Below are 229,566 nucleotides of genomic sequence, written 5' to 3' on the forward strand. Positions count from 1 at the left end.
CACTCGTGCCCAAGATAGTTCGCTGGAAACGGCGCGTGAAAATAGGTAGTCGCCGACTTTTATATGGCCCGTTGGTCAAGCGGTTAAGACAGAGGCCTCTCACGCCTTTAACATCGGTTCGATTCCGGTACGGGTCACCATATGCACCTCTAGCTCAGTTGGTAGAGCAACTGACTCTTAATCAGTGGGCCCAGGGTTCGAGTCCCTGGAGGTGCACCAGATATTGAACGTCAAATCGTAAGATTTGACGTTCTTTTTTGTTATGTAACCCCGAAAAATCGGGGTTTGCACGGTCAATGCACGGTTTTTGCACGGTCGGCGTTTTCGTGGGAATCCTCTGCATGGGCTGGAATTGCTTTGAAATGCGTGGTAAATTTTGCATCAGGTCAGCAGAGCCAGACGGAGCTGCGCCTTTACTTCGGGGTCTGCGTCCTTCAGAAGTTCCAGCAGAGCGGTCATGGAGATGGTCGGTTCGCCTGCGGCGGGTACAGCCTGCGGGCTGGGGCTTTCCTGTTTAGCATAGAACCCTTCCTCAAATTTCCTGCCCAGTTCTACACGAGAGGACTGCTGGATATGAGCGTAGGTGTTCACCAGCATATCCGCCGTGGCGTGTCCTGTGGTACCCTGAACGGCCTTCACATCGCCGCCGGAGATCATCAGCTGATAGGTGGCACTGGAATGCCGCAAACCGTGAAAGACAATGCGGGGGAACTCCGGGTGGGCATCCTGCCATTTCAGAAACTTCTTGCGGATGAGCACCGGCTCCACCGCCAGACCGTTGGGCAGACGGAACAGCATTCCGCTGTCATGATAGCGTGTCGGGTCTTTTCTCTCGTCTGCCACCAGCTGATTCAGCCACTTCTTCAATTCTTCTTTTAGTGCAGAGGTCATGAAGATGGTGCGGCAGGAGGATGCGGTTTTGGTGCTTTTCAGGATGAGGGAAGTGGTGCTGCGCTCCAGCTTGTCCGGGAATACCTTGATGATGCAGCCATCGTCCACTTGGTTCAGGGCTTCTTTTCGCACCCGCTGCATGGATTTGTTGATACGGAAGGTTCCGATACCGTCCGCAGCATCAAAGTCAATATCCTCTGGGGTCAGACCAACGATCTCGCCTTCTCGCAGCGCGCCCACCAGTGTGAGATGGACTGCCAGATGCAGGATGGGGTCCTCCATGCTGTCCAGAGCCGCCCGCATTTCCTCTACCGTCCAGATGGTGCGCTCCTGCGTGGACTTCTTGGGGCTGTCCACAGGAACAGGACTTTTGACAAGAATGCCCCATTCCACGGCGTACTGGAACGCTGTGCCCAGCAGCCGATGCACCTCATGGATCGTCGTGCCGGAAAGGAATCGCTGCTTCTGCTTTTCGGTCAATTCCTGCTTCTTTCCCTCGATATACGAACCGCAGGGCGTTTTGCTCAGGGTCGTATAGAGGTTTTCCATGTGGTAGGGCTTGAGTTTCTGCATCTCCATGCTGCCGATATAGGGGATAATCAGATTCTGGATGGTGGAAAGATTGGATTCGTAGGTTTTGGGGGCCCACTTGTGCTTGCTGCACTGCTTGGGCAGCCAATCCATGAGGAACTCTGCCACCGTCACCGAGGACGGAATCAGGAATGTGCCAGCTGCCAGTTCATGTTCGATCTGCTTCTTTCGGTTCGTTGCCTCCTCTTTTGTAGGAAAACTTTCCCATTTGTCGCAGCTCTTGCCGTGTTCATCTTCGTAGGTGTAGCGGACGCTGTAAGAGTTGCCGCGCTTCGTAATATATGCCATACTGTTTGCCTCCTCTTATCAAGCTGCCCGGTAGAGCCACGCATCGAAGCTGTCCTTCGGCACACGGATGCTTCCGCCTACCCGCAGGACACGGAATTCGGTGGTGCTGTTGCACAGGTTGTAAGCAGAGCGCAGACTGATGGCCAGCATTCGTGCGATCTCTTCCACCGTGTACACCAGCTTTGTAGTTGCCGGGCTGTCAGTCGGAGACTTGACGGCATTGGTTTGAGTGACCACTTCCATTGTAGTGGGATTCGAGTCCTTTTGCAAGAACTTTTTCGTATAATCGGAAGATTGCACAGGGACGGTCATAGAATTACGGTCAAAATCCATAAGCATTTCTCCTTGTATTGTCATATCATCTAAAAATTCAGCTTAAAGTTCTACATCCTGCCCACGCCTGCGGTTTCGCTGCTGCACATTCATGGTGCGCTCCTGCTTGGGGGCAAGAATCTTTTCCAGAAAGCCGCGCACCAGTTCGGGCGCACGGTGGAGAGCATCCAGATAGGGTTTCACGTCGTACCACAGGTCGTGGTACTTGTTGCTCCAACGAACGGCCTCCTTCTTGGCGGTGGAAAGTTCTTCTTTCAAGCGGCGGTTCTCCACGTCCATCATATAGCCGTGGTCGGCTTGCTTTTTCAGCTTGGAAAATTCTTCTTCGGTCAGCGAGTAGTTACCGAGAAAGGTGCGCTTGCCGATATAATCCAGATCGCGCGCATGAATGAGGGCTTCTTTCGTGAGCGTGGCCTTTTTCTGCACAGCGGCAAGTTCCTTCTCCTTTTTGGAGAGGGTCTGACTGGTTTTGGCAAGCGACTGCGCCTTTTGGTCGGCTTGGGCGGTCAGGCTGTCCAGACGTTCCTGCTCCCGCTGGACTTTGAACTGGGTGACGGTCAGGTGTTCTTCGGTGCTGCCGCGCTCACCGCGCTCTACATCCGTGTACCCGGCATTGCGCATATAGTTGAAGAAATCGTCTTGCAGGACGCTGTACGACTTCTTCAGGACTGGCTTGCCGCTCTTTTGCAGGACAGGCTTTCCAGCATCGTCCAGCAGGGGCTTGGATGCCCACTTCTTGCTCCGGCTGACCTGCATGACAGTCTCCTTGACGGTGCCGACCAGTGCCTTGTCCTTGCAGCGTTTCGACCAGAGGATTTGCTTTTCCACCACAGGCACATAGACCACATGAAGATGGTAGTGGTAGACCTCCCGGCCTAATGCTTCGGTCATGGCGCGGTTGATCTCATCGGCGTGCATGACTGCCGAGAGGATATACTGCTCACCACCCACGATCTGAACGGCTGCTTTGTAGGCATCCTCATAGAACTGCTTGGCGAACTCGTAGCCGCCGTGATTGTCAAAGTAGGCCGAGTTGACATCAAAGACAAGTTCACAGTAGTGGGTAGCATCCGGCTTCAAGCCGCGCGTGGAGATGGTTTCGGCGGCTTCCAGTTGGGCGAATAGGTCGGTGTAGCTGGCGGTTGGCTTTTTGAAGTGGATGTTCCATGCAGTGCGCTGGGGGATAATGTCGGGGTTTCGATAGCTGTCCTTTTCGCGCTCGTTGTGCTGCTGAGTGTTGCCAACGGCCTTGTCCGAAACGGCGAGGTTTCGGACGCTGGTGCGGTCAATACCATCATTTCTTGCCAAAGGGCATCCCTCCTTTCGGGGTTCATCGGGAGGTGACGGGGGACGGAGGTGCACTTCCCCGGAAGTGTAATAACCCACTATGACACTTTCATCCCTATGGGCTGCAAAGTGTAGTGGGCTCTTCGAGGACTCTCCGAGGGAGAACGTCTCCTGCGGGAGAGCTACGATCAAGTTCGCACAATGCGAACTTGATTGCTCCGTACGCATCTGAAAAAATTGCGTACGGACTTCAAATAACCTGTACGGTCTGTACGGCGTACAGAAATCTGAAATACAAACGATAACACGTTTGAATTCGCTTCAATTTGCCGTACGGGTGCGTACAAGTACAGACCGTACAGGTTGTACGAACTTCTTCCGTGAAAAAATGCACTTTTTATGGACAGGGGTGGACAAGCGGCTCGATGCCCACAAAGCCCCGCACCCTGCGGCCACCGGGCAGGGCGATGTTATGTACTGCACCAGAGTACCCCAAAGTGGGAACTCTGGTGTTTTTTGCCTTGTGCCTGAATATACGGAGAATTTTGCAGAAAGGGCGAAAAAACGGCAAAACTGCAACGAAAAAAGAAAAAAGCCCTTACTGGTTGCAGGGCCGCAACAGCAAGGGTGGAGAGGTAACCGTATATTGAACAAAACGGCAGAGCGTATTATAATGAGGAAAAAGCTCAAAAAGGAGGGCCGATCACATGGCACAGGAATATCTGCCCGCACCGTCCAACGTCCGTCTTGCGGACTTGATGAAAGAACGCAACATTAGCCAACCGGAGCTTGCCAAGGAGATCGGCTGCTCTAAAAGCACTATCAGCCGTTTTATCAGTGGTGCGAAAGGAACCCTGACCCATGAGCAGGTGCTAAAGATTGCAAGGCTGTTCAACGTGTCCACGGATTTTCTGCTGGGAGAAACCAACATCCCTGACCGCAAGAACTATGATATTGCCGAACTGGGTTTGTCCGTAGAAGCCGCAAAGAACCTCTACACAGGGCGTGTCAATGCAGGGGTGGTCAATCTGCTGCTGGAAAACGCCCGCTTTGCAGAGCTTACTTACCGCATAGCGCAGTATTTTGATGATACCTTTGCATCCGGTATCGCGGCACAGAACGCCATGCTCACGACACTGAGCACCCTGCTGCGCACAAGGGTCAAGACCCCGGAGGCAGCCAAAGCCGCAAAGGACATCAGCCTTCGGAGAAAGCCGGTGTATCAAGGTGATCTTGATGATATCGAGATGTACTTCATGGCGGCGGTCAAGGAAATCAAAAAGGGCATCGGGAGCCATTACGCCGAACAGGAAGCCATGAGCAAGAAAGTGGCCGAGAAGATGTTCACCGAATTGACTAAAGGGCAGGATGTGCAGCACCCAACGATTACGGCAGAGCAGCTGACAGACGCAATGTTGGACAGTGTTTCGGGCATGGAAGGAGCCACGCCGGAAGCACTGGAACAGCTGCGGAGCGGTCTGTTGGGAATCTTGCAGTCCGCCGCAGAGCAGGAAAACGCCCATGAAGCAGACGAATGAACGGCTTTGTGCGCTGGCACAGAAAGGCGATGCCGCCGCGCTGGACAGCCTGATCGACAACAACAAGTCCTTTATCGGCAAGGTGGCAAATGACCTTTTCCGCAGCATGAATCTGGCACAGTCTGGCCTGAACCTTGACACGGACGATTTGAAACAGGCAGGCAATCTGGGATTGTGGAAAGCTGTGCCGAAGTTCGATGCAGTGCGCGGCATGAAGTTCCTGACCTATGCGGCTCCTGCCATTCGCAACGCCATGATGGACATGGTACGGGATGCCTTTGCCGCTTTTGAGCAGCGGATGGTAACGGAGGACAAGGACGGCGTCTGCTACCAGCGCGTTTCGCTGGACGATGTTCTGCCGGGAGAGGAACAACTACGGCGCATTGAAGCCATAGCCGACCCCTACGCCATGCAGCCGCAGAGTATTATGGAAGAACAGGAATCGCGCCGGGAACTGTACGATGCTCTGAAACGGCTGAGCCAGCGGGAGCAGACCTATCTTCTGTACCGCTATGGCTTCACCGATGGCGAGGAGCATCCGCTGATCGGCACGGCGATATACTTTCACCTGACGAAAGGCCGCGCCAAAAAGACGGAGGAACAGGCCATGGATAACCTTTGGCTGGAACTGCCGTGGTGGTTTATCTGAATGAAAAGAAAAAATCGTGATTGTGCTACGAGCTTTATGGGAATTTATGTGCAACTATACGATTTTGAGAAATTTTGTAGACGGATGAAACAAAATAGGATTAAATCTAAGTATCTAAGGAACGTTGATTTCACGGAGCCGCTGATTACCGACTGTAGGATTTGAGGAGGATGCCGTTTTATGAAAATTACACGAGATAAAATGTTTTTTTCAAAAGATCTTATTCATACAATGGCATATGTCGGAATGTTCGTGGCGGCAATTATATCGGTTGGAGCGTGTAAGTCTGGTATTTGGGTGGCTGCGATATTAGCATGGATTGTAGCAGGTATAATTATCGGATTGGCGATTATTTCTGACTATAAAAAGGCAGAACTTTTGAAAAATGGAACAAGAATCATCGGAAAGGTTACAGCAACAAAACGGGTACATATAAAATTTCATATGAGTACCTACCACCTTGCCGATGAGGATGTAATCTATCCATATGTGGTACATTATCAGTATAAAGTTAAAGGTGAAACCTATAATGGCAAGTCGCAGTGGTTTTGGTTCAATCCATGTATTCCGAAAGGGGCACCAATAAAAATTCTAGTAGACCCAAAGAATCCGGCCCGAAGTACAGTTCTCAAACCAGAAAGCTAAAGATAGCTTTCAATCGAGGTAAAACAAAAAATTTGTCCTTATAGCGTGTTTATTTAAAAGAAGATTGCGATTGTGCTACAAATTTTCAGAAAATTTATGTGCATCTATACGATTTTGGAAAATTTTGTAAACAAACGAAATAAATCAGGCTTAAATTTCGTTATATAAACAAAAAGCAAGGAGGGAGTTTTGATGACTTGTAAAAATTGCGGCTATGAAAACAAGCTGGGTGTTCGATATTGCCAGCGGTGTGGTCAGTATATTGAACCAAAACGGACGCTGGCACAAGAAGTTAAGTCGTGGGATTTTAGAAGCCTTGCTGGCGTTGGACGCAGAGATGTGAATATTGCGCCGTTGTTTACTGCACCATCCAATCAAACTCCGGCAAAGGCGCACCAAACGCCTTCGCCTGTTGAACCGATGCCAGATGGTAGGTGGTACTGCCCGGACTGTGGAACATTAAATGATTCTTCCGAACGATTTTGCAAAAACTGTGGAAAAGTCCGATAAAGGCGAAGAAAAACATGGAAGGAGGAAACAGTATGAAAAAGATGGCTACAATAGTTCTTGGCCTTATGCTAGTACTTACATTGGTTGGCTGTGGAAATAATGCTCAAAGTTCAGATGCGCACAATGCGGAATACGAAGAAGGCTATGCCGCTGGCTACGAGGCAGGGTATAATGACGGGAAACAGCAAATAGCCGAAAGCAAAAGCATTTTGCACAGTTTTCGGGTTCTTTTATGGCCACAGTTGAGCAACTCTTGCCCGATTACTATGCGCTTCCGGGAAAAACAATCGCCGTTGTTCACTTCTTTCAAGACAGGCCTTTTTGCTTCATTTCCAGAAGGACTTGACAGGCGAACTTATTGAAGGAACGTCTTATGTGTTTGAGTTTGAGACTTTTGAAGTTGAACTTCCCGACGATGAAGAAAATCCAGATATTTCAGATTATATGTATTCAATAAATGTTACCAGTTATAGAGTTGCAGAAGATGATGAACTTGGATTGGAAGGCAAGATGCCAACTGTCGAAATAGTATCGAAGTAAACAGTCAAGCTATTTTATAATGAAACACAAAGATGGCGGTACACATTGGAATAGGATTCAAAAGCCGTATGAAGAACACAGCATCAAAAAAGAAAACTTGTCTCGGATTTTTGCTGATCGTATTTTTAGCATATGTGGTGTGCTATCTTCTCTCTCAAACAGTGTTTCATGAAATCTACTTGTTTGAATGGACAGCAGCCCATTATTATTTGTGTGTATGGGTTGCATCCGTTACTTTCTGTTTTCTGGAAATGTATAAAGCGGCTCTTATCACAACGGCTGGAAACTGGGCAGGAATTTTGATTGGACAAGTGTTGGGCGATTTCATTATTAAAATAAACGCCACAAAAATCACGCCGGATATGTATATAGGAAAAGTATGGCAGCTCAAGACACACTATGGAGTTTTGATTTGGCTGCTCGTTTTCCTACTTTCGTTTGTTATCGGAATGATTGTTGAAAAGAAAAATCATTGTTAAAATGCGTAGTTAATAATAGACAGCCATCTATTTGCAAGTCGCAAGTAGATGGCTGTCGGTTTTATCTGTATATTCTAATTAAAGGCCAATCCTCTAAATCTGCTATGGTCACAGCCAAGTGAAAGGTAGTGTTCAATCTCACCACTCAGCACAAGCTGGGCGTACTCCAATGGCTTATTGTAGAGCAGCCAATCCAGTTCTGCCCGCTGTGCCGGGGTGTTGCCGTACTCATCTTCGATGGCAATGCAGTCAAGGGAAAGGACAGTGCCATCCTCAAACCGGGCTTCCACCCGGTTGGTGTCCATATTGTAGCGGCAGGAAAGTAGTTTCATCATAGTAGTGTCCTCCTAGACTTGATTTTGATGTATGGCCACTCAAACCAATGCCGTCAAGCCGGTGGGGGATATGGATAACCTGTGGCTGGAACTGCCGTGGTGGTTTATCTGAGTGAAAAGAAAAATTGTGATTGCGCTACAAGTTTTCTGGAAATTTATGTGCAGCTATACGATTTTGAAAAGAATTGTGGACAGATGAAATAAAGCAGGCTTAAAATTCGTTATTCAAACAGAGAAGCCAATAATCATGATATCATTGATGTGATTCTTATAGCTGCAATCGTTCGGAAAAAATGTGACGTTCAGAAAATTCAAATGGAGCTATGATGAAGAGGTGCTTAAAATGACGAAATCAAGTAAGAAATTGACTGCTTTTGGTATAGCTTTGGCCCTAGCAATTCTTATAGGCGGTTTCCTGTTGCATCCGTGGGAGAGGACAAAATCGGAACTTACTGTAACAAAGGTGGATTTAAGCGATAATTCTATCTATGCAACCGCTCCCAATCAACTGTACGGTACAAATGATTGCTATCTCATTCAGGGAGCTTCGGAATACTTAAAAGGAAATATTCAGCTATCGCAAATTGAAGAAGGCGAAAATATTGTGGTAGTTTCCAATGGAAAGGTTTTGTTATCTGACCCCTATCAGTTTGATACGATATACAGTATTCGATTGCAGTAATCCTATTTTTCATTAAAGGTCAATCTTCTAGTCTGCCATGGCCGCAGCCAAGTGAGAGGTAATGTTCAAGCTCCCCACCCAGTACAAGCTGGGCGTACTCCAAGGGCTTATTGTAGAGCAGCCAGTCCAGTTCTGCCCGCTGTGCCGGGGTGCTGCCGTATTCGTCCTCAATGGCGATGCAGTCAATGGCAAGGGTGGTGCCATCCTCAAATCGGGCTTCTACCCGGTTGGTGTCCATGTTAAAGCGACAGGAAAGCAGTTTCATCATAGTAATATCCTCCTAGACTTGATTTTGATGTGCGGTCACTCAAACCAATGCCGTCAAGCCGGTAGGGAATAGGGCGATTTTGTTTGTCAGAGAGTAAGTGCACGGTTTCTGCACGGATTTTGCACGGTTTCAAAACGTGCAGAGGGTGCTTTTCGCTGCAAAATCCGACAAAGGGTGCAGAAATTGCTGGGTGAAAAATCACGTTGATTTGATTAAAAATAACGATGACTCGAAACTTCCATAAATTGAGACGAACCGGCGGTTTGCTCTCTTAATCAGTGGGCCCAGGGTTCGAGTCCCTGGAGGTGCACCAAACCATGAAAATCCGAACCTTTTCTCGATAGGAGAAGGGTTCGGATTTTTTGTTTTCTTCGGAAAGCAAAATGAAGGCTCCTTCCCGACGGCTGTGTGTCCAAAACCTTATCAGAAGAACCGTATAACAAAAGTCACAACTGTAAAGGTGCCGTAAGGCAGAAAGGACACAAACATGAAGTACGATGCAAGAGCCTGCCATTTCAACATGGATACCGGCTGCGTGGAGCTGCTGCTCCGGGATGGGAGAACGATCTCCATTGACTGCACTGGGGTCGAGGATGAATTGGACGTGACCATGGCGCAGAGGTTGGAGTTAGATTATCTCATCTACAATGACCCGCTTGGCTATGCAGACTTGATTCTGAACGGCGAACCAGAGGAGTATCTGAAGAATGTGGCGGGAAGTCACGGATTAGAAGATTAAGCATAAAAGGGTATGCGGCTATAAACCGCATACCCTTTTACACTTTATCGCTTCCAGACCGCTGCGGCATTGGAACGTGACATCAGTTCTTCGACCGGGATTCCGGCTGGGCAGATGTCCTGGCACGCAAGAGATTTTCCGCAGCCTTCAAAATAAAGCTGACGATACGCATTTGCGAGTTCTGTCTGATGGGCAATATCCTGTTCTTCGTTCAGAATACGGTAAGCGTTGACGGGCAGAACAGCTCCAGCAAATTCACTGTTCGGGTCAAAGTTCGGGCAGACCTCCAAGCAGCAGCCACAGAGCAGACACTTAGCAGATCGATACCGCTGGCTGTGCGTATAGCTGGTCTGGAACGCATCTCCTTCCAGCCACAGCTTTGTCCGCTTCAGTGCTTCAAAGATCACGGAACGGTCTACGACCAGATCTTTCACCAGTGGGAATTTGCTCAAAGGCTCCAGAGTAACAACGCTTCCCTTACAGTCCCGCAGAAAAACGGAACAGGCAAGACGAGGCAGACCATTGATCCGCATGGCACAGGCACCGCACTTGCGTATCATGCAGCCGCATTCCCACGCAATGGGGGAAACGACCGTTCCGCTCTTTTCGCACAGAGGGCTGCGGTGATTCAGCTCGTTCAACACCGAAGCAATCGAGGTGTCCGCACTTCCCTCAAAGGAAAACTCCTGCCAGCAGGGTGAAGCCTGCGGGTTTTCCTGCCGTTTGATTCGGATGGTGTAGTTCATAAATCATGCCGCCTTTCGGGGATGGATTCAAAGCTGATGGCGATATGCTGCCCGTTCCAGTGTGCCACGGTGGTTTTGCAGTAAACGGCATCGTTGCGTTGGGGATAATCTGCCCGCCAGTGCGCACCCCGGCTTTCTTTTCGGGCGAGGGCACTTTCCAGCATGGCACAGCCCAGAAGCGGAAGGGTGCCAGACAGTTTGCGGATTTCCTGAATGCCCGCTTCCAATGTCTGTGCATCCCGCACGACACCGAGTGCGTTCAGCAGGATACGATTCATCTGCATTTGAGCGTCCGGGGAAAGTTCGGGCAGAAGGGATTCTTCGGCACAGGGCATATTGGGGGAACTGACTGTTTCCCGGCAGGCAGTTTCCGCAGCAATCTGTCCTCCATAGATCGCACCCAGAAGAGAATTTCCACCCAGACGGTTTGCGCCATGGTACTGAGCGCAGCATTCACCGGCAGCGTACAGATTCCGCATCGAAGTGCGGTGCCGCTCGTCCACCTGAATGCCTCCCATAAAGTAGTGGATACCCGGCAAAATCGGAATGGGTTCTTTGCGAATATCTTTGTGCAGATAGGTCTGACAATCATCCACCAGTCCGGCAAGTTTATGCTCCATGACTTCTTTAGGAAGCTCTGTCATATCAAGGAACACCTCATAGTCACGGCTGACCGTCCAGACTTCCCGCGCGGTGATGTCACGCGGCATCAGGTTGCCGAGTTCCGGATATTTTTCTTCCATGAAATACCACGGCTTCCCGTTCCGTAATGCAAACAGCCGCCCGCCCTCACCACGGGCGGCCTCACTCAGAAGCATCCGTTTTTCGCCCAGTTCGACCGTGGTAGGGTGGTACTGGATCATTTCAAGATTTGCCATCGGAACGCCCAGACGGAACAGTTCTGCGGTGACTTCTCCGGTATTGGCAAGAGAGCCGGTCGTATCACCGAATAAGCCATGCAGCCCGCCTGTGGCAATCAGGACGGCATCGCATACAAACCGCAGCAGTTCGCCAGTATAGGTGTCCTGCACTGTGCAGCCACCGCAGATGTTCCCGGAAAGCAGCAGGGTGCGGAACTTATGGTGTGGAAAGCGTTCGACCGTTCCTGCGCTTTCTTCCCGGCGCACAGCATCAATCAGAGCGGTCATTAGCTGCTTTCCCGTATCGCTTTGTGCAAAGGCCGTCCGCTTTTTCTTCTGTCCGCCAAAATTCCGCAGGTCGAGTTCATCGTCATCTGTCACGTTGAATTGTACTCCCAGATGGTGCAGGCTGCGCACCAGTTCGGACGCAGCCTGCGTCATCCCCCAGACTGCATTCGGGTCAGCAAGTCCGCAGGCAGCGGTCAGGGTATCTGTATAATGCTGTTCCGGGCTATCCTCCTCTCCCTTGGTATTCAAGGCTGCATTGATTCCGCCCTCTGCCATAACAGACTGCGCCCGCTCGGAGGCAAGGGAGGACACCAGCTTTACCGTCCAGCCGTTTTTCACAGCAGTCAAAGCAGCGGAAAGCCCTGCCAGCCCTGCACCCACGATCACCAAAGTGTGTTTCATACATTGTTCCACCCGATATAATATAGAATGATCGAACCGGCAGCAAACAGCACCAGTATAGAAAGAATCAGATAGAGGTCGCCGCGCTGCTCCTTATCCCGGACGATGCCCAGCGATACCAGAAGGGGTCGGAGATTGAGCAGAAGATGCACAAATACCGAAGCAACCAGTAAAAGCTGCGTCAGCAGCCGGACCGTTGTGAACGGAAACAGAATGTATACGCCGTCCTGCACTCTGCCGAACACGCCAATATGGAAAAAGAGCATGAGCAAAATAGCAAGCCCACTGGTGCGCCTTGCCCAGAACAGAGCATTCTGCTTTCCGTAGAGTTTTCCGCCGGACCGGGAAGCCCGGAATGTCTGTGCGGTCAGCAAAAGCCCAAGGACGGTGTGCGCCGCCAGAATGCCAACGCCGATCCATGCCAGAAACTTTCCTGCCCCGGAACTGATGCCCAGCAACATAAAACTGCCCATCAGCCCATGAAGCAGACAGATGAAAAGTAGCAGAACGGAGAGAATGGTGTTCAGTTTTCGCATGAGGGGTCCTCCATTTCTTCTGCGGAGAGCAGAAGGATGTCTGCATCCGGCAATGCTGTTGCATCAAGCGTATTTTCCGAAACCAGCAGCAGTTGATACCGCCCATTGATTGCACGGGAACGCAGCATGGTTTCGCTGTACTGCTTCAACGTGACATCTGCTCCGGCAGCAGTCAGGCGTTCACAAAGAGCCGTTGCATAGCAAAGCAAGGGATAGTCTGTTTCGCAGACCGAAAGCGTCATGTGCGGCAGTCCGGCATCGGAAAGGACTTCTGTCTCACCGGAAACAAATGCTTTCAGATCATTCCGGAAATCCGCATCGGAAAACGGTTCCAGCGCAGGGTTGATGCAGAACAGATAGTTGCCCTCCAGCGGTGCGGCCATCTGTGCGGCACGTTTCGCTTTCGGGGTCGCACCGGTCAGCCCATCCAGAATAGAGGGCGGCGAGTGCATAAATACGCCAAACGCGGCAAGAAATCCCAATGTCAGAACCAGAGTGATGAATTTTCCTTTCACAGGCAGACCTCTTTTATTTATTGCATGGTTGTTCAAATGAAAAATCTTCTGCGCAAAATACGGCAGTTGAGTAAACGCTCAACTATATTGTATGCGAAATAAGGAGGCTGTCAAGGTCTGTTAGACGACAAATCGCAGGAAGCAGATGCTAACTTTTCCTCTTGACAACGTAGGAAGAGCAGATATAATATGATTGAACGGTTGTTCAACTACAAAACAAGGAGAACGTCTGATGTCAAATTCTTTATACACCTGTAATTGCGATGTGATCCATGAGGACATCGTGAACGATGTAAAAGGCAAAATGCAGCCGAAAGACGACTACATCCAGCTTGCATCGCTTTTCAAGCTGTTCGGAGATGGCACAAGAGTGCAGATCCTTCATGCTCTGGAACAGAGCGAGATGTGTGTATGCGACCTTGCGGTTCTGCTGGGCGTCACCAAATCGGCGATCTCTCACCAGCTGAAAGCACTCCGGCTTGCCGGACTGGTCAAATTCCGCAGAGAGGCCCAGATCGTGTATTATTCGCTGGCGGATGATCATGTAAAGGAGATCATCGACAAGGGATTTGAGCATTTAAGAGGATGATCGCGCAAGCGATTATCTTTTTGTCTTTTAAGTTGAGCGATTGAACAATTAAGAAAACGTAGTGGAGGTCAAAATGAAAAGAGTATTCATCCTGAAAGGTCTGGATTGCCCGAATTGTTCCGCCAAGATAGAAAAAGAGGTCGGAGCATTGCCGGGAGTGGAATCCTCGGTTGTGAATTTAATGCAGCAGACACTGACCGTTCAGTCAGAAAAGTCTGCGGATGCAACACTGGCGGAACAGGTCGAAACGATCGTTCACAGCCATGAACCGGATGTTGAGGTGTCGGAAAAGACCGAACCGGCGGTGACGAAGGTCTATCTCCTGAAAGGTCTGGATTGTCCGAACTGCTCAGCAAAAATCGAGAAAGAAGTCGGTGAGCTGGGTGGCGTGGCTTCTTCGACCGTGAATCTGATGAACCAGACATTGACTGTTCAGGCAGGAACATCGGTGGCTACCTCCCTGCTGGACACCGTTACCACGATCGTCCACAGCCACGAGCCAGATGTTGAAGTGTCGGAAAAGACCGAACCTGCGGTGACGAAAGTCTATCTCCTGAAAGGTCTGGACTGCCCGAACTGCTCAGCAAAGATCGAGAAAGAAGTCGGTGAGCTGGGTGGCGTGGCTTCTTCGACCGTGAATCTGATGAACCAGACATTGACTGTTCAGGCAGGAACATCGGTGGCTACCTCCCTGCTGGACACCGTTACCACGATCGTCCACAGCCACGAGCCAGATGTTGAAGTGTCGGAAAAGACCGAACCTGCGGTGACGAAAGTCTATCTCCTGAAAGGTTTGGACTGCCCGAACTGCTCAGCAAAGATCGAGAAAGAAGTCGGTGAGCTGGATGGCGTGACTTCTTCGACCGTGAATCTGATGAACCAGACGCTGACTGTTCAGGCTGGAACATCGGTAGCTGCTTCCTTACTGGATACCGTTACCACGATCGTACACAGCCATGAGCCGGATGTTGAAGTGTCGGAAAAGCAGCTGGAAGCGACTGCACCTGTCAAAAAGGATGAAAAAGCGGCGGTCTATAACGATGAGGATAAGAAGCGCACGATACGGCTTGCCGTGGGTGCTGTGGTCTATGCAATCGGTATGGCATTGACTGTATTCGCAAAGCTGCCGACTCTGGCGGAACTGGCGTTTCTGATTGTGGCGTATGTGATTCTTGGCTGGGATGTCGTATGGCAGGCAGTGAAAAATATCACCAGAGGACAGGTGTTTGACGAGCATTTCCTGATGAGTGTTTCCACGATCGGCGCATTTGCCATCGGGGAATACCCGGAAGCTGTTGCAGTTATGCTGTTCTATCAGGTCGGAGAGTTCTTCCAGTCGCTGGCGGTAAAGCGTTCCAGAAAGTCCATCTCTGACCTTATGGACATCCGTCCGGATTCGGCGACCGTTAAGCGGAATGGCGTATTGCAGGTCGTTTCTCCGGAAAGCGTTGCGGTGGGCGAGATCATCGTGGTAAAACCCGGTGAAAAAATCCCGCTGGATGGCATCGTTGTGGATGGCGAATCCATGCTGGACACCAAGGCACTGACCGGCGAATCTGTGCCGAGAAGCATCCGCAAAGGCGATGAAGCCCTGTCCGGCTGCATCAACCAGAGCGGTTTGCTGACGCTGAAAGTCACAAAGAGCTTCGGGGAATCCACGGTATCGAAGATCACTGACCTTGTGGAGAATGCTTCTGCAAGAAAAGCTCCCACCGAGAACTTCATCACGACCTTTGCACGATACTATACGCCGGTCGTTGTTGGAATGGCGGCTGTGTTGGCGATCATTCCGCCGCTCGTCCTTGGCGGCGGCTGGTCTGAGTGGTTGCGCAGAGGTTTTGTGTTCCTGATCGTTTCCTGCCCGTGTGCATTGGTCATTTCTATTCCCCTGACCTTCTTCGGCGGTATTGGTGCCGCATCCAAGCGCGGTGTGCTGGTAAAGGGCAGCAACTATCTGGAAGCACTGAACAAAGTGAGCGTGGTGGTCTTTGATAAGACCGGCACCTTAACAAAGGGTGTTTTTGAGGTCGCAAATATCATTCCGGCAGCCGGATACCAGAAAGAGCAGGTATTGGAGTATGCTGCACAGGCAGAGAGTTATTCCAACCACCCGATCGCAAAGTCGATTCTTGCGACTTATGGAAAGCCAATCGACCAGAAGCAGTTCTCTGGCTTTGAGGAAATCTCAGGACACGGCATCAGCGTTATGGTGCAGGGAAAGAAGGTACTGGCTGGCAACAGTAAGCTGATGGAATCTGAAAAGATTGCCTATGCCGCTTGCGATGCAGCCGGAACAAAGTTCTATGTAGCAGCGGATGGTAGCTATGTAGGCTGTATCCTGATCGCAGATGAAGTGAAGCCGGACAGCAAGTGCGCAATCGCAGAGCTGAAAAAGATCGGCGTGGAAAAAACTGTTATGCTTACCGGCGATGATGAGCGAATCGGCAAGTCGGTGGCAGACGAACTTGGTCTGGATGCGTATTATGCACAGCTCTTGCCCGACCAGAAGGTCGAAAAGCTGGAAATGCTGGATAAGCAGAAACGGCAGGGCAGCAAACTCGCCTTCGTGGGCGATGGCATCAACGATGCCCCTGTTCTTGCCCGTGCAGATGTCGGCATTGCCATGGGAGGTCTTGGCTCGGATGCCGCGATTGAAGCTGCGGATGTTGTTCTGATGACAGATGAACCATCGAAACTTGTAGAAGCCATTGATGTTGCAAAGGCTACGAAACGGATTGTGATGCAGAACATCGTGATTGCTCTTGGCATCAAGAGCGTGTTCCTTGTTCTGGGCGCACTCGGCATGGCCGGTATGTGGGAAGCCGTGTTCGGTGATGTGGGTGTCACGATCATCGCTGTTCTGAACGCAATGCGGATTCTGAAGAAATAAGCACAAACAAAAACAGGGTGCGCCCACCCGGACGCACCCTGCAAAAATCCACACACGATAAGTAAGGCAGGGAGTTCCCCAGAGCAGAGTTCCCATAAAACAGTATTTGCAAAAGTTCCCTAAATGGGGAAGATTTGGCGTGACTTCGGTCACGCCTTTTCTTTTGCTTCCAGTTCATCCAGAGGGATGTACCCCAGCCCGTCGTACTTGATATGGATGTGCTGCACCCGCTTTCCGCTGGACTTATCCGGGGCATCTACATAGATAGCCGACACCAGTTCACGGAGAGCATAGGGAGTGAGTTCTTCAATATGAACGTACTTGTGCGCTTTCTGGACGAATTTTTCAATATTCTCGATTTGATGTTCCTGTACTTCGATTTCCTGTTGGATAGAGAGGGATTCCTCTTCCAGCTGCTTCTGTTCGGCATCGTAGCTCTGGCTCATCATGTCGAAGCGGTCATCGCTCAGCTTTCCATTGGCGTTGTCCTCGTAGATTTTCATGAACAGCCGTTTGAGGTCTACAATCCGCTTCTCATTCCGGGCAAGCTGCTTCTTCAGGACGGTCAGCTTTTCGCTGCTTTCCACACGAAGCTGCTCCTCCATGACCTTGCGGAAGTAGTTTTCATGACGGAGAATGTAGTCCGTCACCCGCTGAACATGACTCAGCACACGTCCTTCCAGAACCTTTACCCGGATGAAATGTCCCTTGCACTTGCTCCCGTTCTTCTTGTGCAGAGAGCAATCAAAGAAGTCTTGACTGAAGTCCCTGTTATTGGACGAACCATATTGCATCTTGGAACCGCAGTCAGCGCAGTAGACCATACCGGAGAAAATGCTGCTCTTGCCTGTTCGGGTCATACGGTGACGCTGGCTGCGAATCTCCTGAACCTTTTCAAACACATCATCGTCAATAATGCGCTCATGTGTATCCGGGAAGATAGCCTGATTTTCCACAGGATTCAGATGTCTCTTTTTATCCCAGATAGAGTTAGTATAGGTCTTGAAGTTGACTGTGCAGCCAGTGTACTCCCGGCGTTCCAGAATCAAACTTACTGCTCTTTTATCCCAGCGATAAGGGTCTTCCGGGGCAGGTGCGTTTGTGCTCCGGCCATGGCTCAACTTGTAGGCGGTAGGAGTCAGAACTTTATCTGCCCACAGTTGGTTCGCAATTTGGGTCGGCCCACGTCCCTCCATGCACATGGAGAAGATGCGCTTCACAATCGCAGCCGCTTCCGGGTCAACAAGCCAATGCTTCGGGTTCTCCGGGTCTTTTACATAGCCGTACGGAACATTAACCGTCAGCGGTACTCCACGCTCTCCCTTGGCCTTCTGAACGGCCCGAATCTTGCGGCTGGTATCGCGGGCGTAAAACTCGTTGAACCAGTTCTTAATGCCCGCAAAATCGTTGTTTACGCTGTTCGGGTCAATGGTGTCGTAGTTGTCGTTAATGGCGATGTAGCGAACGCCATACTGGGGAAAGGTGAAGTTGGTGTACAGACCAGTCAAGGCAGAATTGCGCCCCAGTCGGGACAAATCCTTCGTGATAACGATTCCTACACGCCCTGCTTCGATCTCGACCAGCATACTCTGAAAGCCGGGACGGTCATAGTTCGTGCCGGAGTAGCCATCATCCACAAAGAACACCGGGTTCGGGAAGTGGTTCTTTTTGGCGTATTCCAGAAGGATGACCTTCTGGTTCTCAATGGACAGGCTTTCGCCGAGCCGTGCGTCCTCTTGCGACAGTCGGCAGTAAAGTGCGGTGATTTTATTCGTTGCTCCAGACATTGTTGTGTCCTCCTTATTCTGTGGAGCAACTGTCAGTACAGGATTGGTTACCGGATCAAGTATAGCAGAATTGGACGCAGTTGTCATTCGTCTGCACCCTCATCTTCAAATTTTTGCTGGGCGTTCTTGGCAACAATGCGCTCCAGTTTCTTCAAAAAGGATTCCTTGCCCTCATAGCTGCCGGTCACGGTGTAGGTGGTGTGACCGACTTTCTCCGTGGTGGTCAGTTCAGGAATCCAGAATGCAGACAGGTTCTTGACATGGAGATTGCCGTTCTCATCTACATAGGAGCCGTGCTTCTTCTGCTCTTCGGTCAAGGGCTGCCGCTTGAAATAGATTTCGTTTTCGGAGATGCTCACGGTTTCGCTGGCTTGCTCCTTCGGGGCATCGTCATACAGCTGGGCAAAAAATGCCAGTGCATCTTCGGGTGAGTCTTCCTCCATGAGCTGCTCGAAAACTCGCTGTTCCTCTGCCGAGAGGTTATTCCATGCGGCTTCCAACTCCTGCTCGTTGGCTGCGTTGACGAAGGCTTCGATCTCTTTTTTCATGGTGCATCCTCCTTTGGCTGCGAAAAGCGGATTTTCAAAAAGTATGGGTTTTCGTGAGAGCAAGAATCGTCCCGTGGCCACAAATTTTCAATTCTTGAAAATTCTTGCCCTTTTGGGACAGCTTCTTGTTGGGGCGTGCCTGCCCCAAACCCTGCTTAGGAGTGAGTGCGATATACTAGGAATTTATTTATTGCTTGCATCGGTTTTGTCGTTTCCCTTTTTCTTACGAGACAAACCTAAACAAAGATGCGTCGAGCCAAGGCAAAGAAATGATGAACCAAGACACAACCATACAACAGCCATAGAATTATCATTTCCACTTATGAAGCTAATAAGTGAAGCCATATATAACAGAGCAGAAGCTGCATAGAATAAGATAGATTTCTTGGTTTCTTTTTTCATAAATAATCGCCTCCACAAATCGATTTGTTGAGTCAATTATACCACGTTCTTTATCGAAATTACACCCTCTACATGGGAGAACTTGGCCGATTTACTGCGTACGTGCGTACCCATCTTCCGTATACACGTATGCGGCGATTTGCCCGAAACGCACTCTATACAGCCGTTCCCCCTCGGAGAGCCCACTACACTTTGCAGACCACAGGGATGAAAGTGTCATAGTGGGTTATTACACTTCCGCAGAAGTGCCTTCTCCTCGCCGCAGACAGCCGGGTGTGCCTTTTGTGAGAGCTTTCTGTGCGGCGAATCTACATCGCCCACAGGCGATGTAAGCAGGGATTCCAAAGGGGCGCAGCACCCTTGGCACACGACTTTGGTACAAAGTCTAGTGTGTTACACCTTTCCAGAGGTGTATACGTTCCTGAAATGCAAAAAGCCCCATACCCAACACCTTAACGGTGCGGACATGGGACTTGATGCTTCCTCGGCCTAGCCGGGTACTCCGTAACCAATCCTGACAGGCAGTTGCCGTGTCATTTTTCGAAAACTGTTTTACGGATACCCAGCAAGCGGGAACTTCCTGTTTTTCTTTGCCAGAGATATGAGCCTGTTCCGCCTGCCACGCGGCAAACTCCCGCTGACCTTCCTCACTGTTCCAGCAGGCAAGGATGGCCGGGTAGAATGCCCGTGCCAGACGTTCGATGGCTTCATCGGGATAGGGGGAAGTGTTTGTGGACTTTTTCTTTTTGTTCAAACGCACGCTCCTTTGATCGTCCCACCGTGGCAAAGCCGGGCGAGAAAATCAAAGTTCCAATTTCATATCAGGCGCAAGGGCGCGGATAGTTTCCGCCCTGCACTTGCGGCTGGTGGCTCGTTGATGGCTTACAAGTGCCTGTCGTTATGCCGTTTTAGAGGATTCACCGCTGGATTCTGCAAGAACTTCGTCCAGCGTTTTCAAAAATTCAAGGTGAGGTTTCAAGGCAAAGCGAAGAACTTTGACCTGTTCCGGATGCGTAAGAAGTTTCGGGTTCAAGTCGAACGTAACTTCCCAACTCTTTCGCATGAGAGATTCAGCATTGTGGAGCCGATAGTACAGTTCGAGAAACTTTTGGGGAACATCATAGTTTTCATCAATGGTGTTGCTGGCGGCTTTTTCTGCCTGCTTCACCGTTACTTTGTTGGGCTTGACTTTCTTCGGCTTCGGCACATAATTCTTGATTTCTTTAAAGATTTCAGCCTGCTCTTCGGGCTTGGCCTTGCCGAGATTTTCGAGAAGATAATCGGGAATGTGCAGTTCCTCGCGGAAGAACCGATCACGGAAACCGGGAGACAGTTCATCCGCAATGTCAACGCCGTGGGCATAGTATTCTGCCCGGCGGACTGAACTTGCGCTGCTGTGATTTTCCTGTGCAATGCGCTCACAGGTTTTCATGGGCTTCTGGTTGTGTTCAGATTGAACACTGCCAGATTTCTTTGCAGTATGCTGATTGCCGCGAAATGCTTCGGTGCGCTTTTCAGAGGAATACTGCTTACCCATAAGGAACTTCTTCTGCTCCGGCGTGAGATTACGCCGCCCCAGCTGATTCTTGCAGATCCATGCGAGGACTTCTTCTCTGCTTTCAAACGGGAGCGGCATGGTGGAGAAAGAGATTTCGGGATGCTCCTGAACGATTTCATAACGATTGTGGCCGTCAACAAGGGTATTACCCCAGACAATCAAAGGAGAAATCAGCTTGCCCTCTTTCAGGATATTTTCTTCAAGCTGCTTAAATTCATCATCGGTCAGAGGGGGAATCTGGGACTGGAACTCCGGATCGATTTTCAGATTGATCATACGCACACTCCTTTATCTCTCCTGCTGCGTCTGTTCTTCCTCCCGGAAAAAGGACGCAACATTCTGCTTTGCGGTTTTCAGCTTGAACAGTTCTTCCTTGGCTTCCTTGTACTGTTCGTAGAACTTTGCCTTTTCGGATGCCAGCTGCGCATACTCGGCTTCCAGCCTTTTCGGGCTGGCCAGCTTTGTGATGTTGTTTGCCTTGAGATAGGCTGCTGCCGTCCGGTATGCTGTCAGTTCTGCACGGTGCTGTTCTTCAAAGGCTGCGGGTCGTTTTGCGGCTTTTAACTGTTGTGCGATGTTCTTGGTGCTGGTGTAGGCTGCGATGTGATAGCGCAGCTCATTGTTGGCTTTCATGCGACCTTCGAGGTCTTTCACCACGGCCAGTGCATCGTGATACTTGGTTTCCAGTTCAGCGATGCGCTGGTTCAGAGCGTCCTCGTCGGTCAAGCCCTTTTCCTGCAGAAGCTTCACGGTCTGTGCCATAACTTTGAGATTGTGTTTCGTGAGCCAACGCTTATAGCCAATGCCTTTGCCCTCGGTCATCCTCGACTGGATGTCGATCAGTTTCCCGATGGTATCCTGCTTGGACTGTACCTTGGGTTTGCGTTCGGCGTTTGCCTGCAATGTGGCAAGCACTGCCGTCTTATCGAACTTGTCCCCGAGATGTTTCGCGCGGATGAACTTCGTTCTGCCAGCGGGCAGATAGCTCAGACACCCACGGCTTTCCTTGACGGCAATACCATACTGCTGCATGAGCCTGTCAGAAAAATCCTCAAAACTCGTTGTGCGGTACAACACCGAAGAAATCTGTTTCCGCAAAGTGTCCTTCACGGTTTCAAACTTCTTCTGCTGGGGCGGCTGTCCAGCTGCGGTGAGGGCTGCGTTCTCACGGTCAAGTTTCAACTGACCACGCCTACGCGCCCAATACTCAGCTTCGCTCACGCGCTCTTTCGAGCCGTTGAGCAGGTCGATCTGGTACAGTCCGGCACCCTCGCACAGTTCCATGACCTCAACACGCAAGTGCCGCATGGTCTGGGCTGTGCTGGAGTGCTTCATACCCTCACGCCAGTCACGGGGCTTTTGCATATAGGGCTTACGTTCCACCTCTCGTGTACGGATACTGCCGATCACAATGTGGACGTGGATGTTTCCCGAATGGTTATGCCCATCCGGGTGAGTGCAGACGATGGCGGGGTGACCGGAGAAGTTTTCTTCGCAGAATTTCAGGCCAAGTGCCTGTGCTTTTTCCATGGTCAAGCCGTTGTCGGCTGCATCTCTGGGGTCGAAGCTGATGATATACTGATGGCTCTTAATATCATCGCGTTGGGTGTTCTTGCCATACTTGCGGTTTGCCAGCAGACAGGCCGTTGCGAACGAGAAATCGCCGCACTCAAGGGTGTCGAGCAGGTACGAATCCCGCAGCTTCGGCTTGCCGTGCTCATCCAGAAGTTGCTTTCCGGTGAATGCGTCGTGCTGGTAAACGAGGTACGCTTCGATGGCGGTGTAGTCCGAATTCTTAGAGGCGATATGCTTGAGCGTTGCCATACAGTTCACCCAGAACTTTCTCGGCGCTGAGCCGGAATGCGGTCAGGTCTGCAAGTTCGTCAAGGAGTTTCGCCCGGATCTGCTCGGTGTCCGCACCGCCGGAATTGAAGTGCCTTGCAAGCTGGTTGAGATTGCTGCCCACCTTGCTGCACTGAGCAAGCAAAGTGGAAACAGCGGTCAGGGTTTCTTCGCCACCACCGGCAATGATGACCGTTTTCTCGATTTTGACGTTGCGGATGGCGCGGCGGATGAAGGTGGAGAGGGAGAGATTCAGGAGTTTGCAAGTGAGTTCCAGTGACGCTTTTTCCTCCGCTGTCACACGGAACTTGATGACGTGCGTTTTGTTGTTCGGCGTGTCGTGGTGCTGGGAATTGCTAGGAATCGGTTGAACATTCGTTTTGGTCATTGTACCTCCTGTCTGTTCGATAACTCCTCGGTGAAGTTATGTAAAGCACGACACGCCGTTCCATTCGTGCCGCTAGGCACGAATGATGAGCAGGGTTTGGGGCAGGCACGCCCCAACAAGATCACTTCGGAAATGCAGATGCATTGAAGAAGTGAAGTCCCGGTGGAGCACAACATTTTCAAGAATTGAAAATTTGTGGCCACGGGACGGTTCTTGCCCTCTACCGCTGCGCTCAAAACCGTTTCTGGGTAATTGTTTCCGAATTGTTAAGGCGCAAAAAATAAGTAGAGGTTGTGCTGCTCGTGTATGTTGATCGCCGTTTGCTCCGAACGAAGTTCCTGCCCCTGTTTGCGCAGCGGCGTTGACGGAAAGTCGGTATCACGTTCGGTCGGCTCATGAAATTTTCAAGGTGCAGCTCCCTAAAAGAAAAATACCGCCCACGCAGCATAGCGATGGATTTTGTCGGGTGAATCGGCGGCAAAATGAATCGGGTGTGTTGCGGGGCGGTAAATTCTTTCGTGGACTTTTCCTCACGGAAGTGGTGGGTCTCACGGTGATAACCAACCACTTTCTGTGGCTGTGTTCAAAATGAACACGACCACATCTTGTGGATGGTTTTGGGCCAATCCACAAAAGCAGTGGGATTTACAAGAAAAATACCACTGTATGTAGAATGCGTCAAGAGGTTTTGGAAAATTTATGGCAATAAAGTGGAGAGAGTAGGACTTATTTTATCGCGCAATCCCTGCCTTACGCCTGATTGATCTGGCTCAGGATGCCGTTCAGCTGCTCCTCGGTCAGGACGTGGAAATCAATCAGCGTGTTGAGCTGGATTCCCATCATCATGGACAGAGAAGAATCATCATCGTCCTTTTTTCCGGTGGCGCTGCCTGCGGCTGCGGCCATACGCTGCAGGATCGGTCCGATGATGGCAGCACCCACCGGGTGGGTCATGACCTGCTTCAGAGTGGAGGCTGCGGTAAAGTGTACCGGCAGCGGCTGCGCTGCCTGCCATTCCAGCAAGCCGGTCAGGCGCAGATCCCGGCTGGATGCACCAACGCAGATCTGGTAAGTGCCGCTTTCTGCATAGAAATCATGCAGTTCCGGCTCATAATAGGCAAGGCTGCGCTTGTCCAGTGTAAACTGCACCTCCTTGCTCTCACCGGGCTGCAGGGACACCTTGGCAAAACCTTTCAGTTCCCGGACCGGACGGTGACGCTCACCCTTGGGCGGTGCTACATAGAGCTGCACCGTTTCCTTGCCGGCGACTGCGCCGGTATTTTTTACCGTGACGGTGACCTGCACTTCTTCACCCTCACGGACGGTGCTGCGGCTCAGCCGGAGTACGCTGTATTCAAAGGTCGTGTAGGAAAGGCCATGACCGAAGGGGAACAGAACATCTGCTTCCGTGGTGTCGTAGTAGCGGTAGCCGACAAATACGCCCTCAGAGTAAACGCTGGTCTCCCGCTCGCCGGGGAAGGAAAGATAAGCCGGGGTGTCGCTCAGCCTCCGGGGGAAGGTCTCTGCCAGCTTGCCGCTGGGGTTGACAGCGCCGTACAACAGATTCACGGCGGCTTCTCCGGCACCGTCACCGGCAAGGTACAGTTCCAGAACAGCCGGGACATCGTTGACCCACGGCATTTCGATGGCAGAGCCGTTGTGCAGGACGACCACGGTATTCGGCTGTACCGCAGCGACTGCGGCGATCAGATGATTCTGATTTTCCGGCATGGCAAGGGTGGTGCGGTCGTAGCCTTCGCTCTCGTACCGCTCCGGGAGTCCGGCAAAGATCACGGCGACATCTGCGTCTACGGCAGCGGCCACCGCGGCCTGTTCCAGCGCAGGATCCACGGTATCCTCATCGGTGCGGTAGCCCTGTGCATAGGCCACACCGGGGGCGTGTTCCAGCGCACAGCTGACCTTCGCACTGTTGACATGGCTGCTGCCGCCGCCCTGATACCGGGGATGCTCCGCGAACTCGCCAAGGAACACCGCCTTGCAGCCCTTTGCCAGAGGAAGTGTGCCCTTTTCGTTCTTCAACAGCACAGCAGAGTTCTCCGCAACAGAAACTGCCATCCGGTAGTCTGCGTCCCGGTCAAATACGGCGTTCGTGCTCTCGGCTTCGGTCACGGAATCCACAAAGCGCAGCAGGTTGCGTACGGCAGTGTTCAGCTCTTCTTCCGAGAGAGTCCCAGCCTTGATGGCGGAAAGGATCGAGTTTGTGCCGCGGCCGCTTCCGCCGGGCATTTCCAGATCCTGCCCTGCGGCGATGCCCTTGGCACGGTCCTTCACTGCGCCCCAGTCGGTGACCACCATGCCCTCGTAGCCCCAGCGTTTGCGCAGGATGTCGGTCAACAACTCCTTGTTCTCCGAGCAGTGGGTGCCGTTGAGTTTGTTGTAGGCGGCCATCACGCCCAGCGGCTGTGCCTTTTTGACCACCGCTTCAAAGGCGGGAAGATAGATCTCGTGCAGGGTGCGCTCGTCCATCACGCTGTCACTGACCATGCGGTCGGTCTCCTGATTGTTGGCGGCAAAATGCTTGATGCAGCTGCCCACACCGTTGCTCTGGATGCCCTTGACCAGCGCCGCCCCCATCTCACCGCTGAGATAGGGGTCCTCGCTGAAATACTCAAAGTTGCGTCCGCATAGCGGGCTGCGCTTGATGTTCAGGCCGGGGCCAAGCAGCAGAGCCAGATTCTCGGCGCGGCACTCATTGCCCAGCGTGTTACCCAGCTTTTCTGCCAGAGCAGTGTCAAAGCTGGAAGCCACCGCCGCACTGGACGGGAAACAGACCGCCGGGATGCTTTCGTTGATGCCCAGATGGTCGCCCTGCTCGTCCTGTTTGCGCAGACCGCTGGGGCCGTCGCTCATCATCACGGCGGGCACACCGAGCCGCTCCACCGGCTGTGTATGCCAGAAATCCGAACCGGAGCAGAAGTCTGCTTTTTCCTCCGGTGTCATCTGCTGGAGGATCTTTTCAATGTCCATTCTGTAATGCCTTCCTTTCGTTTGAGGGCAGTCCGCAGCCCTCTGATTTTCTTGCCCAAAGTATAACAGGAAAACCGCAGACAGTACGGATGAAAAGTCGTGAAGCAAGATGAATTTTTTAAATTGTCATAAATAACACGATTTTTTGACCGATAACACAAAATTTTGCACCCTTATTCCGTGGGATTCTCTTTATAATAAGAACAGAAATCAAACGGAAAAAGGAGATGCGGATGATGCAAGCAACAAACCTGAAAACGAATCATCTGACCCAGCCTCTCGGCATAGATGCCGGGACGCTGTTTTTATCGTGGCAGTGCGCCGAAGGCGTGCGCCAGACCGCCTACGAAATTGAAGTAACTGCCGGAGCCGAAACGCTGTGGGCGAGCGGAAAGGCTTTGGGCAGTGTGATGCACACCGAAACGCCCAGCGCTGTACCGCCCAAGACGCAGGGACGGTGGCGCATCCGCCTGTGGGATGAAAATGACCAGCCCGGTGCATGGAGCACCGCTTCCTTCGAGACCGGGCTTGCACAGGCAGACTGGCAGGGCGTGTGGGTCTGCCCGGAAACAGAAGAGCTGGACATCGACTGCACCGATGCCATCAACGCCTTTGCAAAGCCCAACTGGGAGCAGAAGCAGGCGGCGCTGGAAGCCTCCGGCAAAGGGCAGGCGCAGCCTTATCAGCCCCACCGCCCGGCAAGTTATCTGCGCAAAACGTTTACCGCTCCGGCGGGAGAAAGCAAGCGGCTGTACATTACCGCTAAGGGACTGTATGCGGCATGGCTGAACGGCAAGCGTGTCGGCGACATGGTGCTTGCCCCCGGCAGCTTTACCGCAGACAAGCATTTGGGCGCACAGACCTACGATGTGACTGCGCTTGTCCGTGACGGTGAAAACGAACTACTCATCGCATTGGGCGACGGCTGGTACCGCAGCACCTCCGGCGTGGATGGAGACCGTGACCTGTTCGGGAAAGAAGTGGCTGTCCTGTTCCAGCTGGAAGTGGACGGCAAGGCGGTCTGCGTTTCGGATGACGACATGGAGGCCACTCAGTGCGGCCCGATTCGCCAAAATGATCTGCAGCAGGGCGAGGTGTACGATGCCCGGCTGGAAGGGGAGCTTTCCGGCTGGCATGGCGTCAAGACCGAGCCGAACACCCTGCCCATCACCGGCATGAACACCGTGCCTATCCGGGAGCAGGAAGCCTTTGCGGGCAGGCTGCTGCGCACCCCCAACGGCGAGACTGTGCTGGACTTTGGCCAGAACATGGCAGGCTATGTGGAGATGAAGCTGACCGCCCACGCCGGGCAGAAAATCAAGCTGCTGTGCGGCGAAGCACTGGACGAGAACGGCAACTTTACGCAGGAGAACTTTCAGGACCGGAACCGCCACAAGGAGGGCGGCACGGTGCAGATGCTGGAACTCGTCTGCAAGGAGGGCGAGAACCACTACAAGCCCAGCTTTACCATCATTGGCTTCCGGTACGCAAAGGTAGAAACGGACATCGACCTGACCGGCGCAGAGTTTACTGCCCATGCCGTCTATTCGGAGATGCCGGTCACCGGCAACTTTGCGTGCGGCAATGCCGATGTGGATCAGCTGGTGAAAAACAGTGTGTGGAGCCAGAAGGGCAACTTCTGCGATATCCCCACCGACTGCCCCACCCGCGAGCGCGCCGGCTGGACCGGCGATATGGGGGTGTTCATCGAGACCGGTCTGACCCTGATGGATTGCTACCCGGTGGTGGAAAAATGGCTGGCCGAGTGCCGCCTGAACCAGTACCCGGATGGACGCATGGCGAACATTGCGCCGCCCACCAGCCGCCCCGGCTACATGACCCCCATGCTCTGTATGTCGGCGGGCTGGGGCGATGCCGCCATTCTGGTGCCCTACGCCCTTTATAAGCGCACCGGCGACCGCAAGATTCTTGCGGACAACTACCAGATGATGCAAAAGTGGTATGCGTTCCTGCTGAGCCGTGCCCAGCAGACCACCGAGGAGCAGCAGACCGGGGCATACGCCAAGTACACGGTGCTGAACGGTCTGGACTACGGCGAGTGGTGTGAGCCGGGCATTACCCCCATGCAGGCGATGATGAACCCGCGCAAGAGCGTGGGTACGGCCTATCTGGCTTATTCCGGGCGGCTTCTGGCGGAAATCGCGCAGGCGCTGGGCAAGGCAGAGGACGCAGCGCAGTACCGCGACACGGCAGAAAAGGCGGTCAAGGCATACCGCACCGCCTTTACAGACAACGGGAAAATTACTTCTGACCGCCAGTGTGAATACGTCCGCGCCATTGCCTTTGCGCTGCTGGGCGAGGAGGAGAGCCAAGCCGCTGCGGATACCCTGAACCGGATGGTGGCGGAAAACGGCTATCACCTGAACACCGGCTTCCTTTCTACACCCTTCCTCTGCGAGGTGCTGGCAAAGTACGGCTATGCCGACACCGCCTATAAGCTGCTGTTACAGGACACCGCTCCCAGCTGGCTCTATGAGGTCAAGCAGGGCGCTACCACCGTCTGGGAGACATGGACGGGCATTGACGCAAACGGCCACCCCAGCGAATCCCTGAACCATTACTCCTACGGCGCCATCTGCGGCTGGCTGTTCGGCGGCGTGTGCGGCATCCATCTGGCAGGGGAGACCCTGACCATCGCTCCCACCCCGAACCCGGCACTGGGCTGGGCAAAAGCAGTGTACGATTCCCCGGTGGGGCGCATTGAAAGCGGCTGGCAGTATGCAGGCGATGCCGTGACCTACACCATCACCGTGCCCTGCAACAGAACCGCAGAAGTCACCCTCCCGGATGGCAGAAGCCTGACCTTGCAGCCGGGCACCCACACCCTGTAACGCAAAAAGATTCCCCACAAAACACAACGCCCCGCACCGGAAGGAGAAACCGGTGCGGGGCGTTGCTTTTATGGGGGTAATGAAGAAGAAAAATGATGAAAAAATGGCAGATCAGAATTTTTGCGCAAGGTATTTTGCGCTGAGCTGGAAGCTCTTGATGGGGGAATTGTCCACCCAGTTGCGGTGGCTTTCCAGAATAACGGCATCCACCTCCACGGCAAGGGCCTGCGCCATCAGGCTGTCCAAGTCCATGTTGCCGGTGCCCAGCTCCATGCTGTCGGTTTTCAGGATAGGCGTGATGGCACTGCCGGTGATGCGGGTGCCCCGGTCGTTGATGTGCCACAGCTTCATGCGGGGACCAAGCCGCTGCATCCATGCCAGCGCATTTGCACCGCCCTCGGTGAACCAGTAGCTGTCAAACTCAAAGTTGACAAAGGCAGGGTCGGTCTCTTCTAAGAGGATGTCGTAGGCGCGCTTTTCTGCGTTCACATGCCGCAGCTCGCAGTTGTGGTTGTGGTAGAGCAGGTGGATGCCCTCGGCTGTCAGAGTCTCGCCGGCTTTGTTCAGCCGCTGCGCAAGCTGGTGCATAACGGCTTCATCGCCGTAATCAAAGCGGTACATCCCGGTGATGACCACATACTGTGTGCCGAAGCTTTTGGCCTCCTCGGCCACTGCGTGGGCATCCCGTTCCAAACTGCCAAGGTCGGTGTGCAGACTGACCACCCGAAGGCCGGCCTCCTGCACCAGCTTGTGCCAGTCCAGATTGCCGCCCTTGCCCACCGGCATCCCGGCGGCCTTGGTCAGCAGCTTTACCACAAAGCCGATGGGGTGGATCATAAATCCACACAATTCAATGCCATCGTACCCGGCGGCTTTCATGGCAGCAAGGGTCTCTTTTGCCTGCTGCTCATTGCTTAGTACAGTGCCCAGCATAAATTGCTGCACAGCTTTGATGGGCATATTTTACCCCTCCAGTTTGAAAGTCTTACCCGGCGTGATGCCGTTTTCGTTAAAGCTGTCCACGCAGATGTAGTATTCCTGCCCGGCGGTCAGGGTGGAAAGGGTCACTTCGTCTGCATCGTACACCAGCCAGCTCAGATAGAGCTTATCAGGCGCAACGCCGTAGCGGACGTTGCAGCCCTGTGCATTTTCGATATGCTTCCAAGTGATCTTTGCATCCAGTGCATCCACGCGAGCCCCGGCGGCTTCGGCCTGTGCGGGCTTTGAGCCTTCGCCGTTACCGAACACCCGCAGGCCGCTGATGCGCAGCGCCTGTCCGTAGGGCAGTTCGCCGCCCGTCACCCGGACGTACCGGGCACGGATGCCGTCTGCATATTCGTAGTAGCCGTTGGAGCACTCGCGGGCAACATTTTCGCGCAGCGTCCAGCTCGCTCCGTTCACACTGGTCTCCACCGTGTAGTGGGAGATCTGGGGCCGGGTCTCGATGTGGCGGGTCTTGCGGTCATCGCCGTAGCTGTCGGCAGGGAAATCCACCACCAGCTTTTCGTCCGCCATGTTTACCTGAATGGCGCGGACATCACTCTCTTTGCCAAGGTCCACGCAGAGCCATTCGCCCGGCTCTGCACCGGCGGCGCTCCACCAGCTGCGGCAGTCCTCGTTGACTGCCAACTCCGGGCTGCTGTTTTCTGCGGTGCTGGAAGCCGTGACCGGCTTTTTATAGCTCAGCAGCATCCATTCCGGCTGCTGGCTGGCGGCATCAAAGGGGCCTGCCGGGATGCGGTGGGGGTAATCGGCAAAGTTCTGGTTGCAGTAAAGCACGCCGTCCTTGTCAAATCCGGCAGGGAACAGCCCCACCCGGCGCTCAAAGTCATAGTTGACAGAAATGCGCATGGTGGAAGCGTGCCACCAGTTGCCGCAGGTGTCGGCAATGGTGCTGCCGTGGCCTGCACCGGTGATGAATCCGCCGGGCTTTGCGGAAAACGGATTGGATGCCTGCCGTACGAAGGGGCCCAGCGGAGAACGGGAGGTGTATACACCGTCGGCGTAAGTGTTGTACTGGGTGCCAGGGCAGGCATATTGCAGGTAATAGAGGCCGTCATGCTTTGTCATAAAGGCACCCTCGATGTAGGGCTTGCCGATGGCGTTGAACATGGCAGTCAGGCTTTCGACACTCAGACCGGGGATATTTGCCATCTGCGGCGGCAGATTCAGCTTGCCGGTCTCAGGGTCATAGAACTGCTTCATGGACTGGTATAGCACGCTGGCTTCCCGGTCCACGATGCCGTTGTTGCCGGGGCGTTCGTAGCCTAGGGTGGTCTCATGGCCGAAAATCAGCTCCTGCTTTTCACCGATGGGGGTCATGGTGTCCGGGTCCAGCTCTACGCCGTAGATGGGGGAGATGTTGGAGCAGCCCCAGTAGAAGTACACCCGGCCATCGTCATCGCAGAACAGATCCGGGTCCCAGAAGGCAAAGGGGGCAGACACTTCGGTAAACGGCTCAGTCAGGGGGTCAGCGGTGCGCAAAATGGGGCAGTTGCGCCCTTTGCGGCTGGCGCAGAAATAGAGGTAATTGCCCACCTGCCGCACATCCGGTGCGTAGTCGTAGATCAGCAGGCCGGGGTCTGCATGGAAGTCCCAGTTCAGCAGATCCTCCGAATACCAGAAGCCTGCCGACATGGAAACAAAGAGATAATATTTGCCCTTGAAATAAACCAGCGTCGGGTCTGCACCCTCCCGGAAACCCGCCACGCGCGGGCCTTCCTTCATGTGCTGATAGCGGTAGCCCAGATCAAGGGGGTTGCAATAAGTCTGTCTCATCGAAACTCACTCCTTGGAAATACCCTGCAATACACGGTTCAGCTGCTTGATGTCCTCCTCGGAAGCGCCTGCCTGCATCAGCATGGATTCAATGGTCATCCGCTGCATGGCGCGCTCCATCATGGCCACCAGAGCCGGGTTATCCTTCACGGCGGCGGCCACATCGCCGCGGGCAGCGGCGGCCTTATCGGAGATCTGCTTCAGGATGGGGCCAGCCTTGGGGTCTGCCATGGCTTTGGCCATGTTGTCCTTCACCGACCAGCAGCTGGCATCCAGCTCCCCGTCAAACCAGTTGGTCACATTCTTGCGGTTGTCCATGGCGTAGTCCGGGTTGGGGGTGTCCACCTTGTTCACCAGAATCACGCTGCTGTGCTCGCCGGAGCGCGCCTCAATGCTGTGCTTGCCGGTAATGGGCAGCTGGAAGGCGAACACCTTGTCGCCCTGCTTAGTCTCCACCAGCTGACCGTCCTTGTACAGCGAGACCTCTGGCAGATTGGAGTAGACCTTGATCTCGGTCACATCCTCGGCGCGGTCCACATAGCGGCTGCCGCACAGGTGCACGAAGGGCTCCTTGCTCCAGTAGGCCTTGTAGAGATAGAAGGGGTCTTTTTTCAGCTTGCGGTCAAAGGTGACAAGACCCTTCTGGTTTTCGCCGTGCTTGCCGCCCTCGTCCCGGCCATCGGCGGCAAAGTCGAACATATTCCACACATGGGTCGCCCACAGCCAAGGACGGTCGGCGATCATCTTTGCAATATGCTCGTGGTAAACGCACTGATAGCTTTCGGTGTAGTCGCCCTTTTCCGGGTGGCTGCTCTGATACTGGGGGTTAGCATCTGCGCCATACTCCGAAAAGCCGATGCAGCGGTCGGGGTAATCGGCGTGGTATTTGTCAAAGAACTCGTCGTTCTGCTCCAGTTCGCCCAGATACCAGCCAAAATAGAGGTTGTAGCTGTTCACGTCCGGGATCTCCAGAATGGGGCTGGTGGTCTCCAGCATGAACACATTTGCCATGGTGGTCTTCCGGGTGGGGTCCAGCTTGTGGGCCAGCTCGTTCAGCAGACGGTGGTTTTCCAGCAGATCTTCATTGACAGCGGATGCGGCGGTAATCTCGTTGGACAGGCCCCAAACGGCAATGCAGGGGTGGTTGTAGTTCTGGACGATCAGCTCTTCCATCTGGGTCAGGGTGTTGGCACGGCCGTTGGTCATGTGCATGGTGATGTAGGGAATCTCTGCCCAGATGACAAGGCCCTTTTCATCGCACAGGTCGTAGAAATGCTGTGCGTGCTGGTAGTGCGCCAGCCGGATGGTGTTGGCACCCATTTCCAGAATGATGGAAATGTCCTCCTCCATCATTTCGTTTGTCAGGGCAATGCCGGCCCCCTTGCGGTCCTGATGGCGGGAAACACCGCGCAGCGGATAGCTGCGGCCGTTCAGGATGAAGCCCTTCTGTGGGTCAAACTCAAACTTCCGGCAGCCGAACCGGGCAGAAGTCTCTTCACCGTTGTCCAGCTTGGCAGAGACGGTGTAAAGGAAGGGATCGTCCACGCCATCCCACAGGCGGGCATTGTCCAGGGTGAAAACAGCCTTTGCAGTGCCGTTTTCCGCCGGAGCGGTGATGCTCTGGCCTTCCAGCGCAAAGGTAACGCTCTGTGCACCCACCACGGCGGCTTCCACAGTGACTTCGACGGTCTTAGCGGCAAGGTCGGTGACGATGGGGGTCACCTTCAGAGCCGGTGCGCCGTTTGCGGGCAAAGCGAAATGCTCTGCCGGAACGATGTGCAGAGTTACATCGCGGTAAATGCCGCCGTAGAAGGTGAAGTCTGCCTTCTGGGGGTACACGGTGTCGTTGTCGCGGTTGTCCACGCTGATCGCCAGCAGATTTTCCTCTTTGAGATGTTCGGTCAGGTCAACCCGAAAGGTAGAATAGCCGCCCTTGTGCTCGGCCAGCTTTTCGCCGTTCAGGTAGACTACAGCGGTCATAGCGGCACCGTCCAACTGCAAAATTGCTTTGCCGCCTGCCGGGATGGCGGGCTTTGCCAGAGCCAGCGTATACCAGCAGGTGCCGCGGTAGTAATCGTTGCCGCCGTCCTGACCGTCCACGGCGTTCCATGTGTGGGGCAGGGTGATGGCCTCACCCATAATGGCGGTGGGGATGCCGGGGTTCTCCTTGGTAAAATGCCAATTGCTATGATTCAGCAGGATGGTCTTGCTCATGGTAAAAACTCCTTTATGAAAAATGGATAGAATCAGCAAAAACCGAAAGAGCGTATGAGCCCTTTCGGTTTTTGCGGGGTGTTACTGCATGTGTTCTGCAATCACTTCATGACGAAGGGCGTCTTTCTTATCTGCGATGCGCTTCTGGACGTTGACCATTTCCTCCTTGGTCAGGGGACAGCCCAGCATGGCCATCAGGGTAATGAGCCAGCCCAGCATCGGCAGACCGTACTTGATGGCAAGGGTCATCCAGAAGATGCCGGAGGTGTAGGCATCCGTGGGCTGGGGCATCGTGGTGGTGTAGCCCAGAATAGCCACGGCACCGGTGGCGATGACAGCAGCCACCGAGGTGATGAGTTTGTCGATCAGGCTGTAAGTGCCGGAGACCACAGCCGGGATGTAACGGCCGCTGCGGTCCAGCTCGTAGTCGATGGTGTCAGCCATATAAGAGGTGTTGGAGGTGGTGATGCACATATTGGAGCCGTTTTGCAGCAGGGTCAGCAGCACGTAAACGATCATGTTCCAACTGCCCATCACGCCGATCTGACGGGTATCTGTGAAGATGAAGAACAGGATCAGCACAGAGGTGATGGCCATGCTGATGCAGGTCCAGGTCACGATGCCCTTCTTGCTGCCCTTTTTGCCCACATATTTTGCGCCGAAGGCTGCAAAGAAGATAGAAGGCACCATGCTGATCACGCCAAGGGTGGTGGCAAGACCCATGTTGCCGATCAGGATGCCGTTCAGCATGGTGTTGATGATGGCCTGGCTGCCCACCTGCTGTGCCAGCTTGTCGGAAGCGTTGGAGGCGATGTAGCACTGCAGGGGCTTGTTGTGCTTGAGCACCTCAAGAATATCCGCAGTTTTCAGCGGCTCGTGTTTTTTGTTGGTGCCCTCAAAGTTTTCGGGCTTATCGTAGGCAGAGATACCGGCGCAGACGATCAGGGTGCCGATGCCGGCAATGATCAGGACGATGGTGCAGACGGTGCTGAGGAAGTCCTGATTGAAGGTGCCGCCGCACTTGGGCAGGATGACGGTGTAGATCAGCATGCTCATGCCCATGGGCACGGCGTAGTTCAGGGCAGTGGACCAGACCCCGATGGTGGGACGCTGCCGGGGATCGTTGGTCATGATGGCAGGCAGGGTCTGGGCGGTCATGTTGGTGACGGTGTAGCCGATGATGTAAATAATGTAGGTCAGGGCAAACACCGGCAGGCCGAAGCCCTTGCTGGAGCACAGGTTGAACATGCACAGCAGGCCCACCGCTTCGATCAGGTAGCCGCTGATCAGCAGAACGCGCAGCTTGCCGAAACGGGTGTTGACGCGGTCGTAAACAAAGGCCAGCATCGGGTCGGTAAAGCCGTCCAGAATGCGGGCCAGCATCAGGATGAGACCCACGGTTGCGGTGGTGATGCCGTAGCCGATGCTGGCCGAATAACTGGCCATACCGATCAGAGAGTAGACGCTCATACCCACAAAGGCGTTGCAGGCATAACAGATGATCTGCCAGAGCTTTGCACGGCGGTACTGGACACCGTCTACCTCACTGGCGCTGGGTTTCTTTTGGAACATAATGATTTTCCTCCTTTTTGTGTGAACCGGTTTCCGCTTTTCCTGACACCAGAATAACAGAATGCAACAGATACTGCAGGATGAAAAACTTGGATTGAGGATAAAAATTCGTGCAGTTCTACTCGCTCAACGAAAAATCTACCAATAACGTGAAAAATTATCCTTTTTGCGCCGCACAGACCTGTTACAATAGGCACAAGAGAAAACACTGCTTCTGGATAAAAGGAGAACCATCATGCAGAAATTTGAAAAAGGCTTTTTCATCGGTGCTGCAACAGCAGCCCATCAGGTAGAGGGTAACAATACCAACAGCGACTACTGGGCACAGGAGCAGCTGCCCCATTCCAGCTTTACAGAGCCCAGCGGCATTGCCTGCGACCATTATCATCGGTACGAAGAGGACATCAAACTCCTGGCCGATGCCGGGCTGAACGCCTACCGCTTTTCCATCGAGTGGGCACGGGTGGAGCCGGAGGAAGGCAAATTTGATCCGGAAGCCATCGAACATTACCGCAAGGTCATCGCCTGCTGCAAGGCGCAGGGCGTAGAGCCCATCGCCACCCTGCTGCACTTTACCAGCCCGAAATGGCTCATCTGCAAGGGCGGCTGGGAAGCAGAATCCACGGTCGAGGACTTCAAAAAATATGTGACCTATGTGATGGAGCAGCTGGGCAGCGAGCTGCGCTATGTCTGCACCATCAACGAAGCCAATATGGGCCTGCAGCTGGCCGCCATCTCCAAGCGGTTCCGCCTGATGGCAGAACAGGCTGCGAAAAATGCCGCAGCAGCCGGAAAGTCTGCGGAGGGCACGGTGCAGGTGGGCATGAACTTCCAGAAGATGATGGAAAACATGAAGTTTGCCGCCATGGAAAACGCACAGGTGTTCGGCACACCCCAGCCCCAGATCTTTGTCAGCGAGCGCACCCCGGAGGGTGACCTGCTGGTGCTGCGCGCCCATGCCGCCGCACGGGATGCCATCAAGGCCATCTGCCCGGAAGTCAAGGTGGGCCTGACCCTCTCGCTCCACGACTTGCAGGCACAGCCCGGCGGCGAAGCCTTTGCCGAGGCCGCATGGCAGGAGGAGTTTACCCACTACCTGCCCTACATTAAAGAGGACGATTTCCTTGGGGTGCAGAACTACACCCGCACTCTTTATGGCCCGCAGGGGCAGCTTCCGGCACCGGAGGGCGCAGAGCTGACCCAGATGGATTACGAGGTCTACCCGCAGGCACTGGAGCACGTCATCCGTAAAGTGGCAGAAGCATTCAAGGGCGATCTCATCGTCACCGAAAACGGCATTGCCACCGCCGAGGATGCCCGTCGTGTGGCGTTTATCCGGCAGGCACTGGACGGCGTGCAGCACTGCATCGCCGACGGCATCCCGGTGAAGGGCTACTTCTACTGGAGCCTGATGGACAACTTTGAGTGGCAGAAGGGCTACGCCATGCAGTTCGGCCTGATCGCCGTGAACCGTGAAACCATGGAGCGGACCGCAAAGCCTAGCCTTGGGGTGCTGGGCAGTTACGCAGAAAAATAAGCTGCAATAGCAAAAAACAGGCTGCGGAAGATGCTTCTCGCAGCCTGTTTTGGTTCAGTGGGAAAGATGCAGACCATGGACACCATTTGCAACCACGGCGGCAATTACGTTGATGTGCTTTTGCGCCAGTTTGGCGTCGGTGTTCAAAAGCCCGGAAAGACCGTTCATTACAAAAATCAGGATGGCACCGACATTTTCATATTGGGACGGCTCGATATTGTCACCTTTGATTTTTTCCAGAATGGCATCCCGCAAATGCTGCGTAAAGCGGTTCATCGCGGATACCGGAACCACACCGAGGTAATCCGTTGCCTGCTGGAGAGCAGCAAACATTTCCTGCACAAAGGCCTCCGGTTCATCCAGCAGCTGCTGTGCGCCGCGCATATTGTCGCAGACGAGCTGGACTGTCTGCCGCTCCATTTCGGCGGTGAGTGCATCCAGCGTTTCATAGTGGGAATAAAAGGTCGTTTTGTTGATCTCGGCGCGTTCGGCAATTTCCTTGACCGTGATCTTTTCAATGGGCTTCTCCCGCAGCAAGTCGATAAACGTTTTCTGAATGGCACGCTTCGTTTTTTTGACCCGGATATCCATACAATTCCTCCGTCAATGTATTTCGTAAAGGATGCTTAACCAACGCTTGGAACGTGATCCGTTGCTTAAACACCGGACACGCCGGAAACTGCTGATTGCAGCCCCTGCGGCATAGTGCTATTATAACACCATAGAGATGGATAAGCAACTAAGAGTTGCAAATCTAGTTCGTGAATACGAAAAATAAAAAATGGAGGATGCTTTATGAAAATGATGAATTTCAACAGTGTCAGAGATAAAGTTGCTATCGTCACCGGCGCAAGCCGCGGCATCGGCCGCGCCATTGCCGAGTGCTTCGGCGAAAACGGCATGAAGGTAGTCTGTGCAGCCCGCAGTGCCCAGCAGGGGCAGGCTGTGGCAGACGGCATCTGCGCCAAGGGCGGCGACGCCATCTTTATCCAGACCGATTGCAGCAAGGCTTCCGCCATCAAAGAGCTGGTGGACAAGACGGTGGCACACTACGGTAAGCTGGATGGCGTTGTCAGCAACGCAGGCATCGGCATGGGCGGCACACCGCTGCATGAGTATGAGGTAGAGGATTACGAGAAGATCTTCTCCCTGAACAGCGAGGGCGTCTTTGCCGGGATGAAGTACGGTGCAGAGGCTATCCTGAAAAGCCACAGCGAGGGCGGATTCCTCATCAATGTGGCATCGGTGGCGGGGCTTGTGCCCCAGCGCGGACAGGCATTGTACAGCGCCACCAAGTTCGGCGTGGTGGGCATGACCCGTGCAGCGGCACTGGATTACGCGGAATACGGTATCACCGTCAACGCCATCTGCCCCGGTTACACCAAGACCAGCATCTTCGGTGATGCACCGGCTGCGACCATGGACTTTTTTGCATCCGACTGCCCGGCAAAGCGGATGGGCGACCCGGAGGAGTGCGCCGCACTGGCGCTTTTCCTTGCCAGCGGTATGGCACGGTACATCACCGGTGCAGCCATCCCTGTGGACGGTGCACTGTCTGCCGGGCACCAGAGCGTCAGCAGCTGGAAGCACCCGGAAATTTTGACCGACGGCAAGCTGAACAGCCAGAGCACCATTGCAGCCCTGATGGAAAACGAGTCCGTAAAAGCCGTTGTGGAGCAGTACCTGCCCGGCTTTGCTGACAATCAGCAGGCAAAAGCCGCCTACGGAATGACCTTTGGCAAGATCGGCTCCATGCTGGGTCTGCCGGAAACGGCGCTGAAAGCACTGCTGGATGCGCTGGATAACCTGTGACCGAAACCGCTCTGAAAGCCCCTTGACAAGGGCTTCCGTTCTGCCTGCGTGCGGTTGATTTTTGGGAGGAGATCATGAAAAACGAAGCACTTTTCCGTACCGGCTCTGTCTGGAAGTCCATTTTTTCCATGGCAGTGCCCTCCATCATCATTATCCTTGTCATGGTGCTGTACAACATGGCAGATATGTTTTTTGTGGGCTGTCTGGGCGACACCGCACAGGTGGCGGCAGTCTCCGTCGTCGGGCCGGTGTTCTCGATTCTTGCGGCGGTGGCCACGATGCTTGGCGCAGGCAGCAGTGCCATCATTGCGCGCTGCTTTGGCGCGGGTGAGATCGAGCAGGGCAAGATCTGCTCCTCGCTCTGCTTCTGGACTAGCTTTTTTCTGGGCGTTCTGGTCAGCATCGGTCTGCTGGTGGGCAGAGTGCCGCTTTTGGGGATGCTGGGCTCCAATGCAGAAATTTTTCCCTATGCGGAGCGGTATCTTCAGGTTCTGGCACTGGGTGCACCGTGTTTCATCCTGTCCAACAGCATGGCGATGCTGGTGCGTGCAGAGGGCGCAGTAAAAGAGGGCATGATCGGTAATCTTCTGGGCACGCTGGTCAACTGCATTTTTGACCCGCTGTTCATTCTGGTGCTGAACTTCGGTGTCAGCGGTGCGGCTGCCGCCAGTGTGCTGGGCAACCTTGTGGCGACTGCCTGCTACCTGCGCTACATCGTTAAGCACGGCACGGTGCTGACCGTTGACTTCCGCCCGGCTCTGAAAAAGCCGCAGATGCTGGGCGAGCTGCTGGCCATCGGTCTGCCCAACGGCATCAGCAGCCTGCTGGCCGGGTTTGCGTCCTCCTTCAGCAACCGGCTGCTGGTGACCCACGGCACAGCGGCGGTCGCAGCCATGGCGGCGGCGGGCAAGACGACCATGGTCATCAGCATGATCGCCATGGCAATCTGTATGGGCTGCCAGCCGCTTCTGGCGTACAGCTACGGCGCAGGCGACGCGAAACGCCTGAAGCAGCTTTTGAAGAATCTGATCCTGCTGACTGTTGTCTTTGGCGTTCTTGCCGGAGCAGCCAGCTTTGCCGGACGCAATGCGCTGATCAGGATGTTCATCAAGGAAGAAGGCGCTTTCCGTCTGGGAACGCAGCTGGTGACTTATCTCGTTCTGGGCAGCCCGGTGATCGGCCTGACCTATCTGGCAACCAACCTGCTGCAATCCGTGGGCAGGGCAAGCGGTGCGGTGGTGCTCTCTCTTTTGCGGCAGGGCCTGCTGCTGATCCCGCTACTGTACCTGATGAATGCGCTTTACGGCGTGCAGGGCATTGCGGCGGCGCACCTGATGGCAGACGTAAGCTCTGCGGTCATCTCTGCGGGCATCCTGCTGCACTGGCTCCGGGCATCGATGGAAAAAAAGGCGGAAGTATGATATACTGGTTCTATCAATGAGCCAATGAGCCGGAGGGGTTACACATGGATGTTCTCCAGAATATGATGCTGCTTTCCGAACTTGTCCAGTGCGGCGGCAATGTTTATACATGGTGCTATGATGCACAGGGAAAGCTACTACGGAGCAACTGTCCGGACGAGGCCTTTCTTGCCAGCGCATTTGAGCTGTTCGGCTGCAAACAGCGGATGCTGGAGCATGGGAACCGGGATGATGTGCCCGTTACCTTGGGGACGGCTTTGGGTCTTTTGTGGGGAGCAGCCTTTGAAAAGGAAGAGGAAAAGCTGAAGCGTGTCTGGGTCATTGGACCGGTGTTCTATCAGGACGTGACCCTGCGCGGGATCGAGGACGGGCTGAAATACTACAGCAAGTTGGAGATCAGTGTAGCATGGACGATCCAGCTTTACAAAGCCCTTGAAAAAGTCCCCACCCTGCAAAACACCATTATGAACCGCTACCTGCTGATGATGCACTACTGCCTGACCGGACAGCGGCTGGAACTGAGCTGTGTCAACAGCAGCACAGCGCAGGAGGAGCGGCTGAAAAGCGCCACAATTCCCCACGACCGGCATAAGATCTGGATGGCAGAGCAGGGAATGCTGCAGATGGTCCGCACCGGAGATATGAATTACAAGCAGGCGCTTTCCAACAGTATGAGCATAAGTGCAGGTGTACCGGTGCAGAGCAGCGATGTGCTACGCCAGAGCAAGACCTCCATCATCGTGTTCACCTCGCTGGTGTGCCGTGCCGCCATTGAGGGTGGTCTTTCCCCGGAGGAGGCGTACTCGCTGGGGGACAGCTACATTCAGGCGGCAGAATCGGCAAAATCGCTGGATGAGCTGAGCCCCCTTGCAATGATGATGTACGATGATTTCATCCGACGTGTCCACAAACACCGGACAAACCCGAACCTCAGTAGACAGATCCAGAAGTGTGTGGATTATATCGAGATGAATCTGGACAAAAAGATCGTAGCGGAAGATCTTGCCGCCCTGGTGGGCTACACAGAATATTACCTCACCCACAAATTCAAGGAAGAAACGGGTCTGAGTGTCACGAACTATGTAAAGTTTGCAAAGGTCGAACGTGCGAAAGTTCTGCTGAAAAGTACACCGTTCAGCGTCCGGGAAATTTCCGAGCAGCTTGGCTTTGCCACCCGCAATTATTTCAGCGCAGTCTTTCAGCAGGTCACCGGAAAAACGCCCATGGAATTCCGGGAAACATAAAGCAGAACAGGCATCCTGCGATACCGTTTGGCGGTATCGGGCAGGATGCCTGTTCTGCTATGATGAAGAAAAATGGAGGAGAATGGCTCAGTTGAGGAACTTCTCGTTCAGGGTCACGCCAAAGTCGCGGGCAATGGCGCGCAGGTCGTCGTCGGTGATGGTCTGCCGGATGATGCCGCCGCCCATGGAGAGCACCTTGACGTAAATTTCCGCGCTCTTTTCGATGGTGTGGGCCAGACCAAAGGTGATGTCAAAGTCCGGGCCGGAGGCAAACAGACCGTGCTGTGCCCAGATAGCAGCCTGATAGGTTTTCATCAGCTCACTGGTGGCCATGGCAATGTCTGCACCGCCGGGCACCATCCACGGGCAGACGCCCACGCCCTCCGGGAACACCACCGGGCACTCGGTGGCGCTCTGCCACAGGGCACGGGTGAAGTCCCGGTCGGTCAGGGGCAGGATGTAGGTCAGGGCAATGACGTTGGTGGCGTGGCAGTGGTAGATGACACGGTTTGCGCCATTGGTGGCGGCCTTGCGGACGCTATGGTTCATAAAGTGGCTGGGGAACTCACTGGTAGGCTTTGCGCCGTCCTCCAAGCCCCAGACAATGCGCCAGCTGTCGCCCTTGTCGTTGATTTCCACGATGCCGATGCTGTGAACAGGGTCCGGCTCCACGTTGCGGAAAAATTTGCCGGAGCCGGTGGTGATGAAATACTCCCCTGCCAGATTATCCGCCTGCACGCCCATGTTCACCCACTCCCGGGGCTGCTCGTCAAAGAAGGGACGGCACTGCGCCACTTCTTCTTCCTTCATGCGGTAGGTCAGGTTGCCGCCGTTGCGCTCGTGCCAGCCCTGCAGCCAGCCATCGTTGCACATCCGCATAAAGCCTTTTACAATCTCAATATCCAGAATACCCATCTTCAAAAACCTCTCTCATTCAAATGCGCTTGCTCAGCACGTTCTGCTCGTATTTCTTTACTTCCTCAAACCATGCACCGTCCACCGGCACACCGTTCCGGCGGCAGTATTCGTCCCAGACCTCGCCAAAGGGCAGGGTCTTCAGCTCCTCCTGCCGCACCATCAGCTCGGTGAACTGATTGGTGTCCTGCAGTTCCTTCAGCACCGTATGCGGGGTGCACAGGGCAGACAGCAACGCCTTTTCCACGTTGCGGAAGCCCACCGTCCATGCGGAGATGCGGTTGATGGAAGCGTCAAAGTAATCCAGTGCGATGTTCACCCGACCGTCCAGACCGCCGCAGCGCACGATCTCCTTGCAGATCTCCTTCGTTTCATCGTCGAACAGTACCACATGGTCGGAGTCCCAGCGGATGGGGCGGGTGATGTGGAGCGCGATCTCCGGGAAGAAGGCCAGCAAGGCAGGAATCTTGTCGCTGACCACCTCGGTGGGATGGTAGTGGCCGTTATCCATCAGCGGAATGCACTTTTCCCGGTTGAAGGCGGCGTAGCTCAGGGCAAACTCGGCACTGCCCACGGTGTAAGCCTCCACGCCGATGCCGAACACCTTGCTTTCGATGCAGGGCTTCACTAGCTTGAAGTCGTAAGGCTCGCGCAGAATCTCGTCGATGCTGGCCTTGTAACGGTCGCGGGGGCCTTTGCGATCCGCTGGTACGTCCTTAAAGCCGTCGCCCGTCCAGATGTTCATGGTGCAGGGCTGCCCCAGCTCCTCGGCCAGATACTGACTGATGCGGATGCAGGCCTTGCCGTGCTCTACCCAGAATTTCCGGGTCTCCTCGTTGGGGCTGGCAAGGGTCAGCGGGTCGCACTTGGGGTGGGAGAAAAAGGTGGGGTTGAAGTCTGCGCCCAGCCCTCTTGCCTTGCAGAAATCCACCCATTTTTTGAAGTGCTTCGGCTCCAGCCTGTCCCGGTCCACCCACGGGTTTTCTTCGTCAAAAATGGCATAGGAGGCATGGAGGTTGATCTTTTTGGTGCCGGGGCAGAGGGACAGCACCTTGTCCATATCTGCCATCAGTTCCTCCGGGGTGCGGGCACGACCGGGGTAGTTGCCGGTGGTCTGGATGCCGCCGGTCAGGGGCTTGGTGGGGTCGGTGTCAAAGCCCCGGACATCATCTCCCTGCCAGCAGTGCAGGGAGATAGGCACGGTCTTTAACCGGGCAATGGCAGCTTCGGTGTCCACGCCAATGGCGGCGTAGCGGGCTTTTGCTTCTGCGTAACTCATAGGGTTCCTCCTTCTTAAATCTGCATCTGAATTTTCAAATTGCCGATGGCGGTGGCCTCGATGGGCAGCGCCACCACCTGTTTTCCGGTGTAGTGGGCAGTCAGCTCGTTCAGGGTAGCGTTCTTTGCGCCACCGCCTGCAATATACAGCTTATCCCAGTGCTGCCCGGTCACAGCCTCCATCTCACGGTAGGCTTCGCCGTAGCAGTACGCCAGCGAATGATAGATGCTGTTGATAAGGTCGGCATCCGTGGCAGGGGCTTCGCCGGTCTCGGCAAGGGCGGCTCTGATCTCCGCGCGCATATCCTGCGGGGCAGAGAAGCGGGCTGCATTCACATCAAAAATGCGGGTGTAGGTGCTGGTCTTGGCCAGCTCCACCATCTCGGCAAAGGAGATGCCCAGCTGTTTTTGCACACACTGGATGATCCACAGACCCATGATGTTTTTCAGGTAGCGGATGTACCCTACGCCGCCCTCGTTGGTAAAGTTGGCGCGGCGGCTCTCCGGGCTGGTGATGGGCTTTGCCAGCTTGACCCCCAGCAGGCTCCATGTACCGGAGGAAAGGAACGGCGCATCCCCCTGTTCCATGGGGATGCCCTCCACCGCGCTGGCGGTGTCGTGGGTAGCGCACAGCACCACCTTGGTCTGTCCGCCTACTTCGGTGGCAATGTCCGCTTTCAGCGCACCCAGCACCGTGCCGGGTGCGGTCAGCTTGGGAAACATCGTTTCCGGTAGGCCCAGAGCCTTGAGAATCTCCGGGTCGTATTCCCCGGTCTGTGCATTCACAAGGCCGGTGGAGGTGGCGTTGGTGTACTCTCGCGCCTTTACGCCGCAGAGCTTCCACAGCAGATATTCCGGGATCATCAAAAAGTCTTCGGCCTCTGCCAGCCGCCCGGCTTTTTTGTCGGCATACAGCTGATAAATGCTGTTGAATGGCTGGAACTGGATGCCGGTGCGTGCATAGAGCTGCGCAAAGGGCAGAATGCTGTGGACTTCGGGGATCACTGCCTGCGTTCGGTCGTCCCGGTAGGCGTAGACAGGGTAGAGGGGCTGACCGTCTTTCAGCAGCACATAGTCCACCGCCCAGGTGTCAATGGAAAGGCTCTCAATTTCCGGGAACTTTGCAAAGGCTTCCCGGATGCCCTGCTTCACGTTGAAAAACAGGCTGTCGATGTCCCATTCCAGATGACCGTCCACCCGCCGGACGCTATTGGGAAAACGGTACACTTCCTGGGTGAGGAGAACGCCGTTCTCCATCCATCCCACAATGTGCCGCCCGCTGGATGCACCAATGTCGATGGCAAGATAGTTTTTGTGCATAATGGGCCTCCTGTGTGGCTTTGACTGCTATCAGTATAGCGGTAGAATGCGGGCGATTCCATCCGCAAAGGTGACGCATTCTTTGTGAAAAGTCTACTCTTGCGTTGCAAAGTGCAGTGCGCTATACTAGGCACAGAAAGAGAGGAATCGAAGAATGCTGACCTACAATATGGATGTGACCCCGGAGAGTGTATGGAAACGCACTACCCCCAGCGAAGCAGAGCTGGCACAGCCCTACTACTGCACCGAGGCAGGGGTGTTTTATGCCCAGCAGCATTTTTCCACCGCCCGGACCGATAAAGAAAGCTATCTGCTGTTCTACACCCTCCGTGGGGCAGGGCTCATCGAGCAGGGGGAAAGCCATGTGGAGCTCCGTACCGGGCAGGCACTGCTGCTGAACTGCCGCACCCCCCAAAGTTACTGCACCGCCCCGGGGCAAAGCTGCTGGCACCATTACTGGGTGCATCTGGACGGCGCAGGGGTCGCCGCCATGGAGCCGCTGCTGCTGCCGGGCAAAAAACTGACCCCGGTGCAGCTCACCGGGGTCAAGATGCAGGAATTGTTTGAAACACTTTTAGGGCAGATGGAGCGCAGCACCGTGGACAGCATGGTGACCATGGGGCTGGCGCTGCATGAGATGCTGGCGCTGTGCGCCCGGAGCATCCTTGCACAGACCGAAGCCACCAGCGCACGGCAGGTCATTTTGCAGGCTGCAGAGACCCTGCGCAAGAATTACCAGAAAGAGCTTTGCCTTGCCGACCTGCTGGCAGAGGCGCACATGAGCAAAAGCTATTTTCTTCGCCTGTTCCGGCGGTATATGGGCACAACGCCGTATAACTATCTGGTCAACTTCCGCATCACCCAGGCAAAGGAACTGCTTGTCCTCACCGACCACAGCGTCAGCGAGATCGCACAGGAGGTAGGTTTTGGCGATGCCAGCAACTTTTCCACCCGCTTTGCAAAAGCCACCGGGCAAAGTCCCCTGCAATACCGCAAAAGCGCACTGAAGCCGGTGGAGGGGGCAAGGTGAGCGGAGGAATTGTGTCAAAATGACACAATTCCTCCGTTCACCTTCAAAGAACCATGAGATGTGAATGTTTTGCCTTTATGGGAGTTCATGTTTTTTACTGAATCTCGTGAAAAGCGTATAAAAAGCTTGCAATCATCTGTAAAATGTGATATATACATTATACGAAACATTGCTTTGAAAGAACGCTCCACCGTTCAATGATGTATAAATGGGAGGTGCCTGCCATGACCGCTGTGATCTATGCCCGCTATTCTACTGACAGCCAGCGTGAAGAATCCATCGAAGGTCAGATTCGGGAGTGCACTGCCTATGCGGAGAAGAACGGATTCACGGTGGTCAAACACTACATTGACCGTGCCGTCTCTGCAAAAACGGACAACCGCCCACAGTTCCAGCAGATGATTAAAGACAGCGAACGCGGCATCTTTGATGTCATCATCGTATGGAAGCTGGATCGCTTTGCCCGGAACCGCTACGACAGTGCCCGGTACAAGACCCAACTGAAGCGGAACGGCGTGAAACTGGTGTCGGCAACGGAAGTCATTTCGGCTGGCCCGGAGGGCATCATTCTGGAATCGGTGCTGGAGGGCTATGCCGAATATTACTCGGCTGACCTGTCGGAAAAGGTCGTGCGCGGCATGACCGAAAATGCTCTCAAGGGTATTTATAATGGCGGCACGATTCCGTTCGGCTACATGATCGATGAGACCCGGCATTACCAGCCCGACCCGTTGTTGGCTCCGTATGTGGAGCAGACGTTCCAGAAGTATGCGGACGGTGCGACCATGACTGACCTGCGGGATTGGTTAAAGGCACACAACATCAAAAATTCAATGGGCGGGGAGATGTCCTACAATACGATTCAGCGGATGTTGAGTAATCGCCGGTACATCGGCGAGTTGCGTTTGCGGGATGTGGTACAGCCCAATGCGATCCCGGCTCTTGTGTCAGAGGACTTGTTCAACAAAGTACAGGAAAAGCTGGCGAAAAATAAAAAGGCCCCTGCCCGTCATAAGGCAGAGGAAAGCTATCTGCTCACCACCAAGCTGTACTGCGGTAAGTGCGGAGCGCTGATGTTCGGAGAAAGCGGTGTCAGCCACACCGGGAAAATGTATACCTATTACAAGTGTGCCGCCGCCAAGAAGAAAAAGACCTGCGATAAAAAGGCCGTGCGGAAACAGTGGCTGGAAGATCTAGTGGTCAACGAGACCATGAAGCTGGTGGAAGATGACGCTTCCATGAATGCCATCATTGCCAAAGTTATGGAATTGCAAAATCAGGAAAGCACGGATTTGCCCATCTACGAAAAGCAGTTGAAGGAAACGGAAGTCGGCATCACCAATATGCTGAACGCTATCCAGATGGGCATTCTGACCAGCTCCACCAAGGAGCGGCTGGAAGCGCTGGAAGAACAGCGGAAGGAACTGCAAGCCCGCATTGCAGAAGAACGGCTGGCCAAGCCGAAGATGAAAGAAGAATTCATCCGGTTCTGGCTGCTCCGTTTCCGTAAGCTGGATATGACCCAGCCGGAGCAGCGGCAGGCACTGGTGGATACCTTCATCAATGCCATCTATCTCTACGATGATAAGGTTCTCATTACCTTTAATTATAAGGAAGGTACGGAAACGGTCGCTTTTGGGGAAGCCGTAAAAGCAGAGAAAAGTTCGGATATGAGTGCGCGAGGTGCACCAGATATTGAACGCCAAATCGTAAGATTTGGCGTTCTTTTTTGTTATGTAACCCCGAGAAATCGGGGCTTGCACGGTCAATGCACGGTTTTTGCACGGTTGGTGTTTTCATAGGAATCTTCTGCATGGGCTGGAATTACTTTGAAATGCGTGGTAAATTTTGCATTAGGTCAGCAGAGCCAGACGGAGCTGCGCCTTTACTTCGGGGTCTGCATTCTTCAGCAATTCCAAGAGAGCCGTCATGGAGATGGTGGGTTCGCCTGCGGCGGGTACAGCCTGCGGGCTGGGGCTTTCCTGTTTAGCATAGAACCCTTCCTCGAACTTCCTGCCCAGTTCTACACGAGAGGACTGCTGGATATGGGCATAGGTGTTCACCAGCATATCTGCCGTAGCGTGTCCTGTGGTGCCTTGAACGGCCTTCACATCGCCGCCGGAGATCATCAGCTGATAGGTCGCACTGGAATGCCGCAGACCGTGGAACACAATACGAGGGAACTCCGGGTGTGCATCCTGCCATTTGAGGAACTTTTTGCGAATCAGCACAGGCTCCACAGCCAGACCGTTGGGCAGACGGAACAGCATTCCGCTGTCATGGTAGCGTGTCGGGTCTTTCATCTCGTCTGCCTCCAGCTGATTCAGCCACTTCTTCAGTTCCTCTTTCAGAGCAGAGGTCATGAAGATGGTACGGCAGGAGGACACCGTTTTGGTGCTTTTCAGGATGAGGGAAGTGGTGCTGCGCTCCAACTTGTCCGGGAATACCTTGATGATGCAACCATCGTCCACCTGATTCAGGGCTTCTTTTCGCACCCGCTGCATGGACTTGTTGATACGGAAGGCTCCGATGCCATCTGCTGCGTCAAAATCGAGGTCTTCCGGGGTCAGACCTACGATCTCGCCCTCTCGCAGCGCACCAACCAGCGTGAGGTGGACTGCCAGATGCAGGATGGGGTCCTCCATGCTGTCCAGTGCCGCTCGCATTTCCTCTACCGTCCAAATGGTGCGCTCCTGCGTGGACTTCTTGGGGCTGTCCACGGGAACAGGGCTTTTGACAAGAATGCCCCACTCTACGGCATACTGGAACGCTGTTCCTAGCAGCCGATGCACTTCGTGGATGGTGGTGCCGGAAAGGAACCGCTGCTTCTGCTTTTCGGTCAGTTCCTGCTTCTTTCCCTCGACATACGAACCGCAGGGCGTTTTGCTCAGGGTCGTGTAGAGGTTCTCCATGTGGTAGGGTTTGAGCTTCTGCATCTCCATGCTGCCGATATAGGGGATAATGAGGTTCTGGATGGTGGAAAGGTTAGATTCGTAGGTTTTGGGTGCCCACTTGTGCTTGCTGCACTGCTTGGGCAGCCAATCCATGAGGAACTCTGCCACCGTCACCAAGGACGGAATCAGGAAGGTTCCAGCCGCCAGCTCATGCTCGATCTGTTTCTTACGGTTTGTTGCCTCCTCTTTGGTGGGAAAGCTTTCCCATTTGTCGCAGCTCTTGCCGTGCTCGTCCTGATAGGTGTAGCGGACGCTGTAAGAGTTGCCACGCTTCGTAATATATGCCATACTGTTTGCCTCCTTATCAAGCTGCCCGGTTGAGCCACGCATCGAAGCTGTCCTTCGGTACACGGATGCTTCCGCCTACCCGCAGAACACGGAATTCGGTGGTGTTGTTGCACAGGTTGTAGGCAGAGCGCAGGCTGATGGCCAGCATTCGTGCGATCTCTTCCACCGTGTACACCAGCTTCGTGGTTGCCGGGCTGTCAGTCGGAGACTTGACGGCATTGGTTTGAGTGACCGCTTCCATTGTAGTGGGATTTGAGGCCTTTTGCAAGGGCTTATTCGTATAATTTTCAGATTTCACAGTTTCGGTCATGTCAGGCCGATTCATATTCATAGGCAGACCTCCAATTCCTTGTAACCGAACGCCTGTAACCGGGCAGGAAAATTCTCTTTTTCTGCACACAGGGCATCCGGTGGGCTTTATACTTTTTCTTATTCTTTTAAGGTTACATGGTTACAGAAAGAGGAAAACGCAGCGGTCATGCGGCTTTTTCGCCGTAACTGAGGTGTAACCGAATCTGTAACCAGACGTGTAACCGCTGTCCATCAGAAGGGAAAGTCCAGTTGCTCGGCTTCCGTATCCGTTATTTCGGAGAAATCTTCAGTCTCGGTTTCGGGGCTGGTTACGCGCTCCCAGCCTTTCTGAACGCCGTACTTCGGGTAACGCTTGGCGGTCTTGTGCGCCTGCCAGCCTTGAATATCGCCGCGCGAAATTCCCGTGTTCATGATCTCACAGATAGCGCGGGTCTCCCACTCTGCCGGGATGTTCGTGTTGCCCAGCGCTTCCGCATAAAGCTGCTTGGAACACACCCGGTCACCCGTGTAGTCCTCCAGAAAGGCGTAGATCATGCCAGCCTGTGCATCCTCCTGCATGAAGTCCTGCTGATGGACTTGCAGCGTTTCCTGCATGGCGGGGCTGAACGCCAGTTTGTAATTACCGCTGTTGTAGATGGTCATGGCTTCAGCCCAAAGCTGGGCGATATAGGCACGGGATTCGGCTTCATCGTCTAGAATGTGGACTTCTGATAGTTCCGCGTCCACCGGGATGGGAATAAAGCGGCGGTTACCCGTGCGGTCACGGGGCAAAAAATCCTGCCGGTTTGTCGTACCAGCAAAGACGCACTGGCGCAGACGGTCGGCAGGATGGGTCTCATAGGGGACTTTATAGGTCTCCTTCTGCTTGCTGAGAAAGCTCTTGATCTCCTCGATGCTCTTGGCATTGGCAGTGGCGATCATCTCCGACATTTCAATGATCCAGTGGCCTTGCAGTTTGCGGAACACATTGTCATCGTCCAGCCGCCGCAGGTCGTCCGAGAACCACTCGTCCTTGACGGCCAGCAGCCGAAAAAAGGTGGACTTCCCCGGTCTCGCCTGTCGGCTCGGTCGGTGCTTCAAAATGCTTACAGCATTTTGAGGTCGCCACTGGCGACCCGCACCCTTGACCGCCCACCAGACAGAGCATGGTCTCAAATTTACATCCCGGCTGGAACACCCGCTTGATGGCTCCCAGCAGAAAGATTTTCATGGCTTCGCAAGTGTACTCATCCTCCGCAGCACCGAGAAAATGGTGCAGGACGTGGGCTATCCGTTCCGTGCCATCCCATTGCAGACCGTTCAGGTAATCCCGGATGGGATGATAACGGTTCTCGTTGGCAACGATGCGGATAGCAGATTCGATTTTCTTTTCGCTGGAAATGCCGTATTTCTCCATCCTCCGCAGGATATACTTCATGTCCGTGTCGTTCAGCGTTTTACCGGAACGGGGCCAACCCACAGGCTTTACAATGTCGATGCGCTCGCTCAACAGGTTCAGCCGGATGGCATCGGCAAGCACATGGTCGTTCTGCAGAATCGTGATGCAGTTTTGGATCGTCCGCTGAATTTCGCCATTGGAGTGCTTGGTCAGCATTTCTTTCACATCGGTAACGGTTCGGGGAGCACGTTCTTCGTTGACTTCTTTGCTCAATAAACATCACCTCGTGCTATTATTGAAACCGATTTTCTGACTTTTCGGCGGCAGGCGGTGCGGACGGCTTCCGTTGGGTCTGTTCCGCCTGCAAGCGGTTCAGCAGTTGCAGCACCGAATCTCGTGCTTTCTCCTTAACCTGCTCCTTGCCTTTCTGACGGACTTCCGGCTTCAGGAGCTTCTCCTGCAGACGTGCGGTGGTGGTCTGCATGGTCTTGAGGAACTTGTCCAGCACGGTGTCCAAACGGTGGGCGGCGTATTCTCTCGTGGTCTGCGGAGCCTTACGTTCCGGGGACAGCACCCACTTTTTCGTGTCCTCGATCATCCGCATATCTTCCTTCCGGGTCTCGGTGCGCACCACATCGGTCACGACCTCCACCGCCTTGTCGTAGGCCGCAGCCGAAACTTCATCGATCAGAGTTTCCATGTCGTTGACCTTGAGGGTCAATTCGTCCAGCCTGTTCTGCTGGGCGGTAAGCTGCTCCTTCTGCTTGGCAAGGATGAAGTCCTGTTTTTCCAGATATTTGCGGTTGCCGTATTCTGCTTCTTCCTCCAATTCCAGCCCGTGCAGCTTGGCAATCTCGAACAGCATCTTTCGACAGGCGGCATCAAAGGTGATTTTGCGGTTGTTGCGGCGGCTGAGGGGCTTGTCCGGGTCGGGCAAGTTGAAGCCCAACGCTTCCAGTGCCTTTTCCTGCTGAGGAGCGATCTCGCCGTACTTGTTTTTGCAGTCGAACACATGACGCTCATGGATATGCGGTGTGCTTTCATCCAGATGCAACGCCCAGTCCAGCACATGAACGTGTTCGCCGAATTTAGCCTTAAACTCCTCAATGAACTCGGTGACGATGTTCAGCAAGTCCTTTGCCGAAGCGTGTTCATCCAGCGTTCCCAGCTGGTAGATGGTTTCTTCCGGGCAGGTCTTGCGGCTGGACAGCAGGTCAGGAATGGAGCGATTACGCTCCGTGTGCCGAATCTTGGCATTGCGCTCGTTCTGACTTTCCACAAAATTGGAATAGCGGCTCTCGTAAAATTGCCGTTCTACATCCGAGAAGGTCGCCGCCAGATCATCCGGGTCTTGTGGGTCGAGAGCCGAACGGAAACTGTGAAAGCAGTCCCAGTAGATGTTGCCCTTTGCTCGTTCCGGGTCGATGTGCTCACTGTTGGCAAGGTTGAAACTGCGGTCATTGTGCTTTGGGTTGTAGGTGCCTTGTGCTCCGGCTCGTCCGTTGTGTCGTGTTAATTTCAGATAGACATCCCTCCGTTTCAACAGCTTGGTGGGGGAGAACGCAGCAGCGGAGCTGCTGGATCTGCCGCCGTTTTGCGCCAGATAATACCCAGTAAGATATGACGCACAGCATCATATCACTGGGCAAGGCGTTCCCCCTTGACTCCCTTCAACGGGCCATTTTGGCCCGTTGATTTTGGCAAGCTGGAGGTCAAAGATTTGCGAATTCCTGCCCACCAACTTGTCCGGCTTTTTCAGTGGGCCAAAATGGCCAACTGATTCTGTTACGGGTAGAATCAGGTTGTCATCTTTGCAACCTGATTTTCAACGACCTTGAGGCGCTACGGAAAAACGATGTGCTCATTTTGACCACTTGGTTTTCCGTAACAGGTCGATAAATTTCCGTTCCCTCATTCGTGAGGAACTGGGTTTCATTTGGCAGATGCGTTACGATTAACCAAGTGCTCATTTTGAGCACTTGTAGCATCTGTAACACGTTTTCGATAGCCTTTTTGCCGACAGGCATTGCTGCAATAGCGGGCACCTGCACGTTTGGGTGTGAATTTTTCACCGCAGCACTGACAGACCAAATCCTGACGGCGCATTTGGCGGTATTCCCGCTGCCGCCGATTGTTGGCCTGATTGCCGCACCAGTAACTGTGACAATATTTCTTGGTGTAGATCGTGGTGTAGAACACCCGACCGTAGCCGCCGCAGATGAGTTTACGGATAGCGTATCCTCCGGTGGTAAAACCCGTTTCCTCATACGATTCTTTCAAATAATCCTGATTGTTCTGCTCCCATTCTTCGTTTGTCATATACATGGAGATACCCCTCCTTTCACTGGCGTTACGGAAAAACAATGTGGTCAATTTGACCACATTGTTTTCTGGTAACTGAGGAATCAACGTTTAGCCGTTCTCCCTGCATGGATTTCCTGCCCCCTCTCGGCGGCGTTTTCCGGCTCTCCCTTGCGGGGTCATCGCCGGGTATCCCATGCAGACGGTCATGCGGTTTTCAAGGTGCGGTGCTGGATTTGGCAATAAAAAAATCGCCACACAACAACCTGAACCTGACCATCCCTTCCGGGATGGCCTTGGTTCGGGTTCGTTATGTAGCGATAGAAGGTTAAAAACTTGCTCCGGCTCCTTCGGGAGCCGAGCTGGAACTCTAAGTAAAATATGTTATATTAAATTGTTGGAATAGGTTACCACAAAAATCGAGCCATGTCAACAAAAAAGTTTTGAGAACACGCTGATTTCGGCAGCTTGCAAGAAAAAGAAAGGGGAACTTTGGCAAAAAGAGAGAGGACTGGACGGTGCCAGCCCTCTTGACAAGTTTTTTAAATCAGAAACAGGTTATCGTACCATACTCTCAAACCGTTTCTGCAAGCGTTCAAACGTTTCGTCATCCACGGTCAGAAAGGTTCGCAGCGACCGCAAATTCAAACGGTGATTCGGCATGAGCTTCAATTCGGTATGTTGAACATCTGATGCATCTGTGAACACTGGCCGACCGCATAGTATTATTCTACTTTTATCATACGGTAGCCCACACCAATATGTGTTTGGATGTATTGCGGGGACTCCTCTGTTGGCTCCAGCTTTTTCCGCAGTGTTGCCATAAATACCCGCAGGGAAGCCACATCGTTATCCCAACTGCGGCCCCAGATATTTTGTGTGATAAAGGTATGGGTCAGTACCTTGCCGACATTCTTGGACAGCAGACACAACAGCTTATACTCCATGGGTGTCAGGTGAAGTTCGTTTTCATCCAGATAAGCGCATCCCCCGACATAATCCACTTTCAACTTACCATTCACAAATACAGAACTGGCAGTAAACATCTCTGCCGTCATCAGAGAGAGTCTTCGCTGCGTCACCCGAAGTCGAGCCAATAATTCTTCAACAGAAAAAGGTTTTGTCAGATAATCGTCAGCTCCGGCATCCAATGCATGAATCTTGTCATTATCTTCACTTCTGGCGCTAATTACAATGATGGGGGCATTGGACCAGGAGCGTACCGTTTGAATGACTTGAACGCCATCCATATCCGGCAAGCCCAAATCCAGCAAGATGATTTCAGGATTGTGCGATGTGGCCTCCATAATGGCTGTCGAGCCACTGGGCGCTACCACATAACGATAATCATTTGTTTTCAATGTGGTTGTAATGAGATTTCGTATAGATGGATCATCCTCAACCACTAATATCAAAGGTTTATTCATGAAGTTCTACCTTCCCGGCGGGTAATGTAAATGTGAACACAGTGCCATTTGGCTGATTGTCTGATACGGAAATCGTGCCGCCGTGGGCGGTCACAATGGACTTGCAGAGGGACAGCCCCAATCCAAGGCTTCTGCGGCTGTCGACCACTTTATTGGCCCCACTATAAAACATATCGAAAATACGGGGCTTCTGCTCATCTGGAATCCCAGGGCCGTTGTCGGAAACGGAAACCGTGACCCATTGCTCTTTTTGATCGGTATGTATTTCAATTACTGAACCGACAGGGGTATATTTGATGGCGTTGTCAACCAAATTGATAATCACCTGAACGATCAGCTTCGCATCAATGTGGGCAAGGATAAAGTCATTCCCGCTGGTCACACGAATGGTGTGTTCTTTACTCTTTCTGTTGATGTGCTTCAGTGCTTCAGAAACGACCTCATCCATGAGTTCGATACTCCGAGTTAGATTGACCTGTCCGCCCTCAATTCGTGTGACGGCCAACAGGTTTTCAACGAGATTGATCAGCCACATGGAATCGTCATAAATATCGGTAAAGGTCTGCTCCCGCAATGCATCATCCATCTTTTTATAATTTGCAAGCAAATTGTCTGCGCTGCCAGAAATCGCTGTCAAAGGGGTTCGAAGATCATGAGAGATTGCCCGCAGCAGGTTAGCACGAAGCTGTTCATTTTGCGCCAGAACAGCCGCTTCCTCTTTTTCTTTGGCGTTTTTGATGTTTTCAAGTGCCAAAGCGCACTCGCCCAGAATAGAGAGGAGTACGCTGTTTTCGAAAGAGTCCAGCGGAATACCGTTCACCGCAATACCAGCCACTCCATATACATGCTGGTTGACCCGAATCGCAAGGTATAAACACTTTGCATTAGATAATGTATCTGTTGTGGCACCGGCGTGTTTATTGTTTCGGAAGACCCAATCGGCGACTGCTTTCTCGTTCTCAGAAATTAAATTTTCCTGAATGCTATTAACAGCACGAAAAACGTTAGGGGTGGCAAGTTCTTTACCATCAGACAGGTAGACGACAATATCTTTTTTCAGCAGCTTCATGAGCTGCCCTGCCGTAGCGGTGATTACCGCATTCTCATCCTGCTCTTTTTGTAGAAGCTGGTTAGTTTCAAAAAGAATCTTTGTACGGTAAGCTGTATGGGCAGATTGTTTCGCATTTTCTTTCAGCCGGGTAGCGAGAGATCCGGAAAGCAGTGTTACTATAAACATAATGGTAAAGGTAACAATATAGTTCGGATCGTCAAAATGGAATGTCAGTCTCGGAGTGGTAAAAAAGAAATTGAAAACCAGCACACTGACAACCGAGGTCAGAATCCCGCACAGTCGGTTGGTTGTGATTACAGCGGCCACAAGTACGCCTAATATGTAAACTGCGATAATATTACTTTCCGTGACCCCAAGAGCGTCAAAGCCACAGCCAATGAGTGTAGATACCAGCAATACGACGATACTCTTCAGAACATCACGCAGGGGCATCGCATCTACCTGCGCCTTACTCTTTTTTTCCTGATAGCTGGTTCCTATGCTGGCATCCGGTATCACATGAATATCCAGATTAGGTGCGCTGGAAATCAGGCGTTCCGTCAAGGTGGGCTTGCTGAAAATATTCTTTCGTGCAATGGTACTTCGTCCAATTACGATTTTTGAGATGCCGGAAAGACGGGCAAATTCCGCAATCTGATAAGGCACGTCATCGCCATAACTTGTCTCAATCGTAGCGCCAAGTTGCTGGGCCAGACGCTTATTATCCTGCAAACGCTTTTTATCATCGTCACTCATCGCCGCTGTATTTGGCGTTTCCACATAAAGAGCGGTAAATGTTCCCCGAAAGGCTCTTGCCATCCTTGCAGCAGTCCGAATGATTTTTGCGTTGGATGGCGACGAGGAAAGACATGCCAGAATGCGCTCGTCTGTATGGTAATCGCCTCGGCTCTGTACTCTGGCGCTTTCCGTCAGTAAGTTCACCCGGTCAGCGCACCGACGGAGGGCGATTTCCCGCAATGCGGTGAGATTTTCCAGCGTGAAAAAATTAACTGTTGCCCGCTGCGCCTGATCTTCCCGGTACACATTTCCACTTGCCAGTCGTTCCAGCAACTCCGCAGGCTCAATATCCACCAGTTCTACCTGATCTGCTTGATCAAAGGTGGAATCCGGAATGCGCTCTCGCACAAGAATTCCGGTGATAGAGGCTACTGTATCGTTGAGACTCTCGATATGTTGGACATTTACAGTCGTATAGACATCAATTCCAGCATTTAGCAGTTCCTGAATATCCTGATACCGCTTCGTGTGCCGACTGCTTTCGGCGTTGGTATGGGCCAACTCATCCACCAGTATGAGCTGGGGATTTCGCTTGAGCGCAGCATCAATATCAAATTCACGAAGGGTCATTCCTTCGTAAGCAACTTGTTTCACAGGAAGCTGCTCCAAGCCGTCCAGAAGTGCCATCGTCTGGGGTCGGGCATGGGGTTCTATGTATCCAGCAACCACATCGATGCCACGCTCCTTAGCCTGATGAGCCGCCTGAAGCATGGCATAGGTCTTTCCGACACCTGCGGCATAACCGAAAAAGATTTTGAGTTTTCCGCTTTTCTTAGTGGATGCATCGTTACGGATCGCACGAAGAAGCTGATCCGGATCTTGTCTTGGCAGTTCCATTTTAACCCTCCTATCAAAGAAATCTTCCGACCGGAAATCATTGCAAAGGATGCGGCTATGGTAATTATAAATCAAAGGGAGTAAAAAAGGTAAAAGAGAATGCGTATCTGTATTAAGGCCGTCTAAAGATGCAGGACTTATTCTTTTTTATCACGAGCTTGTGCCAGAAATTCAATCAGCCGTTTCCTTGTCAGAATCCCGCATAGAGCATTCCGGCCATCAACGATGGGGACAAAATTCTGATTCAGCATTGCAGTTACAACCTGCTCGGAATCTGCATCTATTTGTAACGCAGGGCAAAAATCTCTGCGAACAATGCTGCCAAGTTGGTATCCCTCCTGTACTTTCAAGTCTGTTGTCTGGCAAGCAAGAAGGTGGCGGAGGAAATCTCCCTCCGTCACGCTTCCAATATACTGTTCCTGATCATTCAGTACCGGGACAGCGGTATAGCCATGTACCATAAACCGTTCCAATCCCTGACGAATCGTATCCTTTTCATAAAGAAATACAGTGGAGATTTTGGGAATCATGATTTTAGCTATGTTCATTTCACTTCTCCAGAATACCGTCCAGCATCAGATTGACTTCCAGCACATTGACGGTCTCTTCGCCAAAAATGCCAAGGAATCGTCCGTCGGTGCAGTTTTGGATGATCTCACGCACTTCATCTTCGGTCATATCATTTGCCTTTGCAATGCGTGCTACCTGATATTCCGCTGCTGCCGGGGAAATATGGGGATCAAGCCCACTGCCGGAACAAGTAACCAGGTCCACCGGAATGGCCGTTTCGTCCATGTCCGGATCGGCAGCCCGGAGCTTTTCTACCCGCTCTGCCACGAGCTGTGCATACTCCTCACTTGCCGGAGAGAGGTTGGAGGGAGCGGCGTACATCAGTGCCTTTCCGTTTTCATCCGTATAGGTTGAAACATCAATATTCATAATGCGCCCCCACATGTGGGCTTCATCTGTATATTGCTGCCCAAGTAATTCACAGCCATATTTTTTCCCGTCTACTTCAATGATGCTTCCGTTTGCATTATCCGGGAAAATAAGCTGAGCGATTCCTGTGACAACACCCGTATAGATTACGCCGCACAGCAGAGTAAAGATCAAAAAGATCATGCCTGCCTTTGGCAGGACACTTTTTATCGTTTTCATGATAGATACCCCCTTACCCGAATATGGTGAGAAAAATTTTCTGAAGCAATTCCGGCTTCCACAGGGCGAAACGCAGGGTGGTCGCACATAGAACGGCGAAGCTTATTCCAAGCATTCCTTCAAAATACGAGATCGTTTTCTTTGTTACTGCATTCATAGGATGCATCCTCCTTACATCAGACCGGTAAATACAAGCAGAATATCGATCAGTTTCACAAAGATAAAGGGAGCAGCCAGACCACCCAGCCCATAAACCAGCAGATTCCGTGACAGCAGCTTTCCGGCAGAGACCTCACGGTATTTCACACCTTTCAGCGCCAACGGAATGAGCGCGATAATGATGAGTGCATTATAAATGATCGCAGAGAGGACAGCACTCTGCGGGGAGTGCAGCCCCATAATATTCAGAGCAGACAGACCCGGATAAAGTCCCACAAACAGCGCCGGAATAATGGCAAAGTATTTTGCCACATCGTTAGCAATGGAGAAGGTGGTCAGGCTGCCTCGTGTCATCAAAAGCTGTTTGCCGATGCGTACAATGTCGATCAGTTTTGTAGGCGAAGAGTCCAGATCCACCATATTGCCTGCTTCTTTTGCTGCCTGTGTGCCGCTGTTCATGGCAACTGCAACGTCTGCTTGTGCCAAAGCCGGGGCGTCGTTGGTGCCGTCGCCTGTCATGGCTACCAAGTGACCCTTGGCCTGAAAATCCCGGATCATTGCCAGCTTTCCTTCCGGGGTTGCTTCCGCAAGAAAATCATCCACACCGGCCTCGGCAGCAATGGCCGCAGCTGTGATCGGATTGTCGCCGGTGATCATAATGGTCTTGATACCCATTTTTCGCAGATCTGCAAATTTCTCCTTCACACCCTGCTTGATAATATCCTTCAGATAGATAACGCCGAGGATCTTGTGGTTCTTAGCTACGACCAGAGGTGTGCCGCCCTTGGACGCAATAGACTTGACAACTCGATCACAGTCCGGAGAATACATACCGCCTGCATGGGTCACATAACTCTGCATGGCGTCTGCTGCGCCTTTTCGGATTTCGTTGCCGTCAAAATCGACGCCGCTCATACGGGTCACGGCAGTAAATGGGACAAAGTGCATATTCTTGTCCTGAAGGCTTCTGCCACGAATTCCAAACTGTTCCTTGGCCAGCACGACAACGCTTCTGCCCTCAGGGGTCTCGTCTGCCAGAGAAGAAAGCTGAGCGGCGTCTGCCAGTTCCTGAATATCTACACCATCTACCGGAATGAACTCCGATGCCTGTCGATTGCCCAGAGTGATGGTTCCGGTTTTGTCAAGCATCAAAGTGTCTACATCACCGGCGGCTTCAATGGCGCGTCCACTCATGGCCAGAACATTTGCCTGGTTCAGTCGGGACATACCGGCAATACCGATGGCAGAAAGCAAGGCACCAATGGTAGTAGGAGCAAGGCATACCAGCAGCGCAACCAGAGTTGTTACAGAGGTGGGATTCTCAATTCCTGCCAGTTTTGCAGAAAAAATAGAATAAGTGTAGAGGGAGACTGTTACTAAAATAAAGATGATGGACAAGGCTACCAGAAAAATCTGCAAAGCAATTTCGTTGGGCGTCTTTTTCCGGGCAGCACCTTCTACCATCGCAATCATCTTGTCCAGAAAGCTCTCTCCGGCTTCGTTGGTCACTCTGACAACGATCCAGTCCGACAGTACAGTGGTGCCGCCGGTCACAGCGCTGCGGTCGCCGCCTGCCTCACGAATTACAGGAGCGGATTCGCCGGTGATGGCGCTTTCATCCACAGATGCCGCCCCTTCTACGACTTCGCCGTCTGCCGGAATCTGCTCTCCGGCTTTGACGATCACCAGTTCCCCCTTTTTCAGCAGAGCGGAGGGAACCACGGTCACGCTGTCCTTCTCCGAGACAGAGGGAATCTTATGCGCGTCTACGTCCTTACGGGATGCCCGGAGAGAATCAGCCTGTGCCTTGCCTCGGCCTTCTGCAATGGCCTCGGCAAAATTGGCAAATAGCACGGTAAACCAAAGAATCACTGCAATCGCCAGCGTATATCCGCTTGGAGCGTCTTTTAAGCCGAACAGGGACACCACCCAAAGAATGCTGGTCAAAATAGCAGCCACAAAAACCAGAAACATGACCGGATTTTTTGCCTGTGTTTTCGGGCTCAATTTCACAAAAGAATCTTTAATTGCCCTGCCAAGCATTTTCCGGTCGGCAAAAGCAGTTTTCTGTTTTGTACTCATATCTGTAACCCTCCGTTACGCAATGCTTCCAAAGAACTCAGCAAGTGGACCAAGAGCAAGCGCCGGGAAGAAGCTCAGCGCACCGATCAGCAATACCACAACAATCAGCAGGAAAACAAACATTCCATTTGTGGTAGACAAGGTGCCCGCAGTCGTGGCAATTTTCTTTTTCCCAGCCAGGCTGCCTGCGATTGCAAGTGTGCCGATGATGGGCAGGAACCGGGCAAAGAGCATCACCAGTCCCAGGCTTACATTCAGAAATACGGTATTCCCATTGAAACCGGCAAAGGCAGAGCCGTTATTGCCGCCACAGGATGAGTAGGCATACAGCATTTCAGAGAAACCGTGGGCACCGCCGTTATGCAGGCTGTCCATGACAGAGGGTACTACGGCGGCAAGGCCACTGCCGACCAGAATTGCAATGGGTGTTGCAAGGCAAACCAGTACCGACCATTTCATCTCATAAGGCTCAATTTTCTTGCCAAGGAATTCCGGTGTACGGCCTACCATCAGACCGGCAATGAACACCGTCAGAATAGCAAAAGCAAGCATACCGTAAAGGCCGCAGCCCACGCCGCCGAAAACAACCTCGCCGAGCTGCATCAGCAGCATAGTCACCATACCGGCAAGCGGCGTGTAGCTGTCATGCATGGAATTTACAGAGCCGTTAGAAGCTGCTGTGGTGAAAGCTGCCCAGGTAGAGGACGCTGCAATGCCGAAGCGAGTCTCCTTGCCCTCCATATTGCCGCCTGCCTGTTCGGCCATTGACATATTGACTGCGCCGTTTTGTGCAAGCTGGGGGGTGCCAACCTGTTCAGTGACGGCGATACAGCCCAAAGCAACAACCAGGCAGAGAAACATTGCCATAAAGATCGCAACACCCTGCTTCTTGTTCTTTACCGCAGAACCGAATGTGAAACACAGTGCCGCCGGAATCAGTAGAATGGAAATCATTTCGATCAGATTGGTAAAGGCATTGGGATTTTCCAAAGGATGTGCGGAGTTGACGCCCATATAACCGCCGCCGTTGGTGCCGGTCTGTTTGATTGCGACCTGGCTGGCCGCAGGACCCATCGGTACGAACTGCTCGGTGACGATCTGTGCATCCGAAACGATTTCGCCATCTACAGTGACGGTTTCGGTGTCTAAGTCAATTACCGCATCCTCAAGGATTTCGCCTTCTGCACTGACGGCAATCGGTTCTACAAGGGATACTGTTTCTGCACTTTTCAGGTTCTGAATCACGCCGCCGCCTACCAGCAACAGAGAAATGACCAGATTCAGCGGGAGTAGGATGTGAACCACAATGCGGGTCAAGTCCACCCAAAAGCTTCCCAACCCGGAGGATTTCACCTTGATAAAGCCACGGATCAATGCAAATAGAACGGCGATACCTGTAGCTGCGGAAACAAAGTTCTGAACAGTCAGACCTAAAGCCTGAGTGAGATAACTCAATGTGGATTCACCGGAATATGCCTGCCAGTTTGTATTGGTAATGAAACTTGCAGAAGTGTTAAATGCCAAATCCCATTTCACACCGGAAAGATGCTGCGGATTTCCGGGAAGAACTCCCTGCAGAAGTTGAAGCAGGAACAGAAAAACAAGGCCGATACTGGAAAAAATCATTACACTTACCGCATATTTTTTCCATGTCATCTGTTCTTCTCTGTCTACACGCGTAACCTTGTAAATCAGGTTTTCGCACGGTGTCAGAACTTTGGACAAAAAAGTTTTCTCGCCGCTCATGACGTTTTTTATGTATGCGCCCAGCGGAATTGCCAAAACAACCAGAATGGCAAGGTATAAAACATACTGAATCATGGTGCTCATGCCTGATCATCTCCCTTCATTAAAATATAGACATACCACAGCAGCATTGCTGCCGCACATACACCTATGAGTGCAATTAGCATTTGCATAAGATTCAACCTCCTTTTTTGCTGTCCCCAATATCATAAACCCTTTCCTCTAAAAATGGCATTAGTCATCTTTTGTGCGTTTAAAGATGAAATAAAGATTACAACCATCCCAAAAGCCATGCCATAGGAAAGGCGATAACGATCGTACTGATACAGACACACGCCAAAACCAGTAAGGGCATTCCAACAAAGATGGAGATGGAGCCAAGTAGCGGATGATGCCAAATAAAGCGCTCCGCTTTTGCGTCAAATCTCTGTTCAAATCTTCTCGCCGCATTTGTAATGCTCATAATTGTTCACCTCATTCCTTTCTTGCAAAGCCATAATACCGCTAAAAGTATTAAGTGGGGGAAAGGGTTCTGCAATCGGAACAAAGATTGTATAAGTTTTTGTCGCTCCAGGAAGTGATCTTACGGCTTTGTTCAAGCCTTGTGCGCTTTTGTCTGAAATCCGTCACGCTTTATAACGAGTCGTGAACCTTCAGGGTTTTGCTGCCAAATAGATGTCAAAACAGCAGTATAGCCCGGATGGAGGCGCTGCCGATAAAATAAAAAAAGTGAACCCTCTGGGTATTTCCACCCAGAAAAGTCCACATAGAAAGAGCTGCTTTGGATTTATAAGAGATCGCAGTTGTCCAAATCCCTGCCATGAATCGTAGTTGTTGATGTACATTTGATGTTTGGGCTAAACAGGCAAGATTGTAGCTGCCATTTTGGGTTCGAACCCGGCCATTTTCCCGGCTTTGCATAAAAATCCGATGCCTGCTTTAAGGGGCTGATTTTGGCTCTGCACATTTTTGCACACTTTTTGCACACCGGAACGGCTGGATAACGGATGCAAGAGGGAACAACAGGTGCAAAGGATGCAGCAGATGCAAAACACGAATTTACGATAAAACGATAAAAATAATGAATTGACGCAATTTTGAAAATTGACGATTGTTGCACGTTGATTTCTCTTAATCAGTGGGCCCAGGGTTCGAGTCCCTGGAGGTGCACCACGTCAACAAAATCCGAACTTTTTTCCGATAGGAGAAGGGTTTGGATTTTTTGTATTCTTTGGAAAACAGAACGAATCCCTTGCCTCTATCGAAAAAACGTCCTAGACCTTATCATAAAAAAGCACGACAGACCACTGTAAGAGTGCCGTAAGGCGGAAAGGACACAAACATGAAGTACGATGCAAGAGCTTGCCATTTCAACATGGACACCGGCTGTGTGGAGCTGCTGCTCCGGGATGGCAGAAAGGTTTCTATCGACTGCACCGGAATCACGGATACGCTGGACATGACCATGGCGCAGAGGTCGGAATTGGATTACCTTATCTACAATGACCCACTGGGCTATGCCGATTTGATTCTAAACGGTGACCCGGAGGAATATTTGAAGAATGTGACTGGGAGCCATGGACTAGAAAGCTAAATGAATGCTGGACATTACCGCTTTTTTGAGCTGGTGATGTCCGGCATTTTTTAGTGCTGGCCGATTAATTTTAATGGAATCTTTATACTTCTACAATTTTCTTTACGGCTCTTTTATTTATTCCATGCTAATCTTTATGCACACGGATAGGTAAAGGAGTTTTTATGATTCAATATCCTCGTTACAGGCAGCACCGTTTTTCTTCTTTTCAGGTCATTATTGCAGGTTTTGCGGCAGTTGGTCTGGTGGGCGCATTGCTTCTGATGCTCCCGATTGCTACACAACAGCGGTGCGTCACACCGTTCCATGAGGCACTGTTTACCTCCACTTCTGCCCTTTGCGTGACCGGTCTTGTGGTACAGGATACCGGCAGCTACTGGTCGGCATTCGGGCAGAGCGTAATTCTTCTTCTGATCCAGATCGGAGGATTGGGCGTCATTACGGTGGGTGCTGCCTTTGCGCTGCTTTCCGGGCGAAAGATCTCCCTCAAGCAGCGCAGCACGATGCAGGAAGCTACTGCTGCCCCGCAGATGGGCGGCATCGTGCGGCTGACAGGCTTTATTCTGCGGATCACCGCCCTGTTTGAATTGGTCGGTGCTGCACTGCTGCTGCCGACATTTTGCGCCGATTATGGTTTGCGCGGGATCTGGTATGCACTGTTTCATTCCATTTCGGCGTTCTGCAATGCCGGCTTTGACCTGCTGGGAACAGAGGGGGCAAAATTTGTTTCGCTGACACGGTATGCAGGAAATCCATTGCTTACCACAGTGATCGCTGCACTGATCGTCTTTGGCGGCCTTGGCTTTCTGACATGGGAGGACATTTGTACATATCGCCTTGATCTTCACCGTTATCGGATGCAGAGCAAGGTGATCCTTGTCACAACGGCGTTTCTTCTGGTACTGCCGGCGCTGTACTTTTATTGCTTCGAGTTCACGGCAGGCTCTGCCCGGCAGCGCATTTTATTGTCGATGTTCCAATCTGTTACCCCCCGTACTGCCGGCTTTAACACCGCTGATCTTGCTGCGATGGGCAGCACTTCACAGGCATTGATGGTGGTTCTGATGCTGTTGGGCGGTTCGCCCGGCTCTACGGCAGGCGGCATGAAAACCACAACATTTGCCGTTCTGCTGGCCAATATGTGGGCGACCTTCCGCCGCAGAGAAGATGCCGAATTTTTCGGGCGGCGCATAGATGGTTCTGCGGTCAAGAATGCTGCTACGATTGCAGGGATGTATTTGACGCTGTTCTTCCTCGGAGCCTTTGTCATTGCTGCGGCTGAGCAGCTGCCGATGTCGGTCTGTCTGTATGAGACCGCATCGGCTGTGGCAACGGTAGGTCTGACATTGGGCGTCACGCCGCAGTTGGGGGTCCTTTCGCAGGGGGTGCTGATCGCACTGATGTTTTTAGGACGTGTTGGCGGATTGACGTTGATCTATGCGGCATTTGGCAGCAGCCCTGCCCACTCTCGTCTGCCGCAGGAGAAGATCGCAATCGGATAAAGGAGACAAGTATGAAATCGATTCTTTTGATCGGGCTTGGCCGTTTTGGCCGCCATATTGCGCAGGAACTGAATGAGCTGGGTCATCAGGTCATGGCAATCGACAGCAACGAAGACCGTGTGAACGCCGTGCTTTCCTATGTGACGAATGCACAGATCGGTGACAGCACCAGCGAATACTTTCTGCGCTCCCTTGGTGTCGGCAATTTTGATGTGTGTATCGTAACGATCGGCGGTAATTTTCAGAGTTCGTTGGAAACAACATCACTGCTCAAAGAATTGGGGGCAAAGCTTGTGGTCTCGCGTGCAGAGCGGGATGTACAAGCTAAGTTTTTGCTGCGCAACGGTGCGGATGAAGTGGTCTACCCGGAAAAGCAGCTGGCAAAGTGGGCAGCGATCCGATACAGTTCCGAACACATTCTCGATTATATCGAGCTGCAGGACGACCACGCCATCATGGAAGTGACCATTCCGCCGGAATGGATGGATCGCACGATCGGCGAGATCAATATCCGAAAAAAGTATAACATCAATATTCTTGCGCTGAAAAAAGACGGAAAGCTCGATATGAACATTACGCCGGATACGCAGCTGTGCCGGGATGAAAGCATACTGGTTTTGGGGAAATACGCATTGATCCAAAAGTGTTTCCGGCTCTGAAAAGATAGGACGGATCATATGGATGTCGTTTTGTTGTTGATGGTTCTTGGAGTCATGTTGAGTGGCTTTTGGGCAGCAGATGCGCTGGATCACATGCGGAAGGAGATCCTTCGACAGGAAGGAAAAAGACGTGGCTGGTGGTCGTGACCATCAAATTGTGCTATACTGTGGGCAAGGCAGGTGATCTTTATGAATCAGAACGACCCACCCACTGAACATATTCTGGCGTGTCTGTCGTCCTCTCCCTCCAATGCAAAGATCGTGCGGACGGCAGCAACGATGGCAAAGGCATTTGGAGGGACCTTTACAGCTCTGTATGTCCGGACGCCTGACTCGGATCAGATGGGAAAAGAAGACTGTCGGCGCTTGCAGCAGCACATTCGTATGGCAGAGCAGGCAGGTGCCGACATTTCTACGATCTACGGGGATGACATTCCGCAGCAGATCGCAGAGTTTGCCCGCATCTCCGGCATTACAAAAATCGTGCTGGGGCGCTCCAGCGTACATCGCCGCCATTTCTGGAGTGGACCGTCACTGACTGAAAAATTGACGATGACTGCGCCTAATCTGGATATTTATATCATCCCGGATGCTTCTGCAGAGAACGGCTACGGTTCAGGAAGAAAGCTGTTCATCCGTCCGTTTCTGCCTTCTGTCCGCGATTTACTGATCACCGCAGGCATTTTGAGCTGCATCACGCTCATCGGCTTTCTCTTTTTACAATTGGACTTTGCGCGCTATAACATTATTACGTTCTATATGCTGGGGGTGCTGTTCACCGCATTGTGTACCAACGGTTACACCTGCGGTGTGCTGGGCTCCATTGCCAGTGTTGCGCTATACAATTTTTTCTTGACGGAACCGCGCCTGACATTCCATGCGTATGATCCCGGTTATCAGGTTACATTTGCCCTGATGCTGACCTCTGCGATCATTACCTGCACCCTGACAACACGGTTGAAAGACCATGCAAAAATGTCTGCACAGGCGGCGTTCCGTACAAAAATACTGTTTGATACAAATCAGCTTTTACAGAGAGCAAAAAGCGAGGAAGAAATCCTCTCTCAGACAGCGTCCCAGTTGATGAAGCTGCTGAACCGGAGCCTGATCGTCTACCCGGAACAAAACGGAGATCTTGGTTCAGAACAGGTTTTTGGGGTTGACGGGAAAACGGTGCAAAACATCTTTTCTGCACCGGAAGAACGGGATGCAGCAAATTGGACATTTGCAAACAAAAAGCGTTCCGGTGCAGGCACGGATAGCTGCCCGGACGCAAAGGGGCTTTATCTTGCACTTCGGACCGGAGGCGGCGTGTTTGGAGTGGTTGGGATCGACCTGTCCGAAAAACCGCTGGATGCCTTTGAAAACAGTGTGCTGCTTTCCATTCTGGGTGAAGGCGCGCTGGCCATTGAAAACCGCAGAAACGCGCTGGAAAAAGAGCAAGCTGCATTGCAGGCAAGGAATGAAGAGCTGCGGGCAAACCTGCTGCGCACGATCTCCCATGATCTGCGCACCCCGCTGACCTCTATTTCCGGCAATGCCAGCAATCTGCTTTCCAACGGAGAAACGCTGGATACAGAGACCCGGAACAAGATCTGCACCGATATTTTTGACGATGCACAATGGCTGATCGGTCTGGTGGAAAATCTGCTTTCCATCACCCGCATTGAGGATGGTCGGATGAATCTGCAGATCTCGCCGCAGCTGATGGATGAGATGATCGAAGAAGCACTGCACCATGTCAATCGGAAAAGCTGCGAACACACCATCACAACACAGTATGGGGACGAGATCCTCCTGGTCAATGTGGATGCACGGCTGATCATGCAGGTCGTTGTCAATCTGGTGGATAACGCCATCAAATACACCCCCGTAGGCTCGGTCATTCAGATTTCGGCTTACCGGAAAGACCATCAGGTCGTAGTGGACGTTGCAGATAACGGTCCCGGCATTCCGGAGCGCGCAAAAGCACAGGTGTTCGAGATGTTTTATACCGGGCAGAGCCGCATCGCAGACAGCCACCGCAGCCTTGGACTGGGCTTGCCCCTCTGCCGTGCGATCCTGACGGCTCACGGCGGAACATTGACCCTGCGTGACAACATTCCCAATGGCAGTGTCTTTTCCTTTGCATTGCCGCAAAGCGAGGTGAATATCCATGAATAAGCCGACCATTCTGGTCGTAGAGGATGATGTTCCTGTACGGTGTCTGATCACAACGACCCTGAAGACTCACGGCTATAAATATCTGACTGCTTCCAATGGGGAAACGGCAATCATGATGACTACCAGCCACAATCCGGACATCATGCTGCTGGATCTTGGACTGCCCGATATAGACGGCATCGAGGTCATCCGCAGCGTCCGCACATGGTCGAACCTGCCCATCATCGTCCTGAGTGCCCGGAGCGAGGATTCTGATAAGATCGAAGCACTGGACAACGGCGCAGACGATTATCTGACAAAGCCGTTTTCCGTGGATGAGCTGCTGGCAAGACTGCGTGTAACGCAGCGCCGATTGAATCTGCTGGCTTCTGACAGCATAAACAGCCCGGTTTTTGTCAATGGTCCTTTGAAGATCGACTTCTCGGCCGGGTGCGTCTGGTTGAGCGAGAATGAATTGCATTTGACCCCCATCGAGTACAAGCTGCTGTGTGTGCTGGCGCATAATGTGGGCAAAGTGCTGACGCATACCTCCCTCACGCAGAAAGTATGGGGCAGTACGCAGGAAAATGACATTGCTTCCTTGCGAGTTTACATGGCATCCCTGCGCAAAAAATTGGAACGATGCCCGGATGCGCCGCATCTGATCCAGACTCATGTTGGTGTCGGATACCGGATGCTGCGCGTGGAAAATGATGAAGCATAGTAAAAAAAACAGGGTGCGCCCCTGAATGAACACGACCACATCTTGTGGAGGGGTTCAAACCAATCCACAAGAACAGGTGAGCGTGACGAAAATGATCCTCCATATCAAGCTTCTGCTAACAATGTTAATACGTCCTAACATCGCTAAAAACCATTGAAAAAGTCCGAAAGCGTGCTACAATACAGAGATAAAGAGCCCGTCCCGCTCAAGGGGATGGGCGCTCAGATAAGAAACATAGAAATGAGGGATAAATATGTTTGATACAAAAAAGCTTGCACTGTTTTTGGGTGGTGTAGTGTTCGGCTCTGCCGGCTTCAAGGTGCTGTCCAGCAAGGACGCCAAAAAGGTCTACACCCAGACCACCGCTGCGGTGCTGCGGATGAAGGACTGCACCATGCAGACTGTGAACAAGGTGCAGGAAGAGGCCGGTGACATCCTTGCCGATGCAAAGGCCATCAACGAGAGCCGCGCCGCCGAGGCTGCACAGGAGGTCATCGAGGATACGGCTGAACAGCCCGCAGAGCAGACTGCACAGTGATACAACGCAGCGGAGCCGCCCTTGGGCGGCTCTTTTTTACGCAGAGGGGTAAGAAAAGCAATGAAATGTACGATCTTACATGAAGGTAAGGGACGGATGCGGGTGCACGTCTGCGCCGTGCGCATGACCCTGCACCGGGCAGATGTGCTGGAAGCCTACCTGAACGGGCAGGACAACATTCAAAAAGCCACCGTCTACGAGCGCACCGGAGATGTGGTGCTGACCTACCGGGGCAGCCGGAAGGATGCTGCCGCCCTGCTGGCAGCCTACCGCTTTGACAACGAAGAGTTAGAGGTGCTGGTCACTTCCCACGATAGCCGGAAAATCAATCAGGAATATCAGGAAAAGATGGTCAACCTTGTGGCGGGCCGGGTGTTCCGCAAGGTGTTCCTGCCCGCGCCCATCGCGGCGGCATATACGGTATGGCGCTCCATCGCCTTTGTCTGGAAGGGCGTCCGCTGCCTGCTGCACCGCAAGCTGGAGGTAGAGGTGCTGGATGCGCTCAGCATCACCGCCTCCCTCCTGCGGGGCGATTACAGCACCGCAGGTTCGGTGATGTTCCTGCTGACTGTGGGCAGCCTGCTGGAGGAGTGGACGCGGAAAAAGAGCTTGGATGACCTGGCTCGCAGCATGGCGCTGAACGTGGATAAGGTCTGGGTGCGCACCCCGCAGGGCGAGGTGTTGGTGCCGCTGACCCGTGTCCACGCCGGGGACGAAGTGGTGGTGCGCTCTGGCAACATGATCCCGCTGGACGGCATGGTGCTGGAAGGCGAAGCCATGGTGAACCAAGCTGCCCTGACCGGCGAGTCCATGCCGGTGCGCAAGACCACTGGTGCTACCGTTTACGCCGGAACAGTGGTGGAAGAGGGCGAATGCGTCCTTGTGGCCAAGGCAGAGGGCGGTGCCAACCGCTACGATAAGATCGTGGCCATGATCGAGGAATCGGAAAAGCTCAAGTCCGGCACCGAAAACCGGGCTTTGCAGCTGGCCGACCGTCTGGTGCCGTGGTGCCTTGCCGGTACGGTGGCTACCTATGCCTTTACCCGCAACGTCACCCGGGCCATCTCCATCTTGATGGTGGACTTCTCCTGTGCGCTGAAGCTTTCCATGCCGCTGGCAGTGCTCTCTGCCATGCGGGAGTGCGGGGAATATCACATCACCGTAAAGGGCGGCAAGTATCTGGAAGCGTTGGCAAAGGCGGACACCATCGTGTTCGATAAGACCGGCACCCTCACCCGTGCCACCCCACAGGTGGTGCAGGTGGTGCCTTTCTCCGGCTGCGGGGAGCAGGAGGTATTGCAGCTTGCCGCCTGTCTGGAAGAGCATTTCCCCCATTCCATGGCAAACGCCGTCGTCCGTGCTGCCAAGGAGCGGGGAATCTCTCACGAAGAGATGCACTCCGAGGTGGAGTACATCGTGGCCCATGGCATTGCCAGCCGGGTAGGGGGCAAGCGGGTGGTCATCGGCAGCGCTCACTTTATTTTCGAGGACGAGGGCTGCACCATCCCGGCAGGGGAACAGGCAAAGTTTGATGGGCTGGACCCGCAGTATTCCCACCTGTATCTGGCAGCATCCGGGGTACTGGCGGGGGTCATCTGCATCGCAGACCCCCTGCGCCCGGAGGCGGCACAGGTGCTGCGCCAGCTCCAAAAGCTGGGCATCACTCAGACCGTCATGATGACCGGCGACAGTGACCGCACTGCCCGCGCCATTGCGGCGCAGGTGGGGGTAGACCGCTGCTTTGCGGAGGTGCTGCCGGAGGATAAGGCCGCCTTTGTCCGCGACGCCAAAGCCGAGGGACATACGGTGGTGATGATCGGCGACGGTATCAACGATTCGCCCGCTTTGTCGGCGGCAGATATCGGCATCGCCATCCATTCCGGTGCCGCCATCGCCCGGGAGGTTGCCGATGTGACCATCCGCGCGGATAGTCTGGAAGAGCTGGTGACCTTAAAAGCCATTGCCAACGCCCTGCAAAAGCGGGTGGGCAGCAATTACCGCTTTGTGCTCAGCTTCAACTCGGCCCTCATCCTTCTGGGGGCTCTGGGCATCCTGCCTCCTGCCACCAGCGCCATGCTGCATAACCTTTCCACCCTTGGCATCAGCCTGCGCAGCATGACAGACCTGTTGGAGCAGAAGCCTTCCCTGTGAAAATAGTACACCGGAGTGTCCGCAGATGCTCCGGCGTACCGAAATGATAGCTCTTCCCATAAAAAGGAAGCTGTTGCACAAATGTTGTGTGATATGTACCCCCCATACTGGACATCCAGTATGGGGGGTATATATTTAGGTGCCCACCCTCTTAGTCCGTGTGCTGTAAACAACAATGCAAAAAAATCCGACCCGATTCTACGATGCCATAGCATTGTATGAATCAGATCGGAGAATGAAAAGTGTTTGCAGAAGGATGCGAGGGTGAGTGTGGAGTCAAAAATATGGAATGTTTTGCGGCGGGGAGAAACGAAGGTTACACAACCAGAAAGCAGTGCATCTTCTACAAGAAACTGCTGGATGCTGGGATGACGTAAAGTAAAAACGATTACTTCCCCAGATGCCAGATGTCGCGGTCATACTCGGCAATGGTGCGGTCGGAGGAGAACATCCCGGCTTTGGCAATGTTCACAAGGCACTTGCGCCGCCAGCCCATGGGGTCGCAGGCGTAATCGCCGAGGGCCTGCCCTTTGCGGACGACATAGGCGTTGAAGTCCGGCAGGGTCTGGAACCAGTCCTTGTGGATCAGCTCGTCGTGCAGGCGGGTCAGGTTTTCGGCATGGCCGGCAGCCAGCATCTCCGGGCCGGTGAGGAAGCTGATGGCCCGGCGGATGTTGGCATCGCCCTCCACCCACTGGGCCGGATCGTAATCGCCCACGGCGTAGCGGTGGATGACCTGATCGGAGGTCTGGCCGAAGATATAAATGTTCTCTTCGCCCACCTGCTGGCTGATCTCCACATTGGCACCGTCCATGGTGCCCAGCGTCAGCGCACCGTTCAGCATGAACTTCATGTTGCCGGTGCCGGAGGCCTCCTTGGAGGCAAGGCTGATCTGCTCAGACAGGTCACAGGCAGGGATGAGCTTTTCGGCAGCGGTGACGTTGTAATTTTCCACAAATACCACCTGCAGCCACTTGGACACCTCCGGGTCGGCGGCAATGACCTTGGAGAGGGTCAGCAGGGCGTGGATGATATCCTTGGCAATGGTGTAGGCAGGAGCTGCCTTGGCACCAAAGATGCTCACCAGCGGTACGGCAGGCAGATGCCCGGCCTTGATCTCGTAATACTGATGGATGAGGTACAGCAGGTTCAGCTGCTGACGCTTATACTCGTGCAGCCGCTTGGACTGGATATCGAACATGGCATCGGGATTCACTGCCACCTTCTGGGTGCGCAGCAACCAGTCTGCCAGCGCTGCCTTGTTGGTCTTTTTCACGGCGGTCAACTCGTCCAGCACGGCTTCGTCGTCGGCGAAGGCCAGCAGCTTCTCCAGCTCGGCAGCGTCCTTGCGGAAGCCGGAACCGATGTGCTTTTCCAGCGTGGCGGTCAGGCGCGGGTCGCACTCCAGCAGCCAGCGGCGGAAGGTGATGCCGTTGGTTTTGTTGTTGAACTTTTCCGGGTACAGCTCATAGAAGCCGTGCAGCTCGGAATTTTTCAGGATCTCGGTGTGCAGCGCTGCCACGCCGTTGGTGGAATGGGTGAAGTGGATGTCCATGTGGGCCATGTGTACCCGGTCGTCCTTGTCGATGATGGCAAGGCTCTCGTCCTCGGTGCGGGTGCGGGCCAGTGCGTCCAGCTTTTCAATGATGGGCATCAGCTGGGGCACAACGGCATCCAGATAGGCGCGGGGCCACTTTTCCAGTGCCTCGGCCAGAATGGTGTGGTTGGTGTAGGCACAGGTCTTGGTAACGATCTCCACAGCTTCCTCAAACTCAATGCCCCGCTGCCCCAGCAGCCGGATCAGCTCCGGGATGACCATGCTGGGATGGGTGTCGTTGATCTGGATGGCGGCGTAGTCGGCCAGATCGTGGTAATTGCAGCCCCGGGCGGCGCACTCTGCCAGAATGAGCTGGGCACCGGCAGAAACCATGAGGTACTGCTGATACACCCGCAGACGGCGGCCTGCCTCATCGGAGTCGTCCGGGTAGAGGAACAGGGTCAGGTTCTTGTCGATGGCGGTCTTGTCAAAGGCAATGCCGTCATGGACGATGCTCTCGTCGATGGTATCCAGATCGAACAGATTCAGAGTGTTGGTGCGGCCCTCGTAACCGGTGACAGCCAGCTTGTACAGCCGGGCAGTGTATTCCTTGCCCGCCAGTTCCACCGGGTAGGTCACATCGGTCTTTTCAGCCCAGCTGTGGGCGGTGAGCCAGGGGTCGGGCTTTTCGTTCTGCACACCATCCTCAAAGGACTGGTGGAACAGGCCAAAGTGATACCGCAGGCCCACGCCGTCGCCGGGCAGGTTCAGCGTTGCCAGCGAATCCAGGAAGCAGGCTGCCAGACGGCCCAGACCGCCGTTGCCGAGAGAAGGCTCCGGCTCCACCTCTTCAATGTCCGAAAGGCGCTTTCCGGCAGCGGCCAGTGCATCCCGGGCTTCTTCATACAGCCCCAGATTGATGAGGTTGTTGGACAGCAGCTTGCCGATGAGGAATTCGGCGCTGATATAATACAGCTTGCGTCCGGTGACGGGCTGCACGCGGTCGGCACTCTTCTGCCGCACCAGCTCCAGCAGTGCCAGATACAGCTCCTGATCGGTGCAGTCCGCCAGCAGCTTGCCGGTGATACTCTGTAATGTTTCGGTAAAGCTCATAATGGCTCCTCCTTTGCTACGGAAAACAGGTTTGACATCTATAATGCAAGATATACCAGATAAAACAATCGAAATCTTGCCTTAAAAGTGCAAATTGTGGTACAATCCTATCATCTGGAGGTGAGAAGATGCAAAATCAGGCATCATTGCAGGAAACCAAGCAGCACGGTGCCGTGCGGTTCCCCTTCAATCTGTATCCCTGCACCATTCCGGGAGATTTTCCGCAGGTGGCACTCCACTGGCAGGAGAGCATGGAGCTGGTCTTTGTCAAGCGGGGCGCGGGGCTGGTGCAGGTGGGTGCGGTGTCCTGCCCGGCCTACCAGGGGGATATCTTTATTTTTACGCCCGGCACCCTCCACGCCCTGCGGCAGGCAGAGGGGAAGCGGATGGAATACGAGAATATCATCTTTGAGCTGGAGCTTCTGGGCGGTGCGGAGGACCTTTGCGCCGAAAAATATCTGCTTCCGCTGCAAAGCGGGCGGCTGCTGCTGCCTGCGCGGCTGACACCCAACGACCTGTGTTATCTCCAAGCCGCCGCCTGCCTGCGGGAGGTGGAGGAAGCCAACCGCGCCAAGCTTCCCGGCTATGAGCTGCTGGTCAAAGGAGCACTGCTGCGCTTCCTCTCCCTGCTCATTGCGCAGGGGAAACAGCAGTTCCCCGTGGAAACTGCCGATACCCAGCGGCTGAAAGCCGTTCTGCAATGGATCTCTGCCCATTATGCCGAGGGGCTTCGGGTCGCCGATGCCGCCGGGGTCTGCTCCTTCAGTTCCAGCCACTTCATGCGCTGGTTCCGGCAGATGACAGGGCAGAGCTTTGTTGCCTTTCTGAACGAATACCGGCTGAATGCCGCCGCCGAAGCGCTGCACGCTACGGACGAGACGGTGCTGACGATCGCTTCCCGGTGCGGGTTTGAAAACCTCTCTTATTTTAACCGGGCATTCAAGGCACATTTTGGCATGACCCCGCGGGAGTACCGGAAAAAATAAACAAAATGAGGCCGTTCCGCTTCTCTGAGAAAGAGAGGGAACGGCCTCATTGTTTTGATCAGACTTCCGGCGGGCAGCAGCTCTCCCGGGGGATGAGCTTGTGCGGCACAAGGATCTTTGTTGCCAGCAGATTCGGGTTCTCGATGTGGTTGATGGTCTGGCTGGCGGCCTCCATACCCAGCTGATAGGGGTTCACGTCCACGGTGGTCAGCTGGGGGCTGGTGATGCGGGAGAACAGCGAATTGTTGAAGGAAACGATGGAAAGATCCTTCGGGACACGCAGCCCCAGTTTGCCGCAGAACTGTTCCAGCACCACGGCCAGAATGTCATCGCTGACCAGCATGGCCGTGGGATGGTCCGGTGCGGTGAGAAGAGCCTTCAGCGGCTCTTCGTAAGCGTCGTTCAGGGTGTTGACCTCCACACAGTCCTCCTCCCGGGGAGTGATGCCATGCTTCAGCAGGGACATCTGGTAGCCGCGCCTGCGCTCTGCCGAAAACAGCATGGCGTTGCTGACACCAAAATAGGCAATGCGGCGGTGGCCCATTTCATAGAGGTAATCGGTGGCTTCCTCACCGGCAAGGGCGTTGTCGTTGTCGATATAGATGGTCTGATTGGCGGACTGCGCCGCCTTGCCCACAATGACATGGAGCAGCCCTTCGCTGCGCAGGTAGGCTGCCACCGGGCAGTCCTTTTTGGAATAGAGCAGGATAAAGCCATCCGCCTGCGCGTTGGCCACCATGCTCTGGATGGCATCCAGAACTTCGGTATCGTCCTGCCCGGTGATGACCGTGTTCACATACCGCCGCTGGTTGCAGAACTGCCCGATGCCGCGGATGATCTCCAGATGGAAGGCGTTCTCGTAGACATCCCGCTGGGAGGAGGGCAGAATGATGCCGATGGTCTTGGAAAATGCCTCCACCGGTTCGGCCTCAAAGTTCGGCTCATAGCCCAGCTGTGCCATAATGCGGCGTACCCGCTCCTTGGTTTCCCGGCTGATGGAAGGGCTGTCCTTGCAGGTGCGGGACACGGTGGAGGGCGATACCCCCGCCGCCGCTGCCACATCCTTGATGGTAACTGCCATAGTCTGTTCCTCCCTGATGTAATAGGTCTATTGTAAGGCGGTTTGCACGCAATGTCAATGATTTGCGCACGAGTTTGCGCAGATCGTGCAACCGCACCCTTTGCGCACCTTCGATGTTTTCAACAAAGAAACTTGCGGGCTGTTGTGCAAAAAGAAGAAAATATATTTTTGACCTAGAAAACTCTTGTAAAAATTGCAGAGTTGGATTATTCTTGTTGCGTAAAGTCGTGCAACAGAAGCGCAACGATTGCGTAAAAAGACGCAAAAAGAAATAAGGAGGAACATTATGGCAACAACACAAGCAGCTCCGGGGAAAAAGGGGCTTATCAACTTTGACTTCTTACAGAAGCTGGGCAAGGTGCTGATGACCGTCATCGCTGTCATGCCCGCTGCCGGCCTGATGATCAGTCTGGGCAAGCTGGTGCAGATGGGCGGCGGTGACATTGCGGCAGTTATGACCATTGGCACCACCATGGAGAACATTGGCTGGGCGGTCATCAACAATCTGCACATCCTGTTTGCCGTGGCCATCGGCGGCAGCTGGGCAAAGGAGCGTGCCGGCGGTGCTTTTGCGGCTGTGCTGGCGTTTACCCTCATCAATGTCATCACCGGCAACATCTTCGGTGTCACCAGCGCCATGCTGGAAGACCCCAACGCCGTGACCCACACCCTGTTCGGGCGGGAGATCGCCGTCAACGGCTACTTCACCTCTGCGCTGGGTGCCCCGGCCCTGAACATGGGCGTGTTCGTGGGCATCATTGCCGGTTTTGTGGGCGGCGTGGCTTACAATAAATACTATAACTTCCGCAAGCTGCCGGATGCACTGGCCTTCTTCAACGGCAAGCGCTTTGTGCCTATGGTGGTCATTGCCTATTCTGTGGTCATTTCCATGGTGCTGGCATTGTTCTGGCCTGTGGTCCAGACCGGCATCAACAACTTCGGCATCTGGATCGCAAACTCTTCCGAGACTTCTCCCGTTCTGGCTCCGTTCATCTATGGCACGCTGGAGCGTCTGCTGCTGCCCTTCGGTCTGCATCACATGCTGACCATCCCCATGAACTACACCTCCTTCGGCGGCACCTACACCATTGCAACCGGTGTCAATGCGGGCAGCCAGGTGTTTGGTCAGGACCCGCTGTGGCTGGCATGGGCCAACGACCTCATCAACTTCAAGAAAGCCGGTGACATGGCCGCTTACAACAACCTGCTGACCACCGTTACCCCCGCCCGCTTCAAGGTGGGCCAGATGATCGGCGCAACCGGTCTGCTGCTGGGCATCGCCCTGGCCATGTTCCGCCGTGTGGATGCCGACAAGCGCGCAAAGTATAAGTCCATGTTCATCTCCACCGCGCTGGCCGTGTTCCTGACCGGTGTGACCGAGCCGCTGGAATTTATGTTCATGTTCTGCGCCATGCCGCTGTACATCGTGTACGCACTGCTGCAGGGCTGTGCCTTTGCCATGGCAGGCATCATCCATCTGCGCCTGCACTCTTTCGGCAATCTGGAATTCATCACCCGTATCCCCATGTCCCTGCAGGCCGGTCTGGGCGGCGACATCATCAACTTTGTGCTCTGCGTGGTGGCGTTCTTTGTCATCGGCTATTTCGTGGCCTACTTTATGATCGGCAAGCTCAAGCTGGCAACGCCGGGCCGTCTGGGCAACTACACCGATGACAACGCAGACGATGCCGCAGCTGACACCAAGGCCGAGAAGAAGGCAGCCAAAAAGTCCGATAACGGCCAGGCCGAGCGCATCATCGCCCTGCTGGGCGGCCGGGAGAACATTGTGCTGGTGGATGCCTGCATGACCCGTCTGCGTGTTACCGTGAAGGACCCCGCCAAGGTGGCCGACCTTGCCGCATGGAAGGCCGAGGGTGCTCTGAGCCTGCTGGTGAAGGGCGACGGCATTCAGGCTGTGTACGGCCCCAAGGCAGACGTTCTGAAATCTGACATCAATGATATTCTGTAAAAAACTATGAAACTGCTGACTTTGAATACCCACAGCCTCATCGAGCCGGACTATGAGGCAAAACGGAAGATCTTTGTAGACTTTATCGCCAGGGAGCAGCCGGAGGTGTTCGCTCTGCAGGAGGTGAACCAGACCGCCGCCGCTCCGCTGCTGGGAGAGATTCCGGCGGGGTACTTCCCCTGTCCCGGCAATGGGGTACCGCTGAAAGCGGACAACCACGCCGCAGCCGTAGCCCGGATGCTGGAAGAACGGGGCGTGCAGTACCATTGGAGCTGGCTCCCGGCAAAGATCGGCTACGACAAGTACGATGAGGGCATGGCGGTGTTCAGCCGTGCACCCATCACCGCCGCCGAAAATCTGCTGCTGAGCAAGTCCGGCGATTACAGCAACTGGAGGACCCGCCGCACCCTGGGCATCTGTGCAGGAGATGTCTGGTATTACACAGTGCATCTGGGCTGGTGGAAGGACGAAGTGGAACCTTTTGCCGCCCAGTGGGAAACGCTGTCCCGGGCGGCAGGCGCAAAAAAGACCGCCTTTCTGCTGGGAGACTTCAACAGTGAGGCCGACGTGCGGGGCGAGGGCTACGACCTTGTGCTCTGCAGCGGCTGGCAGGACACCTACCGCCTGGCACAGCAGCGGGACGAGGGCTACACCGTCATGCAGGCCATTGATGGTTGGCGGGATGCCCCGGATGCGGCGGCAAAAAAGCGCATCGACCAGATCTGGTGCTCCCAGGCGATCGCTGTAAAAAGCACCCGGGTGGTGTTCGACGGCCTGCAGGAGCCGCAGGTGTCCGACCATGCGGGTGTTCTGATCGAGCTATAAAGGAAGAAGGAAATGAAGATGCAGAGAAGTGCAGGCATTTTGCTGCCCGTCAGCAGTCTGCCGTCCCCTTACGGCATCGGCTGCTTTTCGCAGGAAGCATACGACTTTGTGGACTGGCTCAAGGAAGCTGGGCAGACTTACTGGCAGATCCTTCCACTGGGTGTGACAAGCTACGGCGACAGCCCCTATCAGAGCTTTTCCGCCTTTGCGGGCAACCCGTATTTCATCAGTCTGGACGCACTGGTGGGGGAAGGGGTGCTGACCGCCGCCGAGTGCAAAAAGGCAAACTTTGGCCGCAAGGCAGATGATATCGACTACAGCCGCCTGTATGCCGAGCGGGGCCGCCTGCTGCGGCTGGCTTACTCCCGCAGCGACATCGGCCACAACGAAGCGTTTACAGCCTTCTGCGAAAAAAACAAGTGGTGGCTGGACGATTTTGCTCTGTTCATGGCAGTGAAGGGCCGCTTTGAGGGCAAGCCGTGGATCGAGTGGGCCGAGGATATCCGTCTGCGCTGGCAGCCCGCGATGGACTATTACCGCCGGGAGCTGTATTTTGAGGTGGAGTACCACAAATATCTCCAGTTCAAGTTCGACCAGCAGTGGCGCAGGCTGAAGGCCTACGCCAACAGCAAGGGCATCCGGATCATTGGGGATATCCCCATCTATGTGGCGCTGGATTCGGCGGACGCATGGGCAAACCCGGGTCTGTTCCAACTGGACAAGGACAACATTCCCACGGCGGTGGCTGGCGTTCCCCCGGATGATTTTTCGCCCACCGGCCAGCTCTGGGGCAATCCGCTCTACCGCTGGGAAGCGCACCGCGCAACCGGCTATCAGTGGTGGATCACTCGCCTGTGGTACTGCTTCGAGCTTTACGATGTGGTGCGCATCGACCACTTCCGCGGCTTCGATGAGTATTTCTCCATCCCCTACGGCAGCGAGACTGCCGCGCCGGGCCACTGGGAAAAAGGCCCCGGCATCGAGCTGTTCCGTGCTGTGGAGCAGGCACTGGGCAAACGGGAGATCATTGCGGAGGATCTTGGCTACATGAGCGACACCGTGCGTCAGCTGGTGCGGGACAGCGGCTTCCCGGGCATGAAGGTGCTGGAATTTGCCTTTGATTCCCGGGATACCGGCAGCGCCAGCGACTACCTGCCCCATAACTACCCGGTGAACAGCGTGGCCTATACCGGCACCCACGACAACGAAACGCTGGTGTCGTGGTACCAGACCATCACCGGTGCGGAGCGCGCCATGGTGCGGGATTATCTGTTCGACTACGCCACCCCGGAGGAGCAGCTCTATAAAAGCATGATCGCACTGATCCTGCGCAGCGCAGCGGCGACCTGCATCATTCCCATGCAGGACTGGCTGGGGCTGGACAACTCCGCCCGCATCAATCAGCCCTCCACCGTGGGCCAGAACTGGCGCTGGCGGCTGAAAAAGCCCCAGCTGACCCGAAAACTCCAAAAAGAGATCTGCCAGCTGACCACTCGCTATGGGCGGAAGAACTGGGCGTAACTGCATTAAAAACCATAAAACCCCATGTCCGGGCCGTTTCACACAACGGTCTGGACGTGGGGTTCTTTTTCTGGATCAGTGACAGCCGGATGGCAGCAGACTCCGGTTCATTCAAACCAGGCTTTCGATGATCTCCGCGCACTTTTCAATGCCGTTCACCGCTGTCCAGCGCGATATGATAGTTGAGTTCATGGTAGGTCTTGTAAATCAGATAGCCGGCGATCAGGAAGGTCAGGATATCCGACAGCGGCATGGAGTACAGCACACCGTCCAGCCCGAAAAACCGGGGCAGCAGCAGGGCAAAGCCCACACCAAACACCACCTCACGCACCATGGAAAGGGCGGTGGATTCTGCTGTCATGCCCACCACGATGGAGATGACGATCTGGAAGAACTTCATCACGATGCCAACCACTGCCATCGGCATCGGGTACTACCTCAAAACCAAAACGGCATAACGAAACAGCCGGGAGGCGTTCCAAAAGCGGAAGCCTCCCGGCTGCGTTTTTATAAGTTGTGTGCTCCGTTCGGTTACTTGAGCAGGTCGCTGTGGTCTGCGCCGTCAATGGTCAATGCCGCGCGGGGGCCGGTGTGGGTCCAGACGACGGCCGTTTCATCGGGGGCGTCGGGTTCAGCCGCCAGCAGGGCATCCACCGAGACCGTGGTGGAGCGGGAGAGCAGGGTGGTGAACACAAGGGTCTTCACGCCCTGAGCCTTCAGGGTGCGGACCATGCCCAGCGTCAGGTGGGCCGAGGCCACGATGCCGTTGGCGCGGATGGTCAGGGTCGTGCCGTTCTGGGTGCAGGTGTGGGTGATCTGCTTGCCCAGAACGTTGGTGACATACAGCCCCTCCACCGTGACCGGGCGCTCCACTTCCACCGAGCCGGTGGAAGGTGCTTCTGCCCCTTCGGTGGGTGTCACGGTCGGCTGGGCGGGCTTTTCGGGTTCGCGTACAACATCGCCGGGCTGGGAAACGTCGTCGCCCTTCGCATTGCGGCGGGTGATGGTCGTGCCCACCTGCAAACCGGAGAACTGCGTTTCGCCGTTGGTCGAATCGCCAATGGCCACATTGCCGCCCGATGTGGCGTCGATCGTCACCTTGCCTTCAATGGTAATATCAGACTTTACCTCAGTAGCGCCGTCAGCAACGCTGCCGCTGCCGATGGCCGCAGCACCGGCAAGGGGAGCATTTTCATCCAGAACGCCGCCGCCATTCAGAACGCCGCCGCCTTTAGCAGTAATGTTGGGAGAACCAGCTTCGGTGCTCTTGATGGAAACTTTGTTTCTGGTATCCTCGGTGTCGGGTTGTGTTTCTGCGCCGCCACCGATACCGGCAGCACCAGCGCCGCCCTGTGCATTTTCGATGGTGACATTGCCCTCGATGGTCACGTCACCAGTGCCAAGAACACCGCCGCCAATACCGGCACCTTCATCGCCGCCGGTGGCGTTTCCGATTTGAGCGTTGCCTCTAATGATTACATTGCCGATGCCAACAGCGCCGCCACCAATGCCGGAACCACCAGAACCACTTTTTGCATTTTCGATTTTGGCGTTGCCTTCAATGGTCACGTTGCCTACAGTTAGATCGATTACCATGCCATCGCCATCGGGATACAAATCGCCTTGGCCGCTGCCGATGCCAGCGCCGTTTGCGCTGCTTTCCGCATTTTCAATGACTGCATCACCTCTGATAATGATCTCGCTGTCACCATAGGTGCCACTGCCGATGCCGGCTCCAGCTTCACCGCCCTGTGCGTTTTTGATGACGGCATCACCTTCAATGGTCACTGTACCCAGACCCTGATAGCCGCTGCCGATGCCAGCAGCCATATAGCCACCAGAGGCTTCGGTGATGGTGCCGCCGCTGATGGTGACAGTGCCATTTCCTCCAATAAGAGTGTCCTTCGGTATCGCGCCAAAACCGCCACCAATACCGGCACCATAATTGCCCGTAGCCTTTGCGGTGATATCGCCGTCGGTAACTGTGACAGTACCATTGCCGTAGGCACCGCCGCCAATACCGGCACCCAGACTGCCGCCCGTAGCGGTGATCGTACCGCCGGAAATTGTCACATCGCCGTCACCGCCGACGGCGGCGTACTTGTCACCGGCACCGCCGCCAATACCGGCAGCCCCATTACCACCCGTGGCAGTGATCTCACCGCCCGTAATGGTCACTTGGCCGTCTTGTTTGTCACTGCCGCCGATGCCAGCACTGTGGTAACCACCCGTGGCAGTCAAACTGCCAGTAGTATCGGACGCACTTCCCTTTGCGGAGCCATCATCATTCTTTTCGTCCTGAATCGTCAGCGTGCCGCTGCCATCGGTCTTGTTATGCTCCAGACCGGCGTGGCCATATCCGCTTGTCAGCGTGTTGTTGCCGTTCAGCTCGATGTTCGTATTGCCGCTGCCGGTAACGCTTACAGCGGTCTTATAGGCGTTCGGTTCATAACCATACTTGTACCCTTCGTCTACATTGATCGTTACGTTATCCAGCGTGACATTCACCGTCTTGCCTTCATCTGCATGGATCGTTACTGTATTCGAAGACGCGGTAGAAGAGTCCTTGCTTTTAATAACGGTGTCCGTATCATTCTCTTTTGTCGTACTTCCCTGTGTGACCTTGTTGCCGGTTTCACCAGCCGAAATCGAGATGTCACCATCTTCAATGTACCAGTCTTGGGCAAAGGCGGGGAGCGTCATCCCGACCACAAGGGCGGCGGTGAGGGCGAGGGCGGCGGCGCGCTTTGCGGTGGAGCGGCGGGCTGTTTTGACCGCAGAAACCGGGCTGTGCCCCAGAACACGCATGGCGAGTTTGCGATAAGAGATCATAAGTGGTACCTCCTTACAAAGTTTCAAATCCGGTAAAACATGGGCTTGTAAGGAAATTATACCACTTTCGGGGGGGTGCAAGTAAAACTGCGTGAAAGACTAACTATTAAAAGTCAAGACCCAAAATGAAAAAATACGTCTGCCGACCGCTGCCCCTGACAAACAGCATTCAAATGCTGAAATTAGAGCAGCGAGGACGACGGAGAGAACAGCAAAACAAGCCCAGCCAGACTGCGCCAAGCCCCAGCTCCTGTGCAGCAAGGCAGATGTTCTGGGCGGCAATGGCCAGCGCCACCACCGTAAGCGGGAACACAACGGTGTTGGCCGCGTTTCCGTAGGAGCCCAGATAGCTGGCGTTTGCAATAAAGATCTGGTCCACGATGTTGTACAGCGCACCCACCAGCAGAGAAATAATGCACGGGATCGCATACTTCTGCATCAGCTTGCCGATGCGTTCCGTGCCGAGAAATTCATTGGTACTTTCCATGGGATTCACCTTACCTTTCCATTTTAGGACAAACAAAAAACGAGTGGCACTCATGCAACCGGTCTTACGCATGAGTGCCACTCGTTGTACGGAATCATTATACTTTTGCACAAGAAATCTGCGGGTCATTCTGCGCAGATTGCACGATGCAAACTTTGTGGAAAATCACCTTTGAAGCCATGGAGTGGTTTGTGTTATAATAGAAAAGAACGAAAACGCGCTGGAAAGTCTGTTTTGCACAGTCTGTTCCACTTGGATGAAAGAGGAGCAATATGGCAAAGTATCAAGCAGGAACGCTCGTGGTTTATGGGAACCTCGGGGTACATGTGATCGAAACTGTCGGGCCGCAAAGCTTTTGCGTCCGGCAGATTTACCACTGGTTAAAATGTACCCGGTCATCCTCATAGCGGCTCTCACGCGGGGCAGTAAGGTCTGCTTCCGGGTAGCCAAGGGCGATGATGGAGTGGGGCACAATGGTCTCCGGCAGAGCGAAGAGCTTTTGCTGGGCCTCTACCCGGTCCATCTGAGGCCAGGTGCCCAGCCAGACTGCGCCAAGCCCCAGCTCCTGTGCGGCGAGGCAGATGTTCTGGGCGGCAATGGCTCCGTCAATGACCCAGTAGTCCTTGGCAAAGCGGAACGCACGGTCAAGGTCGCCGCAGACGAGGATACCGGCGGCAGCTTTCCGCAGCGGCTCGGCAGGGCGGCCGTTGGCATCGGCCATCTGCGCCAGCTTTTCCGGGTCGGTCACCACCACGAAGGCCCAGTCCCGTGCATTGACGCAGCTGGGCCCGCTCATGGCCGCTTCCAGCAGCTGGTGCAGGGTTTCGCTTTTGATGGGCTTGTCGGTGAATTCCCGGCAGCTGCGCCGGGTGAGAATGGCATCCAGAGTGTTCATAGATCAGTGCCTCCTGTTTTGATTTGCCCCAGTATAGCACAGTGATCATTCCTCGGCTTCGGCCTTTGCAGTTTCAAGGAAGGCCCGGATCTTGTCCACCTGGATCTGTGCCACGGCCCGGCCGGTCTCGTAGACACGGCGCAGCTGGTCGGGGTCACGCTCCATGGCACCGATCTCCAGCGGGATGGGCGGGCGGATGACGTAATCCTTGCCGGACTGCTCCAGCATGGAGATGTAGCTCAGGGTTTCATTGTAGCGCTCGTGGCGGTCGGCCACAGCCTCCACAAAGGCAGGATAGCGCAGATACCGTGCCCGGATGGCGGGCAGCATGGGGTTCTTCTTTTTCACAAACCCCTTGGGCTGGGTCAGGATGATGAGGTTCCGCTTGTAGCCAATGGACTCAAAGAAGCGGATGGGGATGGAATCGGCAACGCCGCCGTCCAGCAGGCCGTAATGGCCGATCCTGACGATCTTTGCGGCCAGCGGCATGGAAGCCGAGGCTTCCATCCAGAGCACATCCTCCGCATCACCGGTGCGGCACTTATGATAGATGGGGTCGCCGGTGCGGACATCGGTGCAGACCACAAAGTAATCCATGGGGGATTCCCGGAAAGCCTTGTCATCGAACGGGTCGAGCTTTTCGGGCACCTCGTGGTAGCAGAAATTCTCACTGTACAGGTTGCCGGTGCGCAGCAGATTGCGGAAGCTGGCATAGCGTTTGTCCTTGCAATAGGTGGTGTTGTAGCGGATGGTCCGCCCGATCTGATGGGATTTGTAGTTGCAGCCGAACACTGCTCCCGCCGAAACACCTACCATACCGTCTACCGTGATGCCCTGCTCCATCAGAACATCCAGAACACCGGCGGTGAACATGCCCCGCATGGCACCGCCTTCCAGGATCAATCCGGTCTTCATACGCGTGATACTCCTTCTCCTCACAATGCATCCCGCCCGAACAGACGGCAGGATGCAGAAAACGGGCACCTTTCCCTGTGCCCGGAGCGCCCCGGAAATCCACCCGGAGCCGTTGCTTCCAGTATACTCAAATTTTGCTGAAAAACAAGAGAGAAAATGCCAAAAGACCTTGAAAACAGGGGGGCAAATCCGGTATACTAGGTAAAATCAAAATGCAGTACCAAAGCTTGGAGGAAGAGACGGATATGAAACTGCTGGAAGAACGCATTCAGAGAGACGGGATCGTGCGCGAGGGCAATGTGCTGAAGGTGGATAGCTTCATCAACCACCAGATGGATATCCCCCTGTTCCGCGAGATGGCAAAGGAGTGGAAGCGCCTGTTTGCAGGTAAGCCCGTCAACAAGGTGCTGACCATTGAGGCCAGCGGCATCGGCATTGCCGCTGTGGTTGCCAGCGAGTTCAATGTTCCTGTGGTGTTTGCTAAAAAGTCCATGAGCATCAACCTGGATTACGACAACTATGAGACCAAGATCCAGTCCTTCACCCACAAGAAGATTTACAATGTCATCGTCTCCAAAAAGTTCCTCACCGCAGAGGACCATGTCCTGATCATCGATGACTTCCTGGCAAACGGCTGTGCCCTGATGGGCCTGCTGGATCTGGCCAAGGAGGCCGGAGCCACGGTCGAGGGCATTGGCATTGCTGTGGAGAAGGGCTTCCAGCAGGGCGGCGAGCTCATCCGCAGCAAGGGTATCCAGCTGGAGAGCCTTGCCATTGTGGAATCCATGAACAGCGAGACCGGCGAGATCAAGTTCCGCGAGCAGCCGCACCAGAACTGAAAACAAGCAATTCAAGACCGCTTCGGCGGTCTTTTTTGCTGCCCGTTTTCAGGCCCCGTCAAAACTGTCGCCGTCAGCAGGGAGGTCGGCGGCGGTCTCTGCTGTGGAGGCAGCCGGGGCTTCCGTGGCGCGGGGCACGCCCCTGTACACCAGCGTCTGCTCCAGCACTTCGGCACAGACCGGGGCCGACAGGCTGCCGCCTGCGGTCGTCCAGCTGTGGGGTTCGTCCAGGCAGACCAGGCAGAGAAACTGCGGATCGTCGATGGGAGCCACCGCCACAAAGCTGGCAATGCGGGCTTTTTCGTCGGCGCTGTCCAGCTTCTGGCTGGTGCCGCTTTTTCCGCCTACCCGGTAACCCGGGATCTGGGCGTTCCGTCCACCGCCGTAGAGCACCACGGCCTCCATCATCTCCCGCATGGTCTGGCTGGTCTCTGCCTTGAGCACCTGCCGTTTGCAGACAGGGGAGAGCTGCTCAATGGTACTGCCGTCCGGGGCCAGGATCTCCGAGACGACGTAGGGCTGCATCAGCTTTCCCCCGTTGACCACGGCGCAGACTGCCGCCGCCATTTCCAGATAGGAGATCTTGCTGCTCTGCCCAAAGGCACAGGAGGCCAGCTCCACCGGGCCCATCCGGTCGGCGGTATAGTACAGGCTCTGTTTCGGTTCGGCAGGCAGGTCGATGCCGGTGGGCTCCCGCAGGCCAAAGGCGGCGAAATAATCGCAGAAGGCCTCCCTGCCCAGCCGGGCTCCGATCTGGATGAAGCTCTGGTTGCAGGAATTTTCCAGCGCCTGGGTCACGCTCTGGGCCCCATGGCGCTTGTGGTTGGCACAGTGGAAGCGGGTGCCTGCCACCGAGATGGATTCCCCGCAGTAAAAGCTGGAATGCTTTGTGATGGCTCCGGCATCCAGCGCCGCCGCGCAGGTGATGAGCTTGAACACGCTGCCCGGCTCGTACAGGTCGCTGACGGCCTTGTTCCGCCACTGGGTCTGCTGGGCCAGCTGCAAAGCGGCCTTGCGCGCATCACCGGTCAGGGCCTCCACGGCGTTCCGGGCGGCGGTGTCGGCAATGACGCGGGGTTCGTTGGGGTCGTAGGAGGGCGTGGTGGACATGGCCAGCACGGCCCCGGTGTTCACATCCATGACGATCCCCACGGCCCGCGCCGCCACATGGTGCTCCTGCACGGCGTAGGACAGCGCGTTTTCAAGGTAGTGCTGGATACAGCTGTCGATGGTGAGCCGCAGGCCGTCCCCCTCGGTGGGAAAACGCTCGGTCTCGTAGCTCTGCTCCAGTGTGTAGCCCCAGGCGTTGACAGCCGTGAGCACCACGCCGTTTTCCCCGGTGAGCAGATCATCATATTTCAGTTCCAGCCCGGCCACTCCTGCGTTGTCCACATTGGTGAACCCCAGCACCGAAGCCAGAAACGCGCCCTGCGGATACCAGCGCTTGCTGTCCTGATTGATGCGGATGCCGGTGATGCTGTTTTCTTCGCAAAAGTCCCGCACAGCATCGGCTGCGGCGCGGTCCACCCGGTAGCGGAGCAGACAGTCGTTGGAGCGGCGGTCGCTGAATTTTTCCAGCAGGGCCGCTTCGTCCAGCGCCAAGATCTCCGCAAGGCCGTGGGCGGCAAGGGTGATTTTCTCTTCCGGCATCTCCCGGGGCGAGGCCCGCAGGGTCCAGCAGCTGCTGTTGGCGGCCAGCAAAAGGCCGTCGGCGCTGTAAATGCGCCCCCGGTCCGCTGGGACCACGGTGTCCCGCAGCTGCTGGCCCTGTGCACGGTCGGCATAGAAGCCGTCGGTGCGCACCTGCAGGAAAAAGAGCCGCACGGCCAGCCCCAGGCAGACGGCACAGAACAGCACCGCCACGGCCCGTGCCCGGCGGCGGAATCCCCGCTCGGGCAGGGTGCGGAGAAATCTGGGCATGATGTCACCCCCTTTAACGGGCTCACCCTCTCCGTCATCGCTGACGCGATGCCACCTCTCCCGAAGGGAGAGGCCTTGGCATTCGATACAAAGTTTATGATTTTGTCAAAAGCTCCCCCTTTGGGGGAGCTGGCGCAAAGCGCCTGAGAGGGTGAGCTAGTGTACAAGATATGCACAACGTCACGATAATATCCGTATAGCCAACAGCAGCATGGCGTACAATAGTAAAACTGGGGGTGACGAGATGAAAGAAGCTGCGGCACTGCCGCGGGGCGGGCGGCACAGGGCACCGCTGCGGCCGCTGCCGGCCATGGACCTGCCGTTTCTGGTGCTGGTACTCACGCTGGTGGGGTTCGGGCTGGTGATGCTGGGCAGTGCGTCGGGGGCGGTAGCCCTTTACCGGCGGGGCGATGCCTTTGCCTACCTGCGCCCCCAGCTGCTCTATGCCGCCATGGGCATTGCGGGGCTGTGGCTGGCCAGCCGGGTGGACTATCACATCTTCCACAAATTGGCCTGGCCGCTGCTGGGGGTCTCGCTGGTGCTGCTTGCGGTGGTGCTTTTTATGCCGGAATACAACGGCTGCAAACGGTGGCTGGTGCTGCCGGGGGTGGGTACCCTGCAGCCAAGCGAGATCGCAAAATTTGCGGTGGTGCTGGTATTTTCACACATCATCTCGCTGAACCATGACAGGATGCGCAGCTTTGCGGTGGGGGTGCTGCCCTTTGCGCTGGTGCTGGGGGTGGTGGCGGCGCTGATGCTGCTGGAGCCCCATCTTTCGGGCACCTTGCTGATCCTGGGCATCGGGGCTGTGCTGATGTTCGTGGGCGGCACAGGCCTGCGGTGGTTCGTGCTGGCGGGCCTGGGCGGGGCGGCCGCCATCGGGGCGGCGGTGGTCGTTATGCCGGATCTTGTGCCCTACGCTGCCGACCGCCTGCGCTCCTGGAAGGACCCCTTTGCCGACCCGCTGGGGGACGGCCACCAGACCATCCAGAGCCTGTATGCCATCGGCTCCGGCGGAGCCACCGGGCTGGGGCTGGGGAACAGCCGCCAGAAGCATCTGTTTGTGCCCGAACCTCAGAACGACTTCATCTTCTCCATCGTCTGCGAGGAACTGGGCTTTGTGGGGGCCTGCGCTGTGGTGCTGCTGTTCGTGCTGCTGCTCTGGCGGGGAATCACCATTGCCGCCCATGCTCCCGACCGTTTTGGGGCGCTGCTGGTGGTGGGCTTTACCGTGCAGGTGGCCCTGCAGGCTGTCCTCAATGTGGCCGTGGTCACCAATACCATCCCCAACACCGGCATCAGCCTGCCCTTTTTCTCCTCCGGAGGAACGAGTTTAATGATGCTGCTGGGCGAAATGGGGATTGTCCTATCCGTATCAAGAGGTGAGACCTGACGGAATAGAAAACATAAAGTTGAATTGCCAAAGGCTCTCCCTTTGGGAGCAACGACGACGACCACCGCCTGCGGCGGAATGAGGGAGGAGTTGTTGGGGCCGCGGCCAGCAGGACGCAAGCGCAAGGGTTTGCGCGAAGCGGATGCTGGGAGCCGCAACCCGGTGCTGGCGCGAAGCGCCTGAGAGGGCGAGGATGCTATAAATGACCAAACAAACTTGTCCGCCTCACACTCCGGCCCTGTTTTGCATACGGTGGGGTATCTTTTGCGGAATGGGGGCACGGACATGGAGGAACGGATCGTGGTGACAGGGGGCCGCCCGCTGAACGGAAGCGTAAAAATTCCGGCGGCAAAAAACAGCGTTCTGCCGCTTTTTGCGGCATCGCTGCTCTGCACGGGAGAGGTGCGGCTCCAGGCTGTGCCCCGCCTTGCGGACGTGGAGCACTGCATGGCGCTTTTGCGGGGCGTGGGCTGTGCCGCCCGGTGGGAGGGCAGTGACGCGGTGCTCTCCGGCCCGCCTGCCAACAGCACCCTGCCGGGGCAAACGGCGGGACAAATGCGGGCCTCCATTTTGTTCTGCGCGCCCCTGCTGGCAAGGCTGGGCCGCGCCGAGACCAGCCTGCCCGGCGGGTGCCGCATCGGGGCCCGGCCCATCGACCTGCATCTGGCAGGGCTGGCAAAAATGGGAGCGGTGGAGCTGGAAGCTGGGGAAGGGCGGCTGGTGCTGACGGCTCCCTCCGGCCTGCACGGGGCCGAGATCACCCTGCGTTTTCCCAGCGTGGGAGCCACCGAGACGCTTCTGCTGGCCGCTGCCTGTGCCAAGGGCAGGACCATCCTGCGGGGGGCGGCCCGGGAACCGGAGATCGCCGACCTGGCCGCTTTTCTGAACCGGTGCGGCGGCTGCATCGAGGGGGCGGGCACCTCCACCCTCCGCATCGAAGGGCGGCGGGGGCTTTCCGGGTGCTGTTTTTCGCCCCTGCCCGACCGCATTTTTGCTTCCACGCTGGCCTGCGGCTGTGCGGCGGCGGGCGGCCGGGTGGAACTGACCGGCTGCGCCCCCGCGCTCTATGCGCCGGTGCTGGAAATTCTGGGACAAATGGGGTGCCGGGTGGAACCGGCAGGGGATACGGTGCGAATTTCCCGCTTTGGGCGGCTGCACGGGGCAGGCCGGGTGTTCACCGGGGCCTATCCGGCCCTTGCCACCGATGCCGCCCCGCTGCTGGCGGCGGCAATGCTCTGTGCCGACAGCGAGAGCAGCATCGAGGACGTGATCTTTGAGCGCCGGTTCGGCTGTGCCGAGGGTTTTTGCCGCCTGGGCGCACAGGCCGAAGCGGCGGGCAGGGTGCTGACCATTGCGCCGGGCGGCCTTTTGCGCGGTACAGAGGTGGAGGCCCCCGACCTGCGGGGCGGGGCGGCACTGGTGCTGGCGGGGCTTGCGGCCCGGGGAACCACGGTCATCACCCACCCGGCGCATATCGACCGGGGATATGCCGGATTTACAGAGATTTTGGCCGGTTTGGGGGCGCAAATTCGGCGGGAATCGGCCACGGGAAACGGGACGGTGAAAAAAACCTCTGCAAAAAAACAAATTTGTCTTGCAATCGGGGCAAAAAGATGATACGATACAGTTATATAAGTATAGTATCGAACTCTTCTTGTGCGAAAAGCGCAGGTTTACGATAACATATCCGATGGAGGACAAAAGTTATGGCACTCATGCTCGATGAAGAAATGGATGAAAATGTTACGACGATCAAGGTCATTGGTGTGGGCGGCGGCGGCGGCAACGCAGTCAACCGCATGGTCAGCGACGGTCTGCAGGGCGTAGAATTTATTGCAATGAACACCGACCAGCAGGCGCTGGCCAAGAACCATGCTGCCACCAAGGTGCAGCTGGGCTCCAAGCTCACCAAGGGCCGCGGCGCGGGCGCTGATCCCGAGATCGGCCAGCGTGCTGCCGAGGAAAGCAAGGACGAGATCGCAAATGCCCTGAAGGGCTCCCAGATGGTCTTTATCACCGCCGGTATGGGCGGCGGCACCGGCACGGGTGCGGCTCCTGTTGTGGCCGAGGTGGCACACGATCTGGGCATCCTGACCGTGGGCATCGTCACCAAGCCCTTTTCCTTTGAGGGCAAGCGCAAGATGGGCCTGGCAGAGCAGGGCATTGCAAACCTGCTCATGCACGTTGACAGCCTGATCGTGATCCCGAATGAGCGCCTGAAGATGATCAGCCAGGAAAAGATCACCCTGATGAACGCCTTCCAGGCTGCCGATAATGTGCTGCGTCAGGGCGTGGAGTCCATCTCTGCCCTGATCAATGTGCCCGCCTTCATCAACCTGGACTTCGCCGATGTGCGCTCCATTATGAAGGATGCCGGTTACGCCCACATGGGCGTGGGCAGCGCCAAGGGTGCAGGCAAGGCAGAGAACGCCGCCAAGGCTGCGATCTCCTCTCCGCTGCTGGAAACCAGCATTGCCGGTGCACACGGCGTGATCATCAACATCACCTCCAGCCCCGATATCGGCCTGGAGGATGTCGAGACCGCTGCCGGTCTCATCACCCAGAGCGCTCACCCCGATGCAAACATCATCTGGGGTACTGCGTTCGATGAGAACCTGTCCGATGAGATGCGCGTTACCGTTGTGGCCACCGGCTTTGACAACAAGGCCGCCGATGGCCTGCGCAGCAGCCTGAACAACGCCGCCGGTGCCGGTGCTTCCACCCCCAGCGCAGTGTTCAGTTCTGATGTGTCCGGCGCGGGTGCCGCAAAGCAGCAGCCTGCTGCCGCCGCAAACAGCGCTGCAAAGCCGGTGGAGGAAGAAAGCAGCGACAACCGTTACTACGATGAGCTGCTGGCGATCCTGAATAAGCGCAAGTAAGTTTGTAAGTTACAGTGTGAACCGCCCGGGAGGGGGCGTGGTCTCTTGCGCGCGTGAGCGGGAGGAGCAGAGATGGTACCAAACGACATCTGGCTGCGCACCGAATGGCTGAGCTGCCGCAGGACCAGTGTGTTGCGCTGTGTGGAGCGTTATTGTGCCGCCGCTGCCCGTGAATACCGCCGCGCTCTGCGCAGGGTGCAGGAAGTGGAGGAAATGATGGCGCAGGTCGAACCGGAAACCGGGAGACGGCTCCCGAGCCAGCCCGCTCAGGCGGAGCTGTTGAACCGCCGTCTTGCCGCTGCCAATGCGGAGATCCGCCGTTACCAGACCCGGCTTTACGCCTGTGAGCGGGAGATGGTGGCACTGCGGCAGGAGAACGCCGAGCTGGAAGCTCTGTGTGAGCAGGCGCGGGCAAACAGCCTGCTGCCGCCCGTGCCCCCGCAGCCCAAGGTGCTGGAACAGCCCGGCCTGCCGGTGATCGTGTTCCACCCGGCGGCGGATGCCCCCAAGGCAGAGCAGCCCCAGCCGGATGTTGTACCGGAGCAGAGCGCACCGGAGCAGAAGCCTGCCCTGCAGGCCGCACCGCCGGAACCGGAGGAGGAACGCTGCCCCTTTGCGCAGCCGGACTGGAAGCCCACCACGGCACTCGACCATCAGGCGGTGGATCTGGTACATCAGCTGGAAAGCTTAATGACTGTATAACAAAAAGACGATGCACAAACGCTGTGCATCGTCTTTTTGCGTCTTAGGGATGTTACCGCACGGCGCTGGTGCGGTGTTCCATGAGGTAGGTGGCCTTCAGATCGGCAATGTGGAGCTTGACGGCAAGCGGGTATTTGTCGTAAGCTTCCGAGATGGCGAAGCAGCCGCCCTTGGCCGCATCGTCAAAGCCGCCCATGTGCCAGCGGATGGCCACCGCTTCCTCGACCTTCAGCTTCATAAACCGCTCGATCAGGAACACGCTCTTCTCGCCGTGGCCATAGGGGAACAGATCCTCCACGCTGTAGCTGGGCACCTTTTCCCACTGGCCGGTGGCATCGTTCTTCACATTGCGGGTGCCTTTTTTGTAGTAGTTGGCCTTGCACAGATCGTGCAGCAGAGCACAGATGGCATAGCTCTCCTCACTCTCGCCCTCGGTGAAAAAGCCGTCGTGGAGAGCATGGTAGACGTTCAGGCTGTGCATACACAGCCCGCCGTCACAGGCCCCGTGGAACCGGGTGGAGGCCGGAGCCGAGAAGAAATCTGTCTTGTTGTCCAGCCAGTCCAGCAGCTTTTCGCTGCCCGGGCGGGAGACATGCTGGTGCCAGATCTGCAAAAACTCCTCGCGGTAGTCCATCTTACAGCTCCAGATCTTCCAGAATGCCCTTGAGGATGGCCAGCTCTTCGCCGCTCAGGGAAATGCCCTTGCCCATGCGGGTGCCGTCCGGGGACCAATCACGGATGTCGTACTTGGGTTCGCCGTCGTTCCAGCTGATGAGGTTGAGCTGGCGCTCCCAGCCGCGGGGACGCTGAGACAGCACTGCAATGCGCTGGACCACTTCGTATTTGATTTCTGCCATGTTTCCTTACCTGCCTTTGCTTTGTTTGTTATCATAATATAAGAACGCGGCGAAGATTTCAACAGGTAATTGGAAAATAATTTGAAAATTTTGATTTTACTTGCAGGAGCCGCAAGCGATCTTCACAGAACGGCACGTTCTGCCAAGGGCTTCCCTGCCGGGGAAGCTGGCGCGCGAGGCGTGACGGAGGGGGTCAACCATAAGGCTCCTCTTCCCGCAGGCGAACCAGTTCTTTTACCGCCTCCGGGTCATCCGGTGCGGGCTGGCGGCTGTTTCGCTTCTGCTCCGTGAACAGCCCGGGGGCATACTGCGCCATTACGCCGGGTGTATTTCCTGCCAGAAATTCCTTGGCGTTCTTCTGCATGCAGGCTGCCGGTGTGCCGTCCGTCATGGGGACTGCCTGGATCGGCGGCAGATCCGGTTCCGGCGGCGGCAGCTGCACCTCCGGGCTGTCCGGCTGGCTGGGCAGCGCCCCCAGCGGCGGGCTCACCCGGCTGGATGTGGGGCCGACATGCTTTTGCTTGTGGGACATAAGAAACACCTCCGCAAATAATTTTCCCTTTTAAAGGCTTATTATTCTGAAAGGGAAAGCTGTCCCACAACCAGGCTTGCCCTCTCAGTCTGCTTCGCAGCCAGCTCTCCCGAAGGGAGAGCCAAAAGTGCCTTGCCCTTTAGCAGATGCCTGCGGTAAACTCGCCAAAGGCTCCCCCTTTGGGGGAGCTGGCATCGCGACAGCGATGACTGAGAGGGTGAGTCTGCTTCACGTCACGATCTCCACCCAGCTGCCCCCGCTCCGCTCCTTGTGCACGACCACCTGCCGGTCGATGCGGTCCTTCAGGGCGGCGACATGGGAGATGATGCCCACCAGTCGGTCGCCTTCGGTCAGGCCGGAAAGCACCCGGATGGCCTGCTCCAGCGATTCCTCATCCAGCGAGCCGAAGCCCTCATCGAGGAAGAGGGTGTCCAGCCGGATGCCGCCTGCGGTGCTCTGGACTTCATCGGAAAGGCCCAGGGCCAGCGCCAGCGAGGCCTTGAAGCTCTCGCCGCCGGACAGAGTCTTGACACTGCGGCGGGTGCCGTTGTAGTGGTCGATGACTCCCAGGTCAAGGCCCGACTGGCTGCGCTGGTTCTCGGCACCGATGCGCTCCAGCTCGTACTGGCCCGCCGTCATCTGCATCAGGCGGGTGTTGGCGTGGACAAGGATGCGGTCGAGGTAGTTCATCTGGATGTAGGCCTCCAGCCGGATCTTCTGCTTGCTGCTCAGGGTGCCGCCCGCCGTGGAGGCCAGCGCGTTTACCCACTGCCAACGGGCATCCAGCGCGTCCCGCTGGTCGGCAAGCTTCCGGTGATCGGCCAACGCCCTCCGGTTGGGCAGCAGCCGGGCGTTCAGGTCTTTCTCCTGTGCGGCAAGGGCTTTGCGCCGGGCCAGCAGCTCGTTCTGCTCTGCCTTGAGCGCCGCGATCTTCTGGGGCTGCGCGTTCTGCTCCGCAGCCTGCCGGGCTTCCAGTGTCTGCACCGCAGCCTGGGCGGCGGCAGCAGCCTGCTGGGCTGCCGTCACCTGTGCTTCCAGAGCGGTGCGCTGTTCTGCCTGCGCTTTGCGTTGGGCTTCCAGTTCTTTTTTGCGGCGGCAGTCGGTATGGTTTTTGGTCTGGCGCTGCTTCAGGTCAGCCTGTGCGGTGTGCAGAGCATCGTTCTCCTCGGCCAGCGCAGTCTTGAGCAGGCTCACGGTCAGAGGCACCGGCCCCTCGGGCGAAGTGAACCGTTCAGGCAGAAGCGCTTCGGCATCCTTCCGCAGCTGGGCACGGCCCTCCTGTTCCCGCGTCAGTGCTTCCCGCGCGGCGGCACTGGCCTCCTGCGCGGCGCTGTCGGCCTGGGCGGCGGCCTGCTTGGCTTTGTTCACCTGCACTTCGGTGGGAGCGGTGCGGGGCAGGTGGGCTTTGGCCGGGTGGTGGGTGCTGCCGCAGACAGGGCAGGGGGCACCCTCTTCCAGCGTCTGAGCCAGCAGACCCGCCTGCGCATCCAGAAAGGCCCGTTCCAGCGTGTCCCGGGCAGAATGGGCTTCGGTCTGTCTGCCTGCCGCCTGCCGGTAGGCCTCCTGCGCGGTGCGTGCGGCGGTGTTCCGGTGCTGGCACTCTGTCAGGCTCCGGGCCAGCTCGTTCAGTGCGGTTTCCCGCTGGGCAAGGCGGGCCGCTTCTGCCTCCAACTCTACCCGGCGGGTGTCGGCATCGGCCAGAGCGGCAAGTTCTGCTTCAGAGGCCGTGAGTGCCGCATCCAGTGCTTCCAGCGTTTTGCGCCGGGTGCTGGCCTTGGCGGATTCCAGCTGGGCGGTGCTTCGGGCCTTGGTCAGTTCTCCGGCAACCTCCTGCCGCTGGCGCTCTGCCTGCTCTGCCGCGCCCAATGTGGTCTGTAACGTGCTCAATTGCCTGTCCAGCGCAGCCAGCGCGTTTGCGGCCTGTGCGGCGGCAGCTTCCTGCCGGGCGGTCAGCCCCTCCAGCAGGGTGGCCACTGCATCCGGCGGCATCTGCGCCGAAAGTATCCCCAGTGTTTCGGCCTCCGGGTCTGCGGCATCATACGAGATGCCCGCAAGCACTGCGTCCAGCTTTGCGTTCAGGGCGGCGCGCCGGGCCGTGAGGGCGGAGTTTTCCTCAGCCAGCGCTTCCTGCAGTTTCTGATAGCGCTGGGTGCGGAACAGCTTGCGGAAGATCTTGCTCCGCTCCTCAGTGGTGGCGTTGAGCAGGCGGGTGAACTGCCCCTGCGCGATCATGGCGATCTGGGAAAATTGGTTGTAGTCCAGCCCGATGATATCAATGACAGCGGCAGTTACCTCCTTGGCCTTGGTCACAGGCGAGCGGCCGTCGGCATAGGTCAGGGCGGCATCCGCCTTTTCGGTGGTGAATCCCTCGCCCCGGGCCTTGGGGCGCAGATACTCCGGGTTGCGCCGGACGGTGTACCGCTGCCCCCGCACCTCAAATTCCAGCTCCACAAAGGTGGGGGTGCCGGGGTCTGCATATTTGCTGCGGAGCATGGCCCCATCCCGCACGCCGCCGCTGGAATGATCGTACAGGGCGTAGGTGATGGCATCGAACAGGGTGGTCTTGCCCGCGCCGGTGTCACCGGTGACGAGGTAGAGCCCGCCTCTGCCCAATTGCTCCAGCGGCAGGGTGGTGGTGCCTGCATAGGGGCCAAAGGCCGAGAGGGTCAGCTTGAGCGGTCTCATGCGTCCTCCTCCTTCCAGATGGTTTCAATGAGCTGCTGGCAGAATGCCGCCTGCTCATGGGTCAGGGGCTGGTTGTTCTGCAGCTGGTAAAAATCTGCAAAGTGCTCCAGCGGTGTTTTCTGTTCGGCCTTTGCAGGGGCATCCAGCTCCTGCCGGGTCTGGGTGCGGCGGTTGTCGTAATCCAGCCGCATCAGGTTGGGGTAGATGACCCGCAGGCGGGCCAGCGCCTCGGGGATGTCCTGCTCATCGGTCAGGGTGATGTGCAGGTAGTCGTCCACGGCAGTGCCCTCGTAATTGCGGCGGTCGGTCAGCTCCATGTAGCTGCCGCGCAGCTCCCGCAGATCGTGCCGGGGCACCAGCGGTTCGGCGGCAATGGTCACGCTGCCCTTTTCGCCCAGCTCCACAAAGGTCACGCTCTTGTGCTGGCTGGCCTCCGAGAAGGAATACTTCAGCGGCGTTCCGCAGTAGCGCAGGGTGTCCCGGCCCACCTTCTGGGGGCTGTGCAGATGCCCCAGCGCCACATAGTCGAACTTGTCGAACAGGGCGGCATCCACCCAGTCGATACCGCCCACGCTGGGCTCCTCGCTCTCGCAGGAGGCAGCTCCTGCCACGAACTGGTGTGCCACTAGCACACTGCGGCGGGCCGGGTCAGGCGAACAGTGATTCAGCACGCAGGCAAGGGCATCGTTGTAGCTCTCAATGGGCGCGTCCGGCCAGATGTGCCGCACCATGGCGGGCTTCAAAAAGGGCAGTAAGTACAGATCGACCGGGCCGTGTGCGTCGGTGAGGGTGATGGGCTCCGGCGGGCCGGAAAACACCGGCGAGACGTAGACCCTGCTTTCGGCCAGCAGGGCAGAGCCAAAGGCCACCCGGTCGGCGGAATCGTGGTTGCCCGAGATGGCGAACACCGGCAGCTCCCGGCGGGAAAGCTCGGTGAGGAACCAGTCCAGCAGGCGGACCGCCTCGGCAGGCGGCACGGGTTTGTCGTACAGGTCACCGGCCAGCAGCACGGCATCCACGGGGTGGGAATCGAGCAGGGATAAGATCTGCTCTAAAATATAGCGCTGGTCGTCCAGCATGGAGAACTCGCAGACCCGTTTGCCCAGGTGCAGGTCGGAGAGGTGGAGAAAACGCATGGGGAAGCCCCCTTTCTAAAAGGATGGCTCTATTATACCACGGAATGTTCTCTTTTGCGTGCCAAAAGAGAACCAGAAAAGCACCCGCTACTTTCGAAGCGCGGGAGGCACGAACTAGGGGCTGCTCGCCCCTAGTAACCCCAAAGCAGAGGGCTCCGAACAAAAATGCTGGAGATTCCCGCCTGTCGGCGTGAAGATCTCTTAACCGCATTTTTGCCCGGAGCCGATTGAAATTTTTAACTAGCGGGGAACAGCTTCTCCCAGGTGGCCTTACCCACGGCACCGTCGGCGGTCAGGCCGTTGCGGCGCTGGAACCGCTGAACAGCGGCGGCAGTCCGGGAGCCGAACTTTCCGTCCGTGCCGACCTTCTCCCCCAGCGTGTTGAGCTTCTGCTGGATGAGCCGGATGGTGCCGCCGGACATGCCGGTGCGCATCACGATGCCGGGATAGGGCACCGCCAGCCCGTGCTTTGCGGTGTACTTTGCGTAGAGGACATTCCAGGTGTTTGCCCCGACTTTGCCGTCCATGTTCATATTGTTCCGGAGCTGGAATTCTTTCACGGCGTTTTCGCTCCTGGTGCCAAAGCGGCCGTCTGTGGTCAGTGCGGGGTAATAGCTGCACTGGTCACGCACGCCGTTCAGCCAGGTCTGCACCAGGGCTTCGTCCGGGCCGTAGGAGCCCTTTTGGATCAACGAATAATAAGCGGGGATCGCCATTGTGGTCACACTCCTTCCACGACAGCGTATGCAGCGCTGTGGGGAGGTGTGCCATAGCGTTTTTGCCCTCTCCGTCTTTGCTTCGCGCCTGAGAGGGCGAGGCTGTTTCAACCAGCACCTTATCCTCCCGGCTCGCCGTCACCCGCTGCCACCACTCCACACACTTGAACCGCACCACATACGACCCACATACCAGATCGTTTTCCTCCGGCAGGGCGTAGGTGCCGCAGGCAGAGCGGCACAGGCCCGGGTAGAGCACGCACCACCAGTTTTTGCCGTGGCGGGCGTTGCCGCCCAGGTCGATGCGCAGGGCCTGATACCGCCCGGCGGGCAGGATGCCGGTGGAATAGCGGGTGGTATCGAAGTACATTTCCACCAGCTGTACCGTAACGGTGGAAAAAATCCCCCGCCTTGCCAGCACGGCCCGGGCCGTCAGCTCCAGCGCAGGCAGGTTCTCTGCCGCCCAGCGCAGGGCGGCAGGCTTGTCCTGTGCGGTGCAGTGGACATCGGCGTAGGCCAGAACGGCATCCCGCACGGCGAGCTTGGCGGTCTGGTCGGCAGGGGAATCGCTGTCGGCCCGGATGTGGAAGCGCAGGGTGTCGGCGCAGAGGAGAGCCCCGGTGTCCAGCTGTGCCTGCCCCCAGCGCAGGGCAGCAGGCAGGGCGCTCAGGAGCAGCGCAAGGGAAAGCACGGCGCACCCCAGCGCCATCTCACGGCGGGTGAGCGTGCGGGCAAAGAATGGCAGCATAAAAAACAGGCCCCTTTTCTGGAAATGATAACCAGAGAATGGGCCTGTTTGACACATTTTATTCTGATACTTGATTTTTGCAGTGAAGTCTGACTGTAATGCCAAGGGCTCCCCTACTAGGGGAGCTGTCACCGCAGGTGACTGAGAGGTTTAATTCTTCAAGGACTGCATGGGAGCCGGCAGGCGGCCGCCGCGGTTGATGAACACCGAGGGGTCACGCTGATTGATCGGCATGATGGGGCCATAGCCCAGCAGACCGCCGAAATCCAGGATCTCGCCTGCCTTGCGGCCGATGGCGGGAATGACGCGGACAGCGGTGGTCTTGCTGTTCACCATGCCAATGGCGGCTTCGTCGGCGATCAGGGCGCTGATGACAGCGGGGGTGGTATCGCCGGGGATGATGACCATATCGATGCCCACCGAGCAGACAGCTGTCATGGCTTCCAGCTTTTCGATGGTCAGGCAGCCGCACTCGGCGGCGTGGATCATGCCGTCGTCCTCGCTGACGGGGATAAAGGCACCGGAGAGGCCGCCCACATGGTTGGAGGCCATCACGCCGCCCTTCTTCACAGCATCGTTCAGCAGGGCCAGGCAGGCCGTGGTGCCGCAGCAGCCGCAGGTTTCAAGGCCCATCTCTTCCAGAATGTTGGCCACGCTGTCGCCCACAGCAGGGGTGGGGGCCAGCGAAAGGTCGATGATGCCCGCGGGCACGCCCAGAGCCTTGGAGGCCAGATTGGCCACCAGCTGGCCCACGCGGGTGATCTTGAAGGCGGTGCGCTTGACCAGCTCCGCCACCTCGTCGATGGGAGCATCCTTGGGCAGCTTTGCCAGCGCGGCGCGCACAGCGCCGGGGCCGGAAACGCCGACGTGGATCTCACAGTCGGGCTCGCCGGGGCCGTGGAATGCACCGGCCATGAAGGGATTGTCCTCGGGTGCGTTGCAGAACACCACCAGCTTTGCCGCGCCGATGCACTGGCGGTCGGCGGTCAGCTCGCTGGCCTTCTTCACGGCTTCGCCCATCAGCTTGATGGCATCCATGTTCAGGCCCGCCTTGGTGGCACCGATATTCACCGAGCTGCACACGATGTCGGTTTCAGCCAGTGCGCGGGGGATGGACTCGATCAGGCGGCGGTCACCGGCCGAGAAGCCCTTGTGCACAAGGGCGGTGTAGCCGCCCACAAAGTTCACGCCCACCTTTTTGCCTGCGGCATCCAGTGCCTTGGCAAAGTCCACAGGGTCTGCATCGGGGCAGGCACCCAGCAGCATGGCAATGGGGGTGACGCTGATCCGCTTGTTGATGATGGGAATGCCGTACTCGGCGCTGATATGCTCCACGGCGGGCACCAGATCGGCTGCCTTGGTGGTGATCTTATTGTAAATCTTTTCGCAGGCCTTCTTCGGGTCCGGATCAATGCAGTCCAGCAGGCTGATGCCCATGGTGACCGTGCGCACGTCCAGATTGTCCTGCGTGAACATCTCGATGGTCTCGAGGATGTCGCCGGTATTCATCATGCTCATAAGAGTATCCTTTCTGAACCTCTCCGTCATTGCTTCGCAATGCCACCTCTATTCAGGGAGCTGGCGCAAAGCGTCTGAGAGGTTCTGTCTGTTAGATGGTATGCATCGCGTCAAAAACTTCCTGACGGGTCAGATTGATCTGCATCCCCATCTCCTTGGCCAGAGCATCGGTGCGGGTGTGCAGCTCCTCATGGCTGACGCTGCACTTGGAGATGTCCACCAGCATGATCATGGCAAACATGCCCTGCAGAACGCTCTGGGTCACATCCTCAATGTTGATGTTCAGCTCGCAGCAAAGGGCGGCCACTTTGGCAACAACGCCCACGGTATCGTGTCCGATGACAGTGATAAACGCTTTCATATTCCTTACCCCCATTGTTTCTGGTAAAAACCCCTCAGGCGCTTCGCGCCAGCCCCCCCTGGTAGTGGGGCCTCTGGCGTTGCGTGGAGTTTTGCAAGTTCCCCGTTCCGCACAAACTGTATCATTCTGCCAAGGCCGCCCCTATTAGGGGAGGTGGCAAAGCCGTCAGGCTTTGACGGAAGGGTTTAATTTCAGTATAGCAGATTTGCCGATTTTTGAACACTCTTTTTGGAAAAAAGAGCAGTTTTCAGGCGGAAAAGACATTCTATACTGCTTTGATGTAAAAAACAAGATGCAAAGCGGCGATTCTTGTGCTATACTGAAAAATAACAGCGGGGTGGGGATGCCCACCCGCGCAAAACAAAGGAGAAACGACCATGGAACAGCTTTTGAAGATTCTGGAAGACAATGCGCGGCTGCCCATTGAGGACATTGCCACCATGCTGAATAAATCCCCCGCCGAGGTGGCGGCTATGATCGACCTGGCCCGGGCGCAGGGCATCATCAAGGGCTACAAGACCCTTGTGGACTGGGAAAAGGCCGGGGTGAACCGGGTGGAAGCAGTCATCGAGCTGAATGTCAGCCCCAAGAAGAGCCGCGGCTTTGATGAGATCGCAGCCACCATTGCCGCCTTTGACGAGGTGGAGAGCGTGCTGCTGATGAGCGGCGGCTACGACCTGCAGCTGGTCATCAAGGGCCAGACCTTCCAGGAGATCGCCCTGTTCGTGGCAAAGCGCCTGAGCCCGCTGGACGATGTGCTGTCCACTGCCACCCATTTTGTCCTGCGCACCTATAAAAAAGAGGGCCGCCTGTATCAGGACGAAGAGATCGATGAAAGAGAGTGCACGGTTCTGTGATGGATTACGATAAACTGATCGCGCCTGCCGCACGGGAGATGCGCCCCTCCGGCATCCGCAAATTCTTCGATCTGGCCGCTGATATGCCCGAGTGCATCAGTCTGGGCGTGGGCGAGCCGGATTTCAAAACACCGTGGGCTGTGCGGGAAGCAGGCATCGAGAGCCTGGAGCATGGCCGCACCCGCTACACCGCCAACGCAGGCCTGAAAGAGCTGCGGGCGGAGATCTGCAGATATCTGGAGCGCCGGATGCACCTGCACTACGACCCCCTGCGGGAGGTGCTGGTGACCGTGGGCGGCAGCGAAGCCATTGATATGTGCATCCGCGCCATTGTGCAGCCCGGGGATGAGGTGATCATCCCGGAGCCCTGCTTTGTCTGCTATGAGCCCATCACCACCCTGTCCGGCGGTGTGCCGGTGCATGTGCCCTGCCGCCAGGAGGATGAGTTCCGCCTCAGGCCCGAGGCCCTGAAAGCCGCCATCACCCCCAAGACCAAGCTCCTTATCATGCCGTTCCCCAACAACCCCACCGGTGCGGTGATGGAGCGGGAGGACCTGGAAGCCATTGCGGAGGTCCTGCGGGATACCAACGTCATGGTGCTTTCGGATGAAATCTACGCCGAGCTGAACTACGGCCTGCGGCCCCATGTCTCCATTGCCACCCTGCCCGGCATGGCCGAGCGGACCATTGTGGTGAATGGTTTTTCCAAGAGTTATGCCATGACCGGCTGGCGCTTGGGCTATGCCTGCGGCCCGGCTCCCATCATCAAAATTATGACCAAGATCCACCAGAGCGCCATTATGAGCGCCCCCACCACCAGCCAGTATGCGGCCATCACCGCCCTGCGGGAGTGCGACGGCGAGATCGACAAGATGCGGGATGAGTACAACATGCGCCGCCGCCTGGTGGTGCACGGCTTTAACTCTATGGGCCTGACCTGCTTTGAGCCGCGGGGTGCGTTCTACGCCTTCCCCTGCATCAAGAGCACCGGTATGACCAGCCAGGAGTTCTGCACAAAGCTGCTGGAGCAGAAGCATGTTGCGCTGGTGCCCGGCGATGCCTTTGGCGCATCCGGCGAGGGCTATTGCCGTGTTTCCTATGCTTACAGCGTGGAGCACCTGACCGAGGCCATGAAGCGCATCCGGGAGTTCCTGAAAGAAAACGGCATCAACAGCGGAGAGCAGTGAGGAGGAAGAACGATGGCAAAACTGAACTGCGTGACCGTTCTGGCCCCGGCCAAGCTGAATCTGGCGCTGGATGTGGTGGGCCTGCTGCCCAACGGCTACCATAACCTGGATATGACGATGCAGGCCATCACCCTGTACGAGCGGGTGGTGCTGCGCCGCAGCCAGAACCTGAGCCTGACCCTGCCGGGCAGCCCGGTGGCCGCCAACGATTCCAACACGGCCATCAAGGCGGCGCTGGCCTTCTTCCACTATACCGGCCTGCTGGCGGGTGTAGAGATCACCATTTACAAGAATGTGCCGGTGCGTGCCGGTATGGCGGGCGGAAGCGCCGATGCCGCCGGTGTGCTGGTGGGCCTGAACGTCCTTTACGGCGCAAAGCTTTCCATGAGTGAGCTCTGCGCGCTGGGGGCAAAGATCGGCGCGGACGTGCCCTTTGCCCTGATGGGCGGCACCTGCCGGGTGCAGGGCGTGGGCGATGTGATGAAAGCCCTGCCGCCCTGCCCGGACTGCTGGTTCACGGTGGTCATGCCCGATTACGGCGTTTCCACCCCGGAAGCCTTTGCCGCTTATGACAAAGTGGGCAGCAGCACCCACCCCGACTGCGAAGCCCAGGAAAAGGCAATCCGCGCCGAGGATCTGGCGGGTGTGTGTGCTGCCGCAGGCAACGCACTGGAGGAATGCAGCGGTGCCAGAGACAACGAGGCCATCAAGACCGCGCTGAAAGAGAACGGCGCTGTCACTGCCCTGATGACCGGCAGCGGCGCGGCTGTGTTTGGCATCTTTGAGAGCGAAGAAGCTGCCCGAAGCGCCGCCGAGGCTGTCAAGGCACAGTGGCCGCAGGTGTATGTGGCCCGGCCCGATCGGGGCGGCGCGCGGGTCATCAGCCCGAAGTGGATGCTGTAATATGCATAACCTCCTTTCCGATGGGGAAAACTGCCCAAAGGAAAGGAGGTCTTTTTGTGCAGACCTTTTATAAAGTGTGCCTGATCCTGATGATCATTGGCGGCATCAACTGGGGGCTTGTGGGCCTGTTCCAGTTTGACTTTGTGGGCTGGCTGCTGGGCGGCAGCAGCTCCATCTGGTCGCGCATCGTGTTTACGGTGGTGGGCGTGGCCGCTGTCTGCGGCATCCCGGGGCTGTTTGCAGAGGAAACGGAAGAATGAAAAACGGCTGCTGCACGGAAAATGTGCAGCAGCCGTTTTTGTGGATCATTCAGTTATCCCACCCCACCAGATCGGGCAGGGTAAGGGTCTCGTCCGAGCAGTGGGGGTCTGCGGGGCCGTCGGTGGGGGCGGTGGCCTTTTCCACAGCCCGCACGATCTCGCTGATGGCGGCGCAGTCCTCGGGCAGGTCGGTCTGGCTGCGGCCCGAGTGGGTGAACAGGATCTTGCCCAGATGGCCCACCACCAGCGTCAGCGGCAGCAGCTGAGGGGCTTTGGTGTCGTAGTGGTAACCGGCATCTCTGGCGGCCTTGTAGATCTTCTGGGCCGCAAAGCTCCAGCTCAGCAAGCCGCGGGTCTGCTCTACGCCCAGGTAGCCGTACAGCACGCCGGGGCCGTCGCAGATGACAGGAAAGGGAAAATCTGAGCCATGGGTGGCCTTTGCCACCGCCTGCGCCGAGGAACGCACCACACAGACAAGCCGTGCCCCCTTGAGCTGGGGCAGCGTTTTCAGGTAGCGGGTGATATATTCGCGGCTGACAGGGTGGTCGAACCCGGGCAGGAAGATCATGCACAGCGGATGCTCCCCCTCGCACAGGGCGTAAAAATCATTGCCCGGCACCGTTGGGGTGTCGTAGGTGAAACGGGGGATGCTCGTCCCCACAAGATGTTCGCTTTTCATACCGCAATGCACATCCTTTCCATCATCACCAAAACCTCTCCGTCATTGCTGCGCAATGCCACCTCTCCTAATAGGAGAGGTGGCGCGTCAGCGCCTGAGAGGTCGTCCTATAAAAAAATCCACACACTGGCCTTGTGGCAGGCCAGCGGTGGATGCAATGCTATAAAAAGATCCCGCCCGGTCGTCTGCGGCAATCAAACCTACCCTTACGGACAGGTGGGTGCCCTGTCGCCGGATTCACGCTTCCTCATCGAACCTCCATGGTCGACCCATGGCGGGGAGGTCTGCAATCCGCCGGAGAACTCCGGGCTCCCGTTGAATGATTAGTAGGATCATATAAACCGCAACAAATCGCGCCGGGCAGGAAGTCTTGCCTGGGAATCTGTCTGTGCTGGGGAATTACTCAATCTCGAACTGGTCGCTCAGGCGCTGCTCAAACAGCTTGCTGACTTCCATCAGAGTCTCGTCATCCTCCACAACGTCCAGATATTCACCCTCGCTGTCCTCGCCCACGCTCAGGATGACCAGCTGTGCGTCCTCGTTGACATCCTCTTCATCCTCTGCGTATTCGACAACTGCAAGGTAATGCACGCCCTTATGGTCCAGTGCATCGATCACTTCAAACGTGACCTCATTGCCGTCCTCATCCTCAAGAGTCATCAGATCGGGCTGATATTCCTCTTCGGTGTTCGGGTTCTTGATCTCTTCTGCCATAAGATACGTTCTCCTGTCTATCCAAACCCAATCAAAGGGATGGTACTCAAATAAAATTACGCACACAGCCCGGGATCTGCTGCGTTCCCGCCGTCCCTTGCTGTGCTTATAGTGTAGCGTTTTTTTGCCTGCTCGTCAAGATGTTTTTCGCACAGAAAATGCACGACAAATTTTCACGCATTTCCCTCTCGCTTCCCGGGCAGAAATATGCTATACTGAATTCTGCGTATCTCCCGCGTGCGGGGGAACTGCTATCAGAATATGAACGGAGGGATCTGTTTATGAATAAGACCCGTGTCCGGCTGGCGGCGCTGCTGCTGGCCGTGAGTTTTGCACTGTCCGGCTGCAGCCTTGTGAAAAACATCGGCGGCAGCAGCGGAGCCGGAACAAAGACCATCACCCGCCCGGCGGTGGAATCGGCCGAGCTGCAGTTCACCCACCCGGCGGCGGGGGAACCCGTGGCGGTGTTCGATACCACGGCGGGTGTGTTCCGGGCGGTGCTCTTCCCGGAGCAGGCCCCGCAGGCCTACGATAACTTTGTGGGTCTGGTGCAGGCGGGCTACTATAACGGCCTGACCGTGACCCGTGTGGAGCAGGACTTTGTGGTGGAGGCCGGTCAGGGAACTGACGGCAAGGGCACCACCATCTGGAATGGCAGCCGCTACCCGGCTGAGGCCACCGACAAGCTCCACCATTATTCCGGTGCCCTCTGCATGGCGGCGGACTCCTCCGGCAAGTGCGCCAGCGTCTTTTATATCATGTCCACTCTGCCCGGCGGGGATTCCGTCACCCAGGAACTCACCGACCAGATGAACAGTGCAGGCTACCGCGCTGAGGTCGTTTCGGCCTATCAGACCGTTGGCGGCGCACCCTACCTCGACTACATCGATACCGTGCTGGGCCAGGTGTACGAGGGGATGGACGTGGTGGACACCATCGCTCAGGCCGCCGTGGATGAGAACCAGAAGCCCACGGAAACGATCACCATCAACAGCGTCAGCATTGAGACATATCAGGCGCAGTAACAACTAAAAATGACAAAACCGGCTTTCCTGTGGCAGCAGGAAAGCCGGTTTTGTGCTGAATGGAGAGAATGGGGGATATATCGGTCAGCGGGAAAGGCCGCTGACCCCACTGGCAATGACACCGCCGTCCATGACGATGTCCGTGCCGGTGAGATAACCGAGCCGTTCGTCCAGCAGCAGGGCATACAGCGCGGCGATCTCTTCTGGCCTGCCGTTCCGCTTGAGGGCGGAATGGGCGGTAAAAGTCTGGGCTTCGGCGCTTTCCAACTGGCCCATGGGGGTATCAAAGTTGCCGGGGGGCACACTGAGGCAGCGCACCCCTTTGGCACCAAAGCGGGCGGCATCGGTTTTGGCAAACCAGATGACGAAATGCTTGCTGATGGAGTAGGCCACACCGGTGCGGGCGTTTTTGGGCATCAGGTTGATGCGGGCCATCATCTTTTTCAGGAACTTTTCCCGGTCGGTGCGGGCAAGGGGATAACTGTGTTTTGGCATGATGAATCCGGGGGCCAGATAGGCGCTCATGCTGGATGTATCAATGACACAGCCGCCCGGGGCCATGACCGGGTAAAAGGCATCATTGATGTTGACTGTGCCCAGCGCGTTGGCGCGCAGGATGGCTTCCGGGCTGCCCATGTGGGGACTCATGCCAGCAATGTGGAGCAGAGCTTTCACCTGCCCACATTCCACAGCGTGTTGAGCCAGCTTTTCGCAGCTGGCACGGTCAGAGAGGTCACAGGCAAAGGCTTCGGCTTCGTGTCCGGCTTCGGTCAGCTCGGCCACGGCGCTTTCCAGTTTTGCGGCAGTGCGGCCTACCAAAATCACATGATATCCGGCTTCACAGACCAGCTTGGCCGTGGCGCGGCCCATGCCGCTGCCGCCGCCGGTAATCACACAGACAGGTTTCATGGTGCACCTCCTCAGTGAATTTTTCCAGTGGCTTTGAGCCAGGCGGCGGTGTCGTGGAGTGTTTCGGCGTAGGGACGGGGGGCAAAGCCCAGCTCGTTCCGTGCCTTGGAGCAGTCAAAGCAGTTGTTCCGTTCCAGATTATAGACGGCGAACTCCGTCAGAACCGGCTTTGTGCCCTTTTTTGCGGCCGATTTTTCCATCTGCTTTGCGGCAAGGTGGGCGAAGGAAAGGGGAAGGTAGAACTTACAGCCCGTGCAGCCGGTATCCTCTTTAAGCATCCGGCACATCTCCTTCAGGGTGACTTCATCATTGCTCAGGATGTAGCACTCGCCCTTCCGGCCTTTGTCGGCGGCGGCAATGGTGCCTGCGGCCAGATCCCGGACATCCACCATGTTGAAGCTGCCCGCCATGCCGATGGGCATTTCGCCGTTCAGGATCTGGGTCAGGGTGCGGGTGGTCTGGCCGATGGCCGGGTCGTTGGGGCCGATGATGCCGCTGGGGTGGACAACGCAGGCGTTCAGGCCAGCGTGGGCGGCATCCAGTACCTTCTGGGTGGCCATGGCCTTGCTGCGGCTGTACCAGCCTACCACCTTTTCCTCTTCATAGGGGACAAACTGGTTCACTTCCCGGATGGGCTGCCCGGCGGGCAGCTCAGGAATAGCACCGGTGGAGGAAACGTACACGAACTTTCTGCATTCCGGGTGGTGCTTGGCGGCGGCAAGCATATTCTCGGTGCCGCCCACATTGACGGCGATCAGCTTCTCGCTGTAACCCGGGTCGATGGTGACCATGCTGGCACAGTGGATGCAGACGCTCTGGCTGCCCTCGGGGATGTTGAAGAAAGCTTCACAGTCCTCGGCGCTGCACAGATCGCCCTCAAAAACCTCGACCTCAGCGGGCAGATACTTGCGGGCAGGATCCCCCTTGAGGACGAAGGCCCGGATGTGCTCGCCCCGTTCGATCAGCTGCGTGCAGATGTTGATGCCCAGGAAACCGGCCGCGCCGGTCAACAGATAAGTGGTGTTGATGTTCATATTCATTTCCTCCCGCTTTTCTCTCAAAGTGTACGATACAGTTTACAGCATTGCGGCCAGACCCAGACCCATGCTGTCGAACCCCTCAGAGACAGCCAGATAGGCATCCATCGTGTCCTCGTCGATACGGACGGGAGAAGAGGTGTTCCGGTTTTTGAGGCTGTTCAGAGTGGCAGCGAGTGCCAGACCGATGCCGTAGTTTGTACCGCTCTCAGTCAGGGTGTAGTAAGCGTCCAGCGCAGTCTCGTCCAGAGTGGAAGCGGTCATGTTCTTGCGGTTCATCATGGTAAGTGTCCTCCGTTTTATGTTTGAATGTTTGTTGTTTGTTCTGTTGTGGAGCTCCGTGCTCCCTTGCGATGGCTAAAGGATACCCGACCAAGGTAAACGCAAGGTGAATATTTCTGTTTATCTTTTGTTTATCTTTGGGTGTATAATAGAGCCATACCATAGAAAGTGAGGAGAACGCCATGCTGAAAATTCTGGTTGCGGAAGATGACATGAGCACCAACAAGCTGCTCTGCGCCATTTTAAAGATCAACGGCTATGAAGCGATCCCGGCCTTCAACGGCGAGGCGGCGCTGGACATCATCGACCACCAGCACATTGACCTGCTGCTGTGCGATGTGATGATGCCTAAAATGGATGGCTTTGCCCTGACCCAGGCCATCCGGGATGGCGGCAGCATGATGCCCATCCTGATGCTGACGGCCAAGGCCCTGCCCGAGGACAAGCACACCGGTTTTCTGGTGGGTACGGATGACTACATGACCAAACCGCCGGATAAGACCGAGCTGCTGCTCCGCATCAAGGCTCTGCTCCGCCGGGCCCGCATCGTGGATGAGCATAAGATCACGGTAGGGGATGTGGTGGTGGATATGGACAGCCGCACTGTCCGTCGGGGGATGGAGGTGCAGACCCTGCCGCCCAAGGAGTTTGAACTGCTGTACAAACTGCTGGCCTACCCGGAACGCACCTTTACCCGGATGGAATTGCTGGACGAGATCTGGGGCATCGACAGCGAGAGCGACGACAAGACCGTGAATGTCCACATCAACCGCCTGCGCAACCGTTTTTATGATTGGCCGGAGTTTGAGATCCAGACCGTGCGGGGTTTGGGGTACCGTGCTGTAAAGAAAGTGTGAGGATGATGAAAAAAATTGCGGAACGGATGCGCGGCTGCATCGAGACGCTGAGCCTGTCGGCCCTGCTGGTCATCAACCTGTCTTTTATGGTGTTGCTGATGCTGGGGCTCTGTACGGTACTGGTCATCACGGGCGCGGACGGCGGCTTTATTTACCACGATGGCAGGATCGGCATCTGGGGAGTGCTCTGTTTTATCTATGCCGTGTGCAGCCTGATCGCGGTGAGCATGGTGGTGATGATGCGGATGGTTTTTATCCACCCATTGCAGCGGAACATTGAGGCTATGAAAAAATTGGAAAATGGGGACTTTACCGTGCGTGTAAATCACGCGGAACACGGCTACGTGCCCCGGGAGATGGTCGAGTTTGAGCAGAGCTTCAACAAGGCGGCGGAGGAGCTGGGCGGCACTGAAATTCTGCGGAAGGATTTTATCAACAACTTCTCCCACGAGTTCAAGACCCCCATCGTCAGTATCAGCGGTTTTGCCGACCTGCTGCTGGAAGAGCAGCTGCCGCCCGAGGATCAGAAGGAATACCTGACCATCATCCGGGACGAGAGCAGGCGGCTGGCCGACCTGGCAACGAATATCCTGACCCTGAACCGGGTGGAGAGCCAGACGATCCTGACCGACAAAGCGTGCTTCTCCCTGGATGAGCAGCTGCGCCAGAGCGTGCTGGTGACCCAGCAGAAGTGGCGGCAGAAGGAGCTGGATTTTGATGCCGACCTTGTCCCGGCAGAGTACACCGGCAGCGAGGGGCTGCTGAAAGAAGTCTGGCTCAACCTGCTGGACAACGCCGCCAAGTTCAGCCCTGAGGGCGGCACCGTGGCCGTGAACCTGCGCAAAGCAAAAAGCGCCCTGATGGTCTCGGTGACCGATCAGGGCGAGGGGATGAGCGCCGACACGCAGGCGCACATCTTTGAACAATTCTATCAGGGCGACACCAGCCACACCACTCAGGGCAACGGTTTGGGCCTTGCCATGGTGAAAAAGGTGCTGGAGCTCCACGGCGGCAGTATCCAGGTGAACAGTGCCCCCGGGCAGGGCAGCTGCTTTACCGTGACATTACCCATATAAACGAAAAAGAGACGCTGAAAAGCGTCTCTTTTTGCTTCCGGTTCAAATTTCGCCGGGGTGCTCCTTGCGCCAGGCGAGGTAATCCTCCAGGATGACCGTGGCGCTGACGGAATCCAGAATGGCCTTGCGGTGAGCACCAAAAGTCCCCACCTCGTCCAGGATATCGGCGGCTTCACAGGTGGACTGCCGCTCGTCCCACATCCGCACGGGCAGGCCGCTCCAGATCTGCAGGGTCTTACCCAGCTTGCGGCTCTTCTCGGCGCGCTCGCCCTCGGTGCCGTCCATGTTGAGCGGCAGGCCCACCACAATGAGCTCTGCCTTCTGCTCCTGGGCAATGCGGCAGACCTCGGCAGCCACCTTGGGCCGGGCCTTCAGGGTGATCTGGGGGGTGATGGGCGTGGTCAGGAACTCGGTGGGGTCGCAGACCGCAAGCCCCGTGCGGCTGGCACCGTAATCAACTGCTAGAATCTTCATGGGGAAGTGCCCCTCCTGTTTTGCTGTTTTTCCTCAGTTTACCACAGAATAGATTTTTCTTCAATTTTGCGGTAGAATAAAGTGATTAAACCTCTCAGTCTCGCCTTTGGCTCGCCAGCGTCCGGGTTGCGGCACCCAGCATCCACTTCGTGTTGTAAACAACACTTGTGTCTTGCTGGCCGCGGCCCCAACAGCAACGCCCTTTATCCGCCACTGGCGGCGGTTGTTGCTGTTGCTCCTAGTAGGGGAGCCCTTGGCATATTGGGTCAGTTCGATGGCTTGGGCTGAGATGCAGAGAAAGTGAGAAAACAATGTTACAGCTACTTCTGGGCGGCTCCGGCAGCGGAAAAACAATGCTGTTGTACCAGCGTATCCGTGCCCGGGCCGAAAAAGGGGAAAAAAGCATCCTGCTGGTGCCGGAACAATTCACTTCCAGCACCGAGGGCCGCATCTACCGTGAGCTGGGGGATGCCCTGTCCGGCATGGTGGAGAGTTTTTCTTTTACCAGTCTGGCAGAAAAGATCCTTTCCACCGAGGGCGGCGCGGCGGTGCAGACCCTCTCTGATGCAGGCCGTGCCGTGCTGGTGCGCCGGGCGCTGGAGGAACTGCAGGACAATGTCCACTATTATCACCGCCACCGGCGCAGTGCGGCCTTTTGCCAGATGGCGGCTCAGACCATCGACGAGCTGAAGAGCGCGGGCCTTTCCGGCCAGCAGCTGGCACAGCTGGCCGGTGCCTGCGGAGCCGAGAGCGGTAAGCTCAGTGAGCTGGCTCTTATCTTTCAGGGCTACGAGACCCTGCTGGCCCGCAGCGGCATGGACCCCTCTGACCGGCTGGAGCTGGCCGGAGCCCGGCTGGAGGAAGCACTGGCCCGGCACAGCCTGCCGGAGTTTCTGCGGGACCGGGCGGTGTTCATTGATGAATTCGATACCTTCAACGCGCCCAAAAAGCGGCTGCTGGGGGCCATGCTGGCGGCGCTGCCCAGCGTAACGGTGGCCCTCTGCGATGACGGTGCCCCCCTGCTGCCCGGTGACCTGAGCCTGTTCTCCGGGGCCAAGCAGGTGGCGGCGCAGCTGCGCCAGCTGGCCCGGAAAAATGGGGCGGAGGTGGCCGTTCCGCAGCTTTTGCGCAAGGATCTGCGCCACCGGAACGCCCCGGGCCTTGCCGCAGTGGCAGAGCTGCTGGAAACCGGCAGCTGCACCGCGGATGCCCCGGCGGGCGAGGTGCGGCTTTTTGCCGCGCCCAGCCGGGAGGAGGAGGCCCGTGCCGCTGCCGGTGCCATCCGGCGGCTGATGCGGCAGGGTGTGCGGTGCGGAAAGATCGCTGTGGTCTGCCGCGATATCGCCAAGTATCGTGCCGCTGTCCGGTATGAATTCCGGATGGCGGAGATCCCCCTGTACTGCGATGAACCCAGCACCCCGGAATTCAGCGCCCCGGCCACGGCGGTGCGGGCCCTGCTGGAGATCGCCCGGGGAGCCGACCTGACCGAGAACCTGACCACCCTTGCCAAAACCGGCCTGTGTGCCCTGAGCGAGGAGCAGGTCTGTGCGCTGGAAAACTATGCCTACACCTGGGCCCCCACAGCGGCGGCCTGGCGGGAGAAGTTTGAGCGCAGCCCCAAGGGCTTTGGGGAACAGGAGCTGACCGAAGAGGACCTCCGCAACCGGGAGCGGGCAGAACATGCCCGTGCCCTGCTCGTGGGGGCAGTGGATGCATTCCGGGCCAAGGTGCGCGGGGTCAATGCCGAGGCCATCAGCCGGGCAGTGTATTTCTGCCTGAAAACGCTGGGGGCTGAGGAACAGCAGGCCGCTCAGGTAAAGGCCATCCGCGCGGGCCGGGGCATCCCGGCGGCGGAGGAAGCCGCCCGGGAGTGGAACGTGGTCATGGGGCTGCTGAACGAGATGGCCCATCTGCTGGGGGAGCAGACCGTGACCGTGGCCGAATACGAGGACCTGTTCGGGCTGCTGCTCCGCTCGTCCGACCTGGGGCACATCCCCCAGACTCTGGATGCGGTGGTGCTGGCCAGCGCAGGCAAGATGCGTCTGGACGCGCCGGACTATGTGTTTGTGCTGGGGCTGGCCGAGGGGGAATTCCCGGCCGCGCCCGGCGAGGTGGGTCTGCTGACCCACGCCGACCGCGATGCCCTGATGGCGCAGGAGATCGACCTGCCCGACTGCTTTGAGAACCGTGTGGTGCGTGAGCAGGTCTGCTTCTACAAGGCCCTGACTGCCCCTGCAAAGGGGCTGTGGTTCAGCTGGCCCAAGGGGCAGGGGCAGACCCTCTGCGCTGCGCTGGAACCCCTCGTGGAAGCACTGGCCCCCGCTGCCCCGGAGCTGGAACTGACGGACCTTGCGGCCACCCCTGCAGATGGGCTGGACTGTCTGGGCGGCGGCTGGCCCCTGACGGAGACCGAGCGTGCCAGCCTGACAGAAGCCCTGCACACCCCCGGCGAGACCGAGCCGCAGGGCCTTGCCCTGCTGCGCCGGATGGCCGACACTGCCCCCCGGCAGGTGCATGACCTGCCTGCGCTGGAAGCGCTGCTGGGGCGGAAGCTGCGCATTTCGCCCAGTCAGCTGGAAAAATATTATACCTGCCGCTACGGCTACTTTTTGCAGTATGTGCTGGGGCTCAGGCCCCGCCGCCGGGCCGAGCTTTCCGCCGACCAGAGCGGCACCCTGATGCACTGGGTGCTGCAGATGGCGCTGGACCCTCACCCCGGCCCGGACAACCCCATGGCGGCGCTGCAGCCCTTTATGGAGCTGGACGATGAGGCTATGGCGGGCCTTGCCGCGCTGCTGGTGGACGAGTACGCCAAGCGCTATCTGCCCGAGGATACCGCCCGCTTTGCCTATCTGCTCTCCCGCCTGAAAAAGAGCATGACGAGCCTGCTGCTCTACCTGCGGGATGAGCAGCGGCAGTCCAGCTTCAAGCCTGTGGCCTGTGAGCTGAAGATCGGCCGGGGCGAGGATGCCGTGCCCGCTCAGGTGTATCATCTGTCGGACGGGCGCACTGTCCAGCTGGTGGGCACCGTGGACCGTGCCGACGAGTGGGTGGAGGAGGACGGCACCCGCTGGGTGCGGGTGGTGGACTACAAGACCGGCACCAAAAAGCTGGACCTGAAGGAAGTCTACTGCGGTCTGGACTGCCAGATGCTGCTCTACCTGTTCAGCCTGACCCGGGATAAAAGCGGCCGCTTTACGGGGGCGGAACCGGCTGGCGTGCTCTACCTGCTGGCCGACCCGGCCCCTGAGACCACCACCCGCGAAAAGGCGGCCCACAGTGTGGAATACAAGCTGGACGGTCTGGTGCGGGACGAGCAGAAGCTGTTCGATGCCATGGATGCCGACGAGACCGGCAGATACCTGCCCTTCTCCTATTACAAAGGCGCGCCCAGCCCCTACCAGAAGGACAAGCGGGCAGACATCGCCAAGCTGAACCGCATCCAGCTGCATCTGGATGATCTTGTGACCCGGATGGGCCAGCAGCTCTATGAGGGGCAGATCGCCGCCGAGCCGCTGGTCACGGGCCGGAGCCCCTGCCAGTGGTGTGATTACGGCTTTGTCTGCTGCCACGAGACCGGCATCGGGGAGCGGGCGCTGGAGGCCCCCGCAAAGCCCTTTGAGGCTCCCGGGCAGCCCGAAGAGGGAGAGGAGGAACAGGAATGAGTGAACCCAAGTGGACCCCCGCCCAGCGGGCCGCCATCGAGGACCGGGGCGGCGCGCTGCTGGTGAGCGCGGCGGCGGGCAGCGGCAAAACGGCTGTTCTGACCGAGCGGGCTGTCCGGCTCATCACCGACCCGGAGCATCCTGTGGATGCGGACCGTCTGCTCATCGTCACCTTTACCAATGCGGCGGCGGCAGAGCTGCGGGCACGCATCGGGCAGGCGCTTCTGAAGCGCAGCCAGGCGGAACCCGGCAATGGCGCGCTGCGCCGCCAGCGGATGCTGCTGCAGCGCGCACCCATCTGCACCATCGATGCCTTCTGTCTGGACCTGCTGCGCAAGCACTTTCAGGCGCTGGATATCCCGCCGGATTTTTCCCCCGCAGACCCCGGCAGTGTGGAGCTCCTGCGGGCCTCTGCCCTGAGCGAGACGCTGGAAAATGCCTACCGCGACCCGGATTTCTGCGCCTTTGCCGACCTCTACGGCAAGGGCCGCACCGACCGCGCGGCGGGCGAGACGATCCTGCATGTCTACGATTTCCTGCGCGCCCTGCCCGATTACGACAAAAAGCTGGAGGAATTTCTGGCTCCGTGGCAGGAGGAAAACGGCTTTGCTGCCACCTGCTGGCATGATCTGCTGCTGGCCGAAGCCGCCCGCAGTGCCAGGGCAGCAGGGGAACTGTTCCGCGCCGCGCTGGCTGACTGCCCGGGCGACCGGGAGCAGGAGCTGGCCGATGCCGAGGAAAAGAAAACGCCCTCTGCCCGGGAAAAGGCAAAGAATGCCGTGCTGGAAAAATATACCGATGCCCAGGAACGGCTGGACAAGGCTGCCGCCCTGCTGGGCAGGGTGGAACAGCTGGCTGTGGCGGGGGAGTGGACTCCGCTTTACGATCTGCTGACCCCCTATGTGCTGGGCATGGAGGAGCTGCCCGGCCTGAAAGGAATGAAAAAGCGGCTGAACGGCGAACACAAAAAAGTCATCCGCACCCGCGCCGATGAGGGCGCTGCCCTGTTTGCGCAGATCCTTGAGCTGATCCCCTGCAGTGAGGAGGAGGCTGAGGCAGACCGCAGGGCCGCAGAGCCCCGCCTGCGGGCGCTGTTCGTGGCGGTGCGGGATTTCGATGCCCGGTTCTCGGCCAAAAAGAGGGACCGGAAGCTGCTGGAGTTCAGTGACTTTGAGCATCAGGCCCTCCGTCTGCTCCGTGACCCGGACGGCACCCCCACTGCGCTGTGCGGGGTCATCCGGCAGAACTACGCCGCCGTGATGGTGGATGAATATCAGGACACCAACGCCCTGCAGGATGCCTTGTACCGGTGCCTTGCATCCCCGGCAGGGGACGACCTCTTTCTGGTGGGAGATCTGAAGCAGAGCATCTACCGCTTCCGGCAGGCAGACCCCAGCATCTTCCGGGAAAAACTGGACAGCTGGCCCGCCCTGCCCGGCGGAACGGCGCGGCCCCGCCCGGCAGAAGGTGCCCCCGGCACCGATGCCATGCTGGCGCTGGATGCCAACTTCCGCTCGGCTCCGCAGGTGGTGGAAGGGATCAACTTCCTGTTCGAGCGGCTCATGTCCCCGGAACTCGGCGACACGGCCTACGGCGACGGCCAGCGGCTGATCTGCGGGGCACCCGGGGAATACACGGGCAGCGTGGAGGCGCATTTCCTGCCCGATGACACCGCCGAAACGGACGCGGGCTGGATCGCCCGGCGCATCGAGGAGATGGTGCAGAGCGGTGAGCCGGTGCGGGATGGCAGTGCCACCCGCCCGGTGCAGTACGAGGACTGCTGCATCCTGCTGGCGGCGCGCATTGATTTTCCGGCCTATGTGGAAGCACTGACCGCCCGGGGCATCCCGGTGTATGCGGATGCCCGCGAAAACCTGCTGGATGCTCCCCACATCCGGCCCCTCATCGCCCTGCTGAAGGTCATTGACAACCCGGCGCAGGATATCTATCTTGCCGCCGCCATGCTGGGCCCGCTGTTTGACTTTACCGACGACGACCTTGTCCGCCTGCGGGCCAGAGCCGAAGAGATCCAGAAGCAGCAGGGGGAAAACGCCCCCCAGCGCATCAGCCTCTACGGCGCGCTGCTGCTCACCGTGAACAGCGGGGAGGACACCCCTTTTACTGGAAAAGTCCGGGCGTTCTATGCCCGGCTGACCGAGCTGCGACGGATGGCCCGCAGTGCCCCGGCAGAACAGCTGCTGGAGGAGATCTTTGCTTCCACCGGCTACCTTGCCGCACTGGGCGTGATGGAAAACGGTGCCCGCCGCCGGGAGGATGCCCGACGGTTTGCCTCCTTCTGCGCCGGGGCAGGCTCCGGCGGCATCTCGGCGCTGGTGCGGGCCATTGACGCTGCGGCGCTGGCAGGCTCCACGGGGCAGGATACCGTGCCCGGCGGCTCCCGTCCCGGCTGTGTGACTGTGATGACCATCCACCGCTCCAAGGGCCTGCAGTTTCCGGTGGTGTTTGTGGCCGACACGGCCCGGCGCTTCAATGCAGCCGATACCCGTCAGCCGGTGCTCCTGCATCGGATGTATGGGGCGGGCCTGCGCCTGCGCCCCGAGGAGGGCGAGGGCGCTTACAAGACGGCGGCTTACACGGCGCTCTCCAATGTCCACGCCACCGAGATGCGCAGTGAGCAGATGCGCCTGCTCTATGTGGCGCTGACCCGCGCGCAGGATAAGCTCATCCTGACCGTGCCGCTGGGCATCGGGAAGACCTCCAACCCCTTTACCAGAGCGGCGGCCTTCCTTGAAGCCGGGGCGGGGCAGACGCTCTGCCGGCAGGCGAACAGCTTTGCCGACTGGCTCCGCGCGGCCCTGCTCGTCCACCCCAACGGCGGCCCTCTGCGCCGGCTGGCCGAGGATCTGGAACTGCCCTTTGCAGATACCGGAAGCACCATTGCCCTGACGGTGCAGCAGGCGCTGCCCGAGGGCGTGGAGCCGACCGACCCGGAACCTGAGGAAAGGCCGCTGACCCAGGCAGACCCGGCTCTGACCGAGGCACTGCGGCAGGGCTTTGCCTGGCAGTACCCGGCGGCAGAGCTGGCCGGAGTGCCCGCCAAGGTCAGTGTGACCGGCATCGTCCACAAGGCAGAGCAGACCACGCTGGAGCGACCGGGCTTTCTGGCAAAGGACGGCCTGACCGCCGCCGAGATGGGCACGGCCCTTCACGCCTTCCTGGAGCACGCCGATTTTGCGGCTCTTGCAGCGGCAAAACAGGCAGGCACGCTGGAAATGGCGATCCCCGCCGAGCGTGACCGGCAGGTGGAAGCAAAGCTCACCGCGTCCGAAATTGCGGAGAAGCTGGATGCAGGGCGCATCCGCCGCTTTGTGGAGAGCGAAGCCTTTGCGCGCATCTGCGCTGCGGACGAGGTGCTGCGGGAGCTGGACTTCATCACGGCCCTGCCTGCCGCCGAGGTGCTGGCCGCCCAGGGCACTGCCCCCGCCGACAGCGCTGCCGTGGCACAGGCAAAGGTGCTGGTGCAGGGCATCGCTGACCTGGTGCTGGTGTTCCCGGACCACCTGGAGCTGCTGGATTACAAAACGGACCGCCGAAAATCCGAAGCGGACTTCCTTGCCGCCTATCGCGCCCAGCTTGACCTCTATGCCCTTGCCATCAGCAAGCGCTTTGCCCCGAAGCCGGTGACCTATAAGGGCATCTACTCGCTGGAACTGGGGAAGCTGATCGAGGTCAAGTAATGCTCTGTACGAATATTTTATTGCAAAATCGCGTAAAAGTGCTTGACAGGGCTTTGTGGGTGTGGTAAACTGTTCCGGTAAAGAAAGCAGCTACGGCCTGTGCCGCGCTCGCCTTGTGGGGTCGGAATCCCCGGGCTATACCCAAACACGGTTCGATTCTTTGAACGAACTGCGCTTTTGTGTGAAATTTCGCGCGGCTGTCCTGCAAATGGGCGGCCGCGTTTTCTATGCCAAATATTGCAACACTATGGATTATTGTTTGGAGGTGCATTCATTATCGCTACCGCTGGAAAGTCGAAGGAACTGGAGATCAACGGTCAGATCCGTGATCGTGAAGTTCGCCTGATCGGTGCCGATGGCGAGCAGAAGGGCGTTGTGTCCATTCAGGTGGCCATGCGCGCTGCAGAAGAAGCCGGGCTCGATCTGGTCAAGATCGCACCGCAGGCTACCCCGCCTGTGTGCAAGGTGCTGGATTACGGCAAATACCGTTTTGAACAGCAGAAGAAGGAGAAGGAAGCCAAGAAGAACCAGAAAGTGGTCGAGGTCAAGGAGACCCGCCTTTCGCTCAATATTGACACCAACGACTTCAACACCAAGTTGAACCAGACCGCCAAGTTCCTGGCCGCTGGTCACAAGGTGAAGGCTTCGATCCGCTTCCGCGGCCGTGAGATGGCGCACAGTGCTCTGGGTGCTGACGTGCTGAAACGCTTTGCCGAGGCTCTGCCCCAGGCAAGCATGGATAAGCCGCCGGTGCTTGAGGGCCGCACGATGTCCATTCTGCTGATCCCGAAACCCAATAAGGACTAATTTTAGGAGGAAACTAAAATGGCTAAGATGAAACTGAAGACGCATTCCGGCGCTAAGAAGCGCTTTAAGCTGACCAAGAACGGCAAGATCAAGCGCGGTCACGCATTCCGCAGCCACATCCTGACCAAGAAGACCACCAAGCTGACCCGTGGCTACCGTCAGCCCAACTACGTTGACAAGACCAACGCCGCTACCATCAAGAGCATGCTGCCCTACGCCTAAGTGCGAGCCGCAGGCAAAGACATTCTAAGAGATAACTAAAGGAGATATAAAAAATGGCACGTATCAAGGGCGCAACCATGACTCACAAACGTCGTAAGAAGATGCTGAAGCTGGCTAAGGGCTTCTATGGCTGCAAGAGCAAGCACTTTAAGATGGCCAAGCAGCAGGTCATGAAGAGCGGCAACTACGCTCTGGCTGGCCGCCGCATGAAGAAGCGCCAGTTCCGCAACCTGTGGATCTGCCGCATCAACAACGCAGTTCGTCCTCTGGGCATGAACTACTCCACCTTCATGGCTGGCCTGAAGAAGGCAGGCATCGAGCTGAACCGCAAGATGCTGAGCGAGATGGCCATCAACGATCCTCAGAGCTTTGCTGCTCTGGTCGAGACCGTGAAAAACGCCTGATAAAGACCTGAAAGACGCCCGCGCGTAGTAAATACGCGGGCGTCCTTTTTGTATATTTTAGTATCTTCTGGAGGACCGCATGGAAAAGATCACCAGCCGGGAAAACGCAAAGATCAAATATGCCTGCCGCCTTGCTTCCAGCGGGGCGTTCCGGCGCAGTGAGGGGAAATTTCTGGCCGAGGGCCGCAAGCTCTGCCCGGAGCTCTGCCGCGGCGCGGCGCTGGAGACCCTGTTCTGCACCGAGGCAGCGCTGGAAAAGTGCCCGGAGCTGGCCGGGCTGCCCGGGGAGCACTATCTGGTGGAGGACCATGTGGCCGATAAGCTGGCCGATGTGGGCACCCATCAGGGCGTGTTCGGCGTGTTCCGCACCCCGGTGCACACGCTGGACGAGGCAAAGACCGGCGGGCGGTATCTGGCGCTTGAGCGGGTGCAGGACCCCGGCAACGTGGGCACGCTGCTGCGCTCTGCCGCCGCGTTTGGCTTTGACGGCGTGCTGCTGAGCGATGGCTGTGCCAGCGTGTTTGCCCCCAAGACCCTGCGGGCCTCCATGGGGGCCGCCGTGCGGGTGCCGGTGATGGAGGTGGGGGCAATGCCTGCCGCCATTGCCGCCCTGCGGGCAAAGAACATCACCTGCCTTGCGGCGGCACTCTACCAGAGCCAGCCCCTGAGTGCGGCCCGGCCCGGCTACCCGGGCGGTGTCTGCGTAGTCATCGGCAGCGAGGGCCAGGGCCTGACGGAAGAGACCATTGCCGCCTGCAGCGGCACTGTGCGCATCCCCATGACCGACCGGGTGGAAAGCCTGAACGCTGGCATTGCGGGCAGCATCCTGCTGTGGCATTTCCGGGAGGAGAGCCTGTGACCGGGCCCGGTTTCGGCCAGACCAGTCTTTTCCCGCCCGAACCGGCCCCCGACCCGCTGCTCTGCTGGCTCTGGCTGGCAAACACGCTGGGGGCGGGCAGCAGCCATGCGGGCCGGGTGCTGGATGTGTTTGGCGGGGCGCAGGAGGCCTGGGAGAACCGGGATTCCGATGCGTTCCGCAAGGCGGTGGGCAGCCCGGCCTTTGCCCGGGCCAACCTGCCCGACAACACCCCAGCGCATTACCGGGCATTTGCACGGCGGTGCGCGGCGCGGAATATCCGCATCCTGACTTATGACGACCCGGATTACCCGCTGGCGTTTTCCCGCATTCCCGATATGCCGCTGGTGCTCTACTGCACCGGCGACCCCCTCTGGCTCAATGAGCCGGGGGCTGTGGGGATGGTGGGCAGCCGCAGGCCCACCGAGTACGGCCTGCAGGCGGCGGCAGATCTGGGCAGCGGGCTGGCCAAAAACGGGGCCATCATCGTCAGCGGTCTGGCCGATGGGCTGGACAGTGCCGGACACCGGGCCGCAGTGAAGGAAAACTGCCCCACCATCGGGGTGCTGGGCGTGCCCATTGACCGCACCTACCCGGCCTCCAACCGGGAGCTGCGGAAAAAGATCGAGCAAAAAGGCTGCGTGATCAGCGAGTACCCGCCCGAGAGCGGCCCCGTTGGCCCCAATGGCTTTTTGCAGCGCAACCGGCTCATTGCGGCGCTGTCCTCGGCGCTGGTGGTGGTGGAAGCGCAGGAAAAGAGCGGCACCATGTCCACAGTCAACCATGCCGAGCGGTATGGTAAGCCGGTGTTCGTGGTGCCGGGCAGCATCTACTCGCCCAACTCAGCAGGCACCAACGCCCTGCTGCGGGAGGGCCGGGCCAAAGCCGTCTGCAAACCCGGCGACCTGTTCGGGGTGCTGGGCCTGCGGGGTGCGGCGGCTCCGGCGGCGGTGCGCTCTGCGCCTGACCCCATGAGCGAGACTGAGCGCAGGGTGCTGGCCTGTATCGGCCCCAAGGCAAAGGGCGTGGAGGAGCTGGGCGCGGCAAGCGGCCTGCCCACCGGCCTGCTGCTGGGCACCCTGATGAAGCTGGAGCTGGCGGGCCGTGTGACCTGCCTGCCCGGCAAGCGGTATATTCTGCGCTGAACTGCGCAATTTAAGTTGAATGAAACCTCTCAGTCTCGCTGACGCTCGCCAGCTCCCCTAATAAGGGAGCCTTTGGCATTTCGTTGGGGTTTACTACCACCGTCAGGCTGGGAGTTTATAATATAGGAGAAGAGAACCATGGCAAAACTGGTAATCGTGGAGTCGCCGGCAAAGGCGAAGACCATTGGCAAATATCTGGGCAAGGATTACGAGGTCACGGCCAGTATGGGCCACATCCGGGACCTGCCTAAGTCCCAGCTGGGCATCGACGTGGAACATGACTACGCCCCCCAGTACATCAATATCAAGGATAAATCCAAGCTCATCAAGGAGCTCAAGGCAAAAGCCAAGCAGGCCGACGGCGTTCTGCTGGCAACCGACCCGGACCGTGAGGGCGAAGCCATCAGCTGGCATCTGGCTAATATCCTGGGGCTGGACCCCCACGAGCCCAACCGCGTGACCTTTGACGAGATCACCAAAAAGGGCGTGCAGAAGGGCATGGCCAATCCCCGTGCCATTGATGAGGATCTGTTCAACGCCCAGCAGGCCCGCCGCATCCTCGACCGTCTGGTGGGCTATAAGCTCAGCCCCTTCCTGTGGCGGAAGGTGCGCCGGGGTCTGTCGGCGGGCCGTGTCCAGAGCGTGGCGGTGCGGCTGATCGATGACCGCGAGAAGGAAATCGAGAACTTCAAGCCAGAGGAATACTGGAACGTGGATGCCACGCTGGGCACCGGCCACAAGAGCTTTACCGCCCGCCTGGCCTCCGACAGCACCGGCAAAAAGCTGCTGCCCAAAAACGAGGCAGAGGCCCGGGCCATCGAAAAGGGTCTGGAGGGTGCCGAGTACACCGTGGGCGAACTGAAAAAAGGCAAGCGGGCCAAGCAGCCCACCCCGGCCTTTATCACCAGTACTCTACAGCAGGAGGCCTCCCGCCGTCTGGGCTTTACGGCTACCCGTACCATGCGTGCCGCCCAGACCCTGTACGAAGGCGTGGACATCGCGGGCCACGGCACCATGGGTCTGATCACCTATATGCGTACCGACAGCCTGCGCATTTCCGATGAGGCGGTCACCGCTGCAAAGGAGTATATTGCGGACGCTTACGGCGAACAGTATATCTGCCCCTACAAGCGCACCTGGAAGACCAAAAGCGCGACCGCCGCGCAGGATGCCCACGAAGCCATCCGTCCCTCGGTGCCGGGCCTGACCCCTGACGAGGTGGACAAGAGCATCAGCGGCGATACCGCCAAGCTCTACCGGATGATCTGGAGCCGCTTTATGGCCAGCCAGATGGCAGACTGCCAGCAGGATACCGTGAGCGTGACCGTGTACGCGGGGGACTACCGCTTCAAGGCCAGCGGCTACACCGTGACCTTTGATGGCTTTACCGTGTTGTACGAGGAAGCCACCGATGAAAAGGAAAAGAAGGAGACCAGCCTGCCCCCGCTGGAACAGGGCCAGCTGCTCAAGCTCAAGGAGCTGAAGAGTGAGCAGAAATTCACCCAGCCCCCCGCCCGCTACACCGAAGCGACCCTGATCAAGGCGCTGGAGGAAAATGGCATTGGCCGTCCCTCGACCTACGCGCCCATCATCACCACCATCATCGATCGCGGCTATGTGGAGCGGGAGCAGAAAAAGCTCAAGCCCACCCTGCTGGGCCGCGCCGTGGACGGCCTGATGCTGGAGCAGTTCCCCCATATCGTGGATGTAGACTTCTCGGCTGAGATGGAGAAGAACCTGGATAAGATCGAGAGCGGCAAGGCCGATTGGCACAAGACCGTGGATGATTTCTATCAGGGCTTTGCCGCCAGCCTGGAACAGGCCGAAAAGAACATGGAGGGCAAGAAGGTCAAGGTGCCGGACGAGCCTTCCAGCGAGGTTTGCGACCTCTGCGGCCGCCCCATGGTCATCAAGGTGGGCAAGTACGGCAAGTTCCTGGCCTGCTCCGGCTTCCCCGAGTGCCGGGGCACCAAGCGTCTGGTCAAGGACACCGGCGGTGTCTGCCCCAAGTGCGGCAAGGGCCGGATGCTGGAGCGCAAGAGCGCCAAGGGCCGCATCTACTACGGCTGCGAGCGCTACCCCGACTGCGACTTTATGACCTGGGATACCCCGGTGCCCACCAAGTGCGAAAAGTGCGGCTCCACCCTGTTCCGCAAGGGCTCCAAGCTCTACTGCGCAAAAGAAGGCTGCGGCTTTGAGATGCCGGTGCCGAAGAAGGATTGATCAAACCTCTCAGTCAATGCTTCGCATTGCCAGCTCCCCCAGCAGGGGAGCCCTTGGCAGGGCGGAAAGTTTTTCCTGACTGCTGGAAGTGCGAGATAAGATAAAGGGATACAACATGAGCAACTATAAAGTTACTGTACTGGGTGCCGGTCTGGCAGGCTGCGAGGCAGCACTGTGGCTGGCGGGCAAGGGTGTTCAGGTAACGCTCTACGAGCAGAAGCCCACCCACTTTTCCCCGGCTCACAAGAGCGCGGGCTTTGCGGAGCTGATCTGCTCCAACAGCCTGAAGGCCGAGCGTCTGGATTCTGCTTCCGGCCTGCTGAAAGAGGAGATGCGCCGGATGGGCAGCCAGCTGCTGGAAGCCGCCGAAGAGGCCCGTGTGGCCGCGGGCGGCGCATTGGCCGTGGACCGGGACGCATTCAGCGCCGCCGTGACCCGGCGGGTGGAGGAGTGCCCCAACATCACCGTGGTGCGGGAGCAGGTGGAGCACGTCGATGAGAGTGCACCCATTCTGGTGGCCACCGGCCCCCTGACCGATGGTGCGCTGGCCGACGAGATCGGCCGCCTGACCGGCGATGAGCGGCTCCATTTCTATGATGCCGTGGCTCCCATCGTCACGGCCGAGAGTCTGGATTACAACAAGGTGTTCGCCGCTTCCCGGTACGACCGGGGCGAGGCCGATTACCTGAACTGCCCCTTCAATAAGGCAGAGTATGAGGCTTTCCATGCCGCGCTGGCTTCGGCAGAGCGTGCCCCGCTCCATGCCTTCGATGCCGGTGCGGAACAGGGTGCGCAGCCCGACCCCGATGCCCACGGCAAAAAAGCAGATACCGTCACGGTCTACGAGGGCTGTATGCCCATTGAGATCATGGCCGCCCGGGGTGCTGATACCATGCGCTTCGGCCCCCTGCGCCCGGTGGGTCTGGTGGACCCCAACACCGGCCACCGCCCCTGGGCCAATGTCCAGCTCCGCGCCGAGAATAAGGAACGCACCCTCTATAATATCGTGGGCTTCCAGACCAACCTCAAGTGGGGCGAGCAGAAGCGGGTGTTCAGCATGATCCCAGGCCTGGAAAATGCCGAGTTCGTGCGGTACGGTGTCATGCACCGCAACACCTTCCTGGATGCGCCCCGTGTGCTGGACGCGGGCCTGTTCCTGAAGGAGCACCCCAACGTGTTCTTTGCGGGCCAGATCACCGGCTTTGAGGGCTATATGGAGAGCGCCGCCTGCGGCCTGCTGGCAGCCCGGAGCATCTACGCCCGGCTGGAGGGCAGGCAGCTGCCCCCGCCGCCGGTGGATACCATGTGCGGCGCGCTGATCCAGTATCTGACCACTGAGAACAAACATTTCCAGCCCATGGGCGCGAATATGGGCATCCTGCCCCCGCTGCCGGCCGAGAGCCGTCCCCGTGACAAGCGCCTGCGTTACATGGCCGTGGCCGAGCGTGCCGTGGCCAGCTTCCAACAGTGGCTGGATGCAACTGAATTCTAAACGGGAAACGGGCTTGCCCTCTCCGTCATTGCTTCGCAATGCCACCTCTCCCGAAAGGGAGAGGCAACGCATATCCCAGATTCAGCAGGTGCTGACCATGGGCCGCAATCGGCTCTCCCTTTGGGAGAGCTGGCGCGAAGCGCCTGAGAGGGTGAGGACGCTGACCAAGAAAGGACGACGTTTATGAAAATTATCGTTGATATGATGGGCGGCGACAACGCCCCGCTGGCTGTGCTGGAAGGCACCGCACAGGCTGTGAAGGAGTACGGTGTGCAGGTCATCGGCGTGGGCAGCGAGGAGCTGGTGCGCAAGACGGCCGCCGAGCACAATATCCCGCTGGACGGCATCGAGCTGGTCAACTGCACCGAGACCATTGAGATGTGTGATGAGCCTGCAAGGGCCATCCGCAGCAAGAAGGATTCCTCCATCGTGGTGGGCCTGAACCTGCTGAAGGAGGGAAAGGGCGATGCCTTTGTCTCTGCCGGAAGCACTGGCGCGCTCCATGTGGGCGCAAGCCTCATTGTGCGCACCCTCAAGGGCGTAAAGCGCCCGGCCCTGGCCACCATGGTGCCGGCCAAAAACAAGGCCTATCTGCTGCTGGACTGCGGCGCGAACGTGGAGTGCCGCCCCGAGATGCTGGCAGCCTTTGCCGTGATGGGCAGCTGCTATGTCAACAAGGTGGAGGGCCGCACCGCACCCACCGTGGCGCTGGCAAACAACGGTGCCGAGGAGAGCAAGGGCACCCCGATGCTCCGGGAAGCCCACCAGCTGCTCAAGGCAACACCGGGCATCCGGTTCGTGGGCAACATCGAGCCCCGTGACGTGCCCAACGGTGATGTGGATGTGGTGGTCTGCGACGGCTTTACCGGCAATGTCATCCTCAAGCTGACCGAGGGCGTGGCCAAGATGCTGCTGGGGATGCTCAAGGAGATGTTCCTGGCAAACCTCGGCGGCAAGATCGCCTACCTGCTGCTCAAGAGCGGCGTGGGAAGCCTCAAGCACCAGATGGACAGCGAGGAGTACGGCGGCGCACCCTTCCTGGGCGCAAAGCAGCCGGTCATCAAGGCCCACGGCTCCTCCAAGGCCAAGGGCATCAAGAACGCCATCCGGCAGGCCAAGATCTGCGTGGAGAACGACCTGTGCGGCACCATGCAGAGCGCGCTGGATGAGCTGAACAAGGAGTAAGGAAAGCGGCCTTGCCCTCTCCGTCATCGCTGACGCGATGCCACCTCTCCCAAAGGGAGAGGCAATGGCGGGTGACGGTCAGCTGGTGCTTTCCAGGGTGCTGTGCAGGCTCCCCCTTTGGGGGAGCTGGACGCGAAGCGGCCTGAGAGGGCGAGGATACCAAAAAGATTCAAGGGAGCAAAGAGATATGAGCCATCAGTTGGAAACAATTATTGGTTACAAGTTCAAGAATCCGAAGCTGCTGGAGACGGCGCTCACCCACACCAGCTACGCCAACGAGAGCCGCACGCCGGTGCAGCACAACGAGCGGCTGGAATTTCTGGGCGACAGCGTGCTGCAGATCGTCTCGGCAGATTATCTGTTTCACGCCTACGCCGACCGGCCCGAGGGCGACCTGACCCGCATCCGTTCCAGCCTGGTCAGCGAGGGCGCATTGTTCCAGTTTGCGCAGGAGATCAATCTGGGCGAGTATCTGCGCCTGGGCCGGGGCGAGGAGCGCTGCGGCGGCCGCACCCGCCCCAGCGTGGTGTCCGATGCCTTTGAGGCCGTCATCGCTGCCCTGTATCTGGACGGCGGCATGGAGGTGGCAAAGAGCTTCATCCTGCCCTTCATCACCGAGGGCAAGCACGCTGAGGCCGATTACAAGACCCGCCTGCAGGAGATCGTCCAGCAGAACCCCGAGGAGCGGCTGAGCTATGTGGTGGAGCAGGAATCCGGCCCCGACCACGACAAGCATTTCGTGGTGGCTGTCCGCTTCAACTCTGATAAGGTCGCCCGGGGTGAGGGCCGCAGCAAGAAGATGGCCGAACAGCACGCCGCCCGCGAAGCCCTCAAGCTCCTGGGCGTGATAAAGGAAAAGTAAATGGTATTCAAGGAACTGGAGATCCAGGGCTTCAAGAGCTTTCCCGATAAGGTCAAGATCACCTTTGATGAAGGCGTGACCGGCGTGGTGGGCCCCAACGGTTCGGGCAAGTCGAACCTGTCCGATGCCGTGCGCTGGGTGCTGGGCGAGACCAGCGCCCGCCAGCTGCGCGCCGCCGGAAAGATGGAGGATGTCATCTTTGGCGGCACCCGGCGGCGGGGGGCCATGGGCTTTGCTCAGGTGCGCCTGACGCTGGACAACAGCAGCCACGCGCTGGATGTGGAAGCGGACGAGGTGACCATCGGCCGCAGGTATTACCGCTCCGGCGAGAGCGAGTACAGCATCAACGGGCAGATCTGCCGCCTGAAGGATGTGTATGAACTGCTGCTGGATACCGGCATCGGCCGCGATGGCTACTCGGTCATCGGGCAGGGCCGCATTGCCGAGATCGTGGCGGCCAAGAGCAGCGAGCGCAGGGAGATCTTTGAGGAAGCCTGCGGCATTGCCAAATACCGCTACCGCAAAAACGAGGCCGAGCGCCGCCTTGCCGCCGCCGCCGAGAATCTGGAACGCCTGCGGGATATCCTGGGCGAGCTGGAGGCCCGGGTGGGCCCGCTGGAAAAAGAGAGCGAAAAGGCCCGGAAGTTTCTGGAACTGAGCGCCCGGCGCAAAACGCTGGAGGTGACCCTGTGGACGGACGGCGTGCACCGGGCCAAGGAAGCCGTGCGCCGTCAGGTGCGGGATTACGAGACAGCCCAGGCCGATTATGAGCGGTTCGACCGCCAGACCAAAGCCGCCGAGAGCGAGGCTGAGGAGATCCGGATGCAGGCACAACAGCTGACCATTGCGGTCGAGCGCCTGAATGGGGATATCCGCAGCATCACAGAGCAGATCAGCGGCAGCGAGAGCCGGATCGCCGTGCTGGAAAACGACATTACCCGCAACGAGGAAAGCGCCGCAGACCTGCGGGAAGAGATCGCCGTCGGGCAGCAGGACCGCACCGAGGCCGCCGCCGCGCTGGAACGCCACCGCGCTGTGGCAAAGAGCATGGAGCTGGCGGGCCGGAAACTGGCCGCAGAGCTGGATGCCCTGAACGATGAGCTGGTGCGCCTGACCCGGGAAAACGACCAGAGCGGTGCCCGCCGGGATACCCTGCGGGGCGAGGTGGCGGCCCTGACGGCTCGGCACACCGAAGCGCAGGTGGCTCAGGCCGCCGCCGAGGCTGCTGCTGAGACGGCCCTGAGCCGTCTGCCTGCGTTGGAAGAAGCTGCCGAGGTGCTGGCGGTCCAGCGGGACGACGCAAAGCAGGATCTGGAGGATACCGTGCGGTACCTCACCACGCTGACCGAGAATGAGCAGCAGCTCAAAAATATCCGGGCCGGTCTGGAACTCAAGCTGAAGAGCCGCCGCGCCGCGCTGGAGGAAGCCGACCGTGCCGAACAGCAGCTGAACCAGGAGCTGGATGCCGCCCGTCAGCGGCTTTCCGTGCTGCGGGAGCTGGAAAAGAATATGGAAGGCTACCAGAACTCCGTCAAGACCGTGATGCGGGCGGCATCCGCCCGGCGGCTGCGGGGCATCATCGGGCCGGTGTCCTCCATCCTGCGGGTGGAGCCGGGCCGGGAGGTCGCCATTGAGACCGCGCTTGGCGGTGCCCTGCAGAACATCGTGGTGGAGAACGAAGCCGCTGCCAAGGCAGGCATCGCCCTGCTGCGGAGCGAGAACGCGGGCCGCGCCACCTTCCTGCCGCTGGACACAGTCCAGCCCGGCGTGTTCCGGGGAAAACTGTCCGGCTCGGCAAGGCTGGCAAGCAGCCTGGTCCAGGCCGATGCACGGTACAGTGACATCGTGTCCAATCTGCTGGGCCGCATCATCGTGGTGGATGATATCAACGAGGCCTCCCGCGTGGCCCGGGACAACGGCTTCCGCAGCAAGGTCGTCACGCTGGATGGTCAGGTGGTCAATGCGGGCGGCAGCTTTACCGGCGGCAGTGTCCAGCGCAGCGCGGGTTTGTTCACTCGCAAGCAGGAGCTGGAGGAGCTGCGGGTCAAGGCTGCGAAATTGCAGAAGGAGTGCCTTGCCGCTCAGGAAAAGACCGACCAGTGCAAACAGCAGGCAGATGCCCTGAACGCAGAGCTGACCGCCGCCAGCAGTGAGCAGATTACTGCCGCCAACGACCGTGTGCGGGCCGAAGCAGAGCGCAAGCGGCTGGAAGCCGCTATGGAGCAGGCCGAGACGGCCCTTGCCGCGCGGCAGAAGGAAATCGACACCCTGAACGCCCAGCTGGCTGACAGCCGGGAAAAGGCCGCGCAGGCCGAAGCACAGGAAGCTGCGCTGGCCGGGGAGATCGAAGCAAAATCGGGTGAGCTGAACCGCATTGCCGAGGGAGACGATGCGTTTCTGACCCGGCAGCGGGCGCTGGCCGAGCAGGTGAGCGCCAAGCGGCTGGAACAGGTGAGCCGCCAGAAGGATGCCGAGCTGGCGCAGGCACAGATCGAAGCGCTGGAACAGCGCACCCGGGATGCCGAGAGCCGCCGGGCCTCTCTGGAAGAGAGCCTTGCCGCCCTTGCCGCCCGCAGTGATGCCTGCCGGGCCGAGATCGAGGCCATCCGCAAGGCCAAGACCGACAGCCGGGCGGAGATCGAAGCGAAGGAAGCCGAGATCCGGAAGGCCACCGAACAGCGGCTTTCCCGTCAGCAGGCCGAGACCGAGGCACTGGCCCGGGCCCGCACTGCTGCCGACAGCCGCGAGGAGATGGGCCGGGAGATGGCCCGTCTGGCCGAGCGGAAAGCAGCCGCTGAGAGCGAATACGATGCCACCGCCGCCAAGCTCTGGGATGAATACCAGCTGACGGTGAGCCAGGCCGAGGAACTCTGCGTGGAGTTCGACAGCCTGCCCGCCCTGCGGGCGCAGGTGGCCGATCTGCGCAATCAGATCCGGGCGCTGGGCAATGTGAACGTCAGCGCCATTGAGGAATATCAGGAGGTCAGGGAGCGGTACGATGCCCTGAGCGCTCAGGTGGCCGACGTGGAGGGCAGCAGGAACGAGCTGACGCGGATGATCGCCAGCCTGTCCGGCCAGATGAAGGAGATCTTCACCGACAGCTTCCGGGCCATCAACGAAAATTTTGGCCGCATCTTTGCCGAGCTGTTTGGCGGCGGTGAAGCCAGCCTTGTGCTGGAGGATGAAAGCGATGTGCTTTCCTGCGGCATCGGCATTCAGGTGGCACCGCCGGGCAAAGTCATCAAGAACCTGGAAGCCCTTTCCGGCGGCGAGCAGGCGCTGGTGGCCATCAGCATCTATTTTGCGATCCTGGCCGTCAACCCGGCACCGTTCTGTATCCTGGACGAGATCGAAGCCGCCCTGGATGATGCCAATGTCAGCCGCTTTGCACAGTATCTGCGCCGGGTGAGCGACAAGACCCAGTTCATCGTCATCACCCACCGCCGCGGCACCATGGAGGCCGCCAATGTCCTGTACGGTGTGACCATGCAGGAGGACGGCGTGTCGAAATTGCTCAAGCTGGATCTGGAACAGGTTGACGCGACGCTGGTTTCGTAGGTATAATAGATTAAACCTCTCAGTCTCGCTTCGCTCGCCAGCTCCCCTAGTAGGGGAGCCCTTGGCATACCGGGCAGCACTGAGCGCAAATCGTGAAATGGCGGGTTTTGCCATTACGGATAGAAACAGCAAAACAAAGGAGAGAACCAATGGGCCTCTTTGGATTTGGCAAAAAAGAAAAAGATAAGATGAAAGACGGCCTCGAAAAGACCCGCACGGGTTTCTGGGGCAATATTATGAATACCCTCACCGGCAGCAAGATCGATGATGATCTTTACGATGAGCTGGAAGAGCAGCTCATTCTGGCCGATGTGGGCGGTGAAGTGGCCATCAAACTGGTGGACAAGCTGCGGGACCGGGTGAACGAGAAGGGCCTGAAAACCGGTGAGCAGGCCAGCGATGAACTGCGCGACCTCATTGCCGATGAGATGCGCCCCGAAGCTGAGATGGACCTGAGCGGCACGCCCGCCGTCATTCTGGTCATCGGCGTGAACGGCGTGGGCAAGACCACCAGCATTGCCAAGCTGGCCGATTTCTATACCCGTCAGGGCAAAAAGGTCATGCTGGCTGCAGGCGATACCTTCCGTGCTGCCGCCAGCGAGCAGCTGGAGATCTGGGCCGACCGGGCGGGTGTGCCCCTTGTCAAGGCGGGCGAGGGCGCAGACCCCGCCGCTGTCATTTTTGACACGGTCAAGTCGGCCACCGCACGCGGCTATGATCTGGTCATTGCGGATACCGCAGGCCGCCTGCACAACAAGGCAAACCTGATGGCAGAGCTTTCCAAGATCAGCCGCAGCGTCAAAAAGGCCAGCCCCGAGGCCAGTCTGGAGACCCTGCTGGTGCTGGATGCCATTACGGGCCAGAACGCCATCAGCCAGGCCCGGGAGTTCTGCAAGGCGGCAAACGCCACCGGCATCATCCTGACCAAGCTGGACGGCACCGCCAAGGGCGGCTGTGTCGTGGCGGTCAAGCAGCGGCTGGGCCTGCCCGTGCGGTTCATCGGCGTGGGTGAGGGCATCGATGACCTGATCCCCTTCACCCCGGAGGGCTATGTGGAAGAGCTGCTGCCCCGGCAGTGGAAGCATTAAGTGTCGAACGGATCTGCAATCAGACCTCTCAGGCCGCGCTTTGGCGCGTCCGGCTCCCCTGGCAGGGGAGCCAAGTGTAGGAGTTCGACAGGGGCAGAGAGGAGAAAAACATGAAAATTTGTGCAGCGACCGGCAACGCCGGTAAGCTCCGTGAACTGCGGCGCATTCTGGAAGCGCAGGGCCACGAGGTGGTCAGCCAGAAGGAGCTGGGCATCACCATTGAACCCGATGAGACCGGCACCACCTTTGAGGAAAACGCCCTCATCAAGGCCGAGACCATCTGCAAAGCCAGCGGCCTGCCCACCATCGCCGATGACTCGGGCCTCTGTGTGGATGCGCTGGAGGGTGCCCCCGGCGTGTACAGCGCCCGCTACTGCGGCCGCCACGGCGACGATGAGGCCAACAACGACAAGCTGCTGGAGAATATGCAGGATGTCCCGGCGGAACAGCGCGGTGCAAAATTTGTGGCCGCTGTCTGCTTTATCCTGCCCACCGGCCGGCACCTGACCTGCCGGGGCGAGTGCCCGGGCAAGGTGGCCTTTGCGCGCCTGGCAGGCGATTACGGTTTTGGCTACGATCCGCTGTTCATCCCCGATGAATGCGGCGTGGGCAAGGCGGAAAAGCGCCCCAATACCGAGGGACGCAGCTATGCCCAACTCACCCCGGACGAAAAGGATGCCATCAGCCACCGCGGTGTGGCGCTGGCAAAGCTGGAAAAAGAATTACCTGAATTTCTGAAATAAAAGGAGAAAAAATTATGTTGACGAGCAAACAGCGCGCCATTCTGCGCGGCAAGGCAAACACCATGGATCCCGTTTTCATCGTGGGCAAGGGTGAGATCGACGAGACCATGATCCAGGGCGTGAAGGACTGCCTGGATGCCCGGGAGCTGATCAAGCTCAAGGTGCTGGAGAGCAGCATGTACAATGCCCGTGAAGCTTCTGTCAAGCTGGCAGAGGCCACCGGTGCCGACTGCGTGCAGGTCATCGGCTCCAAATTCGTGCTCTATCTGCAGAAGAAGAAGGACAGCGCCTACGCTGACCTGCTGAAATGAGGCTCCTGCTGTACGGCGGCACCTTTGACCCGCCCCACAACGGCCACCTGAACAATCTGCGCGCCGCCGCTGCCCGGGTGCGCCCGGACAGGGTGGTGGTGATGCCTGCGGGGCTTTCCCCCTTCAAGCAGTCCACCGCCGCCCCCGGCAGCGCCCGGGTGGAGATGTGCGCGTGCTTCCGTGCACTGGAAGCGGAGGGGGCTGTCCCGGCGCTGTGCGTCAGCGGCTGGGAGGTGGAGCAGGCCGCGCTGGGCAGACGCAACTATACGGTGCTCACGCTGGAAATGCTGGCCCGCACCTATCCGGAAGCCGAGCTGTACATGGCCATGGGCAGCGATATGCTGCTGAGCTTTGACAGCTGGCACCGCTGGCAGGAGATCCTGCGGCTGGCCCGGCTGGTGGTCACGAGCCGGAATGTGGGCGATGCGCCGGAGCTTCACGCCAAGGCAAAGCAGATGGACCCCACCGGGGCACGCATCCTGTTTGCACAGGTCGAGGCTCTGCCCATGGCCAGCAGCAGCCTGCGTGCCCGCCTTGCAGCAGGGGAAGCGTGTGAAAATGAACTGCCCGCCCTCGTGCGCCGGGTCATCCGGCGGGAGGGGCTTTACCGGGCAGACAGAGGGGAAGGCAGAAACCATGAATCTGAAACAGGCAAAGGAGCTTGTGCGCGGCCGGTTGAGTGACAAGCGTTACGAGCATACCCTGAACGTGAGAAAAATGGCTGTCAAGCTGGCAAAGCAGTATGGTGTGGATGAGGACAAGGCCGCGCTGGCCGCTCTGCTGCACGATTCGGCCAAGGAGATCAGCAAGGACGAGATGCGCGCCATCCTGGAGGCCCACCCGGAACTGGCCGAGGGCGGGGAAGAGCGTCCCACCCCGGTGTGGCACGCCATCTGCGCCGCCATCCTGGCCCGCACCGAGTGGGGCGTGGAGGATGAGGCTGTGCTTTCGGCCATTGCCTGCCACACCACGGGCAAGCCCGGCATGAGCAGGCTGGATAAGATCCTTTATCTGGCGGATATGACCAGCAAGGAGCGAGACTGGCCCGGGGTGAACAAGCTGCGCAGGCTGGAGCGGAAGGATCTGGATCTGGCCATGCTGGCAGCCCTGAAACGGGCCAATGATTTTGTTCTCTCAGAGGGCAAGCCCCTGGACCCCATGTCCAAGGCGGCCTATGATGAGATCAGAGCAGAGGTGGATGCCCGGGCTGCAAAGGCCGGGTGAGCCTGTTTTTCTGCACACATCCTGTGCCGGAAAAGAATACCGATTGCAGATTGTGGGTAAGAATGCTATACTATGGAACATGACGACAGTCTCTGTCGGAATAAAAAAGCTGGAGGAACCGAACGAATGAGTCAAGGTCCGCGTCATATCAATACAGACCGCTCGCTGAACCGCCCTACGGAGCAGCGCCCCACGGAGGCTTCCGCCCTGCATCAGGTGTCGCTGTCCGGGCAGCCGGATTTCTTCCAGAACGAACAGCCCGCACCCCAGCAGCCGGAACCGCCCCGCCAGAGCGCGGGCGGCGGACGCGGCGGCAATGGCGGCAGTCGGCCGCCCCGGCACGCGGCCCCCGCTGATGCGCCCCGCCGCCGCAAAAAGAAGAAAAAGACCCCCGTGTGGCTGCCGATGGCCGTGACGCTGGCGGTGCTGGCCGTGATCTCGGGCGTGGTGGTCTACGCCGTGAATATGATGAACAAGGTGGGGGAGAACCTGAAGCCCGAGGAGAACGCGACCTCGCTGGTGGAGGAGATCCAGACGCTGGAGGAGTACAAGGGCGATGTGGTGAACATCCTTGTCTGCGGCATCGACTATGAGGAGGGCCGCGCCTATTCCTCGGACGGCAGCAACGACGGCATGACGGATATGATCCTGTACTGCCAGTTCGATATCAAGGGCGGTGCCCTGCGGATGCTGCAGATCCCCCGCAACAGCCTTGTTGCGACCCAGAACCGCAAGATCACCCTTTCCAACGGCAAGACCTACGCGGCCACCAACTATCAGATCAACTCGGTGGCCCTCTCCAATGGCGGCGACATTGCCGCGCTGGCGGAGGTCATCTATGATCAGTACAAGCTGCCCATCGACTACTATGTGACCATTGATATGCAGGCACTGGTGGAAATGGTGGACAACTTCGGCGGCATCGAGGTGTATATCCCCCACGATATGTCCTTTGCGGGCAGTGTCCTGAAGCAGGGCTACCGCAACCTAGACGGCGCATCGGCAGAATTCTTTGTCCGCTGCCGCCACGGCGAGGGCTACGCAAACTCGGATATCGACCGCCTGAATATGCAGCGCTACTTCTATGCCGGCCTGTTCAAGCGGGTGCGCAGCATGGGTGTGACCGATGTCATTGCCCAGCTGCCCCTGATCTTCAACAACTATATCCACACGGATATGGATCTGACCACCATTGCCAAGATGCTGGTGTCCTTTACCCGCATCGACAGTGCGAACATTATGCTGGCCCAGACCCCTGTGTTCATGGGCGTGCCCAATGTGGGCAAGACCAGCAGCTTTGACGGTTACTCCTGCGTGGTGCCGGATGCCGGTTCCATTGCAGAGCTGCTGAACACCTATTTCCGCAATTACACCGGCCCCGTGAGCGCCGAGGAAATGAACCTTGTGACCAACAACTGGCCCCACGGCACCGCTTCCACCAGCGCCAACGTCCAGTTCGTGGGACAGCTGGACAAGGAGTCCGATGATGCCATCCTGAGCGGCGATACCGACGTGGCAGGTGCGACCACCACCGATGGCCAGGCCGCGGGACAGTAACAAACCAGAGAGGAGACTTTTATGGAAAACAAGATCGACAGCAAGACCCTTGCCATTGAGATCGCAAAGATCCTGGACAAGAAAAAGGCCCAGGATGTCCGCGTGCTCAAAGTGGAGAGCCTGACCGTTCTGACCGATTACTTCGTCATTGCTTCCGGCACCTCCACCACCCAGGTGGGTGCTCTGGCCGACGAGGTGGAGTACGAGCTTTCTCAGAAGGGCATCGAGCCCTACACCACCGAGGGCTTCGACTCCAAGAACTGGGTGCTGCTGGATTATTCCAGCGTCATCGTGCACGTCTTTGTGCCCAACACCCGCACCTACTATGACCTGGAACATCTGTGGGCCGATGGTGAGCCCATGGATATCTCGGAGTATCTGACCCCGGAAAACAGTCTGTAAGCTTCCCTGCCTGCAAGGGCGGCTGCCGAATATGAGGAGTGATTGAAAGCTATGAAGTATGATTACAAGGCCGTTGAGGCCAAGTGGCAGAAGGTGTGGGAGGACGAAAAGACCTTCCATGTCGAGATCGACCACAAAAAGCCCAAGTTCTATGCGCTGGTGGAGTTTCCGTATCCATCGGGTGCGGGCCTGCATGTGGGCCACCCCCGCAGCTATACTGCCCTGGATGTGGTCAGCCGCAAGCGCCGCCAGAACGGCTACAACGTGCTGTACCCCATGGGCTGGGATGCCTTCGGTCTGCCCACCGAGAACTTTGCCATGAAGAACCACATCCACCCGGCCATCGTCACCAAAAAGAATGTGGATCACTTCCGTGAGCAGCTCAAGGCGCTGGGCTTCTCCTTTGACTGGGATCGCGAGATCAACACCACTGACCCCGAGTACTACAAGTGGACCCAGTGGATCTTCCTGCAGCTGTACAAGCACGGCCTGGCCTACAAGAAGGAAATGAACGTCAACTGGTGCACCGGCTGCAAGTGCGTGCTGGCAAACGAGGAAGTTGTCAACGGCGTGTGCGAGCGCTGCGGCAGCGAGGTCGTGCACAAGGTCAAGAGCCAGTGGATGCTCAGGATTACTGCCTACGCCGACAAGCTGATCGACGGCCTGGACGGTCTGGACTACATCGAGCGCGTTGCCACCCAGCAGAAGAACTGGATCGGCCGCAGCCATGGTGCAGAGGTGAACTTTGGTACCACCGCAGGCGATACCCTGACGGTTTACACCACCCGCTGCGATACCCTGTTCGGCGCTACCTACATGGTCGTCTCCCCGGAGCACGCCATGGTCAGGGAGTGGCTGGAAAAGGGCCTGCTCAAGAATGCGGATGCCGTTACGGCCTATCAGGCAGAGGCTGCCCGCAAGAGCGATTTCGAGCGCAGTGAGCTGAACAAGGAAAAGACCGGCGTGAAGCTGGAGGGCGTGATGGGCATCAACCCCGTCAACGACAAGCAGATCCCCATCTTCATCTCCGATTATGTCCTGTCCACCTACGGCACCGGTGCCATCATGGCTGTGCCCGCCCACGATACCCGCGACTGGGAGTTCGCCAAGAAGTTCGGCCTGCCCATCATCGAGGTCGTCAAGGGCAATGCCGAGTCCAATCTGGACGAGGCTGCCTTTACCGATGTTGCCACCGGTACGCTGGTCAACTCCGGCTTCCTGGACGGCCTGTCTGTGGCAGATGCCCAGAAAAAGATGATCGAGTGGCTGGAAGCCAACGGCAAGGGCTGCGATAAGGTGAACTACAAGCTGCGAGACTGGGTGTTCAGCCGTCAGCGCTACTGGGGCGAGCCGATCCCCATGGTCAAGTGTGAAAAGTGCGGCTGGCAGCCCCTGCCCGAGAGCAGCCTGCCCCTGACCCTGCCCGACATCACCGACTTTGAGCCGGGCCCCGATGGTGAGTCCCCGCTGGCCCGCCACACCGACTGGGTCAAGACCACCTGCCCCTGCTGCGGCGGCCCCGCCACCCGCGAGACCGACACCATGCCCCAGTGGGCCGGTTCCTCCTGGTACTTCCTGCGCTACATGGATCCCCACTGCAAGGACGCTCTGGCCTCCAAGGAGGCACTGGAGTACTGGTCTCCCGTGGACTGGTACAACGGCGGCATGGAGCACACCACCCTGCATCTGCTGTACAGCCGTTTCTGGCACAAGTTCCTGTACGATATCGGCGTGGTGCCCACTGCCGAGCCTTACCAGAAGCGCACCGCCCACGGCATGATCCTGGGCCTGAACCCCCACAGCTTTGTCAACCTGCCCGCTGACGAGCAGGAGAAGCTGCTGAAGGAGTACGGCAGCCAGAAGGCCGCCGAAAAGGCACTGGAAGAGAAGTACGGCGAGATGGCACGCCATCCCATCGTCAAGATGTCCAAGAGCCTGGGCAACGTCATCAACCCCGACGAGGTGGTGGATCAGTACGGTGCCGACACCATGCGTCTGTATGAGATGTTCATGGGTGACTTTGAGCAGGCCGCACCCTGGCAGACCTCTGCCATTGCCGGCTGCAACCGCTTCCTCGACCGCGTGTGGGCGCTGTCCGACAAGCTGGTGGAGGGCGAGGGCTATCGCCCCGCCATCGAGACCCTGATGCACCAGACCATCAAGAAGGTGGGCGCTGACATTGAGAGCCTGAAGATGAACACTGCCATCGCCCAGCTGATGACGCTGGTCAACGCCCTGTACGACAACGGCGGTGCGACCAAGGCCGAGCTGGAGACCGTTGTTCAGCTGCTGAACCCGTTTGCTCCCCACATGACCGAGGAGCTGTGGGAGAAGCTGGGCCACAGCCACAATGAGCAGCTGGCCTACTATCCCTGGCCCCAGTACGAGGAGGCCAAGTGCGTGGAGAGCACCGTGGAGATCGCCGTGCAGGTGAACGGCAAGGTGAAGGCCCGCCTGAAGGTGGCTGCCGACATTGATGCTGCTGCCGCCATTGCCGCCGCCAAGGCTGACCCCGCTGTTGCCGCCGCTCTGGAGGGCAAGCAGGTCGTCAAGGAGATCTACGTCAAGGGCCGTCTGGTCAACCTGGCCGTGAAGGGCTGATCCCTCAAGCGCTTTGCCGGAGAGTTTTTTCAAAAAATCTTTCAAAAAAGGTTGACGAACGCATGAAAATGCGCTATACTGTCTACTGTTAGTTACCATGTAACAACGAAATTCCTGCCTCACGGTCCAAGGGAGGGAATAAGATGTCGGAAATTCGTGTTAAAGAGGGCGAGTCGCTGGAAAGCGCACTGCGTCGCTTCAAGCGCAGCACCGCTCGCAGCGGTGTGCTCGCAGAGGTTCGTAAGCGCGAGGCTTACGAGAAGCCGTCTGTTAAGCGCAAGAAGAAGTCCGAAGCAGCCCGCAAGCGCAAGTTCAAGTAATTAACTGCTTGAAATCGCACGTTGCTTTAGATTTCAAACGCGTTGCTAACGCCGATGTAGGAGAGCCTGAAACTCAGGCTCTCCTATTTTCATTTATGAAAAAGATAAACATCCTCGCCCTCTCCGTCATTGCTGCGCAATGCCACCTCTCCCAAGGGGAGAGGCTTTGGCAATCCGTGCAAAGTTATTGGTTTCGCCAGAGGCTCTCCCTTTGGGAGAGCTGGACGCGAAGCGGACTGAGAGGGTGAGCCTGTGAAAGGCAAAGAGAGGGTTCTGTATGTTAGTTACCCCCGAATATGTATTCAAGGATGTGACCCACATCACGCCGGAGTGGCTGGCCCAAAAGGGCATCCGGGCGCTGGTGCTGGACATCGACAACACCCTGACCGCCGACCGCAGTCAGGAGCTGCCGGAAGAAGTGGCCGAGTGGCTGGAAGCCATGCGCAGGGCGGGCGTAAAGCTGACCATCGTTTCCAACGGTGCCGAAAAGCGGGTGCGCCCCTTTGCGGAAAAGCTGGGCCTTGCTTACCTTTACCGCAGCGCCAAGCCCCTGCCCTTTGCACTGGGAGTGGCCCGCCGCCGGATGCAGGTGAAGCGCAGGGAAATGGCCATGGTGGGCGACCAGCTCTATGCCGACCGGATGGCGGCGGCGCTCTATGGTATTCCGGGCCTGATGGTCATCCCCCGCGGACCGGATCTCGGGGCACAAGTGGTGCTCAAGCGCAAGTGGGAGAAAAAACACTGGCAGGAATACTACGACCGGGGAGGTAAGACCCTGTGAGTGAGTGGAAGATCCGGTTCGGCACCGCAGGCACCAGCGACAGTTTCACGGCCATGGGGTATAAGAACAGTCTGGACATTCCGGCCTATACCGAAAAAATGGGGCTGGATGCCTTTGAATACCAGTGCGGCCATGGAGTCCGGCTGGGGCTGGACAAGGCCCGGCAGATGGCTGACGATGCCGCCGCCCGGGGGATTTTGTTCAGCGTCCACGCGCCTTACTATATCAGCGCCTCCAGCCTGGACGAGGAAAAGCGGCTGAATAGCGTGAACTATCTGCTCCAGAGCGCGGCGCTCTGCAGGGCGCTGGGCGGCAGACGGGTCATCTTCCACTCCGGCAGCTGCGGCAGGCAGAGCCGGGAAGCTGCCCTGGAAAAAGCACTGGACACCCTGAAACGGGCGCAGGACGCGCTGGATGAAGCGGGCTTTGCCGAGATCACCCTCTGCCCTGAGACGATGGGAAAGATCGGCCAGCTGGGTACGCTGGAAGAGGTGCTGGCCCTCTGCGGGGTGGACAGCCGCATCACCCCCTGCGTCGACTTCGGCCACCTCAACGCCCGGACGCTGGGCGGCATCCGGTCCAAGGCGGATTATGCCGCTATCCTTGACCGCATCGGGGAGGCGCTGGGGGATGCGCGTGCCCGGCAGTTCCATGTCCATTTTTCCCGCATCGAGTATTCCAAGGGCGGTGAAAAGCGGCACTGGACCTTTGCCGAGACTCAGTTTGGCCCCGAACCCCAGCCCCTGATGGAGCTGCTGGCCGAGCGCGGGCTTGCACCTGTCATCATCTGTGAGAGCGCCGGTACGCAGGCAGAGGATGCGAAAACAATGAAGCGATTTTTTGAGGCTTGTCTTTGTACAACCTCTCAGTCGGGCTTGCGCCCGCCAGCTCCCCTTGTAGGGGAGCCTTTGGCATAAAGAGAAAGCTTCACCCGGCTGCCAAGGCCTCCCCTACTAGGGGAGGTGGCATCCCGAAGGGATGACGGAGAGGTTTGGTCCGTGTTTTTTTCTGATTTTATCGTCTTTTTTGCTCAAACCCCTTGCCAAACCATGCGGGATTGAGTAAAATAAATAGAGATATGCGTTAAGCATCAATGAGATTTTACTAATGGAGGAATTCCTATGATTTCTGCAGGCGAGTTTCGCAACGGCGTGACCTTTGAGCAGGACGGCCAGGTTCTTCAGGTCGTTGAGTTCCAGCACGTGAAGCCCGGCAAGGGTGCTGCCTTTGTCCGCACCAAGACCAAGAACGTGATCACCGGCTCTGTGGTTGAGACCAGCTACAACCCGACCGCAAAGTTCCCTCAGGCTTTCATCGAGCGCAAGGACGTGACTTACAGCTATGAGGATGGCGATCTGTACCACTTCATGGACAACGAGACCTATGACGATATCCCCGTCAACGCTTCCGATGTGCCCGATAACTTCAAGTTCTGCAAGGAGAACGAGCCGTGCAAGCTGCTGAGCTATAAGGGCAAGGTCTTCAGCGTCGAGATCCCCAACTTTATCGAGCTGGAAGTCACCCAGACCGAGCCGGGTGTCAAGGGCAACACCGCCACCAACACCCTGAAGCCCGCTACTGTCGAGACCGGTGCTGAGATCCGCGTTCCTCTGTTCATCAACGAGGGCGACCACATCCGCATCGATACCCGCACCGGCGAGTATATGGAGCGCGTCTAATTTACCGACAGACCGGGCAGCGGGCAACCGTGTGCCCGGTTTTTTGATTAAGATAGGAGGTCATTCTTATGAAGGAAAAGGCTGCATACCTGCGGGGCCTGATCGAGGGCCTGGGCATCGACGAGACCACCAAAGAGGGCAAGGTCATCAAGGCCATGAGCGAGCTGCTGGGCGAACTGGCAGAGGCTGTGGACGGCATCGATGAAGATGTGACCCGCGCCTACGACCAGATCAACGACCTGAGCGAGGAGCTGGAGGATCTGGAAGCCGACCTCTATGAGGACGATGAGGATGACGAGGAGCCCGAAGAAGAGGAAGAGGATACCGAAGAGGACGACAATGACGATGATATCGCCAGTGAGCCGTTCTATGAGGTGGCCTGCCCCAACTGCGGCGAGACCGTTTACGTCAGCGAGGACGACCTGGACGCGGGCGAAGCAAACTGCGCCCACTGCGGCGTGACCTTTGAGGTCGCGCTGGAGGATGACGACGAGGAGCAGGAGGAAGGCCCCGTGCAGTACGAGGTGACCTGCCCCGCCTGTGGTCAGACCACTGTGTTTGAGGAGGACGACCTGCTGGATGGCGCACCCAAGTGCCCCGGCTGCGGCAAGCCCCTGGACTTTGAAGTGACCGAAGAGTAAAGCACAACAAAAAGGACCGTCTCCTCAGCGGGAGACGGTCCTTTTTTATGCCGTTCAGCGGGTCTCGTTTGCCTTCTGCAGCCAGATGCTGCCAATGTCCAGTGCGTTGTACAGGCCATTCTTGGTGGTCTGGCGGAACACGCGGGCCTCAGGGGCCAGGCTGTCGTTGGTGGAAAAGACCTGAATGTGTACCTTATCGGCCACATCCATGCCGCCCACGGATTTGGTGCTCAGGATCTGCATCCGCAGCACATAGGGGTCGGTCATACGGCCGTAATACAGCTCGTTGTCCTTACGGACGAGGGGCTTGCCTTTATAAGTCAGTTTCGGTGTAAATGGCATCGTGAAAGCCTCCCTATCGTTTGATACACTTTAGTATAACACATCTGGCAGGATGGATGCAAGCCGCAGGGGCCGTACAGGCAGATTTTTCTTTGCGGACAGTTTCTGCTTGACAAACCACGGGCAGATGTGATATCTTTGACCCAGAAGAACGGGTTTGCCTGCTGACGGAACGTTGTGGAGCACCACAGTGCAGACAAAACCGGGTTTTGTTACGCCGACCGTCTGGGCAGCCTTGCGCTATTGGTGCGCAAAGCTGTCCTTTTTGCATTTCAGGGAGGATTTGAGCATGAAGTCTGATATCGAGATCGCACAGGAAGCCAAAATGAAGCCCATCACCGAGATCGCTGCCTCGCTGGGCCTTGCCGATGAGGACGTGATCCCCTATGGCCGCTACAAGGCCAAGATCAACCACCGCCTCATCCACAAGGCATCCAAGCAGGGCAAGATGGTCCTGGTTACGGCCATCAGCCCCACCCCGGCAGGCGAGGGCAAAACCACCACCAGCGTGGGCCTGGCCGATGCCATGAACGCTCTGGGCAAAAAGACCATGCTCTGCCTGCGTGAGCCCAGCCTTGGCCCCGTGTTCGGCGTCAAGGGCGGCGCGGCCGGCGGCGGCTATGCCCAGGTGGTGCCCATGGAGGATATCAACCTCCACTTTACCGGTGACCTGCATGCCATCGGCACCGCAAACAACCTGCTGGCTGCCATGATCGACAACAGCATCCAGCAGGGCAACCCCCTGAACATCGATCCCCGCCGCATCACCTGGAAGCGCTGCATGGATATGAACGACCGCCAGCTCCGCTTCATCGTGGATGGTCTGGGCGGCAAGGTCAACGGTACCCCCCGTGAGGACGGCTTTGATATCACCGTTGCCAGCGAGGTCATGGCGATCTTCTGCCTGGCCACCAGCATCTCCGACCTGAAGGAGCGGCTGTCGAAGATCGTCTGCGCCTACACCTACGAGGGGAAGCCTGTTACGGCTGGCGACATCGGTGCTGCCGGTGCCATGACCGCGCTGCTCAAGGATGCCCTTGACCCGAACCTCGTTCAGACGCTGGAAAATAACCCCGCCATCATCCACGGCGGCCCCTTTGCCAACATTGCCCACGGCTGCAACAGCGTCATGGCCACCAAGCTCAGCCTCTCGCTGGCCGATTACGTCATCACGGAGGCTGGCTTCGGTGCGGACCTGGGTGCCGAGAAGTTCCTGGATATCAAGTGCCGCTATGCCGGCATCGCCCCCAGCGCCTGCGTGCTGGTGGCCACTGTCCGTGCCCTCAAGAGCCACGGCGGCGTTGCCAAGGCTGACCTGAGCCAGCCGAATCTCGAGGCTGTCAAGGCCGGTGCCTCCAACCTTGTGCGCCACATCGACAACCTGAAGAACGGCTTTGGCCTGCCTGTGGTGGTGGCCATCAATGCCTTCCCCACCGACACCCCGGAGGAGCAGGCATACGTTGAGCAGGTCTGCGCCGAGCAGGGCGTGCCCTGCGTCCTGAGCGAGGTGTTCGCAAAGGGCGGCGAGGGCGGCAAGGCTCTGGCCGAGAAGGTGCTGGAGGTCATGGAGGATCGTCCCATCCAGTACGTCTACCCGCTGGATATGCCCCTGAAGCAGAAGGTGGAAGCCATCGCCAAAAAGATCTACCGTGCCGATGGTGTGAATTTCAGCGCCGCCGCTTCCAAGACGCTGGCCGAACTGACCGAACTGGGCTACGGCGACCTGCCGGTCTGCATCGCCAAGACCCAGTACAGTTTCAGCGATAACGCCAAGCTGACCGGTGCGCCCACCGGCTTTACCATGGAGGTGCGGGAAGTCCGCCTTGCCGCCGGTGCCGGTTTCGTGGTGGTCATCTGTGGCAACATTATGACCATGCCCGGCCTGCCCAAGAAGCCCGCCGCCGTCAATATCGACGTGGATGCCGAAGGCAAAATCACAGGGCTGTTCTGATTGAAAAAATATGAAGTCCCATGTCCGCACCGTTAAGGTGCTGGGTATGGGACTTTTTAGCTCAACAAATCGGAAGCGGTGGAGAAAAAGATGAAAGCTTACCACATGAGTCAGACACTACAAGTTGGGGATAAATTAAAAGCTGGATACAAGAGAAATGAAATTCGTTGTAGAGAGGTTATCAGCACATTAGAACAATCTGAACAGTGTCTCGAAACAACGATTGCGTCGATGAAATTGCAAGGTGATGAATGGCGTGAATATGTAAAATGGTGTGTTGAAGGAATCTTTGAATTTGTAAGAGAAACCGAATTTTCTTTTCTTCCAAGCCGTTTAAATTGCAGCTACTATTTCGACAATATTGAATATTATAAAGTGTTATATGAAGCTGGCTGGGCTCAGAAATCGGAAGAAGAGAGAGCGCAAATTCGACTTTTTGAGGTTGACCTTGAAGAAGAGAAACCTACAAAATATGATATGCTTCTTTTCGATGAAGCTTTTGATGTTATGTTGAACACAAAAAATATAAAGGGTGTAGTAGAATGCGCCCGAAAATATTTTTCTGGAGAATGTAGCAATAACCCTGTTTGGGAAATTATGAGTGACAAACCGGCGATAGCAACAAAAGATATAACGGAAATCTTACTTGATTGCCTTGGCCGGGTCAAACAATGAAAACATTTAGTTTTATTGTTTGGCAAATCAAAATACCATTCTATGAAATCCCTGTGTTAGGCCACTCTCCCTTTTCTATATACAAATCAACTATAAGATGTTATGCAGAAATTATTCTGAGGCTGAAAGTTTCCAGTGATCCGGAAGAATACAAAAACTCTATTATCACGATGTGGAGCATCAGCCAGAAACGCTTCCGTCGTCTTTTGCGTCAGAGTGAGATACTTTACAAAAAGGGATAAATGTGGTATCCTAAACATAGGATAAGAAAGGTATTTGAGGTGGTCAATTTCGTGGCAGCCACACGCCGATGGTAACGACAAGGGCTTAGGCTCTGAGAGATGCAGGAGAACGCCACGCCTGCCAAATACCAATCGATGGGGAACGGTTTAGATGCCGTTCCCCGTTCCTGTTTGTATGACAAAACCGCCCTTCCAGTTTGATGCCGGAAGGGCGGTTTTTCTATGTGAGTATTCAGCTTAAGCCGTCTGTTGGCCCACGGTGTGGGTGGCGAGATATTCCACCCAGGCGGGGTAGCCCTCGGGCTTGATGTGGATGCCGTCGGGTTGGGCGTACTCGGCTTTCAGGTCACCATTGTCATCGGCAAGGGCTTCCCACAGGTTCAGAAAAGCGCAGTTCTTTTCCAGCGCAATGGCAGCCAGCTCATTGTTGATCTCGCACAGCCGCTCTTTGTACAGGCCGGGATGGCTGTTGCGCACCTCGGGCCGGACAGGCGTAATGGACTGCACGTAGATCTGCGTGTTGGGCAAGGCCTGGGAGATCATATCCAGCATGAGCCGGTAGTAGGTGAGAAAGCTGGAATAATCCCCGTCCCGGTTGAGCACGTTGGTGCCCAGCAGGATATACAGCACCGGGGGCTGCCGGGCGGTCAGCACCTCCATGGGGACCTCGGTGCCGCCATCGGAGCGCTTGCAGGTGGTGCCATTGACCACAACGCTGGGGTTTGCGCCCCGGTAGGCGCAGAAAGAGGCCTCCGGCAGGCCGCTGGAATAGATCTGCATCCCCTGCGTCAGGCTGTCGCCCAGAAAACAGACGTTGGCAAAATAACTGCGGTCCACGGCGGTGGTGCGATCCAGCGCGGCCAGCCGGAAATCCATGGCGGTGGATCCGGCAGAGGTGGTCTGCACGGTCAGCCGCCGCGCGGGCGTGTAGCTGATGGTGTTCCACTCGCTGCTCTGCAGCTCCTGCTGGAAGATGGTCGGGCCCTGCACGGCGGCAGGGCTCTGCTCCCGGTGGAGGCGCTTCCACAGCAGGCCTACGGCGCTGAGCAGGATGAGCAGCACCAGCAGCCCGGCAACGGCAAAATTCCTGCGCCAGCGCTTGCGCAGGATGCGGCGGCGGTATTCCTGATAATCGGCCATAAAAACACCCGGCTTTCTTTGTGTTCGTTACCCTCATTATACAGCACCCGGCGGGGCCGTGCAAGTGGGCCGTGCTACTTTACGGCGACAGATGCTTTGTGGTATAATCATCATGGTTTAGTATGAAATAAAGCCCTCTCAGTCTCGCTTACGCTCGCCAGCTCCCCCAAAGGGGGAGCCAATGCATCTGACAGATATAGAATGCAGATTTGCTGTATTTCAGATTGAGGCAGGATTGCCTCTCCCTTCGGGAGAGGTGGCATTGCAAAGCAATGACGGAGAGGGTTGATGAAAGCAGGAATCAAGATTTATGCTGCAAAACCCTGAATTGCATTATCTGGACAACGCCGCCACCACCATCGTGGCCCCGGAAGTGGCGGATGTCATCAACAAGGCCATGCGGGAGCACTGGGCCAACCCGTCCAGCCTGTATGCCCCCGGTGCCCGGAGCGAGGAAGCACTGAACGCCGCCCGCGCCGCCGTGGCCCGCACCCTGGGCTGCAAGAGCCGGGAGCTCTATTTTACCTCCTGCGGCAGCGAGAGCAACAACATGGCCCTGCTGGGCGCGGCCCTGACCCGCAGGTTTGGCAAGGGCATCGTGGTGTCCGGCTTTGAGCACCCCAGCGTGCAGAAGCCGCTGGAGCGTCTGGCCGCCATGGGCTATGATGTGACCGTGGTGGACCCCGGCCCGGACGGCACGCTGGACATCGACCGGATGCTGGACCATGTGGACAAAAACACCATCCTTGTGGCCTGCATGATGGTCAACAATGAGGTCGGCACCCGGAACGATGTGGAACGCCTGGCCGCCGAGGTCAAGCGCCGCAACAGCCGCACCATCGTCCATGTAGATGCCGTGCAGGCCTGGATGCGGGTGCCCATCAAGCTGGCGAACATCGACACGCTGGCTGTCAGCGGCCACAAGATCCACGCACCCAAGGGCATTGGTGCGCTCTACCTGAGCGACAGCCTGTATCAGGCGTTCCAGGCTCCCTATCTGGGCGGTGAGCAGGAGCGGGAGAAGCGCCCCGGCACCGAGAACCTGCCCTATGCGCTGGGCCTTGCTGCCGCGGCCACCCGCCTGAACAAGACCATGAAGAGCCGGGATGCTGCTGTGCGCGCCCTGAACCTGCGCCTGCGGGAAGGGCTGAAAGCCTTCCCGGAGGTGGTCATCAACAGCCCGGACAATGCGGTGCCCGAGGTGCTGAACTTCAGCGAGAACTGCATCAAGAGCGAGACCATGCTGGCCCATCTGGCACAGCAGCAGGTCTATGTCTCCTCGGCCAGTGCCTGCGGCCGGGGGCAGCCCAGCCATACCCTTGCCGCCATGGGCAGGGACCCGCTGGCCATTGATACGGCCATCCGCGTGTCCTTCTGTGCGGACAACACCCCCGAGGATGTGGACGCGTTCCTCAACGCCTTTGAGGACGGAATGAAGCATTTGCAGAGAATCAAAAAGTAAAAAAGGAAAGCATCCTCACCCTCTCAGGCCGCTCCGCGTCCAGCTCCCCCAAAGGGGGAGCTCTTGACAAAACCGGAAACTTTGCGTGGAATGCCAAGGCCTCCCACTTTGGGGGAGGTGGCAGCGCGTCAGCGCTGACGGAGAGGGTGAGCCAGCTATAATTAAGGAGAACTCTATGCGTGAAATTATTATGGGCTATCAGGGCGAGATGTCCCTGAAGGGCCTGAACCGCAACCAGTTTGAGTCGGCCATGATGAAGATCCTGCGCTACCGGCTCAAGACCGTGGGCAAGTTCAAGGTGTACTGCACCCAGTCTACCTTTTATATGGAGCCCGAGGAAGAAGACGTGGACATGGATCTGGCCTTTGACCGGGTGCGCACCGTGTTTGGTCTGGCAGCGCTGAGCCGTGCCGTGGTCTGCGAAAAGGACTTTGATACCATCTGCCGGACTGCGGAGGAGTATCTGGGCGACAGCCTGCACGGCATCAAGACCTTCAAGGTGGAGGCCCGCCGTTCGGATAAGACCTACCCCATGACCAGCCCTGAGTTGATGCGGGAGCTGGGCGCTTACCTGCTGGGGCTGCACAACTACCTGCGGGTGGATGTGAAGAACCCCCAGTTCAAGGTCATTGTGGAGATTCGCGATTACGGCGCGTATATTCACGGCCCGAAAATACCCGGAGAGGGTGGCCTGCCCGTGGGTACCTCCGGCCGTGCCCTGAATATGCTCTCCGGCGGCATCGACAGCCCGGTGGCCGCTTACCGGATGGCAAAGCGCGGTCTGGCCCTGGATCACATCCATTTTGCGTCCCCTCCGTATACTTCTGAGCGCGCAAAACTGAAAGTTAAAGCTCTGGCCCAGAAGATCACCCCTTATACCGGCAGCTCCAACCTGTTTGTGGTGCCCTACACAAAGCCCCAGGAGTATATCCGGGACAATGCCCCCGATGTGCTGTTCACGGTGCTGATGCGCCGCAGCATGATGCGCATTGCCAATCGTATTGCCATCAGACAGGGCTGCGAGGCCCTCATCACTGGTGAGAGTCTGGCTCAGGTGGCAAGCCAGACCGTCAAGGCCCTGCAGTGCACCGATGCCGCCCAGGATCTGCCCATCCTGCGCCCGCTGATCGGCATGGACAAGACCGAGATCATCGAGACCTCCCGCCACATTGGCACCTACGAGACCAGCATCCTGCCCTATGAGGACTGCTGCACCATCTTCACCCCGCCGCACCCGAAGATCCGCCCCGAGCTGGCAGAGATCCTGGAGGCAGAAGCCGCCATGCCCGGTCTGGCAGAGCTGGAGGCCGAAGCTGCAGAGAACACCGAGCGGATCCGCATCCGCATTACGGACGAGATCGAGTTTGAGGGGTGAGCGGCATGACAGCGGAGATCATCAGTGTGGGCACCGAGCTGCTGCTCGGCAACATCCTCAACACCAATGCCCAGTACCTGAGCCGGGAGCTTGCTGAGCTGGGCATTACGGTCCAGCGGGAGAGCACCATCGGCGACAATCAGGGGCGGCTGGCGGACTTTGTCAACGAGGCAAAGAACCGCTGTGACCTGCTGGTGTTCACCGGCGGTCTGGGCCCCACGGCAGACGACCTGACCAAGGAGACCGTTGCCGCCTGCTATGGCGATACGCTGGTCTTTGACGAGAGCGAGTGGGAGAAGATCACCGGTTATTTTGCCCGCTCCGGCCGGGTGACCACCCCCAACAACCGCAAGCAGGCTATGGTGCCCGTAAAGGGGCATAAGATCATCAACCACCACGGCACCGCCCCCGGTGCATGGTTTGAGCAGGAGGGCCGCTGTGCTGTCCTGATGCCGGGCGTGCCCAGCGAGATGAAGGCCATGTGGAACGAGAGCGTCCGCCCCCTGCTGATGAAGCGCCAGAACTGCACCCTGCACTCTGTCACCCTGCGGGTGCTGGGCGGCGAGAGCAGCCTGGAATATCAGGTGCGTGATCTGCTGGAAAACGCCAACCCGACTGCTGCAATCTACTGTAAGACCGGTGAGTGCGAGATCCGCATCACCGCCCGGGCTGCTTCCGATGCGGAAGGCGAAAAAATGTGCCGGGAATATGCCAAAAAGTTCTATGATCTGCTGGGCGATGCGGTGTATGATGAGGATGTGGCCGGGCTGGAGGAGACACTGGTGCGCACCTTAAAGGAAAAGGGGCTCACCCTCTCCACCGCCGAGAGCTGCACCGGCGGGCTGATCGCACAGCGTATCACCTCGGTGCCGGGCTCCAGTGAAGTGTTCGGCTACGGCTTTGTGACCTATTGGGAGGCTGCCAAGGCCAGGCTGGTGGGCGTGGAACCGGATGTCATTGCAAAGTACAATGTGGTGTCGGCCCCCGTGGCCGCCCAGATGGCGCTGGGGGCCGCGCAGGCCGCCGGTGCTGAGATTGGCATCAGCGTGACCGGCGTGGCCGGGCCGACCGGTGGAGATGCCCTCCGCCCGGTGGGCACGGTGTATCTGGGCGCGGCCCGGGGCGAGACGGTGTATGTAAAAAAGCTGTCCGTCTCCCGGCCCGACCGTGCATTGGTGCGTGCCCGTGCCGCGCAGGCCGCCCTGGAGCTGGCCCTGCGGCTGGCACAGGGAAAAGTTCCTGCAGGCACAGAGCCCCTTGCCCGGGACGCACAGCACAGCGCCGAAGCGCTGGACAAGCTGAACGAGGTGTTCCTGGGCCACTAAAAGGCAGGGGGAATGCAGGTTGACACAGCAACAGGAGACCGGGTGTGTGCTGCGGTTGTTCGGTGCGCAGTCCACAGCGGTGGGCAAAACGGTGGAAAACTTTCCGCCCCAGTGGCGGGCCGCAGCCCGGTGGAAGAGCCGGGGCGCGGAAACGCTGGTGGCCCTGCAGGCGCAGAGCCCTTCCGGGCTGAAAAAGGCCGCGCAGGCCCTGCGGCAGGCGTTTTCGGCAGACCTGTACGGGGCAGGAGAGACCACTCTGCCTGCCGCCGTGGTGGAGGCGCTGGAACGGCACGATAAGCTGCTCATCTGTGCGGATGCTGCCGCCGGTGCCCTGCTGGAAGCCCGGCTCGAGAACCTGCCCGGGGCCGAGAAGGTCTTTGATTTTGGCGCGGTGAGCTATGCCAACCCCAAGACCGGCCCGCTGATCGAAAAGCGTGCCCGTGCCCGCCTGCCCAAAGACTGCACCGACCCGCTCCGGCAGGCGCTGGCCCGGGCTCAGGCTGCCCGCCGCGTGGTGGGGGCAGATCTCTCCGCCGCCTGTGCCGAGCGGGAAAGTGACTGTGTGCTGGTGCTCAGCTGCAGGAAGGGCTGCTTTCTGCGCACCGTCCCGGCGGGGGAGAACCCCGCTCTCTGGCTGCTGGATATCATCCGGCGCACGGCGGCAAACAAGCCTCAGGCTGAGGGGACAGGCTTCCTGCCTGCCCGCAGGGCTGCAAAGAAGGATGTTCTGCCCAGCCCCCAGCCCAGGCGGCATCCCCTGCGCCGGGTGTGCATGACGCTGCTGGTGCTGGCTCTGCTGGCGGCTCTCGCCGCGGTGGGGGCGTGGAAATATACCAACGGCAATTTCTACGCCCTGCCGGAACAGCTGCGCGCTCTGCTGACGGAGCACGTTCCCCGCCCGGGGGCGACATTGGTATAGGACCGACCCTCTCCGTCATTGCTGCGCAATGCCGGAGAGGGTCTTTTTTTCTAAATTAACAGAAAGTTCACCCAAAAAACGGATAAAATCTATCCATCGGGTTTGACGGGTTTTCAGCTTTGGTGTATCATATAAACAGTATGTGGTTTTTCCGCTGTTGGGCGGCCTGCCGCCCCGATTTTTGATAGATGAGGTGTAACAATGTCCCTTGCTGAAAAACTCTTTGGCAGCTTCTCTGACCGGGAGCTGAAAAAGATCAATCCCATTACCAAAAAGGTGCTGGCACTGGAAACAAAGTATCAGCCGATGTCCGATGCCGAGCTGCAGGCGCAGACCCCGGCCCTGAAAGAGCGGCTGGCAAACGGCGAGACGCTGGATGATATCCTGCCCGATGCCTTTGCTGTCTGCCGCGAAGCTGCCTGGCGTGTGCTGGGCATGAAGCACTTCCCTGTGCAGATCATGGGCGGCATTGCCCTGCACCGCGGCTCCATTGCCGAGATGCAGACCGGTGAAGGCAAGACCCTGGTGGCCACCCTGCCCGCCTACCTGAACGCCCTGACCGGCGAGGGCGTGCACATCGTCACCGTCAACGATTACCTGGCCAAGCGCGACAGCGAGTGGATGGGCAAGCTCTACCGCTGGCTGGGCCTGAATGTCGGCCTGATCGTGCAGGGCATCGATGGTGATGCCCGCCGCCGTGCCTACAACGCCGATATCACCTACGGCACCAACAATGAGTACGGCTTCGACTACCTGCGCGACAACATGGTGACCTATAAGGACAACATGGTGCAGCGCGGCCACGCCTTTGCCATCGTCGATGAGGTGGACTCCATCCTGATCGATGAGGCCCGCACCCCTCTGATCATCTCCGGCAAGGGCGAGGATTCCTCCAGCCTGTACACTCAGGTGGACCGCTTCGTCCGCACCCTGCACAAGAGTGTGGTGGTCGAGCTGGAAGATAAGGTGGAGACCGATGAGCAGACCGACGGCGATTATGTCGTGGACGAAAAGCACAAGACCTGCACCCTGACTGCCAAGGGCATCCAGAAGGCCGAGGAATACTTCAAGGTCGAGAACCTGGCCGCTGCTGAGAATATGACCCTGGCCCACCACATCGATCAGGCCATCAAGGCTTACGGCGTGATGCAGAAGGATATCGACTATGTCGTGAAGAACGGCGAGGTCATCATTGTGGATGAGTTCACCGGCCGCCTGATGATCGGCCGCCGCTACAACGAGGGCCTGCATCAGGCCATTGAGGCCAAGGAGGGCGTGAAGATCGCCGCCGAGAGCAAGACGTTGGCGACCATCACCTTCCAGAACTACTTCCGCATGTACAAGAAGCTGTCCGGCATGACCGGTACCGCCAAGACGGAAGCCACCGAGTTCACCGAGATCTACGGCCTGAACATCGTCACCGTGCCCACCAACCGCCCCAACATCCGCAAGGATTACCCGGACGCGGTCTACAAGACCGTCAACGGCAAGTACAAGGCTGTCATTGAGCAGGTGCTGGAATGCCACAAGAACGGCCAGCCGGTTCTGGTGGGTACCGTCAGCGTGGAAAAGAGCGAGACGCTGGCCAAAATGCTGCAGAAGTACACCCGCGATTTCAATGTCCTGAACGCCAAGAACCACGAGCGCGAGGCTGAGATCGTGGCGCAGGCCGGCAAAAAGGGTGCCATCACCATTGCCACCAACATGGCAGGCCGTGGTACTGATATCATGCTGGGCGGCAACGCCGAGTTCATGGCCAAGGCCCAGATGCGCAGGGAACACTTCTGTGAGAACCTGCTCGACCCCGAAAAACCGCAGGATGCTGACCCGAATGCGGTGGAGCTCCTGCTGACCGAGGCCGATGGCCACGGCGACACCAACGATGAAAAGATCCTGGCGGTGCGGAAACGGTTTGAGGAGCTGTATGCCCAGTACAAGCCGGCCATCAGCGCAGAGGCAGAGGAAGTACGCAAGGCCGGTGGTCTGTTCATCATCGGTACGGAGCGGCACGAGAGCCGCCGCATCGATAACCAGCTGCGCGGCCGTGCAGGCCGTCAGGGCGACCCCGGCGCGTCCCGCTTCTACCTGAGCCTGGAAGATGACCTGATGCGCCTGTTCGGCGGTGACCGCGTTTCCAGCCTGATGGATACCCTCAAGCTGGACGAGGATACCCCCATTGAGAACCGGATGATCACCAGCACGCTGGAGAGCGCCCAGAAAAAGCTGGAGGGCCGGAACTTTGAGATCCGTAAGAACGTGCTGAAGTACGACGACGTGATGAACCAGCAGCGCGAGATCATCTATGGCCAGCGCCGCAAGGTGCTGGACGGTGAGGATATCAGCACCGAGATGCACAACATGCTGCGGGAGAACATCGATTCCAGCTGCAAGCAGTTCCTGGCTGGAGATGTGAAGGACGAATGGGACTTTGGTGCCCTGCGCCGCCACTATCAGGGCTGGCTGACCACCGATGCCGACTTCCACTACACTGTGGCCGATTACGACAGCCTCTCCCAGAAGGGCATCGCCGATCTGCTCTATGACCGCGGAATGCAGATCCTGCAGGCCAAGGAGGTGCGGTACGGCGCACCGGTCATGCGTGAGCTGGAGCGCATCTGCCTGCTCAAGTGCGTGGACCGGATGTGGATGGATCACATCGACAACATGGATCAGCTGCGGCAGGGCATCGCCCTCCGCGGCTACGGCCAGAAGGACCCCGTGGTGGAGTACCGCATCGAGGGCTTTGACATGTTCGACCAGATGGTGGATTCCATCCGGGAGTCCAGCATCAAGATGCTGCTGACCATCGAGGTGCGGCAGGCCGGTGCAGCCCCCAAACGGGAGCAGGTGGCCAAGCCCACCGGTGAGGGCTTTGTGCCCGGCAACGGCGCACCCGGTGTCAAGGGTGCCCCCAAGGGTCAGCCTGTCCGGGTCATCAAGATCGGCCGCAATGACCCCTGCCCCTGCGGCAGCGGCCTCAAGTGGAAAAAGTGCACCTGCGCCCAGTATCACCCCGAAGGAAGCAACGGCGGGGAAAACTGAGTTGGTAACTAAAAATAGTTGCAAATAAAGAAAAACGTGCTATACTGGAAGTAGGATGAGGATATGGGGCAGAAAGAAAAGCTGATCGAGCGGCTGAAAGCCAAGCCAAAGACTTTTACCTTTGATGATGCCGAAAGCCTGCTGCGATATTTTGGGTATGAGCGCTCCAACAAGGGCCGTACCAGCGGTTCCCGCATTGTGTTCGTATCGGAACAGTATCCACCGATCTTGATGCATAAACCCCATCCCCGAAAAGAACTGCTGGAATATCAGGTCAAGCAATTGATTCAAATTCTGGAACAGGAGGGACTTCTGTGAATAACACGATGGAGTACAAGGGCTATGTTGGCAGTGTGGAGTTCTCGGAGGAAGATGGCCTGTTTTATGGCAAGGTCATGGGGATCCGGGCTCTGATCTCTTATGAGGGCAGTACCGCTGCAGAGCTGGTAAATGATTTCCACGGTGCAGTGGATGATTATCTGGCATTGTGCGAGGAAAACCACACCGAACCGGAACGTGCCTATAAGGGGAGCTTCAATGTCCGCATTTCCCCGGAATTGCACAAGCAGGCGGTCATTTTTGCAATGGCCCACAATATGAGTCTGAACAGTCTGGTGGAAAATTCCATTGAACAGGCTGTCCATGCAGGCTGAAAATCAAACAGAACGGGAGCTGACTGATATGTTGACTGCAAAAGAACTGCTGGGCCGTGCCCAGGCGCTGGAACCCCAGCTGGTGGAGTGGCGGCGCACCCTGCACCGTCACCCGGAGGTGGGCTTTGATCTGACCCAGACCAAGGCACTGGTGAAAAAGGCCCTGACCGACATGGGCTACGAGCCCAAGGATTGCGGCAAGGCCGGTGTCATTGCGCTGGCAGGCGGCAAAAAGCCCGGCAAGACCATCCTGCTGCGGGGCGATATGGATGCCCTGCCCATTCAGGAGGAATCCGGTGTGGATTACGCTTCCGAGGTGCCGGGCAAGATGCACGGCTGCGGCCACGATATGCACACGGCAATGATGCTGGGTGCTGCCCAGCTGCTCAAGGAGCACGAGGATGAGATCGAGGGCACCGTCAAGCTGGAGTTCCAGCCCGCCGAGGAGATCTTCCAGGGCTCCCCTGATATGATCGCCAACGGCCTGCTGGAAAACCCCAGCGTGGATGCGGCAGTCATGTTCCATGTGCTGGGCGGAATGCCCATTCCCGCCGGTGTGGTGCTGGTGCCTGCCTGCGGCGGCATCACCATGGCAAGCTGTGAGCAGTATCACATCATCGTCCACGGCAAGGGCGGCCACGGTTCCATGCCGGAAAAGTGCATCGACCCCATCACGGCGGCGGCGCACATCCACATTGCCCTGCAGGAGATCAACAGCCGGGAGCTGGATGCCCACAGCTTTGGCGTGTTCACCACCGGCCGCTTCCAGGCAGGCGCGGCCTCCAATGTCATCCCGGACAGCGCGGAGATGTGGGGCACCATCCGCACCACCGACCCCGAGGGCGCGGTGACGGAGCTGCTGCACAAGCGGATGACCGAGATCGTGCAGGGGGTGGCCACGGCCTACCGCTGCACCGCCGAGATCACCTTCAGTGATTACTGCCCCTGCATGGTGGTGGACAAGGAGCTTGCCGGCAACGCCCTGACCTATATGGGTGAGCTGCTGGGCAAGGGTGCAATGGATATGACCCCGATGACCGGCGGCAAGCCCGGCGGCGGCAGCGAGGATTTCGCGTTCGTCAGCCATGAGGTGCCCACCGTGAGCATGTTCCTGACGGCGGGCAACGCCAACGAGGGCTACACCTACGGCCAGCATCACCCCAAGGTGAAGTTTGATGACAGTGTCCTCTTTGAGGGTAGCGCGGCCTATGCCTATATGGCTCTGCGCTGGCTGCAGGAGCACAAGTAATCGGATAAAAACAAAGACCTCCTCTGGAAAACGGCCAGAGGAGGTCTTTCTATATTATGGGCAAAAAGGCCGAGCAACGGAAAAGCCTTTGCCTTATAAATCTGTCTTGTCTGCCTGCTCGATCAGGCTTCCAGGAACACTTTGCGCAGGGAGGTGTTGGTCTCCACGATCTTCACCAGCAGCACGCCCAGCACGGTGCAGCTGATGAGCTCACCGATACCGACGGAGATGCCGTTGGTGATGCAGGCCAGCCACAGCGGAGCGGAGGAAGAAGGATCGGGGAACATGACGGCGATCTCAATGCCGATGATGACAGCATTGAAGAGCACGGGCGGCAGGGAAGGCACGATGGCCAGACCCTTGAAGCGGACGTTCCGCAGTTTGTAAGTCACAACACAGGCCAGCAGGGTGGCCAGGGTGCCAAAGATAACGTCTACGATGGTGGAGCCCAGCAGGTTTGCCAGGAAGCAGCCCAGTACTACGCCCACGATGTACTCGGCACCGAACACGGGCAGCAGGCAGAGGGCCTCGGCAACACGCACCTGCACCGCACCGTAGGAGAACGGCTGCAGCGCCATGCAGAGCACCACATAGAGAGCTGCGACCACAGCGCAGCGGGCCAGTTTGCGGACAGTAAAATTCTGATTCATAACAATACTCCGGCGGATGAATTTTGACCGCACAGGGACCGCCAGCCCTATGGGTTTTGCCCGGCATGGTTCGAGACACGCCGGGGAGCCTAAAATCCTAAGTTGCTCTTTCAGGTTGCCGCGTAAAAGCACAGCAAAAGGGAGTATAGCATAAATTGCCGCAAAATGCAACGGCCTGCAAACAAAAAAGAACTGCCGCGGCGGGCAGTTCTCAGAAAAAACTCAGCGTGCGTGGCCAACATAGACCAGAGCAATGGTGTCGGGGCCGGTGTTGGCGGAAACAACGCCGCCCAGCGGGAAGGTGATGAGCGGGTCTTTGCCGAACGCCTTGCGGCAGGCCTTGATCAGATCATCCTTCTGGGGAATGTTGGTGTGGCCGATCATATAATCAAAGTCCTCCACACCCTCGCTGCGCTTTTTGGCCAGTTCCACCATGGCGGGCACGACCTTGTCATCGCCGCGCACCTTGGCCTCCACTTTGGTCTTTCCATCGATCAGGGTGATGATGGGGCGGATGCCCATCAGCTCGCCCATGACAGCGGCGGCGGCAGAGATGCGGCCGCTCTTCTTCATCTGCTTCAGGCTGTAGGGTCCGAGGATGATCTCCATCTTGTCCATCTGGGTCTCGAACTCCTGAATGACGTGGCTGATCTCCGCGCCGTTCTGCAGTTTGCGTGCCATCTCGCAGACATACCAGCCAAAGGGCATGGAGTAGGTGTGCGGGTCCAGCAGATGGATCCGCAGGTGGTGCTCCGGGCGCTCCTCCCGCAGCATCCCCTGAGCCATCACGGCGTTGTTGTAGGTGGAGGAGCCGCTGCGGTTGATGGGTACATGGATCACATCGGTGTAGCCCTCGTCCACATACTGGCAGTACTTTTCGCAGAACTGGATGGGGGTGATGGCAGCCGTGGAGGGAATGCCCTTGGCGGTGCGCATCTTTTCGTAGAACTCCTCATTGGTGCAGCTCTCACGCTCGATATAGTCTACATCATCCAGCAGGATGTGAAAGCTCATAATATCAATGCCGTACTTCTCGGCCAGCTCCTGCGGGATATCGCAGGAGGAATCGGTCAGGATCGCGATCTTGCTCATAATGTCCCTCATTTCCATTCATATTCTCGCAGGCGGCCATGATCCAGCAGCTCCGGGAAATCCCACTGGCGCAGGACCTCATACACACCCACAGCCACGCTGTTGGACAGATTCAGACTGCGGCAGGTATCCCGCATGGGCATCCGGATGCAATGCTCCTGATTGGCCGCCAGCAATGCCTCGGGCAGGCCGGCATCCTCCCGCCCGAACACGAGATAGGCCCCGTCCGGGTACTGGATGTCGGTGTAGCGCTGAGGTGCTTTGGTGGTAAAGTAGTAGAACGGGCCTTTGTTCCGGGCAAAGAAATCCTCCAGCCCATCATAGTAATTGATGTCGAGGTAGTGCCAGTAGTCCAGTCCGGCATGCTTGAGCTTTTTGTCATCGATGGCAAAGCCCATGGGCCCCACCAGATGCAGGCGGCAGGCCGTGCAGGCACAGGTGCGGGCCACGTTGCCGGTGTTCTGGGGGATGCGCGGCTCTACCAGAACGATGTTCAGGGTCGGTTTTTCGCTCATGGCGGCCTCCTCAGTCATTCCAGCTCACCGGGCAGAGCCGGGGCAGCAGGGGCTCGAACCAGACACCGTACCGGGTGTCCTGATCGGCGGGGGTCTGCTGAATGGCCAGCGAAACGAACTCGGCGGCGTTGTCGGCAGCGGCGCTCAGGGCGTTGCCCTGGATCAGCGAGCCAATGAGCACGGCACCGTACAGGTCGCCCGTGCCCGGGAAGCTGCGGCTGATGTGCAGTTTTTTGATGACGAAGCGCTCGCGGCCGGAGCCTGCGCAGCCGATGTACTTGCCCAGTGCGAGGCCGGTGACCACCGCGCTGGGGGCCAGCGTCAGCAGCTCGTCGGCCAGCGCCTGAGCGGAAGCGTCATCGAATGCGTCGGTCTGGGGCTCCCGCTCCAGCAGCAGGGCGGCCTCGGTGGCGTTGGGCAGGATCAGGTCTGCCCGGCGGCAGAGCCCGCGCATCCGGTCGATGAGAGCCGGGGTCACTGTGGAGTAGGCCTTGCCGTTGTCCCCCATCACAGGGTCCACCACCTTGCGGGCAGCGGGCCAGAGATCAAACGCCTTTTCGGCCAGCGCCACCTGCTCCTCGCCGCCTAAGTAGCCGGTGTAGATACAGTCAAACTCCACACCCAGCTCCCGGTAGTGCTTCAGAGCGGCCAGCCCGTAGGCGGCACCGTCCAGCCGTGCCGGTGTGCCCAGACCGCCCGTGTGGGTGGAGAACACCACAGTGGGCAGGGCCACAGGCTGGCAGCCCATAACGGACAGCACCGGCAGGATGACCGCCAGGCTGCACCGGCCCATGCCGGAGAGGTCGTGAATGCAGAGAATTTTTTTCGGTTCAGTCGGTTTCAACAAAAAGGATCCTCCTTTGCGCCATCCACGGGCCGCACAGGGCCCAGTTTCTCAGCGTATGATACAGTATACCACATTTTGCGGGACAAAAAAAGCGCATACCGGATTCTTTACAGGAAATACTAGCCACAGCGGCAAAAAATCACACAGTGGAAAGGAGAGAGCCACATGAAAAACACAAATCGTCAGCCTTCCTCCGGCAGTGTTCTGCTGGGCATGGCGGCAGGCGCGGCCCTGGGGGCCGTGGGCACCATGGCAATGGCACAGAACCAGCGGCAGGTCAAGCGCACCGCACGCAAGCTGGCCAAGGGCGCGGAACGCGCCATGAGCCAGCTGGATACCATGGTCACGGATCTCGTGGAGCGCAGGATGGACCTGTGAGGAAAAACAAAAAGGCAGAGCCCGCGGGCTCTGCCTTTTTGCTTGCCATTTACTTCTGGTTCCAGATACACATCCGGGCACTGGTGTTAATCTCACCCAGGACCTGCAGGTCCATCTGAATGTTGCAGGTCACAAGGACCGATTTGTTCACGTCGCTGCCGGTGAGCACCGAGGCGGGCAGGTTCTTGATGGTGAGCACCGCCGTGGCCTTGTTGAAATCACCGGTCAGGGTGCCGTCGTAGGTCACGTCACCGATGGTCAGGCCGGACAGATAACCGGTGACACCCAGCTTGGATACCTGCATGACCGGCAGGGTCAGGGTGTAAGTGCCGTTGGCCTGCCGGGTGAGGGTGGCGGTGCGGTTGGAATCGATGCCGCTGTTGGCCATGGATTCCTTATCGGAGCGTTCCTTCCAGAATTTCACACCGACATTCTGGCTGCTGGCGGCACCGGCACTGACAGCCAGCACCAACAGCAGCACCAGCGAGATCAGCGCTGCGCCGGAGCGTTTGAATGTATTTTTCATAAAGATCAACCTTTCCTGGCCGCGCGTGTGCGGCCTGCTCTGGTGTCCTGTTGGGGCAGAACACAGGGTTTGTCAACGCTAAAATATCACGCCAGCGATAACATGTCAATCTGCTTCGTGAGCTTTTCACAAAAAAGTTTCACTTATGAAATTAAAAGTAGAAAAAATATCCGCTCCCCTGTGCGGGAAGCGGATATTGTAAAACCTCTCAGGCTCTTTGCGCCAGATCCCGTAATAGGGGAGGCAAGCCGCAGGTGACGGAGAGATTACAGTTCAAAATTGGGGTCGTCCTTCAGAACGTGGATCTCGCTCATATAGGGGCTCTGCTCAGGGTCAGTGAAGGGAGCTTCCTTCATATACTTGTTCAGCTGGATGGCGGTGCGTGCGGGGTCGGCAATGGTGCCTGCGCCGCCGATGCAGCCGCCGGGGCAGCCCATGCCCTCCAGCAGGTAACCGTTGTACTTGCCGGCCTTGGCCAGCATCAGCAGCTTCTTGCAGTCGGCCAGACCCTGTGCGGATGCGATCTTGACCTCCATATCGGGGTGCCATTCCTTGATCTTGTTGGCAACGGCATTGGCAACGCCGCCGGACTGTGCAAAGCCGCGGCCTGCAGCAGAGGCGGAGCAGAGTGCTGCCTCGTTCTCATCCACTTCCAGCAGATCGATGTCCAGATCCTTGCCCTCGATGATACCGGCCAGCTCCTCAAAGGTCAGCACAAAGTCCACGTCAGAGCGGACGGTGCGGCGGGAAGCTTCCAGCTTCTTGGCGGCGCAGGGGCCGATGAAGCACATGCGGGCGGTGGGGTCTTTCTGCTTCATCATGCGGGCGGTGAACACCATGGGGGTCATGGTCATGGAGATGTTCTTGGCCAGAGCGGGGAAGGCGGTCTTTGCCATCATGCTCCATGCCGGGCAGCAGGAGGTGGCCATGAAGTCCAGCTTCCCGGGAACTTCCTCCAGGAAGTCGTGGGCCTCGTCCACGGTGCACAGGTCAGCACCGATGGCGACCTCCACGACATCGTAGAAGCCGATGGCCTTCAGGGCAGCCTTCAGCTTGCCGGTGGAAGCCAGAGAGGGGAACTGGTTGATAAAGGCGGGAGCGACCAGTGCATAGATGCGGTCGCCGCGGTTGAAGCCCTGGATCAGCTGATAGATCTGGCCCTTGTCGGCAATAGCGCCGAAGGGGCAGTTCACCAGACACTGACCGCAGGATACGCACTTGCTGTAATCGATCTCGGCACGGCCCAGCTCGTCAGAGTGGATCGCACCCATGCCGCAGGCAGCGGCGCAGGGACGCTCGGTCTTGACGATGGCGTTGTAGGGGCAGACAGTGGCACAGCGGCCGCACTTGATGCACTTTTCCTGATCGATGGTGGAACGGCCGCTCTCCCAGGTGATGGCCTTCTTGGGGCAGACTTCCATACAGGGGTGGGCCAGACAGCCCTGGCACAGGTCAGAGACCTTGACCAGCTTCTCGGGGCAGCGGTTGCAGGCGAACTTGATCACATTCACCAGCGGGGGATCATAGTACTTATCGGCAATGGAAGCATCCTCCAGGCCGGAGACCACACTGTTGTGCTCATCCATGCGGCGGGTGGGCAGGCCCATGGCCAGACGGACACGCTCCTCGACGATGGCACGCTCCAGGAAGATGTCCTTGCGCAGCTTGCCTTCCTCACCGGGGATGATGGTGTAGGGGATCTTGCGCATCAGGTGGTTGGCCTGCTCGCCCTTGACGTTGGCGTAAGCCATGCGGGCAACCTCGGTAAACACCTGACGGCGGATCTGAATGACTGTGGTATTGATTCCTCTAAAACTCATTCCAATCTCTCCTTGTTCAGAAACAGAAAACATCCCGTCCCACACTGGACTGCGGCAGACGGAATTTGCTTTGCTCCGGGCCGGCTGGTACCGCACCGCTGCAACCGGCGCTCCGACCCAGATATCCAATTTTATTTTAACATAAACGGGCCTGCGTGAAAAGAGAAAATTTCAAATATGTTAAAGAATTAGCAAATAGTACAGGACGCACAAGAATTAACGAACTTTTTTAGCAGAGTGCTGCACGGACGCGCTCGCCATCGTACTCGCCCAGCCTGACGTGAACGATCTCGCCGCTCTTGCAGCCGGGGGCAGAGACCACCACCGGGATGTACAGCCGGGTGTAGCCTGTGAACAGCGTCTCGGAGAGGGGCGTTTCCAGCAGGACCTCGTCCTCGGTGCCGACATGAGCGGCCAGTACCTCCCGGCGAACCTCCTCGGCCAGCGCGTTCATCTCGCGGCTGCGGGCCTGCTTCTCCCGCTCGTGCACCTGCGCCGGAAAATCATAGGCGGGGGTGCCGCTGCGGCGGGAGTAGGGGAACACATGGACCTTCAGGAAGCCGATCTTCTTGAGGAAGGCACAGCTTTCCTCAAAGTCGGCCTGGGTCTCACCGGGGAAGCCGCAGATGCAGTCGGTGGTAAAGCTGACAGGGCGCTCCCCATAGGCGGCGCGGATCTGATCCACCACCTGGGCGTACTGCTCCGCGGTGTAGACCCGGCGCATCCGGCGCAGGGTGGAGGTGCAGCCGCTCTGCAGGCTGAGGTGGAACTGGGGACAGAGCTTTTCCACCGCTGCCAGCCGGGTGATGAACTCCGGGGTCAGCATGTCGGGGTCCAGGCTGCCCAGACGGATCCGCTCGATGCCCTCCACCTGAGCGCATTTTTCCACCAGCTCCACCAGATTGGTCCCGGTGTCCAGACCGTAGCTGGGCAGGGAAATGGCGCTGAGTACGACCTCGCGGTAGCCGGAGGCGGCCAGCTGGCGCAGCTCCTTCAGGATGCTGTCCTCGGCGCGGCTGCGCACCGGGCCGCGGGCGCGGGGGATGACGCAGTAGGCACACTGGCGGTTGCAGCCATCCTCCACCTTGATAAAGGCGCGGGTGTGGGTCTCGAACCGCTCCACGGGCAGCTCCTCAAACAGTTCGCCCCGCTGGTGGGGTGTAACGGCAACGATGCGCTCGTGGCCGTCCAGCAGCTTGAGCACATTGTCCAGGATGGCCTTGCGGTCTCCGTTGCCGCAGACGAGATCAGCCTCCATGAACTGGGCAGCTTCCTCGGGGAAAGCCTGAGGATAGCAGCCGGTGAGCACGGTCACGGCACCGGGATTTTCGCGCTTGGCGCGGCGCAGCCACTTGCGGCTCTTCTGGTCGCCGAAGTTGGTCACGGTGCAGCTGTTCACCACAAAAACATCCGCTTCTTCGCCCTCCGGCACGATGGTGAAGCCAGCGCCCCGGAACATCTGCTCCAGCGCGCCGGTCTCGTTCAGGTTGACCTTGCAGCCAAGGGTATAAAAACAAACTCGCATAAAGATCCTCTCAGATAAACGGCCTCACCCTCTCCGTCAGCGCTGACGCGCTGCCACCTCTCCCGAAGGGCGAGGCTTTGGCAATCCATGCAAAGTTACTGGTTTTGTCAAAAGCTCTCCCTTTGGGAGAGCTGGACGCGAAGCGGCCTGAGAGGGTGAGCCAGCTAAAGTGTTTATAAACTCTCCTATTATAGCAGATTTTCCTCCCGTAGAAAAGGGCATTGACCCCTCTTTTTTTGCATAGAATGCAACCAGAGACTTTACGCGGGGAGGTACGAGGAATGGAACGGAGAAATTTGGCCCTGCTCTGCGCGGGGGTGCTCTGCTTCTGGCTGTTTGCGCTGGCTGTGGGTACGGCACAGGGGGCCGGGCTGCGGGTGGCCATTGGGGGAACGGGACCGGCAGTGCAGGCGGATGCCCCGGCAGTGCAGGCGGATGCCCCGGCGGTGCTGGCGGCGGCTCCGGCCAACAGCGGGCTGCAGCTGGAATGCCGGGCGGCAATCCTCATGGAGCCGGAGACAGGTCGTGTGCTCTACGAGAAAGCACCGGATGAGCGGATGCCCATTGCTTCCATCACCAAGCTGATGACCCTGCTGCTGACCTTTGAGGCCATCCGCGGTGGAAAACTGACCCTCGATACCCCCGTGCCGGTGAGCGAACACGCCTACCACATGGGCGGCAGCCAGATCTGGCTGGAGCCTGGGGAGCAGTTCACGCTGGATGAGATGCTGCGGGCCATCTGCGTTTCCTCAGCCAACGATGCCGCTGTGGCAGTGGCCGAGCTGGTGGGCGGCAGCGAGCCGGTGTTCGTGGAACAGATGAACGGCCGGGCGGCGGAGCTGGGGATGACCAACACCACCTTCCGGAACGCCTGCGGGCTGGACACCGAGGGCCATCTCTCCACGGCGCGGGATGTTGCCGTTCTGAGCCGGTACCTTCTCAATACCTGCCCGGAGCTGCTGCACTATACCGGCATCTGGACGGACAGCCTGCGGAACGGCCAGACCCAGCTGGTGAACACCAACAAGCTCCTGCGCCGGTACAGTGGCATCACCGGGCTCAAGACCGGCACCACCAGCGGAGCGGGGGTCTGCATCAGCGCCAGCGCCACCCGGGACGGCCTGACCCTGATCGCCGTGGTGCTGGGGTCGCCCTCCAGCGCCGACCGGTTCCACTCCGCCACCACCCTGCTGGACTACGGTTTTGCCAACTATGCCGCCGCCCCGCTGCCCACCCTGCCGGAGCGCCCGCTGGCGTTGGCCGTAAAGGGCAGCGCCGAGGACAGCGTGCCGCTGGATTACGCCGCCCTGCCCGAGACGATCCTGATAGAGAAGGGAACGGCCTCTGCCCTGCGGGCTGAGCTGACCCTGTCCGAGGCACTGGAGGCCCCCGTGGAAAAGGGGCAGACAGTGGGAAAGGTGAGCATTTTTCAGGATGATACCTTATTGAATGAATACGAAGTAAAAGCGGCCGCGGATGCCCCGCTGCTGACCTTTGGCGGCGCGCTGGAGCTGCTGTGGCAGTGCCTGCTGGGAGCATAGCGGGCAAAAGAAACACATCACCGAATAAAAGCGGTTAGCAGAAACAAAGCAGCGTTGGCGGGCCTGAACAAAAGATGTCAGGACAGCCAAAAGAACACTATTAAAATTGTATGAAATCCGGGGATTTTGGCCTTGACTTTGCACGATTGGAACGGTACACTTATACTAACAAAACCCTCAGGGAGCACGTCCCGTAAAAACGTTTGGAGGTTCTGATAGAATGAGCGTCGTTCTGAATACAAAGCACCTCTCCAGTTTTATCAACGAAGAGGAATATAAGGCCATTTATCCTCAGGTGGAAGCGGCTCACAACCAGCTGGAAGCCAAGAATGGCCCCGGCAATGATTTCCTGGGCTGGATGTACCTGCCCCGCGATTACGACAAGGAAGAGTTTGCCCGCATCAAGGAAGCTGCCAAGAAGATCCGTGAGGACTCCGAGGTGCTGGTGGTTGCCGGCATCGGTGGTAGCTATCTGGGTGCCCGCGCTGTGATCGAGGCCGTCAAGGGCCTGTACCACAACGAGCTGGAGGATGGCCCCAAGATCTACTTCTGCGGCAACAGCATCAGCCCCAGCTATCTGAATGATATCATTGCTCTGTGCAAGGGCAAGAAGTTCTCCATCAATGTCATCTCCAAGTCCGGTACCACCACCGAGACCAGCCTGGCGTTCCGTGTTCTGCGCAAGCTGCTGGAGGATGAGATGGGTGTTGAGGAAGCCAACAAGCGCATCTATGCCACCACTGACCGTGCCAAAGGCACCCTGAAGCAGCTGGCTGACGCGCAGGGCTGGCCCACCTTCGTGGTTCCTGACGATGTGGGCGGCCGCTACTCCGTTCTCTCCGCTGTGGGCCTGCTGCCCATCGCTGCCGCCGGAATCAGCATCGACGAGCTGATGAAGGGCGCAGCCGATGCCATGGAGCGCTTCTCCGTGCTGAGCCCGGACAACGACGCTTACAAGTATGCCGCCATCCGCAACATCCTGTACCGCAAGGGCAAGGCTGTTGAGATCCTGGAGTGCTACGAGCCCAACTTCACCCTGATGAACGAGTGGTATAAGCAGCTGTTCGGCGAGAGCGAGGGCAAGGACAACAAGGGCCTGTTCCCCGCAAGCTGCATCTTCTCCACCGACCTGCACTCCATGGGTCAGTTCATCCAGGAAGGCTCCCGCATCATGTTCGAGACCATCGTGGATGTGAAAAAGCCTGCGCAGGATCTGTTCATCGAAGAGCTGGAGGGCAACTTCGACGGCCTGAACTTCCTGGCAGACCAGAATATGAGCGTGGTCAACCGCAAGGCCATGGAGGGCACCATCCTTGCCCACACCGACGGCGGCGTGCCTGAGGTACTGATCGAGGTGGACGACCTGACTGCTTATAATGTAGGCTACCTCATCTACTTCTTCTGGCGTGCCTGTGCATGCAGCGGCTACCTGCTGAGCGTGAACCCCTTCAACCAGCCGGGTGTCGAGAGCTACAAGAAGAACATGTTCGCTCTGCTGGGCAAGCCGGGTTACGAGAACCTGACCGCCGAGCTGGAAGCAAAGTTGAAGTAAGCAGGAAACAAAAAATGATCTCCCGCCGCAAGGCGTGGAAAATACAGGAGGACAGAACTATGATTAAACTGATTGTTGGTACCAAGGGCTCCGGCAAGACCAAGGCAATGATCGACCAGATCAATGACGCGGTCAAGACCTCCAAGGGCAACGTCGTCGTCGTGGAAAAAGGCATGAAGCTGACTTACGACATCGCCCCCGCTGCACGTCTGATCGATCTGGATGAGTATAAGATCGCTGGCGGCGAGATGCTGTACGGCTTTGTTGCCGGCCTGATGGCAAGCAACTACGATATCACCGACCTGTACATCGACGGCATCCTGAAGGTGCTGGATCACGATATCAACCGTCTGGGCGCTGTGCTGGACGAGATGGCCGCCATTGCAGGCGATTCCGTCAAGGTCACTGTTACTGTCAGTGCTGACGAGGCTGCTCTGCCCCACGACGTGAAAAAGTACCTGTAATTTTCTGAACTGAGCGCATTCCAACGGGCAGGAAACCGGAAAATCAAAATTTTTTCGGTTTTCTGCCTGTTTTGGTGTTGACAAAGGTTGGCTTTGGCGCTATACTAACAAAGCAGCCTTTTATGAGGTGTACTATGCAATTTGACCTGAGAAAGTTTATCGCAACCGGCACACAGCCTTACCATGCAGAGTTTCCCTGTGATTTGTCTGCACGGGACTTTGCCGGTGCAAGGATCGAACAGCCCGTGATGGCCAGCTTTACCGCTGAGCCGGACGGCGACGAGGTCCGGATGACACTGCGGGCAAAAGCATTGGTGCACGGAGAGTGCGCCCGCTGTCTGGACCCGGTTGAGCGGGAAGAGACAGTTGAAGCGGAGTGGACAGCAAAGGAGCGGGATCTGGATGACCCGGATTTCGAGCTTCCGCTGGACGAAAAAGGACATCTGGATGCGGATGAATGGCTTGCCCAGGAGTTTATGTTCCAGATCCCCACGGTGCTGCTTTGCAGCGCCGACTGCCCGGGGTTATGCCCCCGGTGCGGCAAGAAGAGGGCAGATTGTACCTGCCCGCCGGAGGAAGACAAAGCCGCTCCTGTTGACGCAAGGCTCGCGATCCTCAAATCACTGCTGAACTGAGAAACCCATCAAGGAGGTGCAAAAATATGGCAGTACCTAAGAGACATCTTTCCAAGGCCCGCCGCGACAAGCGTCGCAGCAATGTTTGGAAGCTGGAGGCCCCCGCACTGGTCAAGTGCAGCAACTGCGGCTCTCTGAAGCTCCCCCACCAGGCATGTGGCAACTGCGGTTACTACAAGGGCGAGGAAGTCATCAAGAAGGCCTAATTTGCGCAAAATTGGTGGCACATTGGTGTTATGTTGAGAAGGGGATGGCGCAATGCCTTCCCCTTCTTTCTTTGTCTGGAGGTGAAATGCAATGGCGATCAAGATCGACCGCATCGACGCGGGCAGTGAAGCCGAGGCGCTGGGCCTGCAGCCCGGCGATGAGCTGCTGAGCGTGGACGAAAATGAGCTGAACGATACGCTGGACTATGATTTTTATACCGACAGCAGCAGCTTTCACCTGAAGGCAAAGGTTGCCGACGGCATCCGGGAGTGGGATGTCCGGCGCGCGGAGCGCGGCCCCTTTGGCTGCGATTTCTCCACCTATCTGGGCGACCAGAAGCATTCCTGCTCCAACCACTGCATGTTCTGCTTCATCGACCAGCTGCCCCCCGGTATGCGTGAGAGCCTGTATTTCAAGGATGATGACGAGCGGCTGAGCTTTCTGTTCGGCAACTACATCACCATGACCAATATGCAGGATCACGAGATCGACCGCATCATCAAGATGCACATCTCGCCCATCAACATCTCGGTGCACACCACCAACCCCCAGCTCCGTGTCCGGATGCTGGCCAACAAGCGGGGCGGCGAGGTTCTCAAGTACCTGCCCCGTCTGGTGGAGGGCGGCATCGCCGTCAACTGTCAGCTTGTGCTCTGCCGGGGCATCAACGATGGCGAAGAGCTTCGCCGCACCCTGGGCGACCTGCTGGAGTTGACCCCTATGGTGCAGAGCATTGCCGCTGTGCCCTGCGGTGTGACGGATTACCGCCAGAATCTGTTTAAGCAGACCCCCTATGATGCCGAGACCAGCGCCGCTGTCATCGACATTATGGAGGAGTTTGGCGATGAGTGCAAGCGCCGCCACGGCAAGCGCATCATCTACCCCAGCGATGAGTGGTATCTCAAGGCGGGGCGGCCCATCCCCCCGGCGGAGTTCTATGAGGACTTTGACCAGCTGGAAAACGGCGTGGGCATGATGCGCCTGTTCGAGGATGAATTCCGGGCAGAGCTGGACAGGCCCCACCGCATCTACGGCACCAAGCAAATCGATGTGGTCACCGGTACCATGGCAGGCCCCCTCATCACTGAGCTGATGGACGAGCTCCACCGCCAGTACCCCATGATCGATGTAAAAGTTCACGTTGTCAAGAATAATTTCTTTGGCGGCAACGTGGGCGTGGCGGGGCTTGTTACCGCCACCGATATCATTGCCCAGTGTGAGGGAAAGCTGGAAAGCGGCACCCTGGGCATCCCCGCTGTCATGCTGCGGGAAGAAAAAGATACGTTCCTCGATGATATGACCATTGCCCAGCTGGGCGAACGGCTGGGGGTCAAGGTCGAGGTGCTGCCGGTGGGCGGCGGCGATGAGGCAAAAGCCCTGCTCCGCACCGGCCTGCATATTTCGAGAAGAAGAGCATAACGAAAGGAGGAACCCCCTATGAGCAAACCCATCGTAGCAGTGGTTGGCCGCCCCAACGTGGGCAAGTCCACCCTGTTCAATAAGCTCTGCGGCCAGCGTCTGGCCATCGTGGAGGATACCCCGGGCATCACCCGCGACCGCATTTTTGCAAACTGCGAGTGGAGCGGCCACGAGTTCATGCTGGTGGACACCGGCGGCATCGAGCCCAAGGCGACCGAGGGCATTCTGGCCCACATGCGTGAGCAGGCAGAGATCGCCATTGACACCGCTGACTGCATCATCATGGTGGTGGATGTCCGCGACGGCCTGACCGCCGTCGACGAGGAAGTGGCCCACATGCTGCGCCGCAGCCATAAACCCATCATCCTGGCTGTCAACAAGTGCGATAAGACCGGCGAGGCCCCCATGGAGCTCTACGAGTTCTATAACCTGGGCTTTGACGAGGTGCTGCCCATCTCGTCCGTGCACGGTCACGGCACCGGCGACCTGCTGGACGCTGTCTGCGCCCACCTCGATTTCAGCGAGACCGTGGTGGAGGAGGATCGCATCCCCGTTGCCATCATCGGCCGCCCCAACGTGGGCAAATCCAGCCTGACCAACCGCATCCTGGGCGAGAACCGGATGATCGTTGCCAATGAGGCCGGCACCACCCGTGATGCCATTGACACCCCCGTGGATAACGCCTACGGCAAGTTCATCTTTACCGATACTGCCGGTCTGCGCAAGCGCAGCAACATCTCTGACGGCCTTGAGCGCTATATGGTCGTGCGTGCACTGGCCGCTGTGGAGCGCAGCCGCGTGGCCCTGATCCTGGTGGATGCCACCGTCGGCTTTACCGAGCAGGACAGCAAGGTGGCCGGTTATGCCCACGAGCAGGGCAAGGCCTGCATCATCGTTGTCAACAAGTGGGACGCTGTGGAGGGCAAGGAGACCAACACCATGGAGCATCAGCGCCGGGATTACGCCGATTGCTTCAGCTTCATGGGGTATGCGCCCATCATCTTCATTTCGGCTCAGACCGGCTATAACGTGAACAAGCTGATGCAGCTGATCCGTGACGTGGATGCCCAGAACGGTGCCCGCGTGCCCACCGGTGTCCTGAACGAGATGCTGGCCCGCGCTACCGCCCGGATGCAGCCGCCCAGTGACAAGGGCCGCCGCCTGAAGATCTTCTACCTGACCCAGGCTTCCACCCGTCCCCCGACGTTCGTGGCCTTCGTCAACTCCAAGCAGCTGTTCCATTTCAGCTATCAGCGGTATCTGATCAACCAGATCCGGGAGAACTTTGGTCTGGAACACACGCCCATCCGCCTGGTGATCCGTGAGCGCGGCACAGGCAGCGTCGGCGCAAAAGATGTGTAACAGGGGAGGCGGCTGTTGATGATGACCTTCTTCATCGTTCTGGCTGCCGCTGCGCAGGCTTACCTGCTGGGCAGCGTGGACACCGGCATCCTGGTCAGCAAGTACCTGTACCACGATGATGTCCGCAATCACGGCAGCGGTGCGGCCGGTATGACCAACATGCTGCGCACCTTTGGCAAAAAGGCAGCGGCGCTCACCGCCGCAGGCGACGTGCTGAAAGGCGTTGCAGCTGTCTGTATCGGCCGCTGGCTCTTCGGGTTCCTGCCCGCAGATGCCGCCGTTTCGCCCTATCTGGGCGTGTATCTGACCGCCATTCTGGCCGTGGTGGGCCACACCAAGCCCATCTATTTCGGCTTCAAGGGCGGCAAGGGCGTGCTGGTGGCGGGAGGTGCCATCCTGGCGGTCCAGCCCATTCTCCTGCCGGTGCTGACCGTCGTTTTTCTGCTCTGCCTTGTGCCCACCGGCATGGTGTCGCTGGGCAGCATTGCAATGGCGGCATCCTATCCGGTGCTGACCCTCATCTACGGCCTGCTCAAGGGCTTCGCCGCTGACGACCTCATCGTCTGCGTGGTGGGAGCTGCCATCATGGGCGGCATGGTCATCTGGATGCACCGGGCCAATATCCAGCGCATCCGTGAGGGCAAAGAGTATCGCTTTGGTTCCAAGCACAAGCAGTAACCGGAACAAAAATAACAGCGCATCCTTCGGGCAGAGCCTGCCTGCGGGATGCGCTGTTTTGCGTGGAGGGGGCTGTGCCCGGTCGATGTGCCTGCACGGTCCAGTTTACTGAAAAAACTTTGCAAAAAAGGTTGACAAAGGGCGGTGCAGCTGGTATAATAACACACGTCGCAGGACACAAACTGAATATGTGGGGGATTAGCTCAGCTGGGAGAGCGCTTGCATGGCATGCAAGAGGTCAGCGGTTCGATCCCGCTATTCTCCACCAAAAAAGCACTGTACTTCGTAGGAAGTATGGTGCTTTTCTTTTTCTCAGCCGCAAAAAATGGGGGCTGCACTGCCTTGTCTGCATCGTTTTCAGATGTTTTGCAGGCGGTTCAGTGCAGCCCCCGAGTCATTGGTGCTTCGGCAGGTCAGAGGATGCCGGTTCAGCTGACGATCTCCAGCATCTGATCGAACACCTCTTCCATCTGCCGCACCAGCGTGAACTGGGTGCGGGCGCGGTCAAGATTGTGGTCGGGTCGGGCGGTGTGGAAATAGTGGTCGCCCTCCAGATAGTCGGTCAGAAAGCGGATGCCGCACTCCAGCGTCATCAGCTTGGCACCCCAGGCAAGGCTCTTTTTCTCCGCAGGGCTCATGGAAGCCCCGGCGGTGGAGAGATAACCCTTGGCGAACACCTCGTACAGGTGCAGGTCAAAGTGGACCTTGCTCTGGTCGGGCTCGTCCTCGGCGCAGTCGTTGGCACCGGTGCGGATGGAGTCGCCGAAATCGTAGGCCGACAGGCCCGGCATCACGGTGTCAAGGTCAATGACACAGATGCCTTTTCCGGTGGCGGCATCGATCAGGACGTTGTTGATCTTGGTGTCGTTGTGGGTAACACGCAGCGGGATCTCACCGGCTGCCAGCAGATCCAGCAGGGTGTGGCAGTCCTTCTCCCGCGCGTGGATGAAGGCGACCTCCGGTGCAATGTCCTTGGCCCGGCCCAGCGCATCGGCGGCAAGGGCTTTTTCAAAGTTTGCATAGCGGTTGGGTGTGTCGTGGAAGCGGGCAATGGTTTCGTGAAGGGTAGAGGCCGGATAATCTGCCAGCTGGTTCTGGAATTTTCCCAAGGTCTCGGCAACAGTGCGGAAGTCGGCCTCGCTGCCCACCTGCTGCAGGCAGATGGTGTCCTCCACAAAGTCGTAGGCACGCCACGCGCCGCCCTCGGCATCCAGATGGCAGGCCGCGCCGGACAGGGTGGGGATCACGTTCAGGGTCTCCCGTGCCGGGTCGCCGCCTGCGGCAAGGATCTTTTCCCGCAGATGCTGGGTCACGCCGCAGATGTTGTCCATCAGGCCCACCGGGTCGGTAAAGGTGTCGGTGTTGATGCGTTGCAGGATAAAGCGCTTGGAGTGGTCCTCCCGCCAGACCACGAAGGTATCGTTGATGTGGCCTTCGCCGTAGTGACGGGCATCGCAGACCACAGGCCCGCCAAAATCAAAGGCATTTGCGGCGGCGCGGAGAATGGGTTCGGTAACAGGTTTCATTTTGGGTTCCTCATTTCTTATCCTTCATGCCGTTTGGCAGGTGCAGGGCGTTGTCCCTGCCGCACCTGACGGCGGTATTCGTTGGGGGTCAGGCCTTCCGCCTTGCGGAAGCACTGCGAAAAGTAGCTGGGGGAGGAAAATCCCATCAGCTCGCTGATCTGCGCCAGGCTGTAACCGGTGTTGCCCAGCATATATTTGCTCTCCTCAATGCGGCGGCGGTTCAGGTAGGTGATGGGAGAAATGCCGTACGCCTTCTGGAAGGTATGGGCCAGATAATATTTGTTGATGTGGGCAACCTCGGCAAGGGTATCAAGGGAGATTTCCTCCCGGTAGTTGTTGTCCAGATACCGCTTGATCTCCACGCATTCCCGGTTGTCGGAGCGGGGGGATTCCTCCACCTGCAAAGAGAGGGTGGTGCACCGCACCAGCCAGATGAGCAGAACTTCCAGCAGGTCCTGGCAGACGGTCTCGCAGCCGTCCAGACTGCGGTCCGCCTCAGCCAGCAGCATGTGCAGCAGCGTTACCATCCGCTCCCGGTTCTCCCGGCAGTTGAAGATGGCGTAGGTGGAATCGGCTTTGCCAAACAGGATCTCGATGCCCGAAACGCCCAGTACGATGTATTCCAAAGGCGAGGCGTTCAGGCTCAGCTCGGTGTGCTCCACCTGCGGGTTGACGATGACCATATCGTCCGGCTTGACCGGGAACAGCTGCCCGCTGAGCAGAAACTGCCCCTCGCCGCTGAGGCAGTAGAACAGCTCTGTGCAGGAATGGGTGTGGACCGTGCTGTTCCAGTCGCCGCCGAATCTGCTCTTGCTGATGTACAGCAGCCGGAAGGATTCCCGTGGAGCGGGAGCGTGGCGGATATCAAAGCGCTCGGTACTCATAAAAGGCTCCTTTTGAAGCGGTCGCAAAAAATATAAAATCAAAAGCAAAATACTGAAAATAAAATGCGGAAAACGCCGCACTGCTTCGTGCATTTTTTCTCATTATAGGGGCAAACAAGAAAAAAAGCAAGCCCTGTTTTTTAGCATGGTAAATATTTTCCTCTGCACAGAAAGACGGAAATGTGTCAAATTGGTTACAAGGAGGGAAAATGTACCAAAACAATGCCGCAAAATTTAGTACTTTTGCTGAAGAAAATGATAAAAAAGCAATATTTATAAAAAATGAAACAACAAAGACCTTGTTGAAAACTGCAAAAACCTCTATATTGGAATCACAAAAAACACAGCCCCTCGGGCAAAACCTGTTTGCTCCGGCTGTGCATGAACGGAACTTTATGATGGAGGACACATTATGAAACGCATTTCTCGTCGCAATTTCCTGAAAGTGGCCGGTGTGGGTGCCGCTGCACTGGGTCTGGCTGCCTGCGGCGGTTCTTCCAGCTCCACAGCTTCCAGCACGGCTTCTTCCGCTGCTGCATCTGCCGCTCCCGCTGAGGACGTGACCATCAAGGTCGCTGCCATCGAGACCGGCTATGGCGCTGATATGTGGAAGAAGGTCACTGAGGCCTTTACCGCCCAGACCGGCATCAAGGTGGAGCTGACCACCGACAAGAAGCTGGAGGATGTCATCGGACCTTCCATGCAGGGCGGCGATTACCCCGACGTGGTCCACCTGGCTACCGGCCGTGAGGCTGCCCTGACCGAGCAGTTCATCAAGGGCAACCTGATCGCGGATATCACCGATGTGCTGAGCATGACCGTGCCCGGCGAGAGCAAGAAGGTGAGCGAGAAGATCGCAGGCGGCTTTACTGACACCTCCCTGACCAACCCCTACGGCGACGGCAAGACCTATCTGGCTCCCATGTTCTACAGCCCCTGCGGCCTGTTCTACAACGCCGGTTTCCTGAAGGAAAAGGGCTGGGAAGTGCCCACCACCTGGGACGAGATGTGGGAACTGGGCGATAAGGCTGCCGCTGAGGGCACCTACCTGTTTACCTACCCCACCACCGGCTACTTTGATGCATTCTTCTACGCTCTGATGTATGCCGCCGGCGGCCCGGAGTTCTTCAACAAGGCCACCCACTATGAGGAAGGCATCTGGGATACCCCGGAGGCAAAGACCTGCTTTGATATCGTCAACAAGCTGGCTTCCTACACCAACCCCATTACCCCTGCACAGGCCAACGATCAGGACTTTACCCAGAACCAGCAGCTGGTGCTGGACAACAAGGCTCTGTTCATGCCCAACGGCACCTGGATCGTGGGCGAGATGGCCGAGGCTCCCCGTGCCGATGGCTTTGAGTGGGGCATGACCGCCCTGCCCGCTGTCAAGGCCGGCGGCGACCAGTACAGCTACACCTGGTTCGAGCAGGCATGGATCCCGGCTGGTGCCGAGCATCTGGATGCCGCCAAGCAGTTCGTGGCTTACCTGTACAGCGACGAAGCCTGCAAGCTGTTCGCCGAGAGCGGTGCCATCCAGCCTGTGCTGGGCATCGCCGATGATCTGGAAGGCGACAACAAGATGTTCTACTCCATCTACGACAACGGCGCAAAGGCCGCTATGGGCAACTTTGCAGCCTTCAGCGCCATCCCCGGCGTGGAGGTCCGCACCGTGTTCTTTGACCCCGTCAACTCTCTGGTGTCCGGCAGCATGACCGAGCAGCAGTGGATCGACGGCATCAAGTCCGCCAGCGACCAGATGCGTGCCAATATCGTTGAGTAATTGAACCCTGCCCAGCGGGGGCGGTTTTGACCGCCTCCGCTTTTTGTGGTTTTCGGGTTCCGACAGAAAGGAGCGGTTTGTCTATGAGATCTGACAAAAGCCGCAGACGGTTCGTTTTTCTCTGCGTGGCACCGGCCACGATCCTGTTCTTTCTCTTTATGATCCTGCCCACCCTCAACGTGTTCCGCATGAGCCTGTATGAGCGCGGTGCCTACTCGCCCAACGAGACCTTTGTGGGCCTGAAGAATTTCCAGCACCTGCTCAAGGATGCCCAGTTCATCCGCTCCATGCAGAATATGATCCTGCTGGTGGTGGTAGTGACCATCGTCACCTTTGCCTTTGCGCTGGTGTTTGCAGCCATTCTGACCCGGGAAAAGATCAAGGGGCAGAATTTCTTCCGGGTCATCTTCTACATCCCCAACATCCTGTCGGTGGTCGTCATCTCCGGCATCTTCTCGGCCATCTATAAGCCGGAAAACGGTATGCTCAACAGCATCATCGGCCTGTTCCGGGATATGACAGACCCCATCCTCTGGAAGGGGGAAAAGCTGGTCATCCCCTCCATCATCATTGCCATGGTCTGGCAGGCCGTGGGCTATTACATGGTCATGTATATGGCTTCCATGTCCTCGGTGCCCGCCAGCCTGTACGAGAGCGCCAATCTGGACGGTGCGGGCCGCCTGACCCAGTTCTTCCAGATCACCATCCCCCTCATCTGGACCAACATCCGCACCACCCTGACCTTCTTCATCATCTCCACCATCAACATGGCCTTCCTCTTTGTCAAGGCCATGACCAGCGGCGGGCCCAACGGTGCTTCGGATGTGGCGCTGAGCTATATGTATAGCCAGAAGGATGCGGGCCTGTATGGCTACAGCATGGCCATTGGCGTGGTCATTTTCCTGTTCTCGTTTGCACTGTCCGCCTGTGTCAACAAGGCCACCGACCGCGATCCGCTGGAATTCTAAGGAGGGAAGAAGATGCAGAATACCACCGAAAGATCTTCCCGCTCGGCGGAAGGTCTCTACAAGTTCTTTATCTATTTTGTGCTGGTCCTGCTGGCGGTGATCATCATCGTGCCGGTGGCATGGGTGTTCATGGCCTCCATCAAGCAGAACGCGGAGTTTTACGGCAACCCGTGGGCGCTGCCTGCCGGGTTCTACTGGCAGAACTTTGTCAATGCGTGGAACGGAGCCAAGATGGGCGAGTATATGCTCAACTCTGTCATCGTGACCGCATTGGCGCTGGTGCTGCTGCTGGTCATTGCGCTGCCTGCCGCCTACTGCCTGTCCCGCTTCCGGTTCAAGGGCCGTAAACTGCTGAACACCCTGTTTATGGCAGGTCTGTTCATCAATGTCAACTACATCGTGGTGCCCATCTTCCTGATGCTGCGGGACGGCGATGTCTGGCTGAAGAGCCACTTTGGCAGCAGCTTCCTGCTGAACAATCTGGTGGTGCTGGCAGTGGTGTATGCAGCCACGGCCCTGCCTTTTACCATCTATCTGCTTTCGGGCTATTTTGCCACCCTGCCCCATGATTTTGAGGAGGCTGCCTACATCGACGGTGCAAGCTACTTCTCCACCATGACCCGTATCATCTTCCCCATGGCAAAGCCCTCCATCATCACCATCATCCTGTTCAACTTCCTGTCCTTCTGGAATGAGTACATCATTTCCATGACGCTGATGAGCTCCACCAGCGCGCCCCGCACCCTGCCGGTGGGCCTTTTGAATCTGATGCAGGCCCAGCAGAGCGCGGCCCAGTACGGCACCATGTATGCCGGTCTGGTGCTGGTGATGCTGCCCACCCTGATCCTGTACATCTGCGTGCAGAAGCAGCTGACACAGGGTATGACCGTGGGCGGTCTGAAAGGGTAAGGTGACAAACGATGAAAGCATTCTGGAAAAATCATCCCGCCCTGCGCATTTTGCTGATGCTGGTGCTGTTCGTACTGTCCATCGCACTGGTGGTCGCGGGCTGGAAAATGACCGGGCAGCTGGCTGGTCTTGGCATCATGCTGGCGGGTGTGGCCGCGCTGCTGGCTGTGCTGGCGCTCTATAACGCCCCCTATCAGGACTGAGGAGAAGAGAGGTAAAGGAGAATTCTCATGGAAGAAAATAGAATGACCGGGCGCGTAACGATCCCGACCGATCTGGACGTGGTGCCCGAAACACTGGAGATCCTGAAAAAGTGGGGCGCGGATGCCATCCGCGACTGCGACGGCACCGACTTTCCGCAGGAGCTGAAGGATGCCGACGCAAAAATCTACTCCACCTACTATACCACCCGCAAGGACAACGCGTGGGCCAAAGCGAACCCGGACGAGGTGCAGCAGTGCTACATCATGACCGGCTTCTACACCGCCCCCGGCGACACCGTGACCATCCCGCTGATGAAGGGCATCAGCCCGGAGCTGATGCAGGTGAACACCAACGACGATATCACCCGCTGGTGGGAGGTCATGGACCGAACCACCGGTCAGCCGGTGCCCCCGGAGCTGTGGAGCTATGCTGACGGCAGCGTGACGGTGCAGGCCGTGCCGTTCCATGAGTATACGGTCAGCTTCCTGGCCTACCTGATCTGGGACCCGGTGCACATGTACAATGCCACCACCAACGGCTGGACCAACTTCGAGCACCAGATCACCTTTGACGTGCGCCAGCCCAAGACCCACAAGTATTCCATGGAGCGCCTGCGCAAGTTCATTGCGGAGCACCCCTATGTCAACGTGATCCGCTACACCACCTTCTTCCACCAGTTCACCCTCATCTTCGATGAGCTGAAGCGGGAGAAGTTTGTGGACTGGTACGGCTATTCCGCCTCGGTCAGCCCCTATATCCTGAATCAGTTCGAGCAGGAGGTGGGCTATAAGTTCCGCCCGGAGTACATCATCGATCAGGGCTACTACAACAACCAGTACCGGGTGCCCAGCAAGGAATTCCGCGATTTTCAGGCATTCCAGCGCCGGGAGGTGGCAAAGCTTGCCAAGGAGATGGTGGACATCACCCACGAGTGCGGCTGCGAGGCCATGATGTTCCTGGGCGACCACTGGATCGGCACCGAGCCGTTCATGCCGGAGTTCAAGACCATCGGTCTGGATGCTGTGGTGGGCAGCGTGGGCAACGGTTCCACCCTGCGCCTGATCTCGGACATTGAGGGCGTGAAGTACACCGAGGGGCGCTTTTTGCCCTACTTCTTCCCGGACACCTTCCACGAGGGCGGCGACCCGGTGCGGGAGGCCAAGGAGAACTGGGTCACAGCCCGCCGCGCCATCCTGCGCAAGCCCATTGACCGCATTGGCTACGGCGGCTACCTGAAGCTGGCGCTGCAGTTCCCGGAGTTCGTGGACTATGTTCAGAGTGTCTGCAGCGAGTTCCGTGAGCTGTATGAGAACATCAAGGGCACCACGCCCTACTGCGTCAAGCGGGTGGCCGTGCTGAACTGCTGGGGCAAGATGCGGGCCTGGGGCTGCCACATGGTGCACCACGCCCTCTACTACAAGCAGAACTACAGCTACTCCGGTGTCATCGAAATGCTGTCCGGCGCGCCCTTTGACGTGAAGTTCATCAGCTTTGAGGACATCAAGAAGGACCCCGCCCTGCTGGACAGCCTCGATGTCATCATCAATGTGGGCGATGCCGACACCGCCCACACCGGCGGCATCTGGTGGGAGGACCCGGAGATCTCCTCCGCCATCCGGAAATTCGTCTGGAACGGCGGCGGCCTCATCGGCGTGGGTGAGCCCTCCGGTCATGCCTATCAGGGCCACATCCTCCAGCTTGCCAGCGTGCTGGGCGTGGAGGAAGAAAACGGCTTCACCCTCAACTACGACAAGTACAACTGGGAAGAGCACCCGGACCACTTCATCCTGCAGGATGCCGACCAGCCCATCGACTTTGGCGAGGGCAAGAAGAACATCTACGCCCTCGAGGGGACGGAGGTGCTGGTGCAGCGGAACCGGGAAGTGCAGATGGCGGCACACGACTTTGGTAAGGGCCGTGCAGTCTACATCAGCGGTGTGCCTTACAGCTTTGCCAACAGCCGCACCCTGTACCGTGCCATCCTGTGGAGCGCCCACAGCGAGGAGGAGCTGCACACCTGGTTCAGCTCCAACTACAACGTGGAAGTGCACGCCTACGTGAAAAATGGCAAGTACTGCGTGGTGAACAACACCTACGAGCCGCAGGACACCACGGTCTACACCACCGATGGAAACCATTTCGACCTGCATCTGGAAGCCAACGAGATCAAGTGGTATGAGATCTGAGTTCTCCGTTTTATAAGCAAACACCCCTCTGCATTCCGAAAGGAGCGCAGAGGGGTGTTTGTGTATCCGGGCGGCTCAGCGGGGAGAGCCCAGACGGTATTTGAAATCGTGGTAGCCGAAGCGGGCCAGCGGCTGGGTGGTGCCGTTTTCATGCAGCACCCAGATATCCGGCAGGGGCATCCCGTTGAAGGTGTTGTTCTTGCAGGTGGAATAGATGGCCATGTCGCCGAAGATGAGCCGGTCACCCTCGGTGAGGGGGGCGGCAAAGCTGTAATCGCCCACCACGTCCCCGGCAAGGCAGGTGGGGCCGCCCAGCCGGAAGGTGCAGGGCTTTTCCCCCGGCTCGCCCGCGTCCAGCAGGGGCGGGCGGTAGGGCATCTCGATGACATCCGGCGTGTGGCAGGCTGCGGACATATCCAGAATGGCAAGATGTGTCTGACCATTCTGCAGGGTGTCCAGCACCGTGGTGACAAGGTAGCCTGCGTTCAGCGCCCAGGCCTCGCCCGGTTCCAGATACACCTGCACGCCGTACTTTTCCAGCGTCCCGGTGATGCACTTTTCCAGCGTGGCAAGGTCGTAATCCGGGCGGGTGATGTGGTGCCCGCCGCCAAAGTTGAGCCACTTCATCCGGGGCAGCAGGTCACCGAATTTCGCTTTCAGCGCGGGCAGGGTGGCCGCCAGCGCGTCGGAATCCTGCTCGCACAGGGTGTGGAAGTGCAGGCCGTCCAGCAGGTCGGGCAGGTCAGGGTGCTGCGCCGCAGCGGCATCCCACTGGGCACGGGTGGTGCCCAGACGGCTGCCCGGGGCGCAGGGGTCATAGATCTCGTGGCCCTCCTGGGTGGAGTACTCGGGGTTCACCCGCAGGCCCACGCTCTTGCCCGCCGCCTTTGCGGCCGGGCCGAACTTTGCCAGCTGGTGGGGCGAGTTGAACACGATGTGATCAGCGTATTGCAGCAGCTCCTCGAACTGGTCGGCCCGGTAGGCGGCGCAGAACACATGGTTCTCCTTCTCCGGCAGCTCCTCCCTGCCCAGGCGGCTCTCGTACAGGCCGCTGGCCTCGGTGCCTGCCAGATAGGGGGCCAGCACCGGGTAGAGGTCGTAGTTGGAAAAGGCCTTCTGGGCCAGCAGGATCTTGCAGCCTGTCCGCTGCTGCACGCCCAGCAGAATCTCGCCGTTGCGGCGCAGCCGGGCTTCATCCAGCAGGTAGCAGGGGGTGGGCAGGGCAGCCAGTGCAGCCGCAGAGAGGTTCGCCAGCCCCGCAAAGGGCGGGCGGGTGTCGGCCAGCCGCATCAGTCCACCAGAGCCGGGGCGTGGCTCTCGGAGCGGGGCAGGCCGTACTTGTCCAGAGCGTCCAGATACGGGTCCGGATCAAACTCTTCCACAGTGTGCACGCCCTTGGTGGTCCACTTGCCGGTCAGCAGCATCAGCGCGCCGCACATGGCAGGCACACCGGTGGTGTAGCTGATGGCCTGAGAGCCGACCTCCTTGTAGCACTCCTGATGGTCGCAGACGTTGTAGATGTAGTAGGTCTTTTCCTTGCCGTCCTTCTTGCCGGTGAAGATGCAGCCGATGTTGGTCTTGCCCTTGGTGCGGGGGCCGAGGCTGGCGGGGTCGGGCAGCAGGGCCTTGAGGAACTGGATGGGCACGATCTCCTGACCGTTGAAGTTGACCGGGGTGGTGGACAGCATGCCCACGTCCTCCAGACAGCGCATGTGGTCGAGGTAGCTCTGGCCGAAGGTCATAAAGAAGCGGATGCGCTTTGCCTCGGGGATGTTCTTGGCCAGAGACTCAATTTCCTCGTGGTGGAGCAGGTACATATCCTTCTGGCCCACCTGATCAAAGTTGTACTCCCGCTTGATGCTCATGGCCGGAATCTCCACCCAGTGGCCGTTCTCCCAGTAGCTGCCGGGGGCAGAGACCTCGCGCAGGTTGATCTCAGGGTTGAAGTTGGTGGCAAAGGCATAGCCGTGGTCGCCGCCGTTGCAGTCCAGAATGTCGATGGTGTCGATGGTGTCGAACTCGTGCTTCTTGGCGTAAGCGCAGTAAGCCTGGGTCACGCCCGGGTCAAAGCCGCTGCCCAGCAGGGCGGTCAGGCCGGCCTGCTCAAACTTCTTGGCGTAGGCCCACTGCCAGCTGTAATCAAAGTAGGCGGAGAAACCGGCCTCCTTGCAGCGCTTCTCGTAAATGGCGCGCCACTCCGGGTCATCGGTGTTCTCAGGCTCGTAGTTGGCGGTGTCCATGTAGTTCACGCCGCAGGCCAGGCAGGCATCCATGATGGTCAGATCCTGATAGGGCAGGGCGATGTTCATCACCAGATCGGGCTGGTAGCTCTTGATGAGGGCGATGACCTCATTCACGTGGTCGGCATCCACCTGTGCGGTGGTGATCTTGGTGGTGGTCTTGGGGGCCAGCTCGGCGGCCAGCTTGTCGCACTTTGCCTTGGTGCGGCTGGCGATGCAGATCTCGGTGAACACCTCGGGGACCTGGCAGCACTTGTGGATGGCAACGGAGGCCACGCCGCCGCAGCCGATGATCAGAACTTTGCTCATATCGGTTACTCCTTTATCTGTAAAGTTGTCTTTTTACGATCTGTCCTTATACCTGAAAGCCCGGCCAGCCCTTGTCCAGTGCAATCAGCAGCTCCCGCAGGACCTTGCAGGCCGTGGCCGTGGAAACGCCGGTGGTGTCCAGCGTGGGGGCCAGCTCGTTGAGGTCCGCACCCACGATGTTGGCCTTGGTCACAGTGCGGATGGCCTCCAGCAGCTGCAAAAAGCTCACGCCGCCGGCCTCCGGGGTGCCGGTGCCGGGGAAGCAGGAGGGGTCCAGGCAGTCGAGGTCGATGGTCAGGTAAACGGGCACCTTGCTGGCACAGAGCTGCTCGGTGAGCTGGGCAAGGCCCGTGAAATCAAACTTGTGCATCTCAGTGTGGGCAGCCGCGAACTCAAACTCGGTGCGGTCACCGCTGCGGATGCAGAACTGGTGGATACGTCCGTCGCCGATGAGGTCATGGCAGCGGCGCAGGACACAGGCGTGGCTGAGCTTTGCGCCCAGATAGTCGTCCCGCAGGTCGGCATGGGCATCAAAGTGGACGATGTGGAGGTCGGGGTACTTTTCCACCATGGCCCGCACGGCACCCAGCGTGACCAGATGCTCGCCGCCCAGCAGGAGCGGGAACTTGCCGTCGTGCAGGATCTCTGCCGTGCGGCTCTGGATGTCGGCCAGTGCGCTCTCGCTGGAGCCGAAGCAGAGCTCCAGGTCGCCGCTGTCGAAGATGTCAAAATCGGTCAGGTCGGCGTTCTGGTAGGGGCTGTAAGTCTCCAGACCGTAGCTCTCGTGCCGGATGGCAGCCGGGCCGAACCGGGCCCCCGGGCGGTAGCTGGTGGTGGAATCGTAGGGGGCACCGTACAGCACGATGCTGGCGGCACGGTAGCTGCTGTCGCAGCCGATAAAGGTTTCAACGTTGGGGTAAAGCATCAGTGTTCCTCCACTTCCCGCAGCATCTCCTCCAGAAAAGCCGGCAGGTAGAATGCTCCGATATGCAGTTTGGTGGTGTAGTACCGGGTGCGCATGTTCAGGGCCTTCCAGGCGGCTGCATCCAGATCATCAATGGGGTGGTACTTCTTGCTGGCAAAGCCGAACAGCCAGTAGCCCGCCGCAAAGGTGGGGATGTGGGCCTGATACACCCGGCTGATGGGGAAGGTGGAAGCAATGCGCTTGTGGCTGCGCTGCATGGCGTTGGCATCCTCGGCGTAGAAGGGGCTGCCCTGCTGGTTGACCATGATGCCGTCCTCTTTCAGGGCGTTGAAGCAGCTGCCGTAGAACTCACGGGTGAACAGACCCTCGCTGGGGCCGAAGGGATCGGAGGAGTCCACGATGATGAGGTCGTATTCCTCCTCGCACTGGCGGATGAACTTGAGAGCGTTCTCAAAATAGATGTGCACCCGGCGGTCGTCCATCCGGCAGGCGTTGCCGGGCAGGTAGGCGCGGCAGGCCTCCACCACCTGGGGGTCCATCTCCACCAGGTCGATGCGCTCCACCCGGTCGTAGCGGGTCAGCTCCCGCACCACGCCGCCGTCGCCTGCGCCGATGACAAGGATATCTTTTGCCTCCCGGTGCACGGCCATGGGCACGTGGACGATCATCTCGTCGTAGATGAACTCGTCCCGCTCGGTCAGCATCACATTGCCGTCCAGCGTGAGCACCCGGCCAAACTCGGGCGTTTCAAAAATATCAATGCGCTGATAATCGCTCTGCTTGGAGTAGAGCTGCTTGTTCACCCGGATGCTGTGCTTCACATCGGGGGTGTGAAATTCCGAAAACCAAAACTCCATCTGTTTTCCCTCCTTATGCCAGAACGTTCAGGTGCAAAATATCAGGGTCCTCAGGGCCGGTCATGCTGCAGCCCTTGGCCTTTGCGTACTCGATATAGTTCAGGATCTCCTTGGTGATGCGCTCGCCGGGGGCCAGAATGGGGATGCCCGGCGGGTAGCACATGACGAACTCGCTGCAGACCATGCCCTCGGTCTCCCGCAGGGGCAGGCTCTTTTTGGGGGCATAGAAGGCCTCCTGCGGGCTGGCGGCCACCACGGGGTCGATGTATTCCTGGCTCAGCAGGCCGGTGCCGTCGGTGTGGTAGCGGCGCTTGATCTCGGCCAGAGCGCTGACCAGCCGCTCGATCTCCTGGGGGCGGTCGCCGATGGAGAGGTAGGCCAGGATGTTGCCGATGTCGCCGAACTCGATCTGGATGTCGTACTCGTCCCGCAGGATGTCGTAGACCTCGATGCCGGCAAGACCGATGTCCAGCGTGTGGACGCTGAGCTTGGTGGTGTCAAAGTCAAAGACAGAGTTGCCGTTGCACAGCTCCTTGCCAAAGGCGTAGTAGCCGCCCACGGCGTTGATCTCCTCCCGGGCATACTCAGCCATATCCGCCACCTGATGGAACACCTGCCGCCCCCGCAGGGCAAGGTTGCGGCGGGAGATGTCCAGACTGGACATGAGCAGATAGCTGCCGGAGGTGGTCTGGGTCAGGTTGATGATCTGCCGCACATAGCCCTGATGCACATTGGGCCCGATGAGCAGCAGACTGCTCTGGGTCAGGCTGCCGCCGCTCTTGTGCATGGAGACCGAGGCCATATCGGCCCCCGCAGCCATGGCGGAAACGGGCAGGCCGTTGCCAAAGTAGAAGTGGGTGCCGTGGGCCTCGTCGGCCAGGCAGAGCATCCCGGCCTCGTGGGCCATCTTCACGATGGCGCGCAGGTCGGAACAGATGCCGTAGTAGGTGGGGTTGTTCACCAGAACGGCCACGGCGTTGGGGTGCTCCTTGATGGCCTTGGCCACCTGCTCCCGCTTCATGCCCAGCGAGATGCCCAGCCGCTTGTCCACCTCGGGATTCACATAGACCGGGACCGCGCCGCAGAGCACCAGCGCGTTCAGCACACTGCGGTGCACGTTGCGGGGCAGGATGATCTCATCGCCCCGCTTGCAGGCCGTCAGCACCATGCTCTGCACAGAGCTGGTGGTGCCGCCCACCATTAAAAAGGCATGGGCTGCGCCAAAGGCATCGGCGGCCAGCTCCTCAGCCTCCCGGATGACCGATACCGGGTGGCAGAGATTGTCCAGCGGCTTCATGCTGTTCACGTCCACACCCACGCACTGCTGGCCCAGGAAGGCCGTCAGCTCCGGGTTGCCGCGGCCCCGCTTGTGGCCGGGCACATCAAAAGGTACCACACGCATCTGCCGGAACTGCTCCAGCGCCTCATAAATGGGCGCGCGGCGCTGATCCAGCCGGAACCGTGTACGGTTCTCACTCATCTTTTCTCCTCCGTCCCTGGTTCCGGCGCAGCAAAAAAGCGCAGGCCCACCACACTGGTGCAGACCTGCGCTTGAAAAAGCGTTCTGAACATGCAGACAAAGCCCCCGGTGACACTGGGGAAAACCTCCGCATGATTCAAAAAGACGGGATGACGAGAGTCTATATAGCAATTACACTTTTACTACTCTTATTGACCGTTTCACAAGTCTGCGCACGTTCTGCGCAATTTCATGGCTGTAAAGGAACCAACTTATAAAATTTGAGCTTTCAACTCAATCAATAATGGCAGCTTGCGCCGCCGGTCGGCAGTGGACCCGGCTGTCCGTATGGCCTTAGCCCCGATGGGCGGTCCCAGGTAATTTGCTTTGAAAAGACTCTGACACGCTTTGTCTCTCAAAATCGATGATATCTTATCATGCTATGAGGGTGGTGTCAATACTTTTTGGGAAAATAAAGCGGAAAATGGGCAAGCGGTTCGCATTATGACAAGGACACTGTAAAGACATGGTAAAAGTGTGGCAAAACACTTTGCACAGACACGGCAAAACGCTTTTGCTTGACAAATGAAAGAAATTCTACTATACTGATTCTTACCGGTGCGCCATCGCCAAGCGGTAAGGCAGGGGACTTTGACTCCCCCATCGTAGGTTCGACTCCTGCTGGCGCAACTGAAAAAGAACCCGCAGGGGGCCTGGGCGACAGGTTCCCTGCGGGTTTTATTTTTTGTGAAAAGAGGTTGTTTGTGTGAACGAAGAGAATTCTCTGCTGACCGGGGCAGTGCGGCCCGCGCTGCTGCGGTACGCGCTGCCCATTATCCTGAGCATGGTGGCAACACAGTTTTACGCCGTGGCCGATACCATGATCATCGGCCTGCGGCTGGATGCCGATGCGCTGGCAGCAGTGTCCAACGCTTCCACGGTGTTGATGATCTTTCTGTTCATCTCCGGCGGCATGGAGCTGGGCGGCGGCCTGCTGGTGGCGGCGGGCAAGCCCACTGCCACAAAGCATGAGATGACAGAGCTGCTGTATAACCTGCTGTTCGTGGATGAGGTCATCGCCCTGTTGACCACGGCAGTGGGCTTTGTGACCCTGCCGGCCCTGCTGCGGCTGATCAACACGCCTGCGGAGATCCTGGATACCGCTGTGCTCTACGGGCGCATCTATCTGCTGGGGCTGCCATTTCTGATGCCCTATGATCTGAGCAAGGAGTGTGTCATGGGCTGCGGCGATTCCAAAACGCCGCTCAAGGTCATTGTGGCGACCAGCGTGATGAACATTGTGCTTGACCTTGTTCTGGTGGGGCCCTTCGGGGTAGCCGGTGCAGCGGCTGCCACAGCGGCGGCGCAGGTGGCGGGCGCAGTTTACATGGTGGCGTTTCTGCGCCGCACCCAGATGGATGCGGCCTTCTCGCCCCGGATGCTCAAGGCGCGCTATGCCAGGGATATCTTCCGGCTGTCAGCCCCCAACAGTATTCAGCAGGCCAGCGGCACCATCATCACCACGGTCAAGCAGGGGCTGCTGGGCGGTCTGGGTGTGGAAGCCATTGCGGGTTTCTCCTGCGCAGGCAAGCTGTCCAGCCTGTTGATGATGCCGGTGTTCGGCTTTGTGCAGTCCACAGTGTTCTTTATTGCGCAAAACACAGCCGCCCTCCAGCCGGGCCGTGTAAAAGAGGGCCTGCGGGAAGGGCGGCGGATCTTGTTGGTGTATTCGCTTGGGGTGGTGGCGGTCTGCATCGGTCTGCGGGGGCCGCTGCTCCGGCTCTTTACCACCGACCCAGCAGCAGCCAGCTATGGATGCACCATGCTGGCCTTTGAATCGGTGACCTGTCTGTTTGTGGCACAGAAGCATCTGTTCGAGGCCCGTCTGCGCGGTGCCCAGAAGATGGGGCTGTATCTGGCCTCCAACCTGGGGCAGATTGCCCTGAACCTGCTGGCCTGTGTGATCCTTGTACCCCGCATTGGTTTTGCAGGCTTCTGGATGTCCAGCTGGATCAGCGCGCCCATCGGAATGCTGTTGGCAGCGGCGCTGGCGAACCTCTCAGGTGCTTCGCACCAGCTCCCCTAATAGGGGGGGCTTGCCTCTCCTATTAGGAGAGGTGGCATCCCGCCGGGATGACGGAGAGGTTCAGCCGATCACCTCATACTGAAAATACTCGCACTTGACCTTGCTGCCCACCTCGATCTCGGGCGGCAGCAGGGCCAGCGCAACGGGATTCAGCTCGTCGCTTTCAATGTCGGTGCGGCGCAGGTTGACATAATCGCCGTCAAAGCTGACGACCTCGTAATACCAGGGGCCCATAGGATACCTTCTTTCAGTTGAGCTTTTCTTTGAGCTGTCGCTTCTTGGAGTGGCGGCTTTTTTAATGCTTCCGTCTTTTCTTTTCGTCCCAGGCAAAGTGCCCGGCGTAGAGCAGGAACACGGGCAGGGCGGCAAGGGTGACAGTCCGGCTCAGGCGGATGCCGTCCGGCTGATAGACAAAGTCGATGGTGACCGTTCCGGCGGGGCAGAGGACGGCCATCAGGCCCTCGTCCACCCGCAGGATCTCGGTCTCCTGCCCGTCCACATAGGCCGTGAAGCCGTCATCGTAGGGCACGGAGAAGAACATCAGATTGGCCCTGTCCAGCGTGGCCTCGGCGTGGAAGCCTGCGCTGGTCATCTCAAAGGCGGTGCAGGCAGAGGCCCGGCGGTCGGCGCAATCCTGGGTGTAGCGGGTGTAGGTCAGATCGTTGAGCTCTGCCGTGGGCAGGGGCGTGAGGTACTGCCCGTAGGCCACCGCATCCTCCTCAGTGAGCACCAGTGCCCGCATGAGCAGGTTGGAGCGGGTGGGGGTCACGGTGTCCTCGTACTGGGTCTCGGTGAGGTAGTAATCGTAGGTGAAGCCCATGGGAACGTAGTTCTGGTTCTCGTAGAGAACATAGCCGTCCAGGGTATCGTAATACGCCCAGCCCTCATCGGCCTCAGCGTGGAACTGCTTCTGATGCGCAAGTGTGGTCAGCAGGTATCTGACGCTGAGCAGGCCGCGCAGGGCGTAGTTGGAGAGCTCGGGCTGACTGCGCACATCCCGCTTGACCCCCAGTGCCGGGTAGAAGCTGAGGATGCTGGGAGCGGCGGTGCTGCCGAAATACTGCAGGCAGCTCTTGTCCAGCCACAGGCCCAGATTGTCGTGGGTCTTGTAGGTGTCAATGCGCCAGTCGCCCTCGGGCAGATCCTCCTTCAGGGCCAGCGCGTTGATGTACTGCTCCACAAGGTCACTGTCGGTGTTCCACTGGCCGAACTTGCCAATGCCGATGTGGACGATGCCGAACAGGCAGCTGAACGCCAGCACACCGGCCAGCAGGCGGCGGGCAAAGACCCTGCGCTGCTGCCAGCGCCTGCAGATGCAATGGTAGACGGCCAGCCCGCCCAGACCAAAGGCAAGTACGGCGCAGTACTGGCCCGGATTCTGCAGCACGCCCAGGCTCCACTCCTTGGTGGCGGCATCCTGCACGGGCACCAGTGCAAAGGCCAGCGTGGCGATCATCACAAAGGCAATGCTCCGGGCGGGGCGGGGGAGGTCGAGGCTGGGGTCCTCCCACGCGCTCACCGTCATGGCCGCAAGGATGAGCACCGGCATATAGAACCACCGGGCATAGTAGCTGGAATTGAGGGCATAGAACGCGCTGTTCAGGATGGGCACCAGCGCAAATACCATGCAGACGGCAATGATCCGCTTTTTGCTGTCGCCCTGCCGGGCACGCCAGTAGGCCACCACACCGGCCAGACTGCACAGGGGCAGATAGGCTGTCATGCTGGTCCATTTGATGATGCCCTCAGACCAGATGGAGGTCATATAGGGGGAATCCGGGGGCATCACCCAGCTCAGCAGGATGGCCAGATACTGCTGGGGCTTGGAATAGGTCAGAAAGCCCCAGCCGGAGGAAAGGTCGATGGTGCGCGGGTTCTGCAGCACGCTGAGGACAGTGGGCCAGAGCACCACAAAGCCCAGTGCCACGCCCAGCAGGCTCTCAAAGGCCAGCTGACCGAAGAGGCGGGGCGTGAGCCGAAACTCCCCGGCGGAGAGCTTGCAGACGAAGTAGATGACAAGGAAGAGCACCTGCCCCACAAAGAAAAAGTAGTTGTTGAGCAGGTTCACCGCCACCCAGAAGGCGAACCACCCGTGGCGGCGCTCGTAGATGGTCTCATCCAGTGCCCAGAGCATCCAGGGGAAGAGGGCCAGCACATCGATGAAGTGGTTGAAGAAGATGTTGTACAGCCCCCAGCCCGAAAAGGCGTAGAGGGCCGCACCCAGCACCGCAAAGTTCGGGTCTTTGACGTAGCGGCGCAGGTACAGATACGCGCCGCCGCCCGCCACCGCGAACTTGAGCACCAGCAGCGGCACCATGAGGTAGGGGAGCCAGTTCTGCGGGAAGAGCAGGGAAAACCAGAAGAAGGGGGAGCCGTACAGGTAGAACGAATAGGCGTTCATGGTTCCGCTGCCCAGGTCAGTTGCCCAGGAAAAGGTATTCTTCACGCCTCCGTATCCGGCAGGGTAGCCTGCCCCCTTGAGAAAGCCGTTCATGTAGCGGTAAAAGCTGATCTGCTGGCTGTTGAAATCGCCTGCATAGTGGAAAAAGCCGCCGTCCAGCAGATAGAACGGCAGGAAGATGAGGGCGGCTGTCAGGGCGCAGAGCCCCACGGTGAGCCAGAACTTATCCTGCTTCTGTCCCAGCATCCGGGGCGAAGAATGAAATGCAGTCATGCGTCAGTCCTCTTTTCAGTATCGGAAATTTCCCGCTTACGGGAACGGCACCTCGCGGGTGTCATCGGGGTCCTGCGCGGCCCTGCGCTGCTGCTCGAACACCGCGTCGATGAGGGTGTCGAGGTCAGAGAGGCGGCTCAGCTCACAGCAGTAGCGCCGCAGGCTGGCGGCCCCCTTCAGACCCTTCATGTAGTGCATGGTCTGGGCCCGGGCCTGGGGCATGGCAACGAACTCGCCCTTCTGCTCCACCATCTCCTCCACCTGCCGGCGCAGGGCGTTCATCCGGGCCTGCAGGTTCGGCTCCTTGGGGGCGGGCAGGCCCTCCAGCGCGGCGTTCACCCGCTCAAAGAGCCAGGGGTCGCCCAGGGCGGCCCGGGCGATCATCACGCCGTCGCAGCCGGTCTCCTCCACCATCCGCACAGCATCCTCGGCGGTGCGGATATCGCCGTTGCCCAGCACGGGAACATGGACGGCATCCTTCACCGCCGCAATGATGGACGGGTCGATGCCCGGGGTGTACATCTGCTCCCGGGTGCGGGCGTGGACGGCGATGAGCACCGCGCCCGCCTGCTCACAGGCTTTGGCGCATTCCACGGCCGTGACGTGCTCTGCGTCCCAGCCCTTGCGCATCTTCACGGTGACGGGGCGGGAGGTGTTTTTGACCACTTCCTCCACAATACGGCCGCAGCGGTCGGGGTCAAGCATCAGCTTGCTGCCCGCCCCGCCCGAGACGATCTTGGGGGCCGGGCAGCCCATGTTGATGTCCAGAAAATCGAACGCGTACTGCTCCACGGCGGCAGCGGCCTGCCCCATGATCTCGGGCACTTCGCCAAAGATCTGCACGCCGTAGGGGGCACCGTTGGGCTCGGCCTTGAGCAGGCTGACGGTTTTGTGGTCGCCGTATACCAGCGCCCGGCTGGACACCATCTCACTGACGGTAAAACCGGCTCCGTGCTGGGCCATCAGCCGCCGGGCCGGGGCATCGGTAAAGCCCGCCATGGGGCCGAACACTGCACGGTGGGGCAGGGAGATCTCCCTGATCTTCAAAGGGGTGTTGAAAGGTTCCATGATACTCCTTAGCGCTATCTGATTTAGTTGATAACATGATAAAATTTGGATTATAAGTATACCATATTTCCGGCGGCAGAACAAGAAGCGGAACATCTTTCTTGTCAGCGCAGGATTTTTCCGGTATACTGGGGACAAAAGGAGGAGCGGCTGGAACACGGCAGCCAGCTGCACAAAAAAGATGGAATACAGAACATGGAAAAAGCAGAACGGCGCAGGGGAGAGCATCCGCACCTCCCTGCTGGGTTATGGCTGTATGCGGTTCCCCACCACACCGGAGGGAGCCATTGACGAGCCCCGGGCCGAAGCGCTGCTGAACGCCGCGCGGGATGCAGGCGTGAACTATTTTGACACCGCCTACCCCTACCACGGCGGCCAGAGCGAGCCCTTTGTGGGCAGGGTCATTGCAAAGTGGCCCCGGGAGAGCTTTTATCTGGCCACCAAGATGCCGCTGTGGCAGTGCGGGAGCCTGGAGGAGGCCCAGCATATCTTTGAAGAGCAGCTCCGGCGGCTGGGCGTGGAGTACATCGACTTCTACCTGCTGCACTCCCTGCACGTCGCCCGGTACGACCGGGCCAAGGAAATGGGCATCGTGGACTGGCTGTGGGAGCAGAAAAAGCTGGGCCGCATCCGCAGATTCGGTTTCTCCTGCCACGACAACGCGGCGGGCCTTGAGCACATCCTGCGGGATCAGCCCTGGGATTTCTGCCAGCTGCAGTATAACTATCTGGACACCGATGACCGTGCCGAGGAGATCTCGGGTGACCGCGGCTATCAGCTGACCGAAGAGCTGAACATCCCCCTCATCATTATGGAACCCATCAAGGGCGGCACGCTGGCCAACCTGCCCCCGGAGGCCGAAGCACCCCTCAAGGCCCTGCGGCCCGAGGCCTCAGATGCCTCCTGGGCCCTGCGCTGGGTGGGCAGCCACCGGAACGTCCATGTCATCCTCTCGGGCATGAGCGCCGAGGACCAGCTCACGGATAATCTGGCCACCTTTGCCCGCTTTGAGCCGCTGACCGCTGCAGAGACCGCCGCGGTGGAGCAGACCGCCGCCTTCCTGCACAGCCGCATCAAAATCGGCTGCACCGGCTGCCGGTACTGTATGCCCTGCCCCATGGGGGTGGACATCCCGGACAACTTCAGCATCTGGAACAAGCTGGGGATGTTTGGCCAGCCCGAGGCCATCAAGCACCAGTGGGAAGCCCACTTCCCCGATGCCGAAAAGGCCAGCCACTGCGTCCGCTGCGGCAAGTGCGAGGCGGCCTGCCCCCAGCATCTGCCCATCCGCAATGCGCTGGCCCAGCTGCAGCAGGAGCTGGATCAGCTGTAATATGCATCAGAAAAGCCACCGGCAAAATGCTCGGTGGTCGTAAAACAGTAATATTTGAGTTTCTTGGAACAGGCATGATTTCGGTCATGCCTGTTCCGCTTTTATCAGTTCATCCACGGGAATGTAGCCAACAAGGTCATATTCGATATGTACCTTCTGCTTGCGCTTGCCGCTGGACTTGTCCGGTGCCTCTACATAAACCGCCTTCACAAGCTCTCTGAGAGCGTATGGCGTGAGTTCTGTGAGGTTGGTGTATCTGTGTACCCGCTGAATAAACTGCTCAAGGTTTTCTATCTGTCGTTCCTGTACTTCGACTTCGTTTTGCAGATTGACGATTTCAGCTTTAAGCTGCGCCTGCTCGTCCTCGTAGGTCTTGCTCATCATGGCAAAGCGTTCATCGTTCAGCTTGCCCTTGGCGTTGTCCTCGTAGATTTTAATAAACAGGCGATCAAGCTCCCCTATACGCTTTTCTGCCTGTGACAGACGCTTCTTATATACCCTTATGGTTTCCTCGCTTTGCAGACGGAGTTTTTGCTCCATTTCCACCCTAAAATGAGCTTCATATCGGGTCACATACGAGATAACCTCTTTCATGTGCTTCCAGATCACATCCTCCAAAACCACGGCACGAATGTAGTGACTGCTGCACTTATCCTTGTTGGCTCGATGGGTGGAACAGATGAAAAAGTCCTGCCGCTTTTCAAAGTAGTTGGTGGTGGAATAGTAGAGCTTCTGCTTGCAGTCAGCACAGAACACCAGACCCGAAAACGGACTGTTCTTGCCTGTTGCCGTTCTCCTGTGTCGCTGCTTGCGAATCTCCTGCACCTTATCAAAGACTTCCTGCTCAATGATGGCAGGATGGGTGTTGTAGAAAATCTTTTGATTTTCTTCGGGATTTTCCCTCTGCTTCTTATCCCAAATGGAATTGGTGTAGGTCTTGAAGTTGACCGTTGCGCCGATATATTCTTTTCGTTCAAGAATATTGACTACGGTGCTTTCGTGCCAGCGGTAAGGATTCTCCGGCTCGGTGTGCGGTGTTTTCACGCCTTGCTTATTTTTATATGCAGTAGGCGTGAGTACCTTGTCCTTTTCAAGCTGTTCTGCGATTTGGCTCGGTCCACGCCCATTCATGCAAAGTGTGAAAATCTTTTTGACCACCTGTGCGGCTTCTTCGTCGATGATCCATTCTTTGGGATTGTCGGGATTCTTCATGTAGCCATACGGCACATGAACAGTCAATCTCTCGCCACGCTCACCTTTTGCTTTCTGCACCGCACGAATCTTGCGACTCGTGTCCTTTGCAAAAAACTCATTGAACCAGTTTTTGATACCGGCGATGTCGCTGTCGGTGCTGTTCGGATTGATGCTGTCATAGTGGTCGTTGATGGCAATGTAGCGAACATTGTTTTGAGGGAATGTGTAGTTGATGTACAGTCCAGTCAAGGCGGAGTTACGACCAAGTCTGGATAGATCTTTCGTAATGACCGTGCCCACATGACCGGCTTCGATTTCATCGAGCATTTTCTGAAAGCCTGGGCGGTCATAGGTCACACCACTGTATCCGTCATCAATAAAAAATGTCGGCTGGGGGAAGCGGTGATCTCGTGCGTATTGGAGTAACATAGCCTTTTGATTCTGGATGGAATTGGACAAATCTTCTTTGCCGTTCTTCTTATCCTCTTTGGTGTCCTCTACGGACAATCTGCAATAGAGCGCTGTGATTTTGTCGGTTGCCCTTAACATTTCGTTATCCTCCTTCGGTTGGGCAACTGTCTGTACAGGATTGGAATTTGTATTTATATCAAAAGAGGTGTCGCTGTTCATTCGCCATCCTCCGTGATATCAGATTCATCATCGGCAGCGTTCTGCTCCATAATGCGTTTGAGCTTTTTGTCGAGAGTTTCCGTGCCCTCGTAGCTGCCTGTTACTGTGTATTCTGTGCCGCCAATGTTCTCCACGATTTTCACATCGGGCAGCCAGAACGCAGAAAGATTTTTTACAATAATGTTGCCGTTCTCGTCAAAAGAGAAATTACGTTTAGGTGCATCATCGGGACGAGGCTCGACCTTGGCGTATGGGTCGGGATTGGAGAAATAGTATTCGGGGACTTCCTCGTCATACTCTCCACTCGCAATCTGCTCTTGAAAAATCGTTTCATCTATTTCTTCGGGAGTAAGCTCACGAGCTTCTTCCTCTTTACGTTTTTCATCCATTGTGTCGAACCTCCTTTTCTTTCATTCGCTTCGATTCTTTTCATTCAAATTTTGCAAGATAGCAAAACCGCCGAACGCCGTCAATGGTCAAGATGAACGGCTTCGCCGCCATTGACAGCGTTCGTCCGTTTTGCTTATGGGCAGACAAGGCGGCGGTTGCCGCCGATTTCCATTTAGGAAATGGCACTTGCCATTTTGAAAAATAGAGAATAGCAAGCACAGTAGGTGTATGTACACTCTGCGATTTTTCACAAAACACAGTGCTGCTGATTTTGCGAAAAATGAAAATCTTCGATTTGCTTGCTAAGTTCAAAACAAACTTAGCAAGCAGTGCACGTGTGGACACACTCGTGCTTTTTGCAAATTTCAGCGGTGCTGCTCTTTGCAAAAACTTGTTGGGAAACATCCCAAACCCTTCAACGATTTTTTCAAAATCGGCTACGCTCCTACGGAGCTGAACATCACTTTATTTTAGAAAGCGATGTAAGGATTTTTCGGATTCCTTCATAAATTTCCTCTTGGTTCTTTTTGATTTCTTCAATGTCGGCTTCATAGATGTTGTCGGTTTCATTCAACCTTTTTGCAATCTGATTCTCGCTGTTGGAAATACGTTTCATCTTGGAAGTCAGCTCACGCAGTTCGGGCAATTCCAATTTTACAACATACCCGTCAATTACCATTTTGCGAATATAGGCACTCATGTTGTCCGTTCCCATCTGTTCCATTTTCTTTCTTATCAATTCGTATTCCTTGTCGTTTACAAAGAACTTTATCTGCTTCGGACGAAGCCTGTTTCTGTTTTCTGGCATATTCTCTTATCCTCTTTCTATGAGATAATATAAACCTATTTGTATCGTCATTCATCAATATAGGCATACAGCCTAATAAGGTCATTCTCTTTTGTCACCTCAAAAACAGTCTCATCGCCGTATTCAATATGGGAATAGCCACCATCCGGATAATCGTAATAGGTGTTTTTGCCTCCGGCAAAAGAAAGGGAATAACCGATGCTTGAAGGATAGGCACAGACACTTGCCACAGTCCGTCCTCTGTTTGTAAACACAATATTGGTCATGCCCTCGCTGACACTCTCCTTCAAAGCGGGGCTTTTTGATCCTGTGACTCTTTTGATTCGGTCAATGGATGTATAGGGATCAAAGGTATAAACCGATGTCCATTCAAAAGGCACCACTTCTTCCAAGGTCACATTGTCACTGGTGATCCCCGTCAGGGCCTCCTCTAATTTTGCGTTGTTCATATAAATCATGGGATCTCCAAAAATCATATACAGAACAGCCAGTACGACGATAATTCCGAGGCCAACGCCGTGCCAGCGCTCAGAGCGTTTCCACGCCGCCGCTTCCACTTCGCTCAAAGTCCCCGTCTCCCATGCGCCATTCTCCGTGCGCAGTCGTTTCTGCTTGCAAACATACCATGTAAACCAAACCGCATATCCCAGCGCTGTCAGCAAAAGAACAATCAGGAAGGCTCTGAGCAGCGTAGTAACCGGGCAGATTGCAGCCAGTAGACCGGCTAAAAGTATCAGGATGATCGGAATATCCGATGCGATATACGCAAATCTACCAAACAAATCACTGTAGAACACTTTCCCGTATTGCGCCTGTTTAACATCCTCGTCATAGGCCTCCTGCGAAAACGCTGTGACCAGTCCTTTGATGGACATATATCCAATGAAGATGATCCAAAACAAATCTGGAAAACCATCAAAGCGCATCACTTTTATCACAACAAATGCACATCCCAACAGAGATGCCAGCAATGTTTTGGGACCAACTAATTTCATGAACATACCTCCTCACAACTTTAATATAAATGCCAAGAAATTCTTCTTGCAAGTTCCTTAGCGATAGAATGAGCTTATCTGTTGTCACTTTTCAACATATCAGAAAAATCAAAACCCTATATGTGTGTCCACACATATTATACAGGATTTCTGCTATATCTTCAATATGATACGCAAAGATTTATCGCATTAAAGTGTAAACATTTTGAAAACACGCCCCAAGTTGACCTTGGAGCGTGTGAACATCAATCAAGCGGTCTGTATTCTGTTACTGCCTTTAGATAGGCTACGGGATCGCCGTTGAGTATCAAATCGGCGTATGCAATCGGGTCATTGTAAATGAGATAGTCCAGTTCTGAACGCTGATACATATTGTCTGCGACCTCGTTTTCAACGGCAATGGTATCAATGGCAATTATGCTGCCATCCGAGAACTTCAGCTCCACACAGGCGGTATCCATGTTAAATTCGCAAGATAAAAGACGCTTCATAGCAAACCTCCGTAATTTCAATGATTTTGAGATAAAAAAGAACGATGCTAAGTCTTTCGACTCGACATCGTTCTTTTCGTTGATGTTTCCAACCCTGTCAGACAGATGCCGTAAAATAGTAATTTTTTAGAATTACTGTCTTACGAGCATCCGTCCAAACCGGTGGCTCTTTTCTCTTATTCGCTCCACTCCATCCCGATTTTATCCAGCATTGCGCGGCGCTCAGGGGTGAGCTTGGGGTCGTGGGCGGTATCCCACTCCCGCATCCGGCGGAGCCAGTCGCCCAGGCAGAAGCCGGTTTCGTCGGATTTGTAGTTGGCGGCGGCGTGGAGGTTGCCGTGGGCCTTGTAGTAGGCCTTGGCCTGCTGATAGGCAGTTCCCCACTTGGCATCCCGGGCATCCCACACCATGCCGATGCTGTTCAGCTTTTTGATGTGGGCGGGCGTGACCTGATAGGAATCCGGGCGGTTCTTGCGGGCTGCACGCAGATTGGAGATCCACACGCCCAGCCGGACACCATCGCTGTCCACATAGCTGGCGGGGACCAGCAGGTGCTTGTATTTGCGGGCGTAACGGGCGGCACTGCGGAAGTTCCGCTCCCAGTTGGCCTCACGCACGGTGCCGTGGTCAGCGGCGGGATCACTGGGGCGGCGCTCGCCCTTGAACAGGGTGCGCAGCAGCTTGCGGCGCTCACTGCTCAGGGCGCTGCTGCCGGAGTTCAGGGTCTGCCGCTGGCGGCTGACCCAGCTGCCCAGCCAAACGCCGTCGGCGGTCTTGTAGACAGAGGGGATCTCCAGATCACCGTGCTCTGTCTTGTAGGCCAGAGCCAGATCATAGCGCTCCTGCCAGGGGTCGTACTTTTCCCACACCATGCCCAGCTTGTCCAGCAGGGCCTTGCGTTCAGGGGTGACCCGGGCGCTGGAGCGGTCCGGGTTCAGGTAGGCATAGCGCTGGCGCGCCACCCACTTGCCCAGCAGCACTCCGTCCGGCGTGACATACTCCGAGGGGACGTTCAGGTTGCCGTGCTCATGGTAGTAGGCGGCGGCAACATCGTACAGGGACATCCACTTGCGGTCGTTGCGGTTGGTCCAGTCCATGCCCAGAGCGTCCAGCCGCTCCACCTGCTCCTGTGGCAGCTCGCCTGCCTTGTGAGCGGCGCGCTGGGCCCCCAGCCAGACCCCCAGACCGAAGCCGGAGGGTGTTTCATACTTGATGGGTACTTCCAGATCGCCGTGTTCCAGATAATACTGGGTGGCGGCGGCATAGTTCTGCTCCCACAGATCGTTGGAGGTGCTCCACACCATGCCGATGGCTTCCAGCCGCTCGATGCGGTTCTGGGTCAGGTTGCCGCCCAGATAGCGCTGGCGGTTGTAGACGATCCATTCGCCCAGTGCAAAATCATTTTTATCGCGGTAGCGCACCGGCACCAGAAGGTCACCGTGCTCGGTGCGGTATTTCTGCGCGGAGGCAAAGCCCTTTTCCCAGGCAGCTTCCAGCCGGTGGTTCCAGCGGATGCCCAGTTTTTCCAGCTTGGCGGCCTGTTCAGCCGTCAGGCGGCCCGGGCGCTGCCCGGCCTGTACCTGCCGCTGGAGCTCGAGCCACTTGCCCACGGGCACGCCGCTGTGGATGGTATAGCTCCGGGGCAGCTCCAAGGTGCCCTCTTTGGCGGAGGCATCGGCGGCGGCCTGGCACAGCACCTCCCAGCGGGCCTCCATCTCCCGGCGCAGCTTGCCATACAGGCGGTAGGTCTGCTGCATGGGGCGCTCCTGCCGGAAGCCCGGCGTTTTGCTGCCGGCTCTGGTCATGGCCTCGGTGCAGTCACGCTGCAGGGTACGGCCGTTGCCCAGCCCCTCGAACTGCGCCACAAGGTCGAACACCGGCACGCTGCGGCTGCCTGCAGCCACCAGCGCGCGGCAGAGCATCTGCTTGAAGGTGGACATCAGGCTGGACTGGCGCACCAGAATGACCCCGGCCAGCCCCTCCAGCGGCTGCTGGACTCCCGGCGCGTTGACGCAGAGCAGGACCTTGGGGCCGGGGGCTGTATCGGAGAGGAAGGTCTCCACGGCAGCAGAATCCGCAAAGCAGGCGTGATCTGCAGCGTAAAAGCGGACGGCAGGGTCCACAGTGCGCAGCAGCTGTTCCAGCTCCGTGCCCAGCTTTTCCTGATAGGCGGCGGATTCAAACAGGACCAGATAATGGCCGCTGGTATCGCTGAGCAGGCGGGGCAGCAGAACGGTCAGGTTCTCCACCTGACGCAGAGACCAGCTCAGCTCTTCATATTGAACGCGCAGGGAGGTGTCGCCCTTGGGCATACACAGGTTTTTGATCCGGGCGCGCAGGGTGGCCAGCTCCTCCTCCTGAGGCCAGAGCAGGGCTGCATAGGCTGAGGGCACCGGCATGGTCCCGGCGGCCATGGCCTCGGCCACAGTCATGTGGGAGACGATGCAGTCGGCAAACAGCTCCTGCGCGGCGGCGCAGACGGGGGCACCGTTGGGCACACCCAGCCCCAGCACCTTTGCCTGGGGGCACATCCGCAGCAGCTTCTGCACCGACTGTGCCCAACACACGGCGCTCAACTCATGGTAGCAGTCCAGCACGATGCAGCCGGGTTTCTGCTCCCCCAGCCGCACCCACTGCTCCGGGGTGGCAGCGGCCAGCTTTTCGCAATCACAGAAGCGGACATTGCCGGGCAGGGTGCCGCCGTTGTAGCGTGTCAGCTCTGCCTGCCGCAGGGCCAGACGCTGTGCACCGGCCACCAGCCAGAAAAAGGTGGTCTGGGGGTGAGCCTCCACCACCTTCCAGGCAATACAGCTTTTGCCGGTGCCGGTGGGGTGGAACACGGCGGCCCGGTTCAGGGTCTCCAGAGACTGTACAGCTTTCTGAAAAGCGGCTTCGTTGACGGGATTCAGGGTCATCGACATGGTGGTAGTGTCCTCTCCGAGTTGCATGTTTGACATCGTTGGATACAACGAAAATATTTCATAGAATTAGTTTATCGCAAAAAACATTTTTCTGTCAAGCCCTTTGAAGAGAATTTAGAGCAAAACTCGGGAAAAGAATAAAAATAGTGTGGAATCTGTGGCAGAAACTGCGAACTTTGTGCGCAGCAACGGGGATACTGAAAGTGGAAACGCGCCCCGGAGCGGAGAGAAAGTATGACCTATGGCTGGAAGAAGGCTTCTTTTGCCCCGGCAGAGCTGCCCGGGCCGCACCGGGGAGATCCGGGCAGGAAGGCTGCTGCGGGGCATCCAAGAAGCATTTCATCTTTGCGGCCGAAAAAATGAAAAATTCCCTCTTGACTTTATGAAAATAAAGCGTATAATGCAATCAACAAACCGATGAGGCGGAAGAGAAACTGCAAGCGCACTTACAGTGAGCCCGAATGGTGAAAACGGGCAGAGAGCGGGGCAGAGTTCGTGGGCCGCCGAGGGCCGGGCAAACAGGGCAGTGCCTTTAGTAGCTTGGGACGGAAGCCTCCGTTACAGGGCAGGGGAGTGTTGGCTCTCCGTTGAGGGGCTCCTGCAGTTTTCCATGGTGGGAAGACGAGCGGAGCAAGCAAGGTGGCACCGCAGATTCGAATTTCTCGACTCTGTCCTTGTGGATGAACACACAGGGACGGGGCCGTTTTTATTTTACCCGTTCCGCAGGTGGAGTGGGTTTTATTTATTTTTGGGCCGCCCGCTCCGGGAAAGGAGCAACCGCTATGAAAACCATGAACATGATCTCCCGCCGCAGCTTCCTGAAGGCTACCGCCGCAGCCGCTGTCGTATCCGCACTGGGCCTGACCGGCTGCGGTTCCTCCGGCTCTTCTGCCGCAGCATCCAGCACCGCTTCCAGCGCTGCCGGTTCCGCTGCCGCCGCTTCTGAGGCAGGCCAGACCTTTAAGGTGGGCATCGTCAACTATGTGGATCATGCTTCCCTGAACCAGATCGTGGCCTCTGTTGAGAGCCGTTTGGATGAGGTGGGCGCGGAGAAGGGCGTGACCTTCGACTATGCCGATTACTACGCCAACGCCCAGGCTGACCAGTCCAACCTGAACCAGATCGGTGCAGACCTCGTGGCCGACCAGGTAGATGTCATTGTGGCCGTGGCCACCCCCACCGCCGCCACCATGCTGGCCGCTGTGGAAGATACCGACATCCCTGTGGTCTACTCTGCCGTCACCGATCCTGTTTCCGCCGGGTTTGACGGGGAGGAGGGCATCACCGGCACCTCCGATGCCCTGAACACCGAGGCCATTATGAACCTCATCACTGCCATCAACCCCGACATCGACACCATCGGCCTGCTGTACGACCTGAGCCAGGATGCCTCCACCCAGGCCATCGCCGATGCCAAGGCGTTCTGCGACAGCAAGGGCATCAAGTACATTGAAAAGAACGGTACCACCACGGCTGAGGTGCAGATGGCTGCCGAGGCCCTTGTGGCTGCCGGTGTCAAGGCAGTGTTCACCCCCACCGACAACACCGTGATGACCGCCGAGCTGTCCATCTATGAGACCTTCCTGGAGGCAGGGATTCAGCACTTCACCGGCGCGGACAGCTTTGCACTGAACGGTGCTTTTGTGGGCTACGGCGTGGACTACGTCCAGCTGGGCGAGGCCACCGCCGATATGGTGGTGGAGCTGCTCTGCGGCGGCAAGACCCCCGCAGACCTGCCCTATCAGACCTTCGACAACGGCATCGTGACCATCAATACAGAAACGGCCGCAGCATTGGGCATGGACGACAATACCCTGAACATGATTAAGGAAGCCTTCAAGCCCTACTGCACCGAAATTGTGGTAGTGACCACGCAGGAGAATTTCTAAAAAGGAGTACATCAACCATGCTGGCGAGTATCTTTTCGCTCAACGTGATCCAGACGGCGCTGGAGCTGGGCTGCATTTACGGTCTGGTGGCGCTGGCGCTGTTTCTGAGCTATTCGATCCTGAACATTGCCGACCTGTCCACCGATGGCTGCTTCACCCTTGGCTGTGCCGTGGCCTGCCAGGTGGCGCTGACAGGCCACCCCATCCTGGCCCTGTTCGCGGCCATGGCGGCGGGTGTGTGTTCGGGCTTTGTCACCGCCTTTTTGCAGACACGTCTGGGCGTTGAGAGCATCATGGCAGGCATCATCGTGAACACCGGCCTGTATACCATCAATCTGGCGGTCATGGGCTTTTCGTCCACGATGTCCCTGGTCAAGACCGATACGGTGTTCTCGCTGGCAAAATCCGCACTGGCCTTTACGGGCGGCTGGTATAAGCTGGTCATCGCGGCGGCGGTCATTGTGATCGCCTGTGCCGCTATGGTGGGTTTCCTGGGCACCCGGCTGGGCCTTTCCATCCGCGCCACCGGCGACAACGCCGCCATGGTGCGGGCCTCCAGCATCAACCCGGCCTTCACCATCACAGTAGGCCTGTGCATCTCGGGCGCACTGACCGCCCTTTCCGGCGGCCTGCTGGCCCAGTACCAGAAGAGCAGCGACATCAACGTGGGCACCGGCATGGTGACCATTGCACTGGCTTCCCTTATCATCGGCGAAACGCTGGTGGGCAAGCGCACCATGGTGCGCCGGGTGCTGGGCGTGGTGTTCGGCAGCTGCCTGTATCGCTTTATCGTGGCCGTGGCCCTGCGCTTCAATGTGCCCGCCGCCGCCATGAAGCTGGTGAGCGCCCTCATCGTGGCTGTGGCCATCTCGATGCCCGCCATCCGGGCAAAGTTTGCCTTTGAGCAGCGCAAGCACAATGCCCGGAAGGAGGTGCACTGAGATGGAAATGCTGGAGCTGAACAACCTGCACAAGACCTTTAACCCCGGCACCGTCAACGAAAAAGTGGCCCTGAACGGTGTGAGCCTGCACATGGAGGCAGGCGACTTTGCCACCATCGTGGGCTCCAACGGCGCGGGCAAATCCACCATGTTCAACGCCATCACCGGCGGTTTCATTGCCGACGAGGGCAGCATCGTGCTGGGCGGGCAGGACATCACTTTTGCGCCTGAGTACGAGCGCAGCAAGGTCATTGGCCACCTGTTCCAGGACCCCCTCAAGGGCACGGCCCCCAACATGACCATTGAGGAAAACCTTGCGCTGGCCTATCTCCGGGCAGGAACCGCCCCCCACGCCATCTTCTCCCGCATCTCCCGCAAGGATAAGGAACTGTTCCGGGAAAAACTTGCCCTGCTGAACATGGGCCTTGAGGACCGGATGAAGCAGCCGGTGGGCCTGCTCTCGGGCGGCCAGCGGCAGGCGCTGACCCTGCTCATGGCCACCCTCGTTACCCCCAAGCTCCTGCTGCTGGACGAGCACACCGCAGCCCTGGACCCTGCCACGGCGGAGAAGGTGCTGGAGCTGACCAAGAGCATCGTGGCAGAAAAAAAGATCACCTGCCTGATGGTCACCCACAACATGCATCAGGCCCTCGAGCTGGGCAACCGCACCCTGATGATGGACGGCGGCCGCATCGTGTTCGATGTCAAGGGCAAGGAGCGCAGGAAGATGACCGTGGACGACCTGCTGGAAAAATTCCGCGAGAACGCCGGTAAGGCCCTGGACAATGACCGCATCCTGCTGAGCAAGGTGGAAGCGGGCAACTGAAAAGAAACTCAAAATGCCCTGTCTGGACCCAAAACCGTGTCAGACAGGGTATTTTTAATACAACAAGGAGAAAACGAGATGAAAATTACGATCCGTACCCCGCAGATGCAGGATTATGACCGATTTTCTGCTATTATGGATCAGGTGCAGCAGATGCATGTCGAGTGGCGGCCGGATGTCTACAAACCGGCTAGTCCGTTGATCACAAAAGGGTTGTTTGCTCAGCTCCTGAAAGGGGACAGCTGGTATATTGCCGAGACGGACGGCATCGTTGTTGGTGTTCTGGAAGTCTTCAAGCGCCATGTGGAAGGCCCGGCACAGGTGACGAAAGATATTTTGTTCGTCAGTACCATGGCGGTGGATGAGGCGTATCGCGGGAAGGGCATCGGGCACCAGTTCTTTGATAAGGTGAAACAGCTCAAAGCAGAAAAGGGATGCGACACCATAGAACTGCAGGTGAACGCCAGAAATAAAAAGGCGTATGAGATGTACCGGAACTATGGCTTTACGGAAAAGTCCATCAATATGGAGCTGAAATAAAACGATTGTAATGATCCTTGTATATGTAGTCATAATGTGATACAATGCTTTTGACAGGAGGTGTCACTTATGATGCAGACATTTGTTCGCCCATCCCGTGATCTGCGCAACCACTACGCGGAAATTTCAGAGATGTTGAAAGACCACAATCATGTTATTATCACAAATCATGGTCGTGGGGAATCCGTCCTCATCAACATTGAGGACTACGCCAAGTATGAGGAGTTCATGCACCAGCGGTATGTTGCCGAGGAGCTTGCCAAGGCAAAACAGCAGGCGGCAAACCCCAACACGCAGTGGACAGAGCATGAAAGCGTATGGGAGACGCTCCACGAACAGTATGACGTATAAGATCAAATACCTGCCCCTTGCTGTACAGGACTTGAATGACATTGCCCGGTATTTGTCCGGCTTCTACCCCCAAACGGCCCGCCGTGTGCTGAAAGAAATGCGGGAAAAGATCACAAAGCTGGGGGATACCCCACGGATGTGTGAAGTCTATGCCCTTGACCCGACTTACCGCAAGCTGGTGGCAGACCAGTATCTGGTGTTTTACCATGTCAATGAGAACGTCAAGGTGGTGGAGATCCACCGTGTACTGCGCGGCTCATGGAATTTGCCGCAGTACCTGGAATAAAACAAAGAGCAGAGCGCTCCAGCCAGCTGGCTGGAACACTCTGCTCTTTTTAATGCAATATACTGAAAACTCAGAACTTACTTCACGTATTCAACGGTGTACTCGAAACCATACTCTTCCTGCAGTTTCTTGACGGCAGGCTCGCAGTCCTCGATGAAGCTGGGTGCGTAGACGGAAGCACCGTTGTGGTCCTTCTTGTAGTCCTCCACGATCTGCTGCAGCTTTGCCCAGCCCTCGTTGGCCTTGGCGTTGTCAACAGTGTCGGGGAAGTTGATGATGAATTCACGGTGCTGCGGAATACGAGCTTTCATAAGTGATATCTCCTTAATTGACTATTTGTAGTTTATTGCTTGATTTATACAGAAGCTTAATGCTTTTGTAGATAACGGATAGGCCCTGCCCTCTATGCACGGCTGCTGTCGGTTTCAGACGGAGAGGTTATATACCTGGCAGGCATTCTCCACCGTCTGCCGGAACACCTGCTCCGGTTCCTCACCCTTGGTGCTGGCGATATGCTCGCCCACATAGCGGATGAGGGAGCTGTCGCAGCGGGTGCCGCGGACAGGCTCCGGGGCCATATAGGGGCAGTCAGTTTCCAGGACGATGCGTTCCAGCGGCAGGGTGGCAATGGCCTTGGCGGCACGCTTGGCCCCCTTGAAGGTGCAGGCCCCGCCAAAGCCAATGTAGAGCCCCTGCTCTGCCAGCCAGAGCGCGTCATCGGCGCTGCCGGAATAGCAGTGGACGATGCCCTTGGGCCGGTACTTTTTCAGCAAGGCGTAGACATCGGCGTGGGCGCTGCGGTCGTGTACGATGATGGGCTTGTCCAGTTCCAGTGCCAGCCGGATCTCGGCCTCAAACAGCGCCAGCTGGGCATCCTTGGGCACGGGCCAGTGGTAATCCAGTCCGCACTCCCCCACAGCCACCACCTTGGGGTCCTCGTAATAGGGGGCAAGGGCACGCATCTCTGCGGCCCAGTCGCCGCTGTATACCGAGACAGTAGGGGCGGGGCCTTCCTCACCGCAATCCTCCGGGGCCAGCAGGCTCTCCGGGTGGATGCCGACGGCGGCGTACACCCAGGGATATTTGTGGGCCAGCTCCAGCACCTTGGGCGCATCGCCCGAATGGGTGGCCTGCTCGCACACGCCCACCACCCCTTTGCCGGGCAGGCTGTCCAGCAGGGCAAAGCGGTCCGCGTCAAAGGCACGGGCGCTGTAATGGGCGTGGGTATCAAAAATGGGGTATTCCATATTACAGGGCACGCTCCTTTTTGGCGGGGGCCTTGTTTACCAGCCAGATGCCGATGCAGACCAGCACCAGCGCCCCCAGATACTGCCACCGGAACAGCGGCTCCCCATTGATGAGGGCGCTGAGCAGGACATTCACCACCGGGTTCACGAACCCGAAGATGGCAATCCGGCTGACGGGGTTGTTCTTCATCAGCAGGGCCCAGACGATGTAGCCCGCGCCGCAGATGAAAGCCAGCGCCAGCAGGTCCAGCACGCTGAGCACAGACCAGTGTTCCAGCCGTCCGCCCAGAACAGCGCCCAGCAGGAACAGGGCTGCACCGCCCACGAACAGGTTCACAAAGCAGACGGCAAAGCTGTCTGCCCGGCGGGTGACGGATTTGTTCCAGGGGCCTGCCAGCGTGAAAAGGACGGTGGCAATGAGCATATAGGCTACGCCCCGGGCGCTGCCGCCGCCGTGGTTGCCCAACGTGGCGATGAGAACGCCCGCAAAGCCGATGCCGCAGCCCAGCGCCTTGGCCGGGGTCATGCGGTCAGCCCTGCCGTAAAGGAAATGGGCGAAGATGACCCCCAGAAAGCTCTGGGTGCTGTTCAGGATGCCCCCAAAGGCACCGGTGAGCAGGGCAACAGCGCTGTAGAAAAAGGCATACTGCGCTGTGGTTTGCCACAGGCCCAATGCACAGCATTCGGCCAGGATCTTCCCCTTGGGCATGGCGGGGAGCCTGCCCTCCAGCAGCAGGCTGCCGCCCAGTACCAGCACACTGCCCAGCATGAACCGTACCCCTGCAAAGCAGAGAATGGAGGCCGTGTCAGCGGTGTCGATGGCAAAGAGCCGGTAGCCCAGCTTGATGAAAGGGAAAGCCGAACCCCACATGGCGTTGCAGAGAATGGCAATGATAACGGCAAAGGCCGGTGTGCCGAAAAGCCGGTCCAGCTTTTCGGCGCGGCTCAGCTGTGTCTCCATGGCTCAGTGGATGCGGCTGCCAACGGGGGTGTTGTCGCCGTAGAAGGCGATGGAGCAGCCGCCGTCAGCGGTGTCGGCAGCAAAGATCATGCCCTCGCTGACATACTTGCCCTTCAGCATGGGGCGGGGGGCCAGATTGCAGACGATGCCGATCTTCTTGCCGATCAGATCCTCCGGCTTGAACCACTTGGCAATGCCGGACAGGATGCAGCGCTCACGCTCGCCGTCAAACACGGTCAGGTGGAGCAGCTTCTTGCTCTCCTTCAGGTTCTCGCAGGCACGCACCTCGGCCACGCGCAGCTCCACCTTGCAGAAGGTGTCAAAGTCGATCTCTTCCTCGTGGGTAAAATCAACGGTGCTCTCCTCAGCGGCGGGGGCGGCAGCAGCCTTTTCGGCTTCGGCCTTGGCCTTGTTGGCAGCTTCGGCAGCGGCCTTGCGCTTCTCGTCCTCTTCCTTCAGGTGGGCAATCTCCTTGGCCACATCAATGCGGGGGAACAGGGCATCGCCCTTGTGGACGGTGTAGGTCTCCTGCACGCCGTAGGCAGCCTTGCTCAGGTCGATGTCGGCAGTGGACAGGCCCAGCTGATCCATCATCTTGGGAGCGGTGGAGGGCAGGTAAGCGTTCAGCAGGATGCCTGCCACACGCAGTGCCTCGCACAGGTGGTAGAGCACGCTCTCCAGACGGGCCTTGTTGGCCTCGTCCTTGGCCAGAGCCCAGGGAGCGGTCTCGTCGATATACTTGTTGGCGCGCTGGATCACGGCAAAGATCTCCATCAGGGCCTGGGGGATGGTCAGGTTGTCCATATCGGCAGTGACCTTGCCCAGCAGCTCATTGACCATGGTCTCCAGCTCCGTGTCGATGGCCACGGTGCCAGCGGCCTTGTGGACCGTGCCGCCGAAGTACTTCTCGCACATGGCAACGGTGCGGCTGAGCAGGTTGCCCAGGTCGTTGGCCAGGTCGCTGTTGATGCGGTTGATCAGGGCCTCGTTGGTGAACATGCCGTCGTTGCCAAAGGGGATCTCACGCAGCAGGAAGTAGCGGATGGAGTCCACGCCGTAGCGGTCACACAGGACCACGGGGTCCACAACGTTGCCCACGGACTTGGACATCTTGCCGCCGTTCATCAGCAGCCAGCCGTGGCCAAACACGCGCTTGGGCAGCGGCAGATCCAGAGCCATCAGCATGGCGGGCCACAGGATGGTGTGGAAGCGCAGGATCTCCTTGCCCACCATGTGCAGGTCAGCAGGCCAGAACTTGTTGTAATCGTGGTAGGTCTCGTTGCCGTAGCCCAGCGCGGAGATATAGTTGCTCAGCGCATCGACCCAGACATACATGGTGTGCTTGGGGTCAAAGGGAACGGGGATGCCCCACTTGACAGAGGTGCGGGAAACACAGGTGTCCTGCAGGCCCTGCTTGATAAAGGCGATCATCTCGTTCTTCCGGCTCTCGGGCTGGATGAACTGGGGATTCTCCTCGTAGTACTTCAGCAGGCGGTCGGCATACTTGCCGGTCTTGAAGAAGTAGGCCTCCTCGTGGGCATCATAGACCTCGCGGCCGCAGTCGGGGCACTTGCCGTCCACCAGCTGGCTGTCGGTCCAGAAGCTCTCGCAGGGCTTGCAGTAGTGGCCGATGTACTCGCCCTTGTAGATATCGCCCTGCTCATACAGCTGGGTGAAGATCTTCTGGCAGGTCTCCACATGGTAGTCATCGGTGGTGCGGATGAAGCGGTCATAGCTGACATCCAGCAGCTTCCACAGATCCTTGACGGTGGCAACGATCCGGTCAACGTACTCCTTGGGGGTCACGCCTGCATCGGCGGCCTTGTCCTGGATCTTCTGGCCATGCTCATCGGTGCCGGTCAGGAACATGACTTCCTTGCCCTGCATCCGCTTGAAGCGGGCCAGCGCGTCGCAGGCCACGGTGGTGTAGCTGTGGCCGATGTGCAGCTTGTCGCTGGGATAGTAGATGGGGGTCGTGATGTAGAATGTGTTGTGTTCGCTCATGGGGGATGATTCTTCCTTTCTGTTGTGGCTGTGTCACAAAAAAGCTCCCGTCCTGCCGGAATGCACCGGACAAGGACGGGAGCTGAACTTCCGTGGTACCACCTTGCTTCGCCGCGCCCTTGCAGGCATGGCCTTGCGTGCCGGGATGAACCCGGCCTCTGCGCGGTAACGGGCGCACCCGGCGGGGGCTTGGCGGCGTGCCGCTTCACCCCCACAGCTCAGAGGCCATCTTCCACTCCGTGCTCACCTGCCCGGTTCCATCCTTCGGGCTTTCTGTCAGGCGCAGGCGGGGCGTACTCTCCTCGTCAAGGCTGTTCGCTTTTTGCCAAAGGGGCACACGACCCCCTTGTTCCTATTATAATACGCAAAAACGGCGAGTTTGTCAACTCTCCTGGTAAAGTGTTCTGCAAAACGGCTTTTGACTCGGTGTGTGTATATAAACGAGATAGTTATTAACAAAAAGATACGGTCAGGAATTGCTATCCTATGATCTTCTGCCATCCGACCATGTGTCTTTTCCATTAGCTGTATCGGATCATATTCGGAAACCCCGACAGCATCAAGGTAATAGTTAAGCCCGCAGCGAGTTCTTGGAATACAACGACTCTCTAAAAAAATCAGAAAATCATCCCAAGTGGGTTCCGTGTTGACCCCGAAAGCGGTGTCCAGAATAGAATCCACTTTGTTTTCCACACGCACCTGCTTTGTGGTGAAATCTACGTCAATGATACTGCAAAGGGTATCACGGTCATAATATTCATATTTCCGCATTGTGTGCACCTGCTCCATGCCGACCACCCCTTTTATAGAAGTGTATCATGTCGGGGACTGATGTGCAAGACATGGAAAAAGTAAAACAGCGGCGGTTTTCCAAATCGGAAAGCTGCCGCTGCTTATGTATAGAGGTTTATAGGTTCTTTGCAAGATTTTTAGCGAAGCAATGTCTACACGCTGCAATTCCTTATTTATGTAAATGGAGGCTCGCCCGGCTTCGATGCTTTCAGGAGAGATATCCACGCAATCCCAAGTCAAACCGAGCAGTTCGCCAAGGCGCAGAGAACAAGAGAAGGAGAGGTTGATGCAGAGCCGGAGCCGTGGATCATTACACACTTCCAAGGCATGGAACAGGGTCTCGGCAGTCCAGATATCACGCTTCTTTGCAGTGTATTTGGGCAAGGTGGCATAAACACAGGGATCCTTTTCCATAAGTTCCCACTTTACAGCCTGCTCAAAGGCACTTCTCAAAATTTTGTGAACCGAACGAACCGTGCCGGGAGAAACGTATTGATGCTGACGCTTTCCACACATAGGGTCAACGGCTTCGTATTTACCGTCAACCTACCGCTCATTCCCTCAGTGGGAGATCATCGCATTTGTTACGGACGTGGCTCATCATCACAGGAACGTGACTGAAGAATGCGTGTTCAATTTTCAAGGGGCGGGATAGCTTGAGGGCTGCTTTGAACGCTTGCCGAGGCTATGGCTGTATTGTAACCGATGCGGAACGAAATGAACAGGAACTCAGAGTTCACAATTTTTGAGGAAAATAGGAAGTATCGTTCCTGTTTCTCGATGAGCCGTCAAAAATATATTTCTTGACTTTATGTAAGAAATGAAGTATTATACTCGTAAGAAACTAACTTACGAGTATATAAATTCGATAAATACACTTTGGGGAGGGAACAAAATGAGCCAATTTTACTGCCGCGATGAGGAACTTCGGAAGTTAAACAAACGATATGAGAATGGAAAGTTTGAATGCGTTGTCATTTACGGCAGACGCCGTGTCGGAAAAACTGCGCTGATCAATGAATTCTGCAAGGACAAACCGACCATTTTCTTCTCTGCCTTGAATACGACCGGAAAAGAAAATCTGGAAGCCTTGTCCAAGGCAATCATGAGTTTTGAACGACCCAATGCAGAATCATCTCCGGAATTTACAACCTACGATGCAACATTGGACGAACTGACAGCTCTCTCCAAGGAGCAGCGAATCGTATTTGTAATTGATGAGTACCCTTATCTTGCAAAGGCTAAACCCGCTATTTCCGCAATGCTTCAGCACATCATCGACCATAAATGGACAGATTCCCAAATGTACCTGATCCTGTGTGGCTCGTCCATGAGTTTTATGGAAAGTCAGGTCTTGGGCAAAGAAAGCCCTCTGTATGGGCGCAGAACAGCGCAATTCAAGATCATGCCGCTGGATTATAGGGAAACTGCGGTATTCCATCCGAATCTGTCCGAGGAAGACAACGCCCTGATTTATGGCATTACAGGCGGCGTTCCGCATTATATCAACAAATTGGATGTTCGGGACAGCGTAGATGAAGCACTGATGGAAAACTTGTTTGACCGTTCCAGCTACCTCTATGAGGAACCGGCCAACCTGTTAAAGCAGGAGCTGCGTGAACCGGCAATTTATAATGCAATCATCAAGGCAATTGCAGAGGGGGCTTCTCGCCTGAATGATATCACCACGAAGGTTGGTGAAGAAAACTCTGTGGTGGCGAAGTACCTCAAAACGTTGATAGACCTTGGAATCGTCAAAAAGGAAACGCCGATCACAGAGAAACCGGGCAAAAAAACGATCTATCTTCTGGCGGACAATTTTTTTCGTTTTTGGTACCGTTTTGTGCCGGTCAATGCAAGTGCCATTGATTCGGGGCGGATCGCAAAGACCTACCCCCATGCGGTGAAGCAGTATTTTCCAGACTATATGGGTCTGATTTTTGAGAAGATGTGCCAAGACTACTTGCTCTATTATGCGAATGATCTTCCTATCGAGTTGAGTGAGATCGGGCAGTGGTGGGGAACCGACCCTCAAAAAAAGAAGCAGATCCAGATCGACATTGTCGGAACGCCGGTTGCGGGCAATGACTATATCATTGGCTCCTGCAAATACCGTAATGAAAAAATCGGTTTGGACGAACTGGAACTGATTCGGGAATATGCAGCAGTCTTTGGGAAAGGAACAAACTACCACTACTACATTTTCTCGAAAGGCGGATTTACGGACGGACTACTTCAGGCACAGGAACGCGGAGAAGTACAGCTGCTTACCCTTGCCGATATTTTTGAATAACACAAGAAACGCTCTTGTCGGTGTAAAACTGGCAGGAGCGTTTCTTGTTGAAGTGATTATAAAAGACCTTTGATTTTTTCAAGATGATCCATAGCGGCTTGCAGTTCATTTTGAAACGGATCCCTAGAAGGATCTCGGCCCAAAAGAAGATATATGATGACTGTGGATAAAACAGATTCTGATTCAGGGACACCCTAAAACCCATTTTGCCGGAGCCCCGGCCCAGCGCAAAATCCCAGGTGGATCCCCCTGCGCCAGGTGTCTGCCGCTCACTTTTTCCGCGTGGCAATGTCCTGAAAGCAGAAATAGTCCGGTTGGTGGCGGGACTGGGTGTACTCAAACAGCAGACCGGCGGCGTTGAAAGTCTGGTTTGCGACGACGACCACGCAGCCATAGGTGCCCATGTCCAGCAGATTTTCGTCGCGGGCGGTGGCGTGCTCCACCGTGATGCGGCGCTTGCTGGTGATGATCTGCATTCCCAGTGTGTTCTCAATATAATCGTAGATAGAGTTTGCGGCAATTTCCGGTGTCAGGCCGGGGACAAACTCCTTTAAAAAGTAGTTGATGTCCAGAATCAGTGCTTTTCCGTCCAGATAACGCACACGCTGTACCGCCCACAATTCATCGCCCTCAGAAAATCCGCTTTCCGCGGCAAACTGTTCCGTTGCGATGACAGTCTCAAACTTCGTGACCTTCGTCACGGCGCGAAGGTGGTTGCGGCGGGCGGTTTCTTGAAACGTCTCGATGCCGCCGATGGTAAACGTCGTTTTGCCCACCGGCTGGTAGATGACCCGCACGCCGCGCCCCTGCATGGTCTGCACATAGCCGTCGGCTACCAGCTCCGCCAATGCGCGTCGAACTGTGTTGCGGGAGCAGGCGTATTCCTCTATTAAGGTATTCTCGCTGGGCAACAGCGATTGATAGGGGTAATCCTGCGCCTCGATGCGTTTTTTGATGCTGTGATAAATGCCATCATATTTTGCCTTTGGCATGGTGTGTACCTCGCAACTTGTTCAAACATTTACTTTAGTATACCGTCTTTTCGGCTAAATTTCAAGGGGGTAACTTGTGAGCAGTGCCGAAAATAGGCATTCTGCAATGCTTTTTTGCAAAAGCATATTGACTTGTATGAACAAGTCTGGTATCCTGTGGCTGTAAGGAGAACTTGTATGAACAAGTTCGAAGATGCCCGTATGAACAAGTTCGAAGATGCCCGTATGAACAAGTTCGAAGATGCCCGCTCTACCGGGCAAAAGGAGGAAAACATTATGGGTAAATACGAACAGGACGCGCGGCTGCTGCTTGAGTACGTTGGCGGCAAGGAGAACATTGCAGCAGTATCCCACTGCGTATCGCGTATGCGATTTGTCCTCAACGATCCCGCCAAGGCGGACGTTGCCAAGATCGAGGCACTGAAATCCGCCAAGGGCACTTTCACCCAGGCGGGCCAGTTCCAGGTCATCATCGGCAATACGGTCAGCGATTTCTACAATGACTTTATTGCCGTCTCCGGCATCGACGGTGTCTCGAAGGAAGCTGTCAAGAGCGCGGCCAAGCAGAACCAGAACGCATTGCAGAAGGTCATGAGCGTGCTTGCGGAGATTTTTGCCCCATTGATTCCCGCCATCATCACCGGCGGTTTGATCCTTGGCTTCCGCAACTGCATTGACAGCATCTACTTTTTTAATAACGGCACCCAGACGCTGTGCAACATCAGTCAGTTCTGGTCCGGCGTTGACAGCTTCCTGTGGCTGATTGGCGAAGCCATCTTCCATATGCTGCCGGTCTGCATCTGCTGGTCTGTCACAAAGAAAATGGGCACGACCCAAAGCCTGGGCATCGTCCTCGGCCTGACGCTGGTTTCCGGCCAGCTGCTCAACGCTTACGCCGTCGCGTCCACGGCAGCGGTAGATATCCCCAAATGGGATTTTGGCTTCTTCACCATCAACATGATTGGCTATCAGGCGCAGGTCATTCCCGCCATGCTGGCCGCGTTCACGCTGGTCTATCTAGAAAAATTCTTCCGCAAGATCTGCCCGGCGGTCATTTCCATGATCGTGGTGCCCTTCTGCTCGCTGGTGCTGTCCGTCATCATCGCCCACACTGTCCTTGGCCCCATCGGCTGGAAGATCGGCACCTTCATTTCTGACATCGTCTACGCCGGCATTTCCGGCTCCTTCCGCGTGGTCTTTGGCGCAATCTTCGGTTTTGTTTATGCCCCGCTGGTCATCACCGGCCTGCATCACATGTCCAATGCCATTGATATGCAGCTGATCGCCGATTTTGGCGGCACCATGCTGTGGCCGATGATCGCCCTTTCCAACATTGCACAGGGCTCCGCCGTGCTGGGCATGATCTACCTGCAGCGCAAGAATGCTGCCGCACAGGAAGTCAACGTTCCCTCTTGCATCTCCTGCTATCTGGGCGTTACCGAGCCTGCCATGTTCGGTGTCAACCTGAAATTCCACTTCCCGTTTATCTGCGGCATGATTGGATCTGCCATCGCAGCGGTCGTCTGTGTGGCAACTTCCACCACGGCCAACGCCATCGGTGTCGGCGGCATCCCTGGTATTTTGTCAATCCAGCCCGCCTATATGCTCAGCTTTGCGCTGTGCATGGCCATTGCCATCGTCGTCCCCTTTGTGCTGACCGTCATCGTCGGCAGGAAAAAAGGCGTTGCCTGATTTTGTGAGGTGTGTACCATGAATGATTTTAAAGATAAAGTTGTCTACCAAATTTACCCGAAATCCTTCATGGACTCGAACGGTGACGGCTTCGGCGATTTGAAGGGCGTCACCGCGAAACTGGACTACCTCGCCGACCTGGGCGTTGACTATCTCTGGCTGACGCCGTTCTTCCCCTCGCCCCAGCGCGACAACGGCTATGATGTGGCCGACTACCGTGCCGTTGACCCGCGCTACGGCACGATGGAGGATCTGGAGGAGCTTATCCGCGAGGCGGACAGGCGCGGCATCGGCCTGATGCTGGACATGGTGTTCAACCACACCTCCACCGAGCATGAGTGGTTCAAAAAAGCACTGGCGGGCGACAAAAAGTACCAGGACTATTACATCTTCAAGGACGGCACGCCCGACTGCTGCCCGACGAACTGGGTGTCGAAATTCGGCGGCCCTGCGTGGGAATATGTACCATGGCTCGGCAAGTGGTATCTGCACCTGTACGATGTGATGCAAGCCGACCTGAACTGGGAGAACCCCGCCGTGCGGGAGGAAATGGCCGACATCCTGCGATTCTGGAAGGCGAAAGGCATCAAGGGTTTCCGTTTCGACGTCATCAACGTCATTTCCAAGCCGGAGGTCTATGAGGACGATTTTGAGGGCGACGGCCGCCGCTTCTACACCGATGGCCGCAACGTCCACAAGTACCTGAAGGAGCTGGTCGCCGCGGGCGGCATCGATGGCATGATCACGGTGGGGGAGATGTCCTCCACCACGCTGGAAAACTGCATCGGCTACACCGCTGAGGGTAACCACGAGCTGACGATGTGCTTTAATTTCCACCACCTGAAGGTCGACTACAAGGACGGGCAAAAGTGGGAATTGAGGGAGCCTGATTACCTCGCCATGAAGAAACTGTTCCAGACATGGCAGGAGGGGATGCAGGCCCACGGCGGCTGGAATGCGCTGTTCTGGTGCAACCACGACCAGCCCCGTGCGGTCAGCCGCTTTGGCAGCGACACGACCTACTGGAAGGAAAGCGCCGAGATGCTGGCGGTGGCCATCCACTTTATGCGCGGCACACCGTACATTTATCAGGGTGAGGAGCTGGGCATGACGAACCCGCACTTCACGAAAATCGAGCAATACCGCGACGTCGAGAGCCTCAACTACTATAAGATTCTGCGCCAGCAGGACAAGTCCGAGGCCGAGACGCTGGACATTATCGCCCAGCGCAGCCGCGACGACAGCCGCACCCCGATGCAGTGGGACGCGAGCGAGAACGCCGGGTTTACCACCGGTACGCCGTGGATCGGCATTGCCGACAACTACAAGGCCATCAACGCCGCTGCCCAAATGGACGCCCCGGATTCCATCCGCAGCTTTTACAAAACGCTGGTGGCCCTGCGCAAGAAAATGCCGGTCATCAGTGCGGGAAAAATCGAGTTCTTGTACCCCGACAACGCGGATTTGTTGGCCTATCACCGGTACGACGGCGAGACGGAGCTGCTGGTTCTCTGCAACCTGCGGGAGCGGGAAATTGCCAAGCCCCTGCCCGTAGGCTGGACCGATGCCGAGAAACTGCTGGGTAACTACCCCGACACCGCCGACACGCTGCGCCCCTATGAGTGCGTAGTGCTGAAAAAGTGAAGGCTGCCGTATTATCTTTTCGCTATTGGGAGTTGACCGTATCCTTTGCGATAGTAACCTCATAGTGAGCAAGACAAAAGCACTTTCCCTTATTTGCAATGCAAATATAAGGGAAAGTGCTTTTTTGTAAGGGCAAAATTCCGCGTTTAAAGCTGTGCAAGACCTGCCGGGTGCCATTCGTCCCGGATGCCGATGTCGGCACAGACGATCTCACCGCAGAAGGGTGCGGAGCTTGGAGCTGTGTGCAGGGGCTTGCAGCTGTCCACAGGCGGTTTTGAAAGATAAATCTCCTTCATTTTCTGCTTAACGGCAGCAATAAAAAAGACCCCCGCAGCGTATGATTTGACGCCGCGGGGTTTCTCAATTGTTCGGTTTGTATTGCAGCACCTTCTGGGAGAACGTCCGATCGAAGAACTGGATGAAGGGCCCAAGGCAGAACGCACAGATCAAGGTGCCAAGGCCCACAAGGCCACCCAGCAGCCAGCACAGCAGGGCGCTGAGCGCATCGGTGAAGATGCGGCACCCGAAGTACGGGCAGGGTGTGTAGTCCCGCAGACCGAGGGAAAGGTAATCGTAGGGCGCGATGCCGAGGTCGGCGGTCTGGTAGAGCGAAGCGCCCAGCGCCGTGACCAGCACCGCCGCGATGACCCACGCCAACTGCACCGCCAGCGACGGCGCATCGCCGAAGTGGGCGTGAATGGGGTCATAGAACGCCGTGACGATGTACCCGATGCAGATGCCGTTGACGAAGGTGCCAAGGCCGATGTACTTGCGCCCGAACCAGAATTCCAGCAGGAAAAACAGGATGTTCGTGCACAGGTTCTGGGTGCCCAGCGAGATGCCGAGCAGCTCCGCCAGCCGCATGTTCAGGGCGCTGATGGAGTCGTTGCCGAGGTGGGACTGCTTGAAAAGCGCAATGCCAAGGGCGATGATGACGATGCCCGCCACCATGCCCACCACCCGCCGGGCAGTCGGTTTGCGCAATGCGGTGCCGTTCATAGGAGATTCTCCTTTAGCGTTTCTTTTCCCCTATTATACGCCTACTTTGGGCGGGAGACAAACTATTTATGGAAAGATACAACGATATACGGGGGATCCGCCTTACCCCTTTAATCTCACCTCAATCCGTTCTTTCTCCAGCCCCTCCCCGATCACGATGAGCACTTCCTGCCCCTTGGGGATAGCGTTTGCCGTCAGGCCGTCGGCGGTGGCGTTCAGCTCCACCCAGCCGTTCTCGTACTGTACGAAGCCTTTCGCCCGCAGCACATGGCCGCACGCGGGCTCGGTGAAGAGGGCCGGGATATTCTGTTCGAGCTGCTGGCACGAGAGGTCCAGCTCCAAAAAGTAGGCCGAACCAAAGGCCCTATGCGGTTGGCGTTACCCGCTTCTAATTATAGCAAAAGGAGGTTCTTTTTCTACCGTTTCAACGCTACGGCTCTATTCTTCCACAAGCATAGCTTGTGGTTTTCTATATGAAGAAAGTTGCTGGAGAAAAAAATTCTCCAGCAACTTTGTCTTTGATGAATAAAGGAAATTTTTTGTTTAACTATTCTCACTATTATTTGATTTAGTGATTTTTTTCTTCTTTGGAGAAACCAGTTTGTGACCGGAATAAATGGACATGCCCATACAAATCAATGAAGAATAGGCAAAGTATTTATGCGCAGTCATAGATTTTTTGATTCCAGAATAAATGCATCCCAACATACAGAAAAGTGCGCCTAAGGCCCAGTATTTATGTGATTTCATGATTTGATGCCTCCTTTGATTTAACTGATTCAATTATAACGTTTTTTTACGAAAATGCAAGCATTACCGGGAACGCTTTCATGTGGATGCTGTGACTGCCGCTACGGTCATGATCGGTGGGCATTACGAACAAGGCTCACATGTAGCATTCGACTCCGAATATCAGCCAGCACACATATGAGGACGGAAAATGTAGCAGCTTTTGAAAAAAATTGCTTTTTTCTGCTCAAAGTGCTACAATCGGAATATACCGAATACAAAGGGAAGAAAGCTCCCATGCCAAGACCGCCACGGTGCCGTCAAATTTGTGGCGTATCACAGGTCGATACATTCTGTCCCAACGGGTGCGAGAATACCGAGCCGATCCTGCTGACGCTGGACGAATACGAGGTCATTCGGCTGGTTGACTTGGAGCAGCAAACCCACGAGCAGTGTGCCGCGCAGATGGACATTTCACGCTCTACCGTGCAGGAGATTTACGAAGGCGCACGGCGCAAGATTGCAGCGTGTCTTGTCCACGGGAAACCGCTGCACATCACCGGGGGAAACTACCGCATTTGCGGAGGACAGGAGGCAGCTCACTGCGGCCGTTGCTGCCGGATGCAGAGAACCAACATGGAAAAATTAGGCAAAACTTGCAAAGGAGATTCCATTATGAAAATTGCAGTTACCTATGAAAACGGTCAAATCTTTCAGCATTTCGGTCACACCGAGCAGTTCAAGCTTTATGAAGCTGTGGACGGCAAAATCACTCATGCGAAAGTCGTTGACACCAACGGCAGCGGTCACGGCGCACTGGCAGGCTTCCTGATGCAGAACGGCGTGGACACTTTGATTTGCGGAGGCATCGGCGGCGGTGCGCAGGCAGCTCTGGCCGAAGCGGGCATCAAGCTCTACGGCGGTGTCAGCGGGGACGCTGATGCTGCGGTGAGCGCATTGCTCAACGGAAATCTGGGCTACGATCCCAATGTTCACTGTGACCACCATGATCATGAGCACGGCGAGGCTGGTCACTCCTGCGGTGACCACGGCTGCGGCAAGCATAGCTGCCATTGATATGGAACGCACACTGACACAACTTCCGTTCTGGTCATCCTTGACCGAACGCGAAATGGACACACTACGCCGCAGTGCCTTTGTCCGTCATTATAAAAAGGGTGCGTTCGTTCACAGCAGCGACAATGAATGTCTCGGAATGCTGTTTATTCTTTCCGGCGAGATTCGCACCTATCTTCTCTCTGATGAGGGGCGGGAGGTAACGCTGTTCCGCCTGTATCCGGGCGAACTATGTGTGCTTTCCGCCTCCTGCGTGATCAGTCAGATCACCTTTGATACGCAAATGACTGCCGGAATGGATACGGACGTTCTGGTTATCCCTGCAAATGTCATTGCTGCACTCAAGGAGAAAAATCTCCATGTCCGCTGTTTTCTCTATGAACTGGCAACGAAACGGTTTTCTGATGTGATGTGGGCGATGCAGCAGATCATGTTCAAGGGGCTGGATCAGCGGCTGGCAGAATTTCTCTTTGCCGAAGCGGAACGTACCGGCTCCGACACGATACGTATGACCCATGAGCAGATCGCCCAGCACATCAGCTCGGCACGGGAGGCAGTGGCACGGATGCTCAAAAGCTTCTCGGAGGACGGACTGGTGGAGCTGAAGCGTGGTGCAATCACGCTGCGGGATAAGAACAGACTAAATCGTCTAAAATAAAAAGGAATGTGACTTCGTCACGGAATAAAATCATAGATTTGCTACAATAAAAGCAGAAAAGCAGAAAAGCAGAAAAGCAGGAAGGAGTATCCACCATGAAAGAAACGAAATACGCAGGAACTCAAACCGAAAAAAACCTGATGGCTGCCTTTGCCGGTGAGTCCGAGGCACGCAACAAGTACACCTATTTTGCATCCAAGGCCAAGAAGGAAGGCTTTGAGCAGATCGCGGCACTGTTCCTCAAAACCGCTGATAATGAGAAGGAACACGCCAAGCTGTGGTTCAAAGAACTGAACGGCATTGGCGACACCGCAGAAAACCTTCTCTCCGCCGCTGAGGGTGAGAACTACGAGTGGACGGATATGTACGATGGCTTTGCCAAAACTGCCGATGAGGAAGGCTTTCATGAGCTGGCCCAGCGTTTCCGCCTGGTAGCCGCCATTGAAAAGCACCATGAGGAGCGCTACCGTGCCCTGTTGCACAATGTGGAGATGGCAGAGGTCTTTGCCAAGAGTGAGGTCAAGGTATGGGAGTGCCGCAACTGCGGTCACATTGTGATCGGTGAGAAAGCTCCGGAGGTTTGCCCCACCTGCAACCATCCCCAGAGCTATTTTGAAATTCACGCAGAAAACTATTAAAGAAAGAAAAGGAGAATTATCATGGAGCAGAAGTTTTACATTTGCAAGCATTGCGGTAACATCATTGCCAAAGTTAAGGACGTAGGCGTCCCTGTCGTCTGCTGCGGCGAGCCGATGAGCGAGATCGTTCCCGGCACCACCGACGCCGCCGTAGAGAAGCACGTTCCTGTCTGGACGGTGGAAAACGGCATCGTCCATGTCAAGGTCGGCTCCGTAGAGCACCCCATGCTGCCGGAGCACTACATCGAATGGGTATCTCTCCAGACCAAGCAGGGCAATCAGCGTAAGGAACTGCATCCCGGCGAAAAGCCGGAGGTCTGCTTCGCTCTCTGCGAGGGCGATGAGGTCGAGGCGGTCTACGCCTACTGCAACCTCCACAGTCTGTGGAAAGCGTAATTCACCTTCTTAAAATCCGGTGCTCAAAAAGCACCGGATTTTTTTATCAATGTAACCTCGTCACAGAAAAAGACTTTGTCCTGCGGTATGATAAAGCCACAATCAAGAAAGAGCTGGCGAACATGAAAATCAAGCTCAATCCCGATCAGGAGATTGTCAGCACCATCAGAAAAGGACTCAAGCGCACCGGCGGGTACTGCCCCTGCCGCAGGGAGCGCACAGAGGCAACCAAATGTATGTGCCAGGAGTTCAAGAATCCAATTGCAGATCCGGGCTTCGAGGGGTCTGCCACTGTATGCTCTATTACAAATCCTTGCAGGATTAAGGGAGGAAAGCTATGCTGTCAAAGAAACTGGCTGCCATAGATAAGACGCGGTGTGTCGCCTGCGGTGTGTGTGAAAATACCTGTCCACTGGGGGCCGTCAAGGTGCGCTGCGGCTGCTACGCCGCCGTGGAGGCGGAACGCTGCGTAGGCTGCGGCAAGTGCGCAAAGCTCTGTCCCGTCGGCTGCATTGAGGTGAAAGTGAGGGCTGACGCATGAAAGCAAAGCATTGGTACGATTACCTGTGGGTATATGCCATCATCTATTTTGCACTGGGCTTTTTCAATATCCTGTTCGCGTGGCTGGGTATGATCGATTTTTTTCTGCCGCTGCTTTTAGCCATCTTTGGCGGGAACAAATTCTTTTGCAACCACCTCTGCGGACGGGGTCAACTGTTCAGCAAGCTGGGGACAGATCTTAAATGCTCCCGCTGCAAGCCCACGCCCCGCTGGATGTCCTCCAAGTGGTTCCGTTATGGCTTTTTGCTCTTTTTCCTGACGATGTTCGGCAACATGGTGTTCCAGACCTATCTGGTCGCTGCGGGTGCTGCGTCCCTGCGGGAGGCCATTAAGCTGTTCTGGACATTCCGTGTGCCGTGGAGCTGGACTTATACAGCCGGTACGGTCACTGACTGGGTGGCGCAGTTCAGCTTTGGCTTTTATGGCCTCATGCTGACCTCTCTGCTGCTGGGTCTGATCGTTATGGTGCTCTACAAGCCCCGCACATGGTGTGCGTTTTGTCCGATGGGAACCATGACGCAGGGCATTTGCAAGCTGAAAAACAAAGAATAAACAAAGATAACAGAACGGAGCCTTTCTCATGGCTGAACTGAAAATTACTGCTGCGAATTTTGAAAATGAGGTACTGCATTCCGACAAGCCCGTCCTGCTGGATTTCTATGCGGACTGGTGCGGACCGTGCAAAATGCTCTATCCCGTACTGCATGAGCTTGCCGAAGAAAAAAGCGGTGCGCTCAAGGTGGGCAAGGTCAATGTGGACGAGCAGATGGAGCTGGCGATGCGTTTTCAGGTATCCAGCATCCCGATGCTGGTCGTATTCAAGGATGGAAAGGCCATTACCAAATCGGTCGGCTATCGGCCTAAGTCGGAGATTGCCGCAATGGTGGAGGGCGCAAGATGAAAGTTGTGATCGTAGGCGGTGTGGCGGGCGGTGCTTCTGCCGCTGCCCGCATCCGCCGTTTGGATGAACACGCCCAGATCATCATGATCGAGCGCAGCGGCTATGTGTCCTATGCCAACTGCGGTCTGCCGTATTATGTGGGCGGTGTGATCAAGGAGCAAGAAGAACTGACACTGCAAACTCCGGAGAGCTTCTGGGACCGCTTTCGCATTGATGTGCGGGTACGGCAGGAAGTAACTGCGATCGATCCCACAGAGAAAACCGTCACCGTTCACGCATTGGATAGTGGAAAGGTCTACACGGAAACCTATGACAAACTGCTCCTCGCACCCGGCGCAAAGCCGACGGTTCCTGCGCTTTCCGGCGTCAGCAGTGAGCGTGTTTTCACGCTGCGCACCGTGGAGGATACCCTCCGCATTAGGCACTTTGTAGAGGATCAGAAGCCGAAAACCGCTGTTTTGGCTGGCGGCGGCTTTATCGGTCTGGAAATGGCGGAAAACCTTACAGAAATGGGCGTTTCTGTCACCATCGTTCAGCGACCCAATCAGCTATTAGCACCACTGGATGCGGACATGGCGAGCTTTGTCCATGCGGAAATGCGCAGACACGGCGTGACTCTGCGGTTGGGTGAAACCGTCACCGGATTCCGGCAGGACGGAGATTCCGTGCTGACGCTGCTGGAGGGTAGTGAGCCGCTGCATTCGGATATGGTTTTGCTGGCCATCGGTGTTACCCCAGATACGCATTTAGCAAAAGATGTCGGTCTTGAGCTTGGTATTCGTGGCAGCATCGCTGTCAACGAACGGATGGAAACCTCCGTGCCGGACATCTATGCTGTGGGCGATGCCGTAGAGGTCGCCCATTTTGTAACCGGGCAGAAAGCGTTGATTTCGCTGGCGGGACCCGCCAACAAGCAGGGACGCATTGCCGCTGACAATATCTGTGGCGGCAATAGCCACTTTCACGGCTCTCAGGGCTCGTCTGTTCTGAAACTGTTTGGCTTGACAGCGGCCTCCACGGGTATCAATGAAAAGGCAGCGCAGGCAGCAGGAATCGCTTACGACAAAGTCGTACTTTTCCCGGCATCCCACGCTGCCTATTATCCCGGCGCACGGTCAATGGCAATGAAAGTACTGTATGAAAAAGAAAGCCTGCGGCTGCTCGGTGCGCAGATCGTTGGCGGCGAGGGCGTGGACAAGCGTATTGATGTACTGGCAACGGCCATTCGCGCAAAAATGAAAGCTTTGGAACTGACGGAACTTGACCTTTCCTATGCGCCGCCCTATTCCTCTGCCAAGGATCCGGTCAATATGGCCGGTTTTATGATCGAGGATTTGGAGAGCGGGAAAGTGCAGCAGTTCCATTGGAATGATGTTGAGGACTTGCCCTGCGATGGCAGTGCGACGCTGCTGGACGTCCGTACGGAAGGCGAATATCGGCGTGGGCACTTGAATGGATTCCGCAATATTCCACTGGACGATCTGCGGGAGCACTTGGACGAGTTAGAGCGGGACAAGCCTGTCTATGTGAATTGCCAGACTGGGCTTCGCAGTTATCTGACCTGTCGGCTTTTGACGCAGTATGGTTTCAGCTGTTCCCATCTCTCCGGCGGATACAGTTTTTATCAGGTCGTAACACAAGAGCAGCAGACAGCGCGGAGCGCCTATCCCTGCGGAATGGAGAAACTATGAGTGAAAATTTATTTGGCTTGACGGTTGCGGCAGATAAAGGCTTAGATGATCTGCAGTGCCAGCGCCTTTTAAGCGAAAATCGCAGGTATCAGGAAGTCATGCTGCAATACCGATGTGCGCTGAAAGCACTGGAAAGCAGGTTGGAAATTCTAAACGAAGAGTTTTCATTGCAGCATGATCGCAATCCGATAGAAAGTATGAAAAGTCGCTTGAAGTCGCCGTCCAGCATTATGAATAAGATGCAGAAGCGCGGACTTTCTCTGGATTTTCCGACCATGCAGGCAAATATCATGGATATTGCCGGTGTGCGGGTGATCTGCTCTTTCGAGGAGGATGTGTTCTTTTTGGCAAAGTGCTTAAAAGATCAGTCTGACATTGAAATCATCACGGAGAAAGATTATATTTCACACCCTAAGCCAAATGGCTATCGCAGTCTGCACCTGACGATCCGGCTGCCGGTATTCTTTGCGGAAAAAGAGATCCATGTGCCAGTGGAGATACAACTCCGTACAATCGCCATGGACTTCTGGGCAAGCCTTGAGCATACCATCCGCTATAAGAAAAATCTGCCGATAAATGCTGAAATCGAAACTGAACTGAAAGAGTGCGCCGATTCCAGCAGAGAGTGGGATGGTAAAATGGAACATCTACTGCACATCTTAACATAATGCGTCGGATATAAAATGAAAAGCACGCACTTTGGTGCTTGCCTTGGACTTGCCAGGGATCGCCTCATCCGCCTTGGATGGGCGACCCCTGCGAGCCCCAACCAATTTCTCCGCTTTCTGGTTTTCAGGCATAGTCTTTTCTGCTTTCGGCGGACTGCCACGGCACAGCTTTTTCGGCTTCTATAATTGTAAGGAACATGGCTTTTCGCTGAATGGAAAGCGAAGCTGACCCGGGCTGGGGCGGTCTGTATGAAAGCGATATTTTTTTTGAAATAATCTTGACAAAATTTATCAAGATTGATATGATGGTATTAACAAGCAAGCGAAAAGAGGATGTGGAGCATGATCATCACCAAAGAGACGGACTACGCGCTGCGCATTTTGCGGGTGCTGCTGGACGGGGAGAAGCATTCGGTGGCCGAGATGTCGGAAACGGAATTGATCCCCAATCAGTTTGCCTACCAGATTCTGCGCAAGCTCTCCGCCGGCAATTTGGTGCGGGTGAGCCGCGGCGCTCTCGGCGGCTGCGAGCTGTCCTGCGATCTGGACGCGACCTCCCTCTACGATCTCATGGGGGTCGTGGGGGAGCGGGGCATCCTGTGCGCCTGCATGGAGCCGGGATATGAATGCCGCTGGCAGGACAAGCATGGGCGGTGCGCCATCCACTGTCAGCTGGCGGCCTTGCAGCAAAAGCAGGACGAGGCGTTCCGTGCCGTGAGCCTGCGCAGGCTGCTGACCGGCGGATCCGATCCCCAAGATACAAGCAAGCTGTAAAATTTTAAAAGGAGGTACCCGTATGCTGTTTCAAACCACGGCGGCGCACGAAGAGCTGCGCGCGAAGATCCGGAGTTTTGCGGAGGAGGAGATCAAGCCCCTCGCATTTTTAATGGATCAGAACAACGAGTTTCCCGAGGAGGCTGTCAAGAAGCTGGGTAAGCTGGGCTGGATGGGCATTCCCTACCCCAAGGAGTACGGCGGTGCCGGTCTTGATGCCCTGAGCTACGCCATCGCGGTGGAGGAGCTGGCCCGTGTGGACGGCGGCACGGGCGTAATCCTCTCCGCCCACGTCTCCCTCGGCTCATGGCCCATTTTCGCCTATGGCACCGAGGAGCAGAAGAAGAAATATCTGGTTCCGCTGGCTAAGGGCGAGAAAATCGGCGCCTTCGGCCTTACGGAGACCAACGCCGGATCCGACGCCGGCGGCACGGAGACCACGGCGCTGGATAAGGGGGACTACTACCTCCTCAACGGCGGCAAGATCTTCATTACCAACGCCCCTAAGGCGGACACCTATGTGGTTTTCGCCGTCACCACGCCGGACATCGGCACCCGGGGCATCTCCGCTTTCATCGTGGAGAAGGGCTGGAAGGGCTTTGAGTTCGGCGACCACTATGACAAGATGGGTATTCGCTCCTCCTCCACGGCGGAGCTGATCTTCAACGACGTGAAGGTTCCCAAGGAAAACCTATTGGGCAAGGAGGGCGAGGGCTTCAAGATTGCCATGTCCACGCTGGACGGCGGACGCATCGGCATCGCCGCGCAGGCGCTGGGCATCGCCCAGGGCGCGTTTGAGCACGCGTTGAGCTATTCCAAGGAGCGCGTCCAGTTCGGCAAGCCCATCGCGGCCCAGCAGAGCATCGCCTTCAAGCTGGCGGATATGGCAACCAAGCTGCGCTGCGCCCGGTTCCTCATCTACTCCGCGGCGGAGCTGAAGGAGCAGCACGCGCCTTACGGCATGGAGTCCGCCATGGCGAAGATGTATGCCTCGGACATCGCGCTGGAGGTCACCAACGATGCCTTGCAGATCCACGGCGGCAGCGGCTACCTCAAGGGCATGGAGGTGGAACGGGCCTACCGCGACGCCAAGATCACCACCCTCTACGAGGGCACTAACGAGATCCAGCGGGTGGTCATCGCCTCTCATCTGTTGGGCAGGCTGGGCAAGAGCTCCGGCGGCGAGAGCCGTTCGGCGGCCAAGAAACCCGCGCCCATCACCGGCATTCGCAAAAAGACCATCTTCCGGGAGGGGGACGCTGCCCAGCAGGTGGCCGACCTTGTGGCAGCGCTGAAGAAGGATGGTCACGACTTCTCCGTGGGCATCCCTATGGATACGCCCATCCCGCAGGCGGAGCGGGTGGTCTCCGCGGGCAAGGGCATCGGGGAGAAAAAGAACATGAAACTGGTAGAGTCGCTGGCCAAGGCCGCCGGCGCGGCCATCGGTTCTTCCCGCCCTGTGGCGGAGACTCTCAAATATCTGCCGCTGAACCGCTATGTGGGTATGTCCGGTCAGAAGTTCACCGGCAAT

General features: G+C 57.2%; 209 protein-coding genes, 5 tRNA genes, 1 rRNA gene, 1 other RNA gene, 2 pseudogenes and 2 riboswitches (2 of these 220 cut by a window edge). Of the genes and pseudogenes, 119 read left to right on the plus strand and 99 right to left on the minus strand.

Annotated features, from left to right (window positions below):
• The 3 genes from rrf to MTP40_RS02930 all read left to right on the plus strand — a co-directional run.
• Positions 1-58 (plus strand): 5S ribosomal RNA (gene rrf, locus MTP40_RS02920); it begins 59 nt to the left of the window's first position.
• Between the two features lie 7 nt (positions 59-65).
• Positions 66-140, plus strand: a tRNA-Glu gene (locus MTP40_RS02925).
• A 3-nt stretch (positions 141-143) separates the two neighbouring features.
• Positions 144-219: transfer RNA gene (locus tag MTP40_RS02930), tRNA-Lys, on the plus strand.
• Between the two features lie 162 nt (positions 220-381).
• Here the strand turns inward: MTP40_RS02930 and MTP40_RS02935 are convergent.
• From MTP40_RS02935 to MTP40_RS02945, 3 genes are read right to left on the minus strand one after another with little or no spacing between them, the layout of a single operon-like run.
• Positions 382-1,770 carry a site-specific integrase gene (locus MTP40_RS02935; protein WP_249259786.1) on the minus strand — a complete coding sequence of 463 codons (1,389 nt, stop codon included), beginning with the start codon at positions 1,768-1,770 and terminating at the stop codon, positions 382-384.
• An 18-nt stretch (positions 1,771-1,788) separates the two neighbouring features.
• On the minus strand, positions 1,789-2,103 hold the full coding sequence (locus MTP40_RS02940) for a helix-turn-helix domain-containing protein (protein WP_097783233.1): 315 nt from the start codon (positions 2,101-2,103) through the stop codon (positions 1,789-1,791).
• A gap of 42 nt (positions 2,104-2,145) precedes the next feature.
• Positions 2,146-3,411 carry a plasmid recombination protein gene (locus MTP40_RS02945; protein WP_249259787.1) on the minus strand — a complete coding sequence of 422 codons (1,266 nt, stop codon included), beginning with the start codon at positions 3,409-3,411 and terminating at the stop codon, positions 2,146-2,148.
• Positions 3,412-4,097: 686 nt separating this feature from the next.
• On the opposite strand from MTP40_RS02945, the gene MTP40_RS02950 reads away from it, so the two are divergent.
• The 7 genes from MTP40_RS02950 (at position 4,098) to MTP40_RS02980 (ending at position 7,751) form a co-directional block, all read left to right on the plus strand.
• Positions 4,098-4,928: a helix-turn-helix domain-containing protein gene (locus tag MTP40_RS02950; RefSeq protein WP_249259788.1), complete on the plus strand. Its 831-nt coding sequence runs from the start codon at positions 4,098-4,100 to the stop codon at positions 4,926-4,928.
• On the plus strand, positions 4,912-5,577 hold the full coding sequence (locus MTP40_RS02955; RefSeq protein WP_249259789.1) for a sigma-70 family RNA polymerase sigma factor: 666 nt from the start codon (positions 4,912-4,914) through the stop codon (positions 5,575-5,577). The genes MTP40_RS02950 and MTP40_RS02955 overlap by 17 nt, the downstream gene beginning before the upstream one ends.
• 180 nt (positions 5,578-5,757) lie before the next feature.
• Complete coding sequence (locus MTP40_RS02960) at positions 5,758-6,222, plus strand: DUF3592 domain-containing protein (protein ID WP_015538140.1); 465 nt, start codon at positions 5,758-5,760, stop codon at positions 6,220-6,222.
• Positions 6,223-6,414: 192 nt separating this feature from the next.
• Complete coding sequence (locus MTP40_RS02965; protein ID WP_097783549.1) at positions 6,415-6,732, plus strand: zinc-ribbon domain-containing protein; 318 nt, start codon at positions 6,415-6,417, stop codon at positions 6,730-6,732.
• 32 nt (positions 6,733-6,764) lie between these two features.
• Entirely contained in the window at positions 6,765-7,094 is a 330-nt protein-coding gene (locus MTP40_RS02970) for a hypothetical protein (RefSeq protein ID WP_249259790.1), read from the plus strand.
• Between the two features lie 13 nt (positions 7,095-7,107).
• The gene (locus tag MTP40_RS02975) at positions 7,108-7,272 is read left to right on the plus strand and encodes a hypothetical protein (RefSeq protein ID WP_249259791.1); all 165 of its coding nucleotides are present in this window, start codon (positions 7,108-7,110) and stop codon (positions 7,270-7,272) included.
• 68 nt (positions 7,273-7,340) lie between these two features.
• Positions 7,341-7,751 (plus strand): hypothetical protein, encoded by a 411-nt coding sequence (locus tag MTP40_RS02980; RefSeq protein ID WP_227611581.1) that lies wholly within the window; start codon positions 7,341-7,343, stop codon positions 7,749-7,751.
• 74 nt (positions 7,752-7,825) lie between these two features.
• On the opposite strand, the gene MTP40_RS02985 is transcribed toward MTP40_RS02980, so the two are convergent.
• Positions 7,826-8,086, minus strand: coding sequence for a DUF6061 family protein (locus MTP40_RS02985; RefSeq protein WP_249259792.1), 261 nt, complete (start codon positions 8,084-8,086; stop codon positions 7,826-7,828).
• Between the two features lie 343 nt (positions 8,087-8,429).
• On the opposite strand from MTP40_RS02985, the gene MTP40_RS02990 reads away from it, so the two are divergent.
• The gene (locus MTP40_RS02990) at positions 8,430-8,768 is read left to right on the plus strand and encodes a hypothetical protein (protein WP_249259793.1); all 339 of its coding nucleotides are present in this window, start codon (positions 8,430-8,432) and stop codon (positions 8,766-8,768) included.
• A 19-nt stretch (positions 8,769-8,787) separates the two neighbouring features.
• Here MTP40_RS02990 and MTP40_RS02995 read toward each other — a convergent pair whose 3' ends face one another.
• Positions 8,788-9,036 (minus strand): DUF6061 family protein, encoded by a 249-nt coding sequence (locus MTP40_RS02995; protein WP_249259794.1) that lies wholly within the window; start codon positions 9,034-9,036, stop codon positions 8,788-8,790.
• 487 nt (positions 9,037-9,523) lie between these two features.
• Here MTP40_RS02995 and MTP40_RS03000 point away from each other — a divergent pair, with 487 nt between their 5' ends.
• Positions 9,524-9,775 carry a DUF6061 family protein gene (locus MTP40_RS03000; protein ID WP_149793693.1) on the plus strand — a complete coding sequence of 84 codons (252 nt, stop codon included), beginning with the start codon at positions 9,524-9,526 and terminating at the stop codon, positions 9,773-9,775.
• 44 nt (positions 9,776-9,819) lie between these two features.
• Here MTP40_RS03000 and MTP40_RS03005 read toward each other — a convergent pair whose 3' ends face one another.
• Genes MTP40_RS03005 through MTP40_RS03020 form a run of 4 tightly spaced genes read right to left on the minus strand, consistent with a single transcriptional unit; the run spans position 9,820 to position 13,122 of the window.
• Entirely contained in the window at positions 9,820-10,521 is a 702-nt protein-coding gene (locus tag MTP40_RS03005; RefSeq protein ID WP_015536699.1) for a succinate dehydrogenase/fumarate reductase iron-sulfur subunit, read from the minus strand.
• Positions 10,518-12,071, minus strand: coding sequence for an FAD-binding protein (locus MTP40_RS03010; protein WP_005935834.1), 1,554 nt, complete (start codon positions 12,069-12,071; stop codon positions 10,518-10,520). The genes MTP40_RS03005 and MTP40_RS03010 overlap by 4 nt, the downstream gene beginning before the upstream one ends.
• Entirely contained in the window at positions 12,068-12,607 is a 540-nt protein-coding gene (locus MTP40_RS03015) for a hypothetical protein (RefSeq protein WP_005935830.1), read from the minus strand. The genes MTP40_RS03010 and MTP40_RS03015 overlap by 4 nt, the downstream gene beginning before the upstream one ends.
• Positions 12,595-13,122: a DUF6921 family protein gene (locus MTP40_RS03020; protein ID WP_005935827.1), complete on the minus strand. Its 528-nt coding sequence runs from the start codon at positions 13,120-13,122 to the stop codon at positions 12,595-12,597. Before MTP40_RS03020 ends, MTP40_RS03015 begins: the two co-directional genes overlap by 13 nt.
• Before the next feature lie 232 nt (positions 13,123-13,354).
• On the opposite strand from MTP40_RS03020, the gene MTP40_RS03025 reads away from it, so the two are divergent.
• Together MTP40_RS03025 and MTP40_RS03035 are read left to right on the plus strand one after the other, a co-directional pair.
• Positions 13,355-13,711 carry an ArsR/SmtB family transcription factor gene (locus tag MTP40_RS03025; RefSeq protein ID WP_015536701.1) on the plus strand — a complete coding sequence of 119 codons (357 nt, stop codon included), beginning with the start codon at positions 13,355-13,357 and terminating at the stop codon, positions 13,709-13,711.
• A gap of 73 nt (positions 13,712-13,784) precedes the next feature.
• The gene (locus tag MTP40_RS03035; protein WP_330220928.1) at positions 13,785-16,601 is read left to right on the plus strand and encodes a heavy metal translocating P-type ATPase; all 2,817 of its coding nucleotides are present in this window, start codon (positions 13,785-13,787) and stop codon (positions 16,599-16,601) included.
• 149 nt (positions 16,602-16,750) lie between these two features.
• Here the strand turns inward: MTP40_RS03035 and MTP40_RS03040 are convergent, their stop codons facing one another.
• The 8 genes from MTP40_RS03040 to MTP40_RS03075 all read right to left on the minus strand — a co-directional run bounded on the left by MTP40_RS03040 (position 16,751) and on the right by MTP40_RS03075 (position 26,114).
• Positions 16,751-18,475, minus strand: coding sequence for a recombinase family protein (locus MTP40_RS03040; protein WP_442900435.1), 1,725 nt, complete (start codon positions 18,473-18,475; stop codon positions 16,751-16,753).
• Positions 18,472-18,936: a hypothetical protein gene (locus MTP40_RS03045; protein WP_005924522.1), complete on the minus strand. Its 465-nt coding sequence runs from the start codon at positions 18,934-18,936 to the stop codon at positions 18,472-18,474. The genes MTP40_RS03040 and MTP40_RS03045 overlap by 4 nt, the downstream gene beginning before the upstream one ends.
• A 183-nt stretch (positions 18,937-19,119) precedes the next feature.
• Positions 19,120-19,338 (minus strand): hypothetical protein, encoded by a 219-nt coding sequence (locus MTP40_RS03050; protein WP_080545308.1) that lies wholly within the window; start codon positions 19,336-19,338, stop codon positions 19,120-19,122.
• A 385-nt stretch (positions 19,339-19,723) separates the two neighbouring features.
• A complete protein-coding gene (locus MTP40_RS03055) occupies positions 19,724-20,098 on the minus strand; it encodes a hypothetical protein (protein WP_223388488.1) in 375 nt (124 codons plus the stop codon).
• A 138-nt stretch (positions 20,099-20,236) separates the two neighbouring features.
• Complete coding sequence (locus tag MTP40_RS03060) at positions 20,237-21,172, minus strand: hypothetical protein (protein WP_249259796.1); 936 nt, start codon at positions 21,170-21,172, stop codon at positions 20,237-20,239.
• A gap of 12 nt (positions 21,173-21,184) precedes the next feature.
• Positions 21,185-22,720 (minus strand): relaxase/mobilization nuclease domain-containing protein, encoded by a 1,536-nt coding sequence (locus MTP40_RS03065; RefSeq protein WP_249259797.1) that lies wholly within the window; start codon positions 22,718-22,720, stop codon positions 21,185-21,187.
• The gene (locus tag MTP40_RS03070) at positions 22,692-23,126 is read right to left on the minus strand and encodes a plasmid mobilization protein (protein ID WP_249259798.1); all 435 of its coding nucleotides are present in this window, start codon (positions 23,124-23,126) and stop codon (positions 22,692-22,694) included. The genes MTP40_RS03065 and MTP40_RS03070 overlap by 29 nt, the downstream gene beginning before the upstream one ends.
• Positions 23,127-23,876: 750 nt before the next feature.
• Positions 23,877-26,114: a beta-glucosidase gene (locus MTP40_RS03075; protein WP_249259799.1), complete on the minus strand. Its 2,238-nt coding sequence runs from the start codon at positions 26,112-26,114 to the stop codon at positions 23,877-23,879.
• A gap of 233 nt (positions 26,115-26,347) precedes the next feature.
• Between MTP40_RS03075 and MTP40_RS03080 the strand changes: the two genes are divergently transcribed.
• On the plus strand, positions 26,348-28,966 hold the full coding sequence (locus tag MTP40_RS03080) for a family 78 glycoside hydrolase catalytic domain (RefSeq protein WP_442900436.1): 2,619 nt from the start codon (positions 26,348-26,350) through the stop codon (positions 28,964-28,966).
• A gap of 111 nt (positions 28,967-29,077) precedes the next feature.
• Here the strand turns inward: MTP40_RS03080 and MTP40_RS03085 are convergent, their stop codons facing one another.
• The 4 genes from MTP40_RS03085 to MTP40_RS03100 all read right to left on the minus strand — a co-directional run bounded on the left by MTP40_RS03085 (position 29,078) and on the right by MTP40_RS03100 (position 35,530).
• Positions 29,078-29,926: a sugar phosphate isomerase/epimerase family protein gene (locus MTP40_RS03085; RefSeq protein WP_005920187.1), complete on the minus strand. Its 849-nt coding sequence runs from the start codon at positions 29,924-29,926 to the stop codon at positions 29,078-29,080.
• Positions 29,927-29,929: 3 nt separating this feature from the next.
• On the minus strand, positions 29,930-31,744 hold the full coding sequence (locus tag MTP40_RS03090; protein WP_249259800.1) for a family 43 glycosylhydrolase: 1,815 nt from the start codon (positions 31,742-31,744) through the stop codon (positions 29,930-29,932).
• Positions 31,745-31,750: 6 nt separating this feature from the next.
• Entirely contained in the window at positions 31,751-33,958 is a 2,208-nt protein-coding gene (locus MTP40_RS03095) for a glycoside hydrolase family 2 protein (RefSeq protein ID WP_249259801.1), read from the minus strand.
• An 81-nt stretch (positions 33,959-34,039) separates the two neighbouring features.
• Positions 34,040-35,530 carry an MFS transporter gene (locus tag MTP40_RS03100; protein ID WP_005920190.1) on the minus strand — a complete coding sequence of 497 codons (1,491 nt, stop codon included), beginning with the start codon at positions 35,528-35,530 and terminating at the stop codon, positions 34,040-34,042.
• A 235-nt stretch (positions 35,531-35,765) separates the two neighbouring features.
• On the opposite strand from MTP40_RS03100, the gene MTP40_RS03105 reads away from it, so the two are divergent.
• Positions 35,766-37,067 carry a glycoside hydrolase family 1 protein gene (locus MTP40_RS03105; RefSeq protein ID WP_097779823.1) on the plus strand — a complete coding sequence of 434 codons (1,302 nt, stop codon included), beginning with the start codon at positions 35,766-35,768 and terminating at the stop codon, positions 37,065-37,067.
• A gap of 54 nt (positions 37,068-37,121) precedes the next feature.
• On the opposite strand, the gene MTP40_RS03110 is transcribed toward MTP40_RS03105, so the two are convergent.
• A complete protein-coding gene (locus MTP40_RS03110; RefSeq protein WP_005920192.1) occupies positions 37,122-37,658 on the minus strand; it encodes a TetR/AcrR family transcriptional regulator in 537 nt (178 codons plus the stop codon).
• A gap of 204 nt (positions 37,659-37,862) precedes the next feature.
• Between MTP40_RS03110 and MTP40_RS03115 the strand changes: the two genes are divergently transcribed.
• From MTP40_RS03115 to MTP40_RS03125, 3 genes are all read left to right on the plus strand, one after another.
• On the plus strand, positions 37,863-38,879 hold the full coding sequence (locus MTP40_RS03115) for an SDR family NAD(P)-dependent oxidoreductase (RefSeq protein WP_249259802.1): 1,017 nt from the start codon (positions 37,863-37,865) through the stop codon (positions 38,877-38,879).
• Between the two features lie 74 nt (positions 38,880-38,953).
• The gene (locus MTP40_RS03120; protein ID WP_242958639.1) at positions 38,954-40,300 is read left to right on the plus strand and encodes an MATE family efflux transporter; all 1,347 of its coding nucleotides are present in this window, start codon (positions 38,954-38,956) and stop codon (positions 40,298-40,300) included.
• A 44-nt stretch (positions 40,301-40,344) separates the two neighbouring features.
• Positions 40,345-41,544: a helix-turn-helix domain-containing protein gene (locus tag MTP40_RS03125; protein ID WP_005920195.1), complete on the plus strand. Its 1,200-nt coding sequence runs from the start codon at positions 40,345-40,347 to the stop codon at positions 41,542-41,544.
• Positions 41,545-41,631: 87 nt separating this feature from the next.
• Here MTP40_RS03125 and rhaD read toward each other — a convergent pair whose 3' ends face one another.
• Genes rhaD through MTP40_RS03140 form a run of 3 tightly spaced genes read right to left on the minus strand, consistent with a single transcriptional unit; the run spans position 41,632 to position 45,057 of the window.
• The gene (gene rhaD, locus MTP40_RS03130; protein ID WP_113621281.1) at positions 41,632-42,459 is read right to left on the minus strand and encodes a rhamnulose-1-phosphate aldolase; all 828 of its coding nucleotides are present in this window, start codon (positions 42,457-42,459) and stop codon (positions 41,632-41,634) included.
• A gap of 19 nt (positions 42,460-42,478) precedes the next feature.
• Positions 42,479-43,738, minus strand: coding sequence for an L-rhamnose isomerase (locus tag MTP40_RS03135; RefSeq protein WP_249259803.1), 1,260 nt, complete (start codon positions 43,736-43,738; stop codon positions 42,479-42,481).
• Between the two features lie 14 nt (positions 43,739-43,752).
• On the minus strand, positions 43,753-45,057 hold the full coding sequence (locus tag MTP40_RS03140; protein ID WP_249259804.1) for a rhamnulokinase: 1,305 nt from the start codon (positions 45,055-45,057) through the stop codon (positions 43,753-43,755).
• A 154-nt stretch (positions 45,058-45,211) separates the two neighbouring features.
• On the opposite strand from MTP40_RS03140, the gene MTP40_RS03145 reads away from it, so the two are divergent.
• Together MTP40_RS03145 and MTP40_RS03150 are read left to right on the plus strand one after the other, a co-directional pair.
• Entirely contained in the window at positions 45,212-46,087 is an 876-nt protein-coding gene (locus tag MTP40_RS03145; protein WP_118658073.1) for a helix-turn-helix domain-containing protein, read from the plus strand.
• Between the two features lie 224 nt (positions 46,088-46,311).
• Positions 46,312-47,889, plus strand: coding sequence for a recombinase family protein (locus tag MTP40_RS03150; protein WP_249259805.1), 1,578 nt, complete (start codon positions 46,312-46,314; stop codon positions 47,887-47,889).
• Positions 47,890-47,940: 51 nt separating this feature from the next.
• Here MTP40_RS03150 and MTP40_RS03155 read toward each other — a convergent pair whose 3' ends face one another.
• The 13 genes and pseudogenes from MTP40_RS03155 to MTP40_RS03215 form a co-directional block, all read right to left on the minus strand.
• Positions 47,941-49,329, minus strand: a complete 1,389-nt coding sequence (locus MTP40_RS03155; protein ID WP_249259806.1) for a site-specific integrase — start codon at positions 49,327-49,329, stop codon at positions 47,941-47,943.
• A 16-nt stretch (positions 49,330-49,345) separates the two neighbouring features.
• Entirely contained in the window at positions 49,346-49,660 is a 315-nt protein-coding gene (locus MTP40_RS03160; protein ID WP_249259807.1) for a helix-turn-helix domain-containing protein, read from the minus strand.
• Positions 49,661-49,872: 212 nt separating this feature from the next.
• Positions 49,873-51,235: pseudogene (locus MTP40_RS03165) on the minus strand (VapE domain-containing protein).
• 76 nt (positions 51,236-51,311) lie between these two features.
• Positions 51,312-52,562: a plasmid recombination protein gene (locus tag MTP40_RS03170; RefSeq protein WP_238078385.1), complete on the minus strand. Its 1,251-nt coding sequence runs from the start codon at positions 52,560-52,562 to the stop codon at positions 51,312-51,314.
• Positions 52,563-52,951: 389 nt separating this feature from the next.
• Positions 52,952-53,344 carry a hypothetical protein gene (locus MTP40_RS03175; RefSeq protein WP_249259808.1) on the minus strand — a complete coding sequence of 131 codons (393 nt, stop codon included), beginning with the start codon at positions 53,342-53,344 and terminating at the stop codon, positions 52,952-52,954.
• A 701-nt stretch (positions 53,345-54,045) separates the two neighbouring features.
• On the minus strand, positions 54,046-54,747 hold the full coding sequence (locus MTP40_RS03180) for a response regulator transcription factor (RefSeq protein WP_207684902.1): 702 nt from the start codon (positions 54,745-54,747) through the stop codon (positions 54,046-54,048).
• Complete coding sequence (locus MTP40_RS03185) at positions 54,740-57,433, minus strand: sensor histidine kinase (RefSeq protein WP_249259809.1); 2,694 nt, start codon at positions 57,431-57,433, stop codon at positions 54,740-54,742. Before MTP40_RS03185 ends, MTP40_RS03180 begins: the two co-directional genes overlap by 8 nt.
• Before the next feature lie 137 nt (positions 57,434-57,570).
• On the minus strand, positions 57,571-57,981 hold the full coding sequence (locus tag MTP40_RS03190; RefSeq protein ID WP_112145659.1) for a CBS domain-containing protein: 411 nt from the start codon (positions 57,979-57,981) through the stop codon (positions 57,571-57,573).
• A gap of 1 nt (position 57,982) precedes the next feature.
• Positions 57,983-58,591 (minus strand): potassium-transporting ATPase subunit KdpC, encoded by a 609-nt coding sequence (kdpC, locus tag MTP40_RS03195; RefSeq protein WP_154277724.1) that lies wholly within the window; start codon positions 58,589-58,591, stop codon positions 57,983-57,985.
• A 13-nt stretch (positions 58,592-58,604) separates the two neighbouring features.
• Positions 58,605-58,748, minus strand: a complete 144-nt coding sequence (locus MTP40_RS03200; protein ID WP_249259810.1) for a hypothetical protein — start codon at positions 58,746-58,748, stop codon at positions 58,605-58,607.
• A 14-nt stretch (positions 58,749-58,762) separates the two neighbouring features.
• Positions 58,763-60,832, minus strand: a complete 2,070-nt coding sequence (gene kdpB, locus MTP40_RS03205; RefSeq protein ID WP_098923162.1) for a potassium-transporting ATPase subunit KdpB — start codon at positions 60,830-60,832, stop codon at positions 58,763-58,765.
• A gap of 15 nt (positions 60,833-60,847) precedes the next feature.
• The gene (kdpA, locus tag MTP40_RS03210) at positions 60,848-62,662 is read right to left on the minus strand and encodes a potassium-transporting ATPase subunit KdpA (RefSeq protein ID WP_249259811.1); all 1,815 of its coding nucleotides are present in this window, start codon (positions 62,660-62,662) and stop codon (positions 60,848-60,850) included.
• 187 nt (positions 62,663-62,849) lie between these two features.
• Positions 62,850-63,041: a hypothetical protein gene (locus tag MTP40_RS03215; RefSeq protein WP_097771706.1), complete on the minus strand. Its 192-nt coding sequence runs from the start codon at positions 63,039-63,041 to the stop codon at positions 62,850-62,852.
• A 628-nt stretch (positions 63,042-63,669) separates the two neighbouring features.
• On the opposite strand from MTP40_RS03215, the gene MTP40_RS03220 reads away from it, so the two are divergent.
• The 8 genes from MTP40_RS03220 to MTP40_RS03255 all read left to right on the plus strand — a co-directional run bounded on the left by MTP40_RS03220 (position 63,670) and on the right by MTP40_RS03255 (position 71,888).
• Positions 63,670-63,751, plus strand: a tRNA-Ser gene (locus MTP40_RS03220).
• 169 nt (positions 63,752-63,920) lie between these two features.
• Positions 63,921-64,172: a DUF6061 family protein gene (locus tag MTP40_RS03225; protein ID WP_249259812.1), complete on the plus strand. Its 252-nt coding sequence runs from the start codon at positions 63,921-63,923 to the stop codon at positions 64,170-64,172.
• A gap of 164 nt (positions 64,173-64,336) precedes the next feature.
• The gene (locus MTP40_RS03230) at positions 64,337-65,674 is read left to right on the plus strand and encodes a TrkH family potassium uptake protein (protein WP_249259813.1); all 1,338 of its coding nucleotides are present in this window, start codon (positions 64,337-64,339) and stop codon (positions 65,672-65,674) included.
• 11 nt (positions 65,675-65,685) lie between these two features.
• Positions 65,686-66,333, plus strand: coding sequence for a potassium channel family protein (locus MTP40_RS03235; protein ID WP_117534951.1), 648 nt, complete (start codon positions 65,686-65,688; stop codon positions 66,331-66,333).
• A gap of 279 nt (positions 66,334-66,612) precedes the next feature.
• On the plus strand, positions 66,613-68,496 hold the full coding sequence (locus MTP40_RS03240; RefSeq protein ID WP_156076136.1) for a DUF4118 domain-containing protein: 1,884 nt from the start codon (positions 66,613-66,615) through the stop codon (positions 68,494-68,496).
• A complete protein-coding gene (locus MTP40_RS03245) occupies positions 68,489-69,199 on the plus strand; it encodes a response regulator (protein ID WP_249259814.1) in 711 nt (236 codons plus the stop codon). The genes MTP40_RS03240 and MTP40_RS03245 overlap by 8 nt, the downstream gene beginning before the upstream one ends.
• Before the next feature lie 253 nt (positions 69,200-69,452).
• Entirely contained in the window at positions 69,453-69,737 is a 285-nt protein-coding gene (locus MTP40_RS03250; protein ID WP_005935684.1) for a DUF6110 family protein, read from the plus strand.
• Between the two features lie 60 nt (positions 69,738-69,797).
• A complete protein-coding gene (locus MTP40_RS03255; protein WP_249259815.1) occupies positions 69,798-71,888 on the plus strand; it encodes a heavy metal translocating P-type ATPase in 2,091 nt (696 codons plus the stop codon).
• Between the two features lie 388 nt (positions 71,889-72,276).
• On the opposite strand, the gene MTP40_RS03260 is transcribed toward MTP40_RS03255, so the two are convergent.
• Entirely contained in the window at positions 72,277-74,538 is a 2,262-nt protein-coding gene (locus tag MTP40_RS03260) for a glycogen/starch/alpha-glucan phosphorylase (protein WP_207684955.1), read from the minus strand.
• A gap of 128 nt (positions 74,539-74,666) precedes the next feature.
• Between MTP40_RS03260 and MTP40_RS03265 the strand changes: the two genes are divergently transcribed.
• Entirely contained in the window at positions 74,667-75,524 is an 858-nt protein-coding gene (locus tag MTP40_RS03265; RefSeq protein ID WP_207684956.1) for an AraC family transcriptional regulator, read from the plus strand.
• A gap of 58 nt (positions 75,525-75,582) precedes the next feature.
• Here MTP40_RS03265 and MTP40_RS03270 read toward each other — a convergent pair whose 3' ends face one another.
• Positions 75,583-76,605 carry a LacI family DNA-binding transcriptional regulator gene (locus MTP40_RS03270; RefSeq protein WP_156064921.1) on the minus strand — a complete coding sequence of 341 codons (1,023 nt, stop codon included), beginning with the start codon at positions 76,603-76,605 and terminating at the stop codon, positions 75,583-75,585.
• Positions 76,606-76,891: 286 nt separating this feature from the next.
• Here MTP40_RS03270 and MTP40_RS03275 point away from each other — a divergent pair, with 286 nt between their 5' ends.
• The 3 genes from MTP40_RS03275 to malQ are packed head-to-tail and all read left to right on the plus strand — an operon-like array spanning position 76,892 to position 80,920.
• Positions 76,892-78,574 carry a PTS transporter subunit IIBC gene (locus tag MTP40_RS03275; RefSeq protein WP_437449744.1) on the plus strand — a complete coding sequence of 561 codons (1,683 nt, stop codon included), beginning with the start codon at positions 76,892-76,894 and terminating at the stop codon, positions 78,572-78,574.
• A 6-nt stretch (positions 78,575-78,580) separates the two neighbouring features.
• Positions 78,581-79,399: an endonuclease/exonuclease/phosphatase family protein gene (locus tag MTP40_RS03280; protein WP_249259816.1), complete on the plus strand. Its 819-nt coding sequence runs from the start codon at positions 78,581-78,583 to the stop codon at positions 79,397-79,399.
• A gap of 18 nt (positions 79,400-79,417) precedes the next feature.
• Complete coding sequence (malQ, locus tag MTP40_RS03285) at positions 79,418-80,920, plus strand: 4-alpha-glucanotransferase (RefSeq protein ID WP_156069233.1); 1,503 nt, start codon at positions 79,418-79,420, stop codon at positions 80,918-80,920.
• Between the two features lie 145 nt (positions 80,921-81,065).
• On the opposite strand, the pseudogene MTP40_RS03290 reads toward malQ, so the two are convergent.
• The 5 genes and pseudogenes from MTP40_RS03290 to MTP40_RS03310 all read right to left on the minus strand — a co-directional run.
• Positions 81,066-81,287, minus strand: a pseudogene (locus tag MTP40_RS03290) (hypothetical protein); the annotation flags it as partial.
• Positions 81,288-81,451: 164 nt separating this feature from the next.
• On the minus strand, positions 81,452-83,752 hold the full coding sequence (locus MTP40_RS03295; protein ID WP_249259817.1) for a hypothetical protein: 2,301 nt from the start codon (positions 83,750-83,752) through the stop codon (positions 81,452-81,454).
• Positions 83,753-83,921: 169 nt separating this feature from the next.
• A complete protein-coding gene (locus MTP40_RS03300; RefSeq protein ID WP_156061845.1) occupies positions 83,922-84,239 on the minus strand; it encodes a nitroreductase family protein in 318 nt (105 codons plus the stop codon).
• Positions 84,240-84,609: 370 nt separating this feature from the next.
• Positions 84,610-85,134 carry a nitroreductase family protein gene (locus MTP40_RS03305; RefSeq protein ID WP_249259818.1) on the minus strand — a complete coding sequence of 175 codons (525 nt, stop codon included), beginning with the start codon at positions 85,132-85,134 and terminating at the stop codon, positions 84,610-84,612.
• A 45-nt stretch (positions 85,135-85,179) separates the two neighbouring features.
• Positions 85,180-86,049 carry a patatin-like phospholipase family protein gene (locus MTP40_RS03310; RefSeq protein WP_156059578.1) on the minus strand — a complete coding sequence of 290 codons (870 nt, stop codon included), beginning with the start codon at positions 86,047-86,049 and terminating at the stop codon, positions 85,180-85,182.
• A 245-nt stretch (positions 86,050-86,294) separates the two neighbouring features.
• Between MTP40_RS03310 and MTP40_RS03315 the strand changes: the two genes are divergently transcribed.
• The gene (locus tag MTP40_RS03315; protein ID WP_035394911.1) at positions 86,295-86,888 is read left to right on the plus strand and encodes a xanthine phosphoribosyltransferase; all 594 of its coding nucleotides are present in this window, start codon (positions 86,295-86,297) and stop codon (positions 86,886-86,888) included.
• A 48-nt stretch (positions 86,889-86,936) separates the two neighbouring features.
• Here MTP40_RS03315 and MTP40_RS03320 read toward each other — a convergent pair whose 3' ends face one another.
• Positions 86,937-88,808 (minus strand): peptidoglycan D,D-transpeptidase FtsI family protein, encoded by a 1,872-nt coding sequence (locus MTP40_RS03320; protein WP_249259819.1) that lies wholly within the window; start codon positions 88,806-88,808, stop codon positions 86,937-86,939.
• Positions 88,809-89,052: 244 nt separating this feature from the next.
• On the opposite strand from MTP40_RS03320, the gene MTP40_RS03325 reads away from it, so the two are divergent.
• From MTP40_RS03325 to MTP40_RS03340, 4 genes are all read left to right on the plus strand, one after another.
• A complete protein-coding gene (locus MTP40_RS03325) occupies positions 89,053-90,201 on the plus strand; it encodes an FtsW/RodA/SpoVE family cell cycle protein (protein ID WP_249259820.1) in 1,149 nt (382 codons plus the stop codon).
• A gap of 285 nt (positions 90,202-90,486) precedes the next feature.
• The gene (locus MTP40_RS03330; protein WP_249259821.1) at positions 90,487-91,818 is read left to right on the plus strand and encodes a UDP-N-acetylglucosamine 1-carboxyvinyltransferase; all 1,332 of its coding nucleotides are present in this window, start codon (positions 90,487-90,489) and stop codon (positions 91,816-91,818) included.
• Positions 91,819-91,907: 89 nt separating this feature from the next.
• A complete protein-coding gene (ftsZ, locus tag MTP40_RS03335; RefSeq protein ID WP_005935636.1) occupies positions 91,908-93,080 on the plus strand; it encodes a cell division protein FtsZ in 1,173 nt (390 codons plus the stop codon).
• A gap of 72 nt (positions 93,081-93,152) precedes the next feature.
• Positions 93,153-93,782, plus strand: coding sequence for a hypothetical protein (locus MTP40_RS03340; RefSeq protein ID WP_249259822.1), 630 nt, complete (start codon positions 93,153-93,155; stop codon positions 93,780-93,782).
• Positions 93,783-93,834: 52 nt separating this feature from the next.
• Here MTP40_RS03340 and MTP40_RS03345 read toward each other — a convergent pair whose 3' ends face one another.
• The 9 genes from MTP40_RS03345 to MTP40_RS03385 all read right to left on the minus strand — a co-directional run bounded on the left by MTP40_RS03345 (position 93,835) and on the right by MTP40_RS03385 (position 102,335).
• Positions 93,835-94,416, minus strand: coding sequence for a hypothetical protein (locus tag MTP40_RS03345; protein ID WP_005935632.1), 582 nt, complete (start codon positions 94,414-94,416; stop codon positions 93,835-93,837).
• Between the two features lies 1 nt (position 94,417).
• Positions 94,418-94,639, minus strand: a complete 222-nt coding sequence (locus MTP40_RS03350) for a YdbC family protein (RefSeq protein WP_005935630.1) — start codon at positions 94,637-94,639, stop codon at positions 94,418-94,420.
• 193 nt (positions 94,640-94,832) lie between these two features.
• On the minus strand, positions 94,833-95,171 hold the full coding sequence (locus tag MTP40_RS03355; protein ID WP_117534962.1) for a hypothetical protein: 339 nt from the start codon (positions 95,169-95,171) through the stop codon (positions 94,833-94,835).
• A 228-nt stretch (positions 95,172-95,399) separates the two neighbouring features.
• Positions 95,400-97,856, minus strand: a complete 2,457-nt coding sequence (locus MTP40_RS03360) for an AAA family ATPase (RefSeq protein WP_249259823.1) — start codon at positions 97,854-97,856, stop codon at positions 95,400-95,402.
• Positions 97,853-98,992: an exonuclease SbcCD subunit D gene (locus MTP40_RS03365; RefSeq protein ID WP_249259824.1), complete on the minus strand. Its 1,140-nt coding sequence runs from the start codon at positions 98,990-98,992 to the stop codon at positions 97,853-97,855. The genes MTP40_RS03360 and MTP40_RS03365 overlap by 4 nt, the downstream gene beginning before the upstream one ends.
• Before the next feature lie 236 nt (positions 98,993-99,228).
• On the minus strand, positions 99,229-99,708 hold the full coding sequence (locus MTP40_RS03370) for a peptidoglycan-binding domain-containing protein (protein ID WP_249259825.1): 480 nt from the start codon (positions 99,706-99,708) through the stop codon (positions 99,229-99,231).
• Positions 99,617-100,456, minus strand: coding sequence for a stage II sporulation protein R (locus tag MTP40_RS03375; protein ID WP_249259826.1), 840 nt, complete (start codon positions 100,454-100,456; stop codon positions 99,617-99,619). The genes MTP40_RS03370 and MTP40_RS03375 overlap by 92 nt, the downstream gene beginning before the upstream one ends.
• A 150-nt stretch (positions 100,457-100,606) precedes the next feature.
• Entirely contained in the window at positions 100,607-101,974 is a 1,368-nt protein-coding gene (locus tag MTP40_RS03380) for a PFL family protein (RefSeq protein ID WP_098923017.1), read from the minus strand.
• Between the two features lie 91 nt (positions 101,975-102,065).
• Positions 102,066-102,335 (minus strand): ACT domain-containing protein, encoded by a 270-nt coding sequence (locus MTP40_RS03385; protein ID WP_035394907.1) that lies wholly within the window; start codon positions 102,333-102,335, stop codon positions 102,066-102,068.
• A 377-nt stretch (positions 102,336-102,712) separates the two neighbouring features.
• Here MTP40_RS03385 and MTP40_RS03390 point away from each other — a divergent pair, with 377 nt between their 5' ends.
• Genes MTP40_RS03390 through MTP40_RS03405 form a run of 4 tightly spaced genes read left to right on the plus strand, consistent with a single transcriptional unit; the run spans position 102,713 to position 105,542 of the window.
• Positions 102,713-103,192: an Lrp/AsnC family transcriptional regulator gene (locus MTP40_RS03390; RefSeq protein ID WP_005935606.1), complete on the plus strand. Its 480-nt coding sequence runs from the start codon at positions 102,713-102,715 to the stop codon at positions 103,190-103,192.
• Positions 103,192-104,379 (plus strand): pyridoxal phosphate-dependent aminotransferase, encoded by a 1,188-nt coding sequence (locus tag MTP40_RS03395; protein WP_117505728.1) that lies wholly within the window; start codon positions 103,192-103,194, stop codon positions 104,377-104,379. The genes MTP40_RS03390 and MTP40_RS03395 overlap by 1 nt, the downstream gene beginning before the upstream one ends.
• 12 nt (positions 104,380-104,391) lie before the next feature.
• Entirely contained in the window at positions 104,392-105,282 is an 891-nt protein-coding gene (ispE, locus tag MTP40_RS03400) for a 4-(cytidine 5'-diphospho)-2-C-methyl-D-erythritol kinase (RefSeq protein ID WP_249259827.1), read from the plus strand.
• Between the two features lie 56 nt (positions 105,283-105,338).
• On the plus strand, positions 105,339-105,542 hold the full coding sequence (locus MTP40_RS03405) for a DUF378 domain-containing protein (protein ID WP_227611521.1): 204 nt from the start codon (positions 105,339-105,341) through the stop codon (positions 105,540-105,542).
• Between the two features lie 49 nt (positions 105,543-105,591).
• On the opposite strand, the gene MTP40_RS03410 is transcribed toward MTP40_RS03405, so the two are convergent.
• The 3 genes from MTP40_RS03410 to MTP40_RS03420 form a co-directional block, all read right to left on the minus strand.
• Positions 105,592-106,221, minus strand: coding sequence for a hypothetical protein (locus MTP40_RS03410; protein ID WP_098923009.1), 630 nt, complete (start codon positions 106,219-106,221; stop codon positions 105,592-105,594).
• A 166-nt stretch (positions 106,222-106,387) separates the two neighbouring features.
• A non-coding RNA gene (gene ssrS, locus MTP40_RS03415) (6S RNA) lies at positions 106,388-106,591 on the minus strand.
• Positions 106,592-106,620: 29 nt separating this feature from the next.
• Positions 106,621-106,935 (minus strand): DUF1292 domain-containing protein, encoded by a 315-nt coding sequence (locus tag MTP40_RS03420; RefSeq protein WP_005935590.1) that lies wholly within the window; start codon positions 106,933-106,935, stop codon positions 106,621-106,623.
• A gap of 281 nt (positions 106,936-107,216) precedes the next feature.
• Here MTP40_RS03420 and MTP40_RS03425 point away from each other — a divergent pair, with 281 nt between their 5' ends.
• On the plus strand, positions 107,217-107,960 hold the full coding sequence (locus MTP40_RS03425; RefSeq protein ID WP_249259828.1) for a peptidylprolyl isomerase: 744 nt from the start codon (positions 107,217-107,219) through the stop codon (positions 107,958-107,960).
• An 84-nt stretch (positions 107,961-108,044) separates the two neighbouring features.
• Here the strand turns inward: MTP40_RS03425 and MTP40_RS03430 are convergent, their stop codons facing one another.
• Genes MTP40_RS03430 through MTP40_RS03440 form a run of 3 tightly spaced genes read right to left on the minus strand, consistent with a single transcriptional unit; the run spans position 108,045 to position 110,188 of the window.
• Entirely contained in the window at positions 108,045-108,869 is an 825-nt protein-coding gene (locus MTP40_RS03430) for an SDR family oxidoreductase (RefSeq protein ID WP_249259829.1), read from the minus strand.
• An 11-nt stretch (positions 108,870-108,880) separates the two neighbouring features.
• Positions 108,881-109,903 (minus strand): NAD-dependent epimerase/dehydratase family protein, encoded by a 1,023-nt coding sequence (locus MTP40_RS03435; RefSeq protein ID WP_442900437.1) that lies wholly within the window; start codon positions 109,901-109,903, stop codon positions 108,881-108,883.
• Positions 109,904-109,945: 42 nt separating this feature from the next.
• Complete coding sequence (locus MTP40_RS03440; RefSeq protein ID WP_249259831.1) at positions 109,946-110,188, minus strand: hypothetical protein; 243 nt, start codon at positions 110,186-110,188, stop codon at positions 109,946-109,948.
• A gap of 182 nt (positions 110,189-110,370) precedes the next feature.
• Between MTP40_RS03440 and MTP40_RS03445 the strand changes: the two genes are divergently transcribed.
• Together MTP40_RS03445 and MTP40_RS03450 are read left to right on the plus strand one after the other, a co-directional pair.
• Entirely contained in the window at positions 110,371-111,045 is a 675-nt protein-coding gene (locus tag MTP40_RS03445; RefSeq protein WP_249259832.1) for a response regulator transcription factor, read from the plus strand.
• Between the two features lie 2 nt (positions 111,046-111,047).
• Positions 111,048-112,121 (plus strand): HAMP domain-containing sensor histidine kinase, encoded by a 1,074-nt coding sequence (locus MTP40_RS03450; protein ID WP_249259833.1) that lies wholly within the window; start codon positions 111,048-111,050, stop codon positions 112,119-112,121.
• Positions 112,122-112,163: 42 nt separating this feature from the next.
• Here MTP40_RS03450 and ruvX read toward each other — a convergent pair whose 3' ends face one another.
• Entirely contained in the window at positions 112,164-112,595 is a 432-nt protein-coding gene (gene ruvX / locus MTP40_RS03455; RefSeq protein ID WP_005935569.1) for a Holliday junction resolvase RuvX, read from the minus strand.
• A gap of 311 nt (positions 112,596-112,906) precedes the next feature.
• Between ruvX and MTP40_RS03460 the strand changes: the two genes are divergently transcribed.
• The 25 genes from MTP40_RS03460 (at position 112,907) to MTP40_RS03580 (ending at position 144,059) form a co-directional block, all read left to right on the plus strand.
• Positions 112,907-116,260, plus strand: a complete 3,354-nt coding sequence (locus MTP40_RS03460) for a PD-(D/E)XK nuclease family protein (RefSeq protein WP_249259834.1) — start codon at positions 112,907-112,909, stop codon at positions 116,258-116,260.
• Entirely contained in the window at positions 116,257-119,958 is a 3,702-nt protein-coding gene (locus MTP40_RS03465; RefSeq protein WP_249259835.1) for a UvrD-helicase domain-containing protein, read from the plus strand. Before MTP40_RS03460 ends, MTP40_RS03465 begins: the two co-directional genes overlap by 4 nt.
• 255 nt (positions 119,959-120,213) lie before the next feature.
• Positions 120,214-120,765 carry a translation initiation factor IF-3 gene (infC, locus tag MTP40_RS03470; RefSeq protein WP_005935558.1) on the plus strand — a complete coding sequence of 184 codons (552 nt, stop codon included), beginning with the start codon at positions 120,214-120,216 and terminating at the stop codon, positions 120,763-120,765.
• An 18-nt stretch (positions 120,766-120,783) separates the two neighbouring features.
• Positions 120,784-120,987, plus strand: coding sequence for a 50S ribosomal protein L35 (gene rpmI / locus MTP40_RS03475; RefSeq protein WP_005935556.1), 204 nt, complete (start codon positions 120,784-120,786; stop codon positions 120,985-120,987).
• A gap of 53 nt (positions 120,988-121,040) precedes the next feature.
• Positions 121,041-121,391: a 50S ribosomal protein L20 gene (gene rplT, locus MTP40_RS03480; RefSeq protein ID WP_005935552.1), complete on the plus strand. Its 351-nt coding sequence runs from the start codon at positions 121,041-121,043 to the stop codon at positions 121,389-121,391.
• A 79-nt stretch (positions 121,392-121,470) separates the two neighbouring features.
• On the plus strand, positions 121,471-122,250 hold the full coding sequence (locus MTP40_RS03485) for a TrmH family RNA methyltransferase (protein WP_117533520.1): 780 nt from the start codon (positions 121,471-121,473) through the stop codon (positions 122,248-122,250).
• On the plus strand, positions 122,247-123,392 hold the full coding sequence (dprA, locus tag MTP40_RS03490; protein WP_173016445.1) for a DNA-processing protein DprA: 1,146 nt from the start codon (positions 122,247-122,249) through the stop codon (positions 123,390-123,392). The genes MTP40_RS03485 and dprA overlap by 4 nt, the downstream gene beginning before the upstream one ends.
• Before the next feature lie 138 nt (positions 123,393-123,530).
• A complete protein-coding gene (topA, locus tag MTP40_RS03495; RefSeq protein ID WP_005935543.1) occupies positions 123,531-125,615 on the plus strand; it encodes a type I DNA topoisomerase in 2,085 nt (694 codons plus the stop codon).
• 115 nt (positions 125,616-125,730) lie between these two features.
• Positions 125,731-127,107, plus strand: a complete 1,377-nt coding sequence (gene trmFO, locus MTP40_RS03500) for a methylenetetrahydrofolate--tRNA-(uracil(54)-C(5))-methyltransferase (FADH(2)-oxidizing) TrmFO (protein WP_249259836.1) — start codon at positions 125,731-125,733, stop codon at positions 127,105-127,107.
• A gap of 183 nt (positions 127,108-127,290) precedes the next feature.
• Positions 127,291-128,292 carry a phosphate acyltransferase PlsX gene (plsX, locus tag MTP40_RS03505; protein ID WP_117476292.1) on the plus strand — a complete coding sequence of 334 codons (1,002 nt, stop codon included), beginning with the start codon at positions 127,291-127,293 and terminating at the stop codon, positions 128,290-128,292.
• A 187-nt stretch (positions 128,293-128,479) separates the two neighbouring features.
• Positions 128,480-129,154, plus strand: coding sequence for a ribonuclease III (rnc, locus tag MTP40_RS03510; RefSeq protein WP_005935533.1), 675 nt, complete (start codon positions 128,480-128,482; stop codon positions 129,152-129,154).
• On the plus strand, positions 129,155-132,712 hold the full coding sequence (smc, locus tag MTP40_RS03515) for a chromosome segregation protein SMC (protein ID WP_249259837.1): 3,558 nt from the start codon (positions 129,155-129,157) through the stop codon (positions 132,710-132,712).
• Positions 132,713-132,861: 149 nt separating this feature from the next.
• Positions 132,862-133,800: a signal recognition particle-docking protein FtsY gene (gene ftsY / locus MTP40_RS03520; RefSeq protein ID WP_097772665.1), complete on the plus strand. Its 939-nt coding sequence runs from the start codon at positions 132,862-132,864 to the stop codon at positions 133,798-133,800.
• Between the two features lie 110 nt (positions 133,801-133,910).
• Positions 133,911-134,543 (plus strand): RdgB/HAM1 family non-canonical purine NTP pyrophosphatase, encoded by a 633-nt coding sequence (gene rdgB, locus MTP40_RS03525; protein WP_005932884.1) that lies wholly within the window; start codon positions 133,911-133,913, stop codon positions 134,541-134,543.
• Positions 134,544-134,557: 14 nt separating this feature from the next.
• On the plus strand, positions 134,558-134,854 hold the full coding sequence (locus MTP40_RS03530) for a YhbY family RNA-binding protein (protein ID WP_005932885.1): 297 nt from the start codon (positions 134,558-134,560) through the stop codon (positions 134,852-134,854).
• Entirely contained in the window at positions 134,851-135,537 is a 687-nt protein-coding gene (gene nadD / locus MTP40_RS03535; protein WP_207697240.1) for a nicotinate (nicotinamide) nucleotide adenylyltransferase, read from the plus strand. The genes MTP40_RS03530 and nadD overlap by 4 nt, the downstream gene beginning before the upstream one ends.
• On the plus strand, positions 135,491-136,078 hold the full coding sequence (gene yqeK, locus MTP40_RS03540; protein ID WP_249259838.1) for a bis(5'-nucleosyl)-tetraphosphatase (symmetrical) YqeK: 588 nt from the start codon (positions 135,491-135,493) through the stop codon (positions 136,076-136,078). The genes nadD and yqeK overlap by 47 nt, the downstream gene beginning before the upstream one ends.
• A 126-nt stretch (positions 136,079-136,204) precedes the next feature.
• A complete protein-coding gene (locus MTP40_RS03545; RefSeq protein WP_249259839.1) occupies positions 136,205-137,635 on the plus strand; it encodes an LCP family protein in 1,431 nt (476 codons plus the stop codon).
• Positions 137,636-137,656: 21 nt separating this feature from the next.
• On the plus strand, positions 137,657-138,037 hold the full coding sequence (gene rsfS, locus MTP40_RS03550) for a ribosome silencing factor (RefSeq protein WP_117533527.1): 381 nt from the start codon (positions 137,657-137,659) through the stop codon (positions 138,035-138,037).
• Positions 138,038-138,088: 51 nt separating this feature from the next.
• Complete coding sequence (leuS, locus tag MTP40_RS03555) at positions 138,089-140,638, plus strand: leucine--tRNA ligase (RefSeq protein ID WP_249259840.1); 2,550 nt, start codon at positions 138,089-138,091, stop codon at positions 140,636-140,638.
• 143 nt (positions 140,639-140,781) lie between these two features.
• Positions 140,782-140,958, plus strand: a complete 177-nt coding sequence (rpsU, locus tag MTP40_RS03560) for a 30S ribosomal protein S21 (protein WP_005928271.1) — start codon at positions 140,782-140,784, stop codon at positions 140,956-140,958.
• Positions 140,959-141,235: 277 nt separating this feature from the next.
• The gene (locus MTP40_RS03565; protein ID WP_242888439.1) at positions 141,236-141,739 is read left to right on the plus strand and encodes a YqeG family HAD IIIA-type phosphatase; all 504 of its coding nucleotides are present in this window, start codon (positions 141,236-141,238) and stop codon (positions 141,737-141,739) included.
• Positions 141,736-142,656: a TIM barrel protein gene (locus MTP40_RS03570; protein WP_249259841.1), complete on the plus strand. Its 921-nt coding sequence runs from the start codon at positions 141,736-141,738 to the stop codon at positions 142,654-142,656. The genes MTP40_RS03565 and MTP40_RS03570 overlap by 4 nt, the downstream gene beginning before the upstream one ends.
• A 204-nt stretch (positions 142,657-142,860) precedes the next feature.
• The gene (gene efp, locus MTP40_RS03575; protein WP_005932902.1) at positions 142,861-143,418 is read left to right on the plus strand and encodes an elongation factor P; all 558 of its coding nucleotides are present in this window, start codon (positions 142,861-142,863) and stop codon (positions 143,416-143,418) included.
• A 68-nt stretch (positions 143,419-143,486) separates the two neighbouring features.
• The gene (locus tag MTP40_RS03580; RefSeq protein WP_179859130.1) at positions 143,487-144,059 is read left to right on the plus strand and encodes a CD1247 N-terminal domain-containing protein; all 573 of its coding nucleotides are present in this window, start codon (positions 143,487-143,489) and stop codon (positions 144,057-144,059) included.
• Positions 144,060-144,113: 54 nt separating this feature from the next.
• Here MTP40_RS03580 and MTP40_RS03585 read toward each other — a convergent pair whose 3' ends face one another.
• On the minus strand, positions 144,114-144,401 hold the full coding sequence (locus MTP40_RS03585) for a hypothetical protein (RefSeq protein WP_005932907.1): 288 nt from the start codon (positions 144,399-144,401) through the stop codon (positions 144,114-144,116).
• Between the two features lie 150 nt (positions 144,402-144,551).
• A riboswitch (ZMP/ZTP riboswitch) is annotated at positions 144,552-144,639 on the plus strand.
• A 45-nt stretch (positions 144,640-144,684) separates the two neighbouring features.
• Here MTP40_RS03585 and MTP40_RS03590 point away from each other — a divergent pair.
• Positions 144,685-146,352, plus strand: a complete 1,668-nt coding sequence (locus tag MTP40_RS03590; RefSeq protein WP_442900438.1) for a formate--tetrahydrofolate ligase — start codon at positions 144,685-144,687, stop codon at positions 146,350-146,352.
• A 90-nt stretch (positions 146,353-146,442) separates the two neighbouring features.
• Positions 146,443-147,027, plus strand: a complete 585-nt coding sequence (locus tag MTP40_RS03595) for a hypothetical protein (RefSeq protein ID WP_097772658.1) — start codon at positions 146,443-146,445, stop codon at positions 147,025-147,027.
• A gap of 479 nt (positions 147,028-147,506) precedes the next feature.
• Here MTP40_RS03595 and MTP40_RS03600 read toward each other — a convergent pair whose 3' ends face one another.
• Positions 147,507-148,409 carry a GDSL-type esterase/lipase family protein gene (locus tag MTP40_RS03600; RefSeq protein ID WP_227611534.1) on the minus strand — a complete coding sequence of 301 codons (903 nt, stop codon included), beginning with the start codon at positions 148,407-148,409 and terminating at the stop codon, positions 147,507-147,509.
• A 310-nt stretch (positions 148,410-148,719) separates the two neighbouring features.
• Here MTP40_RS03600 and MTP40_RS03605 point away from each other — a divergent pair, with 310 nt between their 5' ends.
• From MTP40_RS03605 to MTP40_RS03640, 8 genes are all read left to right on the plus strand, one after another.
• Complete coding sequence (locus MTP40_RS03605; RefSeq protein ID WP_097770842.1) at positions 148,720-149,871, plus strand: cysteine desulfurase family protein; 1,152 nt, start codon at positions 148,720-148,722, stop codon at positions 149,869-149,871.
• 175 nt (positions 149,872-150,046) lie between these two features.
• Positions 150,047-151,246 carry a tRNA uracil 4-sulfurtransferase ThiI gene (gene thiI / locus MTP40_RS03610; protein WP_249259843.1) on the plus strand — a complete coding sequence of 400 codons (1,200 nt, stop codon included), beginning with the start codon at positions 150,047-150,049 and terminating at the stop codon, positions 151,244-151,246.
• 5 nt (positions 151,247-151,251) lie between these two features.
• Positions 151,252-152,571: a competence/damage-inducible protein A gene (locus tag MTP40_RS03615; RefSeq protein WP_156068727.1), complete on the plus strand. Its 1,320-nt coding sequence runs from the start codon at positions 151,252-151,254 to the stop codon at positions 152,569-152,571.
• Between the two features lie 19 nt (positions 152,572-152,590).
• A complete protein-coding gene (locus MTP40_RS03620) occupies positions 152,591-153,490 on the plus strand; it encodes a CinA family protein (RefSeq protein ID WP_005932915.1) in 900 nt (299 codons plus the stop codon).
• 201 nt (positions 153,491-153,691) lie between these two features.
• Positions 153,692-156,532, plus strand: coding sequence for a preprotein translocase subunit SecA (gene secA / locus MTP40_RS03625; protein ID WP_227611537.1), 2,841 nt, complete (start codon positions 153,692-153,694; stop codon positions 156,530-156,532).
• Positions 156,533-156,595: 63 nt separating this feature from the next.
• Positions 156,596-156,850 (plus strand): type II toxin-antitoxin system HicA family toxin, encoded by a 255-nt coding sequence (locus MTP40_RS03630; protein WP_097770846.1) that lies wholly within the window; start codon positions 156,596-156,598, stop codon positions 156,848-156,850.
• Complete coding sequence (locus MTP40_RS03635; protein ID WP_097770847.1) at positions 156,847-157,185, plus strand: type II toxin-antitoxin system HicB family antitoxin; 339 nt, start codon at positions 156,847-156,849, stop codon at positions 157,183-157,185. Before MTP40_RS03630 ends, MTP40_RS03635 begins: the two co-directional genes overlap by 4 nt.
• Before the next feature lie 28 nt (positions 157,186-157,213).
• Positions 157,214-158,434 (plus strand): M20 metallopeptidase family protein, encoded by a 1,221-nt coding sequence (locus MTP40_RS03640; protein ID WP_249259844.1) that lies wholly within the window; start codon positions 157,214-157,216, stop codon positions 158,432-158,434.
• A gap of 122 nt (positions 158,435-158,556) precedes the next feature.
• Here MTP40_RS03640 and MTP40_RS03645 read toward each other — a convergent pair whose 3' ends face one another.
• From MTP40_RS03645 to MTP40_RS03660, 4 genes are all read right to left on the minus strand, one after another.
• Positions 158,557-159,084: a QueT transporter family protein gene (locus MTP40_RS03645; RefSeq protein ID WP_035394114.1), complete on the minus strand. Its 528-nt coding sequence runs from the start codon at positions 159,082-159,084 to the stop codon at positions 158,557-158,559.
• 7 nt (positions 159,085-159,091) lie between these two features.
• A riboswitch (PreQ1-III riboswitch) is annotated at positions 159,092-159,192 on the minus strand.
• Positions 159,193-159,306: 114 nt separating this feature from the next.
• Positions 159,307-160,194, minus strand: coding sequence for a DegV family protein (locus tag MTP40_RS03650; protein ID WP_330220930.1), 888 nt, complete (start codon positions 160,192-160,194; stop codon positions 159,307-159,309).
• Positions 160,185-160,691, minus strand: coding sequence for a tRNA (cytidine(34)-2'-O)-methyltransferase (locus MTP40_RS03655; protein ID WP_035394116.1), 507 nt, complete (start codon positions 160,689-160,691; stop codon positions 160,185-160,187). Before MTP40_RS03655 ends, MTP40_RS03650 begins: the two co-directional genes overlap by 10 nt.
• 10 nt (positions 160,692-160,701) lie before the next feature.
• Positions 160,702-161,538, minus strand: coding sequence for a bifunctional hydroxymethylpyrimidine kinase/phosphomethylpyrimidine kinase (locus MTP40_RS03660; protein ID WP_249259846.1), 837 nt, complete (start codon positions 161,536-161,538; stop codon positions 160,702-160,704).
• 165 nt (positions 161,539-161,703) lie between these two features.
• Between MTP40_RS03660 and MTP40_RS03665 the strand changes: the two genes are divergently transcribed.
• Positions 161,704-161,916, plus strand: coding sequence for a hypothetical protein (locus tag MTP40_RS03665; RefSeq protein WP_005932932.1), 213 nt, complete (start codon positions 161,704-161,706; stop codon positions 161,914-161,916).
• A gap of 49 nt (positions 161,917-161,965) precedes the next feature.
• Here MTP40_RS03665 and MTP40_RS03670 read toward each other — a convergent pair whose 3' ends face one another.
• The 3 genes from MTP40_RS03670 to mtaB form a co-directional block, all read right to left on the minus strand.
• Positions 161,966-162,442: a pilin gene (locus tag MTP40_RS03670; protein ID WP_117505748.1), complete on the minus strand. Its 477-nt coding sequence runs from the start codon at positions 162,440-162,442 to the stop codon at positions 161,966-161,968.
• Positions 162,443-162,708: 266 nt separating this feature from the next.
• Positions 162,709-164,262, minus strand: coding sequence for a 4Fe-4S dicluster domain-containing protein (locus MTP40_RS03675; protein ID WP_179859128.1), 1,554 nt, complete (start codon positions 164,260-164,262; stop codon positions 162,709-162,711).
• 229 nt (positions 164,263-164,491) lie between these two features.
• Positions 164,492-165,787: a tRNA (N(6)-L-threonylcarbamoyladenosine(37)-C(2))-methylthiotransferase MtaB gene (gene mtaB, locus MTP40_RS03680; RefSeq protein WP_249259847.1), complete on the minus strand. Its 1,296-nt coding sequence runs from the start codon at positions 165,785-165,787 to the stop codon at positions 164,492-164,494.
• Positions 165,788-166,068: 281 nt separating this feature from the next.
• On the opposite strand from mtaB, the gene MTP40_RS03685 reads away from it, so the two are divergent.
• The 9 genes from MTP40_RS03685 (at position 166,069) to MTP40_RS03725 (ending at position 173,913) form a co-directional block, all read left to right on the plus strand.
• On the plus strand, positions 166,069-167,328 hold the full coding sequence (locus MTP40_RS03685; protein ID WP_249259848.1) for a D-alanyl-D-alanine carboxypeptidase family protein: 1,260 nt from the start codon (positions 166,069-166,071) through the stop codon (positions 167,326-167,328).
• A gap of 220 nt (positions 167,329-167,548) precedes the next feature.
• Positions 167,549-168,880, plus strand: coding sequence for a glucose-6-phosphate isomerase (locus MTP40_RS03690; protein ID WP_156059688.1), 1,332 nt, complete (start codon positions 167,549-167,551; stop codon positions 168,878-168,880).
• Between the two features lie 59 nt (positions 168,881-168,939).
• Positions 168,940-169,344, plus strand: coding sequence for a hypothetical protein (locus tag MTP40_RS03695; protein ID WP_035394124.1), 405 nt, complete (start codon positions 168,940-168,942; stop codon positions 169,342-169,344).
• Positions 169,345-169,478: 134 nt separating this feature from the next.
• On the plus strand, positions 169,479-169,979 hold the full coding sequence (locus MTP40_RS03700; RefSeq protein ID WP_249259849.1) for a YceD family protein: 501 nt from the start codon (positions 169,479-169,481) through the stop codon (positions 169,977-169,979).
• Between the two features lie 26 nt (positions 169,980-170,005).
• Complete coding sequence (gene rpmF / locus MTP40_RS03705) at positions 170,006-170,185, plus strand: 50S ribosomal protein L32 (RefSeq protein ID WP_005920250.1); 180 nt, start codon at positions 170,006-170,008, stop codon at positions 170,183-170,185.
• A 91-nt stretch (positions 170,186-170,276) separates the two neighbouring features.
• Entirely contained in the window at positions 170,277-171,605 is a 1,329-nt protein-coding gene (locus tag MTP40_RS03710; protein WP_098922950.1) for a DUF512 domain-containing protein, read from the plus strand.
• Positions 171,606-171,623: 18 nt separating this feature from the next.
• The gene (der, locus tag MTP40_RS03715; protein ID WP_249259850.1) at positions 171,624-172,967 is read left to right on the plus strand and encodes a ribosome biogenesis GTPase Der; all 1,344 of its coding nucleotides are present in this window, start codon (positions 171,624-171,626) and stop codon (positions 172,965-172,967) included.
• A gap of 18 nt (positions 172,968-172,985) precedes the next feature.
• Entirely contained in the window at positions 172,986-173,645 is a 660-nt protein-coding gene (plsY, locus tag MTP40_RS03720; protein ID WP_249259851.1) for a glycerol-3-phosphate 1-O-acyltransferase PlsY, read from the plus strand.
• A gap of 192 nt (positions 173,646-173,837) precedes the next feature.
• Positions 173,838-173,913 (plus strand) — tRNA-Ala (locus MTP40_RS03725).
• 160 nt (positions 173,914-174,073) lie between these two features.
• Here MTP40_RS03725 and MTP40_RS03730 read toward each other — a convergent pair.
• Both MTP40_RS03730 and MTP40_RS03735 read right to left on the minus strand, forming a co-directional pair.
• Positions 174,074-175,171, minus strand: a complete 1,098-nt coding sequence (locus tag MTP40_RS03730) for a phosphotransferase enzyme family protein (RefSeq protein ID WP_249259852.1) — start codon at positions 175,169-175,171, stop codon at positions 174,074-174,076.
• A 17-nt stretch (positions 175,172-175,188) separates the two neighbouring features.
• Complete coding sequence (locus MTP40_RS03735; RefSeq protein ID WP_035394130.1) at positions 175,189-176,055, minus strand: helix-turn-helix domain-containing protein; 867 nt, start codon at positions 176,053-176,055, stop codon at positions 175,189-175,191.
• A 209-nt stretch (positions 176,056-176,264) separates the two neighbouring features.
• On the opposite strand from MTP40_RS03735, the gene MTP40_RS03740 reads away from it, so the two are divergent.
• The 6 genes from MTP40_RS03740 (at position 176,265) to gnpA (ending at position 182,105) form a co-directional block, all read left to right on the plus strand.
• Entirely contained in the window at positions 176,265-176,471 is a 207-nt protein-coding gene (locus MTP40_RS03740) for a hypothetical protein (protein WP_154276539.1), read from the plus strand.
• Complete coding sequence (locus tag MTP40_RS03745; protein ID WP_156075258.1) at positions 176,468-177,838, plus strand: carbohydrate ABC transporter substrate-binding protein; 1,371 nt, start codon at positions 176,468-176,470, stop codon at positions 177,836-177,838. Before MTP40_RS03740 ends, MTP40_RS03745 begins: the two co-directional genes overlap by 4 nt.
• An 83-nt stretch (positions 177,839-177,921) precedes the next feature.
• Positions 177,922-178,806: a carbohydrate ABC transporter permease gene (locus tag MTP40_RS03750; protein ID WP_117534980.1), complete on the plus strand. Its 885-nt coding sequence runs from the start codon at positions 177,922-177,924 to the stop codon at positions 178,804-178,806.
• A 12-nt stretch (positions 178,807-178,818) separates the two neighbouring features.
• Entirely contained in the window at positions 178,819-179,715 is an 897-nt protein-coding gene (locus tag MTP40_RS03755; RefSeq protein ID WP_005932964.1) for a carbohydrate ABC transporter permease, read from the plus strand.
• Between the two features lie 11 nt (positions 179,716-179,726).
• Positions 179,727-179,918: a DUF6903 family protein gene (locus MTP40_RS03760; RefSeq protein WP_186850346.1), complete on the plus strand. Its 192-nt coding sequence runs from the start codon at positions 179,727-179,729 to the stop codon at positions 179,916-179,918.
• A gap of 27 nt (positions 179,919-179,945) precedes the next feature.
• Positions 179,946-182,105 (plus strand): 1,3-beta-galactosyl-N-acetylhexosamine phosphorylase, encoded by a 2,160-nt coding sequence (gnpA, locus tag MTP40_RS03765; RefSeq protein WP_249259853.1) that lies wholly within the window; start codon positions 179,946-179,948, stop codon positions 182,103-182,105.
• A 75-nt stretch (positions 182,106-182,180) separates the two neighbouring features.
• Here the strand turns inward: gnpA and MTP40_RS03770 are convergent, their stop codons facing one another.
• From MTP40_RS03770 to MTP40_RS03790, 5 genes are read right to left on the minus strand one after another with little or no spacing between them, the layout of a single operon-like run.
• Complete coding sequence (locus MTP40_RS03770) at positions 182,181-183,395, minus strand: carboxynorspermidine decarboxylase (RefSeq protein ID WP_249259854.1); 1,215 nt, start codon at positions 183,393-183,395, stop codon at positions 182,181-182,183.
• Positions 183,395-184,654 carry a saccharopine dehydrogenase family protein gene (locus MTP40_RS03775; protein WP_249259855.1) on the minus strand — a complete coding sequence of 420 codons (1,260 nt, stop codon included), beginning with the start codon at positions 184,652-184,654 and terminating at the stop codon, positions 183,395-183,397. Before MTP40_RS03775 ends, MTP40_RS03770 begins: the two co-directional genes overlap by 1 nt.
• A gap of 46 nt (positions 184,655-184,700) precedes the next feature.
• On the minus strand, positions 184,701-185,579 hold the full coding sequence (gene speB, locus MTP40_RS03780) for an agmatinase (RefSeq protein WP_249259856.1): 879 nt from the start codon (positions 185,577-185,579) through the stop codon (positions 184,701-184,703).
• Entirely contained in the window at positions 185,579-186,436 is an 858-nt protein-coding gene (gene speE, locus MTP40_RS03785; RefSeq protein ID WP_156059680.1) for a polyamine aminopropyltransferase, read from the minus strand. Before speE ends, speB begins: the two co-directional genes overlap by 1 nt.
• A 13-nt stretch (positions 186,437-186,449) precedes the next feature.
• On the minus strand, positions 186,450-187,916 hold the full coding sequence (locus MTP40_RS03790) for an aminotransferase class I/II-fold pyridoxal phosphate-dependent enzyme (protein ID WP_005932972.1): 1,467 nt from the start codon (positions 187,914-187,916) through the stop codon (positions 186,450-186,452).
• 598 nt (positions 187,917-188,514) lie between these two features.
• Here MTP40_RS03790 and MTP40_RS03795 point away from each other — a divergent pair.
• Together MTP40_RS03795 and MTP40_RS03800 are read left to right on the plus strand one after the other, a co-directional pair.
• Positions 188,515-188,585: transfer RNA gene (locus MTP40_RS03795), tRNA-Gln, on the plus strand.
• A gap of 76 nt (positions 188,586-188,661) precedes the next feature.
• On the plus strand, positions 188,662-189,981 hold the full coding sequence (locus MTP40_RS03800; RefSeq protein WP_207684891.1) for an MATE family efflux transporter: 1,320 nt from the start codon (positions 188,662-188,664) through the stop codon (positions 189,979-189,981).
• Between the two features lie 60 nt (positions 189,982-190,041).
• Here the strand turns inward: MTP40_RS03800 and MTP40_RS03805 are convergent, their stop codons facing one another.
• The 3 genes from MTP40_RS03805 to dusB all read right to left on the minus strand — a co-directional run bounded on the left by MTP40_RS03805 (position 190,042) and on the right by dusB (position 193,723).
• Positions 190,042-190,215: a chorismate--pyruvate lyase gene (locus tag MTP40_RS03805; protein WP_097770869.1), complete on the minus strand. Its 174-nt coding sequence runs from the start codon at positions 190,213-190,215 to the stop codon at positions 190,042-190,044.
• A gap of 61 nt (positions 190,216-190,276) precedes the next feature.
• Positions 190,277-192,655: a YfhO family protein gene (locus MTP40_RS03810; RefSeq protein ID WP_249259857.1), complete on the minus strand. Its 2,379-nt coding sequence runs from the start codon at positions 192,653-192,655 to the stop codon at positions 190,277-190,279.
• Between the two features lie 36 nt (positions 192,656-192,691).
• Complete coding sequence (gene dusB, locus MTP40_RS03815; protein WP_097770875.1) at positions 192,692-193,723, minus strand: tRNA dihydrouridine synthase DusB; 1,032 nt, start codon at positions 193,721-193,723, stop codon at positions 192,692-192,694.
• 181 nt (positions 193,724-193,904) lie between these two features.
• On the opposite strand from dusB, the gene MTP40_RS03820 reads away from it, so the two are divergent.
• On the plus strand, positions 193,905-195,056 hold the full coding sequence (locus MTP40_RS03820; protein ID WP_249259858.1) for an aldo/keto reductase: 1,152 nt from the start codon (positions 193,905-193,907) through the stop codon (positions 195,054-195,056).
• Between the two features lie 84 nt (positions 195,057-195,140).
• Here MTP40_RS03820 and MTP40_RS03825 read toward each other — a convergent pair whose 3' ends face one another.
• The 7 genes from MTP40_RS03825 to MTP40_RS03855 form a co-directional block, all read right to left on the minus strand.
• Positions 195,141-196,880 carry a recombinase family protein gene (locus MTP40_RS03825; protein WP_249259859.1) on the minus strand — a complete coding sequence of 580 codons (1,740 nt, stop codon included), beginning with the start codon at positions 196,878-196,880 and terminating at the stop codon, positions 195,141-195,143.
• Positions 196,877-197,269: a hypothetical protein gene (locus tag MTP40_RS03830; protein WP_249259860.1), complete on the minus strand. Its 393-nt coding sequence runs from the start codon at positions 197,267-197,269 to the stop codon at positions 196,877-196,879. The genes MTP40_RS03825 and MTP40_RS03830 overlap by 4 nt, the downstream gene beginning before the upstream one ends.
• Positions 197,270-197,309: 40 nt before the next feature.
• Positions 197,310-197,675 carry a hypothetical protein gene (locus tag MTP40_RS03835; RefSeq protein ID WP_249259861.1) on the minus strand — a complete coding sequence of 122 codons (366 nt, stop codon included), beginning with the start codon at positions 197,673-197,675 and terminating at the stop codon, positions 197,310-197,312.
• Between the two features lie 55 nt (positions 197,676-197,730).
• Complete coding sequence (locus MTP40_RS03840) at positions 197,731-198,078, minus strand: plasmid mobilization protein (protein WP_249259862.1); 348 nt, start codon at positions 198,076-198,078, stop codon at positions 197,731-197,733.
• A 47-nt stretch (positions 198,079-198,125) separates the two neighbouring features.
• Positions 198,126-199,073, minus strand: coding sequence for a hypothetical protein (locus MTP40_RS03845; RefSeq protein ID WP_249259863.1), 948 nt, complete (start codon positions 199,071-199,073; stop codon positions 198,126-198,128).
• Positions 199,074-199,318: 245 nt separating this feature from the next.
• Positions 199,319-199,564, minus strand: a complete 246-nt coding sequence (locus tag MTP40_RS03850) for a DUF6061 family protein (protein ID WP_249259864.1) — start codon at positions 199,562-199,564, stop codon at positions 199,319-199,321.
• 176 nt (positions 199,565-199,740) lie between these two features.
• Positions 199,741-202,485 carry a Helicase associated domain protein gene (locus MTP40_RS03855; protein WP_249259865.1) on the minus strand — a complete coding sequence of 915 codons (2,745 nt, stop codon included), beginning with the start codon at positions 202,483-202,485 and terminating at the stop codon, positions 199,741-199,743.
• Between the two features lie 782 nt (positions 202,486-203,267).
• On the opposite strand from MTP40_RS03855, the gene MTP40_RS03860 reads away from it, so the two are divergent.
• From MTP40_RS03860 to MTP40_RS03885, 6 genes are all read left to right on the plus strand, one after another.
• On the plus strand, positions 203,268-204,374 hold the full coding sequence (locus MTP40_RS03860) for an ABC transporter substrate-binding protein (RefSeq protein ID WP_249259866.1): 1,107 nt from the start codon (positions 203,268-203,270) through the stop codon (positions 204,372-204,374).
• Between the two features lie 17 nt (positions 204,375-204,391).
• Positions 204,392-205,315, plus strand: a complete 924-nt coding sequence (locus tag MTP40_RS03865; protein ID WP_005932996.1) for an ABC transporter permease — start codon at positions 204,392-204,394, stop codon at positions 205,313-205,315.
• 7 nt (positions 205,316-205,322) lie between these two features.
• Positions 205,323-206,141: an ABC transporter ATP-binding protein gene (locus MTP40_RS03870; protein ID WP_330220935.1), complete on the plus strand. Its 819-nt coding sequence runs from the start codon at positions 205,323-205,325 to the stop codon at positions 206,139-206,141.
• Positions 206,142-206,219: 78 nt separating this feature from the next.
• Positions 206,220-206,681 (plus strand): GNAT family N-acetyltransferase, encoded by a 462-nt coding sequence (locus MTP40_RS03875; RefSeq protein WP_249259868.1) that lies wholly within the window; start codon positions 206,220-206,222, stop codon positions 206,679-206,681.
• A gap of 69 nt (positions 206,682-206,750) precedes the next feature.
• Positions 206,751-207,032: a type II toxin-antitoxin system prevent-host-death family antitoxin gene (locus tag MTP40_RS03880; RefSeq protein ID WP_249259869.1), complete on the plus strand. Its 282-nt coding sequence runs from the start codon at positions 206,751-206,753 to the stop codon at positions 207,030-207,032.
• Entirely contained in the window at positions 207,022-207,318 is a 297-nt protein-coding gene (locus MTP40_RS03885) for a type II toxin-antitoxin system RelE/ParE family toxin (RefSeq protein WP_097770883.1), read from the plus strand. Before MTP40_RS03880 ends, MTP40_RS03885 begins: the two co-directional genes overlap by 11 nt.
• A gap of 77 nt (positions 207,319-207,395) precedes the next feature.
• Here the strand turns inward: MTP40_RS03885 and MTP40_RS03890 are convergent, their stop codons facing one another.
• The 6 genes from MTP40_RS03890 to MTP40_RS03915 form a co-directional block, all read right to left on the minus strand.
• Entirely contained in the window at positions 207,396-207,629 is a 234-nt protein-coding gene (locus MTP40_RS03890; protein ID WP_005933001.1) for a hypothetical protein, read from the minus strand.
• A gap of 114 nt (positions 207,630-207,743) precedes the next feature.
• Positions 207,744-208,565 (minus strand): TatD family hydrolase, encoded by an 822-nt coding sequence (locus tag MTP40_RS03895; RefSeq protein WP_207684886.1) that lies wholly within the window; start codon positions 208,563-208,565, stop codon positions 207,744-207,746.
• 1 nt (position 208,566) lies between these two features.
• Positions 208,567-209,526 carry a DMT family transporter gene (locus MTP40_RS03900; RefSeq protein WP_207684885.1) on the minus strand — a complete coding sequence of 320 codons (960 nt, stop codon included), beginning with the start codon at positions 209,524-209,526 and terminating at the stop codon, positions 208,567-208,569.
• A gap of 3 nt (positions 209,527-209,529) precedes the next feature.
• A complete protein-coding gene (gene metG / locus MTP40_RS03905; RefSeq protein ID WP_249259870.1) occupies positions 209,530-211,530 on the minus strand; it encodes a methionine--tRNA ligase in 2,001 nt (666 codons plus the stop codon).
• 276 nt (positions 211,531-211,806) lie between these two features.
• Positions 211,807-212,301, minus strand: a complete 495-nt coding sequence (locus MTP40_RS03910; RefSeq protein WP_227622341.1) for a hypothetical protein — start codon at positions 212,299-212,301, stop codon at positions 211,807-211,809.
• A gap of 45 nt (positions 212,302-212,346) precedes the next feature.
• Entirely contained in the window at positions 212,347-212,736 is a 390-nt protein-coding gene (locus tag MTP40_RS03915) for a hypothetical protein (RefSeq protein ID WP_425292980.1), read from the minus strand.
• 481 nt (positions 212,737-213,217) lie between these two features.
• Here MTP40_RS03915 and MTP40_RS03920 point away from each other — a divergent pair, with 481 nt between their 5' ends.
• On the plus strand, positions 213,218-214,615 hold the full coding sequence (locus tag MTP40_RS03920) for an ATP-binding protein (RefSeq protein WP_156061932.1): 1,398 nt from the start codon (positions 213,218-213,220) through the stop codon (positions 214,613-214,615).
• Positions 214,616-214,884: 269 nt separating this feature from the next.
• On the opposite strand, the gene treR is transcribed toward MTP40_RS03920, so the two are convergent.
• Positions 214,885-215,607, minus strand: a complete 723-nt coding sequence (gene treR, locus MTP40_RS03925; protein WP_156061933.1) for a trehalose operon repressor — start codon at positions 215,605-215,607, stop codon at positions 214,885-214,887.
• A 276-nt stretch (positions 215,608-215,883) separates the two neighbouring features.
• On the opposite strand from treR, the gene treP reads away from it, so the two are divergent.
• The gene (treP, locus tag MTP40_RS03930; RefSeq protein WP_156062015.1) at positions 215,884-217,299 is read left to right on the plus strand and encodes a PTS system trehalose-specific EIIBC component; all 1,416 of its coding nucleotides are present in this window, start codon (positions 215,884-215,886) and stop codon (positions 217,297-217,299) included.
• An 18-nt stretch (positions 217,300-217,317) separates the two neighbouring features.
• Positions 217,318-218,943 carry an alpha,alpha-phosphotrehalase gene (gene treC / locus MTP40_RS03935; protein ID WP_249259871.1) on the plus strand — a complete coding sequence of 542 codons (1,626 nt, stop codon included), beginning with the start codon at positions 217,318-217,320 and terminating at the stop codon, positions 218,941-218,943.
• 146 nt (positions 218,944-219,089) lie between these two features.
• Here treC and MTP40_RS03940 read toward each other — a convergent pair whose 3' ends face one another.
• From MTP40_RS03940 to MTP40_RS03955, 4 genes are all read right to left on the minus strand, one after another.
• Positions 219,090-219,239 carry a hypothetical protein gene (locus MTP40_RS03940; protein WP_156073391.1) on the minus strand — a complete coding sequence of 50 codons (150 nt, stop codon included), beginning with the start codon at positions 219,237-219,239 and terminating at the stop codon, positions 219,090-219,092.
• A gap of 64 nt (positions 219,240-219,303) precedes the next feature.
• Complete coding sequence (locus MTP40_RS03945) at positions 219,304-219,942, minus strand: YczE/YyaS/YitT family protein (RefSeq protein ID WP_097771470.1); 639 nt, start codon at positions 219,940-219,942, stop codon at positions 219,304-219,306.
• A 102-nt stretch (positions 219,943-220,044) separates the two neighbouring features.
• On the minus strand, positions 220,045-220,284 hold the full coding sequence (locus MTP40_RS03950) for a GTP-binding protein (protein WP_207684880.1): 240 nt from the start codon (positions 220,282-220,284) through the stop codon (positions 220,045-220,047).
• 201 nt (positions 220,285-220,485) lie between these two features.
• Positions 220,486-220,692 (minus strand): DUF6219 family protein, encoded by a 207-nt coding sequence (locus tag MTP40_RS03955; protein WP_097839462.1) that lies wholly within the window; start codon positions 220,690-220,692, stop codon positions 220,486-220,488.
• Between the two features lie 276 nt (positions 220,693-220,968).
• Here MTP40_RS03955 and MTP40_RS03960 point away from each other — a divergent pair, with 276 nt between their 5' ends.
• The 11 genes from MTP40_RS03960 to MTP40_RS04010 all read left to right on the plus strand — a co-directional run.
• On the plus strand, positions 220,969-221,748 hold the full coding sequence (locus MTP40_RS03960; RefSeq protein ID WP_117949759.1) for a DUF134 domain-containing protein: 780 nt from the start codon (positions 220,969-220,971) through the stop codon (positions 221,746-221,748).
• On the plus strand, positions 221,678-222,406 hold the full coding sequence (locus tag MTP40_RS03965; protein ID WP_227613631.1) for a Crp/Fnr family transcriptional regulator: 729 nt from the start codon (positions 221,678-221,680) through the stop codon (positions 222,404-222,406). The genes MTP40_RS03960 and MTP40_RS03965 overlap by 71 nt, the downstream gene beginning before the upstream one ends.
• A gap of 95 nt (positions 222,407-222,501) precedes the next feature.
• Positions 222,502-223,044: a rubrerythrin gene (gene rbr / locus MTP40_RS03970; protein ID WP_117506262.1), complete on the plus strand. Its 543-nt coding sequence runs from the start codon at positions 222,502-222,504 to the stop codon at positions 223,042-223,044.
• Positions 223,045-223,065: 21 nt separating this feature from the next.
• On the plus strand, positions 223,066-223,440 hold the full coding sequence (locus MTP40_RS03975) for a desulfoferrodoxin family protein (protein WP_005921786.1): 375 nt from the start codon (positions 223,066-223,068) through the stop codon (positions 223,438-223,440).
• A gap of 337 nt (positions 223,441-223,777) precedes the next feature.
• Positions 223,778-223,981, plus strand: coding sequence for a 4Fe-4S binding protein (locus tag MTP40_RS03980; RefSeq protein WP_156066583.1), 204 nt, complete (start codon positions 223,778-223,780; stop codon positions 223,979-223,981).
• Positions 223,978-224,553, plus strand: coding sequence for a 4Fe-4S binding protein (locus MTP40_RS03985; protein WP_156066585.1), 576 nt, complete (start codon positions 223,978-223,980; stop codon positions 224,551-224,553). Before MTP40_RS03980 ends, MTP40_RS03985 begins: the two co-directional genes overlap by 4 nt.
• 28 nt (positions 224,554-224,581) lie before the next feature.
• Entirely contained in the window at positions 224,582-224,902 is a 321-nt protein-coding gene (trxA, locus tag MTP40_RS03990; protein WP_156066587.1) for a thioredoxin, read from the plus strand.
• Positions 224,899-226,593 carry an FAD-dependent oxidoreductase gene (locus MTP40_RS03995; RefSeq protein WP_249259872.1) on the plus strand — a complete coding sequence of 565 codons (1,695 nt, stop codon included), beginning with the start codon at positions 224,899-224,901 and terminating at the stop codon, positions 226,591-226,593. Before trxA ends, MTP40_RS03995 begins: the two co-directional genes overlap by 4 nt.
• Complete coding sequence (locus tag MTP40_RS04000) at positions 226,590-227,261, plus strand: GTP pyrophosphokinase (RefSeq protein WP_156066591.1); 672 nt, start codon at positions 226,590-226,592, stop codon at positions 227,259-227,261. Before MTP40_RS03995 ends, MTP40_RS04000 begins: the two co-directional genes overlap by 4 nt.
• A gap of 342 nt (positions 227,262-227,603) precedes the next feature.
• Entirely contained in the window at positions 227,604-228,035 is a 432-nt protein-coding gene (locus tag MTP40_RS04005) for an RrF2 family transcriptional regulator (RefSeq protein WP_120021075.1), read from the plus strand.
• Positions 228,036-228,057: 22 nt separating this feature from the next.
• Positions 228,058-229,566, plus strand: the 5' portion of a protein-coding gene (locus MTP40_RS04010) for an acyl-CoA dehydrogenase family protein (RefSeq protein ID WP_097777351.1). It continues 405 nt past the right edge of the window; 1,509 of the gene's 1,914 nt are visible here — the first part of the coding sequence; it begins with the start codon at positions 228,058-228,060; the stop codon falls past the right edge of the window.

It is taken from the genome of Faecalibacterium sp. IP-3-29, assembly GCF_023347335.1.
GTDB classification, from domain to species: Bacteria; Bacillota; Clostridia; order Oscillospirales; family Ruminococcaceae; genus Faecalibacterium; species Faecalibacterium duncaniae.

Coding starts and splice junctions, on each gene's coding strand:
- MTP40_RS03115 (WP_249259802.1), top strand. CDS start 37,863: ATGAAAATGATGAATTTCAACAGTGTCAGAGATAAAGTTGCTATCGTC.
- MTP40_RS03860 (WP_249259866.1), top strand. CDS start 203,268: ATGAAAACCATGAACATGATCTCCCGCCGCAGCTTCCTGAAGGCTACC.
- nadD (WP_207697240.1), top strand. CDS start 134,851: ATGAGGCTCCTGCTGTACGGCGGCACCTTTGACCCGCCCCACAACGGC.
- MTP40_RS03955 (WP_097839462.1), bottom strand. CDS start 220,692: ATGAAATCACATAAATACTGGGCCTTAGGCGCACTTTTCTGTATGTTG.
- MTP40_RS03730 (WP_249259852.1), bottom strand. CDS start 175,171: ATGAAACCTGTTACCGAACCCATTCTCCGCGCCGCCGCAAATGCCTTT.
- MTP40_RS03885 (WP_097770883.1), top strand. CDS start 207,022: ATGACGTATAAGATCAAATACCTGCCCCTTGCTGTACAGGACTTGAAT.
- rpmF (WP_005920250.1), top strand. CDS start 170,006: ATGGCAGTACCTAAGAGACATCTTTCCAAGGCCCGCCGCGACAAGCGT.
- MTP40_RS03135 (WP_249259803.1), bottom strand. CDS start 43,738: ATGAGTTACGCAGAAGCAAAAGCCCGCTACGCCGCCATTGGCGTGGAC.
- MTP40_RS03000 (WP_149793693.1), top strand. CDS start 9,524: ATGAAGTACGATGCAAGAGCCTGCCATTTCAACATGGATACCGGCTGC.
- MTP40_RS03375 (WP_249259826.1), bottom strand. CDS start 100,456: ATGCTGCCATTCTTTGCCCGCACGCTCACCCGCCGTGAGATGGCGCTG.
- MTP40_RS02950 (WP_249259788.1), top strand. CDS start 4,098: ATGGCACAGGAATATCTGCCCGCACCGTCCAACGTCCGTCTTGCGGAC.
- MTP40_RS03690 (WP_156059688.1), top strand. CDS start 167,549: ATGAGCGTCGTTCTGAATACAAAGCACCTCTCCAGTTTTATCAACGAA.
- plsX (WP_117476292.1), top strand. CDS start 127,291: ATGAAAATTATCGTTGATATGATGGGCGGCGACAACGCCCCGCTGGCT.
- MTP40_RS03630 (WP_097770846.1), top strand. CDS start 156,596: ATGGGGCAGAAAGAAAAGCTGATCGAGCGGCTGAAAGCCAAGCCAAAG.
- MTP40_RS03315 (WP_035394911.1), top strand. CDS start 86,295: ATGAAACTGCTGGAAGAACGCATTCAGAGAGACGGGATCGTGCGCGAG.
- MTP40_RS03775 (WP_249259855.1), bottom strand. CDS start 184,654: ATGAGCAAAGTTCTGATCATCGGCTGCGGCGGCGTGGCCTCCGTTGCC.
- der (WP_249259850.1), top strand. CDS start 171,624: ATGAGCAAACCCATCGTAGCAGTGGTTGGCCGCCCCAACGTGGGCAAG.
- MTP40_RS03070 (WP_249259798.1), bottom strand. CDS start 23,126: ATGACCAAAACGAATGTTCAACCGATTCCTAGCAATTCCCAGCACCAC.
- rnc (WP_005935533.1), top strand. CDS start 128,480: ATGAGCCATCAGTTGGAAACAATTATTGGTTACAAGTTCAAGAATCCG.
- ruvX (WP_005935569.1), bottom strand. CDS start 112,595: ATGAAGATTCTAGCAGTTGATTACGGTGCCAGCCGCACGGGGCTTGCG.
- MTP40_RS02935 (WP_249259786.1), bottom strand. CDS start 1,770: ATGGCATATATTACGAAGCGCGGCAACTCTTACAGCGTCCGCTACACC.
- MTP40_RS02980 (WP_227611581.1), top strand. CDS start 7,341: ATGAAGAACACAGCATCAAAAAAGAAAACTTGTCTCGGATTTTTGCTG.
- MTP40_RS03640 (WP_249259844.1), top strand. CDS start 157,214: ATGTTGACTGCAAAAGAACTGCTGGGCCGTGCCCAGGCGCTGGAACCC.
- efp (WP_005932902.1), top strand. CDS start 142,861: ATGATTTCTGCAGGCGAGTTTCGCAACGGCGTGACCTTTGAGCAGGAC.
- MTP40_RS03940 (WP_156073391.1), bottom strand. CDS start 219,239: ATGAAGGAGATTTATCTTTCAAAACCGCCTGTGGACAGCTGCAAGCCC.
- MTP40_RS03145 (WP_118658073.1), top strand. CDS start 45,212: ATGCTGACCTACAATATGGATGTGACCCCGGAGAGTGTATGGAAACGC.
- mtaB (WP_249259847.1), bottom strand. CDS start 165,787: ATGCGAGTTTGTTTTTATACCCTTGGCTGCAAGGTCAACCTGAACGAG.
- MTP40_RS03910 (WP_227622341.1), bottom strand. CDS start 212,301: ATGCGGAAATATGAATATTATGACCGTGATACCCTTTGCAGTATCATT.
- MTP40_RS03300 (WP_156061845.1), bottom strand. CDS start 84,239: ATGGAAAGTACCAATGAATTTCTCGGCACGGAACGCATCGGCAAGCTG.
- MTP40_RS03065 (WP_249259797.1), bottom strand. CDS start 22,720: ATGGCAACGCTCAAGCATATCGCCTCTAAGAATTCGGACTACACCGCC.
- rpsU (WP_005928271.1), top strand. CDS start 140,782: ATGTCGGAAATTCGTGTTAAAGAGGGCGAGTCGCTGGAAAGCGCACTG.
- MTP40_RS03735 (WP_035394130.1), bottom strand. CDS start 176,055: ATGAGTACCGAGCGCTTTGATATCCGCCACGCTCCCGCTCCACGGGAA.
- MTP40_RS03485 (WP_117533520.1), top strand. CDS start 121,471: ATGGAAAAGATCACCAGCCGGGAAAACGCAAAGATCAAATATGCCTGC.
- MTP40_RS03350 (WP_005935630.1), bottom strand. CDS start 94,639: ATGGCAGAAATCAAATACGAAGTGGTCCAGCGCATTGCAGTGCTGTCT.
- MTP40_RS03870 (WP_330220935.1), top strand. CDS start 205,323: ATGCTGGAGCTGAACAACCTGCACAAGACCTTTAACCCCGGCACCGTC.
- topA (WP_005935543.1), top strand. CDS start 123,531: ATGGCAAAACTGGTAATCGTGGAGTCGCCGGCAAAGGCGAAGACCATT.
- MTP40_RS03805 (WP_097770869.1), bottom strand. CDS start 190,215: ATGGGCCCCTGGTATTACGAGGTCGTCAGCTTTGACGGCGATTATGTC.
- MTP40_RS03370 (WP_249259825.1), bottom strand. CDS start 99,708: ATGGCGATCCCCGCTTATTATTCGTTGATCCAAAAGGGCTCCTACGGC.
- MTP40_RS03355 (WP_117534962.1), bottom strand. CDS start 95,171: ATGTCCCACAAGCAAAAGCATGTCGGCCCCACATCCAGCCGGGTGAGC.
- MTP40_RS03595 (WP_097772658.1), top strand. CDS start 146,443: ATGAAAGCTTACCACATGAGTCAGACACTACAAGTTGGGGATAAATTA.
- MTP40_RS03915 (WP_425292980.1), bottom strand. CDS start 212,736: ATGGAAAAGGATCCCTGTGTTTATGCCACCTTGCCCAAATACACTGCA.
- MTP40_RS03295 (WP_249259817.1), bottom strand. CDS start 83,752: ATGATCTCTTATCGCAAACTCGCCATGCGTGTTCTGGGGCACAGCCCG.
- MTP40_RS03035 (WP_330220928.1), top strand. CDS start 13,785: ATGAAAAGAGTATTCATCCTGAAAGGTCTGGATTGCCCGAATTGTTCC.
- dusB (WP_097770875.1), bottom strand. CDS start 193,723: ATGGAACCTTTCAACACCCCTTTGAAGATCAGGGAGATCTCCCTGCCC.
- MTP40_RS03770 (WP_249259854.1), bottom strand. CDS start 183,395: ATGCGGCTGGCCGACACCCGCCCGCCCTTTGCGGGGCTGGCGAACCTC.
- MTP40_RS03995 (WP_249259872.1), top strand. CDS start 224,899: ATGAAAGTTGTGATCGTAGGCGGTGTGGCGGGCGGTGCTTCTGCCGCT.
- MTP40_RS03655 (WP_035394116.1), bottom strand. CDS start 160,691: ATGAGCGAAAAACCGACCCTGAACATCGTTCTGGTAGAGCCGCGCATC.
- MTP40_RS03700 (WP_249259849.1), top strand. CDS start 169,479: ATGCAATTTGACCTGAGAAAGTTTATCGCAACCGGCACACAGCCTTAC.
- malQ (WP_156069233.1), top strand. CDS start 79,418: ATGCAGAGAAGTGCAGGCATTTTGCTGCCCGTCAGCAGTCTGCCGTCC.
- kdpA (WP_249259811.1), bottom strand. CDS start 62,662: ATGAGCACCATGATTCAGTATGTTTTATACCTTGCCATTCTGGTTGTT.
- MTP40_RS03895 (WP_207684886.1), bottom strand. CDS start 208,565: ATGGAATACCCCATTTTTGATACCCACGCCCATTACAGCGCCCGTGCC.
- MTP40_RS03305 (WP_249259818.1), bottom strand. CDS start 85,134: ATGAACACTCTGGATGCCATTCTCACCCGGCGCAGCTGCCGGGAATTC.
- MTP40_RS03465 (WP_249259835.1), top strand. CDS start 116,257: ATGAGTGAACCCAAGTGGACCCCCGCCCAGCGGGCCGCCATCGAGGAC.
- MTP40_RS03585 (WP_005932907.1), bottom strand. CDS start 144,401: ATGCCATTTACACCGAAACTGACTTATAAAGGCAAGCCCCTCGTCCGT.
- MTP40_RS03530 (WP_005932885.1), top strand. CDS start 134,558: ATGTTGACGAGCAAACAGCGCGCCATTCTGCGCGGCAAGGCAAACACC.
- MTP40_RS03835 (WP_249259861.1), bottom strand. CDS start 197,675: ATGTTTCCCAACAAGTTTTTGCAAAGAGCAGCACCGCTGAAATTTGCA.
- trxA (WP_156066587.1), top strand. CDS start 224,582: ATGGCTGAACTGAAAATTACTGCTGCGAATTTTGAAAATGAGGTACTG.
- rpmI (WP_005935556.1), top strand. CDS start 120,784: ATGGCTAAGATGAAACTGAAGACGCATTCCGGCGCTAAGAAGCGCTTT.
- MTP40_RS03160 (WP_249259807.1), bottom strand. CDS start 49,660: ATGAATATGAATCGGCCTGACATGACCGAAACTGTGAAATCTGAAAAT.
- MTP40_RS03745 (WP_156075258.1), top strand. CDS start 176,468: ATGAAACGCATTTCTCGTCGCAATTTCCTGAAAGTGGCCGGTGTGGGT.
- MTP40_RS03150 (WP_249259805.1), top strand. CDS start 46,312: ATGACCGCTGTGATCTATGCCCGCTATTCTACTGACAGCCAGCGTGAA.
- MTP40_RS03830 (WP_249259860.1), bottom strand. CDS start 197,269: ATGGATGAAAAACGTAAAGAGGAAGAAGCTCGTGAGCTTACTCCCGAA.
- MTP40_RS03865 (WP_005932996.1), top strand. CDS start 204,392: ATGCTGGCGAGTATCTTTTCGCTCAACGTGATCCAGACGGCGCTGGAG.
- MTP40_RS03185 (WP_249259809.1), bottom strand. CDS start 57,433: ATGGAACTGCCAAGACAAGATCCGGATCAGCTTCTTCGTGCGATCCGT.
- gnpA (WP_249259853.1), top strand. CDS start 179,946: ATGGAAGAAAATAGAATGACCGGGCGCGTAACGATCCCGACCGATCTG.
- MTP40_RS03125 (WP_005920195.1), top strand. CDS start 40,345: ATGGATGTTCTCCAGAATATGATGCTGCTTTCCGAACTTGTCCAGTGC.
- MTP40_RS03180 (WP_207684902.1), bottom strand. CDS start 54,747: ATGAATAAACCTTTGATATTAGTGGTTGAGGATGATCCATCTATACGA.
- treC (WP_249259871.1), top strand. CDS start 217,318: ATGAATGATTTTAAAGATAAAGTTGTCTACCAAATTTACCCGAAATCC.
- MTP40_RS03740 (WP_154276539.1), top strand. CDS start 176,265: ATGTACCAAAACAATGCCGCAAAATTTAGTACTTTTGCTGAAGAAAAT.
- MTP40_RS03325 (WP_249259820.1), top strand. CDS start 89,053: ATGAAAGAAGCTGCGGCACTGCCGCGGGGCGGGCGGCACAGGGCACCG.
- MTP40_RS03050 (WP_080545308.1), bottom strand. CDS start 19,338: ATGAAAAAAGAAACCAAGAAATCTATCTTATTCTATGCAGCTTCTGCT.
- MTP40_RS03190 (WP_112145659.1), bottom strand. CDS start 57,981: ATGAACATAGCTAAAATCATGATTCCCAAAATCTCCACTGTATTTCTT.
- MTP40_RS03545 (WP_249259839.1), top strand. CDS start 136,205: ATGAGTCAAGGTCCGCGTCATATCAATACAGACCGCTCGCTGAACCGC.
- MTP40_RS03450 (WP_249259833.1), top strand. CDS start 111,048: ATGATGAAAAAAATTGCGGAACGGATGCGCGGCTGCATCGAGACGCTG.
- MTP40_RS03685 (WP_249259848.1), top strand. CDS start 166,069: ATGGAACGGAGAAATTTGGCCCTGCTCTGCGCGGGGGTGCTCTGCTTC.
- rdgB (WP_005932884.1), top strand. CDS start 133,911: ATGAAAATTTGTGCAGCGACCGGCAACGCCGGTAAGCTCCGTGAACTG.
- MTP40_RS03265 (WP_207684956.1), top strand. CDS start 74,667: ATGCAAAATCAGGCATCATTGCAGGAAACCAAGCAGCACGGTGCCGTG.
- MTP40_RS03975 (WP_005921786.1), top strand. CDS start 223,066: ATGGAGCAGAAGTTTTACATTTGCAAGCATTGCGGTAACATCATTGCC.
- MTP40_RS03045 (WP_005924522.1), bottom strand. CDS start 18,936: ATGAAAAAAGAGATCGAAGCCTTCGTCAACGCAGCCAACGAGCAGGAG.
- MTP40_RS03410 (WP_098923009.1), bottom strand. CDS start 106,221: ATGAAAAGCGAACATCTTGTGGGGACGAGCATCCCCCGTTTCACCTAC.
- MTP40_RS03245 (WP_249259814.1), top strand. CDS start 68,489: ATGAATAAGCCGACCATTCTGGTCGTAGAGGATGATGTTCCTGTACGG.
- MTP40_RS03230 (WP_249259813.1), top strand. CDS start 64,337: ATGATTCAATATCCTCGTTACAGGCAGCACCGTTTTTCTTCTTTTCAG.
- MTP40_RS03225 (WP_249259812.1), top strand. CDS start 63,921: ATGAAGTACGATGCAAGAGCTTGCCATTTCAACATGGACACCGGCTGT.
- MTP40_RS03005 (WP_015536699.1), bottom strand. CDS start 10,521: ATGAACTACACCATCCGAATCAAACGGCAGGAAAACCCGCAGGCTTCA.
- MTP40_RS03330 (WP_249259821.1), top strand. CDS start 90,487: ATGGAGGAACGGATCGTGGTGACAGGGGGCCGCCCGCTGAACGGAAGC.
- MTP40_RS03945 (WP_097771470.1), bottom strand. CDS start 219,942: ATGAACGGCACCGCATTGCGCAAACCGACTGCCCGGCGGGTGGTGGGC.
- MTP40_RS03360 (WP_249259823.1), bottom strand. CDS start 97,856: ATGAGACCGCTCAAGCTGACCCTCTCGGCCTTTGGCCCCTATGCAGGC.
- MTP40_RS03965 (WP_227613631.1), top strand. CDS start 221,678: ATGATCATGAGCACGGCGAGGCTGGTCACTCCTGCGGTGACCACGGCT.
- MTP40_RS03015 (WP_005935830.1), bottom strand. CDS start 12,607: ATGCGAAAACTGAACACCATTCTCTCCGTTCTGCTACTTTTCATCTGT.
- MTP40_RS03900 (WP_207684885.1), bottom strand. CDS start 209,526: ATGGAGACACAGCTGAGCCGCGCCGAAAAGCTGGACCGGCTTTTCGGC.
- MTP40_RS03645 (WP_035394114.1), bottom strand. CDS start 159,084: ATGAATCAGAATTTTACTGTCCGCAAACTGGCCCGCTGCGCTGTGGTC.
- MTP40_RS03675 (WP_179859128.1), bottom strand. CDS start 164,262: ATGAGTTTTAGAGGAATCAATACCACAGTCATTCAGATCCGCCGTCAG.
- MTP40_RS03960 (WP_117949759.1), top strand. CDS start 220,969: ATGCCAAGACCGCCACGGTGCCGTCAAATTTGTGGCGTATCACAGGTC.
- MTP40_RS03120 (WP_242958639.1), top strand. CDS start 38,954: ATGAAAAACGAAGCACTTTTCCGTACCGGCTCTGTCTGGAAGTCCATT.
- MTP40_RS03155 (WP_249259806.1), bottom strand. CDS start 49,329: ATGGCATATATTACGAAGCGTGGCAACTCTTACAGCGTCCGCTACACC.
- MTP40_RS02965 (WP_097783549.1), top strand. CDS start 6,415: ATGACTTGTAAAAATTGCGGCTATGAAAACAAGCTGGGTGTTCGATAT.
- MTP40_RS03600 (WP_227611534.1), bottom strand. CDS start 148,409: ATGGCCGATTATCAGGAATACCGCCGCCGCATCCTGCGCAAGCGCTGG.
- leuS (WP_249259840.1), top strand. CDS start 138,089: ATGAAGTATGATTACAAGGCCGTTGAGGCCAAGTGGCAGAAGGTGTGG.
- MTP40_RS03075 (WP_249259799.1), bottom strand. CDS start 26,114: ATGGACATTGAAAAGATCCTCCAGCAGATGACACCGGAGGAAAAAGCA.
- MTP40_RS03345 (WP_005935632.1), bottom strand. CDS start 94,416: ATGGACTACCGCGAGGAGTTTTTGCAGATCTGGCACCAGCATGTCTCC.
- MTP40_RS03090 (WP_249259800.1), bottom strand. CDS start 31,744: ATGAGACAGACTTATTGCAACCCCCTTGATCTGGGCTACCGCTATCAG.
- MTP40_RS02955 (WP_249259789.1), top strand. CDS start 4,912: ATGAAGCAGACGAATGAACGGCTTTGTGCGCTGGCACAGAAAGGCGAT.
- MTP40_RS02970 (WP_249259790.1), top strand. CDS start 6,765: ATGAAAAAGATGGCTACAATAGTTCTTGGCCTTATGCTAGTACTTACA.
- MTP40_RS03460 (WP_249259834.1), top strand. CDS start 112,907: ATGTTACAGCTACTTCTGGGCGGCTCCGGCAGCGGAAAAACAATGCTG.
- MTP40_RS03750 (WP_117534980.1), top strand. CDS start 177,922: ATGAGATCTGACAAAAGCCGCAGACGGTTCGTTTTTCTCTGCGTGGCA.
- MTP40_RS03850 (WP_249259864.1), bottom strand. CDS start 199,564: ATGAAGCGTCTTTTATCTTGCGAATTTAACATGGATACCGCCTGTGTG.
- thiI (WP_249259843.1), top strand. CDS start 150,047: ATGCGTGAAATTATTATGGGCTATCAGGGCGAGATGTCCCTGAAGGGC.
- MTP40_RS03880 (WP_249259869.1), top strand. CDS start 206,751: ATGATGCAGACATTTGTTCGCCCATCCCGTGATCTGCGCAACCACTAC.
- MTP40_RS03425 (WP_249259828.1), top strand. CDS start 107,217: ATGAATAAGACCCGTGTCCGGCTGGCGGCGCTGCTGCTGGCCGTGAGT.
- MTP40_RS03395 (WP_117505728.1), top strand. CDS start 103,192: ATGGATTACGATAAACTGATCGCGCCTGCCGCACGGGAGATGCGCCCC.
- MTP40_RS02960 (WP_015538140.1), top strand. CDS start 5,758: ATGAAAATTACACGAGATAAAATGTTTTTTTCAAAAGATCTTATTCAT.
- MTP40_RS03095 (WP_249259801.1), bottom strand. CDS start 33,958: ATGAGCAAGACCATCCTGCTGAATCATAGCAATTGGCATTTTACCAAG.
- MTP40_RS03100 (WP_005920190.1), bottom strand. CDS start 35,530: ATGTTCCAAAAGAAACCCAGCGCCAGTGAGGTAGACGGTGTCCAGTAC.
- MTP40_RS03665 (WP_005932932.1), top strand. CDS start 161,704: ATGAAAAACACAAATCGTCAGCCTTCCTCCGGCAGTGTTCTGCTGGGC.
- MTP40_RS03255 (WP_249259815.1), top strand. CDS start 69,798: ATGAAATGTACGATCTTACATGAAGGTAAGGGACGGATGCGGGTGCAC.
- MTP40_RS03280 (WP_249259816.1), top strand. CDS start 78,581: ATGAAACTGCTGACTTTGAATACCCACAGCCTCATCGAGCCGGACTAT.
- MTP40_RS04000 (WP_156066591.1), top strand. CDS start 226,590: ATGAGTGAAAATTTATTTGGCTTGACGGTTGCGGCAGATAAAGGCTTA.
- ftsY (WP_097772665.1), top strand. CDS start 132,862: ATGGGCCTCTTTGGATTTGGCAAAAAAGAAAAAGATAAGATGAAAGAC.
- MTP40_RS03760 (WP_186850346.1), top strand. CDS start 179,727: ATGAAAGCATTCTGGAAAAATCATCCCGCCCTGCGCATTTTGCTGATG.
- MTP40_RS03845 (WP_249259863.1), bottom strand. CDS start 199,073: ATGAAATTAGTTGGTCCCAAAACATTGCTGGCATCTCTGTTGGGATGT.
- smc (WP_249259837.1), top strand. CDS start 129,155: ATGGTATTCAAGGAACTGGAGATCCAGGGCTTCAAGAGCTTTCCCGAT.
- MTP40_RS03825 (WP_249259859.1), bottom strand. CDS start 196,880: ATGAACAGCGACACCTCTTTTGATATAAATACAAATTCCAATCCTGTA.
- MTP40_RS03855 (WP_249259865.1), bottom strand. CDS start 202,485: ATGTCGATGACCCTGAATCCCGTCAACGAAGCCGCTTTTCAGAAAGCT.
- MTP40_RS03250 (WP_005935684.1), top strand. CDS start 69,453: ATGTTTGATACAAAAAAGCTTGCACTGTTTTTGGGTGGTGTAGTGTTC.
- MTP40_RS02995 (WP_249259794.1), bottom strand. CDS start 9,036: ATGATGAAACTGCTTTCCTGTCGCTTTAACATGGACACCAACCGGGTA.
- ftsZ (WP_005935636.1), top strand. CDS start 91,908: ATGGCACTCATGCTCGATGAAGAAATGGATGAAAATGTTACGACGATC.
- MTP40_RS03440 (WP_249259831.1), bottom strand. CDS start 110,188: ATGATGAACCGCAAGAACATGACCGCTTCCACTCTGGACGAGACTGCG.
- MTP40_RS03605 (WP_097770842.1), top strand. CDS start 148,720: ATGCTGCAAAACCCTGAATTGCATTATCTGGACAACGCCGCCACCACC.
- rsfS (WP_117533527.1), top strand. CDS start 137,657: ATGGAAAACAAGATCGACAGCAAGACCCTTGCCATTGAGATCGCAAAG.
- MTP40_RS03820 (WP_249259858.1), top strand. CDS start 193,905: ATGGAATACAGAACATGGAAAAAGCAGAACGGCGCAGGGGAGAGCATC.
- MTP40_RS03390 (WP_005935606.1), top strand. CDS start 102,713: ATGGAACAGCTTTTGAAGATTCTGGAAGACAATGCGCGGCTGCCCATT.
- MTP40_RS03920 (WP_156061932.1), top strand. CDS start 213,218: ATGAGCCAATTTTACTGCCGCGATGAGGAACTTCGGAAGTTAAACAAA.
- MTP40_RS03380 (WP_098923017.1), bottom strand. CDS start 101,974: ATGAGCATGATGAATACCGGCGACATCCTCGAGACCATCGAGATGTTC.
- MTP40_RS03670 (WP_117505748.1), bottom strand. CDS start 162,442: ATGAAAAATACATTCAAACGCTCCGGCGCAGCGCTGATCTCGCTGGTG.
- MTP40_RS03215 (WP_097771706.1), bottom strand. CDS start 63,041: ATGAGCATTACAAATGCGGCGAGAAGATTTGAACAGAGATTTGACGCA.
- MTP40_RS03695 (WP_035394124.1), top strand. CDS start 168,940: ATGATTAAACTGATTGTTGGTACCAAGGGCTCCGGCAAGACCAAGGCA.
- MTP40_RS03755 (WP_005932964.1), top strand. CDS start 178,819: ATGCAGAATACCACCGAAAGATCTTCCCGCTCGGCGGAAGGTCTCTAC.
- MTP40_RS03085 (WP_005920187.1), bottom strand. CDS start 29,926: ATGCCCATCAAAGCTGTGCAGCAATTTATGCTGGGCACTGTACTAAGC.
- rplT (WP_005935552.1), top strand. CDS start 121,041: ATGGCACGTATCAAGGGCGCAACCATGACTCACAAACGTCGTAAGAAG.
- MTP40_RS03235 (WP_117534951.1), top strand. CDS start 65,686: ATGAAATCGATTCTTTTGATCGGGCTTGGCCGTTTTGGCCGCCATATT.
- plsY (WP_249259851.1), top strand. CDS start 172,986: ATGATGACCTTCTTCATCGTTCTGGCTGCCGCTGCGCAGGCTTACCTG.
- metG (WP_249259870.1), bottom strand. CDS start 211,530: ATGAGCGAACACAACACATTCTACATCACGACCCCCATCTACTATCCC.
- MTP40_RS03890 (WP_005933001.1), bottom strand. CDS start 207,629: ATGAAAGCTCGTATTCCGCAGCACCGTGAATTCATCATCAACTTCCCC.
- MTP40_RS03080 (WP_442900436.1), top strand. CDS start 26,348: ATGATGCAAGCAACAAACCTGAAAACGAATCATCTGACCCAGCCTCTC.
- kdpC (WP_154277724.1), bottom strand. CDS start 58,591: ATGAAAACGATAAAAAGTGTCCTGCCAAAGGCAGGCATGATCTTTTTG.
- trmFO (WP_249259836.1), top strand. CDS start 125,731: ATGAGCAACTATAAAGTTACTGTACTGGGTGCCGGTCTGGCAGGCTGC.
- MTP40_RS03810 (WP_249259857.1), bottom strand. CDS start 192,655: ATGACTGCATTTCATTCTTCGCCCCGGATGCTGGGACAGAAGCAGGAT.
- MTP40_RS03445 (WP_249259832.1), top strand. CDS start 110,371: ATGCTGAAAATTCTGGTTGCGGAAGATGACATGAGCACCAACAAGCTG.
- MTP40_RS03260 (WP_207684955.1), bottom strand. CDS start 74,538: ATGAGCTTTACCGAAACATTACAGAGTATCACCGGCAAGCTGCTGGCG.
- MTP40_RS03270 (WP_156064921.1), bottom strand. CDS start 76,605: ATGGCAGTTACCATCAAGGATGTGGCAGCGGCGGCGGGGGTATCGCCC.
- MTP40_RS03385 (WP_035394907.1), bottom strand. CDS start 102,335: ATGAAAGCGTTTATCACTGTCATCGGACACGATACCGTGGGCGTTGTT.
- MTP40_RS03175 (WP_249259808.1), bottom strand. CDS start 53,344: ATGTATATGACAAACGAAGAATGGGAGCAGAACAATCAGGATTATTTG.
- MTP40_RS03580 (WP_179859130.1), top strand. CDS start 143,487: ATGAAGGAAAAGGCTGCATACCTGCGGGGCCTGATCGAGGGCCTGGGC.
- MTP40_RS03060 (WP_249259796.1), bottom strand. CDS start 21,172: ATGATCAATCTGAAAATCGATCCGGAGTTCCAGTCCCAGATTCCCCCT.
- MTP40_RS03985 (WP_156066585.1), top strand. CDS start 223,978: ATGAAAGCAAAGCATTGGTACGATTACCTGTGGGTATATGCCATCATC.
- MTP40_RS03840 (WP_249259862.1), bottom strand. CDS start 198,078: ATGCCAGAAAACAGAAACAGGCTTCGTCCGAAGCAGATAAAGTTCTTT.
- MTP40_RS03565 (WP_242888439.1), top strand. CDS start 141,236: ATGTTAGTTACCCCCGAATATGTATTCAAGGATGTGACCCACATCACG.
- MTP40_RS03650 (WP_330220930.1), bottom strand. CDS start 160,194: ATGGAAATGAGGGACATTATGAGCAAGATCGCGATCCTGACCGATTCC.
- MTP40_RS03980 (WP_156066583.1), top strand. CDS start 223,778: ATGCTGTCAAAGAAACTGGCTGCCATAGATAAGACGCGGTGTGTCGCC.
- secA (WP_227611537.1), top strand. CDS start 153,692: ATGTCCCTTGCTGAAAAACTCTTTGGCAGCTTCTCTGACCGGGAGCTG.
- MTP40_RS03025 (WP_015536701.1), top strand. CDS start 13,355: ATGTCAAATTCTTTATACACCTGTAATTGCGATGTGATCCATGAGGAC.
- yqeK (WP_249259838.1), top strand. CDS start 135,491: ATGAATCTGAAACAGGCAAAGGAGCTTGTGCGCGGCCGGTTGAGTGAC.
- MTP40_RS03365 (WP_249259824.1), bottom strand. CDS start 98,992: ATGCGTTTTCTCCACCTCTCCGACCTGCACCTGGGCAAACGGGTCTGC.
- ispE (WP_249259827.1), top strand. CDS start 104,392: ATGGCAAAACTGAACTGCGTGACCGTTCTGGCCCCGGCCAAGCTGAAT.
- MTP40_RS03710 (WP_098922950.1), top strand. CDS start 170,277: ATGGCGATCAAGATCGACCGCATCGACGCGGGCAGTGAAGCCGAGGCG.
- MTP40_RS04005 (WP_120021075.1), top strand. CDS start 227,604: ATGATCATCACCAAAGAGACGGACTACGCGCTGCGCATTTTGCGGGTG.
- rhaD (WP_113621281.1), bottom strand. CDS start 42,459: ATGGGTATTCTGGATATTGAGATTGTAAAAGGCTTTATGCGGATGTGC.
- kdpB (WP_098923162.1), bottom strand. CDS start 60,832: ATGAGTACAAAACAGAAAACTGCTTTTGCCGACCGGAAAATGCTTGGC.
- MTP40_RS03320 (WP_249259819.1), bottom strand. CDS start 88,808: ATGCCCAGATTTCTCCGCACCCTGCCCGAGCGGGGATTCCGCCGCCGG.
- MTP40_RS03240 (WP_156076136.1), top strand. CDS start 66,613: ATGGCAAAGGCATTTGGAGGGACCTTTACAGCTCTGTATGTCCGGACG.
- MTP40_RS03200 (WP_249259810.1), bottom strand. CDS start 58,748: ATGAATGCAGTAACAAAGAAAACGATCTCGTATTTTGAAGGAATGCTT.
- MTP40_RS03040 (WP_442900435.1), bottom strand. CDS start 18,475: ATGACAACTGCGTCCAATTCTGCTATACTTGATCCGGTAACCAATCCT.
- MTP40_RS02990 (WP_249259793.1), top strand. CDS start 8,430: ATGACGAAATCAAGTAAGAAATTGACTGCTTTTGGTATAGCTTTGGCC.
- MTP40_RS03615 (WP_156068727.1), top strand. CDS start 151,252: ATGACAGCGGAGATCATCAGTGTGGGCACCGAGCTGCTGCTCGGCAAC.
- MTP40_RS03340 (WP_249259822.1), top strand. CDS start 93,153: ATGGTACCAAACGACATCTGGCTGCGCACCGAATGGCTGAGCTGCCGC.
- MTP40_RS03310 (WP_156059578.1), bottom strand. CDS start 86,049: ATGAAGACCGGATTGATCCTGGAAGGCGGTGCCATGCGGGGCATGTTC.
- MTP40_RS03140 (WP_249259804.1), bottom strand. CDS start 45,057: ATGCACAAAAACTATCTTGCCATCGACATTGGTGCATCCAGCGGGCGG.
- MTP40_RS03110 (WP_005920192.1), bottom strand. CDS start 37,658: ATGGATATCCGGGTCAAAAAAACGAAGCGTGCCATTCAGAAAACGTTT.
- speB (WP_249259856.1), bottom strand. CDS start 185,579: ATGCTTTACCCCAACGTTGAAACCTTTATCGGCTGCGACAGCAGCTAC.
- MTP40_RS03420 (WP_005935590.1), bottom strand. CDS start 106,935: ATGGCAGAAGAGATCAAGAACCCGAACACCGAAGAGGAATATCAGCCC.
- MTP40_RS03275 (WP_437449744.1), top strand. CDS start 76,892: ATGGCAACAACACAAGCAGCTCCGGGGAAAAAGGGGCTTATCAACTTT.
- MTP40_RS03010 (WP_005935834.1), bottom strand. CDS start 12,071: ATGAAACACACTTTGGTGATCGTGGGTGCAGGGCTGGCAGGGCTTTCC.
- MTP40_RS03875 (WP_249259868.1), top strand. CDS start 206,220: ATGAAAATTACGATCCGTACCCCGCAGATGCAGGATTATGACCGATTT.
- MTP40_RS03435 (WP_442900437.1), bottom strand. CDS start 109,903: ATGAACATCAACACCACTTATCTGTTGACCGGCGCGGCCGGTTTCCTG.
- MTP40_RS03105 (WP_097779823.1), top strand. CDS start 35,766: ATGCAGAAATTTGAAAAAGGCTTTTTCATCGGTGCTGCAACAGCAGCC.
- treP (WP_156062015.1), top strand. CDS start 215,884: ATGGGTAAATACGAACAGGACGCGCGGCTGCTGCTTGAGTACGTTGGC.
- treR (WP_156061933.1), bottom strand. CDS start 215,607: ATGCCAAAGGCAAAATATGATGGCATTTATCACAGCATCAAAAAACGC.
- MTP40_RS03430 (WP_249259829.1), bottom strand. CDS start 108,869: ATGAAACCTGTCTGTGTGATTACCGGCGGCGGCAGCGGCATGGGCCGC.
- speE (WP_156059680.1), bottom strand. CDS start 186,436: ATGGAGTTTTGGTTTTCGGAATTTCACACCCCCGATGTGAAGCACAGC.
- MTP40_RS02940 (WP_097783233.1), bottom strand. CDS start 2,103: ATGGATTTTGACCGTAATTCTATGACCGTCCCTGTGCAATCTTCCGAT.
- MTP40_RS03790 (WP_005932972.1), bottom strand. CDS start 187,916: ATGAGTGAGAACCGTACACGGTTCCGGCTGGATCAGCGCCGCGCGCCC.
- rbr (WP_117506262.1), top strand. CDS start 222,502: ATGAAAGAAACGAAATACGCAGGAACTCAAACCGAAAAAAACCTGATG.
- MTP40_RS02985 (WP_249259792.1), bottom strand. CDS start 8,086: ATGATGAAACTACTTTCCTGCCGCTACAATATGGACACCAACCGGGTG.